The sequence below is a fragment of the Ramlibacter montanisoli genome, assembly GCF_013087525.1.
In the GTDB taxonomy this organism is placed as follows: Bacteria; Pseudomonadota; Gammaproteobacteria; order Burkholderiales; family Burkholderiaceae_C; genus Ramlibacter; species Ramlibacter montanisoli.
Window position 1 is genome coordinate 2,428,619 of record NZ_JABFCS010000001.1, and the last position, 230,686, is coordinate 2,659,304.

A 230,686-nucleotide genomic window follows, 5' to 3' on the forward strand; every position below is an offset into this window, starting at 1 on the left:
GGATCAGCCCAGCTTCTGCGCCTGCATGAAGCGGTCGAAGGTCGCCTCGGTGAAGCGGAACCACAGGTTCTGCTCGGCGCGGAACTTGGAGTAGTCGGCGTAGATCTTCTTCCAGGCGGGGTTCTTGGTGTTGAGTTCCTCGTACACCGCCATGGCCTGCTTGAAGGCCTCGTTCATCACGTCGTTGGAGAAGGCGCGCAGCTTGGTGCCCTGCCCCACCAGCTGCTTGAGCGCGGCCGGGTTGCGCGCGTCGTAGCGGGCCTGCATCACGCTGTGCGCGTGCGCGGCGGCGTTCTCGACGATCGCCTTGTTCTCCGCCGACAGCGCGTCGAAGGCCTTCTGGTTGATGAAGAAATCCAGCTGCGGGCCGCCTTCCCACCAGCCGGGGTAGTAGTAGTTCGGGGCGACCTTGTTGAAGCCCAGCTTCAGGTCGTCGTACGGGCCCACCCACTCGGCCGCGTCGATGGTGCCCTTCTCCAGCGCCTGGTAGATCTCGCCGGCCGGGATGTTCTGCGGCACGCCGCCCAGGCGCTCGAGCACCTTGCCGGCGAAGCCGCCGATGCGCATCTTCAGGCCCTTCATGTCCGCCAGGGTCTTGATCTCCTTGCGGTACCAGCCGCCCATCTGGGCGCCCGTGTTGCCGCCCGGGAAGCTGGTCATGGCGTAGTTGGAGTAGAACTCGCGCATCAGCTTCAGGCCGTTGCCCTCGTACATCCACGCGGTCATCTGGCGGCTGTTCAGGCCGAAGGGGATGGCGGTGCCGAGCGCGAAGCACTCGTTCTTGCCGAAGAAGTAGTAGGGCGCGGTGTGCGCCGCTTCCACGGTGCCCTGCTGCACGCCGTCCACCACGCCGAAGGCGGGCATCAGCTCGCCGGCCGCGTGCACGGAGATCTCGAACTTGCCGCCCGACATCGCCCGGACCTGCTGCGCGAACACTTCCGCGGCGCCAAAGATCGTGTCCAGCGACTTCGGGAAGCTGGAGGCGAGGCGCCAGCGGATGGCGGCCTGCGCGTGCACAGCGGGGGCGATGCCGGTGGCAAGCACGCCCGCGATGCCGGCCTGCTTGATGAGGGAACGACGATCCATGAACACTCCTGGGATGAGAAAAACAGGTTAGCGGTACCCGCCGCTTCCAACTTTGGTGTCGGTTTCGCGGGGTGGCTCATTCTAGGAATGCACGGTTGGGCTCAGGCCGGGGTTTTCCCTTGCGGTGCAGCATGAACGCGACAGGGGCGCGTGCCGAGTGTCGGCACAACGACAAAGGGCCCCTCGCGGGGCCCTTCGTGTGGCGGCGTGCTGCGCCGTCAACCGAGCTTCTGCGCCTGCATGAAGCGGTCGAAGGTCATCTCGGTGAAGCGGAACCAGAGGTTGGACTCGGTGCGGAAGCTGGAGTAGTCCGCGAAGATCTTCTTCCAGTCCGCGTTCTTGCTGCCGATGTCCTCGTAAAGTTCCTGCGAGGCCTTGAAGGCGGCGTTCATCACGTCGTTGGAGAACGGGCGCAGCTTGGTGCCGGCGCCCACCAGCTGCTTGAGCGCGGCGGGGTTGCGCGCGTCGTAGCGGGACTGCACGAAGATGTGCGCGTCGGCCGCGGCCGATTCGACGATCGCCTTGTTCTCCGCCGACAGGCCGTTGAAGGCCTTGTCGTTGATGAACACGTCCAGCTCCGGGCCGCCTTCCCACCAGCCGGGGTAGTAGTAGAAGGGCGCGACCTTGGCGAAACCGAGCTTCAGGTCGTCGTAGGGTCCCACCCATTCCGCGGCGTCGATGGTGCCCTTCTCCAGCGCCTGGTAGATCTCGCCGCCCGGGATGTTCTGCGGCACGCCGCCCATGCGCTCGATCACCTTGCCGGCAAAGCCGCCGACGCGGAACTTCAGGCCCTTGATGTCGGCCGCGCTCTTGATCTCCTTGCGGTACCAGCCACCCATCTGGGCGCCGGTGTTGCCCGCCGGGAAGTTGACGATGTTGTACTTGGCGTAGAACTCGGCCATCAGCTTCTTGCCGTTGCCCTCGTGCATCCACGCCGTCATCTGCCGGCTGTTCAGGCCGAAGGGGATGGCGCAGCCCAGGGCGAACACCTCGCTCTTGCCGAAGAAGTAGTAGGGCGCGGTGTGCGCCACTTCCACCGTGCCCTGCTGCACGCCGTCGACCACGCCGAAGGCGGGCATCAGTTCGCCGGCCGCGTGGGTGGAGATCTCGAACTTGCCGCCCGACATGGCCTTGACGCGCGCGGCGAACACTTCCGCGCCGCCATAGAGCGTGTCGAGCGACTTCGGGAAGCTGGAGGCCAGCCGCCAGCGGATGGCGGGCTGCGCGTGCACGGCGGGGGCGATGCCGGTGGCCAACACGCCCGCAATGCCCGCATTGCGAATCAACGAACGACGATCCATGGTGTCTCCTCGGATGGGATGGAAGCCTTCCGGCAGGCACCGGAATGGGGGCTTCATTCTGCGAGGTGACAGGTTTGCGTCAGGAACGGGTTTTCCCGTGATCGCGATCGTCAGGCCCAAACCCCGGAGTCCGCGCGCAGCACGCCGGTTTGGCCGACGGCCAGTTTCTTGACGTGCAGCACACATCAGATTTCTCTTCAGACTTAAGCTGAGCTGATAGTATGCAACCAGAAGTATCCATCCGTATCTTTCCTCTGCCTGAAAGTAACCAACATGGCCCGCTCCACTGATTCGAATGTCAACCCCCATCCGGCAACTGCGTCGAGCGGGGGCCCGAGGCAGGACAGGCGGCAGGCAAGCCGATGCAGGCGCCGGCTGCGGCTGCCCAGGCGGCTGGAGCTGCAAGGCTCGCCGCGAAAGCGGCCGCCCTTGTCCAGCGCAAGCCGGCCGAGGAAGAAGAAGCATCCGGCGCGCTGGCTGGTGGCGCCAGCGAGGAATACGCCACGCCCGCGGAAGCTGCCGGCGATGGGTCCTTCCAGCTGGCCCAGGCCGCCCCGGCCCCCGCCCCGGCGCCGGCCGATGCGAGCGGCAGTACGCCGCCTGCCGGCGGCTCGGGCCCTGCCGGCGGCGGCGCAGGTGCCGAGGCCGCCGGATCCGGCGGCATGGCGGCATTGGGCATCCTGGGCGCGGTTGCCGTCCTGGCCGCGGCAGGCGGTGGCGGCGGCGGCGGCGGCGGATCTTCGAGCGCGCCTGCACCGGCCCCCGCCCCGGACACCACCGCCCCGGTGGCGCCCACCGTGGCCCTGCGCACCGATACCGGCGCAAGCGGGACCGACCGGGTCACTTCCAGCGGTGAACTGGCCCTGGGCAACCTGGAGGCCGGCGCCACCGTCCAGTACAGCACCAATGCCGGCACCACCTGGAGCAGCAGCTTTCGCACCGGTGGCCGGACTGAACAACGTGCAGGTGCGCCAGGTGGACGCCGCGGGCAACGCCAGCAGCGCCGGCTCGTTCAGCTTCACCCTGGACTCCACCGGCCCCGTACTGCAGTCGATGACGGTGCAGAGCGGCGCTTCCCCACGATCACCCTGAGCTACGACAGCCCGCTCGACGCCGCCAACCTTCCCGCCGCCGGAGCCTTCACCGTCATGGTCGGCGGCGTCGCCAACCCCGTGAGCGGCGTCACCGTCGCCGGCGCCGTGGTCACGCTGGTGCTGGCCAACCCGCTGGCCGCCGGAGCCGCGGTCACCGTGCGCTACACCGATCCCACGACCGGCAACGACGCCGGCGCGCTGCAGGACCTCGCGGGCAATGACGCCGGCGGCTTCAGCACCGGCATCGTCGCCGACGGTTACCTGCGTGGCGCCCAGATCCACGTCGACGCCAACAACAACCGCGCAGCCGATGCCGGCGAGGTCCTGCCCGGGGTCGTCACCGACGGCCAGGGCCAGTTCGTGCTGGCTGCCGGAACACCGGCCGGCGTGATCCTCGCCACCGGCGGCGTGAACGTCGACACCGGCGTGCCCAATGCGCTGACCCTGGTGGCCCCGGCGGGCTCCAGCGTCGTCAACCCGCTGACCACGCTGGTGCAAGCGGTGCTGGACAACAACCCGGGCGCCACCCTGGCACAGGCGAACACGCTCGTCGTGAATGCGCTGGGCCTGCCGGCCGGGACCGACCTTGCGCACTACGATCCGCTCGCGGTCCTGGCCGTCAACCCGACCGACGCCGCGGCCCTGTCGGTGCAGACCGCGGTCGCCACCGTGGCGACGATCGTCACCCTCGCCGCCGCGGCGCCGGCCGGGACGCTCACTCCGGAAGCGGCCGCCGACCAGGTCTTCTCCAACCTGGCGACGCAGATGGGCACGCCGGCCGCACCGGCAGCGCCGCTGGACCTGACGTCCGCATCGTCCGACGTGGCTGCGGCGCTCGCCGGCGCATCGGCGGCCAGCGAGGCCACCATCCTCGCCGCCACCGTGGCCATCGACAACGCGACCAGCCTGTCCGGAGTCTTCGCCGCCCAGGCTGCCGCGCTGGACACCATCGCGCCGGCGGCGCCGACGCTGGCGCTGGCCGCCGCATCGGACAGCGGCGCTTCCAGCTCCGACGGCATCAGCAACGACAGCACGCCCAGCGTCCGCGTCACGTTCCTCACCACGGCCAGCGACGGAACGTCCGCCGTGGCCGGCGACACGATCACCGTGACCGATGGCGGCGCCCCGGTCGCCACCCACGTGCTGACGGCGACCGACGTCGCCGCCGGTTTCGTGGACATCACCCTGCCCGCCCTCGGTGCGGACGGGGCCCATGCGCTCAGCGCCACCGTCACCGACATCGCGGGCCAGGCCTCGAGCGCCGCGACCCAGGTGACGGTCACGCTGGACACCACGATCGCCACGCCGACCCTCGCGCTCGCCACCGACACCGGCGCGGTCGACGGCATCACCGGCAACGCCGCGCTAAACGTCAGCGCCGCCGCCGGCGACGTCACGCGCAGCTTCAGCATCAATGGCGGCGCCGCCAGCGCCACCTACGTCGCCCCCACCGTCGACGGCGCCTACACCGTCGCCGTGACCGACACCGACACCGCCGGCAACACGCAGACCGCCTCGGTGTCCTTCACGCTCGACACGACGATCGCCACGCCGACCATTGCGCTCGTCGCCGACACGGGTGCCGCAGACGGCATCACCGGCAACGCAGCCCTGAACATCAGCGCCGCCGCCGGCGACGTCACGCGCAGCTTCAGCATCAACGGCGGCGCTGCCAGCGCCACCTACGTCGCCCCGACCACCGACGGCGCCTACAACGTGGTCGTGAACGACACCGACACCGCCGGCAACACGCAGACCGCCTCGGTGTCCTTCACGCTCGACACGACGATCGCCACGCCGACCATCGCGCTCACCGCCGACACCGGCGCCGCAGACGGCATCACCAGCAACGCAGCCCTGAACATCAGCGCCGCCGCCGGCGACGTCACGCGCAGCTTCAGCATCAACGGCGGCGCTGCCAGCGCCACCTACGTCGCCCCGACCACCGACGGCGCCTACAACGTGGTCGTGAACGACACCGACACCGCCGGCAACACGCAGACCGCCTCGGCGAGCTTCACGCTCGACACGACGATCGCCACGCCGACCATTGCGCTCGCCGCCGACACCGGCGCCAGCGGCGCCGACGGCATCACCAGCAACGCCGCGCTGACCGTCAGCGCCACCGCCGGCGACGTCACGCGCAGCTTCAGCATCAATGGCGGCGCCGCCAGCGCCACCTACGTCGCCCCCACCGTCGACGGCGCCTACACCGTCGCCGTGACCGACACCGACATCGCCGGCAACACGCGGACCGCCTCGGTGGCCTTCACCCTGGATGCCAGTGCCCCTGCGCCCCTGGTGGTCACGCTTGCCACGGACAGCGGCACCAGCAACAGCGACAACCTCACCAACGACGCAACCCTGGCGATCGTCGGCCAGGACCTGGGCGCGACGGTCGAATACAGCATCGACGCGGGCGCCACCTGGTCGACGACTTTCACGCCGGTGGAGGGCGCGAACAGCTTCCTGGTGCGCCAGGTGGACGTCGCCGGCAACGTGGGAACCTCCACCAGCCTCACCTTCACGCTGGACACCCTTGCCGCGGCGCCTGCCGCTGCGCTGGCCAGCGACACCGGCAGCAGCAGCGCGGACCGCGTGACCAGCAACGCAGCGCTGGCCTTCACTGGCCAGGAGGGCGGCGCCACGCTGGAGTTCAGCACCGACGGGGGCACTTCCTGGAGCACGACGCAGCCCACCGCGACCGAAGGCGCCAACCAGTTCCTGTTGCGGCAGGTCGATGCGGCCGGCAACACGAGCGGATCGACGCCGTTCGCCTTCACGCTCGACACGACGATCGCCACGCCGACCATCGCGCTCAGCTCCGACACGGGCGCCAGCGGCGCCGACGGCATCACCAGCAGCGCCGCGTTGAACGTCAGCGCCGCCGCCGGCGACGTGACGCGCAGCTTCAGCATCAACTCAGGCGCCGCCAGCGCCACCTACGTCGCCCCGACCACCGACGGCGCCTACAACGTCGTCGTCACCGACACCGACACCGCCGGCAACAGCCGGACGGCCTCGGTGAGCTTCACGCGCGACGCAACGATTGCCACGCCGACGATCGCGCTCAGCTCCGACACGGGCACCAGCGGCGCCGACGGCATCACTAGCAACGCCGCGCTGACCGTCAGCGCCGCCGCCGGCGACGTCACCCGCAGCTTCAGCATCAACGGTGGTCCCGCCTCCGGCTCCTACGTCGCCCCCTCCATCGACGGCCCCTACACCGTCGCGGTGACCGACACCGACACCGCCGGCAACACGCAGACCGCCTCGCTGGCCTTCACGCTGGACACGACGATCGCCACGCCGACCATCGCGCTCGTCGCCGACACCGGCGCCGCCGACGGCATCACCAGCAACGCCGCGCTGAACGTCAGCGCCGCCGCCGGCGACGTGACGCGCAGCTTCAGCATCAATGGTGGCGCTGCAAGCGCCACCTACGCCGCCCCCGCCATCGACGGCGACTACACCGTCGCCGTGGCCGACACCGACGCCGCCGGCAACACGCAGACCGCCTCGCTGGTCTTCACGCTGGACAAGACGATCGCCACGCCGACCATCGCGCTCACCACCGACACCGGCGCCAGCGGGGCCGACGGGTTCACCAGCAGCGCCGCCCTGACCGTCAGTGCCGCCGCCGGCGACGTCACCCGCAGCTTCAGCATCAACGGCGGCGCCGCCAGCGCCACCTACGTCGCTCCCACCACCGGCGGCGCCTATACCGTCGCCGTGACCGACACCGACACCGCGGGCAACACGCAGACCAGTTCCGTGAGCTTCACGCTCGACACCGGCGCCCCCACGCTGGTGTCCTCCTCTCCCGCCGACAACGCAGTGGACTCCACCGCGGGCACGATCGTGCTCACCTTCAGCGAAGCGGTGGCGGCCGGCACCGGCAACATCCTCATCGCCGACGGCGCCGCGGGCCTCAGTATCGCCATCGGCGACACCAGCCAGGTGGCCATCAGCGGCAACACGGTCAGCATCACGCCCGCCGGCGGCACCGCACCCAACGTGACGTACTCGGTGACGATCGGCAGCGGCGTGCTCACGGACCTCGCCGGCAACGCCTTCGGCGGCATCGCTCCCGGCGAGCTGGACTTCACCATGGCCAACAGCCCCACGGTGACGATCGCGTCGGACGAAGTCGACAGCCTGCTCAACGTGGGCGACACGACCACCGTCACCTTCACCCTCAGCGAAGCGTCCACCGACTTCACCGTCGACGACGTCACGGTGGCGGGCGGCACGCTCAGCGGCTTCGCCGGCAGCGGCACCAGCTACACCGCGCTCCTCACGCCGGCGGCCGGCAGCGTCACCGCGGCCAGCGTGAGCGTGGCGGCCGGTGGCTTCACCGGCGGCTCCGGCTTCGGCAACATCGCCTCTTCCATCCTCAGCATCAACGTGGACACGGTGCCACCCACGGCCCCCACCATCAGCGTGGACGGCACCATCAACGCGGCCGAGCGCGATGCCGGCGTCACCGTGAGCGGCACCACCGAGTCCGGTTCCACCGTCACCGTCAACGGCAGCCCGGCCACGGTGACCGGCACCAGCTGGTCCCATGTCCTCGACGCCGCGGCCATCAACGCCTTCGGCGAAGGCGCGGAAACGCTGACGGTGGTCGCCACCGACGCCTCCGGCAACACCACCACGGCCACGGCCTCCATCACGGTCGACACGACGCCGCCCGCGGCGCCGCTGGTCGGCCTGGTGGCGGGCGACGACACCATCAACGCCACGGAACGCACGGCGACGGTCACCGTCACCGGCACCACCGAGGCCGGCTCCAGCGTCACGGTCAATGGCGTCGCAGCCGTCGTCACGGGCACCAGCTGGAGCCACACCCTGTCCGCCGCGGCCATCGATGCCTTCGGCCAGGGCGCCGAAACGCTGAACGTGGTCGCGACCGACGCGGCGGGCAACACCAGCTCCGGAAGCCGGAACATCAGCGTAGACACCGCAGGGCCGGCGCTGCCGACGCTGGACCTGGTTGCGGGCGACGACATCGTCAACGCTGGCGAGCGCGGCACGGGCGTGACCCTCACCGGAACCACCGACACCGGCACCACCGTCACCGTCAACGGCAACCTGGCCACGGTGACGGGCAGCACCTGGTCCTACGCCCTTGACACCCTCGCCATCGACGCCTTCGGCCAGGGAACGGAAACCCTGACGATCGCCGCCACCGATGCCGCCGGCAACAGCAGCTCCACCAGCCGCAACGTGACGGTGGACACCGTGGGTCCCGCCGCCCCGCTGGTGGACAGCGTGACCGGCGACGACGTCCTCAACGCGAGCGAGCGTGGCGCCGGCGTCACCGTCACCGGCAGCACCGAAGCCGGCTCCACCGTTACCGTCAACGGCAACGCGGCCACGGTGACCGGTACCAGCTGGTCCTACAACCTCGACACCGCGGCCATCAACGCCTTCGGCGAGGGTGCGGAAACGCTGACCGTGGTGGCCACCGACGCCGCCGGCAACATCGGCAGCGCGGGCAGCAAGGCCATCACGGTCGACACCCTGGGCCCGACCCTGGTCTCCAGCACCCCGGCAGACAACGCCACCGCGGTGGGCGCCGCGGCCAACATCGTGCTGACGTTCGGCGAGAACGTCTTCGCGGGCACGGGCAACATCGTCGTCAGCGACGGCACCACCAGCATCGCCATCGCCGCGACGGACCCGCAGGTGAGCTTCAGCGGCAGCACCGTCACCATCAATCCCGCGGCCGACCTGGCGCTGGGCACCGGCTACCACGTGACGATCGCCGCGGGCGCGATCCTCGACAGCTTCGGCAATGCACATGCCGGGATCAGCGATCCCACGGTGCTGAACTTCACCACGGTGGCGGCGCCCGACCTGACCGCGCCGACGCTGCAGTCGCTGGCGACCGTGGACAACGGCGCCACCAGCACCATCACCCTGACCTTCAGCGAGGCGGTGCAGAGACTCGACTCGGGCCTCCCCTTGAACCTGGTGCTGCACCGCAACCCGAATCCGCAGGACGGACAGGGCGGCTTCTCGCAACCGCAACTGAGCATCACCGGCATCGCCGGCGAGGGCACGACGACGCTGGTGGTGACGGTCACCGGCGCGGTGGCGCCGAGCGACGTGCTGCGGGTGCGGCTGGGCACCGGCCTTGCGGACCTGAACGGCAACGCCTTCTCCGCCACCGAGTTCTGGTTCGGCGGCAACGGCAACGACAGCATCGCGCTGGACAACTACGGCAGCGACCTGCCGATCGAGATGCGCGGCCAGGGCGGCAGCGACACGCTGGTGGGCAGCTTCCAGAACGACCGCATCGCCGACGGCGGCGGGATCGACACCCTGTCCGGCGGCGGCGGCGCCGACGCCATCATCCTGGTGGAGAACGGCACCGACCGGCCCTACAGCCGCGACACGGTGCAGATCGGCCTCTTCGAAAGCCGCACCGGTGGCGGCCTGGCCGATGCGATCGTCGGCCAGACCGGCGTGGCCGGCACCGGCTTCGACGTCTCGTCGGCCAACCTCGCCGACCACGACGTGCTGAGCCTGCCCTCGTCGGTGATCGCCGTCAACGCGAGCAACGCCAACGGAACCGATAGCGGCACGGTGGCGCAGCACGACATCACCAGCGGCATCGTCACCTTCAAGGACACGGCCGGCACGGCGCTGGCGATCAACCAGGCCAACAGCGGCAACGCCATCAACTACCTGGCCGGCGTGCTGGCGGCCGGCGAGACGGCCGCCTTCGCCTACGACTCCGACAGCAACGGCAGCGCCGACAGCCTGCTGCTGTTCCAGGACAACGGCGGCTTCGCCCCGCACACCCTGGTGCGGCTGGGCGGCCTGCAAGGCGCCACGCTGGGCACCACCGCCGCCAACGGGGTCGTGCTGCTGGCGGACCACCACCGCGCCTGAGCCCACGCGCTTCGCGCTGACCGGCAACGGCATCGCCTTCGACTTCGCGGAGAACGCGTTCGTGTCGACCGCGGCGGCCATCACGATGTCGAAGAACGGCACGACGGCCATGAACGTCACCGGCGTGACCGGCAGCGGCACGGCGCACGTCGAGATGCAGACCGACCAGGTGCTGGCGCCCACCGACTGGGTGTTCCTGCAGTACACGGGAGGAACGACCGTCGCCGACAGCCTGAGCGACACGGCGGGGAACCTGCTGCAGGGGGACGACCCGGCACTGTACGGCGGCTCCGCCGAAGGTGGCGCCGGCAACAACATCATCGACATCAGCGGGCGGTCCGCGTCGGTCGAATACGACATCAACGGCTACGCCGGCGACGACGTGCTGGTGGGCTCCGGCGGCAACGAGTTCATCACCGGGGGCACCGGGGCCGACCGGATGACGGGCAACGCCGGCACCGACGAGTTCCAGTTCAACCAGGGCGACTCCACGCCGGTGGCGGTGAACCTGGGCGGCGACGCCACCCTGAACACCGGCGACACCTTCACGTTCACGGGCGGCGCCGACGTCGTCACCGACCTCTCCGCGGGCGACGCCTTCTCGATGCAGGGCCCGCAGTCCGGCTACATGGGCTCGCTGCCGGCCAACGGGCTGGCGGCCGAACAGGCGTTCTACGTGGTGCGCGGCGAGTACAGCGCCGGCACCGGGACCTTCCTGGTGGACGCCGCCGCCGGCACCGACTCGCTGGTGGTCTATGACGGCACCAGCGGCACCGGCGTGACGCAGACCGCGATGGTGCTCGAAGGCACCATCCCCGACGAACTCAATCTCTTCCCGGGCAGCACCTGGGTCAGCCACAAGCCCGTCCCCGACACCACGGCGCCGAGCCTGCAGTCGCTGATAGCCGTGAGCAACGGCGATGGCACCAGCAGCGTGACCTTGACCTTCAGCGAAGCGGTGCAGAACAGCCTCAACCTGCAGTGCATGCGAATCCTGATCCCCAGACTGTCTGGTCCCAGCCGTCCCTGGGCATCACCAACGTCAGCGGCCTGGGCACGGCGACGCTGGTGGTGACGGTCAACGGCACGCTCGGTGCTGCCGATGTCCTGCGCGCGCGGATCGGGGCCGGCCTCACGGACCTGAGCAACAACGGCTTCGCGCCCACCGAGTTCTGGTTCGGCGGCACGGGCAACGACACCATCGCGCTGGACAACTACGGCAGCGACCTGCCGATCGAGGTGCGCGGCCAGGGCGGCAGCGACACGCTGGTGGGCAGCTTCCAGAACGACCGCCTCACGGACGGCGGCGGGATCGACACCCTGTCCGGCGGCGGCGGCGCCGACGCCATCATCCTGGTGGAGAATGGCAGCTCCCGGCCCTACAGCCGCGACACGGTGCACATCGGCCTCTTCGAAAGCCGCACCGGCGGCGGCCTGGCCGATGCCATCGTCGGCCAGACCGGCGTGGCCGGCACCGGCTTCGACGTCTCGTCGGGCACCCTCGCCAACCACGACGTGCTGAGCCTGACCTCGGAGATAATCGCGGCCGACGTGACCGGCGGTAACGCGACCGACAGCGGCGCGGTGGCGCAGCACGACATCACCAACGGCATCGTCACCTTCAAGGACACCGGCGGCGCGACGCTGGCGATCAACCAGGCCAACAGCGGCAATGCCATCACCTACCTGTCCGGTGCGCTGACGGCCGGCCAGACGGCCGCCTTCGCCTACGACTCCGACAGCAACGGCAGCGCCGACAGCCTGCTGCTGTTCCAGCACAACGGCGGCTTCGCCCCGCACACCCTGGTGCGGCTGGGCGGCCTGCAAGGCGCCACGCTGGGCACCACCGCCGCCAACGGGGTCGTGCTGCTGGAGGACACCACCGCGCCTGAGCCCACCCAATTTGCGCTGACCAGCAACGGCATCGCCTTCGACTTCGCGGAGAACGCGTTCGTGCCGCTCGCGGCTGCCATCGACATGTCCAAGAACGGCGTGACGCCCATGGCCATCACCGGCGTGACCGGCAGCGGCACGGCGCACGTCGAGGTGCAGACCGACCAGACGCTGGCGGCCACCGACTGGGTGTTCCTGCAGTACACGGGATCGACGACGGTCGACAGCCTGAGGGACACGGCGGGGAACCTGCTGCTCGGGGACGACCCGGCGCTGTACGGCGGCTCCGCCGAAGGCAGTTCCGGCAACAACTCGATCGACATCAGCGGGCTGTCCGCGCTCGTCGAATACGACGTCAACGGCTACGCCGGCAATGACACGCTGGTGGGCTCCGGCGGCAACGACTTCATCACCGGGGGCTCCGGGGCCGACCGGATGACGGGCGGCGCGGGGATCGACCAGTTCCAGTTCGACCAGGGCGACTCCACGCCGGTGGCGGTGAACCTGGGCGGCGACGCCACCCTGAACACCGGCGACACCTTCGCCTTCACCGGCGGAGCCGACGTGATCACCGACCTGGCGACAGGCGACAGTGTCTCGTTCCAGACCCTGCAGTCCGGCTACATGGGCTCGCTGCCGACCAACGGCCTGGCCGCCAACCAGGCCTTCTTCGCGGTGCGGGGGCCTACAACGGCACGGACACCTTCGCGGTGGACACGACCGCCGGCACCGACACACTGATCGTCTACGACGGTAGCGCCAATGCCGGCGTGAGCCAGACCGCCGTGGTGCTGGGCGGGGTCACGCCCGACCAGCTGGGGCTGATGGCGGGCAACAACTGGATCCAGCACATCTGACGTTCCTGGTCCGCCACCGCGCCAGCCCAAGAAAGGCCACCCTGGATTCCGCATGCAATTGCTGAAGTTGGCGCTGGCCGCACTGTTGCTGGCCGGCGGCGCGGCCCAGGCCCAGCCCGTGCGGACCTTCCAGCAGGTGCTGGACGCCGCGCTGGCCAGCCATCCGGCGATCCAGGCCCGGCGTTCGGAACAGGCCGCGGCCCAGGCGGCCCGCGAGGGCGCGGAATGGGAGCGCTATCCCACGCCCAGCGTGGAGGCATCGACCCCGGCGGCAGCGGCCGCAACGCCGCCGTGCTGCGCCTGGACCAGCCCCTGTGGACCGGCGGGCGGATCACTTCCGTCATCGATGCCGCCAGCCGCCGGCTCGATGCCGCGGCCGCCGGCGTCGATGAAGCGCGGCTCGAGATGGCGCTGCGCGTGCTGGCGGCCTACCTGGAAGCGCTGCGGCAGAAGGGGCGCGAGGAGCACGCCACGGCGAACGCGCAGGAGCACGAGCGGCTGCTGGCGATGATCCAGCGGCGGGTCACGCAGGAAGTGAGTTCGCAGACCGACCAGCGCCTGGCCGAATCGCGGCTGCAGCTGGCGCGGCACGACCTGTCGCAGGCCCGCCAGTCCTTGCGCGGCGCCCTGGCGCAACTGAGCCAGCTGAGCGACGGTTCGGTCGGCGCGGTCGGCTGGGAAGGCCTGGAAGACCCGGCCGGCCCGCCCAGCCTGGACGCCGCGCTGGCGGCGGCGCTGGACGCCTCGCCGACGCTGCGGCGGCTGGCCCACGAGGAACAGGCCGCCGAAGCGGCCATCGCGCAACGCAAGTCCGCGGTCCTGCCCCGGGTGAGCCTGCGCGTCGAACGCGTCACGGGCGGCGGCTTTCCGGCCGACAGCCGCGCCCTGCTGGTGCTGCAGGCCCAGCCCGGCGCCGGCCTGTCCGCCCACTCCGGCGTGCAGGAGGCCGTGGCCCGGCGCGAGGCCGCGCACCAGGCCCGCGCGGCCGGCGAGCGCGACCTGCGCGAGCGCATCGCCCTGGACTGGGAGGAGTGGATTGCCGCGCGCGGGCGCAGCGAAGCCGCGCGCCTGTCCAGTACGATGTCGGCCGAGGTATTCGCCTCCTATGCCCGCCAGTACGTGGCCGGCCGCAAGTCGTGGCAGGAGGTGCTCAATGCCGTGCGCGAGGCCACCCAGGCCAACTTCCTGCTGGAGGACGCCCGCGCCCAGGCGGCCGGCGCCGCCATGCGCCTGCGCGCGCAGACCGGAATGCTGACGACCCGATGAACATGATGGAAACCCCGCCGACGATGGCCGCCCCCGACACGGGGACCCTGGGCCGCCTGGTGGAGCGCGCGGCGCGGCTCGTGGGCCAGCGCGTGGAGCGCTCACGGCTGGACGACCTCGACCGGCTGCCGGAACCGGTGCATGACGACGCAGCCCAGGCCGCCACCTTGTTCGCCCAGGCCTGGCGCCTGGCCGGACTGGAGGGCGAACCCGCACCGCTGTCCAGCCCGACGCCCGCCAACCTGCCCTTCGTCGCGCGGGTGGCGTCCCGCTGGCTGCTGGTCTCGGGCCGCGCCGCCGACGGCAGCTGGCGCGCGGAGGACCCCGCAGGAATCCCCGCCCCCTTGCCGACGCTCGAACGAGCGAGCTTCCTGGCACTGCCCCGGGCCAGGCGGGCGGCCGCCGGCCGGCCATCGGCGCTGGGGCTGGTGCGGCGCGCGCTATGGGCGCGCAAGAAGGTGTTCGCCGACGCGGTGCTGGCCACGGCCATCGTCTCGCTGCTGGCCCTGGCGACGTCGCTGTACGCGATGCAGGTGTACGACCGCGTGATCCCGACCCAGGGCGTGCAGACCCTGTGGGTGCTGACAGTGGGCGTGGCCCTGTCCGTCCTGCTGGAGTTCGTCCTCAAGCACCTGCGCAGCCACATGGTGGACCGGACCTGCAACGCCATCGACCACGAGCTGTCCGAATGGTTTTTCGCGCGCATGCTCGGCATCCGCATGGAGGCGAGGCCGCCTTCGGTCGGCACCCTGGCCTCCCAGGTCAAGGGCTTCGAGATGGTGCGCGGCGTGCTGGCCTCGACCTCGCTGTTCGTGCTGGCCGACGTGCCGTTCGCGGCGCTGTTCCTCGCCGTCATCGCCATGGTGGGCGGCTGGGTCGTGGTGGTGCCGATCATCGCGATGCCGATCGCCCTGGCCGTCGGCCTGGCGTTCCAGGGCGCGATCCAGCGCCACACCCGCGACACCGTCGCGGCCAGCAACCTGAAGGCGGGCCTGCTGGTGGAAGCCGTCGACGGCGCCGAGGCGCTCAAGGCCAACAGCGGGGAATGGACCGTGCAGGCGCGCTGGAACCGCCTGGTGGACCAGGCCACGGAAGCCGACCAGGGCATCCGCGGGCTCACGGCCCTGTCGCAGAACCTGACCATGGCCCTGCAGCAGCTGGCCTATGTCGCGCTGGTGGCCTACGGCGCCTGGCTGGTGGCCCAGAACCAGCTGACCATGGGCGCGCTGCTGGCCTGCACCATCATCGGCAGCCGGGCGATGGCGCCCATCGTGCAACTGCCCGGCGTGATGGGCAGTGGGCCCTGGCGCGCACCGCGCTGGAGGGGCTGGACCAGATCATCGCGCTGCCCAACGAGGCGGACGAAGCCCATGCCGTGCTCACGCCGCAGAGCCTGGAGGGCGGCCTGCGCTTCGAACGCGTGCGCTTTGCCTACGGGACGGGCCGGCAGGCGGCGCTGGAGCTCGAGCGCCTGGAGATCAGGCCGGGCGACCGGGTCGGCCTGGTGGGCCCCATCGGCTCGGGCAAGAGCACGCTGCTCAAGCTGGCCTCCGGCCTGTACCGCCCGCAGCAGGGCAAGGTCTTCCTGGGCGGCATCGACCTGGCGACGCTCGCCCCCGCGGTGGTGCGCGAGCTCGTGGGCTACCTGCCGCAGGAGCCCCGCTTGTTCAGCGGCACGCTGCGAGACAACCTGCTGCTGGGCCTGCCGGACCCGGGCGAAGACGCCATCCTGGCGGCTGCCCGGCGCACGGGCCTGATCGACCTGGTCCTCGGCCAGCAGGCGGGGCTGGCGCTGGAGCTGACGGAGGGCGGGCGCGGCGTGTCCGGCGGCCAGAAGCAGCTGATCGCCCTGACCCGCCTGCTGCTGGCCCGGCCCAAGGTCTGGCTGCTGGACGAGCCGACCGGCTCCATGGATTCGGCCACCGAGGCGCGCGTGGTGAACCTGCTGCGCGACCTGGGCGCCGAGGGCATCACGCTGGTGGTGACGACGCACAAGACCGCCTTGCTGCCGGTCCTGGACCGGGTGATGGTGCTGCAGGCGGGCCGTGTCCAGTTCGACGGCCCGCGGGATGCGGTGCTGGCCCGGCTTTCGGGCAAGCCGCAACCGGTGGCGCAGGGAGCCGCCGCTTGAAGCAGGCGAACGAACTCCAGGGCAGCCGCCTGATGGTGTGGGGCATCGCCCTGGCCATCGTCGCCTTCCTGCTGTGGGCCCGGTGGGCGCAGCTGGACCAGATCACGCGCGCGTCCGGCCAGGTGATCGCGACCTCGCGCAACCAGGTCATCCAGGCCATGGAAGGCGGCGTGCTGGCGGAGCTGCCCGTGCGCGAGGGCTCGGTGGTCAAGCGCGGCCAGCTGCTGGCGCGCTTCGACCGCACCAAGGCCCAGGCCGGCTACCTGGAGAGCGCGGCCAAGGTGGCGGCCCTGCAGGCAACGGTGGCGCGCCTGAACGCCGAGATCTTCGGCGGGCAGCCGCGCTTTCCGCGCGAACTGGCGGACTACCCCGAGTTCCGGGCCAACCAGATGGCGCTGTTCGCCAAGCGCCAGGCCGGGCTGCGCGAGGAAGTGGAGGCGCTGCGCAAGGCCGAGGCGCTGATCAGCGAGGAACTGGAGATGAACCTGCCGCTGCTCAAGACCGGCGACGTCAGCCGCGCCGAGGTCATCCGGCTGCAGCGGCAGCTGGTGGACGTGCGCGGACAGATCACCAACAAGCGCAACAAGTACCTGCAGGACTGCCAGGCCGAACTGGTCAAGGCGGAGGAAGACCTGGCGGGCGTGCAGCAGGTGGCCACGCAGCGCAAGGAGCAACTGGGTTTCACCGACCTGGTCTCGCCGATGGACGGGGTGGTGCGCAGCGTCCGGTTGACGACGCTGGGCGGCATCGCCAGGCCGGGCGAGGAGATCATGCAGATCGTCCCGGTGGACGAAGACCTGATCTTCGAAGCGAAAGTGAAACCCGCCGACATCGCGTTCATCAAGCCGGGCCTGCCGGCGACGGTGAAGCTCGATGCCTACGACTACACCATCTACGGCGTGCTGACCGGGCAGGTGAGCTACATCAGCGCCGACACGCTCTCCGAGACCATCCAGGGCGTGGAGCAGCCCTACTACCGCGTGCAGGTCAAGACCAGCGGGCGCGACCTGAAGGGCCGCAACGACGAGCGCATCCTGATCCAGCCCGGCATGACGGCCACCGTCGAAGTCAAGACCGGCCAGAGGAGCGTGCTGGACTACCTCACCAAGCCGATCACCAAGACCTTGTCGGACTCCATGGGGGAGCGCTGAAGGCCGTTTCAGGCTTTCCCTAGCCGACCACCTTCAGGCTGGGCGCCGGCCGCTCGATCAGCGCCCCGAAACGGGCCTGGATGGACGCCTCGATCCCCGCCGCGTCCAGGCCTTGCAGTGCCAGCAGGCGCGCCGGATCGCCGTGCGGCGCGTACTCGTCGCGCAGGCCCAGCTGCAGCACCGGCTTGAGCACCCCGGCCGCATGCAGCGCCTCGGTCACCGCGCTGCCTGCGCCGCCCATGACCGCGCCCTCTTCCAGCGTGACCAGCGCGTCGTGCGAGGCGGCGACCTGCAGCAGCAGCTCGGTGTCCAGCGGCTTGGCCCAGCGCATGTTGGCCACCGTGAGGTCCAGGCGTTCGGCCGCCTGCAGCGCCGGATAGAGCAGCGTGCCGAAGGCCAGCACCGCGACCCGCTTGCCCTGGCGGCGCAACTCGCCCTTGCCGAAGGGCAGCGGCTGCAGGCCGGCCTCCACCGCCGCGCCGACGCCGGCGCCGCGCGGATAGCGCACCGCCACCGCGTGGTCCTGCTGGTAGGCCGTGGTGAGGAGCTTGCGGCACTCGTTCTCGTCGGCCGGGCAGGCGATGCTCACGTTCGGCACGCAGCGCAGGTAGGCGATGTCGTAGGCGCCCGCGTGCGTGGGCCCGTCGGCACCCACCAGGCCCGCGCGGTCCAGGGCGAACACCACCGGCAGGTTCTGCAGCGCCACGTCATGGATCAGCTGGTCGTAGGCGCGCTGCAGGAAGGTCGAATAGATCGCCACCACCGGCTTCAGCCCCTCGCAGGCGAGTCCCGCGGCGAAGGTCACCGCGTGCTGTTCGGCGATCCCGACGTCGAAGTAGCGGTCCGGAAAGCGCTGGTGGAACTCCACCATCCCCGAGCCTTCGCGCATGGCGGGCGTGATGCCCACCAGGCGGTGGTCGTGCGCCGCCATGTCGCACAGCCAGTGGCCGAACACCTGCGTGAAGGTGGGCTTGGGCGGCGTGGCGGGCTTGACCAGGCCGACGGCCGGATCGAACTTGCCGGGCCCGTGGTAGGCCACCGGGTCCGCTTCGGCCAGCTTGTAGCCCTGCCCCTTCTTCGTCACCACGTGCAGGAACTGCGGGCCCTTGAGCTGGCGGATGTTCTGCAGCGTGGGGATCAGCGATTCCAGGTCGTGGCCGTCGATCGGGCCCACGTAGTTGAAGCCGAACTTCTCGAACAGCGTCGCCGGCACCACCATGCCCTTGGCATGTTCCTCGATGCGCTTGGCCAGCTCGAACAGCGGGGGCGCCACGTTCAGCACCTTCTTGCCGATGTCCTTGGCCGCCGCGTAGAAGCGGCCGCTCATGAGCTGCGCCAGGTAGCGGTTCAGCGCCCCCACCGGCGGGCTGATCGACATGTCGTTGTCGTTCAGGATCACCAGCAGGTCGCACTCGGCGACACCCGCGTTGTTCAGGGCCTCGAAGGCCATGCCGGCGCTCATGGCGCCGTCGCCGATCACCGCGATCGCGTGGCGCTGCTCGCCCTTCTGGCGCGAGGCCACGGCCATGCCGAGCGCGGCGGAAATGCTGGTCGACGAGTGCGCGGTGCCGAAGGTGTCGTACGCGCTCTCGGCGCGCTGCGGAAAGCCCGCCAGGCCGCCGAGCTGGCGCAGCGTGCCCATGCGGTCGCGGCGGCCGGTGAGGATCTTGTGCGGATAGGTCTGGTGGCCCACGTCCCACACCACGCGGTCGAAGGGCGTGTTGAACACGTAGTGCAGCGCGATGGTCAGTTCGACGGTGCCCAGGTTGGAGCTGAGGTGGCCGCCGGTGCGCGCCACGGACTCGAGCACGAAGGCGCGCAGTTCGTCGGCCAGCAGCGGCAGCTGGGTGCGCGGCAGCCGGCGCAGGTCGGCCGGGTCGTTGATGGATTCGAGCAGCGTTGCCATGAAAGTCTCAGTTGTCCCGGTGCACCACCATCTCGGCCAGGGCCAGCAGCGCGCGGGTGTCCGCGAGGCCGGTGGTGCCGAGCGCGGCGCGCGCCTGTTCCAGCAGTTCGCCGGCATAGGCACGGGCCCGGTCCAGGCCCAGCAGCGAAACGTAAGTAGGTTTGTCCTGGGCCGCGTCCTTGCCGGCCGTCTTGCCAAGGGTAGCCGAATCCGCGGTCACGTCGAGGATGTCGTCCACCACCTGGAAGGCCAGGCCGAGGGCCCGGCCATAAGTCTCCAGCCCCTGGCAGGCGCGCGCACCGGGCTCGCCGCAGGCGGCGCCCATCATCACGCTGGCCTGCAGCAGCGCGCCGGTCTTCAGGCGGTGCATGTGGCGCAGTTCGTCTTCGGTGAGCGACTTGCCCACGGCCGCGAGGTCGATCGCCTGGCCGCCCGCCATGCCGGAGTGGCCCGCAGCCCGGGCCAGCAGGCGGCACAGGGCGGCCTGCGTCCTGGCGGGAATGCCCGCATCGGCCGGCGCCAGCAGTTCGAAGGCGAGCGCCTGCAGCGCATCGCCGGCCAGCAGCGCGGTCGCTTCGCCGAAGGCCACGTGCACCGTGGGCTTGCCCCGGCGCAGCACGTCATTGTCCATGCAGGGCATGTCGTCGTGCACCAGCGAATAGGCGTGGATCAGCTCCACCGCGCAGCCCGCGCGCAAGGCCGCATCGAGGTTGCCATCCACGGCCTCGGCGGCGCCGAGCACCAGCAAGGGCCGCAGCCGCTTGCCGCCATCCAGCACGGCATAGCGCATGGCCTCGCCGAGCTGCGCGGGTGTGTCCGCCGGCACCCAGGCGGACAGCGCCTGTTCTACACGTTCCAGTCGTTCGGCCGACCAATCCCTCAGGTCGAAACTCACTCGCTGGCCCACGGCTTGAGCACGCCCGCGTCGAGCACCTTGATCTGCTCCTCCACCGCCTGCAGCTTGTCGCGGCAGAACCTCAGCAGTTCGGCACCGCGCTCGTAGCCGGCGAGGAGCTGCTCCAGCGGCAGCTGCCCGGATTCGATCAGGCCGGTGAGCTGCTCCAGCTCTTCCATCGCCGCTTCGTAGCTGGCCGGGGGTGTGAAGGGGGCTTGGACATGCAAATACTTGAAATCAAAGGTGGATTTTAGGCTGAGGACCCCCATGTCACCCCGGGGGTAGAATCGCCCTCCCTTCTCGTCGCGCTCCCAAGCGCGGCCCTGTCCCCTTCATAGGGGGAGTCTCTAGGTCAGGTGAAATGTCTGATTTAAGTCTTCAGTTACAGCAGGCCGCAAGCCAACTTCCCGTTTCCAGCTACTTCGACCAAGCGCTTTTCGAGCGCGAGATGGAGCTCATCTACCAGCGCGGTCCCCGCTACCTGGGGCATGAACTCGCGGTCCCGGAGCTTGGCGACTACTACGCGCTGCCGCAGGAAGGCGAGGGCCGCGTGCTCGTGCGCACGCCGCAAGGCGTCGAAGTCATCTCCAACGTGTGCCGACATCGCCAGGCGGTGATGCTGCGCGGGCGCGGCTCGGTCAACGGGCCGGCCGCCTCCGGGGGAACATCGTGTGCCCGCTACACCGCTGGACCTACAGCGCCGGCCAGGGTGCGAAGGCCGGCACGCTGCTGGGCGCGCCGCACTTCGCCACCGACCCCTGCCTCAACCTGAACAATTACAAGGTCCAGACCTGGAACGGGCTGGTCTTCGAGAGCAACGGCCTTGACGTGAACCGCGCGCTGGCCAGGCTGGGCCCGAAGGCCGACCTGGACTTCTCCGGCTACGTGTACGACCGCACCGAGATGCACGAGGTGGACTACAACTGGAAGACCTTCATCGAGGTCTACCTGGAGGACTACCACGTGGGCCCCTTCCACCCGGGCCTGGGCAACTTCGTGACCTGCGAGGACCTGCGCTGGGAGTTCGGCCGCGAGTACTCGGTGCAGACGGTTGGCGTGGCGGGCAAGCTCGGCAAGCCCGGCTCCGACGTGTACCGCAAGTGGCACGACGAGGTGCTGCGCTTCCAGGACGGGAAGGCGCCGAAATACGGCGCGATCTGGCTCACGCTCTACCCGAACGTGATGGTGGAGTGGTACCCGAACGTGCTGGTGGTCTCCACGCTGTACCCCAAGGGCCCGCAGAAGACGCTCAACGTGGTGGAGTTCTTCTACCCCGAGGAGATCTGCGCCTTCGAGCGCGAGTTCGTCGAAGCCCAGCAGGCGGCCTACATGGAGACCTGCGTCGAGGACGACGAGATCGCCCTGCGCATGGACGCGGGCCGCAAGGCGCTGATGGAGCGCGGCGACAACGAGGTCGGCCCCTACCAGAGCCCGATGGAAGACGGCATGCAGCACTTCCACGAGTGGTACCGCGAGGCGATCGGGCCGAACACGCCCCTCGTCTAGTGCCCAGCTTCCCCGGCGGCATCCACAGGGGCACGGTCGTGCCCTGGACCGCCGCAACGTCGACACCGACGCGATCTTCCCCAAGCAGTACGGCCGCTCCACGGCCAGGAGCGGCTACGGCCCGGTGCTGTTCGACAACTGGCGCTACCTCGATCCCGGTGACCTGGGCAGCGACCATGCGCTGCGCCGCCCCAATCCCGACTTCGTGCTGAACCAGCCGGCGCTGCGCGGCGCCACCGTGCTGCTGGCCGGCGACAACTTCGGCTGCGGCTCCAGCCGCGAACACGCGGTGTGGGCGCTGCGGGACTACGGCTTCCGCGCGGTCGTCGCACCCGGCTTCGGCGACATCTTCCGCGGGAACTGCGCGCTCAATGGCGTGGCACCCATCGTGCTCGCGCAGAACGACGTGCGCGCGCTGTTCGACCTTGCGAACGCAGGCGTGCTCACCGTCGCCATCGACGTGCACGCCGGCACCGTCACGGCCGGGCCGCACGTGTTCCGCTTCGCGCTCACGGCGCGGCAGCGCCTGCTGCTCACGCAGGACATCGACTGGATCGGCGCCACGCTGTCGCACCGCGAGCGCATCGCCGCCTTCGAGGCCGAGCGGCTGGCCCGCCAGCCCTGGCTGGCCCGGATGTTTCCTTCCTGATGCAGGCGCTCTGGATGCTGGCCGCGTCGCTGTTCTTCGCGACGATGGCGGTGTGCATCAAGGTCGCCTCGGCGTGGTTCACGGCCAGCGAGCTGGTGTTCTGGCGCGGCTTCATCGGCATGGGGATCATGGCGCTGTGGGCGCGTTCGCAGCGCACCTCGCTGGCCACGCACTACGCGGGCATGCACGCGTGGCGCAGCCTGGTGGGGGTGCTGTCGCTGGGCGCCTGGTTCTACGCCATCGCCGGCCTGCCGCTGGCCACCGCGATGACGCTCAACTACATGAGCAGCGTGTGGATCGCCGCCTTCCTCGTAGGCGGTGCGCTGGTCGCCTGGAACCCGCGCTCGGGCGCGCCGCTGCCGGGCCGCCAGGGCGCGCTGGCCATGACGGTGCTCGCGGGCTTCGCCGGCGTCGTGCTGATGCTGCGGCCCACCATCGAGCAGCACCAGGTGTTCGCCGGCTTGGTGGGCCTGCTGTCGGGGCTGCTCTCCGCCTTCGCCTACCTGCAGGTGATGGCACTGGGCAAGATCGGCGAGCCCGAGGTGCGCACCGTCTTTTATTTCGCCGTGGGCTCCGCGGTCGCGGGCGCGGCCGGCATGCTGGTGACGGGGGTGTCGCCCTGGGACTGGCAGCACGCGCTGTGGCTCCTGCCGATGGCGCTGCTGGCGTCGCTGGGCCAATGGTGCATGACGCGCGCCTACAGCCACGGCGCCACGCTGGTGGTGGCCAACCTGCAGTACTCCGGCATCGTGTTCGGCGCGCTGTACAGCCTGCTGCTGTTCGGCGACGACATCCCGCTGTACGGCTGGCTCGGCATGGGGCTGATCTGCGCGAGCGGCATCGCGGCCACCGTGCTGCGCGCGCGGGCGGCGCCCGACGCGCCCGGCGAAGAGCACTAGCCCGTCCGGACGCCTTGGCTTGCCGCCTTCGCGGGAATGACAAATCCAGTGAGAATGCGCGGATGTACACGACCCTCATCTCCGCCGGCCAGCTGATGGCCCTGCAGGCCGCCAAGGCCCGCCTGATGGTCTTCGACTGCAGCTTCGACCTGATGGACCCCACCCTCGGCGAAAAACAGTACCTTCAGTCCCACATCCCCGCGGCCGTGTTCGCCGACCTGGACCACGCCCTGAGCGACAAGGGCACGCCGGATCCCAAGACCGGCGCGCCGCAGGCCCATCAGGGCGCGGCATCGGGCGGCCGCCATCCGCTGCCCAGCCGCGAGAAGTTCGCGATGTGGTTGTCCGGCGTGGGCTTCGCCAACGACATGCAGGCGGTGGCGTACGACCGCAACGGTGCCAACTACTGCGGCCGCCTGTGGTGGATGCTCAAGTGGGCCGGGCACGAGGCGGTCGCCGTCCTCGATGGCGGGCTGCAGGCCTGGCAGGCGGCGGGCGGCGAAGTGCGTTCCGGGCCTGAGCCTTCGCACTTCCAGTCCAACTTCGCGCTGGGCGAACCGCTGCGCCGGCTGGCCACGCTGGAGGAAGTCGCCGCCGGGCTCGGACGCTCCCCGCAGACGCTGGTGGACGCGCGCGCGCCGCAGCGCTTCCGCGGCGAGGTGGAACCGCTCGATCCGGTGGCGGGCCACATCCCCGGCGCCCTCAACCGGCCGTTCGCGCAGAACATCGGCGCCGACGGCCGCTTCAAGCCGCCGCAGCAGCTGCGCGCGGAGTTCGAGCAGCTCCTGGACGGCCGCGATCCGGCGACTGTGATCCACCAGTGCGGCAGCGGCGTGAGCGCCGTGCCCAACCTGCTGGCCATGGAGCTGGCCGGCTACCCGCCCACCGCGCTGTTCGCGGGCAGCTGGAGCGAGTGGAGCCGCAACCCGAAGCTGCCGGTCGAAAAGGGCTGATCGCCCTTCGCAAAGAATAATGCCGGGACCCGCCCGGCATTTTTTCGTCCTTGCGCGCTTCAGGGCCGCTGGCCCACCGCACTGCCGGACGTCATGTTCGCACTGCCGCCGCTGCCCACGGTGGCGCCGCTGGCGGCGGGCGCGGAGCCCATCGCCGTGCCGCCACCGAGGCCGCCGTTCAGGCCCGTGCCGGACGATGCCGGCTGCGTTCCACCGGCATCGGCGGTACCTGAACCGGTGGTTCCCGGCAGAACGTTGACGCCGGCCTGCGAGCCGGTGGCGCCCGAGGGCCCGCCGGGGAGTGTCCGGAGCAGCCGGCCGCACCACTTCCGCGGTGCCGCCGGTGGTGCCCGGGCTGCCCGGTGCATTCGGGTTGGTGTCGGCCTGCTTGCTGCAGGCGGCGAGCGCCAGCGCGCCGGCCGCCACCAGGGTCGCGAGTGCCCAGGACTGGCGCGCCATGCTTAGCGGGTCGCGGAAGCGGCCGGGGTGGCCGACGTGGCGGAGCCGGAGCTCATGTCGGTGGTGCCCGTGGCGGAGCCGGTGGTGCCGGAAGCGCCCATGGAGGTGCCGCTGCCCGTGGTGCCCATGCTGGAGCTGGAGCCGGCGGTGGTGTCGGTGCTCGTGGACGGGCTGGTCGTGGTGGACGCGGAGCTGCTGGTGTCGGACGGCAGCGTCGTCGACGGCGTCGTGGCGGTGGAGGTCGAGGAAGGCGTCGAGGTGTCGGCCGGCGTGGTCGCGGTCTCTTCCTTCTTGCCGCAAGCGCTCAGGGTCAGGGCGGCCATCAGGGCCAGGGCGGCGCATTGGGCGATCGGGGACTTGATCATCAGGAACTCCTTGAGGGTTTCGTTTGGGGGAATTTCGATAGTGAGGACTGACAGCGCTTGCCGCTGCCTGCGGCTCACTTTAGTGCGGGTTATCCCTTGCTCTGTCGTCCCCTACTGTCGATGCCTGTAGGACAAGGCACGGCCGGGCCAGACTCTGGCACCGTTCTTACGAATCCCTACGCGAGCGCGGAAGCGAGCGCGTCTTCGCGCAGCGCGTCGGACACCGCGCGCAGTTCCTCCTTGCGCACCGAGATCGCGCGCGCCAGCGACTGCAGGTCCAGGCGCGCGGCCAGCGCGCGATTGAACACCTGCTCGCGCTCGTTGCGCACGTGCCGCTCCACGTAGTCCGACAGCACCGCCACGCGCGCGTCGTACAGCTCGTCCTCGGCGGCCGTCGCCAGGATCTGCGCGACCAGTTCGCGCTGGCTGCCATGCGCGCCCTCGGCCTCGTCGAGCAGTTCGTCGTCCTGCAGCGCTTCGCGCACGGCGGGATAGAACAGCTCCTCCTCCACCTTCGCGTGGATGGTCAGCTCCATGCAGATCTCTTCGGCCAGCGCGCGGCGCTGCAGCGCGGGCGCGCGCGTGCGCACCAGTTCGCGGTAGGACTGGAACAGGCCGTGCACCTCGAGGTGGTCGGCATCGAGCAGGTCGATGGCATCGGGCGCGCGCTTTTTCATGAGGTCCCACTCTAGAGATGGCCGCGTCGCACGCTGTCGGCACGATCGCGACGCGCATGTAGGAGAGCGGATGCTTTCACTTGCGCGGTCGCGCGCGCAGGGCTTTCTCGTAGGCGGCCATCAGCGGCGTCACCGAGATGCCGTGCACGACGATCGAGGTCACCACCACCGACAGCGTCAGCGCGATGAGCTGGTCGGCCAGCGGCCGGGCCAGCCCGTGGTTGACCGCGTACATGAGGTAGTACAACGAGCCCACGCCGCGGATGCCGAACCACCCGATCAGCCAGCGCTGGCTGCGCGACACCGAGCTGCGCGCCACGCCCACGCGCACCGCCAGCGGCCGGATCACCACCAGCAGCAGGGGCACGAACCACCAGGCCGACGCCTGCCAGGGCACCGCCCACAGCAGCGCGCCGATGGCGATCACGATCGCCACTTCGCCGATGCGCTCCACCTGTTCGTTGAATCCCAGCACGGCCTGCGCCATGAAGGCCGGCGCGTGCTGCGGATCGACCGCGACGTTCTCCGCGATGCTGCGGTCCGGATCGATCAGGGCCTGCTGCACGGGCGCCACGCTGACGTCGCCGCCGCCCTGCCTCTGCTCCAGCCGGCGCAGCGCCACGCCCGCGGCGAACACCGCGAGGAAGCCGTAGGCGTGCAGCAGGATCGCGCAGCCGTAGGACAGGCCGATCAGGCCCAGCGCGAGGAAGTCGTCCAGCCCCACGGCCTCCTTGTGCTGGCGCCGCAGGTGCAGCACCAGGCGGCCGATGCAGATGCCCAGGATCCAGCCCGTGCCCAGCCCCGCGGCCGTCGCCCACAGCACGTCCACCGCCAGCCAGCGCCAGCCGAACTCGCCCAGCTCGTGCAGCCCGAGCAGGCCCATGCCGAGCATCACGAAGGGAAAGGCGGTGCCGTCGTTCAGGCCGCCTTCGCCGGTGAGCGCGAAGCGCAGCTTGTCCTGGTCGCCCGGCTGCTGCAGCTGCACGTCCGACGCGAGCACCGGGTCGGTCGGTGCGAGGATCGCGCCCAGCAGCACGCAGGCTCCCAGCGGCAACTGCAGGAACAGCCAGGCGACGCCGGCGATCAGTGCCACGGTCACCACCATCGAGTTGAGCGCCAGCCGCACCGGCAGCGCCCAGCGCTTGTCGCTCATGCCCGGGCTGAGCTTCAGGCCTGCGGTGAACAGCGACAGCAGCACGACGACTTCGGCCAGGCGTTCCAGCAGGTGCGCGTTGGCTATCGGATCCGGCCCCATGAGGTCGAGACCCAGCGGGCTCACGGCCATGCCCACCAGCAGGTAGAGCATGGCCGTGGACAGCGGCAGGCGCTTGAGCACGGTGCCGCCCAGGGCCATGAGGACCAGCAGCAGGCCGACGATGACGGACCAGATCGCGAACTCCATGGCCGCGCATTCTTGGCCCTCTGTCGAGCGCGGACTGTGAGGAAATGCCCCGTGATTGCTGGACGGTAGCGATCACAGCCCCAGCAGTGCTTCGCGCAGCACGGGGCGGTACGAGGGATGGTCGTGCACGTCGTTGTGGCCGCTGCCCGGCAGCACCAGCAGGCGCGCCGAGGGCAGCACTTCCTTCAAGCGGTGCGCGTGGTGCACGCCGATCAGGGTGTCGTTCTCGCCGTGCACCAGCAGCACGGGGCCGCGGATGTGCGGCAGGTGCGCGGCCGTGTCCAGCGGATAGCGGATCAGCGCCGGCGGCACCCAGGGGTAGAACTCGCGCGTCAGGGCGCGGATGCTGGTGTAGGGGGACACGAGCACCGTGAGGTCGGGCGCGCGGCCGCGCTCGGCGAGCTGCCGCGCGAGGTCCGCCGCCAGGCCGCTGCCCAGCGAACGGCCATAGAGCACCACGCGCTTGCCCGCGTACTGCGCCGCCACCGCGTCCCAGACCGCCCGCACGTCCTCGCGCAGGTCGTGCGCGCTGGCGATGTGGCCCGTGCTCTTGCCGAAGCCGCGGTAGTCCGGCATGACGAGGTCGAAGCCCGCCTGCCGGTAGAAGTCCGCGTTGCTGAACCAGCCGGCCAGGTTGCCCGCGTTGCCGTGGAGGAAGAAGACCACGCCCCTGGCGTCGCGGTTCTGCAGGTGCAGCACGGAAAGGGTGGCGCCCTTCACTTGCACGGTGCGCTCGTGCACGTCCGGCTCCTGCGCCAGCGGGTAGTCCGCGGGCAGCGGCACCGGGTAGAACATCAGGCTTTCCTGCTTCCACCACAGGAAGGCCAGCAGCGCCGCGTAGACCGCGAGCGCGCCGGCGAGCAGGACCAGAAGGGTCAGCGGCAGGGCCTTCGGCATGCGCCGAGGGTACCCTGCCGGATCAGAGCCGGCCCAGGGCCGACATCAGCGCCTTGCGCACCGTGGGGAACTGGTGCACGTCGCTGTGGCCCGCGCCATCCACGCGCAGCAGTTCGGCCTTGTGCATCGCGCTGCACAGCTCCTCGCTGTGGCGGATCGGGATCAGTTCGTCCTTCACGCCGTGGATCAGCATCACCGGGCCGAGCAGCTTGGCGGCGTGCTCCAGCGTGTGCAGCGGGTAGCGCAGCACCTGCATCGGCACCCAGGGATACAGCTCCGCGGCCAGGGCGCGCATGCTGCTGTACGGGGACACCAGCAGCGTCAGGTCGGGCGCGCGGCCTTCCGAGCACAGCTGCGCGGCCAGGCCCGCGGCCAGGCCGGTGCCCAGCGACTGGCCCGAGATCACGACCCGCTTCCCTGCGTACATCGGCGCGAAATGCTCCCAGACCTTGTGCACGTCCGCGCGCAGCTGCTGTTCGCTCTCGATCTGGCTGCTGCTCTTGCCGAAGCCGCGGTAGTCGAACATCACCACGTCGAAGTTGGCCTGGCGGAACGCGTCCAGGTCCACGAACCATTTCTTCAGGTTGCCGGAGTTGCCGTGCAGGAAGAAGAAGACGCCGCGCGGATTGGGGCATTGCAGGTGGGCGACGGACAGTTGCGCGCCCGGCACGTCCAGCAAGAACTCGCGCGTGTCCGGGTCGGTGCAGATCGGCTCGTCGGCCGGCAACGGGTCCGGTTCGAACAGCAGCCGTTCCTGCCGGAAGTACAGCCAGCCGACGGCGCCCGCGTAGATGGCGCCGATGGCCAGCAGGACCGAGGCGGAGAAGATTGCGTAGACCATGTTGCCTCCTCCCCGCACCGCCTTAGCGATTGCGTTTGGCATCCGGATCACTCGGGCCGTTGCGGTCGGACATGCCGGCGGAAGGCGCGCCGAGCTCGCCGGCGTCGCTGGGGTTCTTCTCGTCCCAGGTGCGGCCCGCGGGCGTGACCTTGCCGCGCGGGTGCGCCATGTCGCCGTCCTCGAAGTTCAGCGCGCCGCCGCCCATGGGCTTGTCGTCGGCCGAGCCATGGTCGCGCTCGTTGACGCCGGAGGGCGACACGAGGTCGGGCTGCTGGTCGCTGGTCACGCCGATCTTGCCGGGGCCGTCACCCTGGTAGTCCTGGCCCGAGGGCTGGTCCTTGTCCTTGCGGGGAATCCCGTCGCGGGATCGTTCCTGGTTGGCCATCGCGGACTCCTTTGCTGCTGTTGTCTCGCCGGCCTTTCGGCCGCCATGGCATGCAGTGTTAGGGACGGCGCAATGGCAGACCTGTCGGCACTGCCCGGTGACTTGCGTAGGAGGCTAGCGCAGCAGGCAGCAGGAAGGACTACGAGCCGCCGGCGGGCCGGGAACCTTCGCCGTACAGGTGGCGCAGGAGCTCGCGCTCCCGTTCGCGCAGCCCCAGGCCTTCGCGGAAGTAGCCTTCCAGCGAGCCGTAGGAAGCGTCCACTTCCTCGAAGGCCGCATGCAGGAAGGCCGGCTGCACCCGCCACAGGACCTCCATGGCCTCGCGTGGCAGCCCCAGGCGGGAGACCTCGGGCAGCTGCAGCCGCTCGTTGGTCAGGAGGTAGTCGTGCATCACCTCCTCATCCGTCGCGCCGACGGCCTTGAGCAGCAGCGCCGCGGCGAAACCCGTGCGGTCCTTGCCGGCCGTGCAGTGGAAGACCGTCGGTTCGTTCGATGCCATCAGGTGCGCGAAGAACTCCGCGAAGCGCTGCGTGTTGTGCCGCACGAAGCCGCGGTAGGTGTCCTGCATGTGGGCCGTGACGTCGGGGCCGGTGAGCCGGTGGCCGGAGGCGATCAGCTCGTTGAGCCTCTGCACGATCGTGGGCTCGATCGGCAGGGAGTGCACGGTGACTTCCCGCAGGCGGCACATCGCCGCGCTGCGCTCCTCGACCCCGCGGAAATCGAGCACGCGGGTGATGCCCAGGGCGCGGATGCGTTGCGCGTCCGCTTCGTCGAGGGCGCCGAGGTGGTCGGAGCGGTAGAGGTGGCGCAGCGGCGTCCGCTCCCCTTGGCGGACGCCGACCTGGCGGAAATTGGAGGAAGAAGCGAAGCGCATTCCTCCATTGTGGAGGACCTGCGCCCGCACCCTTACTTGGTGCTGGGCGTGCTCTTCTTTTCGCCGCCAGCGGCGCTGCGCTTGCTGCTCGCCTTGCCCTTGGCGCTGGGCTTGCTGCTGGGAGACGACTTCATGCTGCTGGAGGACTTGCTGCTGCTGCTCTTGGCGCTGGGCTTGCTGCTGCGCGACGCGCCCGATCTGGAAGAAGAGGAAGAGGAAGAACTGCGCGATGCCATAGATTGCTCCTTGGGGGTGAGGGCCGTCGAATTCGTCATGCGGCCACGCAGCTCAATCTAGGCAGCCCCACCGCGGAGGCTGTCGGTTTGCCCAGTGCATCGGCGTAGGAATCGCCCTGCCCCGGCGATCCGGCGGCGGCGCGGCGCGCGGGCTAGCGCCAGGCGGCGCGTGCGCGCGCCCGCACCTGCATCACCGGCGCCTGCGGCTGCGCGCCGGTGCCGGGATGCACCGGGATGCCTTCGGGCCAGGTCAGGTGCTCGAACTGCGCCGCCATCGCCTCGCTGATGAAGCGCGTGCGGCCCGCATACACGTGGCGGTCGCCGCCGCCCGATTGCTGCGAGACGTAGAAGCGTTGCGGCACCAGCAGGTGCAGGTGTTCGCGGGCGCGCGTCATGGCCACATAGAGCAGGCGACGCTCCTCCTCGATCTCCTCGGTGGTGCCGGTGGCCATGTCGCTCGGGATGCAGCCGTCCACGACGTTCAGCACGTGCACCGCCTTCCATTCCTGGCCCTTGGCGCTGTGGATGGTGGACAGGATCAGGTAGTCCTCGTCGCGCAGCGGCGGGCCGCTCTGGTCGCTGGTCACCTCGGGCGGATCCAGCGTCAGCTCGGTGAGGAAGCGTTCGCGGCTGCCGTAGCCGGCGGCCAGGCGCGCGAGCTGTTCGACATCGAGCTTGCGCACCTGCGCGTCGTCGTGCAGGCGCTCCAGCTGCGGCAGGTACCAGGCCTTGGCCAGCTCCATGTCGGCCGGCCAGGCCAGTTCCGCGTCGTCCAGTTTCGCGAACAGCGCGGAGAGCTGCGCCCATTCCTCCTTCGCCTGCGCCGGCGGCTCGAAGGCCTGCAACGCCTGGTGCGGGTCGGGTGCCTGCGCCATCGCATCGAGCAGGCGCGTGGCGGTCGCCGCGCCTATGCCCGGCACCAGCTGCGCGACGCGAAAGCCCGCCATGCGGCCGCGCGGGTTGTGCGCGAAGCGCAGCACCGCCATCACGTCCTTGATGTGCGAGGCCTCCAGGAACTTGAGGCCGCCGAACTTCACGAAGGGGATGTTGCGGCGCGCCAGCTCCAGTTCGAGTGCCGCGCTGTGGTGGCTGGCGCGGAACAGCACGGACTGCGACTTGAGCGTGGTGCCCGCCTCGCGCTGGCGCAGCACCTGGTCGGCCACCCAGCGCGCCTGCTGCGCCTCGTCGGGCACCAGCACCAGCTGCGCGCGCTGGCTGGAGGCCTTGTCGGTGAACAGGTTCTGGCGTGGCGCTCGCGGGCGGCGGCGATCACCGCGTTGCTGGCGTCGAGGATGGGTTGCGTGCTGCGGTAGTTGCGCTCCAGCGTGACGACGCGCGCCGGCTGCGTGAACTGGTGCGGGAAGTCCAGGATGTTGCGCACGGTGGCGCCGCGGAAGGAGTAGATGCTCTGGGCGTCGTCGCCCACCACCGTCACGCCCTGCCCGGTGGGCTTCATCGCCACCAGGATCTCCGACTGCAGCCGGTTGGTGTCCTGGTATTCGTCGACCAGCACGTGGTCGAAGCGCGCGCCGACCTCCTCGGCCAGCGTGGGCTCGGCCATCATGTCGGCCCAGAAGGCCAGCAGGTCGTCGTAGTCCAGCACGTTCTGCTGCTGCTTGGCCTCGACGTAGGCGCCGAACAGCTTCTTCAGTTCGTCCTCCCACTGCGCGCACCAGGGATAGACGGACTGCAGCACGAGTCCGAGAGGATCGCGCGTGTTCAGCACGCGCGAGTAGATGCCCAGGCAGGTGCCCTTGAGCGGGAAGCGCTTCTTCGCATCCGAGAAGCCGATCTCGTGCCGCACCATGCCCATCAGGTCCTCGGCATCGCCGCGGTCGTGGATGGTGAAGGTGTCCTCCAGCCCGATGCGGTTCGCGTACTCGCGCAGCAGGCGCGCGCCGATGCCGTGGAAGGTTCCGCTCCAGGGCAGGTTGGGCAGGGCCTGCGTGCCGGCGAGGCCGAGGGCCTGCTGCAGCACGCCGCCGACGCGCCGCTCCATCTCCTGCGCCGCGCGCCGGCTGAAGGTGAGCAGCATCATGCGCTGTGGCTCCGCACCATGGCGGATCAGCGTGGCGACGCGATGCGCCAGCGTGTTGGTCTTGCCCGAACCGGCGCCCGCGATCACCAGCAGCGGCCGCGTGTCACCCGCGCTGTCGCCCGTGCCGTGCGTGGCGGCGTCCCGCTGCTGCGGGTTCAGGGAGGCCAGCGGATCGGGCGCTTCGGGGGACTGCATCGCTGTATATTAATACAGTGAGCGACAACATCCTCGTCGGCACCGCTTCCTGGACCGACAAGAGCCTGGTCGGCTGCGGCCGCTTCTATCCGCCCGCCTGCAAGACGGCGGAGCAGCGCCTGCGCTTCTACGCGAGCCAGTTCCCCATGGTGGAAGTGGACTCCAGCTACTACGGCATGCCGACGCCGCAGAACGCGCAGCTCTGGGCCGAGCGCACGCCGCCGGGCTTCGTGTTCAACATCAAGGCCTTCCGACTGTTCACGGGGCACCAGACGCCGCCCGAAACCCTGCATCGCGACATCCAGCAGGCACTGGGCCCGGACCTGGCCCGCACGCTGTACTACGCGGACCTGCCGCTCGACATCCGCGACGAACTGTGGCGGCGCTTCATCGAGGCGCTCGCGCCGCTCAAGGACGCCGGCAAGCTCGGTGCGGTGCATTTCCAGTTCGCACCCTGGATGCTGCGCAACCGCGCGAGCATGGCGCACGTCGAACACTGCGTGGAGAAGATGCAAGGCCACCTGCTCGCCGCCGAATTCCGCCACGCCACCTGGTTCTCCGGCGAGCACCTGGAGCAGACGATCGACTGGGAGCGCTCGCTCGGCCTCGTGCACACGGTCGTCGATTCGCCGCAGGGCTTCGCCAACTGCGTGCCCTGCGTGTGGGAGGTGACGAACCCGAGGCTCGCGATCCTGCGGCTGCACGGGCGCAACCGGGAGACCTGGAACCGGAAGGGCCTGGCCGCCTCCTCCGCGCGCTTCGACTACTGGTACAGCCAGGACGAGCTGGCCGCGATGCTGCCGGAGATCCGGCACATGGCCACGCTGGCGGACCATGTGCATGTGATTTTCAACACGAACAACGAGGACCAGGGCCAGGTCGGGGCCCGGATGATGCGCGAGCTGCTGCGGGTAAACGCGGCGTAAAACTCCGTACGCGGCCATGGGGCCGCATGCCAGCGGCTAGACTGCCGGCTGTTTACCGCGACCCTGGAGTGATTGCATGAAGCCGAGCCAACGTCGAACCCTGCTGGCCCTGAGCCTGGCTGCCTGTGCCGCGACGGCGCAGGCACAGGTGCGGGCACCGGGCAACGCGGCGCCCGCGCCAGCGCCCCCTGCCGCGTCCGTCGAGCGCTCCCCGCTCACCGACGGCGTGATCAGCAACCCCGAGTTCGAGAAGGCGGGCGAGATGTCGGCCCACGCATGGCTGCTGATGCTCGATCGCAAGGACTGGGGTTCGGCCTGGGACGTATCCAGCCAGCTGTTCCGCAAGAACGTCCCGCTGGCCGCCTGGATGGACAATATCCCGAAGCTGCGTGAGCCCTTCGGCGCGTTCGCGCAGCGCGAACCGCTGCGGGCGTTCTACAAGAAGACTCTCACCGGCCACCCGCCGGGCGACTACGTGACCGCCGTGTTCGTGACCCAGTTCGCCGGGAAGAAGGACGTGATCGAAACCGTCGCCACCATGCGTGACAGCGACGGCCGCTGGCGCGTCACCGGCTACCAGGCGCAGTAAGCGCTACACCGCGCGCTGGCCGCGCAGCGAGGCGCTGGGAAGCGCCTTGCCGGCCTTGGCGTGGTGCACGCGCAGCGCCGGCAACTGCCGGTCCACCCAGGCCTTGAGCACCGGGTCCTGCGCCTGCAGAGCCACCTTCTCGTAGTTGCCGATGTCGGCCTGGTGCGAGCGCAGCACCACCTCTTCGACGTAGAGGCGGTCGAACTTCGCCCCGTTCAGTTTCGCCAGATCCTTGAGCACCTTGCCGTGCTCGTTGGTCGGGATCGGCATGGCCATGCCGCGCGCGTGCAGCAGCCGCAGCAGTTCGGGCTGCGCGGTCTGCTGGCGCGCCAGCAGCGCGTTGGCCAGGTCCTTCACCGCCGGATTGTTCGAGCGCGTCGCGGCCAGCCGCGAGGCCTCGGCCCGGAAGCGCAGGTTGGCCGCGGCGATCTGGAGGAAGCGGCGTTCCATCCGCTGCGGCTGCGACAGCGGCTTCGCCTCCGCGGCCGCGGCGGCCGCATAGAGGTTGGCGCGCGGCTGCGCAAGCGCGGGCAGCGCCGCAAGCAAGGCGGCGGCCCCGAGAGCCACGACGGCGGTACGCATGGTGCACCTCCAGTTCACGCGGAACCTTCCGCTAATTCTTGCCGGCACCCATCGCCGCCGCGTTCTTGCCGGACTGCGGCAGCTGCTGCGCCGCGGCCAGGTGGTCCTGCAGCGTCGGCAGGGTCTTGTCCACGAAGGCCTTGAGCTCCGGATCCTTCACGTCCTTGCCCGCCTTGCGGAACAGCTTGATGTCCTTCTCGTGCGCCTTGATGCCCACCTTGCGCACGAATTCGCGGTCGAACTCGTCGCCGTTCTTCTTCTTCCCCAGCTTCTCGATGTCGCGCCGCAGCGCGCCTGGGCGCCGCCGGCAGTTCCACGCCGCGCGCGTTGGCGATCCTCACCAGCTCGTTGTTGGCCGCGGTGTGGTGGTCCACCAGCATGCCCGCGAAGCTCTTGACGTTGGGATCCGTGGCCTTGCTCGCTGCCAGCTGCGACACCTGCACCTCGAACATGCCGCTGTTGACGGCGTCGCCGATGAACTTGCGGTCGGCGCGGGCGACCGCGCCCTTGCCCGGCAGGTTGCGCGTGCCGGTGCCCGGCTGCGCCATCGGCGCGGACTGGCCGCCGGTGACGGAGCTGCCCGTGCCGGGGTCTGTGCCTGCGCCGGGCCGAACGAGAGCGCCAGCGCGAGCAGCGCAGGGACGGCGAACAGGTGTTTCTTCATGTGCTTTTCTCCCTGTACTGCATGAACGAAAAAAAAGGCGGCGCCGCTTCCACGGCGCCGCGGAACATCAATGGCTTACTTCTTCGTGCTGCTGCTGCCGGAGCCGACCGAGCCGCTGCTGCCGCTCGACCCGCTGCTGCCCGTGCTGCTGGAGCCACCCAGGCTGCTGGAGCCGCTCTGGCCGGTGGAGCCGTAGCTGCCGGAGGTGCCCGAGCTCGAAGAGCCCTGGCTGCCGCCCGAAGCGCTCACGCCGCCGGTGCCGCCCATGCCGGACGAACCGGACGGCGAGCCGTAAGAGCTTCCCGGCGAACCGCTGCCCTGGCCCTGGCCGCCGCTGCGGCTGTTGCGCCAGCTGGTGAACTCGTCGCTGAACTTCCTGTAGCGCTCCTGCCGCCAGGACTGGTAGTCGTTGTCCAGGTTGCGGATCTGCTCTTCGCGCCACTGGTGGTACTCGGGGTCGTGGTGCTGCTGGCCACCGCGCGACTGGCTGCCCATGCCGCCACCCTGGCTGGAGCTGCCGTAGCCCTGGCTCCATTCGCTGCCCTGGCTGGTGCCGCCATAGCCGCCCTGGCCATAGCTGCTGGTGCCGCCGAAGTTGCCCTGGGGGCTGCCATAGCCGTAGCCGCCGCCCATGCCGCCGCTGTAGCCCTGGCTGCCGGAGCCATAGCCCTGGCTGCCGTATCCCTGGCTGCCGCTGCCATAGCTGCCCTGGCTGCCTTGGCCGACGCTGCTGCCCATGCCGCCGCCATAGCGGCCCTGCCCGTAGCTGCCGCCCTGGCCGTAGGACGGCTGGTCGTGGCCCTGGCCGCCTTGCCAGCCTTGCGTGCTGCCATAGCCGCCGCCCTGGCCATAGCCGCTGCTGCCGTAGCCACCCGCGCCCTGGCCGTAGGTGCCACCGCTGGACTGGCCGCCCATGCCGCTGCTCATCTGGCCGTAGCCGCCACCGGGTTGGCCACCGCTCCAGCTGCCCTGCTGGCTGCCGTACCGGTTCCAGTCCGACTGGCCGGCCTGGCTGCCATAGCCCTGTCCGCCCTGTCCGTAGCTTTGGCCGCCACCGCCGAAGCCGGACGACTGCATGCCGCCCGCATTGCGGCCGCCGCCGAACTCGCTGCCGGACTCGCCGCGGCCCCAGCTGCCCTGGCTGCCGCCGTACTCGGAGCCGGACGTGCCGCGGCCGTAGCCATGGCTCTCGCCGCCGTAGCCGCCATAACCGGACGACTGCTGCGAGCCGAACTCCGAGCCCGAGCGGCCGTAGCCGCCCTGGGAACCCTGCGATCCCTGCGAGCCGCCGAACTGTCCGCCGCCCTGCTGGCCGCCCCAGCTGCCGCGCGACTCGCTGCCGCCGTAGCCCTGGCCGCGATCCTGCCCCTGGCCGCGATCCTGGCCTTGTTCGCCGCTGCCACTGCCCCAACGGCTCTGCCGGTCGCGATCTTCGTAATCACGAGAAGCCATGTTCATTCTCCTTGTGGATCTGTCTGTGGTCGATGTGTGACGAAGGCTCGCGCGCGCCTTGATGAAGCGAAGGGGCCGGGTCCTCCATCAACGAGTCCAGAGTAGGACTGCACCGCTGATGACCCTGTCGGACAACTGCCGATGGCATGTAGGACTGCTCGGCGCTGCGAAACCAAACGCTGCGAGCTTCACAGAGCGTTTGCACGTTCGCGCGCTGCGCTTGACATGGGTGACCGAGCATCCACTCACCTACGAACAAGGAGAGCAGTCATGGGCAAGACAACCTGGATGGCGCTGGGCCGCCGCGGCCGCGGCCATCGCACTGGCGGCGCCTGCCGCCCACGCACGCACGAACGTCGACGTTCACATCGGCCTGGGCGTGCCGAGCTACGGCTACGGCTATGCGCAACCGGTGTACAGCCAGCCGAGCTACTACTACCAGCCGTCCTACATCTACACGCAGCCGAGCTACGTGGTGCCGCAGCCCCACTACGGCGGCCACCGCCACCGCGGCTGGCGTGACAGCGACCGCGACGGCATCCCGAACCGCTACGACCGCGACCGCGACGGCGACGGCGTGCCGAACCGGTTCGACCGCCGGCCGCAGAATCCCTACCGCTACTGAGCGGGGGAGCGGCCGCGCCTAGTCGTGGCCGTGCAGCATCGCGCTGACGGCCGCGACCAGCGCGATGCCGACCAGCAACCAGGCGACCTGGGCAAGCGTTTCCCGCGCGCCCAGGCGTTTCTGCAACTGGGGGATCAGGTCGGCCAGCGCCACGTAGATGAAGCTGCTGCTGGCCACCACCAGGAAGAAGGGCAGGTAGGCCACCAGCTGGTCCACCAGCCACCAGCCCACCAGCCCGCCCAGTGGCGTCACCGCGCCGGCCAGCGAGACCTTCACCAGCGCGGCGCGCCGGCTGCCGCTGGTTTGCCGCAGCACGGCCAGGTCGCCGATGTGGTGCGGCACTTCATGCGCCAGCACCGCCAGTGCCGCCACCAGGCCCAGGCGCGCGTCGGCCATGAAGGCCGAGGCGATCAGGATGCCGTCGCCGAAGCAGTGCACGCTGTCGCCGGTGAGCACCGCCCAGCCGCCCGAACGCACTGCGGGTTCGGAAGCGTGGGCGTGACCCTCGTGATGGCCATGCGCATGCCCTTCGCCGTTCGACCCGTGGTGGTGATGGTGCTCGTGCCCGTGGTGCCAGAGCTCCGCCTTGTCCAGCAGGAAGAAGAACACCAGGCCTCCCAGCAGCGTGGTGAACAGGGGCTCCGCGCTGCGCCCGCTCTCCAGCGCTTCGGGCAGCAGGTGCATGAAGGCCGTGGCCATCAGCGCGCCGGCGGCGAGGCTCAGGAGGTGCTGTTCGGCCGCGCCGCGACCCAGGGGACCGGTGCCGGCGTCCTTCCAGCCGAGGCGCATGAGGGCGGCCGCGAGCCACACGCTGCCGATGCCGGCGGCGAAGGTCGCGAAGAGGATGGTGATCAGGCTCACGAATGGAAAGCCGCCCCTCGGGGCGGCTCCTTGCGGGGTTCGTTGTTATCGGTCTTCAGGCCGCGCCGTTCGCCTTGAACCACTCCAGCGCGCGCTTCCAGCCATCCTCCGCCGGGCCCTGGCGGAAGCTGGGGCGGTAGTCGGCGTGGAAGGCGTGCGGCGCTTCGGGGTACAGCACGAACTGCGAGGCCCGGGCGGCGGGGGATCCGTTCGCCAGGGCAGCCTTCATCTTATCAACCGTGTCCAGCGGGATGCCGGTGTCGGCCGAGCCGTAGAGGCCGAGCACCGGCGCCTTGAGGCTGGCGGCGACGTCCACCGGGTGGCGCGGGGTCAGGTCCGACGCCGTGCCCACCAGCCGCCCGTACCAGGCCACGCCGGCCTTCACCGGCCCGTGCGCCGCGTACAGCCAGGTGATGCGGCCGCCCCAGCAGAAGCCGGTGATGGCAGCCTTGCGCGCGTCGCCGCCGTTGGCTGCCGCCCACTGCAGCGCGCCGTCGAGGTCGGCCATCACCTGCGCATCGGGCACCTTGGCCACGATCTCGGACATGATCTTGCCAACCTCGCCGTAGCTGCTGGGGTCGCCCTGGCGCGCGAACAGCTCGGGCGCGATCGCCAGGTAGCCGGCGCGCGCGAAGCGGCGCGCGGTGTCGGCGATGTATTCGTGCACGCCGAAGATTTCCTGGATCACCAGCACGACCGGCAGCCCGGTACGCCCGGCCGGCGCGGCTCGGTAGGCCGGGACCTTGAAGCCGTTGACCTCGTAAGTGATCTCGCCCACGGTCAGCCCGTCGGCGGGCGTGCGGATCGCCGTCTGGGCCATCAGCGGCACGGCCGCCGCGGCATAGCCGACGCCCAGCGCCGTCTTCAGTGCGGTGCGGCGCGTCGCGCCCTCCACGGTGGAGGCGCCGGGCAGCAGCGCATCGAAATCCTTCCCCAGGTCTTCGCCAAGCATGGTTTCCTCGGTCATTGCGGACGCCGCAGTCTAGCGATCCCCCGACCTGTCGCAGACTACGGGTTTCAGCCAAGGAGCACCCATGCCCACGATCCGCGTCGACCTCTTCGAAGGCCGCACCCCCGAACAGAAGCGCAACCTGGTCAAGGCGCTGACCCAGGCCTGCGTGGAAACGCTGGGCAGCAAGCCCGAGTCGGTGGACATCCTGCTGTTCGACGTCAAGCCGAGCGACTGGGCCACGGGCGGAGAGCTGTGGTCGGAGAAGAAGAAGTCCTGACCGCGACCGGCGGCGCGCTCCTACGGCCGCGCAGCGGCGGCGAAGGACAATGTGCGCACTGAGATCCCCTGCCCCATGCAACGCCACCTGGCCCTCCTCTCGCTCGCCGCCGCCGCCCTGCTGGCCGGCTGCGTGCAGCCTCCGCAGTCCGCCGCCGCCCCGGCCGGCCCCTGCGACGCGCAAGCCGCGCGCTTCGCGATCGGCTACACGTCGACCGATGCGCTGGCCGCCGAAGTGCAGCGCCGCAGCGGCGCCGACACCGTGCGCGTGCTGCGGCCCGGCCAGGTGACGACCATGGAGTTCAACGCCGAGCGCGTCAACATCGTGCTGGGCGAGGACAACCGGGTGAGCGCGGTGCGCTGCGGGTAGGAGACCGGACCCCGGCAGATTTGCCACCCTAGCGCGCCGAAAACTGCGAAGCTCGGGTCGTTTCGCACCCGAGGGGACCGCCATGAAGACTCGCGCCGCCGTGGCCTGGCAGGCCGGCCAGCCGCTCACCATCGAAGAGCTCGACCTGGAGGGTCCGCGCGCCGGCGAGGTCCTGGTGGAGGTCAAGGCGACCGGCATCTGCCACACCGACTACTACACGCTGTCAGGCGCCGACCCGGAGGGGCTTTTTCCCGCCGTGCTGGGCCACGAAGGTGCGGGCGTCGTGCTGGAGGTCGGCTCGGGCGTGGCATCGCTGAAGGCCGGCGACCACGTCATCCCGCTGTACACGCCGGAGTGCCGGCAGTGCAAGTTCTGCCTCTCGCGCAAGACCAACCTGTGCCAGCGCATCCGCGGCACGCAGGGCAAGGGACTGATGCCGGACGGCACAGCGCGCTTCTCGCTCGGCGGCCAGCCCATCCTCCATTACATGGGCACGTCCACCTTCAGCAACCACATCGTCGCCCCGGAGATCGCGCTGGCGAAGATCCGCACCGACGCGCCCTTCGACAAGGTCTGCTACATCGGCTGCGGCGTCACCACGGGCATCGGCGCGGTGATCTTCACGGCCAAGGTGGAAGCGGGCGCGAATGTCGTGGTGTTCGGCCTGGGCGGCATCGGGCTGAACGTGATCCAGGGCGCCAGGATGGTGGGCGCCGACCGGATCATCGGCGTGGACCTCAATCCGAAGCGCGAGGCCATGGCGCGCAAGTTCGGCATGACGCACTTCCTCGATCCGAAGGAGCACCCCGACATCGTCGACGCCATCGTGCAGCTCACCGACGGGGGCGCCGACTACAGCTTCGAGTGCATCGGCAACACCACCACCATGCGGCAGGCGCTGGAGTGCTGCCACAAGGGCTGGGGCCAGAGCGTGATCATCGGCGTGGCCGACGCCGGCAAGGAGATCGGCACGCGCCCCTTCCAGCTGGTGACCGGGCGCGTCTGGAAGGGCTCCGCCTTCGGCGGCGCGCGCGGCCGCACCGACGTGCCGAGGATCGTCGACTGGTACATGGAGGGCAAGATCAACATCGACGACCTGATCACCCACACGCTGAAGCTGGAGGACATCAACAAGGGCTTCGAGCTGATGAAGGCCGGCGAGTCGATCCGCTCGGTGGTGGTCTATTGAGATGGATGCGGTCACCACGCTGGAGGAACACCGCTGCTTCGGCGGGGTGCAGGGCTTCCACGAGCATGCGTCGCAGGCGGTCGGCTTGCCGATGCGCTTCGGCGTGTACGTCCGCCGCAGGCGCAGCAGGAGCCTTGTCCCGTGCTGTATTGCCTGGCGGGCCTCACCTGCAACGAGCAGACCTTCGCGATCAAGGCCGGGGCGCAGCAGCATGCGGCGCGGCATGGCCTGGTGCTGGTGACGCCGGACACGAGCCCGCGCAACACGGGCGTCGCCGAGGCGGATGCGGACTGGCAGTTCGGCACCGGCGCCGGCTTCTACCTGGACGCGACGCGCGAACCGTATGCGCGCCACTGGCGCATGGAAACCTGGCTGGTGGAGGAACTGCCCTCGGTGCTGGCCTCACGCTTTCCGGTGCGCGACGATCGCGTGGGGATCCTGGGGCACTCCATGGGTGGGCATGGCGCGCTCACGCTGGCACTGCGGCACCCCGGGCGGTTTCGCTCGGTGTCGGCCTTCGCGCCGATCTGCGCACCTTCCGATGTGCCCTGGGGCCGCGGCGCCTTCGGGGGCTACCTGGGCGAGGATGCGTCGGCATGGCGGGAGCACGACGCGGTGCGGCTCGTCGCCGGCGGCGCCCGCGCCCCGATGCTGGTTGTGGACCAGGGCATGGAGGACCCGTTCCTCGCCACCCAGCTGCGGCCGGAACGGCTGGAGGAGGCCTGCGCCGCCGCAGGGCAGCCCCTGACCCTGCGCCGGCACGCGGGCTACGACCACGGCTACTTCTTCATCGCCAGCTTCGTGGGCGAGCATCTCGCGCACCACGCCGCCCTGCTCCGCGCCTGAGCAGGGCCATCGACCTGATCGACGGCACCTGCGAGCTGTTCCGCCACGGCGCGATGCGGCCCAAGCGGCAGGGGCGCAGCGGGCGCAGGCCGTAAAAAGCCTTTTGCGACAGGCACTTGAGCATGGCCAGCGGGGCGAAGGTGCCCTGCCCGCAGTGCCTGCGCGGCCCCCGGCCCCGGCTTGGCGCAGATCACCGGACGAGCACCCAGGTGCCGAATGGCATGGAGGGGCCATGCCCGACCGCCCCAATGGGCGTGTTCCCAAATGCAATTTTCGTGTAGCCTGAAATATTCATGGACGCGCGGTCGAGCAGTCTTGGTGCCTCGTTGGGTTGACCCACCAATTCGATCCTGAGCGTAGGGGGCGGCAATGCACCGCCACGGCATACGTGTGGATGGGCTCCCAGGAGATACGAGATGGACACGCGCAGTCGGAAAACCGATTCTGGTTCGCGCGCAGCGTTGTCGAACCGGCAATCCGCCGGGCCGATCCGGCTGCTGGCAGGGCTCGTGCGGCGGGCACTCGAGAGCCTGGCGTCGCCGGCGCCGGTCGCGCCGCGGCCGGTGTTCGAAACGTTCGAGCCCCGGGTGCTGCTGGCGGCCGACACCGTGGTGCCACGCGTCGAGGGCTCCATCGACGTACCGGGTGAAGTCGATCGCTACGTGTTCAGCGTCCAGGACGAGATCCGCGTCGTCTTCGATTCGCTGACGGCCGATTCCAGCCTGCAGTGGTCGCTGGAAGGCCAGGCCGGCAGCATCGCATCGGCCATCCCGCTGCGCAGTGCCGACGCGATCGACCGCGGCGGCGCCGTGGCCTACGACCTGCCGCCCGGCGACTACACCCTGTCCATCGATGGCACCGGTGACCGCACCGGCAGCTATGCCTTCCGCATCCTGGACCTGGGGCGTGCCGCCACGGTCACGCCGGGCACGTCCGTCAGCGGGCAACTCGGTCCCGCCAATGAAACGGATGCATACAACTTCGTTGGCACTGCCGGGCAGACCTACTTCTTCGACCGCACGCAGCAGGGCGGCGACACGTGGTGGCGCCTGATCGGGCCCGATGGCCGGTCGGTCTGGGGGCCGACGTCGATGACGTCCGATGTCGAGAACGTCACGCTGGCGCAGACCGGCCTGTACAGCCTTCTGGTCGAGGGCCGCGTGACGACCACGACGGCGCGGACTATGCCTTCACGATCCACCAGGTGGTCGACCAGGCCAAGCCCCTGGTTCTGGGCCAGGGCCAGGCGCTGGCGCCGGCCTGGCCGAACGGCGGCGGCGTGGTACTCGACGGCTCGAACTGGCTGCAGACGCCCGACGCGCCCGGGCTGCACGCACCGCGCGTGGTGACGATGGAGGCCTGGGTCACGCTGGGCAGTTTCACCAACAGCTACATGCCGCTGTTCTACAAGGGCGCCGGCGACGGCACGCTGGGTGCGGGCCGCACCTTTGCGTTGTTCGCGGTGAACGGCGGCGGCCTGCTCCTCTCCACCGGCGACGGGAGCGAGCAGTTCCTGTCTTCCCCCTCTGCCCTGGTGACGCCGGGCGTGCGCACCCACGTGGCGGCGACGATCGACCGCGATGCGGGCACCATGGCGATCTTCGTCGACGGAACGCAGGTGGCCAGCGGCAGCGTGCGGACCGGCAATGCCACGGCCAGCGCCTCGCCGCTGACCGTGGGCTTCACGTCCGAGCCGTTTGGCGGCTTCGGGCCCTTCGTCGGCCGCATCGAAGACGTGCGCCTCTGGAACGTTGCGCGCTCGGCGGCCGAGCTCGACGCCGCGCGCAGCACCGAAGTGGCACCGGGGACGCCCGGCCTGCTGCTGGACTGGCGGCTGGACGAGGGCGCCGGCACGCTCCTGGCGGACAACAGCGGACTGGGGCACGCCGGCAGCTTCTCCGGCTTGCTGGACAAGCTGACCGATGCGGTGGCCGGCCGCATCGAGGTGCCGGGCCAGCGCGTGGTCTACACGCTGGACCTGCTGCAACCGAAGCAGGTCGTGTTCGACTCGCTGGCGGACACCAACTTCACCTGGACGCTGGAGGGTCCGCGGGGCACGCATGTCAGCGCTCGCAGCTTCCAGGGCAGCGACTCGCGCGAGTGGGGCACCGCCGACGGCTACATCGCCGACTTCGCGGCCGGCAACCGGCTGGTGCACGAGCTGGCCCCCGGCCGCTACACGTTCACCATCGACGCGCCGGGGATGCCACCGGCGCTTTCGCATGGCGCCTGATCGACCTCGCGCAGGCCACGGCGTTCACTCCCGGCAGCGTGGTCACGGGCAGCATCGATCCCGGCAATGCCACCCAGGCCTGGCGTTTCGACGCGGCCGCCGGCGACCGCGTGGCCTTCGACTTCCTGTCCGCCTCCGACGCCGACATGCAGTGGCGCCTGATCTCGCCGGCCGGCGACCAGATTTTCAGCAGCTTCTTCGGCTCCGACGTGGCCGAACGCACGCTGGCGCAGGCCGGAAGCTATACGCTGCTGGTCGAGGGCCGGCGCTTTGCGCGCGTGCCCAACGCGTACAGCTTCAACGTGCTGCCGCGCGGCAACACCTACAGCGAGCGGACCCCTGGGTTCGACCAGGCCTTCGACGGCCCGGCGCTCGACCCGCTGTGGCGCGCCGGCGGCGTGCCGAGCACCCTCACCCCCGCCGGAACACCCGAACTGCGCTTTCGAGACGCTGGACGGCGCTTCGGTGCTGCGCCTGCAGAACAGCATCGCGGGGCAGTTCCGCGGCGAGGGCTGGACCACCACCAGCAACGCCGTCGGCCAGGGCCTGAACTACGAAGTGCGCTTCAACACCCTGGTGCAGGGCACGGGCGCCGGCAGCGACGAGCTGATCGGCCTGAGCCTCACCGACGTGGCCGACCCGAACCGGTGGATCGCAACTGCGCTCTACAGCAATGCCAGCGGCGCCGCGCGCCAGTTCCGCATCGACAGCCGCGGCGTGGGCGGCAGCGGCTTCCAGTCCCCGGCCTTCGCCTTCGCCGACAACACCTGGTACCGGTTGCGCCTGGAGGCGGCGGTGGACGGGCACCTGCGCGCGGTCGTCCTCAGCGACGTGGGCGTAGAGCTGGCGAGCCTGTCGTTCGGCGTCACGAGCGACGTCTTCGCCGGCGGCTTCCGCGCCGGGATCTACCAGGCCAACACCAACGGCGGCACCAGCACGACCGACGTCGCCATCGACTGGGCCCGGCTGGACACCACGCCGGCGGCACCGGCGCCGCTGGTGCTGGATGCCTTGACCAGCGGCGAGCGCACGGTGGCCACGCAGCGCGACCTCTACAGCTTCACGCTGGCGCAGGACACGCTGGCGGTGATGGACCCGCGCGTGGACAACGGGCAACTGCGCTGGACGCTCACGGGCGACCGGGGCCAGATCGGCAGCCTGAACTTCCAGCAGCGCAGCTGGGACATGGGCGGCAATCCGGTGATGCGCCTGGCCGCGGGAACCTACACGCTGCGCATCGACGGCAACACCACCGGTGCCTACGGCTTCCGGCTGATGGACCTGTCGGCCGCCACGGTGCTCACGCCGGGCACGCCGCTGTCGGACACGCTGGCCCCGGGCAACAGCACGCGCGCCTACCGCTTCGATGCCGCCGCGGGCGACCGGGTGTACTTTGACGCGCAGCAGGCAAGCAACGGCGACTCCAGCTGGCGGCTGATCTCGCCCAGCGGCGACCAGCGCTGGATCACCGGGCTGACCAGCGACGTGGACGTCACCACGCTGGACCAGGCCGGCACCTGGACCCTGATCGTCGAGGGCCGCCGCTACCAGGCGGCATCGACCAATGCCTTCACGGTCAACGTGGTGCCCGCCGTGACGACGACCACCGACATCACGTTCGGCCAGACCGTCGGCACGGGCGCGCGCTGGGGCGCCGGCGCACCGGCGCTGGGCAGCGGCACCGCGCTGGAGTTCGACGGCTTGCGCTGGCTGGGCGTAACCGGCCCCGCGACCAATCTGCGCAACGACCTGACGCTGGAGGCCTGGATCCGGCCCGAGGCCTACGCCACCACCTGGACACCGATCGCCCTCAAGGGCGACGAGTTGGACCGGTGGGGCTACGAACTGTGGCTCAACAACAGTGGTTTCCTGTGGTGGGGAACGCGCGACGCCGCGGGACGACAGAACATCGTGACGGCCGCGGGTTCGATCCAGCTCGACCGGTGGACCCATGTCGCCGCGGTCATCGACCGCAGCGCCGCGACCCCGCAGTTGCGCGTCTACCTCGATGGCGTGCTCGCGGCCTCCGGCGCAGTGCGCAGCAGCGCCGGGATCGACGTGTCCACCCCGCTGTACATCGGCGGCTCCGATCCGGCCAACCGCGCCGTCGACACCGCCTTCGACGGGGCGATCGACGAACTGCGGCTGTGGAGCGTCGCCCGCACCCAGGCGCAGATCATTGCCGATCGCAATGCCGTGCCCGCAGCTCCGGTGGCCGGCCTGAGCCTGCGCCTGCCCTTCGACGAGGGCAGCGGCAACACCGTGGCCGATGCGGGGCCGTTCGCCGCCGGGGTGACGGTGTCGCATCTCCTGGGCGACACGCCCGGCGTCATCGCAGGCCTCCTCGCCACCCCCGGCCAGACCGACCGCTACCGCTTCACGATGGCGCAGGACACGCGCATCGTCGTGGACGCGCTGACCAACTCCTTCGGCGTGGTCAATTGGTCGCTCACCGGCCCCGACGGCCTGGTCGCTGCCCGCAATCTCAACAGCACTGACTCCTCGAATTTCTTCGCAAGCTACGAGCTCGCCGCAGGCGACTACACCCTGTCGATCGACGCCTCGGGCGACGGCGTGGCGGCCTATGGGCTGCGCCTGATCGACCTGGGCGCCGCCACGCTCTTCACCCCCGGCCAGGCGGTGGGCGCCGAACTGCGCCCGGGAAGCCGCACCGATGCCTGGGCGTTCGACGCCGTCGCCGGGCAGAGCTTCTATTTCGACAACCTGGGCGCCGCCACTTCCGACGGCCGCTGGCGCCTGCTGGACCCGCTCGGTCGCCTGGTATGGGAAACGGGCCTCACCAGCGACGTCGACACCTTCAGTCTCGCGCTCGCCGGCCGCTACACGCTGCTGGCCGAGGGCCGCCATCACGCGCCCCACCAGGCCAATGCCTACCAGTTCAACCTGCGGCCGCTTGGCCAGGCCATCGTCGATATCGAACTGGGCAATCGCTACGGGGTCGACCCGGGTCTGGCTCCGGGCCGGATCGGGCAGGGCTTCGGAGCCTGGGGCACAGCCTATGCGTCCGTGCCCAACGGCGCGGCGGTCGACCTCCGGGGCGATGTCACCGTCGAAGCATGGATCAGGCCCGAGCGCTTCAGCAACACCTGGATGCCGATCGTGGTGAAGTCGGGCGACACGGTCGGCTCGCGCACCTATTCGCTCTGGCTCAACAACGGCGGCTTCCTGCACCTCAGCGTGGCCGATGCCAACGGCACCAATCACACGGTGAACAGCCCCAATGGCAGCGTCGTGCTTGGCCAGTGGACGCACATTGCCGGCGTGATCGACCGCAGCGGCGGCACGCCTCAGTTGCGCATCTACGTCAATGGCGTGCTTGCCGGCACGTCGGCACTGGGCAGCGCTGCGGCGGCGGGCAACACCTCGCCGCTGATGATCGGCACGGAGCCGCTGGGCGGCGAGTTCGACGGCGTGATCGAAGGTGCGGCTGTGGAGTGTGGCGCGCAGTGCCGGCGACATCGCTTCGGGCCTGGGCAACGGGCTCGCCGGCAACGAAGCCGGCTTGTCGGCCTATCTGCCGTTCGACACGCTGGCCGGCGGCCTGAGTGCGAGCGGCATGAGCGGTGGGGCGCCGGCGCGCCTGAGCGGCCGTTTCCAGGGCATGGGCGGCACCGTGCTGGGCGGCCTCATCGCGACGCCCGGACAGACCGACAGCTACCGGTTCAATGTCGCCAGCCGAGGCCTGTATGCGCTGGACAACCTGTCCAATGCGTATGGGGTGGTCAGCTGGCGCCTGACCGGCCCGGGCGGCTACGTTGCCACGCGCAACGTGCAGAGTTCGGACTCCTTCGACGGAAACCCGGTGCTCGATCTCGCCGCGGGCACGTACACGTTGAGCGTCGATGCGTCCGCCGACAACACTTCCGCGTACGGACTGCGCCTGATCGACCTTGCGGCGGCGCCGACCATGACGCCGGGCACTCCGATGGTGGGCGATCTGGTGCCCGGCAGCCGGTCCGATGCCTATGCCTTCGATGCCACCGCCGGGCAGCGCTTTTACCTCGACATCCAGGCGAGGGCGAACGGGAATGGCAGCATCCGCGTGATCTCGCCGCAAGGCGACCCCTTGCTGCTCACCGGGCTGGACACCGACTCGGGCCCGTTCACCGTGCCATCGGACGGCCGCTACACCGTGCTGATCGAAGGCCGCCGCACGGCGACCACCACCGACAACAGCTACCGCGTGACGCTCCAGCCGGTGATCGACCCGGTGCACACGCTGGTGCTGGGCCAGTCGCAGGGCCTGGCGCCGACCTGGACCGGTGGGCAACTCGCGCTTGCCGGCCATCACTGGCTGCAGACCCCCGACGCCGCCGACCTGAATGCGCCGCGCGCGCTCACGATCGAAGCCTGGGTGACGGTGGACCGGTTCGTCAACAGCTTCATGCCGATCGTCTACAAGGGCGCGGGGGACGCCACCTTCGGCGCGCGCCGCACCTACTCGCTGTGGGTCAACAACAGCGGCAACCTGATCCTGAGCACCGGCGACGGCGCCGAACAAGCCGTGACCACCAGCGGTTCGCCCATCCGGCTCGGGGTGCGCACGCACGTGGCAGCGACGATCGACCGGGACGCCGGCACGATGAAGATCTTCGTCGACGGCGTGCAGGTCGCCGCCGCCGCCGTGCGGACGACCAACCCCTTTAGCAGCACGTCGGCGCTGGACGTCGGCCGCACCCGCGAGCCCTCGTCCCAGTTCAGCACCTTCAACGGCACGATCGAAGACCTGCGCTTGTGGAAGGTCGCGCGCAGCGGCGCCGAAATCGAAGCCGCGCGCCACGCGGCCGTCGCCGCCGGAACGCCGAACCTGATGCTGAACTGGCGCCTCGACGAAGGCAGCGGCACCGTGCTGGCAGACAGCAGCGGGCTGGGACATGCCGGCAGCGTGTCGGGCCTGTTCGACAACCTGCCCGGCACGGTGGCCGGCCGCATCGAGGTGCCGGGCCAGCGCGTGGTCTACACGCTGGACCTGCTGCAACCGAAGCAGGTCGTGTTCGACTCGCTGGCGGACACCAACTTCACCTGGACGCTGGAAGGCCCGCGGGGCACGCATGTCAGCGCTCGCAGCTTCCAGGGCAGCGACTCGCGCGAGTGGGGCACCGCCGACGGCTACATCGCCGACTTCGCGGCCGGCAACCGGCTGGTGCACGAGCTGGCCCCCGGCCGCTACACGTTCACCATCGACGCGCCGGGGATGCCACCGGCGCTTTCGCATGGCGCCTGATCGACCTCGCGCAGGCCACGGCGTTCACTCCCGGCAGCGTGGTCACGGGCAGCATCGATCCCGGCAATGCCACCCAGGCCTGGCGTTTCGACGCGGCCGCCGGCGACCGGGTGGCCTTCGACTTCCTGTCCGCCTCCGACGCCGACATGCAGTGGCGCCTGATCTCGCCGGCCGGCGACCAGCTTTTCAGCAGCTTCTTCGGCTCCGACGTGGCCGAACGCACGCTGACGCAGGCCGGAAGCTACACGCTGCTGGTCGAAGGGCGGCGGCACCACCAGTCGCCCAACGGCTACAGCTTCCAGGTGCTGCCCCGGGGCAACACGCTGGCCGAGCGCATCAGCGGCATCGACGACAGCTTCGATGGCGCCAGCCTCGCCAGCCACTGGGGGTGCCCACGGGCACCGGCACCATGACGCCCGCGTTCGAATCGCTCGACGGCGCGAGCGTCCTGCGGCTGACGTCCGTGCGCGGCGGCGGCGGCACCGGGCTCTCCTTGCCCGGCACGCGCAACGTCGCGGGCCAGGGCCTGGACTTCGAGATCCGCCTGAATACCCTGGTACAGGGCACCGGCGCCAGCACCGACGAATTCATCGCGCTGAGCCTCTCGGCGGTGGACGATCCGAATCGCAGCCTGTACGTCAACCTGTTCAGCGACGCCAACGGAGCCAACCGCCAGTTCCGCTCGGCGCGTTCCGACCTGGGGCGCCTCGACCAGGCCTTCGCCTTCGCCGACAACACCTGGTATCGACTGAAGCTCGAGGCCGCTGCCAACGGCAACGTGCGTGCGGTGGTCCTGAGCGACGCCAGCACCGAACTGCTGTCGCGCGACCTGGGCGTGACGGCGGACTGGTTCACGGGCGGCGCCCGCTTTGGCATCTACCAGTTCAACACGCTCGGCGGCACGGCAACCAAGGCCGACGTCGCCATCGACTGGGCCCGGCTGGACACGACGCCGGCGGCACCGGCGCCGCTGGTGCTGGATGCCTTGACCAGCGGCGAGCGCACGGTGGCCACGCAGCGCGACCTCTACAGCTTCACGCTGGCGCAGGACACGCTGGTGGTGATGGACCCGCGCGTGGACAACGGGCAACTGCGCTGGACGCTCACGGGCGACCGGGGCCAGATCGGCAGCCTGAACTTCCAGCAGCGCAGCTGGGACATGGGCGGCAATCCGGTGATGCGCCTGGCCGCGGGAACCTATACGCTGCGCATCGACGGCAACACCACCGGTGCCTACGGCTTCCGGCTGATGGACCTGTCGGCCGCCACGGTGCTCACGCCGGGCACGCCGCTGTCGGACACGCTGGCCCCGGGCAACAGCACGCGCGCCTACCGCTTCGATGCCGCCGCGGGCGACCGGGTGTACTTTGACGCGCAGCAGGCAAGCAACGGCGACTCCAGCTGGCGGCTGATCTCGCCCAGCGGCGACCAGCGCTGGATCACCGGGCTGACCAGCGACGTGGACGTCACCACGCTGGACCAGGCCGGCACCTGGACCCTGGTCGTCGAGGGCCGCCGCTACCAGGCGGCCGCCACGAATGCGTTCCGGATCAACGCGCAGCCCGTGGCCGACATCGAGGCCACGCTGGTGGTCGGCGAACGCGTGGACGGCACCATCGCGCACACCGGCCAGCGCCTCCACTACGAATTCACGCTCGGCACCCGCGCGGCCATGCTGTTCGATGCGCTGTCCGATTCGCCCTTCAACTGGAGCCTGCGCGGCCCGCGCGGGACCCTGGTCGGGCCCGGCGGCTTCCTGGGGGGCGAGCGGGCCATCCGCTCCTCCGATTCGTGGGACATCGGCGGCAATCCGCTGCTCGACCTGGAAGCGGGCAACTACGTCCTGACCGTGGACGGCGCCGCCGACGCCACCGGCAACGTCGCCTTCCGGCTGCTCGATCTGGCCGCCGCCACCCCGATCACGCCGGGGTGGCCCGCAGCGGGACGCTGAGCCCGGGCAACGAGACCGACCTGTACCGCTTCGAGGCCACCGCCGGCGACCGCTACTACTTCGATTCGCAGCAGGTCGCCAATGGCGATGCGCTGTGGCGCTTGTATGGCCCCCTCGGCAATCTCGTCTGGCTGCAGGGTCTCCCGAGCGACGTCGACGTCCTCACACTGGGCGACACCGGCACCTACACGCTGGCCATCGAAGGCCGACGCTACACGACCGCGCTCAATGACTACCGCGTGCTCGCGCAGCCCTTGCCGGTGGTGGCGCCGGTCCGCCTGAGCGCCCTCGAGAGCACGCCCGCCCCCGACCTGCGGCCGACCGACCTTCTGGTCGAGGGCACGATCGAGGCCGGTGCGACGGTCACGTTCCACTGGGTGGATCGCAACGAGGGGCTGCTTCCCGCCGATGTCGCCTGGCGCGACCGCGTGGTCGTCACGCGCGTAGGCAGCGACGAGGTGATCGCCAGCGTGGTGCTGCCCTACGACGCCGGCGCACTGGGCGCCCTGGCCGCGGGCGCGCAGCTGGCGCGGTCGGCCGCGGTCACGCTGCCCGAAGGCGCCCTCGGCGCCGGCCTGCTGCGCTTTGCCGTCACGCTCGACATCGACAACGCACTGGCCGAGCAGAACGGTCCGGGCACCGCGGAGGGCAACAACGCCGCCGACACGGTGGTCACGTCGACGTTGCCGGTCTACGCCGATCTGCAGCCCGGCGCGCTGACCGTCACGCCGCCCAGCGGCTGGGAGGCCGGTGCGGCGGTCACGGTGCAGTGGCGCAGCACGAACAACGGCACGCGCGACGCCAGCGGGCCCTGGACCGAGACCTTGCTGGTGCGCAACGTCTCGTCCAACCAGACCGTCCTGTCGCAGACCCTCACGCATGACGGCAGCGCGCTCGCCGCGGGCGGCGGCTTCGTCGAACGCAGCGTCGGTTTCAGCTGGCCGTCCGGCAGCCTCGAAACCGGCCTCTACACCTTCAGCGTCACCGTCGACAGCGGCGCGTCGGTCGTGGAGGTCAATGCCGGCGGCACCGGCGAGACCAACAACGTCGCCAGCCTGTCGGTCGCGTCGGCACCGGACCTGCGCGTGCAGGGCCTGGCGCTCGACCCCGGCCCCCTGCTCTCCAGCGCGACGCTCACGCTGCGCTGGACCACCCTCAACGAGGGCAACGCCGTCGTACGCAACGGCTTCAGCGAGCGCGTGCGGGTGGTCAACATCGCCACGGGCCAGGTCATCCTCAACACGGCGGTGCTGTACGACGCCGCGGTGGGCGGTGTCATTGCCGCGGGGGAGCCGCGCGCGGGAGATCAGTTTCCAGCTGCCCGACGGGCAGGCAGGAGCCGGCAACTTCGAAGTGACGGTCACGAGCGATTCCGACGTCAACGGCAGCAGCGGCGTGCTGGAGTTGAACGCGTCCAACACGGCGGAAGGGAACAATGCGGCGAGCCTGACGTTCACTTCGGCCCAGGCGGCCTACCCGAACCTGGTGGCCGGCGCCCCGGTCTCGGTGCCGAGCGCTGGCGGGGGCCAGACGGTCACCGTCACCTGGACGGTGACGAATGCCGGCGCCACCGCCGCGACCGGCAGCTGGATCGATCGCCTCGTGCTCTCGGGCGACGGCAGCTTCGGCAATGGCGACGACCGCCTGAGCGTGGACGTGCCGCACACCGGCCCCCTGGCCGCCGGCGCGAGCTATGACGCGAGTGCGCTGGTCACGCTGCCGAACCAGTTCGACGGCACCCTGCACTGGATCGTGCGCACCGACGTTCTCGCGTCCGTCGTCGAACCGGACACCCGTCCGGACAACACCTCCGCGCCGACGGCGGTCACGGTCGCTTCGCCTTTCAGCGACTTCCTGGTCGAAGCCGTCAGCGCCCCGGGCGCCGCGATCGCCGGGACCTCGGTCGAGGTCGCCTGGCGCGTGCGCAACATCGGCAACGCCATCGCCGACGGCAGCTGGCGCGACCGCGTCGTGCTTTCGAACGACGGGATCTACGACAGCACGGACATCGTGCTGGGCACCTTCAACCGCAGCGGGCCGCTGGCGACGCAAGAGACCTACACGGTGCGAGCCAGCTTCACGCTGCCCCTGGAGCTGACCGGCAGCTGGCAGGTGCTGGTGCGCAGTGACATCGACGGGTCCGTCTTCGAAGGGGGCCGCATCGGCAACGACACCGGGACCGCGCCTGCGCCCCTGGTCATCGCGCCGGCGCCTTCGGCCAACCTGGTGGCCGGCGCGGTGATCGCGCCGGCGCAGGCGCTCGCCGGCGCCGTGGTGTCGGCCAGCTGGACCATCACCAACGAGGGCGAGGTCGCCGCGCTGGGCCCCTGGACCGACTACGTCTACTTCGCACCCATCGGCCAGTTGGCCGGGGCCACACTGCTGGGGACGCGCTCGCGCAACGAGCCCCTGGCGGTCGGCGCGAACTACAGCGCCAGCCTGCAGGTGGCACTGCCGGCGGTGGCCGACACCGACGGCGCGCGCCTGCTGGTCGTCACCGATGCGCAGCACGGAGTCTACGAGTCGCAGCGGGAAGGCGACAACGCGGCGGTGAGCAACACGCTGTCGCTGCGTCATGTCGATCTCCAGGCGACGGCCGTCGCGGCACCGGCCGCCGCGACCTCGGGCGACCTGGTGCAGGTGACGTTCGACGTGAACCAGGCGGGATCGACCACGCTGACCGGCGCCTGGACCGACCGGCTCTACCTGTCCAGCACGCCGACCGTCGATGGCAGTGCACGCCTGCTGGCCTCGCGGGCGGTGGACTCGACCCTGGCGGCCGGCGCGAGCTACCCCAGCGTGTTCGACATCACCATCCCGGTGGACGTGCAGGGCAGCTGGTACCTCGTGGCGGTCAGCGATGCACTCGGCGAGGTGGGAGAAGTCGGAGGGGAAGGCAACAACGTCGCCGCGACGGCGATCACGGTGACGCTCGCGCCTTATGCCGACCTGGCCGTCAGCGATGTCACCGCGCCGGCGCGCCTGATCGCCGACCCGGCCCGCATCACCGTCGGGTGGACCGTGCGCAACACCGGCACCGGCGCGGGCCTGGCCTCGAGCTGGACCGATCGCCTGGTGCTGTCGAAGAACGCGGTGGCAGGGGACAACGACGACATCGTCATCGGCAACTTCGTGCGCGACACCGGCCTCGCCCAGGGGGCGAGCTACAGCCGCAGCGAGACCGTGTTCGCACCGGCCAGCTACGCGCCGGACAGCTATCGCGTCTTCGTCATCGCCGATGCGGGCAGGCAGGTGTTCGAGAACGGCTCCGAGGCCAACAACGCCGCGGCCGCGCCGGCGCCGCTGGACCTGATGCCCATCCCGTTCGCCGACCTGGTGCTCACCGACCTGGTGGTGCCCGCCACGGCGCAGTCCGGCCAGTCGCTGGCCGTGAGCTGGGCGGTGCGCAACGACGGCATCGCGCGCACCGACCGCACGAGCTGGTCGGACACGGTGATCGTCTCGCGCAATCCCGACGGGAGCGACGTGGTCGCCATCGCGGGCTTCGACCATATCGGAGTCCTCGCCGCGGGCGACCGCTACGAGCGCAGCGGCAGCGTCCGCCTGCCCGATGCGTTGTCGGGGCCGGTCTACGTGACGGTGCGCACCGGCGGCGTGTTCGAGTTCATCCACGACGACGCCCTGAACAGCGCCAGCGCCGGGCCGGTGCTGGTGAGCCAGTCGCCGGCGCCCGACCTCGTGGTGACGTCCATCAGCGCGCCCACTGCGGCCAACGAGGGCGAATCGATCGACATCACCTGGAGCGTGCGCAACGACGGCGTGGCCCGTGCGGCCGGCTCGTGGACCGACACCGTGTCGCTGCGCAAGCCCGGACTGGACCCGGCCGATCCGGCCACACCCAAGCCGATCGTGCTGGGTTCGTTCACCACGACCAGCGGCCTCGACGCCGGACTCAGCTACACGCGCACCGAGCGATTCAAGCTGCCGGCGCGCACCGAAGGGGGCTGGCAGGTGGTGGTCAGCACCGACGGCGGCAATACGTTGTTCGAAGGCAGCCCGGAGATCGCCAACAACACCTTGCTCGACGACGAGGTGCTGTTGCTCTCGCTGAACCCGCGGCCCGACCTGCAGGTCCAGACTCTGACCGCGCCCGAGCGCGTGACCGCCGGCAGCACCGCGGCGGTGGCGTTCACGGTGGTCAACCGCGGCCCGGTGGCCACGGCCACGCCGCGCTGGGTCGACCACGTGTACCTGTCCCTCGACGACAAGCTGGGCAGCGACGACATCCTGCTGGAAGCGGTCGAGAACGGCGCTGCGCTGGCCAAGGACGCGGCCTATGCATCGACGACCCGCAGCATCGTCATTCCGGAGCGCTTCCGCGGCCCGGGCTTCTTCATCGCGATGGCCGACGCCGGCGGCGCGGTCGAGGAATACCCCGCGGCCAACGAAAGGAACAACATCGCGGTCAAGGCCGTGTTCGTCGAGGCGCAACCGCTGTCCGATCTCGTCACGGGCGCCGTGGTGGTGCCGGCGCAAGCGGTGTACGGGGGCGAGATCACCGTGCGTTTCACGGTGACCAACAAGGGCTCGGCCGCGACCAACCGCAGCGGCTGGACCGACACCGTCTGGCTGACCAAGGACAAGACCCGCCCCAGCCCCGGCCCGCGTTCGGTGCTGACGGTGGAAGGCACGCCGATCGTGATTCCCGGCAACGACGCAGTGCTGCTGGGCAGCTTTGCCCACGACGGAGCGCTGGCGCTGGGCGAGAGCTACACGCAGGAAGTCAAGGTCCGCATCCCGCAGCAGATCGATTCCGGCACCTGGTTCATCACGCCCTGGAGCGACGCCTACGACGCGGTGTTCGAGGACACCCTGGCCAGCAATCTCAACACCGACGACCCGAACGAGTTCGACAGCAACAACTACAAGGCGCGCGCGATCGACATCCTGGGCACGCCCGTGCCGCCGCTGCCGGATCTGCAGGTCGTCGCCGTCAGCACCAACGCAGGCCCCGGCAACCCGGGCTCGGTCGATGGCCCGTTCACCGTGACCTGGACGGTGCGCAACTTCGGCGAGGGCGTGGCCATCGGCCTGGGCGGCTCCTGGTCCGACAGCGTTTTCCTGCATGAGACGCCGGACCTGTTCGCCCCTGGCGCCAGGGTCTGGTCGCTGGGCAGTTTCGAGCGCCTGCACTCGCTGGACCCTCTGGCCAGCTACACGCAGACCAAGTCCTTCGATCTTTCGCCGGCGACCAAGGGCCTGTACGTCACGGTGATCGCCGACACCAACCCGATCGTTCCATTCGTCATCGAGTCGATCGAGGACAACAACGCACACACGGCGACCACCGAGGTGGTCGCGCGTCCGGCCGACCTGGTGGTGACCTCGATCAGTGCGCCCGCGCCGCAGAACTTCTCCGGCGAGCGCACCACCGTGAGCTGGACGGTGCGCAACGACGGCGCCGCCATCTGGGCCGGCACCCGGCACTGGACCGACGCGGTGTGGCTCTCGCCCGATCCGACCTTCGGTTCGCGCGCGGTGAGGGTCGGACAGCTGGTGCACGCGGCCGGCGACGGCCTGGCGCATGGCGAAAGCTACACCGCCAGCACCGAGATCGCGGTGCCGGCCGGCCATGACGGACCGTATTTCCTGTATGTGGGCAGCGACATTGCGTTCCAGGGCACGTCGACGGCGGCCGAGGGCGACAATGGCGACAACGACCGCGTGCGCCGCCTGTATGCCGGCAATGTGTACGAAGCCGAGGCGAGCAACAACAACTTCAGCCGCGGCACGATCGACATCATCTACCGCGAGCCGGACCTGACGATCTCGGACATCACCGTCCCGCCGGGGCCGCTGCTGTCGGGGCAGGACCTGACGGTCAAATTCACGGTCAGCAACGAGGGCACGCGCGACACGCGCGAATGGCGCTGGACCGACCGCTTGTACCTGTCGCGCGACCCCTCGCTCGACAGCGCCGACCTGCAGGTGGCGAGCTTCCTGCGCCTGGGTCCGCTGGGCGCCGGCGACAGCTACGAGCGCACGGCCACGTTCCAGATTCCCGGGGACGCGGAGGGGCCCTTCTACCTGATCGCCTTCGCCGACTCCGACGTGTTCGGCCAGGAACCGGGCCGTGCGGCCGCGACCATCGGCTTGGGCGCCATCCAGGTCGTCGACGATGCGGTGCCCGAGTTCAGGGACGAAGGCAACAACACCACGGTACAGGCCGTTTCCGTGACCCTGGCCCCCGCCGCCGACCTGCGTGTCACCGACATGGTGGTGCCCGAGCGCACGCTGCGCGGCCAGGCGCTGGAATTCCAGTACACCGTGACCAACACCGGCGGCGCGGCCACTCCCGGGGCAGGCGTCAGCTGGTTCGACCGCATCTACCTGTCGGCCGACCCGCTGTTCGACCCGGTGGCCGACCGCTTCATCGGCCAGATCAGGCACGAAGGCGTGGTCGCGGCCCATGGCGGCAGCTACACGGTCGTGACCAACAGCTCGCCGGAAACCGCCCTCAAGCTGCCGCGCGACCTGACCGGTGCGTACTACGTGTTCGTGCAGACCGACCCTGCGCTGGGTGCCGGCGTTCCGCGCGGCCAGGTCTTCGAGGCAGGCTTCGAAGGCAACAACGTCAGCGTGTCGCCGACCCCGATGCTGATCGAACTGCCGCCGCCGTCCGACCTCGTGATCACCGCGATCAGCGCGCCGCCCGGCGCGAGCACCGGCGAGGAAGTGCGCATCGACTTCACGGTGACCAACCAGGCCGGCGCCATGGCCGAAGGCTCGTGGACCGATTCGATCTATTTGTCCAGCGACGGCGAGTGGGGCTTGGGCGACGTGCTGCTGGGCAAGGTTGCGCACAGCGGCAACCTGGCCGTGGGCGCCAGCTACAGCTCGCAGTTGCTGGCCCGGCTGCCGCCGGCCAAGGCCGGCGACTACCGCATCATCGTGCGCAGCGACATCTTCAACGAGGTCCACGAAGGCGCGGACGAGCGCAACAATGCGACGGCCAGTGCCGGCACGCTGGCACTCACCGTGCCGGCGCTGCAACTGGGCGTGCCCTTGCTCACGACACTGTCGCCGGGCCAGCAGCGGCTGTTCAGGGTCACTGTCGGCGCCGGTGAAACCCTCAGCCTCGCGCTCGACGGCGCCGACGACCTCTCGGCCAACGAGCTGTTCGTGCGCTACGGCGACGTGGCCAGCGGCTTTGCCTTCGACTTCGGTGCCAGCCAGACCTTGTCGGCCGACCCGAGCACGGTGGTGCCGGCCACGCTGGCCGGCGACTACTACGTGCTGATCCAGGGCCGCTCCGGGGCGGCCGCACACGCGCCCGTGAAACTCACCGCCAAGGCGCTGCCGTTCAGCATCACCGACATCGTGCAGGACCAGGGCGGCGACGGTCGCTGGGTCACGACCACGATCAGCGGCGCGCGCTTCAAGCCGGGCGCGCTGGTCAAGCTCGTGCGGCCCGGCCTGGTGGAAGTCGAACCGGCGCGCTTCGAGGTGCTGGACGCGACGACCATCATCGCCACCTTCGACCTGCGCAACGTGCCGCACGGCTTGTACGACGTGGCCGTGATCAACCCAGACGGCGCGTTGGCGACGCTGCCTTATCGCTACCTGGTCGAGGCGGCATTGCCGATCGACGTGACGATCGGCCTGGGAGGTCCGCGCGTCGTTCCCGCCGGGCAGACCGGGCTGTACAGCGTCTCGCTGCAGAGCCTGACCAACGTGGACACGCCCTACGTGCACTTTGCGTTCGGCGCGCCCGAGCTGGGCGACAACGCCAAGGTGTTCGGCCTGCCGTACGTGAGCTTCAACTCGAACGTGCGCGGCGCGCCCGATGGCCAGCGCACGGACGTGCCCTGGGTCAGCCTGGACAGCGAGGTGAACAGCGGCGGTTTCATGCTGGCCCCCGGGTATGCGCTGGACGTGACTGCCGGCGGCTTCGTCGGCATGAGCTTCTCCGTCACCACCTATCCCGGCCTGAAGGCGCTGTACGACCGCGACTTCGAGGCCTACAAGCGCGCGCTCTACGACGCGCGACCGGACCTCGCCAAGGCCGACGTGCTGGCGGAAGGCGTCGGCAGCCTGGGCAGCGAGCTGGCGGAATACTTCTCCGACCCCAACGCCAAGCTCAACGACAAGTGCGTGGCCCTGTTCATGCCCTTCCTGTTCAACGTCACGGCTGCGGCCACGCCGATGACGCGTGACGAATTCGTCGCCGAACAGACCGCGCAGGCCCAGAGGCTGCGCAGCGCGGTGCTCGCCGACACCGAGGCCAATGCCGCGCTGATCAATCTCGCTGCCGATGGCGAGGGCTGGGTCAACGCCTACCTGGCCGCGCTCGAGGACGGTGGCTTGCTGCGCCCGGCCGATGAGGCCCCGCCGATCCGGCGCGACCCCAAGGTCGTGAGCCTGCTGGCGGTGCTCGGCAGCGGCGTGCTGGTCGGGCCGGCGGGCCGCGAGATCGCCAGCCCAAGCTCGCTGGGCGCCTTCTTCGAGCAAGTGCACCAGTGGTACGGCGACACGCCCGGGACGATCGCGCCGCTGATCGGCTACGACATTCGCATCAGCGACGAGTGCGGCGAGTATGCGATCCCGGTGCCCAAGGTCGCGGCCTTCGAGGACTTCGACCTCGGCTTGTCGCACCCAACCTATTTCCAGTCGGTCAACGTGTTCTCGCCGGGCGCCGGCGCAGGCCCCGCGCTGACGGTGGACCCCGGCTTCTCCTCATTGGCGTCCAGCAACACGCTGGCCGCGCTCGACTTGCAGGCGCTGTTCGACCAGATCGCGCGGAGCGCCGCCGGCGGGGCCACGATCAGCGGCCCCTCCGGCGCGGGCGACGCGCAGTTCGTGCCGGTCAACACCGCGCTGCCCTACACCGTGCGCTTTGCCAACCCGGCCGAGTCGAGCACCGCGGCCAACGAGGTGCGTGTCGTGAGCGTGCTCGACGACGATGTGTCGGTGCGTTCGTTCCGCCTCGGCGACATGCAGATCGGCGGCGTCACCATCCACGTGCCGGCCGAGCGCGCGAACTTCCAGGGCGATTTCGACCTGCGCAATTCGCTGGGCTTCATCGTGCGCGTGAGCGCCGGCGTGGACCCGACCAGCCGCACCGCGAGCTGGGTGTTGCAAGCCATCGACCCGGAAACCGGCGAGGTGCTGCAGGACGCCACGCGCGGCCTGCTACTGCCCGACAACACGCAAGGCCGTGGCGCCGGCTTCGTGAGCTGGACCGTTCAGGCCGCCTTCGGCGCCGCCACCGGCGCCGAGATCTCGGCGCAGGCGAGCGTGCTCCTCGACAATCAGGCCCCTTCGAGACCGACGTCGTCACGAGCACGATCGACGGCGAGGCGCCCCAGACCACGCTGACCGCAGCACCGGTGCAGGCCGGCAGCCGCGACTGGCTGGTGCAATGGGAGGCCGGCGACGAGCCCGGCGGCTCGGGCGTGCGGCACACCACCGTCTACGTGCGCGCCGAAGGCGGCAACTGGTCGATCTGGCAGCGCCAGACGCAGGAGACGCAAGCCGTCTACGAAGGCGAGCCCGGCACGCGGTACGAGTTCCTGGCGCTGTCCGTCGACCTGGCCGGCAATCGCGAACTGCCTCCCGGAAGCGACGTGCCGAGCGACGGCACGGTGGTCGATGTCGGCGGCACGCCCGAGGTTGGGCGCACGTCGCAGGACGTTGCCGCACCGCCGCCGGCCAGCAACACTGCGCCGACCAACGAACTGTTCGTCCAGGCGCAGGCCAACCTGCCGGCACTGCAGCCGCTGCGGCCCTCGCTGTTCACGACGGTGATTGCACCATTCGGCGGCGAAGCCTTCGGTACCGGCGTGGGCCAGAGCTTTTCCGGCATTGGTCCGCTCGCGCTGCTCGACCGGCCCGACGGCAGCTACGTCGTCAGCGGCGGCGGCAATCGCGGCGCGCTGTACGTGTTCGACCAGGACGGCGGCCACGCGCTGGCGCCCGCGGTGCAACTCGACAGCCCGGTGTTCGACCTGGCCTGGGATGGCCACGGCGGTCTCTGGGCCACTTCGGGCGGCGGCCAGCTGCTGGAGCTGGACCCGACGTCGCTTGCGATCATCAACCGCTACGGCGACAGCCTGACGCAGGCCCTGGCCTTCGACGCCGCGAACAACGTGATCTTCGTTTCTTCGGGCGACGGCATCGAGCGCTTCGACCTGGCGACGCGCCGCTTCAGCCACTTCAGCAACTCGCGCGTCGACGATCTCGCGATCGCACCTGACGGCAGCTTGTGGGCAACGGCCTGGCCGCGGCGCGGCGACGTGCTGAGCTTCGACCACCGCGGCCGCGCACAGGTGCAGCTGCGGATGGATGCGGCGCTGGACTCGCTCGCCTTCGGCCGCGCCGGCACGGCGCTCGAAGGCTTGCTGTTCGTGTCCGCCCGCATTCCGTCGGGCAGCAGCGATGCCGCCAACCTCTACATGGTCGACCTCGCCACGATGCGCGTGCTGGAAGTCGCGCGCGGCGGTCCCAGCGCCGAGCAATTGCTGGCGACCGGCGATGGCCGCCTGCTGATCGCCAACGGCGCGCAGGTCGATGTGCTGGCGCCGATGGTGGCGCCGCTGGTGGTCAGCGTGGGTCCGCCGGACGGTGCGCTGGTTCCGCTGCCGCTGCCCGAGATCTCGGTCGTGTTCGACCACGACATGCTGGCGGACAGCGACACCCTGGCGGCTTCGGTGACCAACCCGGCGAATTACCGCCTGACCAGCGATGGCACGCCGCTGCTGGTGCGCAGCGTGTTCTATGACGCGGTCACGCGGACGGCTACTTTGCGCTTCGACGAACTGCAGCCCGGCAACATCGAACTCACGGTCAGCGCATTGGTGCGCAGCCGCCAGGGCCTGGCGCTGGCCGAGGACTTCGTCTCGGGATTCACCGCGGTCAGCGATTTCTCGGCGCTGGTGCGCCTGGACTTCGAGGCCACCCGATCGGACCGCCTCAGCGGCACGTTCAGCTACGACGTGCGCGTGACCAACACGAGTCCCTACGACCTGCGTGCGCCGCTGATGCTGGTGATCGACCCCGCACGCTACTTCGAGGGTGCGCTGGTCGGCGGCCTCAGCTCCAACGGCCTGTGGTTGATCGACCTGGGCGTGGACGGCAGCGGGCTCGCGCCCGGCGAGTCCACGGTGGTCCAGACCGTGATGCTGACCAACCCGCTGGGTCAGCGCGCCAACCTGGGCAACAGCATTTACGCGCTCCCGTACCCGAACGTGGCGCCGCTGTGGCTCAGCACGCCGGTCGGCACCGCCACCGTGGGCCAGAGCTATGCCTACCCCTTGCAGGCGCTCGACCCGGACGGCGTGGGCTTGCGTTACCTGCTGGTGTCCGGACCCGACGGCATGGAACTCGATGCCGACACCGGGGTCCTGCGCTGGATTCCGGACGCCGGGACGCCGGCCCGGGCCAACGTGGCACTGCGGGCGTACGACGCGCGCGGTGCGTTCGCCCAGCAGAACTTCAGCATCGACGTGGCGCAGGGCAATCGCGCCCCGGTGCTGCTCGGTCTCAAGCCGGAATACACGCTGCTCGAGGGCCAGTTGCTGCACATCGCCGTCGATGCCGTGGATCCGGACGGCGACACGCTGTCGCTGTCGATGGACAAGCTGCCGGCCGGCGCGGTGTTCGATCCCATCGGTCGCGTCTTCGAGTGGGTGCCGCGCTTCGACCAGGCGGGCATCTACAGCGACGTGCGATTCGTCGCCAGCGACGGAAGTCTGATGTCCGAAGCCGCGATCCGGATCACGGTCTTGCAGGCCAACGCTCCACCGATGCTCGATGCGGTGGCGCCGCGCACCGTGCGCGAGGGCGACCCCATACGCATCGCGTTCAATGCCATCGACCTGGACGGCGACGCGCTCGTCTTCACCAGTCCCAACCTGCCCAGCGGGGCGGCGATCAACCCGAACACCGGCGTGTTCGAGTGGACGCCCTCGTTCAACCAGGCGGGCAGCTACACCATCGCGATCTGGGTGGGCGACAACCGGGTCAACTCGGAGGTCGAGCTCCAGCTCGAAGTGCTCAATGTCAACGCTGCGCCCGAGTTCGACTCGTTCACCGGGTTGACGGTGGCCGAGGGCCAGTTGCTGTCGCTGCGCACTTTCGCGCTGGACCCCGACAACGTCGGCTTCGTGCTTCCGGACCGCCTGTCAACGGGTGCCGTGACGCCATTGCTGGGCACGCAGCCGACGGTGGTCTACAGCGTCAGCGGGCTGCCCCCGGCGCGGTCTTCGACCCCGAGACGGCCATGCTGAGCTGGACGCCCGGTTTCGACCAGGCCGGCAGTCACTCGGTCACCGTCACGGCCACCGACGACGGTGACGGCACGGGCACGCCCTTGTCCACCGTGGCGGTGATTCCGTTGCGCGTGCGCAATGCCAACCGCGTGCCGGCGATCGTGGCGATCGACAACCAGGTCGTGACCAAGGGCGAGGTGCTGGAGATCCCGATCGCGGTCACCGATGCCGACGGCAATGCGCTGGACCTGCGCTTCGAGGTGACGCTCAAGGGCCTCGACCAGCCGGTGGCCTTCGATGGCTTGCCGCTGCGCGCCGACGGTCGTGCGCCCTTGTTCGATTTCAGGGCCACCGGCAACGGCACCGGCGTGCTTCGCGTCGCCCCCGGAGAACGTGACCGCGGCGACTATCTCGTGACCTTGGTGGCGCGCGACGATGGCGACGGCGAGGGCGAAAAGGGACGCCTGCGGGAGACCCGCACGTTCGTCGTGAAGGTCGACTCCGCCGGCGAGACGCCGGTGCTGGCACCGATCGGCGACAAGGTGGCATTGATCGGCCAGGCCTTGAATTTCACCGTGAGCGCCGGCGATCTCGACGAGGACGCGCTGACGCTGACGGCGGATGCCCTGCCCGCCGGCGCGACACTGCTGCCCGGCGCGGTCTACGGCACGGCCGACTTCAGCTGGACGCCGGGCAGCGCCGGCGTCCACGAGATCACATTCACCGTCACCGACAGCCTGGGCCAGAGCGACAGCCGCACGATCCAGCTCGAGGCGCGCGCCGCCAATGCTGCGCCGATCCTCCCCCGGTGGGGGACCGCGTGGCGACCGAGGGCTCGCCGCTGGTCATCGAGATGGCGGCCGGCGACAGCGACGGCGACTCGCTCAGCTACACCGTCGCCAACCTGCCGGCCGGTGCCCGCTTCGACCCGACGACCGGGCGCCTGACCTGGACCCCGAACCTTTTCGCCGCCGGCCGCTACCCCGGCATCGTGCTGTCGGTCTCCGACGGGGCCGCGACCGTCAGTGAAACGATCGCGATCACCGTGGCGCAGAACAACCAGGCGCCCTTGCTCGCCGGCATGCCGCCCCTGGGCGGACAGGAACGCCAGTTGCTGCAATTCACCCTGGTCGGCACCGACCCCGATGGCGACGCGCTGCGCTACACGCCGGTCGGCACGCTGCCCGAGGGGGCCTTCTTCGACGGCTCCAACGGCCGCTTCGAGTGGTTGCCTTCGCACGCGCAAGCGGGCGACTACACGCTGAACTTCACCGTCAGCGATGCGTCCGGTGCGCAGGATTCGATGGCCGTCCAGGTCGCGATCGCCGACGTCAACCGCGCGCCGCTGCTGTCCTTCACGAACCACCTGGCCGAACTCGGCCAGCCGCTGGAGTTCAGCGTCGCCGCCAGCGACGAGGATCTCGGCGAGACGCTCGTCTTCTCGGCCCAGGGCCTGCCCGAGGGGGCCACGCTGGACGCCGCCACCGGCCAGCTGCGCTGGACCCCCGGCGCCGGCCAGGCGGGCGACTACCTGGTCATCGTCGGTGTGAGCGATGGCAAGTCGACGGTGCAGCGCGGACTGGCCTTGCGCGCGCTGACGCAGCCACAAGGCCCGCAAGTCGCCATCGTGCTCACGCCCAGCTTCCCGGCGGTGCCGGGGCAGCCGGTGGCGATCAGCGTGCTGGCCGATGCCATCTCCGCGGTGGCCTCGCGCAGCCTGACCATCAATGGCATGGCGGTGGCGCTCGACGGCCAGGGCCGCGCGATCTTCACCGCGCCCGCCAGCGGCCTGTTCCAGCTCGAGGCGACGGCGACCGACCTGGACGGTTTCGTCGGGTCGACCCATCTGGTTCTCAAGGTGCGCGATCCGGCGGACGCCGCGGCGCCGGTCGTGGCGTTCGAGCCCGGGCTGGGCGGGCGCACGCTGGAGACGGCCACCGTCCTCAACGCCAGCATCGTGGACAGCAACCTCGAATCCTGGACACTGGAGATCGCGCGCCTGGGCAGCGAGCGCTTCAGCGTACTGGCGCACGGGCAGGCCGCCATCAGCGGCGCGCTGGCCAGCTTGGCGCCCTCCGCGTTCGAGACCGGCGCCTACGTGCTGCGACTGACCGCCACCGACGTCGCGGGGCGCAGCGCGCGCACACAAGTGCAAGTCGAGATTCGCGCCGCAGGCGCCAGCAGCGGCTACGCGCGCAGCGAGAGCGACTTCAGCGCGGCCCTGGCCGGCCATGCGCTGGATTTCACCCGGCACTACGACTCGCGGGCCGCCGACCGCGACGGCTCCTTCGGCAGCGGCTGGCGACTCGCCTGGCGCGACACCGACCTGTCCAGCGACCTGCCATTGGGCGGCGCCGAAGAGCGCGGCCTGTACCCGCCGCTGGAGCAAGGCACGCGCGTCTACCTGAGTGCGCCGAGCGGCGAACGCGTCGGTTTCACCTTCGCGCCGCAGGCCGTCAGCCGCGGCGGCCTGTCGTGGTTCGAGGCGCACTGGGTCGCAGATGCCGGCTCCGGCTGGCAGCTCGAGTCGGTGCCGGACAAGCTGCTGCGCGCCGGCGACCGCTACTACCTGCTTGACGGCACGCGTCCGTACAACCCGGCGGCAGCCACGCCCGACCGCGCGCAGTACACGCTGGTCAGCGCCGCGGGCACGCGATACGAGATCAACGCCGCGCGGGGCGTCACCGGCATCGTGTTTGCCGACGGCGTGCGCCTGGGCGTCAGCGACAGCGGTGTCGTGGCCGCCAACGGCGACCTGATCCGCTTCGTCGCCGATGGCCAGGGACGCCTTTCCGCGGTGGTCGCGCCCGACGGGCGCATCTTCAGCTACGAGTACGACGACCAGGGTCGGCTGGTGAGCGCACGCAACCTGAGCGCCGCGCAATCGCAGCGCTATGCCTACGGCGCGCAGGGTGTGCTCGCCCTGTCGGCGGGCAGCGCGGGCGGCGTCGCGGTGACCTATGGTGGCGAGGCCACGGTGATGCCGATCGACGCCGATCTCGGTGCCGCGCTGGCCTATTTGAATGCCGGGCATTCCGGCAGCCTCGCGGCGGGGCAGACCGCCCGGCTGACTTTCAGCGTGCGCGAGAGCGAGCTGCAGGCCACCGCCGGCGGCGCGGTCCTGCTCGGCGTGGTGGTGAGCGCCACCTCGGGTGACCTGATCCCCGCGCTGCCGCAGATCGACGGCCTGTCGCCCCTGGTAAGCCGGGTCGAGGGCAGTGAAGTCTTCGCGCTGTACCGGGTCGACAGCGCCGGCCTGAAGCGACTCGAGCTGGCCGGCAGCGGATCCGGAGACTATGCGCTGCGCCTGTTCGTCGCCGGCGACCTCAACGGCGACCAGCGCGTCGATGGCCGCGATGCACAAGCCATGGCCATCGCACGCGCCGGAGCCTACAGCATGGCGGCCGATGTGGAGCGCGACGGCGACGTCGACGCTTCGGACGTGCAGCTGCTGTTCGCCAACCTGGGTTACGCCCCGAACCAGGCCCCGAGCGTCGCGTCCGGCGCCTTCAAGACCCACGTGGACCTGGCGGCCGACCGGGCGATCGGCAACCTGGTCACGGACCCGGAAGGCGACCGACTGAGCCTGCGCATCACCGGAACCAGCCAGGGCAGCGCGCAGATCGTCGGAGACGGTCGGACCGTGCTGTTCACCCCGAGTGCCGGATTCACCGGCACCGGCACCGTCACGGTGGTCGCCGACGACGGTTACTCGGCATCCACGCCCACGACGCTCAGCTTCACGGTGAGCGACTCGCCGCTGCTTGCCATCGATTTCGACCGCCGCGACTTCAAGCTGCGGCCCGGCGACCAGTACGCGGTGCGCCTGATCGGCACCTTCGCCGACGAGGCCGACGTGGCATTGCCGGCGGACTACCTGAGCTTCTCCAGCTTCGATCCGGCAGTGGCCGCGGTGAATGCGCGCGGCAGCATCACGGCGCTGTCAGAAGGCAGCGGCGGCTTGCTGGTGACGCGCGGCGCCATCTCGGCGGCAGCGGCGATCGGCGTCGGCACGCCGCGCACGGCAGCACAGGTCTACACCTACTACAGCGGCATCGACGCCTACCCCGACAGCCTGGCGATGACGGCCGGCGCGCAGCGCCAGATGGTCGTGCAATGGGGGACCAACGACGTGAGCCGCGCCGCCGACGGGGTGCGCTACGTGGTCGGCAACAGCGCCCTGCTGTCGATCACGGCCGATGGCCAGCTCACCGCGCTGGCCGAAGGCACGACCACGGTGACGGCGATCTTCGAGTCGGGCGAACAAGTCATTCCAGTGACCGTGTTGCGGCCGCTGACCGGGCCCGCGGTCGTCGGTAGCGCAGCGGTCATCGTCGAGGGCGACGGGGGCCAGTCCGTGGCGTTCGGCGCGGGCCAGTTGTCCGGTCCGGCAACGGTCAGCGTGACCACACTGGCCGAGGCGGACCTCGAGGTCGTGGTGCCCACCGTGATGGACTTCGCCGGGGCCTTCCGCCTGGACATCCAGGGGGCCACCGTCAATGGTCCGATCCAGATCGCCGCGCCCGTGGCGGGCGCCGTCGCGGGCGAGACGGTCTACTTCCTGCGCCAGATCGAGTCCAGCCTGGTCGACGGGACGCCGCAGAAATACTGGGCGGTGCTCGACACCGGCATCGTCGGCGCCGACGGCGTGGCGCGCAGCACCTCGCCGCCGTGGCCGGGCCTGTCCAGCAACGGCAACATCCTCATCGCGCGTGCCAACCAGCCGCTGCGCACCGTCACGCTGGACCTCGACGCCTGGATGGCGGCCAGCCAGATCCTTCTCGTCGGGGCCGCCACCGGCACGCTCGCCGGCGTGGCCATTGCGGGAACGCTGGCCACGGCGGTGCTCGTCTTCCCGATGATCTACCAGGCCACGCTGGTCAGGCTGTATGCGTCGTACGCCGAGCAAACGCTGACCACGGTGGTACCGATCGATGTCGGCCAGACATCGACGCGCCTGCGCGTCAGCGTCGAACTGCCGCCTTCGCTGCCGTCGCTCGACCCGACGCTGACCGGCGCCTCGTTCGTCGCCGCGACGGCCAGCGTCACCATCACCGGCAGCGACTTCCTCGACGTGATCGACCCGTCCGCCGGTGCGCGCGTGGTCTTCCGCCAGGGCGGGCGGGACATCGTCGTCACCGCGAGCGCCGTCAGCGCGACTTCGGTCACCGTGACGGTGCCCGCGACCGTGGTGTTGGGCCTGGCCGACATCTTCATCGAGCGTGGCGAGAAAGTCGTCGCGATGGTCGGCGGCTCCTTGGGCAGCAACACGACCTGGGTGCGCAGCCGCAACAGCGTGCGCGTCGACAACCCCGGCGGCTATGGCTTCACCGGGCGCTTCGACGGCGTGTCCGTCATCGACGTGCAGTTCAAGGGCCAGCCGGGAACCGAGCAGGTCATCCAGAACATCGCCATCGTCACGCCCGACCCGGCGGCACCGCCGAGCCCGCCGAACCCACCGACGCCGCCTATCCCCCGTCAGGTCACGGGGACGCTGGTCACCAGCGACCTGTCACGCGCGTTTGCCATCGTGCGCCAGGACCGCGGACGCGGCTTGCATGCGGCTGTGGCGGTGATCGACGGGGTGGCACTGCGCCTGTCCGATGCCGACCCGACCACCAGCGCGGTGGACATGATCGAACTGCCGTTCATGTACGGTCCGCCGGACCCGACCGACCCGAGCGGCCTGGCCAACGAGCCCATGCTCAGCGCGATGGCGCTCGATCCGAACGGGCGTTACCTTTACGTTGGAGGCGGCGGCGCGATCTACGTGATCGACATCGACCCCGGCTCTCCGACCTTGCACCAGCGGGTGCAGACGATCGCGGCCCCGACGTTGACCGGCAAGTTCAACGACATGGCGGTCAATGCCGGCGGCACGCGGCTGTACGTCACGGCGCCGGCCACGGAGCTGTACGGCCCGACGCGCGAGCTGTCGTGGATGACGGGCACTTCCGGCACCCACCGCACCGCGGGCAAGGTCCTCGTGATCAATGTCGACGAGGCCGACCGACCCGTGCCGACGGCGACCAATCCGACGCCGCTGAACGCGCGCAAGTGGCGCCAGGTGATCGCCGAGCTCGACGGCGGTGTCGAACCGTTCGGCATCAAGGCCACGAGCGACCCGAACCGCATGATGTTCACGTCGCGGCTGCGCAAGATCGTCGACCGCGCCCCTGACGACAACACGATCTACGGCCTCTCGACGATCCAGGTCACCTCCGACGACCCGCTGGCCTATGCGGCCGACCTGAAGGCGATCGACCTGACGGTCTCGCCGAACCCGAGCTTCCACTACCAGCTCAGCATCAAGAACCCGGCCGACGTCGTCGTCCTGCCGGACCTGAGCTACGCGTTCGTCAGCGACTGGTATGTGCCGCTGAGCGTGGGCCCGACCGGCGGCGCCTCGATGATCGAATACGAGGAGAAGCACGAGACCGGCGCCAAGATCGCCATTGTCAAGGACCCGTTCGGGCCGAGCCCGAAGATCGTCGGCGCGACGACACCGATTCCCTTCGGCTTTGCCAACGAGCTCGAACTGTCGTCGGACAACAAGAAGCTGTATGCCGTCTACAAGGGCACCGGCGACATCGTGGTGTTCGACATCGAGAACCTGCTGCAGCGATCTCGCGTCGTGCCCTTGGTGCCGAACACGGCGACCACCGATGCCTCGGGTCGCCGCGTCGAGATGCTGCAGCGCTTCCCGATCGACAACCTGCCGCAGGAGCAAGATCCGCCCATCATCCTCACCGACGTGCTGGTGGCGGTGCAGGACCTGCCGGTCAACCTGCCGGCGATCCCGGTGGCCGCGGCGATCCGCGGCCTGGCGATCCAGCCCAACGACCCGCTGACGCTGATCTCGCCGATCGACACGCGCGAGGTCAATGCACCCGGCTCGACGCTGACCTTCAAGTGGTCGGTCGACACCAGCCTGCTCGGTTCGGCCAGCTACACCTCGCGCGTCTTCCTCAGCGCACTGCCACCCGGCCTGGGGCTGTGGCCCAACGATGCGCCGAGCAGCCGCACGCCGATCCTGGAGGCTGAAGCACCCGATCCGCTCAACATCCACGGCCTGCCCGACAACAACCCGAACCGCATCTACACCTCGGACTTCATCCCGGCCGGCACGAACGAATTCACGTTGCCGTTCTCACCGGGTGTGCTGACCGCAGGCCAGCGCTATTACTGGGGCGTCGAGCTGAGGTCGGGCGGCGACAAGTTCAGCGAATCGGCGTCGTTCATCGCCAAGCCGCAGTCCAGCGGCACGACCTACAACGGGGTCACGATACTGACCCACGGCTTCCAGCTCGACCCCACCGGCGGCAGCGATCGCTTCGCGCAGCCCGAGCCCTTCATGCAACTGGCGCGGCTGATCGCCGACGCCAGCGGCGGCGGCGTGGTGCTCTCGTACGACAAGTTGACCGGCCAGTGGGTCGACGTGGCCAGCGGCCTCAAGGGCCTGGCGGCGCTGAAGCCGGGCAAGGCGGTGGTGCTGGTTTCGGACTGGTTCGGAATCCGACATCAGCGATGCGGGCTTCTCCGAAGCCGCCGCCGACGCGCTTTACGCGTCGCTGAAGGACCTGGACAACAAGGCGGGTGGCACGCTGTTCGGCTCCAAGCTGCACTTCATAGGCCACAGCCGCGGCACCGTCGTCAACAGCGAGATCGTGCAACGCCTGGGTACTTACGACCCGGCGGTGGCCGACGTCCACATGACGACGCTGGATCCCCACGACTTCAAGCAGGATGCGCTGAAGGTGCCGGTCGAGTCCTTCCTGAAGACGATCACGACGGCGATCACGCTGGCCCAGGGCGCGATCGCGGCGGGTTCCGTTGCAGCGCCGCCCCTGGCCGCCGCGTTGCCGACCCTGCAAACCCTCAAGGCGAGCATCAACAAGGTGCTCGACCTGGCCAGCGCGCTGGGGATCGCACTCGATATTCCGTACGACGATTTCAGCGATCCGGACGTCAAGCGCTGGAGCAACGTCGCCTTCCTCGACAACTACTTCCAGACCAACGGCTCCGGCGCAATCACGGGGACCGTGGGCGGGCTGGCGCCGATCGGCGTGGCCGACTTTACCGCCACGCCGAACGGGATTTCGATCGACGGCGCCAACATCGATTGGTCACTCAACGGCGTGGCCGGGTTCACGCAGGACGACTTCAAGGGTTCGGTGCCGATTCCGATCCTGGGCCTGGGCGTGCCGCTGCCGATCAGCCTTGGGTTCGAGCTGGGCATCGGCGGCCCGCACAGCCGCGTATGGCAGTGGTATGCCGGCACGGCCGACACCAGCCTTTACCGTTTCGCCGATGCTCCCTTGTACCGCCGCGCGGTCGACCAGGGCGAGATCGCGCTGACCACCGCCGGCTTGCCGTCGTTCCGGTTCAACGAGCGCCCGTGGTACTGGAGCATTCCGGGCACGGCGCCCAGCAGCAGCGCCAGCGGCACGCCCTGGACCGACCCGGCTTCCATCTGGGAAGGCGTGACCAACGGCTGGTACTTCAGCGAGGTCGGCGGCGGCGCGTCGCAGCGCCCTGCTGCGCCGACACCGGCACCCGCGCCGGCGCCCGCGCCAGGGACACCGCCAGCGCCCACAGGCCCCGGCGTCCCGGTCAGCACCGACAACACCGAAGTCACGGCCGGCACCGAAGCGGTGCCTTCGGTCTTCAACGGCAATTTCGAGAACGGCTTGCGCCAGTCGCTGTGGCGCCGCCTGGTCGGCGGCGACAGCGGACGTTTCCCCCTGTCGTACGAGCTGCCCGGCTGGTCGTTCCATGGTGGATCGGGTTTCCATGTGAGCGCCCCGCTGGTCGGGGACATCGACGTGACCGGCTTGTTCGCCTTCGAAACCAACCCGACGACGGCCGCGATGAGCGTCTTCGAGAAGATCTATGACACGGTCGCCGACAAGATCATCGGCAAGCTCACCGACAAGGTCATCGGCGACACATTGGGCGTTCCCGAGGAGCCCACGGCGAGCAGTTCACCGGGATACAAGACCTGGTACGACGACAACTGGGGCGAGGACAAGCCGTTCGCGCTGCGCCTGGAGGCGACCAAGAAGTTGTGGGAGATCACCGGCTCGATCCTGGAGGAGGCGAAGAAGCAAGGCTTGATCGCGCTGGACCTGAAGGACTACGTCAAGATCGACGGCGCGGGCTTCGACACGATCGGGCTCGATGCGGCGAAGGGTGCGATCAAGGCGGCACTGGTCTCCTGGCTGAAGTCTCAGCTCCCCAGTGGGGTGTCGAACTACGCGCTGCTGATGGGCGGCGGCAGCGCCCTGCGGGGCGTGCTGTCGGGAATGATCCCGGCCGGCGAAGGACGCCAGCTCGTCCAGGAGGTGGTGGCCAAGTTCGCGGGCGGTGGCATCAATCTCGACAAGGTCACGCACAACCGGCTGATGGTGCCCAGCACTGCGATGAACCAGCCCTTGCTGGCATTCAGCATCTTCGCGCCCTACCTGTCCTCGCCGGATGCCAAGCTGAAGATCACGTTCAAGCCGACCGATATGGATCCGGGGCTGGCCGCGGTCCCGCTGGCCCCGATCAGGCTGTCGCCGTCGATTTTCCAGCGCCTGAACTACAGCGTCGAGGTGCCGGACACCTTCAAGGGCAAGGCGGCGATGCTGGAGTTCGAGTTCGTGGGGATCGAGGTGCCCGACGACATCGAATTCGTCGGGCCCGGCGCCGTGCTGGGCATTGCGCGCCCGGCGACCCTGGACTTCCTCGCCAGCCAGCTCGTGTTCCTCGACGACGTGCGCTTCAGTGCGGGTCTGGAGGCGCGCATCGCCGCGCCCATCGTCGAGGGTGGCCAGGCACGCCTGGATGTCACGTTCGCTCCGGCCGACGCGGCGCAGCCGGTCCAGCTCTTCGTCGCCTGGAAGGACGGCAGCGCCCCGGAGAGCTTCACCGTGCCGGCCGGCACCACCTCGCACACCTTCTACCATTCCTACGCGGACGACAACCCCTCGGGGACGGCGCAGGACACACTGCTGGTGCAGGTCAACGCCACCAACGTCATCGGCGCCAGCACGGCCCAAGCCAGCCTGGAAATCAGCAACGTTGCGCCGGTCGTGAGCGGCCTGGCGCTGCAGGACCTGCGCCTCGACGAAAACAGCGTGGCCGTGCTCACCGGCAACTTCAGCGACCCGGCCCTGGGCAACGACGGCTACACCATCAAGGTCGATTGGGGCGACGGCCACGAAACCTCGGCAACCGTGCTGACGCTCCCCAGCGCCGGCGCACCCGGCACTTTCCGCGCCACGCACCTCTACCTGGACGACAAGCCGAGCCAGGGGACAGCGTTGGACACGCTGCCGATCAGGATCACTGCGACGGACGACGACGGCGGCATTGGGACCGGGGCGACCACCATCGAGATCGCCAACAAGCCGCCGCGCATCGAGACGCTGGCGCTGGACGCATCGACGATTGCCGAGGGCGAGAGCGCCGTGTTGCGCGGCACCATCTCCGACGACGGCTGGAGCGACGTGCACACGGTCACCGTGCAATGGGCCGGCCGCGCGCTGACCGTGCCGGTCACGAGCACCGGGCCCGGCAGCGGCAGCTTCGTCGTCACGATTCCGATCGAAGACGACGACCCCTCGGGCAGCGACGGCGACGATCTGCGCTTCGACGTGCGGGTGGAGGACGACGACACCGGCCAGGCGAGCGACTTCCTCGACCTGCACGTGGCCAACGTCGCGCCCACGATGGGCGTGGCGGTCGAGGCGGCCAGCATCGTCGAAGGCGACACGGCGCGGCTGCTGCTCACGATCGCGGATGCGGGTGTGAACGACAGCTTCGAGCTCACGGTGGCGTGGGACGACGGCGTGACGCAGGTGTTCGCGTTGCCGGCCGGCAGCAGCAGCTACACCGTCGAGCGCGAGTTCCTCGACGACGACCCGTCGGAAACGACTTCGGATGTGCGCAGCGCCGTGCTCACGCTGAAGGACGACGACGGCGGCGTGGCCAGCGACAGTGCCTCGCTGACGGTGAGCAATGCCGCCCCGTTGCCGGCTTGTTCCCCGATATCGCGGTCAACGCCAACCAGCCGTTCACGCTGCGGTCGACGTGGCTCGACAAGGGCGTGCTCGACGAATTCACCTTCCTGTGGGAGATCACCGATGCCGCCGGAACCCTGGTGGCCGGGTCGGACGAATTCGAGCCGACGCTGTCGCTTGCCCTGCCCGGGGTGTACACGGCGCTGTTCGAGGTCGAGGACGATGACCACGGCAAGGGCGGCTACAGCCTGAAAATCGTCGTCGCCGACCTGATCGAGGTCGAAGCGAGCGCCGCCGACACGACGCTGAACGAGGGCGACCTCGCGCACATCGACGTGGCCGTGCCGGGCGCTCCGCCCGGCCAGCCCTACAGCGTCGAGATCGACTGGGGGACGGCACACCGGTCGGCGGCAGCGTGCTGCCCGAGCCGGGCGCCGACGGCGTGGCGCGCATGACGCTCAGCCACCAGTACCGCGACGACCGCCCGGGCGTGCAGCCTGACGCCTACCAGGCCCGCGTCACCTTCAAGTACTCGTTTGGCGGCGTCACCGGCGCGCTGCAGCCGGAATTCCACTTCGATTTCGCGGTGCGCAATGTCGCGCCGACGGCGACGCTGGCGGCTGTCAGGTCGCTCGCCACGCCGGGGTCGTTCGACCTCAGCGCCAGTCTGGTCGACCCGGGCCTGGACGACACATTCGCCTACACCTGGGACTTCGGCGACGGCACGGTCGTGACCAATGCGGGTGCGAACGTCAGCCACAGCTTCAATGCGCCGCGGACCGTGACGCTGACAGTTGCAGACGACGACGGCGGCAGCGCACGCAGGACCTTGCTCGTCAGTCCTGCAGGCGCGGCGGGTGCAGGCACGGGGACACAGGCAGGCAGCGGCGGGGAAGCGTCGGCCCTCGAAGCGGCGCTGGCGCCGCTGGCAGCGCAGGCCATCGCAGCATGGCGCGCCGTGGGCGCCGACACGAGTGACCTCGCCGATGTGCGCCTGGTGGTGGGCGACCTGGGCAGTGACGTGCTCGGACTGACGATGGCGCAGGACGGTGCGGCGTCCGTCATCACGATCGATGACGACGCGGCAGGGCGCGGCTGGTACATCGATGCCACTCCGGGCAGCAACGAGGAATACGCGTTGACCGACGGTGCGTCGAGGCTCTGGACCCTGAGCGGCGCAGCCTCCGGCCGGATCGACTTGCTGTCCTTGCTGATGCACGAATACGGCCACACGCTGGAGTTGGCGCACAGCCAGGGCGGTGCGCCGGGCGTGATGGGCGTGACCCTGCATGTGGGCGAGCGGCGACTGCCGCAGGCCACCGACCTGCGCCAGCGCGCCGCGCCCGGTGTCTCGTCGTCCGACGCCGGGCTGCTGGCCAGCGGGGTCAGCAACGGCGACTTCGTCGACGGTTCGGCCTGGAGCACGCGCGGCGATGTGAACATCGCCGGTGGCAGCGCGACGCTGTCGGAGAGTGCGATCTTCAACACTCGCTTGTCGCAGCAGATGCTGGTCCCGCAGGGAGCGCGCTTCCTCGCCTTCGACCTGACGAACGTCGGGTTCGGCGTCGACGGCGAGGGCATCGGCGATGCCTTCGAAGTGGCGGTGCTCGACCTCGACACCGGCGCGTCCTTGTTGGGCGCCATCGGCATGACCCATACCGATGCGGCGATCAACATCCAGAGTGACGGACGGATCCACGCTGCCGCGGGCGTCACCTTCGACGGCGTGAGCAGCGCGCTGCTGCCCGGCAGCGGCAACATGCAGGTTCGCATCGACGTCTCGGCGCTCGCTGCCTCGCAGCCGCTGGTATTGAGCTTTGATCTGCTCGGGTTTGGTTCACGCACCAGTTCCATCGGCATCGACAACGTCGAGTTCATCGTCGACAGCAACCTCGCGCCGGCGGCGCTGGCCGACGCGTTCAGCCTGCCGCCGGACACCGCCCGCGTGTTCGACGTGCTGGCCAATGACGTCGACGCCAATGGCGATGTGCTCAGCGTCAGCGCTGTGAGCGCACCGACGCATGGCACATTGACGATAGACCCCGCCGGCCAGCTGAGCTACCTGCCGGATGCCGGCTATGTCGGCAGCGATCGCTTCTTCTACCAGGTCACCGACGGCCGCATGACCAGCGCCGCGACGGCGGTCGACATCTCGGTGCATGCCGGCAACGCCGCGCCGCTGCCACAACCCGACACCGCCGTCACCGTGCGCAACCAGCCCGTGACGATCGCCGTGCTGGCCAACGACGTCGACGCCGACGGCGACCCCCTCGTGGTCGAACTGGTCAGCGGCCCCGCCCACGGCAGCGTGGTGCTCGGCGCGGACAGCCGCATCACGTACACGCCAGGGGCCGACTTCGCCGGCAGCGACGCCTTGGTCTATCGTGTCAGCGACGGCATCGCTTGGTCAGAGCCGGTCAGCGTGGACATCACGGTGAGGCCGGTGAACGACGCTCCGCAAGCCCTGGACGACAGTGCGTCGACCCCCGAGGACACGGCGGTGACGATCGACGTTCTGGCCAACGACAGCGATCCCGACGGCAACAGCCTCGTGGTCGAACTCGTCACCGCCCCCGCCCACGGCAGCGCGGTGCTCGGCGCGGACGGCCGCATCACGTACACGCCGGGGCCGACTTCGCCGGCGGCGACGTGCTGGTCTACCGCGTCGGCGACGGCATCCTGTGGTCCGCATCCGCCACCGTGGCCATCACGGTCACTCCGGTCAACGACGCGCCCGTGGCGCTGGCGGACAGCGTGGCCACCACCGAGGACACGCCGGTGACGATCGACGTGCTGGCCAACGACGCCGATGTCGATGCCGACAGCCTCGCTCCGGTAATCGTGCGCGGGCCGGCGCATGGCACGCTCACGCCAGGAGCCGGGGGCACCTTCACCTACACGCCCGCGGCCGATTTCAACGGCACGGACGGATTCAGCTACCGGGCCGACGACGGCCGAACCGGTAGCGCCGAGACCGAGGTGCTGGTGACGGTCACGCCGGTGAACGACCCGCCGCTGGCCACCGGCGGCCGCGCAGTGCTGGACGAAGACACGACGGTGACGCTGCACGCCGCCCACTTCGCCATGGCCGATCCGCAGGACGTCCCGGGGCATGGCTTGCGCGAAGTGCAGATCACCCAGCTCCCCGTCTCCGGCGTGCTGACCCTGGATGGCATCGCGCTCACCGCGCCGGTCACGGTGACGCTGGCCGACCTCGCCGCGGGCCGCCTGCGGTTCGCACCGCCCGCCGATGCCCATGGGCCCGGCTACGCAACCCTGCGTTATCGCGTCCGCGACGACGGCGGCGGCGCGGATCTGTCCGTGGCCGACGCCGCATTGGTCCTCGACGTGCGCGCCGTCAACGATGCACCCGTGATGGAAAGCGTGGCCGATGTGCAGGTCGACGCGGGCGAAATGGTGACGGTGCAGCTGAGCGCCACCGATGTCGACTCGGCGGCGCCGTTCGCCTTCACGGTCACGGCTGGCCCCGAGGGCGCCAGCATCGATGCCGACGGTCGCCTGCGCTGGCGTGCGGTGGGCGCCGATGGCCGCTACACCTTCAGCGTGCGCGCGACCGACAGCGACGGCGCCAGCGGCTCCACGCAGTTTGGCGTGCTGACGCGCAACGTGGCCCCCGCGCCGCTCCCGCCGACGCCGGGCGGTGCTCCCACGCCGGGCGGAGGCAGCGTGCCGGGTGCTGATGGGGTGCCGGTTCCAGGCGGGGTGCCGGGCGGCCGTGGCACCGTAGCCGGCGGCGGCGCGGCTGCGTCCTTGCCGGGTTCCGTGGGCAGCGCGCTGCCCGTGGGCCTGGGTGGCGAAGCGCCGCGCCGCGGCGAGGGCCCGGCCGCTGGTTTTGTTGCGCCCGGCGGCAGCATCCCGGTGCCGCAGTTCGCGATCGACCTGAGCGTCACGGTGGTGCCGCAGAGTGCGCACCCGCAGGTGCAGGCGCTCGGCCTCGCCACGCTGTTGAGCGTTCCCGCGAGCGCCGGCTTGCCGCCGGGACCGGTGAGTGCCCAGTCCATGTCCCGCGTTCTCGAACGCGCGGCCCAGGCGCAGGGCCGCAAGGCGGTGCTGCACGTGCAGGAGGCCATCGTCACCGGCGGCAGCCTGCACCTGCGCTTCAGCGAGGCGCTGGATCTCGGGCACGGCGTGCCATGGTCGCTGGCGCTGCAGCGCGGCGACCTGGTGGTCACCCGCGACGGCCGCGTGCTGGGCGGTGAGGTGGTGCTCGATCCCGACGGACAAGGCCTGATGTTCCTGCCCGAGGGAGGCTGGACCGGGGACTCCGAGTACACGCTCATGCTGCGGGGTGCGGGTTTCGTCGGCGCAACGGGCGACGCGCTCGACGGCGACCACGACGGCCGCCCCGGCGGTGATTTCCGGGCTCGCTTCCGCGGGCCGCGCGTCGGCGGACCGGCCCTCGCGACGCCGCTCGACGCGCCCCTGCAGCCGACAGCGCCGGAGGCCACCGTGGGCGACTTCGCGATGGCTGCCGCTGCCGTGGCCAGCCAGCCTGCCGCGCACGCGCCGGCAGCGCGCGGACGGAGCCGAGCCACTGGTCCGCGCGGCGGCGTCCGCACTGGAACTGCCACCCGTCGAAGCCCATGCGCCGTGGCTGGCACGCTGGCTGGCCGGGACGCGGCCCGCCGCTGCCCGGGCCAACGAATGGCGCATCAAGCTCTGAACCGATGGACACCGCAATGAAACGTTCTGGACTGCCCACGATGACCCTTGAATCCGTACCGCCGCGGCGCTGGCGTGGCCTGCGCTCCGGCATCGCCGCAACGGCGCTGTCGGTGCTGGCCGCGGCCGCCGGCGCCGCCACCCTGGGCGAGATCTACGCGATGGCGCTGCAGGTCGATGCCCAGTTCGCATCCGCCCGGGCGGCAGCTGCCGCCGGCCGGGAGAAAAGCGCGCAGGGGAGAGCCGGGCTGCGTCCCAACGTCGACCTGGGCGGCAACTACAAGCGGGTCCGCGAGAACGGGGGCGGCCAGGTCGTCGACCCGCGCTACTACAACTCGAGCCAGGCCGGGCTGAACCTGACGCAGCCGCTCTTTCGCAAGGTGAACTGGGAAACCTACCAACAGGGCGAACTGCAGGCGCAACTGGCCGAACAGCAACTCAGGCTCGCCGAGCAGGAGTTGATCCTGCGTGTCGCCAAGGGCTACTTCGACGTGTTGCAGGCCCAGGATGTGCTGACGGCCGTGGCGGCCCAGAAAGACACCTTCGCACAGCAGGCCGCGCAGGCCAGGCGCGGCATGGAAGTCGGGCTGGCGTCGATCACCGATTTCAATGAGGCGCAGGCCCGGCTCGACCTGACCATTGCACAGGAGATCGCGGCGCGCAACGACCTGGAGATCAAGCGCAGCACGCTGGAAAAGGCGATCGATCGCGAGCTGCCACCCCTGGCGCCGCTCGCCGAACAGTCGCCGGTCGACATCATAGAGCCGGCCCAGTTGCAGGGGTTGGTGGCGCGCGCGCCGGAGTCCGCACTGCAGGTCGGCGCCGCCGAACTCGGCGAGCAGATCGCACGGCGAGAGCTCGCGCGCCAGGAAGGCAGCGCCTTGCCCACCGCAGACCTCGTCGCGGGCCTGAACCACACGCGCAACGGGAATTTCGTCACCCAGGGCCCGAACGCCCTGCGCCAGATCACGCTCGGGATCGACGTGAGTTTCGGGGTCTACCAGGGGGCGCGACGGCGTCGCGGGTGCGCGAGGCGGCGGCGCTGCTCGAACGCGCGCACCAGGAGCTCCTCAACGCCCGCCAGCAGGCACGGCTCGACGCGCGCCAGGCCTTTCACGGCGTTTCCTCCGGCAGCGCGCAGCACCAGGCCTTGCGCAAGGCGCTGGCCAGCAGCGAAACGCAGGTGCAGTCCACCCGGCGCGGGCTGGCCGTCGGGACCCGGACGCGGGTGGACGTGCTCAACGCCGAACAGCAGTGGTACTCCACGCGCAAGGACCTCGCCGTGTCCCGCTACCAGACGCTGGTGGCCGGCCTGCAGTTGAAGGCGGCAGCCGGCGAGCTCGCGCCGGCGGACCTGCACATGCTCGACCGGCTGCTCGCCGGGACGCAGTGACATCCGCTCCACCGAGTCCCACGCATGGCCGCAGTGTCTTCCCCGGTTCTGAGTTCACGACACCGGATCCCTGGGACGCCCTGGCATCGGCGGCCGACGGCGAGCAGCTGTGCCGCGCCTGGCTCGAGGTGCTGGCCACGTCGCTGTTGCAGGCGCGGGCCGGGATCGTGTTGCTGGCGCAGGACGACGGAAGTTTCGCTCCCGTCGCCGGCGTGCCGGCGACGCGCGACCTGAGCTACCTCTCCGAAATCGCGACCGATGCCCTGCGCACGCGCGAGGGCGTTGTGCGCCATGACGAGCTGGGCCACGTGCGCCTGGCCTATCCGCTGCAGTTGCAGCAGGTGCTGGCCGGCGTCGTGGTGCTGGACCTCGGCGCCGCCGAGCCCGCAGCGCTCGAACGCGCCCTGCAGCTCACGCACTGGGGGGCCGGCTGGCTCGTCGACCTGCTGCGCCAGCGCGGCGCGGCGCAGGCTTCGGCGGGGCTGCGCCAGGGTCGGTTCCTGCTCGATACCGTTCTGGCCCTGCAGAACGAGCGCACCGAACGTGAAGGGGCCCTGGCCCTGGTGAACCGGCTGGCGCGCGAGTTCGGTTGCCGCCAGGTGCTGCTGGGCGTGGCGCGCCGCAAGACGCTTCGCCTGGTGGCCGTTTCCGGCTCCGCCGTTTTCGACCATCGCGCTGGCGCGATGCACTCGGCCCTGGAGGCGATGCACGAGGCCTATGACCAGCGCCAGCGCATCGACTGGCCGCCGCCTGCGGAGGCTCCGGCGCTGCGCATCCACGCGACACACGCGCGCTACGCCGCGCAGCAGGGTGTCGCCGCGCTGTGCAGCGTGCCGCTGGTGGCGGCGCAGCGGGTGCTGGGCGTGCTGATGCTGGAGCGCGATCACGCCTTCACGCCCGCCGACCGTGAATTCGTGGACACCCTGGCGCTGGGCGTGGCGCCCCTGCTGGACTTGCAGCACGACGCCGGCCTCGGCGCATGGCATCGGGCAGGACGGACTGCGCGCCGCTGGATCGGCGTGGCAACCGACAGCTCGCACCCGGCGCTCAAGCTCGGCGCCGCGTCCCTGGCCCTGGTGCTGCTCCTGCTGGGAACGGTGCCGGCGCCGATGCGCGTGCCGGCGCGGGCCCAGGTGGAGGGTTCGATGCAGCGGTCGGCCGTCGTGCCCTTCGAGGGCTTCCTGCGCGCGGCGCCCGCGCGCGCGGGCGACACGGTCAAGGCCGGCCAGGTGCTGGCGGTGCTGGAGGACAAGGACCTGAAGCTCGAACGGGTGCGCTGGCAGTCGGAGCTCGAAGTCGCGCAGCGCAAGGAACTCGAGGCGATGGCCAAGGGCAACCGGGTCGACCAGCGCCTCGCCGCGGCGCAGGCCAACCAGGCGCGGGCCCAGCTCGACCTGGTCCTGGGCAAGCTGGAGCGCGTGGAGGTCACCGCGCCGTTCGACGCCACCGTCGTCGCCGGCGACCTTTCGCAGCAGCTGGGCTCGCCGCTGGAGCAGGGCAAGGTGCTGTTCGAGCTGGCGCCGCTGGATTCGTGGCGCGTGATCCTCAAGGTGGACGAGCGCGACATCGGCCACGTGCGCACCGGCGCCACCGGCGAGCTGGTGCTGGCCAGCCTGCCGGGGCGCAGCTGGCCGTTCACGGTGCGCAAGCTCACGCCGGTGTCGGTGGCCGAGGAGGGACACACCTACTTCCGCGTCGAGGCCGAACTGGCCGACAAGGCGCCCAAGCTCAGCCCGAACATGGAAGGCGTCGGCAAGATCGACGCCGGGCGGGCAAGCCTGCTGTGGATCTGGAGCCGCCCGCTGGTGGACTGGGCGCGCCTGGCCTGGTGGAAGCTGGTGCCGTGAGGAGCGCTCGGACATGACGCGCCCGCTGCTGTCCAACCACTGGCACCGCGTGTGCGGGCTGCGGCCCCGCCTGCGCGGCCATGTTCGCATCCACCGCCACGAGTACCGCGGCCAGGTCTGGCACGTGTTCGAGGATCGCATCGGCGGACGCCATCATCGTTTCAACGCGGCGGCCTGGCGCGTCATCCAGCTGCTGGATGGCCGGCGCGACCTCGCGACCCTGTGGGCGCTGCTGACGCAGACGGTGGACGACGAGACGCCGACGCAGGACGACATCATCCAGCTGCTCGGCCAGCTGCATTCGGCGGACCTGGTCTACGCCGACGTGACGCCTGACAACGTCGAGCTCCTGGAGCGCGGACGCAAGCACGCGCGCGCGAAGTGGATCGGCCGCCTCGCCAACCCGATCGCGCTGCGCTTTCCGCTCTACGATCCCGACGCACTGCTGACGCGGCTGGCCCGCTGGTTGCGCCCGCTGGACGGCTGGACTGGCATCGGGCTCTGGCTGGTGGTGGTGTTGCCGGCGCTGCTGCTGCTGCCTTCACAATGGGCGGGCCTGACCGGCAACGCCCAGGAGCAATGGCTCGCCGCCGACAACCTGTTGATGCTGGCCCTGCTGTTCCCGCTGGTCAAGGTGCTGCACGAACTCGGGCACGGCCTGGTCTGCAAGTGGCGTGGCGGCGAAGTGCACGAATGCGGCGTGATGCTGCTGGCCTTCTACCCGGTCCCGTTCGTCGACGTCTCGAACGCGGCGGCCCTGGGCAGCAAGTGGCAGCGTGCGCTGGTCGGCGCGGCCGGCATGCTGGTCGAACTGTTCATCGCCGCTATCGCGTTCTACCTCTGGCTGCTCCTGGAGCCGGGCCTGCTGCGCTCGATCGCCTACAACGTGGCGGTGCTGGCGAGCGTGACGACCGTGTTCTTCAACGCCAACCCGCTGCTGCGCTTCGACGGCTACTACATCCTCGCGGACCTCGCCGAGCTTCCCAACCTGGGCGCGCGCGCCAACCGGCACTGGCAGGACCTGGTGGAGCGGCGCGTCTTCGGGGTGCAGGGCGGCGAGCCGCCGCGCGCGGGGGCGGACGAACGCCGGTGGTTCCTGGCCTATGCGCCCCTGGCCTACGTCTATCGCCTGGTCGTTGCGATCGGCATCGCGATCTTCATTGCGCAGAAACTGTTCTTCGTGGGCGTCGCGCTCGCCCTGTGGTCCATCGGCCAGTCGCTGGTCTGGCCGGTCTTCAAGGGTCTGCGGGCGTTGGCCACGGCACCCCGGTTCGCCGGCCACGGGACGCGCATACGCGCCGTGCTGGCCGGAGGCGCCGCCGGTGCGGCCCTGCTGCTGTTCGTGGTGCCGCTGCCGATGCATACCGTCACGGAGGGCGTGCTGTGGCTGCCCGAGCGCGCGCTGCTGCGCGCCGGGACGGCCGGCTTCGTGCGCCAGGTGCTGGCGGCCCCGGGCACGCAGGTGCAGCCGGGGCAGGCGGTGATCGAGTCGGTGGAGCCGGCGCTGGTGGCGCGGATCGGGGCGCAGCGCGGGCGGCTGGAGGAAATCCAGGCGCAGCTCGATGCGGCCTGGACGGTGTCGCAGGCGCGTGTCCAGCAGCTGGAGCAGGATGTCGCGCGCGAGCAGGCCGCGCTGGCACGGCTGGAGGACGAGGCGCAGCAGCTGACGCTGCGCGCCTCGGTCGCCGGTGCCTTGTTGGTGGACCGGCCGGACGACCTGCCGGGACGCTACGTGAAAAAAGGCGAGGTGCTCGGGTATCTTCGTACCGCCGACCCGCCGCTGGTGCGCGTGCTGGTGCCGCAGGGGGATGTGGACACCATCCAGCTGTCCACGCGCGCGGTCGAGGCGCGCATGGCGCAGGCCCCCGAGCGCAGCTGGCCCGCACGGCTCGCGCGCCAGGTGCCGGCGGCGACGCGCCAGCTGCCCAGTGCCGTGCTCGCCGTGGCGGGCGGCGGCACGGTGCAGACCGATCCCCGCGATGCCAAGTCGCTGGCCACCGTGGAGTCCATGTTCGAGTTCGAGCTTGAACTGCCGCACGAAGTGCCGCACGACTTCCTCGGCTCGCGCGTGCACGTCCGCTTCGAACACGCGCCCGAACCCGTCGGCCTGCGCGGCTGGCGCGCGCTGCGGCGGGCCTTCCTTTCGCACTTCAATGTCTGACGCCCTGCGACTCGCCCGCACCGCCTTTCCAGAGCGGGAGGACCTGGCCGAGCATGCGGCGGACCAGTGGGCGCGCGGCTTGCTGCGTTCGCTGCGCGGGATCGTGCCGGCCCCGGCGCGCAGCGAAGTGGCGCGCCTGGCCCGCGCGCAGCAGCAGCAGGCGCAGGCGCTGGCGCTGCTGGACGACGACGCCCTGCGCGCGCGCCTGCGTGAACTGGCGCCGGCGGCCGTGCGCGAGCGCCGCCGCGACGACTTGACCCGCGTGCTGTTGCTGGTGGGCGAGGCTGCCAGGCGTGTCATCGGCCTGCTGCCGCACCCTCGCAGCTGTTCGGCGCCGGCGTGATGCTGCGCGGCCGGCTCGCCGAGATGGCCACCGGCGAAGGCAAGACCCTCACCGCCGGACTGGCCGCCTGCGTGGCGGGCGTGGCGGGCATGCCGGTGCACGTCGTCACGGTCAACGACTACCTGGCGGAACGCGACGCGGCAACGCTCGGGCCGCTGTATGCGTTCGCCGGGCTGCGGGTGGGTGTGGTCCACCACGGCATCGAGCCGGCGGAACGGCGCCTGGCTTACGCCTGCGACGTCACCTACTGCACGAACAAGGAACTGGTGTTCGACTACCTGCGTGATCGCGTGGCGGCGGGCGGGCGGGCCAGCGCCGCGCAGTTGCGCTCGCGCCAGCTGTACGACGGCGCGGCACTGCAGCCGCCCCTGCTGCGCGGACTGCACTTTGCCATCGTCGATGAATGCGACAGCATCCTGGTCGACGAGGCGCGCACGCCGTTGATCCTGGCGGTGAAGGCCGGTCCGGTGGACCACGCCGCGGCCCTTCCGCAGGCGCTGCGCATCGCGGGCGGGCTGGAGCGGGGCCTGCACTGGAGCCTGAACGCCGCGCGGCGCGAGATACGCCTGACCGACGCCGGGCGCGCCCAGGCGACGACTGCCTGCCAGGACCTCGGCGTGCCGTGGCCGGCCGCCCACGTGCGCGAGCACCTGGTCGTGCAGGCGCTGTGCGCGTTGCACCTGTACCGGCGGGATCACCAGTACCTGGTCGACGCCGACGGGAAGGTCCAGATCATCGATGAGTACACCGGCCGCGTGTTGCCCGGGCGGACCTGGGAGCAGGGCCTGCACCAGATGATCGAGACCAAGGAAGGCGTGCCGCTGTCCGAGCAGACCCGCACGCTGGCCCGCATCACCTACCAGCGATTCTTCTGCCGCTACCTGCGCCTGGCCGGCATGACGGGCACCGCGCGTGAACTGGCGCACGAACTGTCCGTGGTGTACCGGCTGGAGACGGTCGTCGTTCCGACGCACCGCCCGGTCGTGCGCACGGTGCTCAAGGCCCGGCTTTGCGCCGACGCCGCGTCCAAGTGGCAGGCCGTCGCGGCGTTCGCCGCCCAGCGGCAGGCGGCCGGCCAGCCCGTGCTGGTCGGCACGCGTTCGGTCGAGGCCTCCGAGGAGTTGAGCGCGGTGCTGGCGTCCCGCGCCGTGGAGCACCAGGTGCTCAACGCGCGGCAGGACGCCGAGGAGGCTGCGATCGTCGCGGCGGCGGGGCGACGCGGGGCCGTCACCGTGGCCACCAACATGGCCGGCCGCGGCACCGACATCGCGCTCGGTGAAGGTGCCGCAGGGCTGGGCGGCCTGTGCGTCGTGCTGACCGAGTTCCACGAGTCGCCGCGCATCGATCGCCAGCTGTTCGGCCGGGGGCGCGCCAGGGGACCCCGGATGCGCTGTCGCGATCGTGGCGCTCGACGACGGGCTGTTCGCCCGGCATGGCGGCGGCGCCTCCAGGCTGCTGCGCTGGGCGCTGCGGATGCGTCCCGGGCAGATGGCGTTCTGGATCGAAGGCGCGCGCGTGGCGGCACAGCGTCGCGCGGAGCGCATGCACGCCCGCACCCGGCGCGACACCTTGCGGCAGGATCGGCAACTCGACAAGATGATGTCCATTTCAGGGGACCCGATATGAACCGAACGCTGATCTCGCTGTTGACGCTCGCCCTGCCGTGGTCCGCGTGGGCCGAGATGGCCGCGCCCGCGGGCGGACCCAAGCCCGGTTCGGGCGGCTACGCGTGCCTGATCGAGCCGATGCAGCGCATCGAGTTGCGCAGCCCCGTGGAAGGCCGCATCGCGGCGATCCACGCCGAACGCGGCGCCGAGGTGCGCAAGGGCCAGATCCTGGTCGAACTGGACACGGCCAGCGAGCGGGCCGCGCTCGAAGGCGCCCGGTTCCGCGCCCACATGCAGGGGCAGATCCGCAGCGCCGACAGCCGCCTCAGCGCAGCGAAGGAGAAGTTCCAGCGCCGCGACGAACTCCTGAAGGAGAAGTTCATCGCCAACCAGGACCGCGACGACGCCCTCGCCGAGCTCAATCAGGCGGACGCGGCGGCCGCCGAGGCGCGCGACAACCAGCGGCTGGCAGCGCTGGAGCAGCAGCGGCTGGCCGAACTCGTCGAACAGCGCCGCCTGCGCAGCCCGGTCAACGGCATCGTGACCGAACGCCTGCAGGGGGTGGGTGAAATCGCACAGGCCGGGGACGGCGCGCGTCCCGTGTTGCGCCTGGCGCAGACCCAGCCGCTGCGGGTCGAAGTCGTGCTGCCCGTGGCCATGCTCGGCAAGGTGAAGGTCGGCAGCACCGGGATCGTGGAACCGGAACCCCCGCTCGGAGGCCGCCATGTCGCGACGGTCACCATCGTCGACCGGGTGGTCGACTCGGCGAGCGGCACCTTCGGCGTGCGGCTCGAGTTGAACAACCCGAAGGGCAGCATCACGGCCGGCGTCAAGTGCCGGACCCGGTTCGAATAGGCACTTCGACCGAGAGGCCCGGACGGGCCCCGAGCGGTGGGAGGTGCGTGTCATCCTGCCTCTCCGTTACACCGAGCGCAGAACCGACGTCCTCCGATCGGGTGTATCCCGAACGGAGGCTGGCACCGGTGGTTGAGACATGCAGAGGAGCTGTTCGCCCATGGCGGCGCGACGCCTCAGTGCGCCTCTTCCCAGTTCGCCCCGATCCCGATCTCGGCCAGCAGCGGCACGCGCAGCTCCGCCACACCCGCCATCAGGCGCGGGATTTCCGTGCGCAGCCACTCCACCTCGTCGTCCGGCACCTCGAACACCAGTTCGTCGTGCACCTGCATCACCATCCTGGTGGCGCGCTGCTCGCGGTCCAGCACTTCCTGCACCTTGCACATCGACAGCTTGATCAGGTCGGCGGCGGTGCCCTGCATCGGCGCGTTGATCGCCTGGCGCTCGGCGCTGCCGCGGCGCGGGCCATTGGGTGAGTTGATCTCCGGCAGGTAGAGCCTTCGGCCGAACACCGTCTCCACGTAGCCGCGGGCCTTGGCCGACAGCCGCGTCTCATCCATGTACTGCTTCACGCCCGGGTACCGCTGGAAGTAGCGGTCGATGTAGCTCTTGGCCGCCGCGTTCTCGATGCCGAGGTTGCGCGCCAGGCCGAAGCTGCTCATGCCGTAGATCAGGCCGAAGTTGATCACCTTGGCGTAGCGGCGCTGCTCGCTGGAGACCTGGTCCAGCGCGACACCGAACACCTCCGAGGCCGTGGCCCGGTGCACGTCCAGGTTCTCGCGGAAGGCGCGCAGCAGCGCCTCGTCCTCGCTGATGTGCGCCATGATGCGCAGCTCGATCTGCGAGTAGTCTGCGCTGGCGATGCGGTGTCCCGGCGGCGCGATGAAGGCCTCGCGGATGCGCCGGCCTTCCGCCGTGCGAATCGGGATGTTCTGCAGGTTGGGGTCGTTGCTGGAAAGCCTGCCGGTCACCGCCACCGCCTGCGCGTAGTGCGTGTGCACGCGGCCCGTGCGCGGATGCACCTGCTGCGGCAGCTTGTCGGTGTAGGTTCCCTTGAGCTTGGACAGGCTGCGGTGCTCCAGCACCTTGGCCGGCAGCGGATAGTCCTCGGCCAGCTTCTCCAGCACCTCTTCGTCCGTGCTGGGCGCGCCGCTGGCGGTCTTCTTCACCACTGGCAGGCCCAGCTTGGTGAAGAACACCTCGCCGATCTGCTTGGGGCTGCCCAGGTTGAAGGGCTGGCCGGCCAGCTCGTGGGCTTCGCGCTCCAGCTGCATGATGCGGTTGCCCAGCTCGTTGCTTTGCTGCGCGAGCGCCTGCGCGTCGATCAGCACGCCGTTGCGCTCCACCCGGTACAGCACTTCGCTGCTCTGGATTTCCAGGTCGTAGATGAACCTGAGCTTGGAGTCGCGCTCCAGCTTGGGCCAGAGCGCCAGGTGCACGTCCAGCGTCTGGTCCGAGTCCTCGCAGGAATACTCGGCGGCCTTGTCCACCGGCACCTGGTTGAAGCCGATCTGGTGCGCGCCCTTGCCGGCGACGGTCTCGTAGTCGATGCCGGTGCGCCCCAGGTGGCGCTCGGCCAGGCTGGCCAGGCCGTGCGGCTTGTGCACTTCCAGCACGTAGCTTTCCAGCATGGTGTCGTGCACGTAGCCGCGCACGTCGATGCCGTGGTTGGCGAACACGTGGCGGTCGTACTTCACGTGCTGCCCCAGCTTCTTCTTCTCCGGGTCCTCCAGCCAGGGCTGCAGCCGCTGCAGCACGTCGTCGCGCGGCAGCTGGTCGGGCGCGCCCTGGTAGTCGTGCGCCAGCGGGATGTAGCAGGCCAGGCCCGGCTCGGTGCTGAAGGACAGGCCGACGATGTTGGCCAGCATCTCGTCCAGCGAATCGGTTTCGGTGTCCACCGCCACCAGCGACGCGGCCTCGATGCGCTGCACCCAGGTCTCGAACTGGTCCCAGGTGAAGACGGTCTCGTAGTGCAGCGTGGTCGCCTGCGACAGGCCGGAGAGGTCGGGTTCCTCGAACAGGCTGCCGGTGCTACCGGGGGCACCGGGACCCGCTCGCGCTTGCGGTGTTCCTCGATCAGCTCCGGCGGCACGTCGTGGCTTTCCAGCTGCTTGACCAGGCCCTTGAAGCCGTAGCGGTCGTAGAAGGACTTGAGCTTCTCGACGTCCTGTCCGCCGATCACGATGTCCTCCAGCTCGGGGAAGCCGGGGATGTGGTCCTTCAGGTCGCAGTTGGTGCGGATCGTGAGCAGCGCGCGGCCCTTGGGCAGCCAGTCCAGGGCCTTGCGCAGGTTCTCGCCGACGGCGCCCTTCACTTCGTGGGCGCGCGCGACCAGGGCGTCCAGCGAGCCGTACTCCTTGAGCAGCTTGACCGCGGTCTTGGGCCCGACCTTGTCCACCCCGGGCACGTTGTCCACCGCATCGCCCACCAGCGTCTGGTAATCCACCATCAGCCGCGGCGGCACGCCGAACTCCACTTCCACGCCTGCGAGGTCGCGGCGGCGCTCGTTCATGGTGTCGATCACCGTCACCTGCTCGTTCACCAGCTGCGACAGGTCCTTGTCGCCGCTGGAGATGATGGTGACCATGCCGCGCTCGGTGGCCATGCAGGCCAGCGTGCCGATCACGTCGTCGGCTTCCACGCCCGGCACGTGCAGCACCTTCCATCCGAGCAGGCGCACCACCTCGTGGATCGGCTCGATCTGCGCGCGCAGGTCGTCCGGCATGGGCGAGCGCGTCGCCTTGTAGTCCGGGTAGAGCTCGTCGCGGAAGGTGGCGCCGGGAGCGTCGAACACGCAGGCCGCGTAGTCCGCGCGCACGTCGCGGCGCAGCTTCTGCAGCATGTTGATCATGCCGCGGATGGCGCCGGTGGCCGGGCTCGCGGGGTCGCCTGGGACCGCGCGCAGGTCGGGCATGGCATGGTAGGCGCGGTACAGGTAGCTGGAGCCGTCGACCAGCAGCAGCACCTTGGGTTCGGGTTGGGGGACTTGGTCCGTCTCGCTCATAGGGAGAGGATTGTGCCCGGGTGCCGGAACCCGCACCCTTACAATGGCGCCCATGCGCTTGAGCCTCGCCCTGATCGCCCTCGTTCCCGTGCTGTCCTTCGCGCAGACGAAAATCGAGCGCGAAGGCACGCTGGATCCGCGCAGGAACCAGAAGATCGAGCGCATCCGAATCGAGGACGGCGGCAACCGCATCGACGAACTGCGCGTGGGCGGCCAGGCGCAGACCATCACGGTGCAGCCCAAGGCGGAAGTGCCCGGCTACGAGATTCCCACCGACGACCTCACCCGCAACCGCTCGCCCGAAGGCCGCGAGGGCATGGCAGGACGCAAGCAACGCGTCTGGAACGTCTTCGACTTCTGAGATGGCCGTCTTCACCGAAGTCTCGGAAAGCGAGGCCGGCGCCTTGCTGCGCGCGCTGAACCTGGGCGAACTGCGCGAGCTGCGCGGCATCCAGAGCGGCATCGAGAACACCAACTACTTCGTCACGGCGGAAGACATGCTGGGGCGGCGCGAGTTCGTGCTGACCCTGTTCGAGCGCCTCACCTTCGAGCAGCTGCCCTTCTACCTGCACCTGATGAAGCACCTGGCGCAGCACGGCATCCCCGTGCCCGACCCGGCGGCGGACAGGAGCGGCGACATCCTGCACACGGTGTGCGGCAAGCCGGCGGCGCTGGTGAACAAGCTGGAAGGCAAGCACGAACTGGCGCCCGGCACGGACCATTGCGCGCAGGTCGGCGCGATGCTGGCGCGCATGCACCTGGCCGGCCGCGAATACAAGCGGCGCCAGCCGAACCTGCGCGGCCTGCCCTGGTGGAACGAGACGGTCCCCGTGGTGCTGCCCTTCGTCACGCCGGAACAGTCGGCCCTGCTGCGCGGTGAATTGGCCTACCAGAACCACGTGGCGGCCAGTGCCGCCTATGCCGCGCTGCCGCGCGGCGCCATCCACGCCGACCTGTTCCGCGACAACGTCATGTTCCAGGACGGCAAGCTCACGGGCTTCTTCGACTTCTATTTCGCCGGCGTCGATGCCTGGCTCTTCGACCTGGCCGTGTGCCTGAACGACTGGGCGATCGACCTGCCCACCGGCGCGCACGACAGGGATCGCGCGCGTGGTTCGTTGAAGCCTATGCCGGCGTGCGACCCCTGTCGGCCGCCGAGCGCCAGCTGCTGCCCGCCATGCTGCGCGCGGGCGCCCTGCGCTTCTGGATCTCGCGCCTGTGGGACTTCCACCTGCCCCGCGAGGCCTCCCTGCTCAAGCCGCACGATCCCACGCATTTCGAGCGCGTGCTGCGCGAGCGCGTTGCGCATCCCGTCACGGCTTCGGCCCTGTGATGCGCGGTCGCTTCGCAAGCATCGGGTAAATTCGATTCGTGAAACTCAATATCGTCCCGGCGCGCACCGGCATCCAGTGGGTGAAACTCGGCGTGCGGACCTTCCTCAAGCAGCCGCTGGCGCTCACGGGACTGTTCTTCATGTACATGGCCGTGGTGCTGGTGATCTCGCAGATCCCCTGGCTCGGCTCGGTGGCCGGCGCCATGCTGGTGCCCGCGGCCACGCTGGGCCTGATGGCGGCGACCGCGGAAGCCGAAAGCGGCCGCTTCCCCATGCCCAGTGCTGATCAGCGCCTTCCGCGCCGGCCGCCAGCGCGCCCGCGCGATGCTGGTGCTGGGCGCGATCTACACCGCCGGCTCGATGGCGGCGACGCTGCTCGGCACGCTGGTCGCCGGCCAGCCGCCGGCGCCCTCGCCCGCCGACGCGGCGGGCCCGCAGCTCGACGCCCGCATGCTGGTGGTCCTGCTGTTCCACGTGCCGCTGGTGGTGCTGTTCTGGCATGCGCCCGCGCTGGTGCACTGGCATGGCATCTCGCCGGTCAAGAGCCTGTTCTTCAGCGCGGTCGCCTGCCTGCGCAACGCCGGCGCGATGCTGATGTACGGCTTCGCCTGGCTGGCGGTGTTCATGGTGGTGGGCTTCACCATCAGCACCATCGGCCTGATGCTGGGCGGCACGGCGGTGGCCCGCAGCATCATGATGCCCACCGTCCTGCTGCTGGTGGCCATGTTCACCACCTCGCTCTATTTCACCTTCCGCGACAGCTTCCGCGCCGACGACGCGGAAGTGGTGGCGGCAGAACCCGGAGGAGAAGAAGCGCCATGACCCGGCACACCCTGGAAGGACGCAAGGAGGACGAGCTGCTCTGGACCCGCCGGCGCGGCTTCCTGCAGGCCGCCGCCGCCTGGACCGCCCTCGGCGGCTTCGCGACAGCCCACGCCCAGCAGCGCAGCAACATCGTGGAGTTGCGCGGCGACGCGACGCTCAACGGCCAGGCCCTGCGGCAGCAGCAGTTCATCCAGACCGGCGACGAGATCGTCACCGGTCCCGGCGGCCACCTCGCCTTCGTCATGGGCAACTCCGCCTTCCTGGTGCGGCAGAACACGCGCATGCGGGTGGAGCGCGGCGAGACGCTGACGGCCGTGAGCGTGCTGCGGTTGATCACCGGCGCGGTGGTGAGCGTCTGGAGCAAGGGCAACCAACGGCAAGTCGTCATGCCGACGCTGACCGCCGGCATCCGCGGCACCGGCCTGTACTCCGAAGTGCAGGACAACGGCCGCAGCTACTTCTGCAACTGCTACGGCACGGTGGAAGTGTCGGCCGGCCGCGAAAGCGTGCTGTCGCAGGCCGAGTACCACCAGTCCTTCTGGGGCGAGGTGGCACCGCGCAACGGCAAGCTGCTGACGCCGGCGCGCGCCATCAACCACACCGACGAGGAAGTGGAGATGGTGGCGGCGCTGATGAACCAGCGCACGGCCTGGGAGATCCTGGGCCGCAAGGGCACGAAGGACGGCAGCGGCTACATGGACCCGCAGCCGCACCCGCTGGCGCGCTAGTTGCGCGCCTTGTAGTCGGCGATCGACTTCGCCAGGTCCTGGTATTCCTCGCAGGCCGGGCCGCCGCAGATCTTCTCCAGCTCCGCCAGGTGCCGCTCGGCATCGGGCAGCTGCTTCCTGGCCAGGTAGGCCTCGCCGATGTACTCGTGCGCGCCCTTGTGCAGCGGGTTGATCTTCAGGGCCATGCCGTAGTGGTCCATCGCCTTGACCAGGTCGGGCGAGGAGCGCTTGCGGTAGGTGTAGCCCAGGAGGTTGTGCACGTCGGCGTTCTGCGGGTCCTCGCGCAGCGCGGCGTTCAGCTCGCGCATGGCGCCGCTCCAGTCGTTCCTCGCCACCGCCTTGCGGGCGTTGGCCAGGCGGTCCTGCACCGTCGGCTGCGGCACGTTGGGGCTCGCGCCGGGCGTGTCGGCGGCCTGCACGGCCAGGGCGGCACACAGCAATGCGGTGGGGAGGAGAAGGGCCTTCATCGCGCGGCTCCGTGGGTCGGGAGCCGCAGTGTGGAGGCGCCGCCCCCGGGCCGTCAATCGGGAAGCTACGTCACCGGCGTGAGTTTCGCCACCGAAAGCGCCAGCCATTTGTGGCCGTGGCGCGGGAAGTTGATCTGCGCGCGGGCGTCGGTGCCCGAGCCTTCCAGCGTCAGCACCGTGCCTTCGCCGAACTTGGTGTGGAACACCTTCATCCCGGCCTTGAGGCCGTGCGCCGGCTCCGCCTTCTGCACCGGCACCTGCGGGTGGGCGTTGGTCTCGCTGCGGCCGTAGCCGCCGGACGAACCGGCGCCGCGCGAACTCGGATAGCCCATGCCGAAGCCGAAGGCCGAGCCGCCGAAGTTCTGGTTCTTGGGCGTCAGCCACTTCAGGGCGTGCTCGGGCAGCTCTCGAAGAAGCGGCTCTTGACGTTGTAGCGGGTCTGTCCGTGCAGCAGGCGGGTCTGCGAATAGCTGAGGTACAGGCGCTGGCGCGCGCGCGTGATCGCCACGTACATCAGGCGCCGCTCTTCCTCCAGCCCCTCGTAGTCGGCCAGTGAACGTTCGCTCGGGAACAGGCCCTCTTCCAGGCCGGTGACGAACACGCAGTTGAACTCCAGGCCCTTGGCGGCGTGCACCGTCATCAGCTGCACCGCGTCCTGGCCGGCCTGCGCCTGGTTGTCGCCGGACTCCAGCGCGGCGTGCGTGAGGAAGGCGGCCAGCGGCGACAGCGTCTCGCCGGTCTCGGCGTCGGGCGGCACGTAGTCGGGCGCCGGTTCGTTGATTTCCGGCAGGCTGGGATCCAGCCCCTGGCTGGCCGGCGACTGCCGCAGCACCGTGGCGCCGAGTTCATCGACGGGCAGCGCCACCGCGTCGCGGCCGAAGCCTTCCTCCGTGACGAAGCTCTCGGCGGCGTTGACCAGTTCCTCCAGGTTCTCCACGCGGTCGGCGCCGTCGCGCTCGGCCTTGTAATGATCGATCAGGCCGCTGCGCTGGAGCATCACCTCGATGATCTCGCGCAGCGTCAGGCCCTCGGTCTCGGCGCGCATGGCAGCGATCTTCTGCACGAAGGCCGCGAGGTTGGCGCCGGCCTTGCCGGTGGTGGCGGCCACGGCGTCGTGCAGCGAGGAGCCCGCAGCGCGCGCCGCGTCCTGCACCTGCTCGATGGTGCGCGCGCCGATGCCGCGCGCCGGGAAGTTCACCACGCGGATGAAGCTGGTGTCGTCGTTCGGGTTCTCCAGCAGCCGCAGGTAGGCGAGCGCGTGCTTGATCTCGGCGCGCTCGAAGAAGCGCAGGCCGCCGTACACGCGGTAGGGCACGGCGGCGTTGAACAGCGCGGTTTCGATCACCCGCGACTGCGCGTTGCTGCGATAGAGCACCGCGACTTCATGACGCGGGGTGTCGTCGCGCACCAGCTGGCGGATCTCCTCCACCATCCACTGCGCTTCGGCCATGTCGGTCGGCGCTTCGTAGACACGCACCGGCTCGCCCGGCCCCTGGTCGGTGCGCAGGTTCTTGCCCAGGCGCGTCTTGTTGTGCGCGATCAGCGCATTGGCGGAGTCGAGGATGTTGCTGAAGCTGCGGTAGTTCTGCTCCAGCTTGATCTGGTGGCGCACGCTGAACTCGCGCACGAAGTCCGCCATGTTGCCAACCCGCGCGCCGCGGAAGGCGTAGATGCTCTGGTCGTCGTCGCCGACCGCGAACACCGAGTTGCCCTCGCCCGCGAACATCTTCAGCCAGGCGTACTGCAGCTTGTTGGTGTCCTGGAACTCGTCGACCAGGATGTGGTGGAAGCGGCGGCGGTAGTGTTCCCGGATCGGGTCGTTGTCGCGCAGCAGCTCGTAGCTGCGCAGCATCAGCTCGGCGAAGTCCACCACGCCTTCGCGCTGGCACTGCTCCTCGTATAGCTGGTAGATCTCGACCTTGCGCCGGTCCTCCTCGGTGCGCGTGTCCACCATGTTCGGGCGCAGGCCTTCTTCCTTCCAGCCGGCGATGGTCCACTGCGTTTCCTTGGCGGGGAAACGCTCCTCGTCCACGTTGTGCTGCTTCATCAGGCGCTTGATCGCCGACAGCTGGTCCTGCGTGTCCAGGATCTGGAAGCTTTGCGGCAGGTTGGCCAGCTTGTAGTGCGCGCGCAGGAAGCGGTTGCACAGGCCGTGGAAGGTGCCGATCCACATGCCGCGCACGTTGACCGGCAGCATGGCCGTCAGCCGCGTCATCATTTCCTTGGCCGCCTTGTTGGTGAAGGTCACGGCCAGCACGTTGCCCGGGCCGATCTGGCCGGTGGCCAGCAGCCAGGCGATCCGCGTGGTCAGCACGCGGGTCTTGCCGGAACCGGCGCCGGCAAGGATGAGCGCGTGCTCGTTGGGCAGGGTGACGGCGGCGAGCTGCTCGGGATTGAGGTGCTGCAGCAGCGGCGAGTCGGCGGCGACTTCTGGGAACATGGGGCATTGTAGGAACCCCGGGGTCGCGCCAAGGAACCCTGGCCCGCGTCCATACTCCCACTGCCGTGCCACGCCGCCTGATTTCCGCCGCCCTGCTCGCCCTGCTCGCCCTGCCGCTGGCCGCGCACGCCCTGTGCACCAGCGACGGGGTGCCGCAGCCGCAGGCCGTGCTGGAGCGCTTCACCAACGCCGACTGCGCCGAGTGCTGGCGCGACCCGGCCACGCCGAAGCCCGGCGCCAACACCATCGCGCTGGACTGGGTCGTGCCCGGGCGCAAGGGCGGCGACGCGCCGCTGTCGGTGGTGGCGATGGACGAGGCGCTGGAGCGCCTCGACATGCTGGGCAAGCCGGTGCCCGAGCGCAGCGCCGCGGTCGGCAGCGTGCGCGCGGGTGACCCGGTGCCGCTGCGGCTGGCGCAGGGCGCGGCCTTCAACGACTACGTCGGCATCACCATGGAACTGAAGGACCCCGGCCGCGAGCCCTGGCGCGCCTGGCTGCTGCTGGTGGAGGTGCTGCCGGCGGGCACCGAGGGCAGCCCGGTGGCGCGCTACCTGGTGCGCAACGTGTTCCGGCCCGACTGGAGCAAGCTCGTGGGCCGGGCGCCGGGCCAGCTGGCCGAGGCCCGGGCGATGCAGATCCACGAGGGCGCCAGGCCGGAACGGCTGAGGCTGGTGGCGGTGCTGCTCGATTCGCGCGGGCGTATCCGGTCCATCAGCAGGACCGAATGTCCCTAGAAAGCACTCCGCAGTAGAATCAGTCACCGGGCCCAAGCATTTGTGGCCCGGTTCGCGTTTGTGGCCTGCCCACACGCCACCGGCCCCCACAGTCCAAGCGCTCACCTGTTCTTCAACAGCCTCCGGAGCCTGGAAATGGAAATCTTCGATTACGACAAGGTGCTGCTGCTGCCGCGCAAGTGCCGCGTGGAAAGCCGCTCGGAATGCGACGCGTCGCTCGAGTTCGGCGGCCGCCGCTTCAAGCTGCCGGTGATGCCGGCCAACATGAAGACGGTGGTGGACGAGCGCATCTGCCTGTGGCTGGCGCAGAACGGCTACTTCTACGTGATGCACCGCTTCGACCTGGACAACGTGCGCTTCGTGCGCAAGATGAAGGAAGCGGGCGCCTTCGCGTCGATCTCCGTGGGCGTGAAGCCGGCGGACTACGAGGCGGTCGACCGCCTGGCCGCGGAAGGCCTGGTGCCCGAGTACGTGACCATCGACATCGCGCACGGCCATGCCGACACGGTGAAGAACATGATCGCCCACCTGAAGGCGAAGCTGCCCGACACTTTCGTGATCGCCGGCAACGTGGGCACGCCGGAAGCCATCATCGACCTGGAGAACTGGGGCGCGGACGCCACCAAGGTCGGCATCGGCCCGGGCAAGGTCTGCATAACGCGCATGAAGACCGGCTTCGGCACCGGCGGCTGGCAGCTGTCGGCGCTCAAGTGGTGCGCCCGCGTGGCCACCAAGCCGATCATCGCCGACGGCGGCATCCGCGAGCACGGCGACATCGCCAAGAGCATCCGCTTCGGCGCCACCATGGTGATGATCGGCTCCATGCTGGCCGGCCACGAGGAGTCGCCCGGCCAGACGGTGGAAGTGGACGGCCGCCTGTACAAGGAGTACTACGGCAGCGCGTCCGACTTCAACAAGGGCGAATACAAGCACGTCGAGGGCAAGCGCATCCTCGAGCCGGTGAAGGGCAAGCTGGCGGAAACGCTGCGCGAGATGCAGGAAGACCTGCAAAGCTCGATCAGCTATGCCGGCGGCACCAAGCTGGCGGACATCCGGAAGGTGAACTACGTGATCCTGGGTGGGGACAACGCGGGGGAACACCTGCTGATGTAGGCAGGGTGTCGCGGTTCGGCTTCGCGCTCACCACGACCTACGAGGCCGCCTTCGTGTAGGTCGTGGTGAGCCCGCAGGCGAACCGCGACGCTTTCTCAGGCCCGCAACAGATCCAGCGCCAGCTGGTGCAACCTCTGGCTGGGCTCCACCAGCGCATCCAGCACGCTGAAGTGGTTCAGCCCCGGCAGCGTCTCGCACACCGGCACCCGCCGCCCACCCCAGGCTTCCTCGATCAGGCGGTTCTGCCGGTGGTACTCCGCACTCTCGTCGCCACCCGCCACCGTGTAGAGCGTTCCCTGCCGCGGCGCCGGCAGCCGCGCGGGCTGGCCTGCGCCACCTGCTGGCGGGTGAGCTGCAGCGTGGGCTGCAGGAAAGGCGTCTTCATGATCGGGTCCAGGTCGTGCAGCCCCGAGATCGCCAGCGCGCTGCGCACCGTGTCCTTCGGCAGCGCGCCATCGAGCTGCGGCCACAGGCAGGCCAGCATCATGGCCGCCAGCTGCCCGCCGGCCGAATGCCCGGCCACCACGATGCGGCGCCGGTCGCCGCCGAAGCGGCCGATGTTGTGCCAGGTCCAGGCCACGGCGCGCGCCACTTGCAGCGTGATCTGCGGGATGGTCACCGCCGGGCAGAGGGCGTAGTTGGGGATCACGACGCAGGCGCCGTGGCGGGTGAAGGCCGGGGCGACGAATGAATGGTCGCGCTTGTCCAGCGCCCGCCAGTAGCCGCCGTGGACGAACACCAGCACCGGCGCATCCCCGCTCGGCGCTGGAAACACATCCAGTGCCTCGCCCTCGCCGGCGCCATAGCGCAGGTCGAGCTCGCAAGGCCCTTCGGCCCGCGCCCTTTCCGACTCCGCGCCCCAGCGGGCGAAGTACCGGGGTGGTCCGGCACCAGCTCCCGGTTGTTGTACATGGCGTCGTGCCATGCCCCGTCATGCGACTGCAACTGCATCTCCTGCCCCATCCGTTTGCAACATCTTGACACAACTTGTCAGGGTTGCAAGTGAGGTTTTTGGCGTTGACAGGGCTGTATTCTGTATACAGCATATCGCCATGCCCGCCCAGCTCCTCCAACTCGAAGCCGCCCCGGACCTGGTCGACCGCGTTTATCGCACGCTGATGGACGCCATCAGTGACGGATCGTTGGCTCCCGCAGAACGTGTGACACAGGAGGAGATCGCGCAGCAGCTGGCCGTGTCGCGCCAACCCGTGCTGCAGGCGCTGCGCCTGCTCAAGCGCGACGGCTTCCTGCAGGACGCCCCCGGCCGCGGCCTGCAGGTGGTGCCGCTCGACGCCCAGCGCACGCGCGACCTGTACCAGGTGCGCGGCGCGCTCGACGCGCTGGCCGCGCGGCTGGCAGCGCAACGCCGCTTCCGCATCGCCCCCGAACTGCTGGAGGCGGGCCGCCGCGCCGCCAGCGGCGACAACGTGATGGCAATGATCGACGCCGACATGGCCTTCCACCAGGCGCTGTACCGCGCCGCCGGCAACCCGCTGATCGAGGAGACCGCGCAGCTGCACTGGCGCCACCTGAAGCGCGTGATGGGCGCGGTGCTGCAGCAGATGGCGCAGCGCGAGGCGATCTGGGACGAGCACCAGGCCATCGCCGAAGCCATCGCCGCGGGAGACGCCGACGGCGCCGCCCGCCTGATCGAGGAACACGGCCTGCACGCCAGCGACACGCTGGTGGAGCGGCTGCACGCCGTGTTGAACCCACCCACCCAGGACCCGAGGAGACGCCAGTGAGATTGACGAAAGAGCAGCTCGAGCAGTTCGATCGCGAGGGCTACCTGTTCTTCCCCGGCCTGTTCAAGCCGGAGGAAACGAAGACGCTGACCGCCGCCGTGCCGGAGCTGTACGCCCGCCGCGAGGCCTACAACGTGCGCGAGAAAGGCAGCGACGCCGTGCGCACGAACTTCGCCGCGCACATGGTCAGCGAGCCCTTCGCGCGCCTGGCGCGCCACCCGCGCATGGTGCGGCCGGTCATGGACCTCTTCGACGAGCAGGTCTACATGCACCAGTTCAAGATCAACGGCAAGATGGCCTTCGAGGGCGACGTCTGGCAGTGGCACCAGGACTACGGCACCTGGCTGAACGACGACATGATGCCCACCGAGCGCGCCATGAACGTCGCGATCTTCCTGGACGACGTCAACGAGTACAACGGCCCGCTGATGTTCATCCCGGGCAGCCACAAGAAGGGCGTGGTGGAGGCCAGGCACGACCTCACCACCACCAGCTACCCGCTCTGGACCGTGAGCAACGATCTGATCGCGCAACTGGTGGAACGCGCCGGCGGCAAGGACGGCGGCATCGTCAGCCCCAAGGGCCCGGCCGGCTCCATGATCCTGTTCCACAGCTGCCTGGTGCACGCGTCCACCAGCAACCTCTCGCCCTGGAACCGGGTGAGCGTGTACCTGAGCCTGTGCGCGGTGTCCAACCACATCCGCCGCTTCAAGCGCCCCGAGTACATCGCGCACCGCGACTTCACGCCGATCGAATGCCTGCCCGACGACTGCCTGCGCATGCCCTACCCCGTGGACGTGCCGTGGAAGAACGGGATGCCGGCCAGCGCCCTCGTCACCTCCTCCGAACCCATAGACCAGATCAAGAAAGCCGCCTGATGTCCCTCCACGCGAAACTCCAGCAACGCGCCGCGCAGGGCAAGCCCGTGCGCATCGGCCTGATCGGCGCCGGCAAGTTCGGCTCCATGTACCTCGCGCAGGTCCCGCGCACGCCGGGCGTGCACCTGGCCGCCATCGCCGACCTGTCGCCCGACAACGCGCGCGCCAACCTCGCCCGCGTGGGCTGGAAGGCGGAACGCACGCAGGCCGCCAGCATCGACGAGGCGCTCAGGACCGGCGCCACCCACGTCGGCGCCGACTGGCAGGCGCTGGTGCGCCATCCCGCCATCGACGTCATCGTGGAATGCACCGGCCACCCGATCGCCGCGGTGGACCATTGCCTGGAAGCCTTTGCCAACGGCAAGCACGTGGTGAACGTCACCGTGGAAGCGGATGCCTTCTGCGGGCCGCTGCTGGCGCGCAAGGCGGCCGATGCCGGCGTGCTGTATTCGCTGGCCTTCGGCGACCAGCCGGCGCTGATCTGCGACCTGGTGGACTGGGCGCGCACCTGCGGCTTCCCGGTGGTGGCCGCCGGCCGCGGCCACAAGTGGCTGCCGCACTTCAGCGAGTCCACGCCCGACACGGTGTGGAACAACTGGGGCCTGACGCCGGAGCAGGCGAAACGCGGCGGCCTCAACCCGAAGATGTTCAACAGCTTCCTCGACGGCTCCAAGCCCTCGATCGAGAGCACCGCGGTGGCCAACGCCACCGGCCTGCACGTGCCCTCCGACGGCCTGCTCTATCCGCCGGCCAGCATCGAGGACATCCCCTACGTGACGCGGCCGAAGAGCGAGGGCGGCGTGCTGGAACGCAAGGGCATGGTGGAAGTGATCTCCTCGCTGGAGACCGACGGCCGCGCCATCCCCTACGAGATCCGCATGGGCGTGTGGGTGACGGTGGAAGCGGAGACCGAGTACATCAAGAACTGCTTCGAGGAGTACAAGGCGCACACCGACCCCAGCGGCCGCTACTTCACGCTCTACAAGCGCTGGCACCTGATCGGCCTGGAAGTCGGCGTGTCGGTGGCCAGCGTGGCGCTGCGCGGCGAAGCGACCGGCGTGGCCACCTGCTGGAACGCCGACGTAGTGGCCACCGCCAAGCGCGACCTGCAGCCGGGCGAAGTGCTCGACGGCGAAGGCGGCTACACGGTGTGGGGCAAGCTGCTGCCGGCCGAGACCTCCATGCGCATGGGCGGCCTGCCGCTGGGGCTGGCGCACGACGTGAAGCTGGTGCGGCCGGTGAAGAAGGGCCAGAGCCTCAGCTGGAGCGACGTTGCGATGGACACGGGCACGCATGCGTACAAGGTCCGGCGCGAGATGGAATCGCTGTTCGCGCCCCGTGTGCTGAAAGCCGCCTGACCTGAAAACCGCTGCGCGGCTTTGCTACAATAACTGTCGTTGTGGGGGGTAGCTCAGCTGGGAGAGCGTCGCGTTCGCAATGCGAAGGTCGGGAGTTCGATCCTCCTCCTCTCCACCACAATGTTCCCAAGGCCTTGTCTCGACAAGGCCTTTTTCTTTGGGGCGCCGGTAGCCCAGCCTGCGGTGGGAATCTCCCTAATGGGCAGCTATCCGACGGCCGCGCGGCCGCGCAACCGGCTGCAACTTCCCGGCGAAGCCCCAAGATGAAGTCCATGGGACAGGACGACAGCATCGCCACACTTCGCTCGCGGGTTTCTGCGCTGGTCGCGCAGGAATCCACGCTGCTGGCGCAAGCATTCGAGGTCAGCCGAGAAGGCGGCGACCGGCGCGGCGTCGACACGCTGTTCGCGCAGGTCCAGGCGCTGCAGGTGGAACGCAACAGCTTGCAGAAGCGCATCGCGAACATGCTGGGCACGCAGCGCCTGCACGCGGCGTCCGAAGTCTGGCGGCCGGGCGTGTACCAGTACTGCGAGGAAGTGGGCGGGCCCAGCGTGCGCGTCAACATCACCCAGGGACCGCTGGGGCTGCAGGTCCACATCCCCGGCAAGAAGAACCCGGCGCGCATCGAGTCGCTCGACGGAACCTTCGACGGCCCGCTCGGCGTCGATGCATCCGCCCCCAATAGATCGCGTGGCGGCGGAGGCCGGCACAGCCGTGTGCTACACTTCGCGCCGTTGTCCCAGCCAGGATTGCAGTGCTTGCCGACCCGAGCAAGTCCTCGCGACGCAAGGCCTGTGGATACGACTCGTGGCGGGCTTGGAGCGATGCTCCCGACCTCCACCACAAACTTTCTCGCAGTGGGTTCTTAGCTCAGTTGGTAGAGCAGCGGACTCTTAATCCGTAGGTCGTAGGTTCGAATCCTACAGGACCCACCACTCACCCCTCCATGCACCGCCCTTGGGAAAAGCATCTCCGGATGGCCCTCGTCCTGGCCGCCGCCGCATTTGCGGTCGGCGAGTTCTGGAACGTGGCGGCCGGCTCGGCGATCGCGGCCGTGGCGGTGTTCGTCGCGCTGCGCCCCCTCTTCCGGCGCGACCTGCGCGGCCCGAAGAAGTAACGCACCCCTCAGCGGCGGTGGGGCGTGGCCGGGCGCAGCACGTCGCCGTACACGCGGCGGTGGTCCGCATCCCCGATGGGTTTCCTCAGCGATTCGTTCGCCGACGGACGCTTGCGCTTGTCGTCCTCGGCGATCAGCTCCCACAGCCCCGACGTACCTTCGCCGGAGCGGTGGCCTGGAGGTTGGTGCGTGTTCATGGGTACACCGTCGCACGCGAGGGCTCACTGACCTGTAGGACACCCGCGCCGCAGTGTTTCGGGGACGCAAAGCCGGGCGCAATGCAGGACTGTTTCCGCGCTCAGCAACGCCCGGCGCCTTCTGCGCTGTTACATGAGCCAGCCAACGAGCGGGCGAGCTATCCTCGGAAAGTGGCGCCTTGCTTTTACGGCGCCCGATCGACAGGAGCAAGGGCCTTGGACAACAAAGAGGCTGCCCTCCCCGACCCCAACGAACCTGGGAACCGGGGCGGCAGCGGCGCGGCGAGCCTTCGCAGCCACCTGGACAACGACGCCAGGCGCAGCACCGCGCCTCGTCCGGCCCTGGGCGTGGACCGTTCGCAGCACACCATCCTGGTGGTGGACGACAGCGAGGCTGCCAAGTACGCCGTCGCGCGCGGGCTGCGCGCAGCGGGCTTCCGCACCCTGGAAGGATCCGCGGGCGCGGAGTGCCTCGAACTCGCGCCGAAGGCGGACGCCGTGGTGCTGGACGTCCACCTGCCCGACATCAACGGCCTGGAGGTCTGCCGCCTGCTGCGAGCGAACGACGCGACGGCTTCGCTGCCGATCGTGCACATGACGGCGGTGTACCAGGGCGAAGAGCACGAGGCGCAGAGCATCGCGGCGGGCGCGAATGCGTACCTCGGCGCGCCGGTGGCGCCGGCGGAACTGGCGGCCTTGCTCGATGACCTGGTGGTCGTGGTCACGCGCGCCAAGGAGTAGCGCTCGCGCCGGCGGAGCGCGGCGTCAGGGCTTCTGGTAACTGCGCGCCGACAGCTGCAGCTGCAGCTGCCGCGGATCCTGCACGAAGAACAGTCCGCCTTCACGCGTGGACTTTCCGGGCACATGCTGGAACTCCAGCTCGCTGGTCTCCACCACTTCGCCGCCGCGGCGCAATTCGCCCTGCACGCGCAAGGCTGCCGCCGTCGCACGGCCCTGGTTGAACACCTGCACGCGCGCGAGGTAGCGCCCGTCCTGCTGCTGGATGTCCACCAGCCGCACCTGCGGCGCGGGCACCCCTCCTTGCCGGTCCACGCGTCATGCAGCAGGTAGCCCAGGCTCGCCAGCAGCAGCGCCAGGCCGATGAAGGCGCAGACCCACTCCCAGAAGGAGGGTGGCGGCTCGCGCAGGTGCTCGTCGCGATCCTGCTGCTTCGCGTCTGCGTCGTCGTGGGTGGATACGCCCATGACCGGCATCACAGGATCAGCCGCGCGGCCGCGGCACCGATGGCGGCCGGGAAGCCGAGCACCGCCACCGCGTGCAGCGCCGCCGCCAGCGACAGGCCATCGAGCCGGCCGAAGGACCACAGCATGTACGCGCTGACCAGGGCCGCGAGCACGTAGCCCGTGACGGTGAACCGCATCAGCACGCTCCAGCCCGAAGCCTTCTGGTGGTCCTGCGGCTGGCCGCGGAACGCCACGGCGTACACGAACAGGTGCATGGCGGCCACCGACACCACGATCAGCAAGGCCGTGCGCCCCTCGGACAGGCCGGCGGCGATCTGCACCATCTCCTCGGTGGGCGCCAGGTTGAAGGCGAGGAACAAGGCGCCCACGGACATGATGAACAGGTCGCTCCAGTACAGCGCCACGCCGCCGCGCGGCTGCTGCTTGGCGTTCTTGCCACCCAGCTGCGTCTGCGACAGCAGCGCGCCGATGCTGGCCGGCACCGCCTGCAGCGACACCTGCCCCACCATCTCGCGCAGGGACGCATCGGGCTTGAGCACGCCGATCAGCCACAGCACGAGCGCCGACGACACGAAGCCGACGGCATAGGCCACCAGCGCATCGACCACGTCGTCGCGCAGGCTGAAGGTGGGTTCGAAGCCCACGTGCCAGGACAGCACCACCAGGAAGGGAAAGAACAGCACGAGCAGGAGCGCGAGCCGCCACGACTCCATGTAGAAGCCCAGCCACCACATCTCCATGGTCATCAGCAGCGGCAGGCCGAAGATGACCGCCCCCGCGAACGCGCGCGCCAGCCCGACGGCGAAGTGCCGCCGGTGGTCGGGGCTGGGGTTGGCGCTGCTCATGCGCGGGGACGATAGCACCGGCCGCACAGGCCGTGGGGCGCGTCGGAGGCGGCGGACAGCGATTGTCTGCGTTGGAGCGACAGGCGCGGGGACCCGCAGGCCAACAATGAATGGAAGGCCGCATCAGCGGCGCAAGGCGCACGCATGAACGAGCAGAAGCCGCAACCCTGGCACGAAGCCGACGAGAAGCCGCAGGACAAGGCGCAACGCAGGGGCGCGCCCATCGGGACGCACAGCTTCACGGGCGGGGGTGCGGCGGTGGGGATGCCGACGAAGGGGGCTGAAGATGTGGAGCGCGGGGATCACCGCGAAGGTCCGCCTGGGGCCGAGGAGCCGGATCCAATGGCGGAGCCGCGGGCTATGACGGGGAGATGTTCGGGACCAGGGAGGGATGATCTCCGCGGAAGAATTCTTCGGCGCCCCGGGAGAGCATAGCCTGGCTGGCGACTAAATATGTACCGCATCGCCGGCCCGCGAATGCGCCCAGCCACTGGCAGCTTCTCCAATCATGTTTAAGCTGGCATCTTTGAGGTCACAGTCTGTGATCTCAAACGGGCGCCGGAGCTGACGCGCGGCCCTGTGTTTCCTGTTTTCGGCGCTGGGGAGCGCCCGTGCCCTCGCCATCAACATCGAGAGATAGGCCCAGGGTGTCGTGCGTGCGAGATGGGACACCTTATTACGTACCTGGTTTTGCGTAACAAGACCTAAACCCGGTGAGTGCTCCTTCTTGCCGGAAGCAGCCGCATCGCGATGCGCGTGGATTTGAGAACCGGCGTGCGCTGCCGCGAAGGCGCCGCGGATTAGGCGTCCCTTCGGGCATGGTGATCAGCCTGTACGAGGTTGTGCGCGCCTGGAAGCTCTTGATCTAGCTGGGACGTGGCAGTATGGTTCAGCGGGAAGCCTGAACGGAAAGATCATGATCACTCAAGGCGGGATCCACGACGAAGAGGCCCTGAACATCTACACCGACGGGTCGTCCTTCCCCAGTAAGAAGCGAGCGGCTGGTGTGGGTGTGGTGCTTATGTGGGTCGACGAAGCTGGAGATCCGCAGACCAGTGAGCACGCACCTACGGGTTACCAGAGCGCGACCATCGACGAGATGGAGATCCAAGCCTGCATTGCGGGTCTGCAGGAAGCCCAGCGCGTGTTTCCGGACTTGGAGCAGTTCAAGAAGATCCTGCTGTTCTCGGATTCCCAATACGTCACCGAGAACTTCGTTAAAGCGATGAACATCTGGCCTCAGAGAGGGTGGCGCGGCGCGAATGGCACGCCCGTCAAGAACATTGACCTCTGGAAGCGACTAAGGAAAGAGGTCAACGCGCTCCCACGTCGCGTTGAGGTGCGGTGGGTGAAGGGGCACAAGTCGAACATCTACAACCGAGCAGCCGACAAGCTCGCGAAGAAGTCTGCAGCGATGCCGTTCAACAGGCCACTCTCAGTCAGCCAGACGACTTACAAGTGGTCAGATCGTAAGACGCAGCGAGGGTGTGTCACCTTCGATGGCCGTGCAGTCAAAATCCGGATCATCTCTACCAAGTACATGAAGTACGCCAGGGAGTACGAATATCGGTTCGAGGTCATTGGCGCGGACGACCCATCCTACAAAGACGTTGACTTCGTCTGGTACAAACACTTGCTCAGTCGCAACAAGTGCCTCCTGGTGCGTCTGAACTCTGACCACGATCACCCAAGCATCGAGCAAGTGCTCGAAGAGCTCGACCCTGACGACTACAGGTATTGAATCTGTCAACCAAGCGTGCATGGGCACGCTGCACACCGCGCTTCACGCTAGATCATCGCATCGAGCGGCTTGGTTTCCTCATCGCCAGATTCAGCCCGCGGCGCTGGCTGCTTTCGACCCTCTGCTGTCCGTCCTGAGCGGCAGCAATGCAGCGGTTGCGGTCCTTCGCCATCGACCTCACCAACGGCCGCTCGGCCGAAGGCTCTCGCTGGAACGCTGACGCGGCGTTGATTGAACTCCGTCAAGTGCCGCGCCGTGATGAGGACCGCGCCCGCGCAAGCACAGGAACACCCCTGCAGCAGCCGGTTGATGGACTTCAGATCGCCGCGGTCTTGATGAGCTTACGCGCTGCTTCTGCCAACATCCCTGCGCGCGTTCCGATGAAGTCCGCGTAGCTCATCGAACCGTCCATCGAAGCGACCGGCAGCAGGGACGAAGCAGCAATCGAGGGGCGAAGCGCGGCGTCGATCTTGGGCATGTAGTCTGCGGGTGACGAGTCGCTGATCGCGCGGTTGTCGGCCTGACTAAGGAAGCAGACGTTGGCGATGATGTTGGACTCGTTGAACTTGATACCTTGAGAGTTCAGAAATGCCTTCGGGTACACGTGATGGAACTCGCGCGCGTTGTACGCGGACATGGCGGTGCTTAGGTCCACCAGACTGTTCGACAGGAAGCTGCGCGGCGCGTATTGGGCGAGGAGACAGATGGTGGCCTTCGCGACGGTCGAATTGATTCGCCACGTCTTCATGAAAAGGTTGGGGTGGACCTCAGCGTCGAGCGCGTCGAACACCGGCTTGCCGTTCGCCAGGGCGTGCATCGCGCCGATGTCTTCCATGACCGCGACATTGGTACCCGCCTTGTAGCGCTGCGTGAAGGACACAAACCAGAACCAGCGCTTGAGCCCCGCCATCTGCGCCGCGTTCGGCTTCAGTGTCAGGGAGAAGAACTTCACAAGCGGAACGAACATGATTGGGAAGGGGATGAAGACCACGTTCTTGATCTGCAACTCCTTCTCCAGAAAATCCACGGTGGCGAAGATCGCCTGCTTCAAGCGCAGCATGCCGTCAATCAAGTTCTGCGGCGGCGTGTCCACTAACGCATCGGCCTCGATGCTGTTCAGCACCACAGCCGCGAGGCTGCGCATGAGCAGCCCCTCATCAAGTTGGTCGTACCCCTTGTCAGCCAACTTGTCGAGAACTGCCTCAATTTCCTTCCTAAGATCAAACTGATCCGACCAAGTCCAGGCCGCCAGCAGTTCGAGAGTGCTGAGGCTCGTCCCTGACGAGTTGATCCGCTGAAACACCCGACAGACCTCTTGGTTGGTGCGATCCTTGATGGTGACGACCGGGAACTCGTAGTCCTTGAAGCGCTCGGTGAGATTTGCGATCACCGTCTTCATGGCGTCGTCGAAGCGCGTCATCTCGGGAAGGAGCTTCGTGGTGTCGAGGATGACACGTAGGTTGATCGAAGCTTTCGGGTCAGCCTCAGCGTAGTGGATAAACTCCTCGGTGGAAGGCACGAAGCACACGTTGAACCGATCGGCCAGCTCAGGGTCAGAGGTCTTGGCGTCCGAGTTGAAGACACCGTAGAGGGTGGTCAGGCGCTGCTGACCGTCGAGGACATAGTTAACGGGGTAATCCTCCGGCGTCTTCGGCAGCTCGAAGCCGCCCACGTTGCGCTCATGCTTGAGCGCCTCCTTGGTTGACCACAGTAACAGGGAGCCAACTGGGAAACCGCGGTAGATCGAGTCGAGCAGGCTCATGATCTGCTCGTCATCCCAGACGTATTCACGCTGGAAGACTGGAATCTTGATGTTCCCCTTCGCCACGTCGGAAAGCAGCGACGAGAGGCGCGGGTTTGACGGTGCAATCTTATGAGCTCCTGCCATGGCTTTCCCTCCTTGTGGGGTGTTGATCCGCAGAGCTTAGCCGAAGGAGTCCTCAAACCATGGTACGCCGCCCACTGCGGAGGGTGACCGCTCGCGCCGGCACGGCCATCTGCGCGTTCAGCACGAAGGTCAACAACCAGTCTGAAGCGGTCATTCACCGACGGTGCATCGGGCCTGAAAGGTTCTACCGGCGCAGTAGCAGCGTGACGGCTGCTCCCGCAACCCAAAGCGGACATCAATTGCCGTCCGCAGACACGTGACGCACCGCGGCCTGCCGCGCTAACCCTAGTGCTGCAGCCTTAGCACGGGAGCGAATCAGGGGCGGAAACGCGCCTAATCGGGCGAATGTCGCCGCAACGTCCTGCGCCGTTCTCTTGCGCTCAAAGGAAGCACCGGGCGTGTCATCCTGAAACCAAAGGGGAAACGCGAAGTACTCGTCTCTGGCCACAAGTATCGAGTCGAACGGTGTGTCGTCACGATTGAGCCGCACGACAAGCACGTAGTCGAAAACTTCACGGTACACCTTTCTCAATGACCATTGCAGTCGACCGTACCGCAGGGCGCGCCAGATCACTTGAATGCGTACTCTGGCCTCCCCATTCACGATCACGAGGTGGCCGCAACGCCTCGGCGCTACACACTCCACACCATTGCTCCGGAGCGTGTGTTCTGCGACTTCACGAAAGTGGCGCCCCAGTCGGCGGGCCTTCCGCCTCTCGGCATAGTCATCCGAATCTAGCTTTGCGGGTTGGAGGCCGAGACATGCAAGTGCAGCGGCGAAGGACCCGAAGTGTTTTACGTATGTTTGCCAACTCGGTCCGTTACAAGACTTCAGATCGAAGGCGGTGAATTTCGGGTTCCTACTCACTTGCTCGCCAAGGAAAGCAAGCAGTTCCTGCTTGCTTCGAATCGTCCCGGCCCTCTTGGCTCGCTTTGCTTTCGCCGCTTCCCACACATCAAGACTTACGATTGGTTCAATGCACCCGCGCACGCGCAAGAAATCTGGCTCGCCTTCGGCTCGTCGCCGCCCATGGCTCTCTCGACCCCAAACGAAGTTTCCGATCAGTGCTTCGCAGGAGAGGAGGCTATACAGCATCCAGGGCGTTATCAGTTTGCCACGAGAATCTGTAACGCCTTCGTTCCTGAGCACTTGCGACAGCTTGTAGACCGACATTTCTGTCGTCGTGTACAAATGAAAGATGCGCCGGACCAGCGACACTTCGTCTATAGGGCCGCGGATCCACTTCACGTGCTCGCGGCTGGCCGCCTTGTGCTCGTTGGGTGCCAATGGCCGCTCGGAATTCCTCTGCTTCGAGATAGCCACTCGGCCTATTCCAAGACAGGGAAGGCTCCCCAAATGAAAGCCTTCATCCAAGGCGGCCCTATGCCCGGCTCTGGTTTTCAACCCGAGCTCTCGGCTGTACTCGGCCGCCATGGCACGCTTCAGGTTCTTCAGCAAACTTCCGAGTGGCGTATTACTTGCCGGGAAAAGTTCTTGTACGTAACGCACCTGCACACCGTGCATGCGGCAGTGGTACTCGTAGTATGCAGATGCGTCCGTGTCCTGAAACCGGCCCCAACGACTAATGTCGTAAACCAATAGAACTGCGAAGGGACACTGGTCCTCTGCAACGTCACCAAGCAGTCTCTTCATCGCAGGACGACCCTCGAGCGTGAGGCCACTCCTTCCCGCGTCCAGATACGTCTCCACGATAGTGAATCCGTTCCTGATTGCGTACTCCGACATGGCCTTTGTTTGGATTTCCGGGGAGAGATCCTGTGAATCCGTAGACATTCGGATGTACTGCGCAGCACTGGATGACTTGTCCACTGCGCAATCAAACGGTGCTCTGGGTATACCAGGCACGCGTCGGCGGTCTTGTTTAGGGGTAAAGTCATGCGTCTTTTCGAGTGATTCCGCTGCCCTCTGTCGCGCCGCGCGTTCGCGTGCCTTGCGCCGGCGTTCCTCCCCGGTAGGCTCAATTCCCCGGCTGACCAATATTTCGCGCAACGTTGGTTCACGAAACGCAGTTTGGCGATACGTCTTCGGAAAGTGGATCACACGGGCCATCACTGGATGATGCGGAAGCCCCGCCGGTTTGGGTGTGAAGCCTGTCACGTCGTTCGTCCGGAGTCTGACTAGCACGCGGCTCTTGGCGATCACTCGGCCTTCGGACGGGGAAGCCTGGGCACCACTTGCTTATGAATCAGTCGAAGCGCGGGAAAATTGCCGCATCCCCACCAACACACTCTGAAATCCGCTAGGGACGCGGCTTCCAGCGGGACAGGGCCTGCTGCATCACCGCTTCGAGCTTCCCCGGATCGCGCACTTCGCCCGAGAGCACTGCCCGGGCGCACGCCGCCGTAACGCTCTCGGCGTCCAGCCGCTCGGCCTCCTGCAGGTGGTGCTGCGCCTTCGCGTGATCCCCCGACAGCTGCAGCACCACCGCCAGCGCGCCATGCGTATCAGCATCCTGCGCATCGAGTTCCAGCGCGGAGCGGAAGGCCGATGCCGCCGCCTCCCCTTCCCCGCGCATCAGGTGCGCCCAGCCCAGCGCGTGCCAGGTCTCCACGTGCTCCGGCATGGCCTGCACCGCGCGCTGCAGGTGCTGCTGCGCCGCCAGGAAGTTGGCTTCCATCATGCTGGCCATGCCCAGGGCCGACCAGGTCCGGCCGTCGTGGGGATGGTGCTTCAGCGCGGCCTGCAGCCACTTCCTGGCGCCGCGCTGGTCGCCCTCGGCCAGCGCCACGCTGCCGCGGGCGACCAGCGCTTCCAGCTGACCGGCATCCACTGCCAGCGCCGCATCGGCGAGCATCCGCGCGGCCGGGAGGTCGTCGAGGTCCAGCGCGATCAGGCCTGCCACGCCGCTGGCGGCGGCCTCCAGTACGCCGGCATCGCGTTCCTGCTGCACCCAGGCCGACGCCTCCTCCAGCAGGCCCAGCCGGTGGCAGGCGCGCAGCCAGAGCACCTGCATCGGCTCGCGATGGTGGGCGGGCCACTGCGCCGCCACGGCGGCGTCCTGCATCCACGGCTGCAGCAGGTCGAAGGTGGCTTGGGGATTTCCTTGCAGCAGCCGCACGTAGGCGAGGTCGTGCGACACCGTCGGATGCGACCCCATTCGGCGCGCAGGTGTTCGAGCAGGGCCGCGGCTTCGTCGAGGTGGCGGCGGGCGATGCACAGGCGGGCGCGCCGGAACGTCCATTCGCGCCGGTCCAGCTTCAGTCCTTGCGCGGCGACGATGTAGCCCTCCGCCTGCTCGTGCTGCCCGCAGGCGATCGCCGACTCGCAGGCATCGGCCAGCAGCGCGGGGTTGGTGGGGTCCTGTTCCAGGTAGCCGCTCAAGCGTTGCAGGTGCGCGGCCGCGGGGGACGGGGAGGGAGCGTTCATGCTTTCGCGCGCCATGGCCACAATGTGCCCATTGGACGAACCCGGCGGGGCGCCGTCAATGTGGCGCACTCGCGTGTTCTTGCGACTTATTGCCAGGCGCCTTCCGCCTGTTTGGCCGCTGCCCCCTCTGCAAGGCCGCTGGCGCGCCAGGAGAAATACTTGGCACGTTCATCGTTCGCCTGGGGGTGGAGGACGGTTCATCGTTCCCAACTGATCCATGTCAACCGGCCCGGCGCGGCCGGGACTAGATTGACCCTCAGAAAGACCAGATCGTTGAAGGAGCTGTATGGCGTACACCGATGCATCCGACCCCGTCCATCACATCGACGGTTCGCTCGCGGATTTCTCCGAGTGCCACCATGACTTCGTGGCGCAACTGCACTCCGCGCTCTACCTGCCGGAACTCGTCACGGCCGCGGCCAAGGCGCGTGCCATGGCCAAGGACCTCCTGAAGATGTTCCGCGACGGCGTGACCGTGCACCATGCCGAGGAGGAGCGCGAGTTGTTCCCCGCGGTCCTGCGCGCCGCGCACCCCGGTCCTGAACTGGACGAGGTCCGCGCGATGGTGGCACAGCTCGTTCGCGAGCACCGGGACATGGAGGCGCGCGTCGGCACTGAAGCCGGCGGTGGAGGCCGTGGCCAGCGGCCAGTGTGCCGAGCTCGACGCCCCGCTGATCGAGGACATGGTGCAGCACTTCTTCGCGCACGCGCATTTCGAGGAAGAACACTTCCTGCCCCTGGCGCAGAAGATCCTGGGACGCGAGAGCGAAGTGATGGCGACGCTGGGGCGGTCGCTGCACGAGAGCCGGCGGGCGGCTGCCACGGTCTAGGACTTCACCTGTTCGCGCCCTGCCCGCGAACGTCCCGCGAACTTTCGAGGTACGCGGGAGCGCGTTCTAACGGCCTCCCTGCGAGGCAGCATTCGGGCAATCCCTTCCCCCATTCGGAGGGTGGTTATCGACGCTTCGCCCCGTGATGATCTCGCCCGCGGCGGCACTTGCATTCCAACCAATTCACCCATCGCCGTCGCACGCCTGGAGGACAACGACGATGACGATTGCAACCTGGATGAAGGTCGCTCCGCTGGCGCTGGGCGCGGCGGCGCTGGCTGGCAAGCTGCGGCGGCGGTGGTGGCAGCGGCGGAGACGGCGGCAGCGATGCGGCCCTGGGCGCGCAGAGCCGCAACGTGCGGGCCGACCAGAACCACGGCGCGCAGGTGCGGGAAGTCGCCACCGACCTCACGGAACGCGGCAAGGGCCTCGACCTGACGAAGCTTGCGCACCTGATCGAAGTGGCGCAGTCGAACCGGCCGACGGCCGGCGAGGCCGCCGCCAGCATGGTGAGCCTCACCTACAACGGGCCGGATTCCTGGTTCCGCCGCGTGCTGTCCACGTCGGCCACCCAGTCGATCCCGGACGCCGACGGCTGGATCCGCACCTGGGATCGCCGCGAGCGCATGACCGCCGGCCAGCACGCCACCTGGAGCTTCGGGAACGAGCCTTCCCGCCAGAGCGACGTGCACTGGAACGGCAGCGCCTGGATCCACTGCGCGCTGAACCACGAGATCGCGAGCACGCCGACCGACGCCGACGGCCTCAGCCAATACAACTACTGCGACGGCTACGAGCTGGGCACCTCGCACCGCAACTTCTTCAGCATCGAAGGCAAGACCATGCTGGAGGTCTACCAGTCGATGCGCAGCGCCGGCGCCACCAACGTGTTCATCCCGAACACCTCGGTGCTGGGTACTGCGACCTTCCCCACGGGCAGCATGCTGGTGACGCAGACCAACACCTCCACGCAGGCCGCCGTCTCCTACTACCCCGGCTTGGGCAACACCGTGCGCGACCCTAAGCCCGAGCTCGCCGCGGCCGATCCCGCGACCTGCCGGTCCATCAGCGCCAGCGCCCCGCTGGGCAGCTACACGACCTACTCCACCTCGCTGGAAAGCATGGTGCAGTCGCACCGCGGCATTCCCTGCGTCTTCGCGCCCGATGCGCTGACCGGACCGCGCAACGAGTGGTGGACCCAGGCGACGGTGCCGGTGGCCTTCCTGCCCTCCCCCTTCCGCCGGGCCCGTACTACACCGGCGGCACGCTGCTGCGGGCGGCCTTCCCGGGCGGCAACGCGGTCAACTTCTACGCCTGCCAGCACCGCTTCGACGGGTCCACGCGCAACTGCAACGTAATCGGCACCAGCACGTACACCATCGAGACCCTCGGGGACGGCCGCGTGATGCGCCTGGGCACGCCGCCTCCGCAAGTCGCGGCCCTCGCCTGGGCCCCGCTGTTCGTGGAGCGCGGGGGCAAGGTGTTCATTGCCTACCAGAACAAGCCGGTGGTCACCAGCACCGGCCGCCTGAACCTCACGGGCCTGAACGCGCTGAGCGCGCAACTCGGCCTGCCGGCGGTGGACCCCGCCGTGCCGCTGGCGACCACCCCCGCGTCCTTCCAGGGGCAGTGGGTGCTGGGCGTCGCCGGGACGCTGGATGCGCAGGACACGATGACGCTTTCCATCTTCCCGTCGCCGCAGGGCCTGGGGGCGTTCTGCCTGGAGGACAAGAGCAACTTCTCGCTGGATTGCAGCGGCTTCGGCTCGTTCGACGCCACCGGGAACTTCACGCTCCTCACGCGGAATGACTTCATCGTCGGCCGCCTGTTGTTCGTGGAAGGCACGGCCTCCGGAACGCTCTATCCCCGGCGGGCTCCACGGCGCCGGTCGAGCCCATGGAAGGCATGCGCCGCTAGCCCGCAGCGCCGCTGCGCAGTCCCGGTGACCGCGCAGCGGCCAGTGTGATCACCTCATCCGTTCAATATTCCGTGCCGCGAAGCCGGTTACCCGTGTTGCACCCGCCGTCTTGTTTGCCGAACGCGGCAGGCTTCTACTTTGCGGCAGATGAGCACCCGGAACAAATACGAGTCGCGCGCCCGGGCGGACGACACCGGTTCCGACCCGCAAGGGGGCGGCACCAGCAAGTTGCTGCAAAGGCTCCTGCACAAGATGGCAGGCACCGACGGGCAGCAGCGCGGGGACGGTGCGCCCAAGCCGCCGCCCGGCCATCGCAGCGGCAGCGGCGCGGACAGCGTCGCGCCCTACCTCGACGAAGCGCGCAACTCCCGGCCCGGGCCGCTCGAATAAGGGGCGGGCGCCACAGGTCTCGCGGCAGTCGGCGGAGTCCGACCTCCGGAACGGATGCGGGCGGACACGCGGCTCGCCACGGCTGACCTCACAGTGCATGTCGGCCGCTTTCCCCACGACGAACCACCATGATTGCGCTGTTCCGCTTGCCGCTCCTGACCGGCGTGCTGCTCCTCGGCGCGCAGTTCTCCCTGGCCGCCCAGGCCGAAACGCCCTTCACCGACCCCATCCCTCCGGCCGTGCTGGGCCGGCCTCTCGACCAGATCAAGCCGTCGCGGCCCGCCAAGGCGAAAGTGGCGAAGCCCGAACGGGCGAAGGAAGCCACGGCGCGGCGACCCGAGTCCCCCAAGGCCGCGCGCAAGCCGGCAACTGCCTCCAGGTCGCAGGCGGCCTCCTGGCCCAGCGCGCTCCCGCCGCGCAGCGGCCCGCGCGGCAAGCCATCGACAACCGCGCCGCTCCGCGCGTGCGCGGCGACAACGTCGGCCAGGGCACCCACTTCGCGCGCAAGGCGCTCGGGCCGGGCGCCTACTTCGGCGAGCGGCACCGCACCGCGGTGCGGCAGTACTACCAGGAGCATCCGGCCTCCGGCGCCACGGCGCACTGGCGCATCGGCGAGCCGGTGCCGCGCGGCGTGCCGCTGGCCGCGGTGCCGGCCGGCGTGCTGGCCAGCCTGCCGGAACTGCCCGAAGGTCACCGCTACGTGCAACTGGGCGGCGAGGTGGTGCTGATCGCCGCCCAATCGAAGCTGGTGATCGATGGCATCAGCCGCGGCCCCCGCTGAGCGCATCGTCGTCGACCTGGTCGACGGCACCTACGAACTGTTCCGCCACTTCTACGGCCTGCGCCGCTTCACCAAGGGCGAGGACCGCCCCTTCGGTGCCGTGGCAGGCGTGTTGAATGGCGTGCTGAGCTGGTCGAGCGCGGCTCCACGCACGTCGGCGTGGCCACCGACCAAGTGATCGAGTCCTTCCGCAACCGCCTGTGGCCCGGCTACAAGACCGGTGCCGGCATCGAGCCGGCGCTGCTGGCCCAGTTCCATCCGCTGGAGGAAGGGCTGGCCGCGATGGGCGTGGCGGTGTGGCCCATGGTCGAACTGGAGGCGGACGACGCGCTGGCCTCGGCCGCCAGGCTCGCCTGCGAAGACCCGCGGGTGGAGAAGGTCCTGGTCTGGACGCCCGACAAGGACCTGGCGCAGTGCGTGCGCGGCGACCGCGTGCTGCAGGTCGATCGCAAGGCGAAGGCGATCCGCGGCGCGGCCGACATCCGCCGCAAGTTCGGCGTGGAGCCCGACCTGATTCCCGACTTCCTCGCCCTGGTCGGCGACGCCGCCGACGGCTACCCGGGCATCAAGGGCATCGGCCCGGTGGGTGCGGCCCGCCTCCTGAACCAGCATGGGCCGATCGAATCCTTCCCGCCGAACGTGCTCGGTGACCAGCTGGAAGACGCGAAGCTGTTCAAGCGCCTGGCGACGCTGCGCACCGACGCCAGGCTGTTCACCGATGTCGATGCGCTGCGCTGGCGCGGTCCCACCGATGCGTTCGAGGCGTGGACCGGGCGCATCGGCACGCCGCAGCTCCTGCAGCGTTGCCTGCAGGCACGGGCGAGCAAGTAGACTGCCCGCGTGCCTGAAGAACCCTTGCGCCTGTCGAAGGTCGTCGCCGCCCTCGTGCCCTGTTCGCGCCGCGAGGCGGAGCAGTACATCGCGGAAGGCTGGGTGCGCGTGGACGGCACGCGCGTGGAGGAACCGCAGTTCCGCGTGGGCGGCGAACAGCGCGTGGAGGTCGATCCGAAGGCGCGCCTGCAACCCGTCGCTCCGGCCACCTTCCTGGTCCACAAGCCGGCCGGCATGGGCACCGCGCAGGCGCAGGAGCTTATTGCTGCAGGCACGCACTGGAGCGGCGACGCCTCCGGCATCCGGCGCGTCAAGAGCCATGGCGTCGGCCTGGTGCCGCTGCTCGCCCTGCCGCAGCCGGCGAGCGGGCTGGCCATCTTCAGCCAGGACCGCGGCGTCGTGCGCAAGCTCACCGAGGACGCGCGCCTGGTGGAGCAGGAGCTGGTGGTGGAGGTCACGGGCACCATCGCGGCGGACGGCCTGGCGCGCCTGGCCCGCGGCCTGGTCATCGACGACCGGCCGCTGCCGCCCGCGCGCGTGAGCTGGCAAAGCGAGACGCGCCTGCGTTTCGCGGGCAAGGGCCTGGCCGCCGAGTGGGTCCCCGCGATGTGCGAGCGCGTGGGCCTGCGCGTGGTGGCCATCCGCCGCATCCGCATCGGCCGGGTGGCGATGGGAAGCCTGCCTACAGGCCAGTGGCGCTATCTCCCTACGGGCGAACGCTTCTAGGGCTTCTCCTGTCCGGGCTTTCTCCGACCCGCGCCGGCTGGCGCGGCTGACAGGTCGGGCCCCGGCGCGCTGCAAGGATGCAGCCATAGGGAGACAACCATGGCCCAAGCAGCCAGCCAGACCGTCTGCAGACCGCAGTCACCGAGCGAAGAAGTCGCCAACTCGCTGAGCCACGGCCTCGGTGCCCTGCTCGCGGCGATCTTCAGCCCGCAACTGATTGGCAAGGCGCTGGACGCCGGCACCCTCCAGGCCCTGGCAGCCGCCGTGTACTGCGGCTCGATGATCCTGCTGTTCTCCATCTCCGCCGCCTACCACTGGATTCCCCCGGCCACACCAAGGCGCTGCTGCGCCGGCTCGATCACGCGGCCATCTTCCTGTTCATCGCCGGTTCCTACACCCCCTTCATGCTGGGCAGCATCGCCGACGAAGGCGGCTACTGGATCCTCGCGCTCGTGTGGCTGGTCGCCACCGCCGGCACCGTGGCCAAGTGCGCCAACCGGCTGACGCACCCCGTTCTGTCCACCGCCGTCTACCTGGGCCTGGGCTGGCTGTCGGTCTTCATCCTCAAGCCGCTCATGAACAGCATGCCGATGGAGGGCCTGACGCTGATCCTCTCCGGCGGCATGCTGTACACGCTGGGCGCCGTGGTCTTCCACTTCGACGACCGCATCCCCTACGGCCACTTCATCTGGCACCTGCTGGTGCTGCTGGCCAGCGGCTGCCACTTCCTCGCGATCCTCAAGTACGTCGCCGCTTGATCACCGCGGCGTGTCGGTGCCCGCCGACAGGTGCGACAGGCGATGGCCTGCGCCGTCGTGAGCGCACCGGCAGGGCCATGCAGGCCTGCCAGGTTCTACCGTAAGGACTCCCCCAACCAGCTGTGCGCACGTGGGCTTCGCAGTCCAGGGAGTGCCCAGCCTCAAATCCAAGGAGCTTCCATGAGTGATCACAAACGCGACCTGCCTGCCGACAAGGACCATCCCGCCGCCAAGGGCGTCGGGGCCGTGGTGGGCGGCGTGGCCGGCGGCGTGGCCGGCGGCGCGGCCGCCGGTGCGGCAGTGGGCGGCATGACCGGGCCCGTGGGTGCGGCCGTCGGTGCGGCCGTCGGCGCAGTGGCCGGCGCCCTGGCCGGCAAGGGCGTGGCCAAGGCTGCGGACCCCGCGGCCGAGGACGCCTACTGGCGCGACAACTATTCCAGCCGGCCCTATGTGCAAAGCGGCGCGCAGTACGACGAGTACTCGCCCGCCTACCGCTACGGCGTGGAGTCGTACTCAAGTATCCGGGCCGCTCGTTCGACGAGGTCGAGCCCGAGCTGAGCCGCGACTGGCGCAACGCGCGCGGCCGCTCCTCGCTGGAGTGGGAAAACGCGAAGCACGCCACGCGTGACGCGTGGCACCGTGTCGAGCGCAAGCTGCCGGGCGACGCCGACGGCGACGGCCGCTAGGCTAGGCGCTCATCCCCGAGGGAGCTGCCGCGCGCACTCCCTCGCCTGCCGCGCGGCCCTGCTGCGCGGCAGCGACCTGGGCCGGATCGGTGACGTCGTACGCGCCGAACACCTGCTGCAGCGTCTTCACTTCCGGAAGCACATAGACGATCGCGCCGTATTCGACGGCCGCGGGCCTGGCCACGTTCTCGTAGAACGGCACGGGCAGGTTGATGCAGCCGAAGGAAATGCGGTTGTCGCCGGGCGCGGCGCTGGCGAGGCGCTCCACGCGGTGCTCCCTGGCCACGGCCGGCCGCACGCGGTGCATCGAGATCGCGTTCTCGAAATCCACCCAGATCACGTCCTCGTCATCGGCGTTGACGCCCGGCTCGGCCACGAAGCGGCCCGCGGGGGTGGTCTTCTCTTCGGGCTTCATCTCGGCGGGGGTCTTGGGACCCGAACCGGGCACGATGTCGTCGCCGCGCGCCTGGCCGAGCAGCACGGGCGAACTGTCCTTCAGCCGCGCATCGGGCGTGAACACGTACACCTGTGACTCCTTCTTGTCGACCACCATGAAGGCGCGGCTGCCGTTGTCCCCGGTGGCGGCCACCCAGTTGGCGAGCAGGCGTGCGTCGGGGGACGGCGTGCGGGCCTGGAAGTCCGCCAGCCGCAGCTGAGGCAGGGGAACGCTGGTTTGCGGCACAGGCGAAGGGGTGCCGCGCGCTCGTGCTGCTGCCAGATCGCGATGCCGGCAGCCACCGGCAAGGCGACTGCGATGACGCCTGCCACACCTTGCCAACGATGGAGTCCGGCGCGCTTGCGCTGCGCATGGTCTTGCATGGAGCCCCTCTGTGTTGCTTTCCAGCTTAGGGGCTTGCCGTGCGACCCGAGTGCGCGGCCATTGGCACTTCGCGTAGGAAGGCCGCTGCCCGGCGGTGGGAAGCGGCCCGAGGATGGCGTACGCCGATTCAGCCTGGCGCGGCGGCTAGATCCACCCTGCCGCCCGCGCCTCGGCCAGGGTGCGATCCAGCGCCTGCAGGACCAGCCCCATCATCTCGTCGACCTGCGCGCGCGTGACGATCAAGGGCGGCGCGACGATCATGCGGTCGCCGACCGCGCGCATCACCAGGCCGTTGTCGAAGCAGTGCTTGCGGCACACCATGCCGATGGCGATGTCCGGCGCGAAGGCCTCCTTCAGCGCCACGTCGCGGCACAGCTGCACGGCCGCCATCAGGCCGCAGCTCTGCACCTCGCCCACCATCGGGTGGTCCATCAACTCGGCGACGCGCTGCGCCAGGTAGGGGCCGGTGTCCTCGCGCACCCGGTCCACCAGTCCCAGCCGTTCGATCAGGTCCAGGTTCGCGAGGCCCACGGCGCAGGCCACCGGGTGGCCCGAATAGGTGTAGCCGTGTTCGAACTCGCCGCCCTGCTCGATCAGCACGCGCGCGATCCGCTCGCCCACCATGACGCCGCCCAGGGGCACGTAGCCGCTGGTCACGCCCTTGGCGAACGTCATCAGGTCCGGCTTGGTGCCGAAGGTCTCGCAGCCCCACCACCGCCCCGTGCGGCCGAAGCCGCAGACGACCTCGTCGCTCAGGAGCAGGATGCCGTGCCGGTCGCAGATGCGCTGGATCTCCGGCCAGTAGGTGGACGGCGGCACCACCACCCCGCCCGCCCCCTGCACCGGCTCGCCGATGAAGGCGGCCACGCGGTCGGCGCCGACCTCCGCGATCTTCTCCTCCAGCCAGCGCGCGGCGACCAGACCGAAGTCCTCGCGGCTCAAGCCGCTGGCCGCGCCGTGGCGGTGCGCCCAGTAATGCGGCTGGTCGATGTGCACGATCCCCGGGATGGGCAGGCCGCCCTGCGCGTGCATGGACGTCATGCCGCCGAGCGACGCGGCCGCCAGCGTGGATCCGTGGTACGCGTTCAGCCGGGAGATGATCACCTTGCGATCCGGCTGGCCGACCAGGTCCCAGTAGCGACGCACCAGCCGGATGACGGTGTCGTTGGCTTCCGAGCCGGAGCCGGTGAAGAAGACGTGGCGGAACTGCGGCGGCGCCAGCCCGGCGATGCGCTCCGCCAGGGCGGTGGCCGTCGGCGTGGTCGTCTGGAAGAACGCGTTGTAGTAAGCCAGCGTCCGCATCTGCGCCGCGGCCGCCTCCACCAGCGATTCCTGCCCATAGCCCACGTTGACGCACCACAGCCCAGATGGCGTCGAAGATGCGCTGGCCTTCGCTGTCCCACACGTACACGCCTTCGCCGCGGGTGATCACGCGCACGCCCTTGGTGGCGAGCGCCTGGTGGTCGGTGAAGGGATGCAGGAAGTGCGCGGCGTCCGCGGCCTGCCACTCCTTGGTCGTGCGGGCTGGCTGGTTGGTGCTCATGCAGGCTCCCGCGTCAGACGTGCAGCAGCAGGTGCTCGCGCTCCCACGGCGAGATCACCCGCATGAATTCCTCGTGCTCGAGGTCCTTGATCTCCGAATAGACGGTGACGAACTCCTGCCCGAGGACCGCGGCCAGGTCACGCTCGGCGCGCAGCAGCGACACCGCCTCGCCCAACCCGCGCGGCAGCGCGCGGGCGCTCTGGTAGGCGTCGCCCTGGCATTCCTGGCTCGGCTCGATCCGCTGCTCGATGCCCAGGTAGCCGCAGGCGAGCGTGGCGGCCAGCGCGACGTAGGGATTCGCGTCGGCGCCGATCACGCGGTTCTCCACCCGGCGCGCCTGCGGCGTCGAGACCGGCGAGCGAATGCCGACCGTGCGGTTGTCGATGCCCCACTGGATGTTGATGGGCGCGGCGGTGAAGCGCGCCAGCCGGCGGTAGCTGTTCACGTAGGGCGCGAACAGGGCCATCGCCGCCGGGATGTACTTCTGCAGGCCGCCGATGTACCAGTAGAACTCGCGGCTCGGGCTGCCGTCCTCGTTGGTGAACAGGTTGCGCTCGGTCTCCTTGCTCACCAGGCTCTGGTGGATGTGCATCGCGCTGCCCGGCTCGCCCTGGATCGGCTTGGCCATGAAGGTGGCGTACATGTCGTGCCGTAGCGCCGCCTCGCGCACCGTGCGCTTGAACAGGAACACTTCGTCGGCCAGGCCGAGCGGCGCCGAGTGGAAGAAGTTGATCTCCATCTGCCCGGCGCCCACTTCGTGGATCAGCGTGTCCACGTTCAGCTCCATCTTCTCGCAGTAGTCGTACACGTCCTCGAACAGCGGATCGAACTCGTTGACCGCGTCGATCGAATACGCCTGGCGCGAGGTCTCGGCGCGGCCGCTGCGCCCGATCGGCGCCCGCAACGGCTGGTCGGGGTCCGTGTTGCGCGCGACCAGGTAGAACTCCAGCTCCGGCGCCACCACCGGGACCCAGCCCTTGCGGTCGAACAGCTCGCACACCCGGCGCAGCACCGCGCGCGGGGCGAAGGGCACCAGCTGCCCGTGCCGGTCGTAGCAATCGTGGATCACCTGCGCCGTGGGGTCGGTGGCCCAGGGCACGATGCGCACCGTGCTGGGGTCCGCGACCAGGTGCATGTCGGCATCGATGCGGCTGATGACGTCGAAGTAAGGTCCTGCGTCGGGATGCTCGCCGGTGACGCTCATGGCCACCACCACCTCCGGCAGCCGCATGCCGCGGTCCGCGGTGAACTTCTCGCGCGGCAGGATCTTGCCGCGCGCCACGCCGGTGAGGTCCGGCACGAGGCACTCGATTTCCGTGACATGGCGCTCGTTGAGCCACCTGTCGAGTTCGGCGAACTGGAACTGCTTGCGTTCTTGCTTCATGCGGTCGTGGTCCTGCGTGCGCCTGCAGGGCCACGGGACCATCCTAGCCGCACGGCTGGGCCTTGTGGGGCCGCGCAGCCCCGTCCGTCTGGATGAAAACCCCTACCGGAAGGGCCTCAACCTTTGAGCAAGGCCGAATAGCGTTCGCGCGCCACGCCCTGCGCGTTCGCGCTCGGGACCAGGCGCGGCGCGGCGATCGACCCGGCGCGGTGCACCGAAACGTTGATCACCTCCATCGCATCGCGCGCGCCGAGGAACAGCAGCTGCCCGTCCAGCGCGCCGCTGCCGGCATCGATCTTCAGCAGCGCCGTCGCGACCGAACGCGCGGCCTTCTTCGCCGGCCACAGGCTGAGGGTGATGTAGCCGTTCTCTGTGGTGCCGATCGCCTGCAGGTTCAGGTCGATCGAGTGGCCCGCGGACCGGTCGCGCAGCACCATCGTGCCGCGCAGGTCGCGCGTGTCCTGGTTCAGGGTCAGGGCCACTTCGCTCCATTCGCCGGACGCCGGCGCCGGGCCCGTGCCCAGGCCTTTCCACTCGCCGGCGAGGTCGGGGCCGCGATAGCGCCAGCGCGCCACGAACGGCAGGAAGCTGCAGTTCCACAGGTCTCCCAGCGTGGAAACGAAGAAGGCCGTGAGCACGCCGGAGGCGACGCCGACGAGGATGTAGAAGGGAATCTCGGTCATGGGTCCTGCTGCTGGTGATGCGAGCGCGGAATGTGCCACGCTGCGTCGGCGAACATGTTTGTGGGTGCAACGAAACGCGAGCGGCGAATCCGCGCTTCCCATGCAGGTGCGCCGCGGCGACCCACGTTTCGTTTCATTTCGAAGGTGTGACAATCGCCGCATGAACCTTGTCCGTCGTCGCGCGTGCCTCGCCGGGTGGATGGCATCCGCAGTGACGGCGCTCCTCTCCGGATGCTCCACTGCGCCGGAGCGCGCACGCGTGCCGGCGCGGCCCACTGCCGGAGAATTCGGCCGCGGCAGGGCGTCCTGGTACGGGCCCGGCTTCCAGGGGAGGCGCACGGCCAGCGGCGAACGCTTCGACATGAACGAGCTCACGGCGGCGCACCGCACGCTTCCCTTCGGCACCCGCGTGCGCGTGCGCAACGAGCGCAACGGTCGCGAGGTGGTCGTGCGCATCAACGACCGCGGCCCCTGGATCCGGGACCGCATCATCGACCTGAGCAAGGCTGCGGCTGCGGCCCTCGACCTGGTGCAAGCCGGCGAAGCATCCGTCGTCCTGCTCGAGCCCTGACGCGGGCCGGCTAGCATCGCCGCATGATGCTCTGGCTGGTTCCTGCCGTGATCGCCTGCCTTGCCGGCGGCGTGGTCCTCTGGGGGCGCGGGCTCCAGGTTCCCGGCGCGCTGCTGGTCGTCGCCGGATTCGCACTGGTGTTCGTGCTCGGGCGCAGCATCGAAGGCGGTCGCGACCAGGCATGGAAGAAGCCGCGGCGCGCCTGCAAGGGACCTTCCATGGCGTGCGGCCCTGCGCCGAACTCGATCGCTTCGGCGCACCCGCGCCCTGGCACGAGTGGGCGCGCGATGGCGAGCTCCAGTGCCTGCGCAGCATTGAAGGCACCATCGACGGCATGCCTCATGCGCTGGTGCAGTTGCGCTACTCCGTGCGCCAGCGGCGCGGCGAGGAACAGCCGGACGCGTGGTACGAGGTCACGGTGGCTGCCTTGCAGCGGCCCGGCGGCGCTGCCGGCGCGGCCCTGGTCCCGCTCGCTGCGGCGGAGGGCTACCAGGCCATGCAGAACGGGCGCGCCCTGTTCCTCTGGAAGAAGGGATCGCCCGGCGCGGGCGCCAGCCTGGACGCCGCCGAGCTGCCGTCGCTGCTCGAACAAGCACGCCGCACGCCCACCCGCTGATTCGGCGGCGCGGGCCCTGGCGGCTCAGGCCTCGCCCAGCAGGTGCCGCAGCTTGATGAACATCAGGCCCGCCATCACGGCGTCGCTCAGGGCGTCGTGCACCGCCTCCATCGGCAGGTCCAGCGCCTTCATCATGGTGGCGAAGCGCAGGTCGATCTGCGCCGCCTCGTGGTACGGCGGCAGCTGGCGGCGCCGCCAGTCGTAGAACATCGCGGACACCTCGATCTTCGGCTGCGGCAGTCCCATGCCCAGGCGCGGGAAGATCGCGCGGTCGATCATAGCGACGTCGAATTCCAGGTAGTAGCCGACGATGGGCCGGCTGCCGATGAAGCGCATGAGGGCCATCAGGGCCTCGTCGGGGTCCATGCCCTCCTCCACGTCGCGCTCGCGCAGGCCGTGCACGCGCACGCTGTCGGCCGACATGCGTCGCTTGCTCGGGCGCACCAGCAGTTCCAGCCGTTCACTGGTGAGCAGGCGGTCGCCGACGATGCGCACGGCGCCGATGGAGATGATCTCGTCGCGGTGCACGTTCAGGCCCGTGGTCTCGCAGTCCAGCGTGACCCACTCGTTGGGCGGCGGCGGATCCCACATGAAGCGGAAGCGCTCGTCACCCAGGTGGTAGAGCAGCCACTCGCGCTTGAGCGCACGCAGCCAGTGCAAGGGCGACAACGTGGTCACAGCATGTCGAGGTGGTAGCGATGCCGCAGCATCGCCTTGAAGCGCTTGACCACTCCCAGCGCATCCTTCAGCAGGTCGCGCTGCAGGCTGGTGAGCGCGTCCAGGTGCACCAGGCGGCCGTTGCCGCTGCCTGCCGCGTCCAGCCCCGACTGCAGCTTCAGTCCCATGAGGAAGTGCAGGCTGTCCACCAGCTCCGCGCCCACATTGGGCGGCAGCCTGCCGAGCGCGGCCAGCGCCTCGATGCGCTCCACGGTGCCGGTGCACGCCAGCCGCGCCTCCAGCGCCATGCTGCGCACGCCGTGCACCAGCGGGAAGATGCCGGCCTTCTTCAGGTCCAGCGTCGCCTTGTCGTCGCCCAGCGAGAACAGGCGGATCCACCAGCCGCTGTCCTGCTCGAAGGCGTCGATCGCCGCGGCGAAGCGGGCGATGAGCGCGTCGCTGTCGATGAACAGCCGGTCGACCTCCGCCCGCACGCCAGCCAGCAGCGCCGCGTCGCCGCACACCGCGCGCGCATCGATGAAGATCGCCAGCGCCATCAGGCTCTCCGCATCGGGCATGAGCAGCCAGCGCCGCACCGTCTCGCCGAAGGCCTGCGCCGGCTGGCGCCACTGCGGGTTGCTCACCATGATGCCGCCGGGGCACTCGGGATAACCGAAGGCCGTGAGCGCCTCGGAGAAGCGCTGGCAGACGGCCGCGAGATCGTGCGGGCAGTCGTAGCCGTCGCGCAGCACCAGGCCGTTGTCCTGGTCGGTCTTCAGCAGCTGCTCGCCGCGCCCTTCGCTGCCCATCACGAACAGGCAGCTGTTGGCCACCAGGTCGGGCGGCGCGATGATCTGCCAGGCGCGCTCGAACAGCTTGGCATTGAGCGCGCCCACCAGCTGTGCGATCGCGCCGACCTTCGCCCCGCCGCGCCACAGCAGCGCGGTCAGGCGGGTGACCTGTTCGGCGGCGCGGGCCAGGGCGGGGATGTCCTCGGCCTGCACGATCTGCACCGTGATCAGGTAGGAATGATTGGACAGGAAGCTCAGGAGGTCGAGCTGCTCCAGGAAGCCGAGCACGCGCTCGCCGTCCATGACGACCAGGCGGTGCACCTGGTGGCGGATCATCAGCGCCAGCGCTTCCACCAGCGAGTCCTGCGGCCGCACGGTCACCAGCTCGAAGGTGGCGAATTCGCGCACCGGCAGCTGCGCCAGCGGCGCGCCGGTCAGCACGGCGCGCTGCAGGCCGGTCGTGGTGAACACGCCGGTGCGCGGCGGCTGCGTCCTGCGGTCGTGCACCAGCACGTTGCCGGTGTGCCTGGACTGGAACACCCGGACGACCGAGATGACGTCGTCGTCGGCGTCCACCGCGTGCGCGGTCCGCAGGAAGGCCTCGGCCACGCGACCGAGCGCCAGCGACTGCCGCTCCTGCTCGCCCGCGTGGGCCGCCAGCGCATTGAGCTTCTGCGAAAGGTCCGCGAACAGCAGCGCTCCGAAGGTGGCGTTGCGCGCGATCAGCTCGCTCACCGCCTGGCGCGCGACCAGGTGCACCAGCACCTCTTCCTGCGCCACGAAGCGGCTGCTGGCCTTGCCGGTCACCAGTGCGCGGCCGTCGAAGCAGTCGTCCGGGCCGTAGCTGGCCACCAGCTCCTCGCCGTCGAACTGCTGCACGCGGCCCTTGATCACCACGAACAGGTGCGCGGGCTCGACGCCCGGCGCGAGCAGGGTCGCGCCTTCGCGGTAATAGCCCACGTCCACGTGGTCGCTCACCAGCCGCTGTTCCTGCTCGGACAGGCAGTCGAAGGGGGAGACGGAGAAGTCGAAGGACGCGGGCACGGCGCCCCATCATCGCGGCTCGCGCGGGCCGCGACTTGCGCTGGCTCAAACGCGCGCGGTCAGTTCCGTGTCAGTCACGCACGCCGCGGTCAGACACGGGTCAGCCTGGCTCACCACACTCGGCGCCTTTGCAATCCACAGGGGACCATCGTGAGTGATGCAGTCATATCCCACCCGGCCGGCGGCGGCGCCAGGGGCGAGATCCAGGTGCCGCGTCCGGCCGACGTGACCGAGCGCATCCGCGCCAATCCGAAGTACCTCGAACTGCGCCGCCAGCGCAACGTCTTCGGGTGGTCGCTCACGCTGGCGATGCTGGTCGTGTACTACGGCTACATCGCGCTGATCGCCTTCAACAAGCCCTTCCTGTCGAAGCCCCTGGGCACCGGCGTCACGACGATCGGCGTGCCGATCGGCATGGCGGTGATCGTGTTCACCATCGTCATCACCGGCATCTACGTGCGCCGCGCCAACAGCAGGTTCGACGCCCTGACGCGCGCCATCCTCGAAGAGGAAGTGAAGAAATGACCCGCACCCAGCGCATCCTCGCGGCGCTCGCCGCGTTCGCCCTGCCCCTGGCCGCGCTCGCCGCGGGCGACGGCCCGGGCCAGGCCGCCAAGCAGGCCACCAACTGGACGGCCATCGCCATGTTCGGCGCCTTCGTGGCCGGCACGCTGTGGATCACCAAGTGGGCCGCGGCGCGCACGCGCTCGGCCGCCGATTTCTACACCGCCGGCGGCGGCATCACCGGCTTCCAGAACGGCCTGGCGATCGCGGGCGACTACATGTCCGCCGCGTCCTTCCTGGGCATCTCCGCGGCGGTGATGGCCTCCGGCTACGACGGCCTGATCTACTCGATCGGCTTCCTCGTGGGCTGGCCGATCATCACCTTCCTGATGGCCGAGCGCCTGCGCAACCTGGGCAAGTTCACCTTCGCCGACGTCGCCGGCTACCGCTTCAAGCAGACGCCCATCCGCGCCTTCGCCGCCTCCGGCACGCTGGTGGTCGTGGCCTTCTACCTGATCGCCCAGATGGTGGGCGCGGGCCAGCTGATCAAGCTGCTGTTCGGCCTGGACTACTGGATCGCCGTGGTGCTGGTGGGCGCGCTCATGATGATCTACGTGCTGTTCGGCGGCATGACCGCCACCACCTGGTGCAGATCATCAAGGCGGTGCTGCTGCTGGCCGGCGTGAGCTTCATGGCCTTCATGGTGCTGGCGCAATTCAGCTTCAGCCCCGAGCTGCTGTTCGCCAAGGGCGTGCAGGTGAAGGACGCCATCGCGCAGAACGCGGGCAAGAGCCCGGAGGAAGCGCGGAGCATCGGCCTGTCGATCATGAACCCGGGCGGCTTCGTGAAGGACCCGATCTCGGCCATCAGCTTCGGCATGGCGCTGATGTTCGGCACCGCCGGCCTGCCGCACATCCTGATGCGCTTCTTCACCGTCCCGGACGCGAAGCAGGCGCGCAAGTCGGTGTTCTGGGCGACCACCTGGATCGGCTACTTCTACGTGCTGATCTTCATCATCGGCTTCGGCGCGATCGCACTGGTGCTGACCAACCCCGAGTTCGCCGACACCTCCAAGGGCATCATCCACGGCGGCGCGGGCACGGCCAACATGGCCGCGGTGCTGGTTGCCAAGAGCGTGGGCGGCGACGTGTTCTTCGGCTTCATCTCCGCGGTGGCCTTCGCGACCATCCTGGCGGTGGTGGCCGGCCTCACGCTGTCCGGCGCTTCGGCCGTCTCGCACGACCTGTACGCCACCGTGTTCAAGAAGGGCAAGGCCGACAGCGCCAAGGAGCTGAAGGTCTCGCGCATCACCACCCTGGCGCTCGGCGTCGTGGCCGTGGTGCTGGGCATCGCCTTCGAGAAGCAGAACATCGCCTTCATGGTGTCGCTGGCCTTCGCGATCGCCGCCTCGGCCAACTTCCCGGTGCTGTTCATGTCGGTCCTGTGGAAGGACTGCACGACCAAGGGCGCGGTGATCGGCGGCTTCCTCGGCCTGGTCTCCTCGGTGGCGCTCACCGTGGTGTCGCCCTCGGTGTGGGAAGTGACGCTGGGCAACCCCAAGGGCAGCGCCTGGTTCCCCTACACCTCGCCGGCCCTGTTCTCCATGACCATCGGCTTCGTGGGCATCTGGCTGTTCTCCATGCTGGACCGCAGCGCGCAGGCAGCCAGGGAGCGCGGCCTGTTCCCCGCGCAGCAGGTGCGTTCGGAAACGGGTCTCGGCGCCGCCGGCGCTTCGGGACACTGAGGCTTCACCGCCAGGATCCGCTCCTCGAAAGGGGGCACCGCCCAGGCGGTGCCCCTTTCTTTGGCGCAAGGAGATGCGGCGACAATCGCGCATCACGATCGAACCCATGCACCCCATCGCCGTCATCGACTTCGAAACCACCGGCCTGTCGCCGGCCATGGGCGACCGGGCCACCGAGATTGCCATCGTGGTGCTGGAGGGAACGAGGGTGACCGCGCGTTTCCAGTCGCTGATGAACGCTGGCGTGCGGATCTCGCCCTTCATCGAGGACTACACCGGCATCACGAACGAGATGGTGCGGGCAGCCCCGCCCGCTGCCGAAGTGATGGCCGAGGCCGCCCGCTTCGTGCAGGATGTCCCGCTGGTCGCGCACAACGCATCCTTCGACCAGCGCTTCTGGGCCGCGGAACTGGGAAGGCTGGGCCCCGATGCGCAGGCCGTGCCCGCGTTCGCCTGCACCATGCTGCTGTCGCGCCGGCTCTATCCCGATGCGGGCAGTTACCGGCTGGGCGCGCTCGCGTCCTTCCACGCGCTGCCCGCCGCCGGGCGGGCGCACCGCGCGCTGGCGGATGCCGAAGTGGCGGCCGCGCTGCTGTCCCGCATCCGGGCCGACATCCAGCAGCAGTACGCGGTCGAGGACGTCCCGCACGCCCTGCTGGTGAAGCTGCAGAAGTGCCAGCGCAAGGCCCTGCCCAAGGCGATCGAGGGCTACTTCGAGGGCTTGCGCGCCGCCGCGCGCGGCGCATGATCGACAATGGTCGCGCCCACAGCAAGGAGGCGCCATGTCCAATCACGTGTACAAGAGCCTGGAACTCACGGGGTCGTCCACCACCGGCATCGAGGATGCGGTGAACAACGCGATCGCCAAGGCCAACGAGACCGTCCGCAACATGCAGTGGTTCCAGGTGACCGAGACGCGCGGCCACATCCGCGACGGCAAGGTGGCCCACTGGCAGGTCACCCTGAAGGTCGGCTTCACCCTGGAGTAGCGGGCCGGCCTCAGTCCTTGGAGACGCGCACGCTCTCCAGCACCTGGCGGCACACCGGCTCCATCTCGGCCAGCGCAGGCTTGGACGGACCGAGCGCGCCGCAGCTGATGACGAGCCTGCTGTCCTTCAGGCAGACGATCAGGCTGCGCACGGCCATGAAGGCCGGCGGGTGCCTGCGCTCGTAGCGCACTTCGTAGGCAGCGCGCCCTTCGTGCTGGCGGGCGAAGACCTCCGTGACGCGCGCATCGGCGTCTTCCGCGGCCAGGTTCTGCAGCATGGTGCGGGCGCGCTCCGGCGCGCAGGCGGACGCCATGTCGTGCCGCAGCCGCCCGCGGCCGACCTGGAGGATGCCGGTAAGGCGCCCTCGCGTGCCGCGCAGTTCGGCCAGTGCCATCTCGTCGTCGACCTCCACCTTCCGCCAGTGGGAAGGATGGCTCACGCGCACCACGACGCCCTCGGACCCGGGCAAGCCCTGGCTGGTGAATTCCCGGGATTCCTGTGCGCCCGCCGGTTGCAGCATGGCGTAGAGGGCGGCGGCGAGCACGATTGCGCGGGCTGGGGCTGGGGCTTGCGAAGGCGTCGGGATCAAGTTCTGGGGGCGGTACGTTCTGCCTCGCGATTCTGCCCGACAGCAGCGTGCTCAGCGGCGCCGCCCAGGCTTCGCCCGCGCCCGCAGGGCGGCTTCGAGCGCGAGCCGCGCCCAGGGCTGCATCAACCGGGGCGAGTCCATGGCTTCGGGAGGGACGGTCCAGAAGCCGAGCGCCTGCCGCTTGCCACGCGCCTCGTACACGAAGCGCGCGCAGCCGGCCGCTTCGAAGCGGGGCTGCGTGAGTTCATCGACCTTCAGGTACAGCGTGTCGCCGGTGAGGATGCCGACGAACACCTCGTCGACATAGAGTCCGTAGCCGCCGAACATGCGCCTGGAATGCACCTGCCCTGCCGATGCGAGCAGCTCGCAGCAGTAGGTCGCGAATCCCGCCTGGACAGCCATGCTGCAGTGTAGGCTCTGGCCCAGGAGAGAAAAGACTTGGACGCAGCCCCTGCCATCGCCATCCGCGCCGCCGCCGTCGGCGACGTGCCCCTGATCCTCGGCTTCATCCGGGAACTCGCGATCTTCGAGAAGGCGGAACACGAGGTCACCGCCACCGAAGGCCACATCCGCCGCACGCTGTTCGGCGAGGACGCCCGGGCCCGCGCCCTGCTTTGCAGCGTCGACGGCACCGATGCCGGCTTCGCGGTGTACTTCTTCAACTACTCCACGTGGCAGGGCCGGCCGGGCCTCTACCTGGAAGACCTGTACGTCTCGCCCGCCTACCGCGACCAGGGCGCGGGCAAGGCGATGCTGCAGCATCTCGCGCGCCTGGCCGTGGCCAACGACTGCGGCCGCTTCGAGTGGAGCGTCCTGGACTGGAACGAACCGGCCATCCAGTTCTACCGTTCCATCGGCGCGGTCGCCATGGACGAATGGGTGCGCTATCGGCTCACGGGCGACGCGCTGGCGCGCTTCGCCGGCGTCAGCGAGACGGAGGCAGGCCCAGCGTCGGCACCAGCCCCTCGCAGAACGTCCGTTCCTCCCGCAGGATGAAGCGCTCGCGCTGCGCCAGCGCGAAGTTCTCGCGGCCTTCGGGGTCGGCCCGCAGGCGCGCGCGGTAGCTTTCGTAGGCCGCCAGGCTGTCGAAACCGATCAGGCCCCAGGCGATGTCGTTGCTGCCTTCGTGCGGCAGGAAGTAGCCGAGCAGGTGGCCGCCGCAGCGCGGGATGATGCGCGCCCAGTTGCGCGCATAGGCCGCGAAGGCTTCGCGCTGGAAGGGATCGATCTGGTAGCGGATGAAGCAGGTCAGTTGCATGGCGGTCTCCACGTGGCGGTGCTCCGCATGATCGGCCGCACGCGCTGCCCGATGCTTCGTTCGCGAACGAAGCATGTTCGCAAGCCCTGGTGCAAACTCCGCGCATGAACCCGAACCCGGTCGCCCGCATCGCCGCGCTCGTGGGCGATCCCGCCCGCGCCGGCATGCTGCTGGCGCTGATGGCGGGACGCGCGCTGACCGCGAAGGAACTCGCGACGGTGGCCCACATCACGCCGGCGACCGGCAGCCGGCACCTGTCGCTGCTGGTGGACGCCGGCCTGTTGCGGGTCAGCCAGCAGGGACGGCACCGCTACCACCAGCTCGCCTCGCCCGAGGTCGCGCGCCTGCTGGAAGGCATCATGCAGCTGGCCGTGACAGGCAGCACGGCCCCCGCGCTGTCCACCGGGCCGCGCGATCCGCGGATGCGCTTTGCCCGCACCTGCTACGACCACCTCGCCGGGCGCCTCGCCGTCGCCCTGGCGGACCGCCTGGTCGAAGAGCGCGCGGTCGTCATCGACGACGAGACGGCGGTACTGACGGACCGGGCACCCACCGTCCTCGCGTCGCTGGGCCTGGCCGACATCGCGCAAGCGCAGGGCAGCGGCAAGCGGCCCGACTGCCGGCCCTGCCTGGACTGGGGCGAGCGCCGCATGCACCTGGCCGGCCGGCTCGGCGCCCTGCTCTGCACGCACTGCCTGCAGCAGGGGTGGCTGCTGCAGAAGGCGGGCAGCCGCACGCTGGAACTCACGCCGAGCGGCGCAACGGCCTTGCGCGATTGGCTCGGCGTGCGGCGCTGGCAGGAACTGGCGCAGCCGGAAGCAGGACGCGGATAGTCCCCGCGCTCAGGCGGCGAGGAAGAGCGCCGGATCCACCATGGTGCGATTGAGCAGCACGCCCCAGTGCAGGTGCGGCCCCGTCGCGCGGCCCGTGGCGCCGACGGTGCCCAGCACCTCGCCGGTCCGCAGTGCATCTCCCGGCTTCACGCCGATGTCCTCGAGATGGCAGTACAGCGTGAGCAGGCCGCCCCCGTGGTCCAGCCAGACCGTGCGGCCGTTGAAGAAGTAGTCGCCGGTGTCGATCACCTGCGCCGCCAGCGGCGCCTGCACCGGCGTGCCGGTGGCAGCGGCGATGTCCATGCCCGCGTGCGGCGCCCGCGGCTGGCCGTTGAACACGCGGCGCAAGCCGAAGGAACTGGAGCGCGGCCCGGACACCGGAGCTTCCATTGCCAGCGCCTGCGTTTCGGCGGGCGCGGTGAAGGTCGCCATCACCTGCTGCTGGTGCTCGCGCTCGCGCGCGTGCCGCGCCTGGTCCTCGGGCGAGAGGTCCACCTGCCCGGGCGCGACCCGCAGCCGCTGTTCGAGGTACTTCTTGGGCCGCACCAGGTATTCCAGCGTGCGTTCGGCGCCCGCGGGCGGCACGACGCGGATCCGCGCAGCGCCCGGGCGCGCGGCCAGCGGAATGCCGACCACGGCCGTCCACGCCGCCGGGTCCCCGATGACGAGCAAGGGCAGCGTGCCCTGGTAGGCCGCCGGCCGCTCGGCCGACGCGCCCAGCGCGATCCGCGCGACGCCTCCGGGAACGCTGGACGCTTTCGGCAGCGCCTCGCCATCGGCTGCGCGCGCGCCGCAGCCGAGCGCCGCAAGTGCGAACAACAGGGAGCGGCGGGTGGAGTCCATCGAATGCGCGCCGGCTTCAGGCAGGATCAGCGCCGCGGAACTTCACCTTCACCGGCAAAGCGGGCTTCGCCCCCTGTTCCAGCATCCACTTCTGCGCGAACTCGGCCACCGTCTTTTCGGCGTTCGCCTGCTGCGCCCGCAGGTAGGCGGGCTCGGCGCCGCGCCGGGCAAGCTCCGGCCCGAGGTGCCGCACGACCGCCTCGCGATTGGGCGCGGCCGGCGGCGACAGCCAGCTCCTTTCGGTGGTCTGGATCTGCATGTCCTGCGTGTGGAAGGCCACCGGCACCTGCAGCTGCGGCTCGGGAACCGCCAGCTCGTAGTGGTCGCCGCGCGGCACCAGCTTCCATTCGGCGGCCAGCGGAATGCGGTAGACGAAGCGTGCGCGCACGCGGACGCGCGAGATGGTCGGCCCCAGCAGGTCCGGGCACTCCACGATCGGACAGGTGTAGCGCGAACTCCAGCCGAACTCCTCGACCTTCTCCAGCGCGCCGACTTCCAGGAAGCCCCCGGGCGTGCGCAGCAGCACGATGCGCGCGGGATCGAGCACGACCAGCGACTGCTCGTGCGGCGCACGCGCGAACCATGCCACCGCGATCAGGACCAGCACGCCGACGGCCAGACCCCAGCGCAGCGCGCCCTCATGCGATGCGCCCGAACCAGAGCACGGACAGCGCCGCCCCGGTCACCGCCAGCGCGGCCGCCACCAGGGCCAGCAGCGCCGTCACCTCGGTTTCGCGCGACAGCACCTGCATGCGCGAGCCGAGGTTGCCGTACACCGTGCGCAGCATTTCCGCCGTGCCCGCATGGTGGTACTCGCCGCCGGTCATGCGCGCCACTTCGCGCAGCGTCGGCTCGTCGAGCTGCAGGTAGATGGACATGCCGTCCATGGAGGCATCGCCGTTCACGGCGCCCAGGCCCACCACGTAGATCCGCACGCCGCGGTCCGCGGCCATCTTGGCGGCGTCCAGCGTGTCGATGCCGGTGGTGCGGCGGCCGTCGCTGAGCAGGATGATCGCGGCGGAATCGTAGGAACCCGGTGCGACCGGCGTGACCTGCTTCGGCGCAGCCTTGGCCTGGTCGTCCAGGCTGCGTCCCTGCTTCCTGCTGCCGAAGGTCATCGCGCCCACGTCGAGGCCGTGGTCGGGAAACAGCTCGGCCAAAGCCACCACGATCGCGTTGCCGATCGCGGTGGCCCGCTGCATCTGGAAACCGTCGATGGCCGTGACCAGGCTTTCCCGGTCCAGCGTGGCCGCCTGCGCCACCTGCGCAGTGCCGGCGAAGGTGACCAGGCCAACCTCCACGTTCTTCGGCAGCTCGCGCAGGAACAGCTTCGCCGCCTCCTGGGCGGCGGCCAGCCGCGTCGGCTTCACGTCGCTGACGCGCATGCTGAGCGACACGTCCATGGCCAGCATGATCGTGGTGCGCGCCCAGGGCAGCGGGATCCGCGCCGTGGGCCGCGCGGCGGCGAGCAGCAGCACGGCGCACGCCAGCAGCAGCAGCGCGGGCGGCAGGTGCCGGCGCCAGTTGCGCCGGTTGGCTTCACGCGCCACGCCCACGCTGCTGTAGCGCACCGCCGACTTCGCGCCGCGCCGCAGCAGCCACAGGTAGGCCGCCACCAGCAGGGGCAGCGCCAGCATCAACCAGAGATACTGCGGCCAGACGAAGGACATGGGCGGTGCGTCGCGGTCGGCGTGGAACGCGGCAGTCCCGCCCACGCCGGTCGGCCGGGCACGGGCTGCGCGCCCTAATGATGCATCTCGCGCGTCTGCGCGCGCAAGGCACTTGTGCGCGCCCGCATGCCGCGCGTGACGGCCGCCACGTACTCGGGTGGCAAGCTGGCCACGGGCATGGCCTGCACCCGCAGCGGCCTGCGCGGCGCCAGGACCTGCGGCTGTGCGAGGGGGACGACGGGTGGCGCGACCGGCTCCGGCTCGGCGATGGCCGGTTCGTCCTCGTCCCGCCGCACCAGCAGCCAGGTCGTCACCCCGGCGGCCACGCCGGCGATGCCGGCCAGCACGGCCACCATCGCCATCGCGGGCTGCCCTGCCATGGCCAGGCTCGCCGCCGCGAAGCCCACCAGGACCACGAAGGCGGCGATCAGCAGCAGGAAGGCGAGGCGCAGGCTGGTGGCGACTTGCATGGCGGTCTCCTTGCAGGGAAGGGATGCTAGCGTTGTGCCCCGCGAAGTGGGCACTGCGCGGCGGCCCATCCGGCGGGATGCGGCCTTGTCCTACGAAGGGCCACAGCGGCGCGCTGGCCTCCCGCTGGTCGGTGGAAGGCGGTTGCGTCCTACATGGCCCTCCCCGGGCCTGACCGACAGTAGTTCGGCCTTGACAGGGGGAAACCAAGCCATGAAAGAGAACCTGAGCATCCTCGAAGCCGTCGGCGGCGATGCGCGGGACAACGCAATGGAACGCATGATCCTGGCGCGCGAACTTCCCAAGCGGACCATCGCCCTGGTGCTGGCCGGCGGCCGCGGCTCCCGGCTGATGGACCTGACCGACCGCCGCGCCAAGCCGGCCGTGTACTTCGGCGGCAAGTTCCGCATCATCGACTTCGCGCTGTCCAACTGCCTCAATTCGGGCATCCGCCGCATCGGCGTGCTGACCCAGTACAAGTCGCACTCGCTGCTGCGCCACCTGCAGCGCGGCTGGAACTTCCTGCGCGGCGAGCACAACGAATTCATCGACCTGCTGCCGGCCCAGCAGCGCGTGGACGAGGCCTTCTGGTACCGCGGCACCGCCGACGCGATCTCGCAGAACATCGACATCCTGCGCGCCTACGGGCCGGAGTACATCCTGGTGCTGGCGGGCGACCACATCTACAAGCAGGACTACTCGCTGATGCTGCTCGACCACGTCGAGAGCGGCGCCAAGTGCACGGTGGGCTGCATCGAGGTGCCGCGCATGGAGGCGACCGCCCTGGGCGTGATGCACGTGGACCAGAACCGGCGCATCACCGACTTCCTGGAAAAGCCCAAGGACCCGCCCTCGATTCCCGGCAAGCCGGACAAGGCGCTGGGCAGCATGGGCATCTACGTGTTCGGCGCCGAGTACCTGTACAAGCTGCTCGAGGCGGACATGAACGACGACGCGTCCGAGCACGACTTCGGCAAGAACCTGATCCCGCGCATCGTGGCCGACGGCGGCGCGGTGGCGCACCCGCTGAACCTGTCCTCGGTGCCCGCCTCCACGCGGCACCGCCCCTACTGGCGCGACGTCGGCACGGTGGACGCGTTCTGGGCGGCCAACCTCGACCTCGCCTCCGACCTGCCGGAGCTGAACCTGTACGACCGCGACTGGCCGGTCTGGACCTACCAGGAGCAGCAGCTGCCGCCGGCGAAGTTCGTGCCGGACGAGCGCGGCCTGAACGGCGAGACCTCCAACGTGCTGATCTCCGGCGGCTGCATCGTGATGGGCTCCAACATCCGGCGCGCGGTGCTGTTCTCCAACGTGCGGGTGGAGTCCTGCTGCACCATCCACGAGGCGGTGGTCATGCCGGACACGGTGATCGGCCGCGGCTCGCGCCTGTACAAGGTGGTGATCGACCGCGGCTGCCAGATCCCAGAAGGCATGGTGATCGGCGAGGACGCCGAGGCGGACCGCAAGCGCTTCTTCCGCACCGACAACGGCGTGGTGCTGGTCACCAAGGAAATGCTCGACAAGCTCTGAGGTTCGCCATGCGGGGAGCCGGGCCGCGCGAGGTTTGGTACAACCTCATGTTCCCCGTCCACTCCCCGAATGAATCCCCAAGCCAGCCAACTCTGGACCGCCCCGCGCTGGGCCTTCGCCGTGCTGCTTGCCCTGCTGGGCATGCTCGGCCCGTTCTCCATCGACACCTACATCCCGGCCTTCTCCGGGATCGCGCAGAACCTGGGCGCCACGCCGGTGGAGATGCAGCAGACGCTGTCGGCCTATCTCTTCGGCTTCGCCTTCATGAACCTGTTCCACGGCGCGCTGGCGGACAGCTTCGGCCGGCGGCCGGTGGTGCTGTGGGGCATCGCGGTGTTCACGCTGGCGTCGGCCGGCTGCGCGCTGTCGCAGAGCATCGGCCAGCTGGTCCTGTTCCGCGCGCTGCAGGGGCTGTCCACCGGCGCGGGCTGGGTGGTGTCGCGCGCGGTGATCCGCGACATGTTCCCGCCGGACCAGGCGCAGAAGGTCATGAGCCAGGTGACCATCTACTTCGGCGTGGCACCGGCGATCGCGCCCATCATCGGCGGCTGGCTGTTCGTGCACGCGGGCTGGCACTCGATCTTCTGGTTCCTCACCGCGATCGGCGTGGCGCTGTGGGTGGCCAACTTCAAGCTGCTGCCCGAGACGCTGCACGAGACGCACCGCCAGGCCTTCAACGTGCGCAACCTGATGCGCGGCTACTGGCAGCTCGGCTCCAGCCCGCGCTTCTTGCTGCTGGCGCTGGCCAGCGGCATCCCCTTCAACGGCATGTTCCTCTACGTGCTGTCGGCGCCCGCTTTCCTGGGCGAGCACCTCGGGCTGGCGCCCACGCAGTTCTTCTGGTTCTTCCTGCTCACCATCAGCGGGATCATGGCCGGGTCCTTCGCCAGCGGCCGGCTGGCCGGGCGCATCCCGCCCAAGCTGCAGGTGCGCTGGGGCTTCATCGTGATGGTGATCGTGTCGCTGGGCAACGTGGCGGCCAACCTGCTGTTCCCGGCGCGCGTGTCCTGGGCGCTGGTCCCCATCATGCTGTTCTCGTTCGGGTGGGCGCTGATGGTGCCGGTGGTGACGCTGCTGGTGCTGGATCTCTACCCGGAGCGGCGCGGCATGGCCTCGTCGCTGCAGGCCTTCATCGGCTCCGCCGCCAACGGCATCGTGGCGGGTGCGATCGCGCCGCTGGTGATGCACTCCACGAAGCAGCTGGCGGTCGCGTCGCTGCTGATGATGAGCGTGGGGCTGTTCGCCTGGCTGTACGTGAAGAGGCGCTGGCCGGAGACGGAAGGGAAGCGCTGGCGTAAAAAAGAGCGGCCGCAGCCGCTCTTTTCTTTCAACGCCTTGGGTCCCCGCCTGCGCGGGGATGACGCTTTAGCGCGCCGGGCGTCCGCGGTTGCCGAAGTCCCGGCCGCCGCCGAAGCCGCCGTCGCGCGGGGCACCGAAGCCGCCGCCTTCACGGCGGTCGCCACCCCGGTTGCCGTCACGGCCACCGAAGGTCTTGGCGCCGAAGCCGGAGTGCTTGCCGTAGCCGTTGCTGTTCGGCGGGCGGCGGTCGCCCGGGCGGGCGGGCTTGCCGCCGAAGCCGGTGCGCGCCGGCGGGGGCGCGAAGCGCTGCTTGGGCTCCAGGCCGGGGATGGTCTCGGCGTTGAAGCGCTGCTTGCTGTAATGCTCGATGTCGCCGATCTTGCGGCGGTCGCGGAACTCGGCGAAGGTGATCGCCAGGCCGTCGCGGCCCGCGCGGCCGGTGCGGCCGATGCGGTGCGTGTAGTCCTCGCTCTTCATCGGCAGGCCGAAGTTGAACACGTGCGTGATCGTCGGCACGTCGATGCCGCGCGCGGCGACGTCGGTGGCCACCAGGATCTGCACCTGGCCGCGGCGCAGCGCCATCAGGCGGCGGTTGCGCAGGCCCTGCGACAGGGCGCCGTGCAGCGCCACGGCGCTGAAGCCCACCTGCTGCAGGTCCTCGGCGAGCGCGTCGCACTCGATCTGGGTGCTGGCGAACACGATGGCCTGGTCGATGCTGTTGTCACGCAGCCAGTGGTCCAGCAGCGCGCGCTTGTGCTGCGGGCTGTCGGCCCAGAACAGCACCTGCTTGATGTTGGCGTGCTTTTCCTGCGGCGAGTCGACCTGCACGCGCTGCGGCTGGCGCATCACGCGCTGGGCGAGCTGCTGGATGCGCGGCGCGAAGGTGGCGCTGAACATCATGGTCTGGTGGCGCGCGGCCGTCATCTGGTGCACCGCTTCCAGGTCCTCGGCGAAGCCCAGGTCGAGCATGCGGTCGGCTTCGTCGACCACCAGGAACTGCACCTTGTCCAGCTTGATCTGGCCGGAGCGCTGCAGGTCCAGCAGGCGGCCGGGCGTGGCGACCACGAGGTCGGCGTTCTGCAAGCGGGCGATCTGCATCTGGTAAGGCATGCCGCCCACCACGTTGGCGATGCGCAGGCCCTTGCAATGCTTCACGAGGTCGATGGCGTCGCTGCACACCTGCTGCGCGAGTTCGCGCGTGGGGCACAGCACCAGCGCGCCGGGCGTCGCCGCCTTGAAGGTGCGCGGGTTCAGCGGGTTCTTGCGCACGCGCTTGGGCGGCGTCTCGCCACGGGCGATGGCGTCGTCGTAGGCCTTCTTCTCGGCGGCTTCGGCGGCGGCCTGCTGGGCCAGCAGCGTGTGCAGCACGGGCAGCAGGAAGGCCGCGGTCTTGCCGCTGCCGGTCTGGCTGGAGACCATCAGGTCGTTGTAGGCCTGGCCGTCCACGTGTTCCTGCGCCATGGCCAGCCCGATGCACTGCGTCTGCACCGTGGTCGGCTGGGTGAAGCCCAGGTCGGCAACGGCGGCCAGCAGTTCGGGAGCCAGGCCCAGCACGGCAAAGCCATTGGGCACCGGGGCGGCGTTCACCGTCGAAGCGGCATCGGCCACGAAAGTGGCGTCGGCCACGGGGAGTCTTGAATGAAATCGGTCATGAAAAATCCACGCGACGCTGCCCAGGGCGGGCGCGCCGTCATTGAAATGGTTGGTGAACATCAACCATTCCAACGACAAACAGGCCTGGGGCCTGCGGCCCAATTTGCTTCGCGAGAAGCGGGCCAGTGCGAGAAGGCGGATGCGCGATTCAGCTGCCGTGTAGCAGCAAGCCCGCGATTATGACAGGTTTCGGGTTTTCCCGCACCTGGTCATCTTTCCAGGTGGCTGGGGGCTGTCGAAGGCACCCCAACGGGCCTCACCCGAGCTTCAGGAAATGCTCCCGGTAGTGCGCAAGCTCATCGATCGACTCGTGCACGTCCGCCAGCGCCGTGTGCAGCTGCTTCTTCTTGAAGGAGGAATACACCTCGGGCTTCCAGCGCCGGGCCAGCTCCTTGAGCGTGCTCACGTCCAGGTTGCGGTAATGGAACCAGCCTTCCAGCGCCGGCATGTACTTCACCAGGAAGCGCCGGTCCTGGCCGATCGTGTTGCCGCACATGGGGCTGCCCTGCTTGGGCACGAACCGGGTCACGAAGTCGAGGATCTGCCGCTCCGCTTCCGCTTCGGTGACGGTGGAGGCGCGCACCTTGTCGGTCAGGCCGCTCTTGCCGTGCGTGCCCTTGTTCCAGGAATCCATCAGGTCCAGCTGCGCGTCGCTCTGGTGGATGGCGATCGCGGGTCCCTCGATGCGCGGCTCGAGGTTCGGGCCGGTGACCACCACGGCGATCTCGATGATGCGGTCGCTCCGGGTCCAGTCCGGTCATTTCACAGTCGAGCCACACGAGGTTCTGGTCGCTCTTGGCCAGCGTGGCGGGAGGGGAAGCGGTCGGTTCTGCCATGCGGGCATTGTCGCCGATGGCCTACCATTGCAGGCATGGACCCCTCCTCCTCCCTCACCCTCGCCTTTGCCGTTTTCCTCGTGGCAAGCCTGGTGGTGAAGTTCTGGCTGGCCAGCCGCCAGGTGCGCTATGTCGCCACCCACCGCGATGCGGTCCCGGCGCCCTTCAACGGCATCGTGTCGCTGCCGGCCCACCAGAAGGCGGCCGACTACACCATCGCGAAGGGCCGCCTGGGCATCCTCGAAACCGCGGTGGCCGCCGCCGTCCTGCTCGCGTGGACGCTGCTGGGCGGACTCGACGCCTTGAACCAGGCGCTGGTGCAGCGGCTGGGCACCGGCATGTGGCAGCAGCTCGCGCTGCTGGCCAGCGTCTCGGTGATCGGCGGCGTGATCGACCTGCCCTTCAGCCTGTACCAGACCTTCGTGATCGAGCAGCGCTTCGGCTTCAACAAGATGACCTGGAAGCTGTGGCTGAGCGACTTCGTCAAGTCGGCACTGCTCGGCGTCGCGCTGGGCCTGCCGCTCGCCTGGGTGATCCTGTGGCTGATGAACGCCGCCGGCGAGCAGTGGTGGATCTGGGCCTGGGGCGTGACCTCGCTGTTCCTGCTGTTCGTGCAGTTCATCTTCCCGATCTTCATCGCGCCGCTGTTCAACAAGTTCGAGCCGCTGCAGGACGAGGTGCTGAAGGACCGCATCTCCCGCCTGATGCAGCGCTGCGGCTTCGTCGCCAAGGGCTTCTTCGTCATGGACGGCAGCAAGCGCAGCGCCCATGCCAACGCCTACTTCACCGGCTTCGGCGCCAGCAAGCGCGTGGTCTTCTACGACACGCTGATCGCGCGGCTGTCGCCCGACGAGGTCGACGCGGTGCTGGCGCACGAGCTCGGCCACTTCCGCCTCAAGCACATCATGAAGCGGATCATCGCCACCTATGTCCTGAGCTTCGTCGCCTTCGCGGTCCTGGGCTGGCTGTCCAGCCGCGTCTGGTTCTACACCGGCCTGGGCGTGCGTCCCAACCTGGAAGGGCCCAACGACGCGCTGGCGCTGCTGCTGTTCATGCTGGCCGTGCCGGTGTTCAGCTTCTTCATCTCGCCGCTGATGGCGCAGTTCTCGCGCAAGCACGAATTCGAGGCCGATGCCTTCGCCGCCACCCAGACCAGCGGCCAGCACCTGGGCAGCGCGCTGCTGAAGCTGTACGAGGACAACGCCTCCACGCTCACGCCCGACCCGGTGTTCGTCAAGTTCTACTACTCGCACCCGCCGGCGTCCGAGCGCCTTGCGCGCCTGCAGGCAGCCACATGACGCCCACGCTGAAGAAGCGCGACTGGTCGCAGCTGCAGCGCCGGGCGCTCACGCCCACCGAGATCGTCAAGCGGCTGGCCGACCTGCCCGGATGGAAGCTCAGTGGCGACGGCGCCGAGGTAGCGATCGAGAAGACCTTCCGCTTCGCGGACTACCACGAGACCATCGCCTTTGTGAACGCGCTGGCCTTCGTGGCCCACGCGCTCGACCACCACCCCGACCTGTCGGTGCACTACCAGCATTGCGTCGTGCGCTTCCGCACGCACGCGGTGCAGGGCATCTCCGAAACCGACTTCGAATGCGCGGCGCGGGCCGACGCCCTGCTCGCATGAGGATCCCCACGCTTGGCTGATACGGAAAGCACGAAACCTGGCCTGGTGGTGGCCGCGCATGGCCGCCATTGCCTGGTGGAGTCGCCCGACGGCAGCCGCACCCGCTGCCATGCCAAGGGCAAGAAGAACGAGACGGTGGTGGGCGACCGCGTGCTGTGGCGCGCCAGCGGCGACGAAGGCGTGATCGCCGGCGTGCAGGAGCGGCGCAACCTGTTCTACCGGCAGGACGAGATCCGCACCAAGTCCTTCGCCGCCAACCTGGACCGCGTGCTGGTGCTGATCGCCGCGGAGCCCGAGTTCTCCGAGATGCAACTGGCCCGCGCGCTGATCGCAGCGGAGGCCGAGGGCATCGAGCCCCTGATCGCGCTGAACAAGAGCGACCTGGTGGAGCCCTTCGAGCGCGCCTGGGCCCGCCTGCTGCCCTACCAGCACATGGGCTACGGCGTGCTGCCGCTGTCGCTGCGCCTGTCCAAGGACGTGGACCGCGAGCACCTGCTGCAGCACCTGCGCGGCAAGACCACGCTGGTGCTGGGCCCCTCGGGCGCCGGCAAGAGCACCTTGATCAACCTGCTGGTGCCCCAGGCGCAGGCGCTGACCGGCGAGATCTCGCAGGCACTGAACTCCGGCAAGCACACGACCACCGCGACCACCTGGTACTGGGTGGATGCCGAACGGACCACCGGCCTGATCGATTCGCCCGGCTTCCAGGAGTTCGGGCTGCACCACGTCGACCGCATGCAGCTCGCCGCGCTGATGCCCGACTTCAAGCCGCACGTGGCCGACTGCAAGTTCTACAACTGCACGCACCTGCACGAACCGGGCTGCGGCGTGATGGCGAACGTGACCGACCTGCCGGGCGCGCCGGCCGGGAAGATCGAGCCCAGCCGTTACCGGATCTACCGCACGCTGTTCGAAGAACTCTCGCAGACCCGTTATTGAGGACTTGCACCTTTTCCCGCCGACCTCATCTAAGGGGAGGAGGTGCCGATCACTCATGAGCCAGCTGCACGTCGTCTGCCCGCATTGCCACACGACCAACCGCATCCAGTCCGCGGACCTTGCCAAGGCACCCGACTGCGGCAGTTGCCACCAGGCACTCTTCACCGGCCAGCCGGTGAACCTCAGCGCCACCGAATTCGAACGCCACATCACCCGCAGCCAGCTGCCGGTGCTGGTGGACTTCTGGGCCCCGTGGTGCGGGCCGTGCCGCATGATGGCGCCGGCCTTCGAACAGGCGGCGCAGCAGCTGGAGCCGCGCGTGCAACTGGTCAAGGTGAACACCGATGAAGCGCAGGGACTGGGCGCGCAGCTGAACATCCGCAGCATCCCGACCATCGCCTTGTTCGTGGGCGGCCGGGAGGTGGCGCGGCAGGCCGGCGCGATGGGCGCCGCGGACATCGTGCGCTGGGCGCAGTCGCAGCTCAGTCGGGCGGCGACCACCGCCTGAAGCGGGTCACCCGAGCAGCCGCGCCAGCGTCAGCAGCGCCAGCAGCACCATCCACAGCACCACCGAGCGCCATACCAGGCCGACGATGCTGCGCAGGTGCGCGGTCTCGGCCTCCCGGCCGGGCGTGCTCGCCGTATCGGTGGCGGGCTCCGAGCCCAGGCCGGCGGCCTGGAAGCTGCCGGGCGAGGTCGGCGCGAACACCGGCTTGAGCGCTTCGCCGCCCAGCCGCACGTTCACCGCACCGGAGGTCGCGGCCAGGATCACGCCGTCGTTGTCGTTGGGGAAGCGCTCCGCGTAGTTGCGCCAGCAATCGATCGCTTCCTCGAAGCTGCCGACCACGGCGAAGGCGACGGCCGTGAAGCGCGCCGGCAGCCAGTCCACCGCGGTCCATGCCCTGGCGGCCGCCGAGCGCAGCGCCTCGCTGGCGGGCTGCACCTGCATGTGGTTGCGGTGGCGCCAGTAGCGGCCCACGAATTCGGCCATGCGATACAGCACCGCGCCGGCCGGCCCGAGCCCGAAGGCGGCGAGGATGGAGAACCAGGCCAGCACCCCGAACACGTGGCGGTGCGCGGCCAGCACCGAATACTCGATCACGTGCCGCACGATCTCGCTGCGCGGCAGCTCGCTCGCGTCCACGCGCTGCCACTGGGCGAGCAGCTGGCGCGCCTTGGCCTCGTCGCCGGCTTCCAGCGCGTCGCGGATGTCGGTGAAGTGGTGGCTGAACTGGCGGAAGCCCAGCGTGATGTAAAGCACGATCACGCTCCACACCATGGCCGCCGGCCAGCCCGACGAAATAGGCCAGCAGCCAGTGCACGCCGAGCGCCAGCAGCGAGGGAGCGACCACCGCCAGCACCCAGGAGATCCAGCCGTGCTGCGGCTTGCCGGCGTCGAAATTGCTGCTCACCCAGCGTGCCCACACGCGCAGCCCCGAGTGGATCGGGTTGTGCGGTCCCAGTGGACGCACCTGTTCGATCAACAGGGCGAACAGGATCGCGAAGAAGGACATGGAGGAATGATAGCCGCGCCCCCGCGCGCCGACTCAGGCCGCGAGGAAACGGTAGAAATTGCGCAACATCGCCGCCGTCGCGCCCCAGATGAAGCGCTCCTGCCCGTCCTGCACGTAGGGCATGGAGAACCACTCGCGCCGGGTGCCGCTGAACTCGATGGCGTGGCGGCGGTGGTGGGCGGGGTTCATCAGGAAGTCCAGCGGGACCTCGAAGGCATCCGCCACTTCGTGCGCGTTCAGCGCCAGCCGGTAGTCCGGCCGCACCAGCGCGATCACCGGCGTGATGATGAACATGGTGCCGGTCTTGTAGGTCGGCATGTCGCCGATCACTTCCGCCAGCGTGCGCTCCAGGCCGATTTCCTCGTGCGCCTCGCGCAGCGCCGTGTCGGCGGCGTCGCGGTCGGTGTCGTCGCACTTGCCGCCCGGGAATGCGACCTGGCCGGAATGGGTGCTCAGGTGCGCGGTGCGCTGCGTGAGCAGCACGGTCGGGCGCTCGCGCATCACGATGGGCACCAGCACCGCCGCCTGCGAGGTCTGGCGGTTGGTGAAGCGCGGCTCCGACCAGATCTCCGGCTCCCAGGCCGGCGGCTGCGCGAAGCGGCTGCGCAGCGCGTGCGGCGCCAGCTGCGACGGGTCCACGGCCGGCAGGTGCGCGTCGATGCCGATCACCGGCACTTCGCGCGGGTCGAAGTTCGGCAGCTTGGACAGCGGCGTGTCGGGCGGGATGGCGGCGGAGGGGTCGATCGGCATGGCGGTGCTGGAACGAAAAACCGCCGCGAGCACGAGGCCGGCGGCGGCTTTTTCGCGAGCTCGCTGGGCAGCTTACTCGGCGGCGACAGCGGCCTTCTCGCGGTGGGCCAGCTTTTCCTTGATGCGGGCAGACTTGCCGGAACGCTCGCGCAGGTAGTACAGCTTGGCGCGGCGCACGTCGCCGCGGCGCTTGACTTCGATGCCGGCGATCAGCGGGCTGTAGGTCTGGAAGGTCCGCTCGACGCCTTCGCCGCTGGAGATCTTGCGCACGGTGAACGCGCTGTTCAGGCCGCGGTTGCGCTTGGCGATCACCACGCCTTCGTAGGCCTGCGCGCGCTTGCGGCTGCCTTCGACGACGTTCACGGAAACGATCACGGTGTCGCCGGGGGCGAAATCGGGGATCTTCTTGCCCAGGCGGGCGATTTCCTCTTGTTCGAGGGTCTGGATCAGGTTCATGGCTACCTCTGGGATCTTGCCCGCGCTGCGCTAAAGGTCCTGGCTTCGCACTGTGCCAACTGGGTTGGCGGCGGCTTGGACGGCCGGGTAGAGGATCGGAAAGCCCGGGATTATAGCCCGGAGAGGAAATCCTCGTCCGCCCGGGTCAGGCGGCCGGCCCGGCGGGCGGCGGCGATCAGGTCCGGGCGGTGCTGCGCCGTGATCGCCAGCCGCTGCTGGCGGCGCCAGTCGGCGATCCGCGCGTGGTGGCCGGACATCAGCGCCTCGGGCACCTTCAGGCCGTTCCACTCCTCGGGCCGGGTGTAATGCGGGCAATCGAGCAGGCCGTCGAGGGCGGGGTTGAAGCTGTCTTCCTGGTGGCTGCCGGCGTCGTTCAGCACGCCCGGCTGCAGCCGCGCCACCGCGTCCAGCAGCGCCATCGCGGCGACCTCGCCGCCGGAGAGGACGAAGTCGCCCAGGCTCGCTGCAGGTCCACGTGCGTCTCGATGAAGCGCTGGTCGATGCCCTCGTAGCGGCCGCAGACCAGGATCGCCCCGGCGCTGGCCGACCAGCGCTCCACGCCGGCGTGGTCCAGGCGCTCGCCGATCGGGGAGAACAGGACCACGGGCGCGCTGTCGGCGCGGTCGGCCTTCACCGCCGCCAGGCAGCGCGCCAGCGGCTCGGCCATCATCACCATGCCGGGGCCGCCGCCGAAGGGACGGTCGTCCACCCGGCGGTAGTTGCCCTCGGCGAAATCGCGCAGGTTCCACAGGCGCACGTCTACCTGTTTGGTCTCGTAGGCGCGGCGGGTCACGCCGGCGGCCAGGAAGGGAGGGAACAGCTCGGGGAACAGCGTGAGGACGTCGAAACGCATGGGAGACGGAAATCTAGCCGGCTGCCTGCATGGGGGCTCGCAGCCCTCGCCTGCGAGAGGCCCAGGCTTCCAGGGTGTAGTGCGACAGGGCCGCGAGCGCCACGCTGAGCGAAAGGCCGATGATCATCACCTCGCCCCAGGTGTGGCGCACCCGCAGGTACAGGAAGACGGGGAAGTGCCAAAGGTAGATGCCGTAGGACATCTTGCCCAGCCACACCAGCACCGGCCGCGACAACATCAACGACAACTGGGAGGAAGGTCGCTGCACGGCGAGCACCACTGCGGCGGCTGCCAGTTCCACCAGGGAGAAGCCCCACATCTGCATCCACAGGTCGCGCCACATGTACTGCAGGCAGACAATGGCGGCCACCGGCAGCCACAGCAGCCACGGCAGCGCCTGCTGCAGGCCGTCGCGCCAGGCGGGATCGCGCAGGGCGACGGCGAGCCAGGAGCCCAGGAGCAGCCCCGACAGGTGCGTGTCGGTACGGTAGTAGACCTGCTCCCAGCTCTGGCCCTTGATGGTGCATACCCAGCGCAGCATCGACGCCAGCAGGTAAGCGACGGCCAGCACGGGCACGAGGGAGCCGCCTTTCCACCGCCGGTAGGCGAAGACGAGCACCAGCGGCCACAACAGGTAGAAGTGCATCTCCACCGACAAGGACCATGTGTGGCTCAGCTGCCGGGGCACACCCCAGAACGCGGCGCTGTAATCGGAGACATAGAGCGCCGCAAGCAGCGCCTGGAGACCGTGGTTCGCGACCTCCGGCCAGGCCAGCGGCGCAAGGAGGAGATACACGGCCAGCATCGCCAGCAGCGGCGGAGTGAGGCGCCAGAAACGACGGCGCCAGAAGCTGGCCAGCGCCACGCGGCCCGTCGCATCGAGTTCGGCCAGCAGCAGCGAGGTGATGAGGAAGCCGCTGAGGACGAAGAAGATGTCCACCCCGATGTAGCCGCCGAGTGCCATCGGCGCCCGCGTATGGAACATGGCCACCAGCAAGATGGCGAAGGCGCGCATTCCGTCCAGCGCCGGGTTGTATGTCATGGCCGGATGCTGCCCAACTTGCGCTGCCTTGTCGAGGTTGGGCCAGGCGGAGTGTCGCTAATAGTCCGCCTGCCAGTCCACCGTGATCAGGCGCCCGGGCAGGTCCACGCGGTCGACGTAGGCGCCGACGAAGGGAACCATGCGCTCCAGCGCCTTGCCGTCCTCTTCGTACTCCAGCACCAGCACGGTCTGCGGGCCGGTCGCCAGCAACTCCTTGACCTTCCCCAGCTTCACGCCTTCGCGGTTGACGACCTCCAGGCCCAGCAGGTCGACCCAGTAGTACTCGTCTTCCGAGGCGGTGGGAAAGGAGGAACGCGGGATGAAGATGCGGCAGCCCCGCAGCGCTTCCGCGCCGCTGCGGTCTTCCACGCCGTCGACGCGGGCGACGACGGAATCGGAATGCTCTTTCGCTTCGCGCACGCGCAGCAGCACCGTGCCGGCAAAGGCTTGCGGGCCTTTTTCCGACGCCTGCAGGTACCAGCGCTTGGAAGAAAACAGCGCCTGCGGATCGGCGCTGTGGGGAGGACCTTCAGCCAGCCCTTGACCCCCATGCATCGAGGATGCGCCCGACTTCGATGGCATCGGCGGGAAGTTCCGCCGGTTCGATGTCCGCTGGCAGCGGTGTCGCTGCCGGACGGCCGGGCGCGGCCACGGGAGCTTAGGCGGCGGCTTGGGCCGGGGCCTGGGCGGCGGAGTCCTTCAGCAGGCGCTCCACCGTCGGGGACGCCTGCGCGCCCACGCCACGCCAGTAGGTCAGGCGGTCCTGCGCGACGCGCAGCTTTTCCTCGCCGTCCTTGGCGACCGGGTTGTAGAAGCCCAGGCGCTCGATGAAGCGGCCGTCGCGTCGCACGCGCTTGTCCGCGACGACGATGTTGTAGAACGGACGGTGCTTGGCACCGCCACGGGAGAGTCGAATGACGACCATGATTTATCCTTCGGGTGGATCAGCTGGTCCCCACGGGGGCTGCAGCAAGATTCTCGAGATTGTTCTTCCGGCGTTGAGACACGCGACTGGCCACCCGGCCAGCGACACGCCGAAAAGCCCGCGATTATAACTTCTTCTGCCTTTATGCTCTCCCTGCGCTCGAGCACCGACGCCGACATCCCGGCGATCACCGCGATCTATGCCCACCACGTGACCCACGGCACGGGCACCTTCGAGACCACTCCCCTCGGAATCCGACATGGCGGCGCGGCGCGCCGACGTGCTGGCCAAGGGCCTGCCCTACCTGGTGGCGGAGAGCTGGACGGCCGGGTGCTGGGCTTCGCCTACTGCCAGTGGTTCAAGCCCCGGCCCGCCTACCGTTTTTCCGCCGAGGACTCGATCTACCTGGACCCCGATGCCGCCGGCCAGCGCATCGGCAACAAGCTCTTGTCCGAGCTGGCCCGGCAGGCCGAGGCGGCCGGCGTGCGCAAGCTGATCGCCGTCATCGGCGACTCGAGCAACGCGCGTTCGATCGGCGTGCACCGCGCCGTGGGCTTCCGGCACGTCGGCACCATCGAGTCTTCCGGATGGAAGTTCGGACGCTGGCTGGACATCGTGCTGATGGACAAGTTCCTGGGCGAAGGCAACCGCACGCCCCCGGAGCGGCTGCCCGAATGAAAAGCAAGACCCTCGCCGCCTGGCTGGCCTTCCTCGGCGGGCCGCTGGGCCTGCACCGCTTCTACCTGCGCGGCATCGGCGACGTCGTGGGCTGGCTGCTGCCCATCCCCACCGCGCTGGGCCTGTACGGGATCGAGCGGGTGCAGCAGTACGGGCAGGACGACACCCTGAGCTGGCTGCTGGTGCCGCTGCTGGGCATGACGGTCGCGGCCTGCTGCCTCACGGCCATCGTCTACGGCCTCACCACGCGCGAGAAGTGGAACGCCCGCTTCAATCCCGGCGGGCCCGAGGACGCGGAAGCCGGCGGCACCCGCTGGGCCACGATCTTCGCGATCGTGCTGTCGCTGATGATCGGCGCCGGCGTGCTGATGGCCAGCATCGCCTTCAGCTTCCAGCGCTACTTCGAGTACCAGGTCGAGGAAGGCCGGCGGATCTCGCAGTGACGCTCAGAACAGCTGCAGGCTGACCCAGTAGGCGATCGCCGCGACGAAGGCGCTGGCCGGGATCGTGAGGATCCAGGCCCACACGATGTTGCCGGCCACGCCCCAGCGCACCGCGCTCATGCGGTGGGTGGAGCCGACGCCGACGATGGCGCCCGTGATGGTGTGCGTGGTGGACACCGGGATGCCCAGCGAGGTGGCGATGAACAGCGTCAGCGCGCCCCCGGTCTCGGCGCAGAAGCCGCCCACGGGCTTCAACTTGGTGATCTTCTGGCCCATGGTCTTGACGATGCGCCAGCCGCCGAACATGGTTCCCATGGCGATGGCGATGTAGCAGGCGATGATCACCCAGCCCGGAGGCGACTTGTCGCCGGCGGCCACGTAGCCGGTGGCGATCAGCAGCATCCAGATGATGCCGATGGTCTTCTGCGCGTCGTTGCCGCCGTGGCCCAGGCTGTAGGCGCCGGCGGAGACCAGCTGCAGTCGGCGGAACCACTTGTCCACGCGCGAGGGGCGGGTCGAGCGGAAGATGTTCGACACGATCACCATCATCAGCGAGCCGAGGATGAAGCCGAGCGTGGGCGAGATGAAGATGAAGATCACCGTCTTCCAGATGCCCGCGGCGATCAGGGCGCGCCCGCGCCGGCCTTGGCGATCACGGCGCCGACGATGCCGCCGATCAGCGCGTGCGAGGAGCTGCTGGGGATGCCGTACCACCAGGTGATCACGTTCCAGGTGATGGCGCCCACCAGGGCGCCGAACACCACGTGGGTGTCGACCACGCCCGACTCCACGATGCCCTTGCCCACCGTGGCCGCCACGCTCAGGTGGAAGATGAAGATCGCCACGAAGTTGAAGAAGGCGGCGAACAGCACCGCCTGCGTGGGGCGCAGCACGCCGGTGGAGACCACGGTGGCGATGGAGTTCGCCGCGTCGTGGAAGCCGTTCATGAAATCGAACAGCAGCGCGATGACGACCAGCAGGATCACGACCCACAGGGCCGCTTGTGTCACGTCCATGGTGGCGGCCGCCTCAGGAATTCTCGAGGACGATGCCCTCGACGACGTTGGCCACGTCCTCGCACTTGTCGGTGATGGTCTCCAGCAGCTCGTAGATGGCCTTGAGCTTGATCACCTCGCGCACGTCCGGCTCTTCCCGGAACAGCTTGCTCAGCGCCGAGCGCATCACGCGGTCGGCGTCGGATTCCAGCTTGTCGATTTCCTCGCACACTTTCAGCGCTCCGACGGCGCTGTTGTGGTCGGACAGCTTGCTCAGGAGCGCCACCGCCTCCTGCACGCGTTCGCAGCAGCGCACGCTCAGGTCGGTCAGGCGGGTGATCTCCTCGGTCATGTGCCGCACGTCGTACAGCGCCATGGTCTCGGCCGAATCCTGGATCAGGTCGGCGACGTCGTCCATCGTGTTGATCAGCGTGTGGATCTGCTCGCGGTCGATCGGCGTGATGAAGGTGGAGTGGATGAGGCGGTTGACCTCGTGCGTCACCTTGTCGGCCGAACGCTCGGCGTGGTCGACTTCGCGGTTGTACTGCTCCCGCAGGTTGATGTCGCTGTAGTTGGCAACCAGCTTGGAGAACGCATGCGCGGCCTCCACCATGCGCTCGGCATGCTGGTTGAACATTTCGAAGAAGTTGCCTTCTTTCGGGAGCAGTTTCTTGAAGAGCATGGAAGGCCGGGGGCGGGTTTGTTTTCGTGCGAACCGCGCGCGAGTTTACCCGCCGCCCCCTGTCAGCCATTGCGGAATATGAAATAGACGGCGCCCACCATGCACAGCGCCGCCCAAAGGTAGTCCAGCTTCAGCGGCTCCTTCAGGAAGAAGACGGCAAAGGGCACGAACACGAGCAGGGTGATCACTTCCTGCATGATCTTGAGCTGGCCGACCGAGAAGCCCGCCTGCTGGTGGCCGATGCGGTTGGCCGGCACCTGCAGCAGGTATTCGGCCAGCGCGATGCCCCAGCTCACGAAGGCCGCGGTGTACCAGGGCGCGGTCGCCAGGCTGCGCAGGTGGCCGTACCAGGCGAAGGTCATGAAGACATTGGATGCGGCCAGCAGCAGCACGGTCTGCAGCGGCAGCGGAAGGAAGGAAGAAAGCGCGCTCATGGCGGCATTATCGGAAGGGCTGGTCTGGGTCGACGAACACCTGGTCGTGCTGGACAAGCCGGCCGGCCTGCTGGCGGTGCCCGGCCGGGGGAGGACAAGCAGGACTGCCTGTCGGCCCGCGCGCAGGCGCTGTGGCCCGACGCGCTGGTGGTGCACCGGCTGGACATGGCGACCTCGGGCCTGTTCCTCATGGGACGCGGCATCCACATGCAGCGCGTGTTGAGCCGCGCCTTCGCTGAGCGCGCCGTGCACAAGCGCTACGAGGCGGTGGTCGCCGGCACGCTGGCTCCCCGGGAAGCCAGGGCGTGATCGAGCTGCCGCTGGCGCGCGACTGGCCGAACCGGCCGCTGCAGAAGGTGGACCGCGAGCACGGACGGCCGAGCACGACGCGCTGGGAGGTGCTGGCGGCCGGGGCCGGCACGACGCGGCTCGCCCTGGAGCCGGTCACCGGCCGATCGCACCAGTTGCGGGTGCACCTGCAGGCCATCGGGCACCCGATCCTGGGCGATCCGCTCTATGCGCCGCCCGAATGGCAGCGCGCCGCCGCGCGGCTGCTGCTGCACGCCTGCGCGCTGCAGCTGGCGCATCCGGCCTCGGGCGAGCCGCTGTCCTTTGCCAGCGCGGTGCCGTTCTAGCGGAACTAGGCGCAGGCGCTTCGTCTCTGACAGTTTCGATCCCGGAGCACCCATGGCCCACTTCTCCCGCCGCACCGCCGCCGCCGCGCTGGTCGCCCTGCCCTTCTGCTGGACCGGCGCACGCGCGCAGCAGGCCGCCGCGCGGCGGGCGACGCCGCGCCAGACCGAAGGCCCCTTCTACCCGGTCACGCTGCCGCAGGACGCGGACGCCGACCTGCTGCGCAACGGCCAGGTGAACTACGCGCACGGCCAGCCGGCCTGGGTGGAAGGCGTGGTGAGCGACCTGGAGGGCAGGCCGGTGGCCGGCGCGCAGGTGGAGATCTGGCAGTGCGACCACCAGGGCCGCTACCACCATCCGGGCGACGGCGGCCGCGCCGACCCGGACTTCCAGGGCTTCGGCCGCGTGACGGTGGGCAGCGACGGGCGCTACCGCTTCCGCACGATCAAGCCGGTGCCTTATTCGGGCCGCACGCCGCACATCCACGTGAAGGTGAAGCTGGCGCGGCGCGAGCTGCTCACCACCCAGCTCTACGTGGAAGGCGACCCGAACAACGAGCGCGATTTCCTCTGGCGCAACCTCGGCACCGACCGCACGCTGGTCACCGTGCCCTTCCGCGCGGGCAGCGACGGGCTGCAGGCAAGCTTCCCGATCGTCGTCGCGGCCTGACGCGTACGATGCGGGGATGACCCAGCGACACCTCACCATCCTCACCGGCGCCTCCCGCGGCATGGGCCTCGCCATGGCGCAGCAACTGCTCGCCAGCGGCCACGACCTGCTGACGATCTCGCGCAAGCCCAACGAAGAACTCGCCGCGCAGGCGGAACTGGCCGGCCGCCGCTGCGAGCAGTGGCCGCAGGACCTGGCGCGTGCCGACACGGCGGCGGCCCGGCTCGAAACCTGGCTGAAGGCGCAGGACAGCGGCACGCTCGCCTCGGTCACGCTGATCAACAACGCGGGACTGATCCCGCGGATCGCGCCGCTGGAAGACATCCCGGCCGCGCAGCTGGCCGAATGCATGCGCGTCGACCTGGAAGCGCCGATGCTGCTCACCGGCGCCTTCCTGCGCGCCACCGCCGGCTGGAAGACGCCGCGCCGCATCCTCAACATCTCGTCCGGGCTGGGCCGGCGCGCGATGGCGGCGCAGGCCGCCTACTGCGCGGCCAAGGCCGGCATGGACCACTTCACGCGCTGCGTGGCGCTCGAGCAGGCCGCATTGCCGCACGGCGCGCGCATCTGTTCGCTGGCGCCGGGCGTGATCGACACCGACATGCAGGTGCAGCTGCGCAATGCCGATGCGAAGAGTTTCCCGGACCGCGGGACCTTCGAAGGGCTGAAGGAAAAGGGGATGCTCACGTCGCCGCAGGAGGCGGCGGCGCGGGTGCTGGCCTTCCTGCAGCGCGCCGATTTCGGCAGCAATCCGGTCGCGGACGTTCGCGATTGAGGTGTTGGGGTTCGCTGGCGCGAAGCCGCACCCCAACACTCAAGCGTCCTGGAACCCCCGCTGCGGCAGGTCACCACCAGCGTATCCCGGTAACCCCCGCCGCCAGCGGCTGGATCGGCGTGGTCTCGTGGATCACGCGCGCGTCGTCCAGCAGCAGCACGCTCCATGGCTCCACCAGCGTGAAGCGCTGGCCGGCCGGGCCGTCGGCCTGGAACACGCGCGTCTCCCCACCCTTGACGCCTTCGCGCGCGACCAGGAAGACCGCGACCAGGTCCACGCCGTCGCGGTGCGCGCCTTCCGGCGTGGGCCGGCCGATGCCGCCGGCGGTGTCGATGCGGAACTGGTGCGCCTCGATGAACCAGGGCTGCGCGCCCCGCAGCCCGCTCGCCACCCCGGCCAGGGCCTGCAGCAGCTTCATCCACGCGGGGCTGGCCACCACGTCCGGCCGCATGGGGTCGAACCAGCGCTCCATGCCGCCGTGCAGCGCGTTGTATTCCAGCGGCTGCCAGTGCGCGCGGTGCGGCACCTGCGTGAGTTCCCCGCCATCGGCGACGAAGGAGGCGTGGCGCCGGCGCCGGTAGCGGCCCCCGTCCTTGAGGTACTGGTCCGGCGGCAGGTCGTCCCAGGAAGGCCGCAGCGCCTCCAGCTCCGCCGGCGTGCAGCCCGCCAGGGCACGGACGGCCTCGGCGCCGAGGACGGCATAGCCCTGTTGCCGCAACACGTCGGCGAGCCGGCCAGGATCGGTTTGGGGAGGGCGCAGGAGCATGGCGGGAGCTTACCCAAGGCGGGCGGCGGCCGTTCCCTGACCTGCGTCAATTCCCCGGCGCCGCCGGCTCCTAAGCTGCCCGGAACAGGAGACCACCATGCCCGCCCTGCCCTGGACCGAAGGCCTCGAACTCGGCCTGTCCTTCATGGACGACACCCACAAGGAGTTCATCGAGCTGCTGGCGCGCGCCGAAGCCGCCGACGATGCCACCCTGCCCGCGGTGTGGGAGGAACTGGTCGCGCACACGGCGGACCATTTCGGGCGCGAGGACGAATGGATGCTGGCCACCGGCTTCGCGCTGGGCAACTGCCACAGCTCGCACCACAAGGTGGTGCTGCAGGTGCTGCGCGACGGCCTGGCCAAGGCGGCCTCGGGCGACATGGCGCCGGCGCGGCAGATGATCAAGGAGCTGGCCGTCTGGTTCCCGCAGCATGCGCAGACCATGGACGCGGCGCTGGCGCTGCACCTGCGCGGCCTGGGCTACGACCCGGAGACCGGCGAGGTGCTCGATGCCTCGGCGCTGCCGGCCGAGGCGATCAGCGGCTGCGGCGGATCGAGCTGCTCCTGACCCTCAGGGCTTGACTTCCACGCCCTTCCAGAACGCCACGCGGTCCTTCACCATCTGCGCCTCCGGCTTCGGTTCGGGGTAGTACCAGACCGCGTCCGGGTTCAGCTCCGCCGTTGACCAGCACCGAGTAGTAGCTGGCCTGCCCCTTCCACGGGCAGCTCGTGCGGTGGTTGCTGAAGGTGACGTACTCCCGCTTGAGCGCGCTGGCCGGGAAGTAGTGGTTGCCTTCCACCACCACCGTGTCGTCGCTCTCCGCCAGCACCACGCCGTTCCACGTTGCCTTCATCGCCGCGTCTCCTTCAGGGCGCGTGCAGCCAGTGCACGCTGAACAGCCGCTCGGGGTCGGTCCACACCGGGCCCGGCCGGAAGCCCGCGCGTTCGGCCAGGTCGCGCAGGCCGGGGACGGTGAACTTGCAGGAATTCTCCGTGTGCAGGCTCTCGCCTTCCTCGAACACGAAGCGCTCGCCGCACAGCGTGACCACCTGCCGTGCCATGCTCACCAGGTGCATCTCGATGCGCTGCAGCGGCGCGTTGTAGAAGGCGTAGTGCGCGAACTGCGAGAGCTGGAAGTTGGCGCCCAGCTCGCGGTTGGCGCGCACCAGCAGGTTCCGGTTGAAGTCCGCGGTGACGCCCTGCGCGTCGTTGTAGGCCGCATGCAGCACCTGGGGTCCTTCACCAGGTCGGCGCCCAGCAGCAGTGCGCCGCCGCGCAACACCTGCGCGGCGCGCTGCAGGAAGGCCAGGCTCTCGTCGGGCGTGAAGTTGCCCAGCGTCGAGCCCGGGAAGAAGCCGATGCGCTGGCCGCGGCCGCTGCGCGGGGGCAGCTCGAAGCCCTGCGTGTAGTCGGCCACCACCGGCTGCACGTCCAGGCCGGCGAACTCGGAGCGCAGCATGGCCGCGGCGTCGCGCAGGTGGTCGCCCGAGATGTCGATCGGCACGTAGCGCGCGGGCGCCTCGAAGGCCTGCAGCAGCAGGCGCACCTTGCGCAGCGATCCCGCGCCGAATTCGACGATCTCGGCGCCGGGTCCCGCCAGCGCCGCCATCTCGCCGGCGCTGCGTTGCAGGATGCCGATCTCGGTGCGCGTGGGGTAGTACTCGGGCAGCTCGCAGATGCGGTCGAACAGGCGCGAGCCTTCCACGTCGTAGAAGTACTTGGGCGAGATGCTGCGCGGCCGGGTGGACAGCGCGGCGAGGAAGTCGCGGCCGAACTCCGTCAGCATGCACCGTCCCTGGCGAGCCGCAGGCCGCTGAACTGCCAGCGCGCAGCCGGCGGGAAGAAGTTGCGGTAGCTGCGGCGGGCGTGCCCCGGCGCGGTCGCGCTGCTGCCGCCGCGCAGCACCATCTGGCCGACCATGAACTTGCCGTTGTATTCGGCCACGGCACCGGCCCAGGGGTGGTAGCCGGGGTAGGGGTCGTAGGAGGAACGGGTCCACTGCCAAGCGTGGCCGGTGAGCTGGCGCATGCCCGTCAGCTCGTACGCGGCTTCCCATTCGGCTTCGGTCGGCAGGCGCGCACCGGCCCATTCGGCATAGGCGGCGGCCTCGTAGAAGCTCAGGTGGCACACCGGCGCTTCCGGGTCCAGCGGGCGCACGCCGTCGAGGCCGAACACCTGCCACTGCGCCGAGGGCGCGCGCGGGTCGCCGGGCGCCAGCCAGTAGATCGGCGCCTGCCACTGCTGCGACTGCACGGTCGCCCAGCCGTCGGACAGCCAGAGCGAGGCGGTGCGGTAGCCGCCGTCGGCGATGAAGTCCGCGTACTCGCCGCAGGTCACCAGCCGGTCGGCGATGCGGAAGGGCTGCAGCCAGGTCGTGTGGCGCGGCGTCTCGTTGTCGAAGGCGAAGCCCTCGCCCGGGTGGCCGATGCGCACCGGGCCGCCCGGTCCCGTGATCCATTCCATCGCCGGCGTGCTGCCGGCCAGGCGCAGCGCGGGCGCGTCGACGGGCTCGTAGGCGGGCAGCAACGGATTGCAGGACAGCGCATGCAGCACGTCGGTGAGGATCAGCTCCTGGTGCTGCTGCTCGTGCTGCACGCCCAGCTCCAGCAGCTTCTGCGCGGCGTCCCAGGTCGCGTCGTCGGCCGTGCGGATCAGGTGCTCCACGCCGGCTTCGACATGCGCGCGGTAGCGGTGCACCGACGTCAGCAGCGGCCGCGTGAGCAGGCCGCGCTGCGGGCGCGGATGGCGCGGGCCGAAGGACTCGTAATAGGAATTGAACAGGTGGTTCCAGCGCGGCTCGAAGGGCTCGTAGCCCTTGGCATGCGGGCCCAGCACCACGGCCTCGAAGAACCAGCTGGTGTGCGCCAGGTGCCACTTGGTCGGGCTGGCCTCGGGCATGGACTGCACGCACTGGTCTTCGGCCGACAGGGGCGCGGCCAGCGCGAGCGTGCGCGATCGGACGGCGGCGAAGCGGTCGGCCAGGTCGTCTCGGCTGGCGCCGGGCTCGACGGCGGCCGCGGCGGGCGATGGGTTCATGCGGATGGGCTCCTGCGGGTGCAACGCGCCTGCTGCGGCCGCGCTGCCAATGCGAACAACCCCTGCGCTTTCATTACAGCACAGGGGAGGATGGCAGGTGGGCGGTGGTGGCGCTCCGCCGGGGCGTCAATCGCGTTCCTGCAGGGCGACCTGCGGCTCGCGCAACTGGCGCCATTGGCCCCAGCGGCTCGGGCTGTCGTCCACGCGGACGAACAGCACCGGCTCCTCGCAGGCGGACCACTTGGCGCAGTGCTGCTTCCACTTGCGCACCTGGCCCGGCGGGACGTAGAGGTACACCGGCTGCACGCCGGCGGGGACCAGCTTCTCGCCGGCCAGCACCGGGTTGGGATAGATCACGGGCGGCGGCGCTGCCTTGCCCTTGATCACGATGCGGCCGTAGATGCCGGGCTTCATGGGGCCGCCGGTCGTCGCGTTGCGGTAGTCCTGCAGGGACTGGGCACAGGCGGCCCCGGCCAGCGTCCCCAGCACCAGCGCCGCGCCGGCGCGCAGCGCGCTCACAGCTGCCTCCCCGGCCCGCCCAGGGTGCAGGTGGTGCACATCCCCGGCAGGCGGTCTACCGCCGGCGCCGGCGGCGCCTTCACCTTCACGACCTGCACCGGTGCGTCCGCCGCGGGCCGCTCCGGCGCCCGCTCGCGGCCGGCCCAGGTGCTCAGCGCGGCCGCAACGGCGGCGATGCTCACGGCCGTGACGGCCACCGTGGTGACGAGGCGGGAAGACCTTGCGCGCGTGTCCATGGGAAAGCTCCGGCAGTACGGCTGTGTTTCTACCGACCGGGAGGCGAACCGGCGTGTAGGCGCAGGCGAACTGCGTCGGGAGGATTTGCCCTGCGCCGCGTCGGACGCGTCCTACAAACAGCTCGGCCGTAGGTTGTTCAGGACGGCCTGGATCGCTCATCAGGACATGCACAGCCTGCATTTGCCCGCAGTCGCCGTCTTCGCTACATTGGTTTGCTCATCCAGGAGAAAGCCATGGGCGCCCGCGCGGCCACCGCCCTCACCATCCGCAGCTTCGAGCCGGCCGACGCGCCGGCCGTCTCGGCCTTGATGGGCATGCCGGGCGTCTTCGAAGGCACGCTGCAGATGCCGGACATCCCGGTGGCTTCGCGCATCGAGCACCTGCAACGCCACGATCCGCTGGCCTGCCGGCTGGTGGCCTGCGCCGGCGACGAGCTGGCCGGCATGGCCGGCCTGCACCCGGTGCACCCCGCGCTGCGCCGCGCGCACGTGCGGGCGCTGGGCATCACGATCGCGCCGGCTTTCCAGGGCCAGGGCATCGGGCGTCAGCTGATCGAGCGCCTGCTGTCCTGGGCCGACAACTGGGCGGGCGTGCTGCGCGTGGAGCTGAACGTGCACGCGGACAACGAACGCGCCATCGCCCTGTACCGCAGCCTGGACTTCGTCGAGGAAGGACGGCACACCGGCTACGTGCTGCGCAACGGCGCCTACGTGGACGCGCTGTCGATGGCGCGGCTGCATCCGCGGCCACCGGTGCTGGCGGCGGCGCCGGGCTGAGCGGGCGGCGGCCCGCTCAGGCGTACTTCTGCCGCGCCAGCGCCGCGCCCTTGGCGAGCGCCTCCAGCTTCTTCAGCGCGATGTCGCGGTCCATCGGCGCCATGCCGCAGTTGGTGCAGGGGAACAGGCGCTCGCGCGCCACGTACTGCAGCGCGCGGCCGATGGTCTCGGCCACTTCCTCCGGCGTTTCCACCACGTCGCTGGCCACGTCGATCACGCCGACCATCACGTCCTTGCCCTTGAGCAGGGCCATGAGGTGCGGCGGCACGTGCGAGTGGTAGCACTCCAGGCTCACCTGGTCGATGCTGCTGGCGGCCAGCGCGGGGAACACCTGTTCGTACTGGCGCCACTCCTCGCCCAGCGTCTTCTTCCACTCGTTGTTGGCCTCGATGCCGTAGCCGTAGCAGATGTGCACGGCCTTGCGGCAGGTGAGGCCCTGCGCCGCGCGCTCCAGCGCCTGCACGCCCCACTCCGCCGCGTCCTTCATGTAGACGTTGAAGGCGGGCTCGTCGAACTGGACGATGTCCACGCCGTCGGCCTGCAGCGCCAGCGCCTCCTGGTTGAGAAGTTCGGCGAAGGCGAAGGCCATCTTGCGGCGGTCGCCGTAAGTACTGGTCGGCCACGGTGTCGACGATGGTCATCGGCCCCGGCATCGTGAACTTCAGCTTCTTCGTCGTGTGCGCCCGCGCCAGGCGCGCTTCGGCCTGGTGGACGCGTCCCTTGAGCTTGAGCGGCCCCACCACCTGCGGCACCATGGCCTTGTAGCGGTCCGCGCGGATGCCCATCTCCACCTTGTGCGCGAAGTCGATGCCTTCGACCTGCTCCAGGAAGCCGTGCACGAAGTGCTGGCGCGACTGCTCGCCGTCGGTGACGATGTCCAGCCCCGCGTCCTCCTGCGCCTTGATCCACAGCAGGGTGGCATCGAGCTTGGCTTCCTTCAGCGCCTCGCCCTCGGACTTCCACCGCGGCCAGAGCTTGTGCGTTTCGGCAAGCCATCCGGGCTTGGGCAGGCTGCCGGCGATCGTGGTCGGGAACATGGCTGTCGCCTCCTTGCTTGTCGTGGGGGATGCCCGCCTATCATGGCAGTTTCCACCGGAAGCCCCGAGCCTACGCCAATGCGCGACCTGCCGGACCCCGAGAAAGCCAAGCCCTGCGTGCTGGTCATCGACGATGACGAGGCCGTCGGCTGGGCCATCGCCAGTCGCCTGGGCAAGGACTTCCGGGTGGTGGCGCTGTGCGATCCGGCGCAGGCGGCGCAGATCAGCCGCGAGGAGAAGCCGGGCGTGATCCTGTGCGACATCGACATGCCGGGCATGCAGGGCGACGAGGTCGCCTTCGCCCTGTCTCAGGACCCGCGCACGGCGCGCATCCCGCTGGTCTACCTCACCGCGCTGGTGGGCCCGGACGAGCCGCCCGACCTGGAAGGCGTGTTCGGCGACCATCCCACGGTGTCCAAGGGCGCCAGCACCGAGGAACTGCGCGACATCATCGCCACTGCGCTGGGCCTGCCGGACGACGTCTGATCAGGCCGGCTGCAGCGCGAATTCGCGCGCGAGCAGTTCGTAGGAGCGCCGCTGCGCCGCCGGGTCCCAGGTCCAGGTGATCACCACCAGCTCGGGCACTTGCAGTTCCTCCGCCAGCGCGCGCAGCTTCGCCGCGACCTGCGCCCCGGTGCCCACCATGGCCTTGCGCCGCAGGCCCTGCCGGTACGCATCCTCGGCCGCGCTGTACTCGCGCTCCGCTTCCTGAGGCGGCAGCAGGGGGCCGAAGCGCCCGGTCTGCCGGTCGACGCGGGTGCGCTCGCGGCTGGCGAACAGGCGCCAGGCCTCCTCTTCGGTGTCGGCCGCCAGCGCCCAGACGCAGACGTTGGCGTGCGGTTTCTCGATCAGGCCGGGCTTGAACAGGTGGCGGTACAGCTCCAGCGCCTCGGCGCAGCCCTCGCCGTCGGTGATGAAGTGCGCGAAGGAGTACGGCATGCCGAAGTGGCCGGCCAGCTGCGCGCCGTAGCCCGAGCTTCCCAGCATCCACAGCTGCGGCGCGGTGCCGGCGCGGGGCAAGGCCTGGATGCCGCGGCCGGCATGGCCCTCGGGCATCTCCTCGCCCGTGACCCAGGCGTGCAGCTCGCGCACCTGCTGCGGGAACATCTCGGAGGATCGCGGGTCCGGGTTGAGCAGCATCGCCGTGCGGTGGTCGCTGCCGGGTGCGCGCCCGACGCCCAGGTCGATGCGCCCCGGGGCGAGCGCGTCCAGCACGCGGAACTGCTCGGCGACCTTGAAGGGCGAGTAGTGCGGCAGCATCACGCCGGCGCTGCCGATGCGGATGCGCGAGGTGCGCACCGCCACCGCGGCCATCAGGATCTCGGGTGCGGTGCCCACGATGGTGGGAAGGCCGTGGTGCTCGCTGACCCAGAAGCGCTGGTAGCCCAGGCGCTCGCAGTGTTCGGCCAGGGCGACGGTGTTGCGGATGGCCTCGTCCTGCGGACGGCCCACGCAGGCGACGGATTGATCGAGGACGGAAAGCTGCAGGGACTGGGGCATCCCCGCATTCTGGTGCCTAGGCCAAGTCCTCATTCCATTCGTGGATTGTGCACTTGCCCACCACGCCATTGAGCATGAAGGGATCGTCGCGGGCGAATTCCTCCGCGGCGGCGCGCGAGGTGAAGACACCCAGCGCACCCACCGGCGGCGCGCCGTAGGGCCCCGCCATCAGCAGCACGCCGCGGCCGTGGAATTCGCGCAGCCGCGCCTGGTGGCTGGTCGCATGCGCGCGCGCCTTGCTCAGGCCGTCCTCGGCCAGTTCGTAGAACATCAGCACTTTCATGCGCGACAGGATACGCCCGCGCTGCTAGGCTTTCGCAATGACCATCCGGATCGTTCAACTGGGAACGCCGCGCGCACCCGGCGAAGGCCTGCGCATCGGCACCGTGCGCCGGCCGCCGCGCGGCGTGCCCAAGGCGGAATTCGCCAGCCGCGACTATTACGACGTGTGGCTGCCCAACCTCGCGCCCAGCGCGGAGCTGGTGGCCGAGGGCCTGTCGGCCGAGGACGCGAAGTCCTGGGCCACGTTCAGCCGGAAGTACCGCGCGGAGATGAAGCAGCCCGATGCCAGCCACCTGCTGGACATGCTGGCGGCGCTGTCGCACCAGGCGGCTTTCTCGCTGGGCTGCTATTGCGAGGACGAGGCCCGCTGCCACCGCTCGCTGCTGCGCGGGCTGCTGCAGGAGCGCGGCGCCGAGCTCGCCTAGCGATCAGATCCCGAGGATCTTCTTCGCCTCGCCCAGGTCCTTCATCGACTCGGCGTGCTTGCCGGCCTTGTGGTGGTCCTCGCCGCTCTTGCGCAGCTTGGCGACCTTGTCCGCGTCCTCCTTGGACAGCGTCGGCTTGGCGGCGAGCTTGGCGTCGATGGCCTTCATGTCGACCGGGCAGTTGCCGGCCCAGGCGGCGCCGGCCACGGCCAGGCCGGCGATCAGGATGAGCGGTGCACGCATGGCAGTCTCCTCAGGGGGAACCGAACTTTGCGCCGCCGGCGCGCCGCCCGCTTGCGTGTTTTCCCGCAGGACCGGCAGCAGCGGCGAGCCGCACATCTGGCAGTAGCGCGCTTCCGGGCCGTAGCCGGTGGCGCCGCAGTTCTCGCAGGTGCGCGGCACGGCCGGCAGCCGCACGTGCCGCATCGCCGTCATCTCCGCCGTCACGATGCCGGTGGGCACGGCCAGCGTCCCCCAGCCGATCAGCATCATCACCGAGGCGATGAAGCGGCCGATCTCGGTCTTGGGCGTGATGTCGCCGAAGCCCACGGTGGTGATGGTGGTGATCGCCCAGTACACCGAGGTGGGGATGTCCTTGAAGCCGTGCTCCGGGCCTTCCACCACGTACAGCAGCGTGCCCAGGATCAGCACGACCATCAGCACCGCCGACAGGAAGACCATGATCTTGCGCCGGCTGGCGGCGAGCGCCGAGCCCAGCATCTGGTACTCGACCACGTAGTCGGTCAGCTTGAACACCCGGAACATCCGCAGCAGCCGCAGGATCCGCACGTCGATCAGCGCGTGCAGCTCGGGAAGAAGAAGGCCAGGTAGGTGGGCAGCACCGACAGCAGGTCGACGATGCCGAAGAAGGACAGCGCGTACTTCAGCTGCCGCTTCACGCTCACCAGCCGGGCGAGGTATTCGACCGTGAAGAGGATGGTGAAGAACCACTCGACCACGTTGAAGACGGTGCGGTGGCGCTGGTGCACCGAGGGCACGCTGTCGAGGATGACGACCGCGACGCTCACCAGGATCGCGACGATGATCACCTTGTCGAACAGGCGCCCTTCCGGCGTTTCCGATTCGAAGATGATCTCGTGCAGGCGCCGGCGCCACGGCTCGGTGGGCTTGCCCAGCTCCGCTTCGTTGCCCGGGATCATGCACGCGCCCTCATGCCACCGGCTGCCGGAACCGGTCCCAGGCCTGCGGCGTGGGCGTGGTGCCGGCGCCCGGCAGGGCGGGCCGGCGGAAGAAGCCCTCGCCGACTTCGGCCGGGTCGGTGAAGCAGTCCTTGATCCACGGGATGTATTCCAGCACCTGGCAGGCCGGGTGCGCGTACGACAGGTGCACGTGCACCTGGCTCATGTCGCCCGCGTGCGGCGCCACCGGCAGGCGCCAGCTGGCGGCCGCCTCGCACACCCGCAGCACTTCGGTCAGGCCGCCCATGCGCGTCACGTCCGGCTGCACCCAGTGGATCGCCTGCTGGTGGAAGAACTCGGAGAAGGCGTCCTGCGTGTACAGCTGCTCGCCCAGCGCCACCGGGATGCGGCTGGCGCGCGCCAGCTGCGCGTGGCCCTTCACGTCGTCGTACCAGAGCGGCTCCTCGAACCAGTAGACGTCCTGCGCCTCCGCGCCGCGGCAAAAGCGCAGGCAGGTGGCCAGGTCCCACTTGCCGTTGCCGTCCACCGCCAGCGTCACGTCGGGCCCGATCGCCGCGCGCACCAGCGCCAGCCGCCGCAGGTCGCGCTCCACCGTGGAACCCACCTTGATCTTGATGCCGGTGAAGCCCTGCTCCACCGCGGCGCGTGCGCCCTGCACCAGCCTTTCATCGTCGATCGAGAGCCAGCCGATGTCGGTGTTGTAGGCCCGGACCTGCTCGCGCACCGGGCCGCCCAGCAGCTGCCACAGCGGCACTTCCTGCGCCTTGGCCTTGAGGTCCCACAGCGCCACGTCGATCGCTGCCTGCGACAGCGTGGTGATACCGGCGCGTCCTATCCATTGCAGCGCCGGGTTGCGCGCCAGCTTGTGCCACAGCTTCTGCACCTCGCGCGGGTCCTCGCCCAGCAGCAGCGGCGCGTGGCAGGTGGCGATGCAGCGGGTGATCAGCTGGTCGCCGGGCAGGTGCGCGTGGGTGCCGGTGAAGCCGTAGCCGGACAGGCCGGCGTCGGTATCGATGCGCGCGCCCACCACGCCCCAGTGCGTGATGCTGTGCGTGCTGTCGGCGATCTGCGAGCCCGTGACGGGCACGTGCAGGATGAAGGGTTCGACGCGCGTGATCTTCAAGGCGGGCTCCTGGGTCGTCCGGCCGCCATCGTAGCCCCGTCGCTCACAGCCGGTTGTGGATGGCGGTGGCGGCGATCGCCGCATGCCCCGTCGCCACGCAGATCTGGTTGAGGTCCACGGCGACGTCGCCGGCCACGTAGAGCCCGTCCACCGTGGTCTGCTGGTGCGCGTCCACCTCGAGCTGCCCGCCGTCGCGCGCGCAGGCACCGAGCGACGTGGCCAGTTCGCAGGCATGTTCCAGCCCCAGCGCCGGATAGAGCGTGTCGAACGCGAGCACCTCGCCGTTCTGCAGTTCCACCCGCACGCCGACGCCGTCCACCCCGCACTCGATGCGGTGCGGAGGGCTGGCCGCGATGCGCACGCCGGCGGCGCGCAGGCGCGCGAGTTCCCTGGGGTCCACTTCGTGCTGGGTGGCCATCGCCAGCCAGGTCACCTCGCTGGCCCAGTTGGTGATGAACAGCGACTCGCGCAGCCCGTGCTCGCCGCGGCCGAGCACGGCGACCCGCTTGCCCTCGGTCTCGTAGCCGTCGCAGATCGGGCAGTAGCGCACCTGGCCGGCCTTCAGGGCCGCCGGGATGCCTCGATCTCCGGCTCGACGTCGCTCGCGCCGGTGGCCAGCAGCACGAAGCGCGCGCGCCAGGAACCGTCCCTGCCCTCGGCGAGGAAGTTGCCGTCGTCCAGCTTGCGCAGCCGCTCCACCCGCGTGGCCTGCGGCGTGACGCCGTAGCGCGCGGCCTGCTCCTGCAGCCGGTGCAGCAGCTCCGGGCCCTCGATGCCGTCGGGAAAGCCTGGCACGTTGCGCGTGCGCGGGATGCGCTTCAAGCGGCTGTGGCCTTCGTCCAGCAGCAGCACGCGCCGCTTGTAGCGCCCCATGTACACGGCCGCGGTGAGGCCCGCGGCGCCGCCGCCGATGATCAGGCAGTCGAGGATGTCGTCGCTCATGCTTCCTTCACGCGGCCCAGGGCAGGGCCTTGCTCACCATCAGCCAGAAGATCAGGAGGAACAGGAAGAAGGCGGCGAAGCCCAGCCCCGTCCACCAGTGGAACATGCGGTCGAACGCCGCCGGCACCGGCGCGCCGGCGCTGCGCGGCGGCCGCCACCTTCTCCATGCGGATCTGCAGCGCCACCACGGGCAGCCAGCAGGCGATGGCCAGCGCGTAGAGGCCCAGCGACCAGGCGATCCAGGGCGTCGAATACGGCAGGCCCATCTGCTGGACCAGCCACACGCCGGTGACCGGCTGCAGCACCGCGGCCGGCGTGGTGAGCAGCCAGTCCGCCAGCACCACGTTGCGCGTGGTGGTGGCCAGGCCGTCGACGCGCCGGCGCAGCGAGCACGCGAACAGGTGGAAGGCCGAACCGACGCCGGCGCCGAACAGGATCGTGGAGGACATGATGTGCAGCCACTTGAGCAGCAGGTAGTCCATCAGCCGCCTTCCGCCTTCCTCGCCGGAGGCTCGAGGGCCCAGAGCAGGCCGATCAGCGCCAGCAGCGGGATGTTCTTGGCGATCGGCCCGTAGGGATGCAGCCAGTATTCGGGCAGGAAGAGCGTGATCAGGACCGTGTAGCCGGCGACCAGCACCGCCTGCGCGAGCCACAGCCCGCGCCGCCAGCGCGCCGGCGACGCCAGCGTGAGCACGCCCAGCACCAGGTCGAGCAGCGCGGCGCCGTAGAGCGCCACCGTCGCTGCCGTGCCATGCAGGCCCACGCGGGCGAGCAGCGCGTAGCTGTCCTGCACCGGGTACAGGCCGAAGGACACGATGGCCGTCCAGATCCAGAGCAAGGCCAGCGCCACGCGCAGCACCGGAAGCCACAGGTCCAGCACTGCTTCGCGCCGCGCGGGCTCGCGGCTGCCGGCGGCGACGAAGTTGCGCGGCGCGCGCGGCGCGCGTCCCAGCAGCGGCGGCAGGCCGTTGCGTTCGGTGGCGTTGCCGGCCAGCAGCATGTCCGCCGTCTCCGTATCGAGCATGCTTCCCGGCAGGTGGCCGGCCAGCGCCGCGCCGGCGCGGAACAGCGGCGCGGGAACCGGCAGCATGCGCAGCCGACCCGGTTCGCCCAGCGCCTGGCGCAGCTTCGCCCAGGTAGTCGCGCAGGGCCATGGGGCGCGGGCCGGCGAAGGGCAGCGTGGCGATCGCGCGCGGCGGCGACTCGACCAGCCGGACGATGCCAGCGACGAGGTCGTCCACGTGCACCGGCTGCACCAGCATGCGGCCACCATCGGGAAAAGGCAGCAGCGGCGCCACCGCCAGCTTGTTGAACAGCGCGGCGCTGCTGCCGCCGGGCCCGTACACCAGCGAAGGCTGCACCACCGCGCCGCGCAGCGGCAGCGAACGCAGCACGTCGTCCGCCGCCTTCTTGCTGCGGTGGTAGGACGAGCGCGCGGTCTCGTCGGCTCCCAGGGCGGACACCTGCACCACGCTGCCCACGCCCGCATCCGCGCACGCGCGGAACAGTTCCGACGGCGCGCGGGCATGCAATGCGTCGAAGGACTGGCCGGGCTGCTCGCGCAGGATGCCCACCGCGTTGACCACGGCGTCGATGCCGGCCAGCCGCGGCAGCCACCACGCGCGCGTGGGCACGCCGGCGAAGTCCACCTGCAGCGCGTCGGCCTCACCCGCCGGCGGCCTGCGCAGCGCGCGCACGACCGCATGCCCGCGCTCGCGCAGGGCCTGCGCGAGGGTGCGGCCGATGAAGCCACTGGCACCGGTGATGAGCACACGCATGGTGGAACGATCCAGTCTAGCCAGCAGCGCGCCCGAGCGGGGGCCGGCGGTTACCCTTTGAGAGCGTGGACACCGCGGCCTGCGCCTGCCACCTAGACTGCCGGGCATGACTTCCTGGAAACAAGCCTTGAAGGAGGGCCTGGTCACCGGTAGCCTGGCCAGCATGCTGTCGACCGCCTACCTGGTGTTCGCCGGAGAGCGCCGCGGCATCCCGGCGGCGCCCACCAACGCCGTGAGCCACTGGATCTACGGCAACCGGGCGCTCCGGCAGGACGAAGCCAGCCTGCGCTACACGGCCACCGGTTACTTCATCCACCATGCCTGCTCGGTGTTCTGGGGCGTCCTGCATGCCAAGGCCTGGGGCGGCCGGCCGGAAGCGAAGCGGCCGGTGCCGGCCATCGCCGGGGCGATCGTCACCGCGGGCGTGGCCAACCTGGTGGATTACACGCTCACGCCGAAGCGGCTGCGGCCCGGCTTCGAACACCGGCTGGGCAAGCCGGAGATGGCGAACGTGTATGCCTGCTTCGCGATCGGGCTGGCGATCGGCAGCATGCTGCTGAAGAAGCGCTAGACGCTGCCGGCTTCCGCCTTCTCACGCGCTTCGTCCAGCACGCCGCTGACGGCGTCGCCCAGCTGGGCGATGTCGAAGGGCTTGCGCAGGATGCGCGGGCGGCCGGCCAGGCGTTCGACCGCGGCCATGTCGGCGTAGCCGGTGGCCAGGATCACCGGCAGCTCGCCGAACCTCTTGCGCGCCTCGGAGATCACTTCGGCGCCCGTCATGTCCGGCATCGCGTAGTCCACCACCAGCAGGTCCGGCTTGATGGTGGCCAGGTGCGCGAGTGCCTCGCTGCCGTTGGCCGCCTCGGTCACCTTGTAGCCGATGAGGCTGAGGCACTCCACGATCACGCGGCGCACGTCGGCATCGTCCTCCACGACCAGGATGTGGCAGGCGCCGGCGAGGGCCGGGATGGCGGCCTTCTGGCGCACGGCGCTGACCTCCTCGGCGTCGGCATCGGCCTCGGGAAACAGCATCTCCACCGTCGTGCCCTTGCCTTCCTCGCTGCGGATGCGCGCCAGCCCGCCGGACTGGCGGGCGAAGCCGTACACCTGGCTCAGGCCCAGGCCGGTGCCGCTGCCCACCGGCTTGGTGGTGAAGAAGGGATCGAACACCTTGGGCAGGACGTTGGCCGGGATGCCCGAACCGGTGTCGCTGACCGTGAGCAGCACGTAGTCGCCCTCGCCCAGGTCGCGGTCGTCGTCCAGGAAGCGCGTGCCGGTGCTGATCTTCAGCTTGCCGCCCTGCGGCATGGCATCGCGCGAGTTCACCGCCAGGTTCAGCACCGCCATCTCGAGCTGGCTCGCGTCCAGCATCACGGTGGCGTCCTCCTCGCACAGGTCGAACTCCACCTCGATGCCGGACCCCACGGAAATCTCCAGCAGGTCCTTCATGCCCAGGATCAGCTGGTTGACGCGCGTCAGGCGCGGCATCAGCGACTGGCTGCGGGCGAAGGAGAGCAGCTGGTTGGTCAGGCGCGCGCCGCGCCGGGCCGCGCTCTTGGCACGCTCCACCACGGGCTTGACCTTCTCCTCCTTGGCATAGAGGGAGACCAGCTCGAGGTTCATGTTGACCACGTGCAGCAGGTTGTTGAAGTCGTGCGCGATGCCGCCGGTGAGGCGGCCGATCGCCTCCATCTTCTGCACCTGCGTGAGCGCCGCCTGCGCGCGCTCGCGCTCGTTGATCTCCTTCATCAGGCGGTCGTTGGCGCTGGCGAGCTCCCTGGTGCGGCGCAGGATGCGGTCTTCCAGCTCGCCGTTCAGGCGTTCCAGTTCCGTGCGCGTGCGCTTGAGTTCCTCGAGGTGTTCGCGCGCGGCGTACTGGCGGCGGCGGGCCCGCACCGCGGACTCGGCGGCGCTGGCCAGCGTCTCGGCGTTGAGCGGGCGCTCCAGCAGCACCAGGTTGCCCAGGTTGTGGAGCGAACGGAAATCGTTCTCCGCGCGGCGCCCTTCGCGCTTGGTCGCGAGGACCACGAAGGGGAAATCGGACCACGGCGGCTGGGAGTTCAGCCAGCCCCGCAGGCCGCCCGCGGTCATGAGCTGCGGCAACGCCTCCTCGGTGAGGATGACGGCGGCCGCCCCTTCGTCGAGCGCCGCCAGCAGGTCCTGCTCGGTGGCGCACACGACGGATTCGATGCCCTGTCCGGACAGCACCGTCTGCACGACGCTGCCGTCCCGCCCGCGCGGCGCATGGATCAGGACACGCAGTTCCATCATCGTCTCCCGTTCTCGTCGCCCAGCAGGGGCAGCTTGCCGTGGTAGGCGGCGACGCCGGCGAGCACGCCTTCGAAGTCGGTCAGCTCCTGGCCCACTTCCAGACCCTTCGGCCCCATGCGGAACTCGCGGATCGTCTGTTCGTGCAGCGTGGTGCGGCTCTTGATCATCGAGACAGCCTTGAGCAGCTTGCCGCGGGCCTCGAAGAACCGGAACATCAGGATCGCGTCGGCCAGGTAGCTCATGTCCACCTCGGTGCGCATGTCGCCCAGCACGCCGTGCTGCGCGAGGATCAGGATGGTCACCACGTTGCGGTGGTTCAGGTACGTCAGCAGCTCGTGCATCTGCAGCATGAGGTACTTGCTGCCCGGCATGGCCTGCAGGTAGGCGTTGAGGCTGTCGATCACGACGACCTGCGCGTTGTCGTCCTCCACCGCGTGGCGCACCATGTGCGCGAACTCGCCGGCCGACACTTCCGCCGGATCGAGCGGGATCACGCGCAGCTGGCCGCTGCCCAGGTAGGGCTCGATGTCCAGGCCGAGCGAGCGGGCGCGCGTCACGAGGGTGGAAAGGCCTTCGTCGAACAGGTAATAGACCGCGTTGTCACCCCGCTTGAGTGCCGTGAGGGTGCAGGAGATCGCCGTGGTCGTCTTGCCCACGCCCGACGGCCCGTTGAACAGGCTGTTGCTGCCGCGGGGCAGGCCGCCACCCATCAGTTCGTCGAGCTTGGCCACGCCGGTGCTCATGACGCTGTGGCCGGTCTGCAGGCGATGTTCGGAGGCGACCAGGCGCGGGAACACCGACAGTCCGCCGGTGTCCAGCACGAAGTCGTGGTCGCCGCCGCGGAACTTGATGCCGCGCATCTTCAGGACGCGCAGGCGCCGCCGCTCGGGGCCGTACTGGTCCACCGCCTGTTCCAGGTTGATCACGCCGTGGGCGATGCTGTGCAGTTGCTGGTCGGTCTCCCGGTTGGAGCGGTCGTCCAGCATCATGACCGTGCAACCCTGGTCGGAGAAGAATTTCTTGAGCGCCAGCACCTGCCGGCGATAGCGCAGCGGGTCCTGCGCCAGCAGGCGCATCTCGGACAGGCTGTCGAACACCACGCGCTGCGGCTTCAGGCGCTCCACCGCGGAGATCACGCCGCGCACGGTCTCGCCCAGTTCGACCTGCGAGGGATGCAGGATGGACTGTTCGAGGTCGGGGCTGAGGCCCTCGCTGCTCACCAGCTCGAACAGCTCGACGCCCCGCAGGTCCCAGCCGTGCGAAGCCGCGACCGTGCGCAGCTCGGATTCGGTCTCCGACAAGGTGACGTACAGCCCCTTCTCGTCGCGGCGAATGCCTTCCAGCAGGAAGTGCAGGCCGAGCGTGGTCTTCCCCGAGCCGGGGTCGCCCTCGACGAGATAGAGATGCCCGATGGGAAGGCCCCCGCCCAGGACGTCGTCGAGCCCGGGAATCCCGGTCGAAGCGCGGTCCTGAACAGGCAGAGTTGCGGTGGTTACGTTGCGTCTCATCCAATACCAACAGCCGCGGAGGAATGCGGCTGCCGGGCCATCCTAAAGGTTGTGCAGCCGCGAGCCTGTAGGCTCATTCCGACAATGCGGTCCGTCTGCGTCCTGCCTACCCGCGCGGCTCCGACTCCTGCAGCGTTCGCCACATGACCTTGCCGCTGCCGCTCTTGGGCAGCGCGTCCGCGAACTGCACGATGCGCGGCACCTTGTAGACCGCCATGTTGGCGCGGCACCAGTCGACGATGTCCTGTTCCGTCACCTGGCCCCTGTGGCTGGCGCGCAGCACGACGACGGCCTTCACGGTCTCGCCGCGGTAGCTGTCGCGCGCGGAGATCACGCAGGCCTCCTGGATCGCGGGGTGGCGGAACATCAGCGCTTCCACCTCCGCCGGCCAGACCTTGAAGCCGGACGCATTGATCATCCGCTTGAGCCGGTCGGTCAGGAAGAAGTAGCCATCGGCGTCGACCCGCCCCAGGTCGCCGGTGCGGAAGAAGCGCTTGCCCGCGAAGGAGATGAAGGCCGCCTCGGTGGCCTCCGGCCGCTTCCAGTAGCCGTTGAAGACCATCGGCCCGTGCACGATGATCTCGCCCTGCCCTCGCCGGCCGGCATCTCCTGCAGTGTCTCGGGGTCGATCACCCGTGCGTCGCAGCTCATGAAGGGAATGCCCAGGCACTGCTGCTTGGGCGCATCCGGCGGGTTGCTGTGCGAAGGCGCGGCGGTTTCGGTCAGGCCGTAGCCTTCCACGTACTTCAGGTTGAACTGTTCCAGCAGGCGCTGCGCCACCGCCTGGGGCATGGCCGCCCCGCCGCCGCCGATGTGGGCGAGGCTGGAGAGGTCGTAGCTGGCGAAGTTCGGGCTTCCCAGCAGGTCGATCACCATGGTCGGGATGTTGGTCCAGTTGGTGACCTTCCAGCTGGAGATCAGCCAGCCCGCGACGTCGCGGTCCCAGCGCGGCATCATCACCAGCGTGGAGCCGGTGTAGATGTTCGCGTGCATCACGCTCACCATGCCCGTGATGTGGAACATGGGCACCACCAGCAGCGTCACCGCCTCCGGTGTCGCATTGCCCCAGATGCTGCTGGCCATGGCGTTGTGCATCAGGCTGCGGTGCGGGTGCATGCATCCCTTGGGATTGCCCGTGGTGCCGCTGGTGTAGGGCAGCACGGCGAGGTCTTCCGGCCCCACTTCCAGCGGCGGCAGCGGCAGCGCGTTGTCCAGCGCGTCGGTCCAGGCCATCACCTGGCCGCCGTCCAGTTGCGGCAGCGGATGGCGCGCAAGCAGCCAGTCCTTCCACCCGTCCGGCATGGGTCCGGCGTTGGCCGCCTGCGGATCGAAGCCGTCGGTGAACTGCGTGACGATCATGTGCGCCAGGCGCTGGTGCTCCGGCAATTGCGCATTGGCCCTGGCGATCTCGCCGGCCAGGTCGCCGGTGGTGATCGCCAGCTTCGCGTCCGGATCGACGATGTAGTGCTTCAGCTCCTCGGCGCGGTTCATCGGGTTCACCGGCACCACCACCGCGTTGGCGCGCAGGATGGCGAAGTTCGCGATGAGCAGCTGCGGGCAGTTCTGCATGTCCAGCAGCACCCGGTCGCCCTTGCGCACGCCCAGCGCGTGCAGGCGCGCTGCCAGCCGCTCGGCGAGCCGCTGCACCTCGGCGTACGGGTAGACGCGGCCGAAGAAGACGATGGCCGCCTTGTCCGGGTAGCGGCGCGCGCTGATCGCCAGGTTGTCCCACAGCGAGGTGGCGGGAACGGTCAGCGAATGCGGAAGGCGCTTGGGCCAGAACTTGTGGTGCGGGCGGTCCATGGAAGGCATGACTCCTGATCCCGCGACCATAAGCGAAGGGCCGGGCGGGAATGCATGGGGAAGCCCCACGCGCGTCGCTCATGCGACGCTATCATGGCCCGGACTGCAAGGAGACACAGATGCGCATCGGCATGGCCGGCACCGGCAAGATGGGCAGCGCGATCGCGCGCCGCCTCGCGACCCTGGGCCACGAAGTCACGGTCTGGAACCGGACGCGCGAACGCGCGCAGCCGCTGCTCGATGCGGGCATGGCCTGGGCCGCGACGCCGCGCGAGCTGCTGGCGCAAAGCGAGGCCGTGCTGACCCTGCTGACCAACGCGCAGGCGCTGGACGAGGTCTACCTGGGGCGCGACGGACTGCTGTCGCCGGCGGCCGAGGGAAAGCTGCTGATCGAGATGAGCACCGTGCCTCCGGCCAAGCAGCAGGAGATGGCGCGGCATGCCGCCGCCGTGGGTGCCGCCTATGTCGAAAGCCCGGTGGGCGGCAGCGTGGGGCCGGCCAGGGAAGGCAAGCTGATCGCCTTCGTCGGCGGCGCCGAACCGGACGTGGCGCGCGCGCGGCCCCTGCTGGACCAGCTGTGCAAGCGGGTCGAGCACGTCGGCCCGCACGGCGCGGGCGAGACGATGAAGCTGGCGGTGAACCTGCCGCTGATGGTGTACTGGCAGACGCTGGGCGAAGCGCTGTCGCTGGTGCAGCCGCTCGGGCTGGATCCGCAGCGCGTGATCGACATCCTGGCCGACTCCTCCGGCGGGCCCAACATGCTGAAGGTGCGCGGCGGCATGATCGCCGAGGCGCTGGCCGGCAAGGCGCCGGCGCAGGTGACGGTGGACGTGGCCACCATGCGCAAGGACGTGCGCGCCATGCTGGAGGAAGCGCGCAGCCACGGGCGCGAGCTGCCGCTGACCGGCGAGACGCTCAGGAACTTCGACCGCGCCGCCGGGCGCGGGCTCGACGGCGCGGACTGCTCGCAGCTGCCGGTGTGGTGGCTGGCCGAAGGCGGCAAGGCCGCCTGAGCCTCACTCCAGCTTCATCTCGCGGATCACCGGGCGGAACTGGTCCATCTGGCGGCGCAGGATCGCATCCTGTTCCGCCGGGCTGGAGCCGACCGGCTCCGCGCCCAGCTCGGTCAGCCTCTTGGCGACTTCCGGATGGCGCACGGCGGCGGCCACTTCGCGCTGCAGGCGGTCGATGATGGGCTTGGGCGTGCCGGCCGGAGCGAACAGCCCGTTCCAGCCTTCCAGTTCCAGATTGGGATAGCCGAGTTCGCGCACCGTCGGCACGTCCGGCAGCGCCGGGATGCGCTTCGACGCGGTGGTGGCGATCGCCTTCAGGCTGCCGCCCTTGATCTCGGCCAGCGAGGAGGACAGCTGGTCGCCGCCGACCTGGATGCGCCCGGCCAGCATCTCCTGCTTCAGGGGCGCCGCGCCCTTGAAGGGCACGTGCTCCATGTTCACCTTGGCGTCGCGCTTGAAGGCCTCGCCCAGCACGTGCACGGCGGAGCCCGGGCCGGTGGAGCCGTAGTTGTATTGCAGCGTGGGCTGCGTGCGCAGCAGATTCGCCAGTTCCTTCAGGTCCTTCACCGGCACGCTGGGTGCGGCGGTCAGCACGAAGGGGACGTACACCGCGATCGAGATGCCGGTGAAGTCCTTCTCGGCGTCGAAGGGCGAGCGCTTGGCCAGCGTCTGCGCCACCGAGGACAGCGGGAAGGTGATGTTGTGCATCAGGATGGTGTAGCCGTCGGCGGGCGCCTTGGCCACGGCGTCGGCGCCGATCGCGCCGCCGGCGCCGCCCTTGTTCTCCACCGTCACGGGCTGGCCCATGCTCTCGGCCATGCGTTGCGCGACCAGGCGCGCCACGATGTCGGTGGTGCCGCCGGCCGGGAAGGGCACGACCATGCGGATCGGCTTGCTGGGATAGGCGGGCGCCTGGGCCTGCGCGGCGGGGATGGCGCACAGCGTGAACACGGACAAAGCCACTGCCGCGGTGGCGCGGAATCGGAACTGCATTTCTTGTCTCCTGGGGAAGCGCCGCGGTGCATCGCGGTCGCGCATGCATCGTAGGCAAAGTTGGCATGCCAACGATGCGGGCAAATCCCTAGGCGTGCCGCCGATATCATCTTGCGCGACAAGGAGACTCCCCATGCAGTTCTGGAAGACCGCCGCCACACTGGTGCTGGCCGCCCTCGCCGCGGGCGCGCAAGCCGCCTATCCCGAGAAACCCATCCGCCTCGTGATCGGCTTCCCGGCCGGCGGGCCGCTCGACCAGCATGCGCGGCTGCTCACGGAACGGCTGCAGGCCGCGCTGGGCCAGCCCATCACCATCGACTACAAGGCCGGCGCCGGCGGCACCGTGGGTGCGCAGGACGTGATGAAGGCGCCGCCCGACGGCTACACGCTGATGCTGGCCAACACCGGCGTGATGGTGATCAACCCGGCGCTCTACGGCAAGCTGCCCTACCAGACGCTGCGCGACTTCACGCCGATCGCCCGCACCGCGATGCAGCCGCTCGCGCTGCTGGTGAACCCGCAGGTGCCGGTGGCTTCGCTCAAGGATTTCATCGGCTACGCGAAGGCGCGCCCCGGCCAGGTGAACTACGGCTCGGCGGGCAACGGCGGCATCAGCCACCTGGTGCCCGAGATGTTCAAGAACGCCACCGGCCTGTTCATGGTCCACATTCCCTACCGCGGCAGCGCACCGGCCTTCACCGACCTGATGGGTGGCCAGGTGCAATTCATGGCGGAGTCGATCCCGCAGGCCGCGGCGTACCACAAGCAGGGCAAGGTGAAGGAAGGCGCTGGCGGTGACCAGCCGCGAGCGCAACCCGGCGCTGCCGGACATCCCGACGGTGATCGAAAGCGGCATCCAGGGCTTCGAGGTGGTCGGCTTCTACGGCTTCCTCGCGCCGGCCAACCTGCCGCGCGACGTCACCGCGAAACTGAGCGACGCGTTCCGGCAGGTGCTCACCAGCCCGGAGATCCGCAACCGGATGATCGCGCAGGGCGCGGATCCCGCCTTCCTCGGCGCCGAGGACTTCGCGAAGTTCCTCGCGGCGGAGATGCCGCGCTGGGCCGACGCCGTGAAGAAGTCCGGCGCGAAGATGGACTGAGCGCGGGGAGGAAGAAGACATGCATCCGATGCTCCGCGCGGCCGCCGGCCTTGCCGCCGCACTGCTGTCGCTGGCCGCGACCGCCTTCGACCTGCAGGGCCACCGCGGCGCGCGCGGCCTGGCCCCGGAAAACACGCTGCCCGCGTTCGAGCGCGCGCTGGCCATCGGCGTGAGCACCCTGGAACTCGACATCGGCGTCACTGCCGACGGGGTGGTGGTGGTCTCGCACGACCCCGCCCTGTCGCCGGCTTTCGTGCGCGATGCGAGCGGCAAGTGGCTGCCGGCGCGCGGCCCGCTGCTGAAGGACCTGAGCCTGCGCGAGCTGCAGCAGTACGACGTGGGCCGCATCGACCCCGCGAACCCCTATGCGCGGACCTTCGCCACGCAGCAGCCCGTGGACGGCGCGCGCATCCCGACGCTGGCGCAGGTGTTCGACCTGGTGCGCACGCGCGGCGCCAGGCACGTGCGCTTCAACATCGAGACCAAGCTGTCGCCGCAGCAGCCGCAGGACACCGTTTCGGCCGAGGCGATGACCGACGCCCTGCTGCAGGTGGTGCGCGATGCGGGCATGCGCGAGCGCGTCAGCATCCAGAGCTTCGACTGGCGCACGCTGCAGCGCGTGCAGCAGCGCGAGCCCGGCATCCCCACCGTCTACCTCAGCATCCAGACCGCCAACACCGACAACACGAAGGACGGAACGTGGACCGCCGGCCTGCGCCTGGCCGACCACGGCAGCATGCCGCGCATGGTGAAGGCGGCGGGCGGCAAGGTGTGGGCGCCCAACCAGGGCGCGCTCACGCAGGCGCTGGTGCGGGAAGCGCAGGCGCTCGGCCTGCAGGTGATCCCGTGGACCGTGAACAACCCGGCGGACATGGACCGCATCGTCGGCTGGGGCGTGGACGGCCTGATCACCGACTACCCGGACCGCTTGCGCGAGGTACTGGGCAAGCGCGGGATCCCCCTGCCCCCGCAGGTGCCCTGACTGCGTCAGTGCTCGTGCCGGTGGTGCGCGTCCGGATAGTGCGGATGCGAATGCACCAGCGGCGCATGCTCGTGCGGATGGCTGTGGCGCGTGCCCGGCGCCACCGGCGGCACGTGGGCGTGATCGTGGTGCGGGTCGCCCACGCCATGCACGTGCTCGTGGGCATGCCGCAGCGCTTCGTGCGCGTGCCGGTGCTCGTGCCTTTCCGTCAGGTGCAGCCACACGCCGATCGCCATCAGCACCGCGGCGGCGGCCAGCTGCCAGGTCACCGGCTCGCCCAGCCCCAGCACCGCCAGCAGCGCGCCGAAGAAAGGCGCGACCGAGAAATAGGCGCCGGTGCGCGCGGTGCCCAACGCGCGCAGGCCCAGCACGAACAGCACCAGGCTCACGCCATAGCTGAAAAGTCCCAGCAGCGCGGCGGCCGCCACCAGCGGCGCGGCCGGCCAGGACGCGCCGAGGGCGAGCGCCAGCACCAGGTTGGTGGCACCCGCCGCGAGTCCCTTCACCATCGCGATCCAGGACGCGTCCGCCAGCGACACCTTGCGCGTGAGGTTGTTGTCGATGGCCCAGGCCAGGCACGCGCCCAGCACCAGCAGGACCGAGCGTCCCGTGACCGCGCCGTGCGCACCGCCTTGCGGCCACGCGAGCACCACGCCACCGGCGACGATGGCCAGCATGCCGAAGGCCACGCGGCGGTCGACGTTCTCGCGGAACACCATCCAGGCCAGCAGGGCCGTCAGCACCGCCTCGCCATTGAGCAGCAGCGAGGCCTGCGAGGCCGGCATGCCGGCCAGACCCGCCATCAGCAGCACCGGCCCCACCACGCCCCCGCGAGCACCGCACCGGCGAGCCAGCGCCCCTCGCCCGGCGGCAGGCGCACGGGCGGGCCGGACGCAGCCGGCGCAGCAGCGCCAGGCCGATGCCGGAGCCCAGGTACAGCAGCGCAGCCAGCAGCCAGGGACTCACCTGCGCGAGCAGCAGCTTGGCCAGCGGCGCGGCCGCGCCGAACAGCAGGGCCGCGCCCAGGCTGGCAGCCACTCCGGGATGCAGCCGGCGCTTGGTGGAGGAGGATGGCATCGAAGCAGGATGCCAGCTTGCGCGGCACCTTGCGCGTGCAGGGTCACAATCGGAACCCATGTCGCTGCACCACGACCACGGCCACGCGCACGGCCACCACCATCACCACGAGCTCCCGACGGGCCGGTGCCCCCGGCTTGCGCAAGGTTCTGTGGATCGCGCTGGTGGCCAACGCGCTGATGTTCCTGGTGGAGATCGGGGCCGGCGTCGCGTCGGCTTCCGTTTCATTGCTCGCCGACGCGATCGACTTCTTCGGCGACGCCGGCAACTACGCCCTGTCGCTGGCGGTGCTGGCGATGGGGACGGTGGCGCGCGCGAAGGCCGCACTGTTCAAGGCGGCGACGATGGTGCTGTTCGGCGTGGGTGTCCTCGCGCGGGCGGCCTGGGCGGCCCACAGCGGCGAGGTGCCGGAACCGGTCACCATGGGCGCCATCGGCACGCTCGCGCTGCTCACCAACGTCGGCGTGGGCGTCCTGCTGTATGCGTACCGGGAAGGCGATGCCAACATGCGCAGCGTCTGGCTGTGCACGCGCAACGACGCGATCGGCAACGTGGCCGTGCTGCTGGCGGCGGTGGGGGTGTTCGGGACCGGGACCCGCTGGCCGGACCTGCTGGTCGCGGCGGTGATGGCGGGGCTCGCGCTCACCGCGGGCCTGGCGGTGGTGCGACAGGCCCGTCGGGAGCTGCAGGCAGGGGGCGCGTAGCCCCGGGGAGACTCAGCGCAGGATGCGCGAGATGATGAAGCCGGCGGCGAAGGCGGCGCCGAGCGCGGCCAGCGGATTGGCGCGGACCTGTTCGCGGGCCATGTTGCCGTACTCTTCCTGCAGGCCCATGACGCGCTCGCTGCCGGTGCCGATCTTCTGCTCCAGCGAATCCACCGCCTCGTGCAGGCTCTGGGCCATGCGGCGCACGCGATTGGCGTCGCCGTTGAGCGCATTGGTCCCCGTCGTGCTGCTGCTTTCTGCGCTCGTGGGGAAGGGGTTCTGGGTCGACGTTTCTGCGTTCATGGGGTTCCTCTCTCGGCCGGTCGGGGGATGAATGCCGGCAGTTGCCGGCGCAAGCCACACTGTAGGAAGCCCAGCGATTCGGCCCTGTCAGCGAATGCTCGGCACCGTTTGTAGGACTTGTCCTGCCGCGAGCAAGGTCGCGTTGGCTCCCGTATCATTGTCCCCGATGCACCGCTGGCTCCTGCTCCTCGTCGTCCTGCTGCTGCCCTTGCGCGGCTGGATGGGGGACGCCATGGCGGCCCGCGCCGTGGAGCCTGCCGTCGCCGTCGCCGGCTTGCAGGCCCATGCGCACGCCATCGAGCATGGCGCGCGCGCGGGCCATGGGCACGATTGCGACGACCACGGGCATTCCGCCACCGTGCAGGTGGAAGCGGCACAACAGGCAGCGGACATTGCCGCGCCTCAGGCCGACGGCGACTGCCCCACCTGCGCCAGCTGCCAGGCCTGTTCCTCCCTTGCGCTCTCGCCCTCCCCCGCCGCCCCGGCGGCCATGGTGTTCGCGCATCCCAGGCCGCAGACGGCCCACGCTGCCTTCGCCAGCGCCGAGCCGGCCCACCTGTTCAAGCCGCCCAGGCTCTGATCTCCTGCCCGTCGTGCGTCCGCGGCGTGCCTCGCCGCGGTGTCGTCCTTGCTGGAGATCGCTCGTGAAACTGTATTCCCTCGCCACCCTGCTGGCCGCACCGCTCGTGGTGGCCGCGGCCGATGCGGCCGACCCAGCCGCCGCCGTGCCCGCGGCCGCATACCGCTCCGTCTTCGACGGCATCCCGCAGGGTGTCGAGGAAGAAACGGTGGACTGGAAGAAGGCGAATGCCGAGGTCGCCCGGTTTCCGCGCGGCCACGTCGACCTGCTGAAGTGGGAGGAGGCCAACCCGGGCGCTGCGCCGCAGCCGCAGGCGGCGCCGCCGGATGCCCCTTCCCCGCGACCCGCGGTCCCCGCGCCGGCGCCCGCGCGCGGGCACCAGCATTGAGGGGGAAGCCATGCGATTGCTGCTCCTGTCCTGTGCCCTCGCGCTCGCGGGTTGCGCCACGACGCAGACGCCCGAAGCCCTGCGGGCCGATGTCGACCGCCTCACCGAAGGGCGCACCGGGGTCGCGCCCGCCGAAACCGGTGCCACGCTGCAGAGCCTGCTGGCGAAGCAGCCGCTGGACGCGGACTCCGCCGTGCGCATCGCGCTGTTGAACAGCCCCGGCCTGGACGCGACCCTGGCCGCCCTGTCGATCAGCGACGCCGAGCGCGTGGCCGCCGCGCAGTTGCCGAATCCGCACTTCGCGTTCGCGCGGCTGCGCGAAGGGCAGGTGCTGGAGATCGAGCGCATGGTCAGCTTCAACGTGCTGAGCCTGGCCACCCTGCCCTGGCGGGCGCAGTACGCGAACCAGTCGCTCCAGCTGGCCCGCCTGCGCGCCGCGCAGGAAGTGATCCGCACCGCGGCGGACACGCGCAAGGCCTGGTTCAACGCGGTCGCCGCGCAGCAGACCGCGGCCTACCTGGGCGACGCGCGCAAAGCGGCCGAGGCCGGCGCGGAACTCGCGCGCCGCATGGCCCGCGTGGGCAACTGGAGCAAGCTGCAGCAGGCCCGCGAGCAGGCCGTGCTGGCCGACATCAGCGCGCAGCTGGCGCGGGCGCAGCAGGCGGCCTTGTCCGAACGCGAGAAGCTCACGCGCCTGATGGGCCTGTGGGGACAGGACGCGAGCTACGTGCTGCCCGAGCGCCTGCCCGACCTGCCGGAGCGGCTCGCGGAGCAGCGCGACATCGAGGCGACCGCGCTGCGCGAGCGGCTGGACGTGCGTGCCGCGCGCGACGAGGCGCGCTACGTCGCCGGCTCCCTCGGCTTCACCCGCGCCACGGGTTTCATCGACGCGCTCACCGTCGGCGTCGTGCGCAACACCAGCTTCGACAACGCGCAGGGCACGCGCGAGACGCAGCGCGGCTTCGAGCTGAGCTGCCCCTTCCCATCTTCGACTGGGGCCAGGCGCGCACGCGCCGCGCCGAGGCGACCTACCTGCAGTCGGTGGCGCGGGTGCGCGACGTCGCCGTGCGGGCGCGCAGCGAGGCGCGCGAGTCCTGGCACGGCTGGCGCACGGCCTACGACCTGGCGAAGCACTATCGCGACGAGGTGGTGCCGCTGCGCAAGTTCATCGTCGACGAAACCCAGCTTCGCTACAACGGCATGCTGGCCAGCGTGTGGGACCTGCTGGGCGAAGCCCGCAACCACATCGCCGCGGTCAACAACACCATCACCGCGCAGCGCGATTTCTGGATCGCCGACACCGACCTGCGCACGGCGCTGACCGGCACCTCGCCCGGCGCGCTGGCCGCGATGCGCGCCGGCGGCAGCGAACCCGCCGCGCAGGCGCAAGGACACTGAGATGAAGAGACGAACCTTCTTCGGTGGCGCGGCGGTGACCGCCATGGCCGCCGCCTCCGTCAGCAAGGTGGCGATGGCCGCCCTGCCCGAGCCCGTGACCGCCGAAGGACCGGAGACGGCGCCCCCGCTCGTTCCCACCAGCGGACGCCCGTACAACCCGGTGGTCACGCCCAACGGCTGGAGCCTGCCCTGGCGCATGAACGCCGGCGTCAAGGAATTCCACCTGGTCGCCGAGCCGGTGGAGCGCGAGCTCGCGCCGGGCATGACGGCGCGCCTGTGGGGCTACAACGGCCAGTCGCCCGGCCCCACGATCGAGGTGGTCGAAGGCGACCGCGTGCGCATCTTCGTCACCAATCGCCTGCCCGAGCACACCTCGGTGCACTGGCACGGGCAGCGCCTGCCCAACGGCATGGACGGCGTCGGCGGCATCACGCAGCCCCACATCCCGGCCGGCAAGACCTTCGTGTACGAGTTCGAGGCGAAGCGCCCCGGCACCTTCATGTACCACCCGCACGGCGACGAGATGGTGCAGCTGGCCATGGGGATGATGGGCCTGTGGATCACGCACCCGAAGGGCGCGCATCCGCTGATCGAGCGCGTGGACCGCGACTTCTGCATCCTGCTGGCGAGCTACGACATCGCGCCCGGCGCGGCGACGCCCCAGGTCAACACGATGCTGGACTTCAACCTGTGGACCTTCAACACGCGCGTGTTTCCGGGCATCGAGTCGCTCAACGTGCGCCAGGGCGACAAGGTGCGCATCCGCATCGGCAACCTGTCGATGACCAACCACCCGATCCACATCCACGGCCACGAGTACGTGGTGACCGGCACCGACGGCGGGCCGGTGCCGAAGACGGGGCGCTGGCCCGAGGTGACGGTGGACATCGGTGTCGGCCAGATGCGGCAGATGGAGTTCGTCGCCGAGGCCGAGGGCGACTGGCCGCTGCACTGCCACAAGAGCCACCACACCATGAACGCGATGGGCCACGACGTGCCCACGATGATCGGCGTGGACCATCGCGGGCTGGTGAAGAAGTTGCAGAAGATCGTGCCGGACTACATGGTCATGGGCGAGCGCGGCATGGCCGACATGGGCGAGATGGAGATGCCCCTGCCTGACAACACGCTGCCGATGATGACCGGGCGCGGGCCCTTCGGCGCCGCCGAGATGGGCGGCATGTTCACGCTCATGAAGGTGCGCAAGGACCAGAAGCGCGGCGACTACGGCGACCCGGGCTGGTTCCGGCATCCGCAAGGCACGGTGGCGCGCGAGTGGACCGGCGAGCTGCCGGCACCCGCGCGCCGGCCCGCCGCCGCCCCGCAGAAGAAATCCGTGCCGCTGGACGTGCGCAAGCCGTCCCGCGGCCACCATGGAGACCACTAGGAAAGCGATGAAAGCAGTCAACGTATCCAGGACGGGCGCCATCGCCCTCGCCCTGTTCATGGCCTTGCCGGCGTGGAGCCACGGCGACGGCGAGGAGACGAAAGTCGCCGCGGCCGGCGAGCAGAAGGCCTGGGGCATCCCCGGCAGCACCAAGGGAGCACGCACGATCGAGGTCCGCATGGGCGACGACATGCGCTTCCGCCCCCACCGCATCGAGGTGCGCCAGGGCGAAACCATCCGTTTCGTCGTCCGCAACCGGGGCAAGGTGCTGCACGAGATGGTCGTCGGCACGCCCCAAGAACTGCGCGAACATGCGGCGCTGATGAAGAAATTCCCGAAAATGGAACACGACGAGCCCTACATGACGCATGTCAAGCCGGGTCGAAAAGGCAGCATCGCCTGGAACTTCAACCGCGCCGGTGAGTTCCAATTCGCATGCCTGATCCCGGGGCACTTCGATGCCGGGATGACCGGGACCATCGTGGTCGCACCGGCCAAGCCATGAGGAACACCCAGAGATGAATGCCACCACCACCCGCCGCACGCTGCTGCTCGCACTGGGCGCGCTGCCTTTCGCGAGCCTGGCCCAGCAACCGGGCCGGGTCCTCGTGGAAGTGTGGAAGGATCCGAACTGCGGCTGCTGCAAGGACTGGGTGAAGCACCTGGAGGCCAGCGGCTTCGCCGTGAAGGTGAACTTCGGCGGCAACAGCGAGATGCGCGCGAAACTGGGCATCCCGGCGAAACTCGGCTCGTGCCACACGGCGCTGGTCGGCGGCTATGCCATCGAGGGCCACGTGCCCGCGAAGGACATCCGCCGCCTGCTCAAGGACAAGCCGCAGGCCATCGGCCTGAGCGTGCCCGGCATGCCGGTCGGCTCGCCGGGCATGGACGATGCCGCGTACAAGGGCCGCAAGGACCCGTACGACGTGGTGCTGGTGCTCAAGGGCGGCGACGCGAAGGTCTACGCTTCCTACAACAAGGCGTGATTTTTTCCAGAAGGAGTCAAGAGATGATGAAACGTGTATTCGCCGCCATCGTGGCCGCGGGCCTGGCCGCCTCCGCTTTCGCGCAGGCCCTCACCGACGGCGAAGTCCGCAAGGTCGACAAGGCCACCGGCAAGATCACGCTCAAGCATGGCGAGATCAAGAACCTCGACATGCCGCCGATGACCATGGTGTTCGGCGTCAAGGACAAGGCCCTGCTGGACAAGGTCAAGAAGGGCGACAAGGTCAGGTTCGCCGCCGACAAGAACGCCAAGGGCGAGATGATCGTGACCGAGGTCGAGGCCGCGGCGAAGTAGTAAGCCGCTGGCGCAGCGCCGGCGCGGCGCTGCGGATCGCCTCGGGGAGGGCGAAGACGAAAGCCCCGGATCCCTACTGGTTCTTGTGCATCCTGCCGTGGTCATGTCCCTGCATGTCGGCCTTCTTTGCCTTCACGGACTTGGACTTCGCGGCCATCGGCTTGCACGCGGACTTCCCGCTGGGCGTGCCTTTCTCCGCTCCATGGTCGTGGCGCGTCTTCGCGCAGTCCTGCGCCGCCTTGGCGGCGTCGGGGGCGGGGATTCCTGCTGGGCCAACGGGGCGGAGACGGCGAGTGCCGTGACGAGGGCAAGGGCTAAGGTGCGCAGTTTCATGATCGTTCCTTTCGCCAGTCACTCTAGGCACCGGCGGCGCGAAGGGCTTGACGAAAGTCAAGCTGCTCAGAGCTCCACGGCCTGCAGGTGCTCCGGCACGGCGCACGGCCATCCATGGCCTTCCTCGATCGCCTGCCGCAGGCTGTCGGCCGCGACCGGCTCGCCGTGGGTGACGAACACGCGCTGGGGCGGCCGCGGCAGCTTGCCGACCCAGCGCAGCAAGCTCGTTGCGGTCCGCGTGCGCGGACAGCGAGCCCAGGCTCACCACCTCGGCACGCACAGGCACGTGCTCGCCGTGGATCTTCACTTCGCGCGCGCCGGCGACCAGCGCCGCGCCGCGGGTGCCCGCCGCCTGGTAGCCGGCCAGCAGGATGGTGTTGCGGTGGTCCGGCGCGAAGGCCTTCAGGTGGTGGACCACGCGGCCGCCGGTGGCCATGCCGCTGGCCGAGACGATCACGGCGGGAAATCGCATCTCGTTGAGCTTGCGCGATTCCTCCACCGTGTTGATCACGCGCGCCGACTGGCACATGCGGCGGCATTGCTGCGCATCGAGTCGGTGCTCGCCCGCATGCTTGTGGAAGATCTCCGTGGCGTCGGCGGCCATCGGGCTGTTCAGGAACACCGGCAGGTCCGGGATGCGCCTTTCGTCCTTCAGCTTCGCCAGCAGGTACAGCAGCGCCTGCGCGCGCCCGACGGCGAATGCGGGCACCACCACCACCCCGCCGCGCGCGGCCGTGCGGTTGACGGTCTCGGCCAGCAGCGTCGCCGGATCGCTGTCTTCGTGGCTGCGATCGCCGTAGGTCGATTCGACCACCAGGATGTCCGCGGCCGGCGGCGGCTCGGGCGGCAGCATCAGGACGTCCTCGTCGCGGCCGAGGTCGCCGGAGAACAGCAGCGACTGCCCGTCCCAGTTGACGTGCACGCTGGCGGCGCCGAGGATGTGGCCGGCGCGGCTGAAGCGCATGCGCACACCGGGGATCGCCTCGAAGGACTCGCCCTGCGGACGGGGGCGGAACATCTTCAGCACGCGGCGCCCGTCCTCCTCCGTGTAGAGCGGCAGCGCCGGGTGGTGCTTGGAGAAGCCGTGCTTGTTGGCATACAGCGCGTCCTCTTCCTGCAGGTGCCCGGAGTCGGGCAGCATCAGCGCGCACAGGTCGCGCGTGGCCTCCGTGCTGTACACCGGTCCCTTGAAACCCTGCTTCGCCAGCGCCGGCAGGTAGCCGCTGTGGTCGATGTGCGCGTGGGTCAGCACGACCGCGTCGATCTCCTTCGCGGCCAGCGGAAGGCCTCCCAGTTGCGCAGCCGCAGCTGCTTGAGGCCCTGGAACAGGCCGCAGTCCACGAGCACGCGGCGGCCCTCGTGTTCCAGCAGGTACTTGGAGCCGGTGACGGTGCCGGCGGCACCCAGGAAGGTCAGGCGCATGTTCTTGTCCTTTGCAGCGCATTCTCGCGCGATCCGCGGACGGCGGACCCCGGCGCTGTGAACCACTCTAGGAGCCGAGGACCCCTGCACCCTTGATGGGCATCAAGCAGCGACCCCGCTGCGGGCCTAGACTGCCGCGAGGGGGTCCCGATGAACCACGCGCACACGCACGAGCACGAGCACGTCCACCACCACCCGCCTGGACCGGATGCTGCGGCGCGACCGCCCGTGACGCCGGCGGCGCAAGGCACCATCTACACCTGCCCCATGCACCCGCAGATCCGGCAGGACCATCCCGGCAGCTGCCCGATCTGCGGCATGACGCTGGAGCCGCTGATGCCGACGCTGGAGGAAGGCGATCCGGAACTGGACGACTTCCGCCGCCGCTTCTGGTGGACCCTGCCGCTGACCGTGGTCGCCACCCTGCTGGCCATGTTCGGCCATTCGCTGGACTGGTTCCACGGGAACACCCAGAGCTGGGTGGAACTGGTGCTCACCTTGCCGGTGGTGCTGTGGGCGGGCTGGCCCTTCTTCCAGCGTGGCGCGCAGTCGATCGTCAACCGCAGTCCCAACATGTGGACGCTGATCGCGCTGGGCACCGGCGCGGCCTTCGTCTACAGCGTGGCAGCAACAGTGACGCCGCAGGTGTTCCCCGCGTCCTTTTTCTCGATGGGACGCGTGGCCGTGTACTTCGAGGCTGCCGCCGTGATCATCTCGCTGACGCTGCTCGGGCAGGTGCTCGAACTCAAGGCCCGCTCGCAGACCTCGGCGGCCATCAAGTCGCTGCTGGGGCTGGCACCCAAGACGGCACGCCGGATTGCGGCCGACCGCAGCGAGCAGGACGTGCCGATCGCCAACGTGCACGTGGGCGACCTGCTGCGCGTGCGGCCCGGCGAGAAGGTGCCGGTCGACGGCGTCGTGGTGGAAGGCACCAGCGCCCTCGACGAATCGATGCTGACCGGCGAACCGCTGCCGGTGACCAAGCGCGCCGGCGACAAGGTGATCGGCGCCACCATGAACACCAGCGGTGCCCTGGTCATGCGTTCGGAGAAGGTCGGCTCCGAAACCGTGCTGTCGCAGATCGTGCAGATGGTTGCGCAGGCGCAGCGCTCGCGCGCGCCCATGCAGCGCATGGCGGACCACGTGGCCGGCTACTTCGTGGTGGGCGTGGTGCTGGTGGCCCTGGGCACCTTCTTCGGCTGGGGCCTGTTCGGGCCGCAACCGAGCTGGGTCTACGGCCTCATCAACGCCGTCGCGGTGCTGATCATCGCCTGTCCCTGCGCGCTCGGGCTGGCCACGCCGATGTCGATCATGGTGGCGACCGGCCGCGGCGCCACGCAGGGCGTGCTGTTCCGCGATGCGGCGGCGATCGAGAACCTCCGGCGGGTCGACACGCTGATCGTGGACAAGACCGGCACCCTCACCGAGGGACGCCCGGCCTACGAGCGCGCCGTCGCCGCCACCGGCTTCAGCGAGGACGAGGTCCTGCGCCTTGCGGCCAGCCTGGACCAGGGCAGCGAACATCCGCTGGCCGCAGCCATCGTCGCCGCCGCCCGCGAGCGGGGCCTGGCGCTCTCCGCCGCGCAGCAGTTCGATTCCGCTTCCGGCATCGGCGTGCGCGGCGTGGTCGAGGGCCGCAAGCTGGCGCTGGGCAACACGGCGCTGATGCAGCAGGAAGGCGTGGAGGTGGCCCCGCTGGCGCGTGACGCCGAGGCACTGCGCACGCAGGGGGCCAGCGTGATGCACCTGGCGGTGGACGGGCGGCTGGCGGGCCTGCTCGCCGTCTCCGATCCCGTCAAGGCGAGCACGCCGGCGGCATTGCAGGCGCTGCGCGAGGCCGGCCTGCGCGTGGTGATGGCGACCGGCGATGGGCTCACCACGGCACGCGCCGTGGCACTGCGCCTCGGCATCGACGAGGTGCACGGCGAAGTCAAGCCGGCCGACAAGCTGGAGCTGGTGGAACGGCTGCAGGCCGAAGGCCGCGTCGTCGCCATGGCGGGCGACGGCATCAACGACGCGCCGGCACTGGCGCGCGCCGACGTCGGCATCGCCATGGGCACCGGGACCGACGTGGCCATGAACAGCGCGCAGCTCACGCTGGTCAAGGGCGACCTGCGCGGGATCGCCACGGCCATCCGGCTGTCGCAGGCGACCGTCGCCAACATGAAGCAGAACCTCGGTTTCGCCTTCATCTACAACGCGCTCGGCGTGCCCATCGCGGCCGGCCTGCTCTACCCCTTCACCGGCTGGCTGCTGTCGCCCATGATCGCGGCACTGGCGATGAGCTTGAGCTCTGCCTCGGTCGTGGGCAACGCGCTGCGCCTGCGCGGTCGGCGCTCATGACGAGCGCGTACCCATTGCGGTTCGAGGCTGCCGGGAGCGTCGCCGGCCAGCCGGTGGCGGTCTTCGAGCACCTGGACGACCCCCACCGCCTCTCGAGCCACATGGAGAAGCCGTCCATGGGGATGCTGGGCAGCAGCATGTCGATCGCGACGGACGCGGATGGCGGACGCAAGGTGGGTTCTGTCATCCGCATGGAAGGCCGGGTGTTCGGGATTCCCCTGCGGCTGCAGGAGGCGGTGACCGAGCGCGATCCCCCGGCCTTCAAGGCATGGGAGACCCTGGGCGAGCCGCAGCTGCTGGTGATCGGCGCCTACCGGATGGGTTTCCGCATCGCGCCCGAGGCCGCGGGTTCGCGGTTGGCCGTCTTCATAGCCTACGCCCTGCCCGCCAGGGGGTGCCGCGCATCGCGGGAAGGTTGCTGGCCCCGCTGTACGCGCGCTGGTGCTGCCGTCGGATGCTGCGCGACGCGCAGGCGGCGTTCGCCACCGGCGCTCCTCCTTCGGCGCAGGCCTCGCCGCCTGCTTGACCCGCATCAACCCCGCCGGCGCCCGGCGCGCGAGACTCGGCTCACAAGCACAACGGAGTCGACCATGAGAGCCTTGATCCTCGCCGCCGCCACGCTCGCCCTGCTGGCGGGCTGCGCGACGCAGCGTCCGGCGGCGCACGGCATGCACCACACCGAGATGGAACAGCACATGCAGGCCATGCACGGCATGCGCGACAAGCTCGCGGCCGCCGCCACCCCCGAGGAACGCCAGCGGCTGATGGAGGAGCAGATGGAGCTGATGCACCGCGGCATGGACATGCTGTCCGACATGCGCGGCGAAGGCGCGGACGCGCACGCCCACGGGCCCATGGAAATGCGCATGCAGATGATGCAGTCCATGATGCAGATGATGATGGACCGCATGGACCCGATGCACCGCTAGGGCGCCGGCTCCCGCTCAGGGCGCGAAGCGGAACACGCGCGCTTCGGCCTCGCCGGGACGCTGCATCCGCAACGCGAACGCTTTCGGCGCCGGGCTCGGCGCGGTGAATTCCAGGCTGCCCTCGCGGTGGTGGCTGCCCGGCGCGGCTCCCTTCCACGCACTGGGCTGCAGCTCACGCCCGTCGTCGGTGACCAGCACGGTCGTGCGCAGCAGGTCGTCGGACAATTCCTGGGAGTGCGTGTCGAGCACGACTGCGAACACCCAGGTCGCAGCGTCGGCCGCGGTCACCCGAGGCGTGATCTTCACGGTCACGCCACCAACGGTCGTCTGCGTCGTGGCCTGCGCCGGTGGCGCGGCCGGCTGCGCACCTGCCAGCGCGAACACCCACGGCAGGGCGAGGGCAGCGAGGAGGGAAACGATGTGGCGCATGGGGGCTCCCGGTTCGGATAAAGACGACCCGAGCCAGTCTAGGGAGCGCCCTGCCCCTTGAATTGACGCCGCTCAATCGCCGTGCGGGCCCGGCCCGTCAGTTCCAGTACGCCTCCGACACGTAGCGCCGCAGCATGCGGTGGCTGTTGAAATAGGAGCCGTTGCGCGCGATCGTGGACTTCATGATGAAGGACCAGGCCGGCCCGCCCTCGTAGAAGGTGGGCAGGATGGTGTGTTCCAGCTTGTCGTACAGCGACTCGGCGTGGCGGTTCGCGTCGAAGTCGCCGTCGTCGCCGATCGCCCAGCCGGTGGCGCCTTCGTCGCAGCCTTCCAGCCACCAGCCGTCCAGCACGCTCAGGCTGGGCACGCCATTCATGGCCGCCTTCATCCCGCTGGTGCCCGAGGCCTCCAGCGGCGGTTGCGGCGTGTTCAGCCACAGGTCCACGCCGGCCACGACGCGGCGCGCCACCTCCAGCCGGTAATCGGGCAGGAACACCACCGGCACCGCGCCCGCCAGTTCCTGCGCCCAGGCATGCAGGCTGGCGATGTGGCGCTTGCCCGGTTCGTCGTGCGGGTGCGCCTTGCCGGCGACGACCACCTGGAAGGGATAGCGGCGCGCGATGGCGCGCAGCCGGTCCAGGTTGGAGAACAGCAGCCCCGGGCGCTTGTAGTCGGTCATGCGCCGGGCGAAGCCGATGGTGAAGCGGTTCGGGTCCAGCTGCGAGGCGCCAGCCATGCCGGTCACGAACTGCAGCAGCTCCTGCTTGGCCTGCACGTGCGCGGCGGCGATGTCGCCGTCGAGGATGCGCAGCGCGCGCACCAGCAGCTCGGGCTCGTGCGCCCAGGAGGGGATGTAGCGGTCGAACAGCGCCTGCATCGGCGCGCTGGTCCAGCGCATCGCGTGCACGCCATTGGTGATCGCGTGCACCTCGTAGCCCGGGAACAGCACGCGCGACACCTCGGCGTGCCGCTGCGCGACGCCGTTCACCCAGCCGCACAAGGACAGCGCGAGCCGCGTGAGGTTCAGGCGGTCCGGGCCGCCCAGCGTGTGCAGCACGCGCGGGTGCACCAGGCCGTCCAGCCACTGCTCGGCGAGGCCGTAGGGATACTGGTCGTGCCCCGCCTCCACCGGCGTGTGCGTGGTGAACACGCAGCGGCGGCGCACCGCGGCCACCGCCTCCTGCAGCGACTCGCCGTGCGCGTCGGCCGCACCCCGCGCCCGCAGCAGTTCCAGCGTGAGCAGGGCGGAGTGGCCTTCGTTGAGGTGGTACTTCTGGACGTGGACGCCGAGCGCGTTGAGCATGCGCACGCCGCCCACGCCCAGCACGATCTCCTGCCGCAGCCGGTAGGTCGGGTCGCCGCCATAGAGGTAGTGCGTGAGCGTGCGGTCCTCGTCGCGGTTCTCGGGCAGGTCGGTGTCCAGCAGGATGACCGGGACTGCGGCGAACTGGTCGGAATGGCTTTCCACCTCGTACTGCCAGGCGCCGATCCACACGTCGTGATTGCCCACGCGCACGGCCACCTTGCAGTCCAGCCGCTGCGCGCGCGTCGCCGGGTCCCAGTGCTCCGGGCGCTCCACCTGGCGGCCGTGCAGGAGCTCCTGGCGGAAATAGCCGGCCCGGCTGGCCAGGGTCACCGCGACGATGGGCACGCCCAGGTCGGCGGCGCTGCGCATCATGTCGCCCGCCAGCACGCCCAAGCCGCCGCTGTAGGTGGGAATGCCTTCCTCCAGGGCGATTTCCATGGAGAAGTAGGCGATGCGCGGACGGTTGGGCACGGGAACGGCCATGGAGTGCTTTCGTTCGCGTAAATCATGCCTGATTGATGCGCGTCAAGGGGGCCCGCGCCTCGTCCATCCGGCCGAGCTGGCGCGCGCTATATTGACGCCATGGTGCGCCGCCTGTTGCTCCTCGTCGTCGCCGCGCTGGTCCTGCGCGGCTGGGTGGGCGAAGCCATGGCCGGGCAGATGCTCGCCCAGCAGCTGCAGCTGCCTTCCACGCACGCCACCGCCATGCACAGCCCCGATTGCCCGGGCTCCGTGGCGGATGAAGGCGGCGAGGCCACCGCGGACCAGGGCCTGCACTGCCAGGACTGCACCTTGCATGCATTGACGGCGGCGCCGCTGCCGCTGCCGCGGCTGCTGCCCGCAAGCCGTGTGCTCCCGGTCGCGCCCGCCTTCGCGAGCGCAGAACGCGTGCCGGGCGACAAGCCGCCCATTTCCTGAGTTCCCCGCCCGAACTCCGTCCGCCGCGAGGTGGACGGGCTTCCATGCGCGCAGCCGCGCGCCCGCAAACGCATCCGCATTGCAGGGAACCATGTCCAGATCCATTTCCATCGCGCCCCTGGCCACGCTGGCGGCGCTCCTCCTCAGCGCCGGCGCCGCGCTCGCCCAGCCGCTGTCGCTGGCGGAAGCGCAGGAGCTTGCCGTGCAGCGCTCGCGCCAGCTGCCCGCGCAGGCCGCGGCGGCATCGGCCGCGCGCGAACGTGCCGTGGCCGCCGGCCAGCGCCCCGATCCCGTGCTGCGGCTGGGGATCTCCAACCTCCTCATCGAGGGCCCCGACCGCTTCAGCCTCACGCGCGAGGGCATGACCATGCGCAACATCGGCGTGATGCAGGAGCTCACGCGCGGCGACAAGCTCGCGGCGCGCAGCCGCCGCTACGAGCAGGAAGCCCTGGCCGCCGAAGCGATGCAGGACGGAGCGCGCCTGATGGTGCGGCGCGACGCGGGCCTCGCGTGGCTGGACCTGCTCTATGCGCAGCGCGCCGTCGAAGGCATGCGCCAGCAGCAGGCGGAAACGCGGCTGCAGCTGGAAGGCGCACTGGCCTCCCTGCGCGGCGGCCGCGGCACGCAAGCCGAAGTGGTGGCCGCACAGCAGGCGAGCGCCCAGCTGGACGACCGCATCGAGGAAGGCACGCGCGAAGTGCAGGCGGCGCGCGCGGCGCTCGCGCGCTGGGTCGGCGAGCCGGCGGACCGTCCCCTGCTGGCGGCGCTGCCCGCGCCGTTGGCGGAGCCCGGTGACCTGGCGCAGCGCATCGCCGCCCACCCGCAGCTGCGCGCGCTGCACGGCCAGGAGGCGGTCGCCGAGGCGGAAGTGGCGATGGCCGCCAGCGAGCGGCGCGGCGACTGGAGCGTGGAGCTGATGTACAGCCAGCGCGGCTCGCAGTTCGGCGACATGGTGTCGCTCACGCTGTCGCGGCCGCTGCAGTTGAACCGGGGTGCGCGGCAGGACCGCGAGGTCGCGGCGAAGCGCGCGGACGCGGAGCGCCTGCGCGAGGAGCGCGAGGAGGCGCGGCGCGGCCTGGTCGCCGAGGCGCAGGCGCTGCTGGCCACCTGGCAGGGCGTGCGCAACCGGCTGCAGCTGCACGACACGCGCCTGCTGCCGCTGGCGTCCGACCGCATCCAGGCCTCGCTGGCCGCCTACCGGGGCGGCGGCATGCTGGCTTCCGTGCTGGAGGCGCGCCGCGGCTACATCGAGACGCACCTGGAACGGCTGCGCCTGGAGCGCGACGCAGGCCGCGCCCTGCTGCAACTGGAATACCTGCTGGGCGGCCACGACGCCGCCACCATCCAGGAAGGGGCACGGCCATGAAGAACCCACCACGCACCATCGCTCTCGCAGCCGTCGCCATCGCACTGCTGGCAGGCGCGGGCTACGGCCTCTACCGCCTGGGCCTGCAGCAGGGGCAGCACGGAAACGAGCATGCCGCCGCGCCGCTCCCCGCCACGCCGGCTGCCGCGACTTCCGATCCGTCCACCTGGACCGCGAGCCAGGGTGAGGAAGCCACGCGCAGGCATATCCGCGACGGCATCCGCGCCGGCAGCGTCGACCCCGTGACCGGCCGCAAGGTCCTGTACTACCAGGACCCGATGTCCCCGGCACGCGCTTCGAGGCGCCCGGCAAGTCGCCCTTCATGAACATGCTGCTGGTGCCCGTCTATGCGGGCAGCGAGGCCGGCGACACGGGCGGCGTGAGCATCAGCCCGCGCATGCAGCAGAACCTGGGCCTGCGCACCGCGGTGGTCGCACAGGGACGGCTGCCCTCGCAGGTGGTCGCCTCCGGCAGCATCAGCTGGAACGAGCGCGACCAGGTGGTGGTGCAGGCGCGCGCCTCCGCCTTCGTCGAGCGGCTGTACGTGCGCGCCAACCTCGATGCGGTGCGCAAGGGTCAGCCGCTCGCGGAGCTCTACGTGCCCGACTGGGTGGCGGCGCAGGAGGAATTCCTCGCGGTGCGCCGCATGCAGGGCGCGGAACTCAGCCAGCTGCGCGAGGCCTCGCGCGCGCGGATGCGCCAGGCCGGCATGAGCCTGGAGCAGATCCAGCAGGTGGAGACCACCGGCCGCGTGCAGGCGCGCATGACGCTCACGGCGCCGATCGCCGGCATCGTGACCGAGGTTGCCGCGCGCGAGGGCATGGCGGTGATGCCGGGCACGACGCTGTTCCGCGTCAACGGCCTCGCGACCGTCTGGGCGCAGGCCGAGGTGCCCGAGAGCCAGGCCGGTCAGGTGCGCCCCGGCACGCGCGTGCGGGCGACCACGCCTGCCGTGCCCGGCGAGGTGTTCGAGGGCCGCGTGCAGGCGCTGCTGCCGGAGGTGGCAGGCGGCACGCGCACGATCAAGGCGCGCATGGAGATCGCCAACCGCGGCGGCCGGCTGGTGCCCGGCATGTTCGTGCAGATGCACTTCAGCGACGCCGACCCGCGCCCCACCCTGCTGGTGCCGAGCGAAGCGGTGATCCAGACCGGCCGCCGCACGGTGGTGATGGTGGCCGGCGACGATGGCCGCTTCCGCGTCGTGGAGGTCGAGGCCGGCACCGAGGCTGGCGGGCAGACCGAGGTCAGGCGCGGGCTGCAGGCGGGCCAGAAGGTGGTGGTGTCCTCGCAGTTCCTGATCGACTCCGAGGCCAGCCTGCGCGGGCTGGAGGCGCGGCTGAACGCCGGCCCGCCGGCGGCGGCGGCGCCAGCAGCGGCATACCGCACGCCCGCCAAGGTCGACGCCATCGAGAAGGACGCGCTCACGCTCACGCACCCCGAGATCCCCGCGCTCAAGTGGCCCGGCATGACGATGGAGTTCAAGCTCGCGCCGGCGCTGAAGCTGCCGCGGGGGGCTGGCCGCCGGCGACCAGGTGGAAGTGGAGTTCCGCGTGCCCGGGCCGGGCGAGGCGGAGATCACCGCGCTCACCCGCGGCGCGCCGGCGGCGAAAGGCAAGCCATGATCGCGCGCCTGATCCACTGGTCGATCGCCAACCGCTTCCTGGTGCTGCTGGCGACGCTGATCGTCGCCGTGGCCGGCGTCGTCTCCATGCTGCGCACGCCGCTGGATGCCCTGCCCGACCTGTCGGACGTGCAGGTGATCATCCGCACCACCTGGCCGGGCCAGGCGCCGCGCATCGTGGAGAACCAGGTGACCTATCCGCTCACCACCACGATGCTGTCGGTTCCGGGCGCCAAGACGGTGCGCGGCTACTCCTTCTTCGGCGACAGCTTCGTGTACGTGCTGTTCGAGGATGGCACCGACCTGTACTGGGCGCGCTCGCGCGTGCTGGAGTACCTGAACCAGGCGCAGGGACGGCTGCCCGCCGGCGCGCGCTCGGCGATCGGTCCGGACGCGACCGGCGTCGGCTGGATCTACCAGTACGCGCTGGTGGACCGCAGCGGCCGCATGGACATTGCGCAGCTGCGCGCCCTGCAGGACTGGTTCCTGCGCTTCGAGCTCAAGACCATCCCCGACGTGGCCGAGGTCGCCACCATCGGCGGCATGGTGCGGCAGTACCAGATCGTCGCCGACCCCGAGAAGCTGGCCGCCTACGGCATCCCGCTGTCGCGCGTGATGGAGGCCGTGCAGCGCGCCAACCAGGAGACCGGCGGCTCGGTGCTGGAGATGGGGAAGCCGAGTACATGGTGCGCGCTTCCGGCTACCTGCAGACGCTGGACGACTTCCGCGCCATCCCGCTGACCACCAGCGAACGCGGGATCTCCGTGCGGCTCGGCGACGTGGCGCGGGTGCAGGTGGGCCCCGAGATGCGGCGCGGCATCGGCGAGCTCGATGGCGAGGGCGAGGCCGTGGGCGGCGTCATCGTCATGCGCTCGGGCAAGAACGCGCTGGAGACGATACGCGCGGTGAAGCTGAAGATGGCGGAACTGCAGAAGACCCTGCCGCAGGGCGTGCAGGTGGTGACCACCTACGACCGCTCGGGCCTGATCGAACGGGCGGTGAAGAACCTGGGCACCAAGCTGGTGGAGGAGTTCATCGTGGTGGCGCTGGTGTGCTTCGCCTTCCTGTTCCACCTGCGCTCGTCCTTCGTGGCGATCGTGTCGCTGCCGCTGGGCATCCTGGCGTCCTTCATCGTGATGCGCTGGCAGGGCGTCAACGCCAACATCATGTCGCTGGGCGGCATCGCCATCGCGATCGGCGCCATGGTCGATGCCGCCGTGGTGATGATCGAGAACGCGCACAAGCACATCGAGCGCTGGCACCACGCGCATCCTGGCGAGAAGCTGGAAGGCGAGGCGCACTGGAAGGTGATCGGGGCCTCGGCAGCGGAGGTCGGGCCGGCCCTGTTCTTCTCGCTGCTGGTCATCACCCTCAGCTTCATCCCCGTGTTCACGCTGCAGGCGCAGGAAGGACGGCTGTTCGGGCCGCTGGCCTTCACCAAGACCTACGCGATGGCCGCGGCGGCGGGCCTGTCGGTCACGCTGATCCCGGTGCTCATGGGCCTGCTGATCCGCGGCAGGATCCCGAGCGAGGACCGCAACCCGATCAACCGCTTCCTGATCCGCATCTACCAGCCGCTGCTGGCGCGCGTGCTGGCGGCGCCGAAGGCGACGCTGGCGGTCGCCGTCCTGCTCCTGCTGGTGAGCCTGTGGCCGCTCTCGCGCATCGGCTCCGAGTTCCTGCCGGCCATGGAGGAGGGCGACCTGCTGTACATGCCCACCGCCCTGCCCGGCCTGTCCGCCGGCAAGGCGGGCGAGCTGCTGCAGCAGACCGACCGCCTGATCCGCACCGTGCCCGAGGTGCGCAGCGTGTACGGCAAGGCGGGCCGCGCGGAGACGGCCACCGACCCGGCGCCGCTGGAGATGTTCGAGACCACCATCCAGCTCAAGCCGCGCGACCAGTGGCGCGCCGGCATGACCATGGACAAGCTCGTGGAGGAACTGGACCGGACCGTGCGCGTCCCCGGCCTGGCCAACATCTGGGTGCCGCCGATCCGCAACCGCATCGACATGCTGGCCACCGGCATCAAGAGCGCGGTCGGCATCAAGGTCGCCGGCCCGGACCTGGCCACCATCGACCGCGTCGCCAAGGAGATCGAGCAGGCGGTCAAGCCGGTGGCGGGCGTGGGCAGCGCGCTGGCGGAGCGCCTCTCGGGCGGCCGCTACGTGGACATCGACATCAAGCGCGAGGCGGCCGCCCGCTACGGCCTCAACGTGGCCGACGTGCAGGCGGTGATCGGCTCCGCGATCGGCGGCGAGAACATCGGCGAGACCGTGGAGGGCCTGCAGCGCTTCCCCATCAACCTGCGCTACCCGCGCGAGATCCGCGACTCGCTGGACGCATTGCGGCAGCTGCCGATCGTGACCGAGCGCGGCCAGCGCCTGCTGCTGGCCGACGTGGCCGAGGTGAAGGTCACCGACGGCCCGCCCATGCTGCGCAGCGAGAACGCGCGCCTGTCCGGCTGGATCTACGTGGACGTGCGTGGCCGCGACCTGAGCGGCGTGGTGCGCGAGATGCAGCGCGAAGTGGCGGCGAAAGTGCAGCTGCCACCGGGTTACTCGGTCTCCTGGTCCGGCCAGTTCGAATACCTGGAACGCGCCACGCAGAAGCTCAAGCTGGTGGTGCCCTTCACGCTGCTGATCATCTTCGTGTTGCTGTACCTCACCTTCCGGCGCATCGACGAGGCGCTGCTGATCATGGCGACGCTGCCCTTCGCGCTGGTGGGCGGCGTGTGGCTGCTGTGGGCGCTGGGCTACAACCTGTCGGTCGCCGGCGCCGTCGGCTTCATCGCGCTGGCCGGCGTGGCGGCGGAGTTCGGCGTCATCATGCTGCTGTACCTGAAGCACGCCTGGGAGGACCGCAGCGAAGACACCGAAGCGGAGCTGCACCGCGCGATCGAGCACGGGGCGGTGATGCGCGTGCGGCCGAAGGCGATGACCGTGGCGGTGATCCTGGCCGGCCTGTTCCCCATCCTGTGGGGCGGCGGCGCCGGCAGCGAGGTAATGCAGCGCATCGCCGCGCCCATGGTGGGCGGCATGATCACCGCGCCGCTGCTGTCGATGTTCCTGGTGCCGGCGGCCTACCTGCTGATCCGGCGTCCGCGGAAAACGCGGGTGGCGGTCCCGCAGGCCGCCTGAGCGGCTGCGCCGAGAAGAACAGCACGGCGCCCACCATCTCGTCGACGCTCATGTTGCCCATCACCTCCTCCATGAGCGGGTCGCGGCGGCGGCCGTCGGCGAACTGCTGCAGCTGTTCGAGGAGGTAGGCGCGCTTCTGCGCGGTGAGGATGGGGGCGTCGGGCCGGGCGGCGATCCCGTGCGCGCCGTGGCAGTGGGCGCAGACGACGGCGACCTTGCGACCGAGCTGCAGCAGCCTGGACTGCAAGGCCGGGTCGGCCTCGGCCTGCGCGGCGCGGTCCCGGATGGCGGCGGCGCTCGCCGGCTCTCCTTCGCCGTCCGCCGCCCGCGCGCCACCGGCCAGCGCCGCGCACAGCAGGATGGTCCAAAGCACCGGGTCGCCCTGTCGCATGGCGCGGTCCTCCCTCGCTTCATTCTGGGCCGGTGTGGCGCCGGTGAATCACGACTGCGTCAAGGAAACGGCGGCACCCGGGCCGGGCGCAATAATCGCTGCATGCATTCCTCCATCACCGACGTGGCCGGCATCGAGGTCGGCCACTTCACCGACAGCCGGCGGCCCACGGGCTGCACCGTGGTGCTCGCGCGCGCCAGCGCGGTCGCCGCGGTCGACGTCCGGGGCGCGGCCCCCGGCACCCGCGAAACCGACCTGCTGGCCCCGCACAACGTGGTGGAGCGCGTGCACGGCATCCTGCTGGCCGGCGGCAGCGCCTGGGGCTGGACGCCGCCGGCGGCGTGATGCGCTGGCTGGACGAACAGGGCATCGGCCTGCAGGTGGGACCGGGGCGCGTGCCGCTGGTCCCCGGCGCCGTGCTGTTCGACCTGCCGCTGGGCGACCAGCGCATCCGCCCCGACGCCGCGGCCGGCTACGCAGCCTGCCAGGCCGCATCGCGCGAGGCGCCCGCGCAGGGCAACGTGGGTGCGGGCGCGGGGGCGGTGATCGGCAAGATCTTCGGCTTCCAGCGGGCGATGAAGGGCGGCATCGGGACGGCCTCGGTCACCGTGGACGGCGTCACGGTCGGCGCCATCGTCGCCTGCAATGCACTCGGCGACGTGATCGACCCGGACACCGCGCAGGTGGTCGCCGGCGCGCGCACCGCCGACGGCAGGTCACTGCTGGACACGCGGCGCGCGCTGCTGCGCGGCGAGCTGGCGCAGCCCATCCTGCCAGGGACCAACACCACCATCGGCGTGGTCGCCACCGACGCCGTGCTGACCAAGGTGCAGGCCGGCAGGCTCGCCACCCAGGGGCACGACGGCCTGGCGCGCGCCATCAACCCCTGCCACACCCTGTCCGACGGCGACACGCTGTTCGCGCTGGCCACCGGCGAGAGCGGCCGCAGCCTGGGCATGATGACGCTGGGTGCGATGGCGGCCGAAGCCTGCGCGCAGGCGGTGGTGCGCGCGATCCGCGCCGCGCGCGCGGTCCACGTCGGCAACCTTTCCCTGCCGGCGGCGGGTGAGCTCGCATGAAACCGGTGACCCTCTTGCGCAACACGCTGCTTTCCATCCGCGACCTGCTGATCTCCGCCGGGCCTGTGGCCCTGCTGGCCGTGGCGCTGCTGGTGCTGGCCTACTGGTGGCTCAACCCGAACCCGCCGAAGAAGGTGACGCTGGCGACCGGGCCGGCGCAGAGCGCCTACGAGGAATTCGGCAAGCGCTACCAGAAGGCGCTGAAGGCCTACGGCATCGAGGTGGTGCTGGTGCCCAGCGAAGGCTCGCCCAGCAACCTGCGGCTGCTGCGCGCGGGCAAGGCGGACGTCGGCTTCGTGCAGGGCGGCGCCAGCGAGCGCAACGCCAACGAGGAAAGCGGCATCGTGTCGCTGGGCAGCCTGTTCGTGGAGCCGCTGTGGCTGTTCTACCGCGAGGACGCGGCGAAGAAGGCGGGCGGCACGCTCACCTCGCTGTCGCAGTTCCAGGACCTGCGCGTGAACGTGGGGGCGCGCGGCAGCGGCTCGCCCTTCCTGATGCGCCGCCTGTTCGAGGCCAACCGCATGGACCCGGCGCAACTGAAGCTGTCGCGCCTGGACCAGACGTCCGCGACCGTCGCCTTCCTGGGTGGCGAGCTCGATGCGCTGGTGTTTGCTTCCGCGCCCGAATCGCTGATGGTGCAGATGCTGCTGCAGACGCCGGGCGTGCGCCTGATGGACTTCAGCCAGAGCGAAGCCTACTCGCGCCGCTTTCCCTTCCTGACGCCGGTGGTGCTGCCGCGTGGCGTGGTGGACCTCTCCAAGGACCTGCCGCCGCAGGACGTGCGGCTGGTCGCGACCACCACCTCGCTGCTGGCGCGCGAGGACACGCATCCGGCGCTGCTGCAGCTGTTCGCGCAGGCGGCGCGCGACATGCACAGCCCCGCCGGCTGGTTCAACCGCGCGGGCAGCTTCCCGAACATCGAGCACAGCGAGTACCCGATCTCGCGCGAGGCCGAGCGCGTCATGCGCAGCGGCCAGCCCTTCCTGCAGCGCTGGCTGCCCTTCTGGCTGGCCAACCTGGTGGAACGCATGTGGCTGGCGCTGGGCATCATCCTGGCCGTACTGCTGCCGCTGTCGCGGATCGTGCCGCCGCTGTACCAGTTCCGCATCCGCTCGCGCGTGTTCCGCTGGTACGGCCAGCTGCGCGACATCGAGACCCGGCTGCACGCGCAGCCGCATTCCGCCGCGGACGTGGCGCGCGAACTCGACGCGCTGGACGACCGGGTGGGACGCATCAGCGTTCCGCTGTCGTACGCCGACGAGCTCTACGCGCTGCGCAACAACATCGACGCCGTGCGGCGCCGGGCGCTGCACGCCACCTAGGCCTTAGCTGCGGCCGCCCTGGAAGGACGCGGTCATCATGCCGGGCTGGCCGACGCGGGCCTTCACCTGCTGCAGCTGGGACTCCAGTTCCGCCGCCTCGCGCGCGCCGACGCGCGCGTTGGCGATGTGGCGGCGCGTTTCCACCGGCAGCTTGGCGGTGTTGAGGCCGTTCCAGGTGTTGCGGCCCTTGGTGGACAGGTTGTAGTAGATCGAGACGCCTTCGCGCAGCTTGACGGCGTGCTGCTCGGGCGACAGTTTCAGGTCGGCGATGCGCCTGGCGCTCCACTTCGCCGCATCCTTCAGGTGGACGGCAGCGGCGTGCACGGCCTGGACCGGGTCGGTCGGGTCCGCGAGGCCCACGGCCCTGGCGGTGGCCGGCTCGAACTGCGCGATGCCGAGGTTGGGCGTGCCGTCCTTGCTGGCGCCCATGCGCGGGATCCACGAGGTCTCGGCATTGATGATGCCGTACACGTCGCGGTAGCTCAGGCCCACTTCCTCGAGGCCGGCGCGCTGCGCGGCCGACTGCGCCAGCAGCAGGCGCGATTCGGGATCGGGAGTCTTCAGCACGCTGCCGGCGTAGCGCACGGGCAGCCAGTTCAGCTTGCTGCGCAGCTGCTCGTAGTACGAGAGGTCCATGCGGAACGGGGACTTCGCGGCCGCGGCAGGATTCGTCGCGATGGCGATCTGCGGCTGGGGTTGCGGCTCCGCCACCTTGCCCGCGTGGACGCGCCTGGCAAGGGTGTCGGACGTAGGCGCCGGCAGCGTGCCCATCGACCCCGTGAGGCCGATGGCGACGAGGCCGGCGAGCATCACGACGTTGTGAACGGAGGCCACGTGCGAGGCAATGCGCTCTTTCATCCCTGGAGTCCCCTGCTTGAAATTGCGAACAAGACCAATTGACAGGCCGTGTCGGAGGAAGTTCGGGCTGTTACAGCGTCTCGTCCTACATTGCGTGTAGGCGTGAAAAACTCATGGGCTGCGCGCGTTGCGCGAGAGGAACTCGTGAATATTCACCCGCCGCGACCATGCAGGTGAAGCAGGCTCTGCCGTGTTGCAAAGGTGCCTCAGCGGCCTTGTGGCTCAACTTGTATACACGTATAAACCGGGCATGCCTGCCTCGTCGATTGCCCAGACCACCTCGTCCGCCGTGACCCAGCTGCTGAGGCAGTCGCTCGATCGCGGCCGCTGGGCTTCTGGCGCGCCGCTGAGGCAGGAGGAGATCGCGGCAGAGTTCGGCGTGAGCCGCGTGCCCGTGCGCGAGGCGCTGTTCCAGCTGCAGGCGGAGGGCCTTGTGCGCATGGTCCCCAACAAGGGCATGTACGTGCGCACGGCCAGCGCCGCCGACCTGCGCGAATGGTTCCGCCTGCGCCTGCTGATCGAAAGCGACGTGCTGGCGGAAGCGGTGCCGCGGCACACGGCCGAAACCATCAACCGCGTGGAGACGGTGCAGGCGGCGCTGGACAAGGCACATGCGGTGGCCGACTGGATCGCCGGCGACCGCGAGTTCCACGAGGCGCTGTACGCGCCCGCCCAGCGGCCCGAGTCCATGGCGATCGTGCGCCGGCTGCGCCACCTGGTGGACCGCTTCTACTTCGCGCGCATGAAGCCGGGCGCGCGAGCGCAGGGCTGGCACGAGGAGCACCATGCGCTGGTGCGCGCGGTCAAGCGGCGCGATGCGAAGGCGGCCGTGAAGGTGCTGCAGACCCACCTGGCGGAAACCGAGCGCAGCGCGCTGGCCGCGCTCGCGAAATCATGAAGGAGAGCGGCATGGCCACCTACGGCTGCACCATCGAATGGTCACGCGGCGGCGAAGCGTTCAGCGACCGCAAGTACAGCCGCGCGCACCACTGGCGCTTCGACGGCGGTGCCGTGGTACCGGGATCGAGCTCACCGCATTCGGTGCGGCCGCCCTACTCCGACCCATCGGCCGTGGACCCCGAGGAAGCGCTGGTGGCCGCCGTCTCGAGCTGCCACATGCTGTGGTTCCTCTCGCTGGCCGCGGAACAGGGTTACGTGATCGACAGCTACACCGACGCCGCGGAAGGCCACATGGCGCGCTTCGCCGACGGCCGCCAGGGCATCACCGAGATCGTGCTGCGGCCGCAGGTGGTGGTCTCGGGTCCGGCCGCACCCGACGACGCCGCCATCGATGCGCTGCACCACTCCGCGCACGGGCACTGCTTCATCGCCAACTCGATCCGCAGCGAAGTGCACGTGGAGGAAGCTGGCGGCACGCCGCCAGCTAGCGATGGCACGCGGGGGTCGCCAGCATGACCACGTGCATGTCGCCGAACCCCGACCCACCTTCACAGGCTCGAGCTGTTCCGCCAGGCCGCCCGCGCGACGGCATCGAGCGCGCCGTCCACCACCGGGTGCGCGGAGACCAGGCGCAGGGAGCCCTGGCCCAGCATGCCGTTCAACTTGCGGCGCGTCATCGAGCGCGTGGAGCCGCTGGCGTGCGTGAACATGAACAGCAGGCCGTGCGGGCTGGCCCAGGTGAGCTGCCAGCGTTCCCAGCCGTCGCCCTGCAGGTCCACGTACGCGCCGACCTCCAGTTCCTGCGGCGGCAGCGTGTCGGGCTGCGAGGCGGGGGCGCCCAGCGGGATGGCCGAATCCGGCACGAAGCCCGACTCGTGCATTTCCAGCGGCGCCAGCCAGGTGTTCACGCGCTCCGGCGGCGGCTCGTGGTCCGCCGGCCGCAGCGCGCTGCCGGTGGCGGTGGACAGCGCGAGGTCGCGCAGCGCGGACAGCAGGTTCTGCCAGCGGTCGGTGTCGGCCGGCAGGTGGTCGATGCTGGAGAGCCCCTCGTCGATGCGTGCCACCAGCGTGCGCTGGTGCGCGGCCACGCGCGCGGCCAGCGGAGGCTGCACGCTCCACAGCACCGTCTGGACCACCCACCCGTAGCCCCAGGGATCCTCGGCGCCCGTGGTGTCGGCCAGTCGCGCCTGCGCCATCACCTGCGCCCAGGGGCCGGTGAGGAAGGCCAGCGCCTCGGGTGGCGCGGAAGCCGCGTCGGGCCGCTCCAGGATCTGCCGGGCCAGCCGCTCGGCCAGCAGGTTGCGCTGCTCGGCGCGCATCAGCGCCCGCACCGCGCGCTCGCGGTTGCGCCGGCCGCGCGGCTGCGCCTCGTCCCAGGCCTCCTGCAGCGCATGCAGCGCGATCTCGAAGCTCTCCGGCCCGGTGCCGCCCGCATCCAGCAGCGCATCGGTGGCCTGCTGCAGGACGTCCATGAAGGTGCCGAAGCCGGGGTCGTCCGCCGAACTCCAGGCCAGGCTGCGCTGCGTGATCTGCTCCAGCACCTGGCGGGCGGGATGCTCGCGATCGCTGAAGAAGCGGGGATCGACCAGCGCCAGCCGCAGCAGCGCCGGCTCCAGGTCGCGCACGATGCCGCGCACGCCGGGCAGCAGCCGCGGGTCGGCCGAGAGGTTGTCGACCATCAGGTGGACGACCTCCAGGCCGAGCGCCTGCGAGGGCCGCTTGGCTTCCTGACGCAGCGCTTCGCGGAAGCTTTCCAGGCTGTCGCGCCCCCGCCCCGGCATGGCGGCCTGGCGCTGGCGCAGCTGCAGCAGCAGCTGGTCCACCTTGCGCATGTCCTGCACCATCTCCAGCGCCGAAGGCACCGTGTGCGAGAAGTCGCTCTCGCTGAAGATGACGACCGATTCGTTGGCGTCGTCCGCGGACTGCGCGGACAGCAGCTTGCGCAGTTCGCGGATCGTGAGCTGCGTCGCCTGGTCCCGTGCCTCCTGCGGCACGCCGTCGTCCATCCCCACCAGGCCGTCCTCCTGCGAAGCGGCGGCGGCCGGTTGCAGGCGCTGGGCCATCGCGGCATAGGACTGCGCGAGTTCCTCGGCCATCAACGGCGGCAGGTAGCGCAGCCAGCGGCGCCGCACGGCCGGCGAGACCGGGCTCTGGCGCGCCAGGCGGTAGATGCTGCGCACGTAGACCTCGGGGCGCAGCGGGTGGCGGTGCATCCCGCCGGCCGGCGTCAGCCCGGCGGCGGCCAGCGTGGCTTCCAGCTTTTCCAGCTGCGGCCGCACGGCCGCTTCCAGCTCGCGCGCGCCGTGCACCAGGTCGGCGTTCTCCTGCAGCTGTTCGTCGCCGAGCAGCTGGAGCGAATCGAAGCTGAGGGAGGAGCCGCGGTCGCCGGCGATCGCCTGCGCGAATTCGGCGAGCAGCGCCTGCGGGAAGGCGCCGGTCAGCGCCTGCTGCTGTTCCTTCAGGACACCCGCGGCTTCCAGCAGCAGGTTGCGGTCCACCACGTCCGACACGCGGGCCGCGGTACCAGGCAACTCGCGCAGGGCGCGCGACAGCGTGGCCTGCATCAGTTCCGCGCCGGCGACGGCGGCGTCCTTGATGCAGGCACGATAGAGCGACTGGTACTGCGGTTGTTGCGTGGTGCCGCTCATTGCGGCCCGCCTCCTCGTTTGGTATCGGCGCCCGCAGGCGCGAACTTACTTCAGCGCTTTATAGCGCACCCGGTGCGGTCTTGCACCTTCCTCGCCCAGGCGCTTGCGCTTGTCGGCTTCGTATTCCTGGTAGTTGCCGTCGAAGAACACCCACTTGCCCTCGTCTTCCGCGGCCAGGATGTGGGTGGCGATGCGGTCCAGGAACCAGCGGTCGTGGCTGATCACCATCACGCTGCCCGCGAATTCCAGCAGCGCGTCTTCCAGCGCCCGCAGGGTTTCCACGTCCAGGTCGTTGGACGGTTCGTCCAGCAGCAGCACGTTGCCGCCCTGCAGCAGCGTCTTGGCCAGGTGCAGGCGCCCGCGCTCGCCGCCGGAGAGCAGGCCGACCTTCTTCTGCTGGTCGCCGCCGTTGAAGTTGAAGCGGCCGCAGTAGGCGCGGCTGGGCATGGTGAACTTGCCGATCTGGATCAGGTCGAGGCCGCCGGAGACGTCCTCCCACACGGTCTTGTCGTTGGCCAGTTCGTCGCGGTGCTGGTCGACGAAGGCCATCTGCACGGTCTTGCCGATCTTCACCTCGCCCGCGTCCGGCTTCTCCTTGCCCGCGATCATCTTGAACAGCGTGGACTTGCCGGCGCCGTTGGGGCCGATGATGCCGACGATGGCGCCCGCGGGCACCTTGAAGCTCAGGTTGTCGATCAGCATGCGGTCGCCGAAGGACTTGGACACGTTCACGAACTCGATCACCTCGTGGCCCAGGCGCTCGCCCACCGGGATGAAGATCTCGTTGGTCTCGTTGCGCTTCTGGTATTCGTAGTCGGACAGTTCCTCGAAGCGCGCCAGGCGCGCCTTGCTCTTGGCCTGCCGGCCCTTGGGATTGGAGCGCGCCCACTCCAGTTCCTTCTTCATCGCCTTGGTGCGGGCGTCCTCGGTGCGCTGCTCGGACTCCAGGCGCGCTTCCTTCTGCTCCAGCCAGGTGGAGTAGTTGCCCTTGTACGGAATGCCGCGGCCGCGGTCCAGTTCCAGGATCCACTCGGCGGCGTTGTCCAGGAAGTAGCGGTCGTGGGTGATGCCCACCACGGTGCCCGGGAAGCGCGCGAGGAACTGCTCCAGCCACTCCACCGATTCGGCGTCCAGGTGGTTGGTGGGTTCGTCCAGCAGCAGCATGTCGGGCTTGGACAGCAGCAGGCGGCACAGCGCCACGCGGCGCTTCTCGCCACCCGACAGGTTCCTGATCATCGCGTCCCAGGGCGGCAGGCGCAGTGCGTCGGCCGCGATTTCCAGCTGGTGCTCGGTGTCGTCGGCGCCGGCGGCCGCGATGATCGCCTCCAGCCGGCCCTGCTCCTCCGACAGCTTGTCGAAATCGGCATCGGGCTCGGCGTAGGCGGCGTAGATCTCTTCCAGGCGCGCCTTGGCGGTCAGCACCTCGCCCATGCCGCCTTCGACGGCCTGGCGCACGGTCTCATCGGGATTGAGCTGCGGCTCCTGCGGCAGGTAGCCGATCTTGATGCCCGGCATCGGGATCGCCTCGCCCTCGATCTCCTTGTCGAGGCCGGCCATGATCTTCAGCAGGGTGGACTTGCCGGAACCGTTCAGGCCCAGGACGCCGATCTTGGCCCCGGGGAAGAAGCTGAGCGAGATGTCTTTCAGGATCTGCCGCTTCGGCGGCACGATCTTGCCGACGCGGTTCATGGTGTAGACGTACTGGGCCATAGGACTTTGCTGCGGGAAACCGTCGATTATCCCGCATGACGAAATCCCGCGCGCGCGCGGCTTCGTCAGGCCTTCTTGCCGATGCTGTTCTTCAGGGCCGCGCGGGCCACGTGGTCCAGGGCTTCGTCCACCACCGGGCGGTCGGCGACGATGCGCACGTGGTCGCTGGCGCGCAGCTTGTCCAGCGTGCGGCGCGACATCGAGTGGGCGGCGCCGCCCACCGAGGTGAACATGAACAGGGTGGCCATCGGGCTGCACCAGGTGAGCTGCGCGCGCACCCATTCGCCCTTGATCTGGATCTCCACCCAGGTGCCCACCTTCAGGTCCTCGATCCGGGCGGCCGCCCGGTTCCGCGGCCTCTTCGGCCTTGGCCGCCTCGCTGCCGGCTGCCGCCGCGGGGGCCGGCTCATCCGCCTGCGGGGCGGCCTCGGGCGAAGCTACGTGTTCGACGTCGGTGTCCAGGCCCGGGAAGTCGACGTAGCCCGACTCCTGCACCTCCACGCCGTCGAGCCACATCTCGACCTGGCTGTCGGTGAACTTCGATTCCTCTTCCCAGGCCTCGTCGGCCGCCTTCTGCACCGCCTCGTCGCGGCCTTCCTGCACCGCCGCCTTGTGCAGCGTGATCAGGTGGTCGAAGAAGCGCTGCGTCATCTCGGGCGGGTAGCCGATGCCCTGAAGGCCCTCGCGCATGCGCTGCAGCAGCCCGGGGATCATCTGCACCAGGCGGCGCGCGCGGCCGCGCTGCGCCGTGGACTTCTGCACGCTCCACACCAGGTCGTCGACCAGCGCGCGGTAGCCGTGCGGGTCGGCCTCGCCGTCCTCGCAACTGAGCTGCGCCTCGGCCACCACCTGGGCCCAGGCATTGCGCAGGAAGTCGCGCACGAAATCGGCGACGTCCATGCCTTGCAGCAGCTCAGGAATTCGGCGGCCAGCTTCTGCGCGAGCAGGTTGCGCTGTTCCGCGTGCAGCAGGGCCTTGGCGGCTTCCGCGCGCTTCTGCTTGCTACCCTGGTCCTGGTCCTTCCACTGCTCCTGCAGGTGGCCCAGCAGCTCGCGGAAGGTGTCGGCGTCCACCACCTTGCTTTCCAGCCACTGCGAGGCGGACTCCACCGACTTCATGAAGCGGTCGAAGCCCGGGTCGGTCTCGGCCTGGAAGGCCAGGCTGCGCTGCGTGATGCGATCCAGCACCTGGCGCGCCGGGTGGGTGCGGTCGCTGAAGAAGCGCGAGTCTTCCTTGGCCAGCCGGTGCACGGCACCCTGCATGGCCTTGAGCTGGCGCTTGAGCGGCGTGAGCAGGCGGCGGTCCTCGGCGAGGTGGTCGAACATCATCTGCACCACTTCCTCGCCCAGCTGCTCGCCGATGCGCGACGGCACCGTGGCGGGCGTGCCGACACCGGCCAGCATGTCGACCGGCTCGGCCGGCGCGGCAGTGGCCTTGGGACGCTTTTCCAGCCGCTTGACCAGTTCGTCGGTCTTCTTCAGGTCCTGCAGCAGCGCCATGGAGGCCGGCACCGTGTGCAGGAACTCCGCCTTGCGCGGCTGGTCCAGGTCGCCCACCAGCAGCTTGCGCAGCCGGTCCAGCGTGAGCAGGGTCTTGGCCGCGGTGTCCGTGACGGGCTTGCCGCCGGCACCGGAGCCCTTGCCGACCCGGCCCCCAGGGGAACGGCCGGCTCGACGCCCGTGGAGCGCAGCCAGTCGGTCATCTCGCGGTACAGCCGCCGCAGGTTCACGCCCAGCAGTCCGGCCGCGGGGGTGATGATCGCCTCGCGCGCCTCGGCATCCGTGACGTGCTGCTGCAGTGCGAACTGCAGCGCCTTCACGAACACGTCCGGCCGCACCGGGTTCAGACCGGGCTGGATGGTGCGCCATCCGAGCATGGTGCTGATCAGGGCATCGAGCGCCGGCAGCGCGTCGTCCACGGCCATGGCCACTTCCTGCTGCGCGCGCGCCAGCTCGATGCTCTGGTCCAGCTTGTCGTCGCCGAACAGCTGCAGGTCCTCGTAGCGCAGGACCTCGGTGGTGGTCTGGTCCTTGCCGCCGCCCTCGTACACCAGGCGGGTCAGCTCGGTCACGAAGTGGGCCTTGACCGCGTCCGCTTCCTCGTGCAGCCCGATGATCGCGTTGCGCACGTTGGGCAGCTGGAAGGCCACCACCCGCTTGCCGCCGGTGGCCAGGGCGCCGTCCTCCAGCCCCTGCAGCACCTGGCCGAACAGGGTCTCGGACTGTTTCAGCATGGCCGCCATGCAGTCGCTCAGCGAAGGCTGCAACTGGGTAGGGTCGTCCGCGACGCCCAGGCGGAGCTTCATGGTCGTTGCCATTGGTACTTTGTGTTCAGCCCATTATGGGTGAGGCTCAGGCGTGCGCCAATTTTTGACAGGACGGGTGACACTTTGCGCGCGACGGCCGGTACGGAGGAACAACACGAACGGCGGCCGCGGCACGAAGCGCCCGGACGTGCGACAATGCGGCTTCTCGCGGCCTCCAGTTGCCCGCGAGCTCAGCGAATCCTCGCTGGGGACGACGCAGGCCCCGCGCCCGCAGGCTCCCGACCCCTGAACCTCATCAGCCCTTGACTGGATCCGGCCCGCGTGGCCCGGAACGGCCGATGCCCCCGCGCCCGGGAAGGCGCTTATTTGCCCCATGAATTTTGACGAACTGAATCTCGCCCCTGCCATCCTGAAGGCCGTTCGCGAGCAAGGCTACGACACCCCCACCCCCATCCAGGCCCAGGCCATCCCGGCCGTCCTCGAAGGCCATGACCTCCTCGCCGGCGCCCAGACCGGCACCGGCAAGACGGCGGCCTTCACGCTGCCCATGCTGCACAAGCTGACCCACGGCAAGAGCAGGAAGAACAAGTTCGGCAAGGACGGCATCGCCGCCCTGGTGCTGACGCCGACGCGTGAGCTCGCCGCGCAGGTGGAGGAGTCCATCCGCACCTACGGGAAGTACCTGCCGCTGACCTCCACGGTCATCTTCGGCGGCGTGGGCATGAACCCGCAGATCGACCGCATCCGCGGCGGCGTCGACATCCTCGTGGCAACGCCGGGTCGCCTGCTCGATCTGCAGCAGCAAGGCCACCTGGACCTGTCCACCGTGGAGATGCTGGTCCTCGACGAAGCCGACCGCATGCTGGACATGGGCTTCCTGCCGGACGTCAAGAAGATCCTGGCGCTGGTGCCCCGCGAGAAGCAGAGCCTGCTGTTCTCGGCCACTTTCAGCGACGAGATCCGCGACCTCGCGCACACGCTGCTGAAGGACCCCAAGAGCATCCAGGTCACGCCGCGCAACACCACCGTGCAGCGCATCGAGCAGACCATCCACCCGGTGGGCCGCGGCAAGAAGAAGGAACTGCTGGCCCACGTGATCCAGGAACACGACTGGTCGCAGGTGCTGGTGTTCACCCGCACCAAGTTCGGCGCCAACAGCGTGGCCGACTTCCTGAACAAGAAGGGCATCACGGCGATGGCCCTGCACGGCAACAAGAGCCAGACGGCGCGCACGCAGGCGCTGGCCGGCTTCAAGAGCGGCGAGATCCGCGCGCTGGTGGCCACCGACATCGCCGCCCGCGGCATCGACATCGACGACCTGCCGCACGTGGTGAACTACGAGATCCCCAACGTGCCGGAAGACTACGTCCACCGCATCGGCCGCACCGGCCGCGCGGGCAAGGAAGGCCAGGCCGTGTCGCTGGTCTGCCTGGACGAAGAGGGCTTCATGCAGGAGATCGAGCGCTTCACCAAGCAGGACATCCCCGCGGTGGTGGTCGAGGGCTTCGGCCCCGAGGCCGGCGAGCAGGCCGAGCCGATCGCCATGGGCCGCCAGGTGCTGTGGGGCGGCAAGGGCCGCCCGCCCTCGCGCGAGGTGCTCAATGCCGCGGCCAAGGCCGCGCGCAGCGAGATGATGCAGCGCATGCGCGAGAACAAGGAAAAGTCCGGCCAGCCCTCGGGCGGGCGCGGCCGCAACGGCAATGCGCAGCGCGGCGAAGGCCAGCAGGCGCGCAACGGCGGCGGCAACGGCCAGCCGGCCCGCAACGGCAACGGCAACGGCAACGGCCAGCAGGCGCGCAACGGCAACGGCGGCCAGAACGGCCGCGGCGGCCGGCCGCCGCAGCCGGCGCGTCCGCCCCAGCAGGCCCGTCCGCCGCAGCAGCCGCGCGAAGCCCGCGTCGAGCGCGACGAGGACGGTGAAGACCGCATGCCGCGCAACGTGGATCCCTTGCGCACCAACATGCCGGGGCGCCGCGACATGACGGGCGTCAAGCGCGTCACCGCCGGCGGCCAGCCGGACCCGACGCGCACCAGCATCGACAGCATGGGCGCGGGCAACGGCCGCCGCGGCGGTGGCGGTGGCGGCGGCAACCGCGGCCGCAGCAACCCCGCGCGCAACTACGGTCGCTGACCCGCGCACCGGTGGACCGGCCCGCTGCCCCGCGCACCCGGACGGCTCTGGTTGCCGGTGCCACGGGCCTCGTCGGCCGGGAGATCCTGAACGGGCTGCTGGCCGATGAAACGGTGGCGGCGGTCCATGCGCTGGCCCGCCGCCCGCTGGAGCTCCGGCACCCCAAGCTGACGACGCACGTCGTCAGCTTTTCAGCGCTGCCTCCCCTCCCCCGGTGGACGAGGTCTACCTGGCTCTCGGGACCACGATCAGGGTGGCGGGGAGCCAGCCGGCTTTCCGGGCCATCGATTTCGATGCCAACCTGGCGGTCGCGGTGGCGGCCCAGGTGGCCGGCGCCCGGCGCCTGGGACTGGTCAGCGCGATGGGTGCGGACTCGCAGTCGCGCATCTTCTACAACCGGGTCAAGGGGGAACTGGAGGCAGCGCTCGACGGCCTCGGCTACGAAGGCGTCGTCATCGCGCGCCCCTCGATCCTCCATGGCGACCGCGACGCGCTCGGCCAGCCCCTGCGCAAGGGCGAGAAGCTGGCGCTGCAGGTGAGCCGCTGGCTGCGGCCCCTGATCCCGGACGACTACCGCGCGATCGCGGCGGCGGACGTGGCCCGGGCGCTGCTGCGCACCGTGCCGGTTGCGCACGGCTCGCAGGTCCTGCCCTCCGGCCGGATGCAGCCGGTCAGTTGAGTTTGCTGGAAGGCGGCTGCGGCTGCGGCAGCGGCCGCATGGTGCCGCTGCGCAGGTTGCGCAGCACCCAGTCCACCATCGGCGCCAGCAGCGTCCAGTGCAGGATGCGCACGGTCGTGTAGTGGCGCCGGAAGGCGCGCGAGCGCATGAAGTCGCGCGCGTCGTGGAACACGCCCAGGTCGCGCACCACCATCAGGTCGCACTCGGTGGGCACGCCGCCGAGGAAGGAATCCTCGTAGCCGTCCCACAGCATGTTGCCGTTGACGTGGATGCCGTAGCCCCATTCCCAGCCCAGGTCGCGCAGGCGCTGGCGCGCCGCCGCCATGCAGGTGGGATCGAAGATGTAGGTGTCGGTGCGCAGCCAGCGGCCATGCAGCCAGATCTCCACGATCGGCCGCGCCGCCTCGCGCAGCCCGGGGGCGATGCCGCGCAGGATCTCGCCGGCCAGGGTGACGTAGCGGATGCGGGCGGGCAGCTGCGCGATGCGCAGCATGGCCACCAGCAGGGTGGCCTTGTCCGGCGCGTCGCCGCGGCCGGCATCGAACACTTCGCGCGCCGTCAGGGCGCGCAGCTTCACCCGGCGGGCGAGCGGCAGCCGCTTGACATGGCCGTAGATCGCGAGCGCCTTCTCGCGCTCGTTCTTGCAAAGCTGGGTGAGCGCATGCACCCGCAGCCGCAGCTTCGGGTCTTCCAGGTCCAGCAGGGCGGACGGCCGCAGCCAGAGCTGCGGGTCGTCGGCCCCGGCGGCCAGGGGCAAACGTGCGGACAAAGCCACGTGAACTACCTTCCCAACTTGTTGCCCGGCACATCGAGGTGCCGATGTATCAAAGTGTAGTACTCATCCGGGGCAAGCCGCTAAGAGAGTGGCCTAATCGTTGCTGGGGGATTCACACCCGCCTCCTTCCACCGGCCGGCGGCCGGCGGACACCGCCGGTCTCCCGCAGCAGGCGGGCGGGCGCGTCCACCCGGGGCAGGCGGCGGCGGCTGGCCAGCACGGCGTCGATGTCGTCGCCGGCGCTGTCGATCAGGCCCAGGATCGCCCGCTCGGCCTTGGCGGGGTTGCGGGCGATCACCGCATCCAGCACCGCCCGGTGCATGGGCAGCGAATTGCGCGGCCCGTCCTTGCGGCTGGTGGAGATCTCGAAGCTGGTGCGCAGCAGCGCCCCTATGGCCTTGCTCATCTGGATCATCATGCGGTTGCCGCAGGCCCGCAGCAGGCCCTGGTGGAAGCGCAGGTCGTGCGTGACGTAGTCGCCGCCCTCCTCGACCGCCAGCCGCATGCCCTGGAAGGCAGCCTCGATGTCCGCGATGTCCTGGGCCGTCGCCCGCTCGGCCGCCATCCGCACCGCCGCCGGCTCGACCACCCGCCGCAGCTCCTGCAGGTCGCGCAGGAATTCGCGCGTGAGGCCGGCGCGGGACTGCCAGGCCACGACGTCCGGGTCGAACCAGTTCCAGTGGTCGGAGGAAAGCACGCGCGTGCCCACCTTGGGGCCGGTGCTCACCAGTCCCTTGCCCACCAGCGACTTCACCGCCTCGCGCACGACCGTGCGGCTGACGCCGAGCTCCGCGCCCAGCAGCGGCTCGGGCGGAATGGTCGCGCCGGCGGCGTAGCGCCCGGAAACGATGGCCTCGCCGAGGTGGTCCACCGTGTTGCCGTACACGTTCTTGATCATGCGGACAGGCCCTCCCGCCCGCCATTCATATGACGATATGACCATAAGCGCAACCGGGCCGACCCGTACTCCGCCCTGTTCCCGGTGCAATGCTGATGACGCGCCATTTCTTTCATGCTACAAGGTCCGTCGCATTGCGCATCATCATCATCATCATCGAGGGACGATGGCCACAGTCGACATCAGAGGGGTGGAGAAGTATTTCGGCACCGCGCGCATCATCCGCGGCGTGGACATCTCCATCGAGGACGGGCAGTTCGCCGTGCTGGTGGGGCCGTCGGGCTGCGGCAAGTCCACGCTGCTGCGCATGCTCGCCGGGCTGGAGGAGATCAGCAAGGGCGAGATCCGCATCGGCGACCGCGTGGTCAACGGCCTGACGCCCAAGGAACGGGACATCGCCATGGTGTTCCAGAACTACGCGCTGTACCCGCACATGACCGTGCGCGACAACATGGCCTTCAGCCTGATGCTGGCCAAGCAGCCGAAGTCGGTGGCCGACGAGCGCGTGCGCAAGGCCGCGGACATCCTCGGGCTGGGCGAGCTGCTCGATCGCTATCCGCGCCAGCTCTCGGGCGGCCAGCGCCAGCGCGTGGCCATGGGACGCTGCATCGTGCGCGATCCGCAGGTCTTCCTGTTCGACGAACCGCTGTCCAACCTGGACGCCAAGCTGCGCGTGCAGATGCGCACCGAGATCAGCGAGCTGCACCAGCGGCTGAAGACGACCTCCGTGTACGTCACGCACGACCAGATCGAGGCCATGACCATGGCCGACAAGATCGTGGTCATGCGCGACGGCCTGGTGGAGCAGACCGGCACGCCGCTGGAGCTCTACGACAACCCGGCCAACCAGTTCGTCGCCGGCTTCATCGGCTCGCCCGCCATGAACTTCCTGCCCGGCGTGCTCCGGCGCGCCAACGGCAGCGCGCGCGTCGAGTTCGGCGACGGCCTGTGGCTGCCGGCGCCGCCCGCCGCCGCCGCGCTGCAGGACGGCCAGGGCGTGGTCTACGGCACCCGTCCCGAGCACATGGAACTGGCCGGCGGCAGCGAGGGCGTGGCCACCGAAGTGGTGGTGGTGGAGCCCACCGGCGCCGACACGCAGGTGTTCACCAAGATCGCCGGCGTGGAGGTCACCAGCGTGTTCCGCGACCGCCACGCCTTCCGGCCCGGCGAAATGATCCGGCTGCGCCCGGACCCCGCCCGCGCCCACCTGTTCGACGCCGCCAGCGGCGTGCGGCTGCTTCCCTGAGGAAGCCGGCCCCGGATCCTGCGTTCCCCCTTTGCGTCAACCAACAGGAGACACCTATGACGAACCGTCGCAAGTTTCTGAACCAGGCATCGGCCGGTGCCGCCGCCGTCTCGCTGCCACTCCTGTGGCCGGCCAGCGCGCAGGCCCAGTGGAACAACACGCCGGAAAAGGGCGCCAAGCTGCGCGTGCTGCGCTGGAAGCGCTTCGTGCAGGGCGACGAGGACGCCTACATCGCCAACGTCAAGAAGTTCACCGCCAAGTACGGCATCGACGTGCGCCTGGACAACGAGGGCTGGGAAGATGTGCGCCCGAAGGCGGCGGTGGCCGCCAACACCGGCGCCGGCCCGGACATCATCCTGTCCACCAACGACGACGCCAACCTCTACCCGGACAAGCTGGTCGACATGACCGACGTGGCCAACTACCTGGGCAAGAAGTACGGCGGCTGGTACCCCGCGGCCGAGGCCTATCTGCGCCCCGATGGCCGCAAGTGGATCGGCGTGCCGCTGGGCGGCACCGGCTCGATGATGGTGTACCGCGACAGCCAGCTGAAGGCGGCCGGCATCAACAGCTTCCCCAAGGACACCGACGGCTTCCTGAAGATGTTCCAGGCGCTCAAGGCCAAGGGCACGCCCGGCGGCATGGCGCTGGGCCACGCCACGGGTGACAGCGGCTGGACGCAATGGCTGATCTGGGCCTTCGGCGCCTCGCTCGTGGACAAGAGCAACAAGGTCGTGATCGACAGCCCGGCGACCATCAAGGCGCTGGAGTACGGCAAGGAGCTGTACGCCAACTTCGTGCCGGGCACGCTGTCCTGGCTGGACCCGAACAACAACAAGGCCTTCCTCGACGGCCAGGTCTCGGTGACCAACAACGGCATCTCGATCTACTACGCCGCCAAGAACTCCACCGACCCCAAGGTCAAGGACATGGTGGCCGACATCCAGCACGCCAACTTCCCGGTCGGCCCGGTGGGAGTGCCGACCGAGTACCACCTGTTCTTCAACCAGATGGTGTTCAAGCACACCAAGTACCCGAAGGCCGCCAAGGAGTTCGTGCGCTTCATGATGGAAGAGGAACAGTACGGTCCCTGGATGCAGGCCGCCGGCGGCTACATCTCGCAGCCCCTGGTGGCCTACGAGAAGAACCCGGTGTGGTCCGCCGACCCGAAGAACACGCCCTACCGCGACGCCGTCAAGAACATGCGGCCCGCGGGCTACGCCGGCAAGCTGGGCTACGCGTCCGCGGGCGCGCTGGCCGACTTCATCGTGCAGGACATGGTGGCCGAGGCGGTGAGCGGCTCCAAGACCCCGCAGGAAGCGGCCAAGCGGGCGCAGCAGCGCGCTGAGCGCTACTACAAGGTCTGAGCGCGTGAAGGCCGACGCCCTGCCAACGCCGGAGGCCGGGCTGCGCACCAGCAGCCCCGGCCTGCTGCACCGCCTGCAGAACAGCCGCAACTTCCTCGGGCTGCTGTTCATGCTGCCCGCGGCGGTGCTGCTGCTGCTGTTCCTGACCTATCCGCTGGGCCTGGGCGTCTGGCTCGGGTTCACGGACGAGAAGGTGGGGCGCGGCGGCGAGTGGGTCGGCCTGTCCAACTACATCTACCTCTGGGGGACAGCGTCACGCGGCTGGCGCTGTTCAACACCCTCTTCTACACGGCGGTCGCCAGCGTCATCAAGTTCGCGCTGGGGCTGTGGCTGGCGATCATCCTGAACGAGCACATCCCGTTCAAGACCTTCTTCCGCACGGTGATCCTGCTGCCCTACATCGTGCCGACGGCGCTGTCCGCCATCGCCTTCTGGTGGATCTACGACTCGCAGTTCTCCATCATCAGCTGGGGGCTGATGAAGATGGGGCTGATCGACAGCTACATCGACTTCCTGGGCGACCCGTGGAACGCGCGGCTGTCCACCATCGTCGCCAACATCTGGCGCGGCGTGCCCTTCGTGGCCATCACGCTGCTGGCCGGCCTGCAGACGATCTCGCCTTCGCTGTACGAAGCGGCGGCCATCGACGGCGCCAGCGGCTGGCAGCGCTTCCGCTTCGTCACCCTGCCCCTGCTCACGCCGATCATCGCGGTGGTGATGACCTTCTCGGTGCTGTTCACGTTCACCGACTTCCAGCTGATCTACGTGCTCACGCGCGGCGGCCCGCTGAATGCCACCCACCTGATGGCGACGCTGTCCTTCCAGCGCGCGATCCCCGGCGGCGCGCTGGGCGAAGGCGCGGCCATCGCGATCGCGATGGTGCCCTTCCTGCTGGCGTCCATCCTCTTCAGCTATTTCGGCCTGCAGCGCCGGGCCTGGCAGCAAGGCGGCAACGACACATGAAAGCCAATTCCGACGACAGCCAGGGCATGCACTACCTGAGCTCGCTGCCCCGCCGGGTCGTGACGCTCTACGTGCCGCTGGCCGCCTTCGTGTTCGTCCTGCTGTTCCCCTTCTACTGGATGGCGGTCACGTCCTTCAAGCCGGACAACGAACTGCTCTCGCGCGACGGCAATCCCTTCTGGGTGATCGCCCCGACGCTGGCGCACTTCAAGAAGCTGCTGTTCAACACCTCCTACCCGGAGTGGCTGTGGAACACGGTGATCATCTCGGTCTCGGCCACCTTCGTGTCGCTGCTGGCGTCGGTGCTGGCGGCCTACGCGATCGAGCGGCTGCGCTTCCGCGGCTCCCGCCACGTGGGGCTGTCGATCTTCCTGGCCTACCTGGTGCCGCCCTCGATCCTGTTCATCCCGCTGGCCACCATCGTGTTCAAGCTGGGCCTGTTCGACACGCGCTGGGCGCTGATCCTCACCTACCCGACCTTCCTGATCCCCTTCTGCACCTGGCTGCTCATGGGCTACTTCCGCTCCATCCCCTTCGAGCTGGAGGAGTGCGCGCTGATCGACGGGGCGACCCGCCTGCAGATCCTGGTGAAGATCATCCTGCCGCTGTCGGTGCCGGGCCTGATCTCCGCCGGCATCTTCGCCTTCACGCTGTCGTGGAACGAGTTCATCTACGCGCTGACCTTCGTGTCGTCCTCGGAGGTGAAGACGGTGCCGGTGGGCGTGGTCACCGAGCTGGTCGAGGGAGACGTTTACCATTGGGGCGCGCTCATGGCCGGGGCCCTGCTGGGCTCGCTGCCGGTGGCCATCATCTATTCGTTCTTCGTCGAGTATTACGTGTCGGGGCTCACCGGCGCGGTCAAGGAATAAGCACCCCATGAAAAGGAAAAAGCCCGAGGAGCTGCGCTCCCAGCAGTGGTTCGGCCGGCAGGATCGCGACGGCTTCGCCTACCGCAGCTGGGTCAAGGGCAAGGGCGTGCCGCACGACCAGTTCGACGGCCGCCCCGTCATCGGCATCTGCAACACTTTCAGCGAGCTCACGCCCTGCAACTCGCATTTCCGCACGCTCGCGGAACAGGTGAAGATCGGCGTGTACGAGGCCGGCGGCTTCCCGCTCGAATTCCCCGTGATGTCGCTGGGCGAGACGCTGCTGCGCCCCACCGCCATGCTCTATCGCAACCTGGCGAGCATGGACGTGGAGGAATCGATCCGCGGCAACCCGGTGGACGGCGTCGTGCTGCTCATGGGCTGCGACAAGACCACGCCCTCGCTGATCATGGGCGCCTCCAGCGTGGACCTGCCCACCATCGGGGTGTCCGGCGGGCCCATGCTCAGTGGCAAGTGGCGCGGCCAGGAACTGGGTTCCGGCACCGGCGTGTGGAGCATGAGCGAGCAGGTGCGCGCCGGCACGCTCAAGCTGCAGGACTTCTTCGAGGCCGAAAGCTGCATGCACCGCAGCCACGGCCACTGCATGACCATGGGCACGGCCTCCACCATGGCCAGCATGGTCGAAGCGCTGGGCGTGGGCCTGCCGGGCAACGCAGCCTATCCCGCGGTAGACGGCCGCCGCAACGTGATCGCGCGCATGGCGGGCCGCCGCATCGTGGAGATGGTCCACACCGACCAGAAGCTCTCCAGCATCCTCACCCGCGAAGCTTTCGAGAATGCCATCAAGACCCTGGCGGCCATCGGCGGCTCGACCAACGCGGTGATCCACCTGATCGCCATCGCCCGCCGCATCGGCGTGGAGCTGTCCATCGAGGACTTCGACAAGCTGGGCAGCGAGATGCCCTGCCTGGTGAACCTGCAGCCGTCCGGCAAGCACCTGATGGAGGACTTCTGCTACGCCGGCGGCCTGCCGGTCGTGATGAAGGAAATCGAAAGCCACCTGCACCTGGATGCGGTCACCGCCAGCGGCAAGACCGTGCGCGAGAACATCGCCGATGCGCAGAACTTCAATCAGGAAGTGATCCAGCCGCTGGCCGCGCCCTTCAAGGAGAAGGCGGGCATCGCGGTGCTGCGCGGCAACCTCGCCCCGCGCGGTGCGGTGATCAAGCCCAGCGCCGCCACGCCGCAGCTGATGGTGCACCGCGGCCGCGCCGTGGTGTTCGAGGACATCGAGGACTTCCACAAGCGCATCGACGACGAAGACCTGGACGTGGACGAACACTGCGTGCTGGTCCTGAAGAACTGCGGCCCCAAGGGCTATCCGGGCATGGCGGAGGTCGGCAACATGCCGCTGCCGCCCAAGGTGCTGCGCAAGGGCATCACCGACATGGTCCGCATCAGCGACGCGCGCATGAGCGGCACGGCCTATGGCACGGTGGTGCTGCACACGGCGCCGGAAGCAGCCGCGGGTGGTCCGCTGGCGCTGGTGCAGAACGGGGACATGATCGAGCTCGACGTGCCCAAGCGCCGCCTGCACCTGGAGGTGAGCGACGCCGAACTCGCCAAGCGCATGGCGAAGTGGCAGCCGCCGAAGCCGCCGCTGTCCTCCGGCTACTGGAAGCTCTACATCGACCACGTGCTGCAGGCCGACGAAGGCGCCGACCTGGACTTCCTGGTCGGCAAGCGCGGCGCCTTCGTGCCGCGCGACAACCACTGAGGTCGTGCGCCCCCTCGTCGCCGTCGACTGGGGCACCAGCGCCCTGCGCGCGGCGCGCATCGCGCCCGACGGCGCGGTGCTGGAGGAGCGGGCCTCCACCCGCGGCATCCTGGGCGTGCCGGCCGGCGGCTTCCCCGCCGTGCTGGCCGAGACCTGCGGCGAGTGGCTGGGCGATGCCGTTGCGTTGTGCCTGGTGAGCGGCATGGCCGGCAGCCGGCAAGGCTGGCGCGAAGCGCCTTACCTCGCCTGTCCCGCCGGCTTTCCGGAACTCGCCGGCGGCCTGCTGTGGATCGAACAGGGACGCATCGCGCTGGTGCCCGGCCTGTCCTGCGAAGCCGATGGCGTGCCCGACGTGATCCGCGGCGAGGAGGTGCAGGTCTTCGGCGCGCTCGACCTGCTGCAGCGCGACGAAGGCACGTTCGTGCTGCCCGGCACGCACAGCAAGTGGGTGCAGGTGCGGGACGGACGCGTACAGTCCTTCGCCACCTTCATGACCGGCGAGGTATACGCCCTGCTGCGCCAGCACTCGATCCTGGCGCGCATGATGCCGCCGCAGGACGACCCGCACGACGACGAAGCCTTCGTGCGCGGCGTTCGCCACGCGCAGGAAGCGCGCGGCCTGCTGCACGGCGCCTTCAGCGCGCGCACGCTGGCGCTGTTCGACCGCATGCCGGCCGCCGCGCTCCCGAGCTATCTCTCGGGCCTGGTGATCGGGGAGGAACTGCGCATGCGCGAGGACGCGGCCGGCCCCGTGGTGCTGGTCGGCAGCCCGGGGCTCACGCAACGCTACGGGCTGGCGCTGCACGCGCTGGACCGCGAGGCACGCAGCATCGGTGCCGAGGCGACCTGGCGCGGCCTGTGGGCGCTGGCCCGCACCCTGGAGGAATGATGGACGCAATGCTCGCCCAGGCTGGGCGCGAGGCCCTCGCGCGGCTGCCGTTGGTGGCCATCCTGCGCGGCATCACGCCGCCCGAGGCCGGCGCCGTCGGCGATGCGCTGGTGGACGCTGGCTGGCGCCTGCTCGAGGTGCCGCTGAATTCTCCAGACCCGCTGCAAAGCATTGCTGCATTGGCCAGGCGCCACCCGAACGCGATCGTCGGCGCCGGCACCGTCCGCACACCCGACGAAGTCCGGGCCGTGCACGCCGCCGGCGGCCGGCTGGTGGTCTCCCCGCATGTCGACGCGCGCGTGGTGCAGGCCGCAACGCAGCTCGGAATGGCCGCGGTGCCGGGCGTGATGACGCCGACCGAGGCCTTCGCCGCGCTGGACGCGGGCGCGAGCGCGCTGAAGCTCTTCCCCGCCGAGATGATCCCGCCGGGTGCCGTGAAGGCCTTGCGCGCCGTGCTGCCCGCGGACGCGGTGCTGATGCCGGTGGGCGGCATCGCGCCGGGGACGATGGCGGCCTACCGCGACGCCGGTGCCGGCGGCTTCGGCATCGGCTCTGCGCTCTACAAGCCCGGCATGGACGCGCAGGCGGTCGCCGCTGCGGCGCAGGCTTTCGCGGCGGCGTGGAGCGGTACCATCCGCGCATGAACAGCGCGTCCACCACTCCGCCCCCTTCCTCCAACGTCCAGTTCGGCCTGCAGGGCCGCGTCTGCATCGTCACCGGCGCCGCCCAGGGCATTGGCGAAGCCTGCGCCCGCCGCTTCGCGCGCGAGGGCGCCAAGGTGGTGATCGCCGATATCGACGACCAGCGCGGCCAGGCGCTCGCGCAGGAACTGGACGCGCTGTACGTGCACTGCGACGTGGGCGACAAGGCGCAGGTGGACACGCTGGTGGCCAAGACCATGCTCAGTCATGGCCGCATCGACGTGCTGGTCAACAACGCCGGCATCTTCAAGGCCGCCGACTTCCTGGACATCACCGAGGCCGACTTCGACGCGGTGCTGCGCATCAACCTGAAGGGCTCCTTCCTGGTGGGGCAGGCGGTGGCGCGCGAGATGGCCAAGGCGGGCCGAGGCGCGATCGTGAACATGAGTTCGGTCAACGCCGTGCTGACCATCCCCAACATCGCCAGCTACAACGTGAGCAAGGGCGGCATCAACCAGCTCACGCGCGTGATGGCGCTGGCGCTGGCCGACAAGGGCATCCGGGTGAATGCGGTCGCTCCCGGCACGATCGCAACGGAGCTCGCGGCCAAGGCGGTGCTGACCAGCGAGGAAGCGAAGAAGAAGATCCTGAGCCGCACGCCGATGAAGCGGCTGGGCGAGCCTTCGGAAGTGGCGGACCTGGTGGCCTACCTGGCCAGCGATGCGTCCAGCTACGTCACCGGCGAGATCGTCGTGGTCGACGGTGGCCGGATGACGCTGAACTACACAGTGCCCGTGTAGCCCTCAGCGGGAGCGGCGCGCCGGTGCGGCCTTGCGCGGAGCCGGGCGGCGCGGCGCGGCGGCCGGTGCCTGCTGCTCCATGAACTCCCGGATCAGCCGGCGCACGACCTGCGACGGCGTCATGTCCTGGGTGCGGCAAAGGGCCTCGAAAGCCAGTTTCTTTTCCGGGTCGATCAGGATGGTGAGCCTTGCGGTCTTGAGCTCCATGGGCGGCGGTTCCGATGTTAATCGGATTGTAATTGCTTTCCGCCGCCGCGAGGGCGGGACTCACTCGATGCGCTGGCCGTTGGCGCTGGCGTACTGCACGCCGTGGCGGGCGAGATACTCGCGGATCAGCTGCCTTACCACTTGCGATGCCGTGATGTCCTGTGCCGCGCACAGGTCCTCGAACGCCTTTTTCTTCTCCGCGTCGATCAGGACGGTGAGGCGGGCGGGTTTCTCTTCCATGCGATCCCTCGAGCTTGCAAACATGATAATACTCTGCAACTATCATGTGACTCCTATGGTAGTACTTCCGCGCAACAAGGGGCGGGAGGACTCGCCGAGAAAAAGACCGGCAGCTGGCTCTTCCTTTTGTAGGCCGTGTCCAACGCTGAGCCACGCGGGCGCATGGCTGCGCGGCATTCGGCGCGGCGAACCGGCAGGCCGCGCCCGGGGTGGGCTCAGGCTGTGGCCGCGGACGGGCGCGCCGGCAGCGGCGCCTCGCGGATCGGCAGGTGCACCAGCGCGGCGCCGATGGCCAGCACGATGTCGATGTACCAGACCCAGTCGTAGGCGCCGGTGCGCTCGAACACGCGGCCTCCCAGCCAGGAGCCGACGAAGGCGCCGACCTGGTGGGTGAGCATCACCACGCCGAACAGCGTGGCCATGTTGGCCGGGCCGAAGAACTTGGCCACCAGTCCCGCCGTCGGCGGCACCGTGGACAGGTAGGTGAGGCCCATCACGGCCGCGAACATCAGCACCACGGGCCCGGTCTTGGGCGCGAACAGGAACACCAGCACGGCGAGCGCGCGCACCGCATAGATCAGGGACAGCAGCGACTTCATGCGCCAGCGGCCCACGGCCCAGCCCACCGCGAGGCTGCCGACGATGTTGAACAGCCCCAGCATCGCGAGCGCCCAGCCGCCCCATTGCGTCGGCAGCCCGCAGGCCTCGACCACGCCGGGCAGGTGCACCGCGAGGAAGGCGACGTGGAAGCCGCAGACGAAGAAGCCCGCGCCCAGCAGCAGGTAGTCGGAGTTGCGCAGCGCCTGCTTGACGGCCTGGCCGGCGCCGACCGGTTTCTGTCCGGTCGCCGTGCCGTGCGCGGCCGCCGTTCCGCGCAGCACCCACGCGGCCGGCAGGCAAAGCAGCGTCATCAGCGCCAGCACCTGCATCGCGGAGCCCCAGCCGATGCCGACGATCAGGAGGCGGCGATCGGCGCGGTGGCGAACTGGCCGAAGGAACCGCCGGCGTTGACCAGGCCGGTGGCGATGCCGCGGCGCGCGGGATCGATCATGCGCACGCTGGCCGACATCAGCACCGCGGGCCCCGCCATGCCGGAGCCTCCGGACGCCAGCACGCCGATGGCGAAGATCAGGCCCATGGTGGTGGTCATCAGCGGGGTGATGAAGGTGCCGATGGCCAGCAGCACCACGCCGACGGCGAGCACGCGGCCGGCGCCGTACTTGTCGGCCATCGCGCCGGCGAAGGGCTGCGTGAGTCCCCACCAGAGCTGGCCGAAGGCGAAGGCCAGGCTGATGCTGCCCAGGCCCAGGCCGGTGGAGGTGTTCAGCGCCGGCAGGAACAGGCCCATGCTCTGGCGCGCGCCCATGGTGAGCGCGAAGGTCCCGGCCGCGGCCAGCATCACCAGCCAGAAAGCGTAGCGGCGCATCGCTTCACTCATCGTGATTCCCCTCCGGAATGTCGGCGAGCAGGTCCTGGCACTCGTCCAGCAGAGCGTGCAACGCTAGCACGCGGTGCGCGCCGAGTCGCTGATTGAGTGACTCCTGCGCCACACGCCAGCGCCGCTGCGCCTCCTGCCGTTTCTCCTTTCCCGCCGGCGTGGCGCTGACGAGACGGCTGCGGCCGTCGACCCCCGGCTCCAGCACCAGCAGGCCGGCATCGATCAGCGGCCGCAGGTTGCGCGTGAGCGTGGACGCATCGACCTTCATCGCCCGCGCCAGGTCCACCGGACGCAGCGGCCCGAGTTTCACCGCATACGACAGCAGCGAGTACTGCGTGCCGCGCAGGCCGGTCTTGCCCACCTCGGCGTCGTAGAGCTGCGCCACCCGGCGCATCAGCTGGCGCAGCTTGAGGTTGGTGCAGCCCTGCGGCTTGACAGCGGTGTCCATGGCGATTATTGTAGCTGCAACCATTGCATATGCAAGTTGATTCCGGAGCGGACGAATGAGCAAGGTGGACCAGCTGGAAGCATGGCTCGCGCAGGAGCGCGAAGTGAAGGCGCGCCTGGACGCGGGCGCGGGCTGCGGCGTCGCGCGCCCCGAGCAGGTGGCCGGGCGCAGCGGCCTGGAAGTGCTGCAGGCGATGCTGCGCGGCGAGCTGCCCTACCCGCCGATCGCGCGCACGCTGGATTTCCAGCTGCTGGAAGTCGGCGAGGGCCGCGCGGTGTTCCAGGGCGCGCCGGGGCCGGGGCACCTCAATCCCATGGGCGGCATCCACGGCGGCTGGTACGCGACGCTGCTGGACTCCGCGCTCGGCTGCGCCGTTCACACCATGATGCCGCCCGGCCGCGGCTACACCACCGCGGAACTCGGCGTGAACCTGGTCAAGGCGATCGGCACCAGGGTGCAGCGGGTGCGCGCGGAAGGGCGCGTGCTGCACTGCGGCCGGCAGCTGGCAACGGCGGAGGCGCGACTGGTGGGGCCGGACGGGACGCTGTATGCACATGCGACGACGACGTGCCTGGTGTTCGAGATGCCCGCGGCGAGGTGAGCCGGCCGCTGTCGTGCATTGCAGGTCCAGCCCGCAATCCCATGAATTTCACTTCTTCCGCAGCCCGTCGAACGCGAAGGTGAAGATCAGGTCCAGCCCGGCCCGTTCCCCGCCTCCGCCCGCACCGTCACCCTGCGCGAAACGTCTAGAGAAGATGAACAGCGTGCCCATGGTCCCCGACAGGCTGCGTTCGTAGGCGGCGTAGAAGTTGTCGGCGAAGCGCTTGCCCACGCGCACCACGGCGCCGCTGGTGCTGTCCGGACGCACGCTCAGGTCGTCCAGTCCCAGGCTACCGGCGATGCCCTTGCCGGTGCCGCGGCGGCCCGATAGCAGCGCGGTGGCCGCGCGTTGCAACAGCGCGGTCTCCGCGCCACCGCCGGAGGACGAGCGTCCCAGCACCACATACGACAGGGTCTCCGCTTCCGAGAGGCCCCCTTCCGAATACAGCTCCACGTGCGGCGACTGCGCACGGCCGGTCACCAGCACGCCCACCTTCTCGGTCATGTTCGGGCGCAGGGCCAGGATGTCGAGCGCGGGGTTGTCGGCCGGGCCGGTGAAGCGCAGTTCGCCACGCTCGATGTTCATGCGCTGGCCATAGGCTTCGTAGGTACCGCCCGCGGTGCGGATCAGGCCGACGATCTGCGGCGTGCCGGCTGCGCTGGCCTGCACCTGCAGCGAACCGGCCAGCCGAGTGTCCACGCCACGGCCCGTCACCCGGAAATCGTTGCCCAGGTCGAAGGCGATCCGAAGGTTCAAGGGACGCGCACCCTCGGTGGCCGCGGGCGGCCGCTGCTTGCGTTCGGTCTCGGTGACGGCGACGCCGGGCGCATTGCGCACCAGCACGTCGTCGCCCAGGCGGGGCGGGGTTTCGTCGGGGATCTGGATGCGCGCGCGGTCCACGCGCAACTCGCCCGTGACCGTGGTGCCGGCGCGGTCCATGCGCGCTTCCACGGGACCGGACACCACCAGCTGCCGGTCGCTGCGGATGCTGGCCCGCAGCTGCGAGAGCTGCGCGTTCGCCTGGAACACGGGTCCCTCGGGCGTCCAGCTGCCCTCGCCGTACGCGAGCAGCGTGCCGCCGCCCCCGCCCTCGTCGCTGCCTTGCAGCAGGAACTCGCTGACCACCACGCGCTGTCCCGCCAGCCGCGCGCGCAGCCGCCCGTTGCGCAGCTCGATGCCGTCGACGACGGAGCGCAGCGCGAGGTCGTCCGCGTTCACCGGGCCCGACAGCTCGGGCTGCGCGCGCGTGCCGCCGATCGCGATGTCGGCGGCCAGCGATCCGCGCAACCGCCAGCCCGGTGGCGCCAGCAGCGACCACACGCCGATGCGCGGCAGCTGCGCCTGCAGGCGACCGGAGATCGGCGCCTGCTGCGGCCAGGACCAGCCGTCCGCGTCCTGCACGAGCCGCGTGCGCAGCTGCCCTTCGGCATGGCCGGCGCGCTCGCTGTCCCACAGCAGCGAGAACACGAGCTGCTCGCCCTGGCTGGCGACCGTCAGGCGCGCATCGCGCACGCCGGCGCTCACGCGCGCGGCCGCGCCGTCGACGCTCTCCGCCAGCACGTTGACGTCGCCGCGCACGCGCGCCAGCGACGCCTCCACGCGCACCGTGCGCCCGAGCTGGGCGTTCCACTGCGCGTCGAACACCATGTCGCCCGAAAGCGCGGAGCCGGCCAGCTGCGATCCGCCCACCAGCTCGATCCATGCCAGCGGCAGGCCGCCCAGGCGTCCTGCCGTCGACAAGGTCCCGCCCTGGCGCCGCACCGGCGTCCAGGACAGCACCGCATCGGTGGCCGGCGAGCCGCTGCGCATCGCCGGCGCGCGCAGCAGCGCTTCGCCCGCCGCCACTTCGAAATTGCCGCCGCTGGCGCGCCAGTCCACGGGCCGCTGCAATTGCACCTGCCAGGGCCCCGGCGTGATCGACGCATCCTGCAGGCGCGCCGACAGGCTGGCCACCTGCCCGCGCCATTGCGTGGCGGCGCCGCCCAGCGTCGCGCCGAGGCGGCCGGCTCCCACCACGTCCACTTTCCGCTGGCCCTGCTCCGCCTGCGCGCGCAGGTCCAGCGCCGCATCGCGCAGGCGCCCTTGCACCTGCAGCGATGCATCGCGCACCGTCCACGGCGGCGCAGCCGCATCCTGCTTCGCGCCCGCGGCCTGCCAGCCGAGCGCACGCGCCGTCGCCTTCGCCTGCACGGTGGGATCACGCCAGCCGCCCTGCCACGCCAGCTGCGCCTGCGCGTTGCCGCGCAGCGCGAAGGGCTTGAGCATGTCGCGCAGCCCGGGCCAGCGCGCCAGCCAGCGCTGCGCCTGCGCGAGGTCGGTGGACGCGATGTCCGCGCTGCCCTGCCCGCGGCTTTCCGCCACGCTGCCCTTGGCCTGCGCCTGCAGGCCGGGCGCGCGCAGGTTCAGCCGCCCCTGGCCCCGGCTGGCCGCCAGCTGCCAATCGAGTTCGCCTTCCAGCAATGCGTCGCTCGTCCGCACGCGCAGCTGCGACAAGCTCAAGGCATCGCCGGCCCAGCGCCCCTTGGCGAGCACGTCGCGCAGTTCCAGCGCGCTGGCGGCCGCCGGCAAGGCGTCGTCCCGTGCCACGCGCGAGCGCGGCGCACCGGCCTGCAGCGAGACATCGAAGTTCACGGTTCGGCCCTCGCCCTGCAGGCGCAAGGGCCCGGTGAGCGGCAGCGGCGCCAGGCTCGTGTGCAGCTGCGCAGGATCCACCGCGTCCACCCGGCCCTCGAACTTCCAGCCCTGGCCTTCCCAGGCGCCACTGCCTTCGATGCGGCCACCGCCCGCTTCCGCCGCCAGCGTCTTCACCAACGCAACGCCGTCGCGCCACTCGCCTTCGCCGCGCGCGGTGACCACGGGCAGCTTCTTCGCATCCCAGGGACCGGCCGCGCGGTTGCGCAGGTCGGCACGCAGCGCGTAGGCGCCCGCAGCCGAGGGCACGACCTCGACGTGCCCCGACAGCAGCGTGCGCGGCGCGGCCGGCCAGAACATCGCCAGGTCCAGCTGCTGGAAATCGGCCTCGCCCTTCGGCACAGGCATGGCCGCGAACGGCGCAAGGCGCGCGCTCGCGGTGGCGCGCGGCAGCTCGCCCTGCAGGCCGGCGCCCGGCGCCACCTGCAGGCGCGCAGTCGCATCGATCGCCGACGCCGGCCCTTGCGCGCGCAGCTCGAAGTCCAGGGGCACCTTCCGCTCGACGCCCGGGACCGGCGCCGCGAAGCGCCCCGCCAGGGATGCATCGACCGTCAGGGGCGCGATCGCCAGCAGCTTCAGGTCGCCGCGGTAGTCGCCGCCGGCCAGCCGCAGGGACTGGAGCGCGACGCGATGGCGCAGGCCGTCGAAGGCGTACTGCGCCGCCAGCCCGCTCGCTTCGAGTTCCATGCGCCCGCGGTACGACAGCGTGCCGACCTGCAGCTGCTCCACGTTCACCTGCCACGGCAGGCGCAGGTCCTGCGGCAGCTTCATCGCCTCCTCGCTGCGCGGACGCCGGTCGATCACGCGCGCACGCGCGACCTGCACCTGCTCCAGCTGCAGCGTCCGGCCCAGCAGCGCGACCGGCTGCCATTCCAGCCGGATGTCCTCGGCCTCCAGCCGCAGGCCGTCGCGCTCCCAGACGATGCGCCGGATGTGCCAGGCGCCGCGCACCGATCCCTGCACGCCCTCGCCTTGCAGGGACACGCGGCCGCCCACGCGTCGCAGCAGCCAGTCCAGCGATCCTTCCTGTCCCGCCCACCACCACAGGCCCCCGGCCACCAGCAGGAGCAGCAGCGCGAAGCCGACCATCACGCGGACCGTGATGCGGGTGACGCGGGCGATGCGCGCGTTCAAAACACGAACCCCGCGCTGAAATGCAGGCGGAAGCGCTTCGAATGCAGCCCGTAGGCGATGGCGCCTTCCACCGGCCCCACCGGGCTGCGCCAGCGCACGCCGGTGCCCACGCCGACCCGCGCCCGCATGTCGCCGGGCTTGTCCGCCACC

At 69.8% G+C, this 230,686-nt stretch carries 180 protein-coding genes, 2 tRNA genes and 40 pseudogenes (1 of these 222 only partly in view); 124 read left to right on the top strand and 98 right to left on the bottom strand.

From position 1 onward, the window contains the following. Window positions 1-3 precede the first annotated feature (3 nt). Window positions 4-1,086: a TRAP transporter substrate-binding protein gene (locus HK415_RS11960; RefSeq protein WP_171559451.1), complete on the bottom strand. Its 1,083-nt coding sequence runs from the start codon at window positions 1,084-1,086 to the stop codon at window positions 4-6. A 218-nt stretch (window positions 1,087-1,304) separates the two neighbouring features. Beyond that, on the bottom strand, window positions 1,305-2,387 hold the full coding sequence (locus HK415_RS11965) for a TRAP transporter substrate-binding protein (RefSeq protein ID WP_171559454.1): 1,083 nt from the start codon (window positions 2,385-2,387) through the stop codon (window positions 1,305-1,307). Window positions 2,388-2,749: 362 nt separating this feature from the next. On the opposite strand from HK415_RS11965, the gene HK415_RS11970 reads away from it, so the two are divergent. The 8 genes and pseudogenes from HK415_RS11970 (at window position 2,750) to HK415_RS12005 (ending at window position 17,682) form a co-directional block, all read left to right on the top strand. Continuing rightward, entirely contained in the window at window positions 2,750-10,384 is a 7,635-nt protein-coding gene (locus HK415_RS11970) for an Ig-like domain-containing protein (RefSeq protein ID WP_171559457.1), read from the top strand. 61 nt (window positions 10,385-10,445) lie between these two features. Then, window positions 10,446-11,459, top strand: coding sequence for a calcium-binding protein (locus tag HK415_RS11975; protein ID WP_171559460.1), 1,014 nt, complete (start codon window positions 10,446-10,448; stop codon window positions 11,457-11,459). Next, complete coding sequence (locus tag HK415_RS11980) at window positions 11,366-13,018, top strand: hypothetical protein (RefSeq protein WP_171559463.1); 1,653 nt, start codon at window positions 11,366-11,368, stop codon at window positions 13,016-13,018. Before HK415_RS11975 ends, HK415_RS11980 begins: the two co-directional genes overlap by 94 nt. Next, entirely contained in the window at window positions 12,988-13,134 is a 147-nt protein-coding gene (locus HK415_RS11985; protein ID WP_171559466.1) for a hypothetical protein, read from the top strand. The genes HK415_RS11980 and HK415_RS11985 overlap by 31 nt, the downstream gene beginning before the upstream one ends. A 225-nt stretch (window positions 13,135-13,359) precedes the next feature. Continuing rightward, on the top strand, window positions 13,360-14,400 hold the full coding sequence (locus HK415_RS26340; RefSeq protein ID WP_171559469.1) for a TolC family protein: 1,041 nt from the start codon (window positions 13,360-13,362) through the stop codon (window positions 14,398-14,400). Between the two features lie 527 nt (window positions 14,401-14,927). Continuing rightward, a pseudogene (locus HK415_RS27050) lies at window positions 14,928-15,581 on the top strand (ABC transporter transmembrane domain-containing protein); the annotation flags it as partial. Between the two features lie 323 nt (window positions 15,582-15,904). Next, the gene (locus tag HK415_RS12000) at window positions 15,905-16,531 is read left to right on the top strand and encodes an ATP-binding cassette domain-containing protein (RefSeq protein ID WP_309246672.1); all 627 of its coding nucleotides are present in this window, start codon (window positions 15,905-15,907) and stop codon (window positions 16,529-16,531) included. After that, window positions 16,528-17,682: an HlyD family type I secretion periplasmic adaptor subunit gene (locus tag HK415_RS12005; RefSeq protein ID WP_253261853.1), complete on the top strand. Its 1,155-nt coding sequence runs from the start codon at window positions 16,528-16,530 to the stop codon at window positions 17,680-17,682. Before HK415_RS12000 ends, HK415_RS12005 begins: the two co-directional genes overlap by 4 nt. A gap of 19 nt (window positions 17,683-17,701) precedes the next feature. Here HK415_RS12005 and dxs read toward each other — a convergent pair whose 3' ends face one another. The 3 genes from dxs to HK415_RS12020 are packed head-to-tail and all read right to left on the bottom strand — an operon-like array spanning window position 17,702 to window position 20,752. Beyond that, a complete protein-coding gene (gene dxs / locus HK415_RS12010; RefSeq protein ID WP_171559479.1) occupies window positions 17,702-19,588 on the bottom strand; it encodes a 1-deoxy-D-xylulose-5-phosphate synthase in 1,887 nt (628 codons plus the stop codon). A 7-nt stretch (window positions 19,589-19,595) separates the two neighbouring features. Beyond that, on the bottom strand, window positions 19,596-20,483 hold the full coding sequence (locus tag HK415_RS12015) for a polyprenyl synthetase family protein (RefSeq protein WP_309246673.1): 888 nt from the start codon (window positions 20,481-20,483) through the stop codon (window positions 19,596-19,598). Then, entirely contained in the window at window positions 20,480-20,752 is a 273-nt protein-coding gene (locus tag HK415_RS12020) for an exodeoxyribonuclease VII small subunit (RefSeq protein WP_171559482.1), read from the bottom strand. The genes HK415_RS12015 and HK415_RS12020 overlap by 4 nt, the downstream gene beginning before the upstream one ends. A gap of 92 nt (window positions 20,753-20,844) precedes the next feature. Here HK415_RS12020 and HK415_RS12025 point away from each other — a divergent pair. The 4 genes and pseudogenes from HK415_RS12025 to HK415_RS12040 all read left to right on the top strand — a co-directional run bounded on the left by HK415_RS12025 (window position 20,845) and on the right by HK415_RS12040 (window position 24,490). After that, a pseudogene (locus HK415_RS12025) lies at window positions 20,845-21,989 on the top strand (aromatic ring-hydroxylating oxygenase subunit alpha). A 43-nt stretch (window positions 21,990-22,032) separates the two neighbouring features. After that, on the top strand, window positions 22,033-22,638 hold the full coding sequence (leuD, locus tag HK415_RS12030) for a 3-isopropylmalate dehydratase small subunit (protein WP_171563370.1): 606 nt from the start codon (window positions 22,033-22,035) through the stop codon (window positions 22,636-22,638). Continuing rightward, window positions 22,638-23,537 carry a DMT family transporter gene (locus HK415_RS12035; RefSeq protein ID WP_171559485.1) on the top strand — a complete coding sequence of 300 codons (900 nt, stop codon included), beginning with the start codon at window positions 22,638-22,640 and terminating at the stop codon, window positions 23,535-23,537. The genes leuD and HK415_RS12035 overlap by 1 nt, the downstream gene beginning before the upstream one ends. A gap of 62 nt (window positions 23,538-23,599) precedes the next feature. Beyond that, complete coding sequence (locus HK415_RS12040; RefSeq protein WP_171559488.1) at window positions 23,600-24,490, top strand: sulfurtransferase; 891 nt, start codon at window positions 23,600-23,602, stop codon at window positions 24,488-24,490. Between the two features lie 59 nt (window positions 24,491-24,549). On the opposite strand, the gene HK415_RS12045 is transcribed toward HK415_RS12040, so the two are convergent. The 8 genes from HK415_RS12045 to HK415_RS12080 form a co-directional block, all read right to left on the bottom strand. Next, window positions 24,550-24,858 carry a hypothetical protein gene (locus HK415_RS12045; protein WP_171559491.1) on the bottom strand — a complete coding sequence of 103 codons (309 nt, stop codon included), beginning with the start codon at window positions 24,856-24,858 and terminating at the stop codon, window positions 24,550-24,552. 93 nt (window positions 24,859-24,951) lie between these two features. After that, window positions 24,952-25,314, bottom strand: coding sequence for a hypothetical protein (locus HK415_RS12050; protein WP_171559494.1), 363 nt, complete (start codon window positions 25,312-25,314; stop codon window positions 24,952-24,954). A 176-nt stretch (window positions 25,315-25,490) separates the two neighbouring features. Next, entirely contained in the window at window positions 25,491-25,991 is a 501-nt protein-coding gene (locus HK415_RS12055; protein WP_171559497.1) for a hemerythrin domain-containing protein, read from the bottom strand. A 76-nt stretch (window positions 25,992-26,067) separates the two neighbouring features. Beyond that, window positions 26,068-27,393 (bottom strand): cation:proton antiporter, encoded by a 1,326-nt coding sequence (locus HK415_RS12060; RefSeq protein ID WP_171559501.1) that lies wholly within the window; start codon window positions 27,391-27,393, stop codon window positions 26,068-26,070. 72 nt (window positions 27,394-27,465) lie between these two features. Then, entirely contained in the window at window positions 27,466-28,290 is an 825-nt protein-coding gene (locus HK415_RS12065) for an alpha/beta hydrolase (protein WP_171559504.1), read from the bottom strand. 22 nt (window positions 28,291-28,312) lie between these two features. Further along, window positions 28,313-29,131 (bottom strand): alpha/beta hydrolase, encoded by an 819-nt coding sequence (locus HK415_RS12070; protein ID WP_171559506.1) that lies wholly within the window; start codon window positions 29,129-29,131, stop codon window positions 28,313-28,315. Between the two features lie 22 nt (window positions 29,132-29,153). Then, window positions 29,154-29,516, bottom strand: a complete 363-nt coding sequence (locus HK415_RS12075) for a serine/threonine protein kinase (protein ID WP_171559509.1) — start codon at window positions 29,514-29,516, stop codon at window positions 29,154-29,156. 139 nt (window positions 29,517-29,655) lie between these two features. Continuing rightward, on the bottom strand, window positions 29,656-30,390 hold the full coding sequence (locus tag HK415_RS12080) for a tyrosine-protein phosphatase (protein WP_171559512.1): 735 nt from the start codon (window positions 30,388-30,390) through the stop codon (window positions 29,656-29,658). 36 nt (window positions 30,391-30,426) lie between these two features. Between HK415_RS12080 and HK415_RS12085 the strand changes: the two genes are divergently transcribed. Next, entirely contained in the window at window positions 30,427-30,687 is a 261-nt protein-coding gene (locus tag HK415_RS12085; protein WP_171559516.1) for a hypothetical protein, read from the top strand. Between the two features lie 91 nt (window positions 30,688-30,778). Here HK415_RS12085 and HK415_RS12090 read toward each other — a convergent pair. Then, a pseudogene (locus tag HK415_RS12090) lies at window positions 30,779-32,859 on the bottom strand (ATP-dependent helicase). A 17-nt stretch (window positions 32,860-32,876) separates the two neighbouring features. On the opposite strand from HK415_RS12090, the gene HK415_RS12095 reads away from it, so the two are divergent. Both HK415_RS12095 and HK415_RS12100 read left to right on the top strand, forming a co-directional pair. Beyond that, window positions 32,877-33,785 (top strand): DUF72 domain-containing protein, encoded by a 909-nt coding sequence (locus HK415_RS12095; RefSeq protein ID WP_171559519.1) that lies wholly within the window; start codon window positions 32,877-32,879, stop codon window positions 33,783-33,785. A 76-nt stretch (window positions 33,786-33,861) separates the two neighbouring features. After that, window positions 33,862-34,374: a DUF4019 domain-containing protein gene (locus HK415_RS12100; protein ID WP_171559522.1), complete on the top strand. Its 513-nt coding sequence runs from the start codon at window positions 33,862-33,864 to the stop codon at window positions 34,372-34,374. 3 nt (window positions 34,375-34,377) lie between these two features. Here HK415_RS12100 and HK415_RS12105 read toward each other — a convergent pair whose 3' ends face one another. The 4 genes and pseudogenes from HK415_RS12105 to HK415_RS12115 all read right to left on the bottom strand — a co-directional run bounded on the left by HK415_RS12105 (window position 34,378) and on the right by HK415_RS12115 (window position 37,072). Next, the gene (locus HK415_RS12105) at window positions 34,378-34,956 is read right to left on the bottom strand and encodes a DUF4142 domain-containing protein (RefSeq protein WP_171559525.1); all 579 of its coding nucleotides are present in this window, start codon (window positions 34,954-34,956) and stop codon (window positions 34,378-34,380) included. 31 nt (window positions 34,957-34,987) lie between these two features. Beyond that, window positions 34,988-35,245 carry a DUF4142 domain-containing protein gene (locus tag HK415_RS27055; protein ID WP_373684648.1) on the bottom strand — a complete coding sequence of 86 codons (258 nt, stop codon included), beginning with the start codon at window positions 35,243-35,245 and terminating at the stop codon, window positions 34,988-34,990. After that, window positions 35,244-35,504 (bottom strand): annotated as a pseudogene (locus tag HK415_RS27060) (DUF4142 domain-containing protein); the annotation flags it as partial. The gene HK415_RS27055 and the pseudogene HK415_RS27060, both read right to left, overlap by 2 nt. Before the next feature lie 191 nt (window positions 35,505-35,695). After that, on the bottom strand, window positions 35,696-37,072 hold the full coding sequence (locus HK415_RS12115; RefSeq protein ID WP_171559531.1) for a hypothetical protein: 1,377 nt from the start codon (window positions 37,070-37,072) through the stop codon (window positions 35,696-35,698). Window positions 37,073-37,301: 229 nt separating this feature from the next. On the opposite strand from HK415_RS12115, the gene HK415_RS12120 reads away from it, so the two are divergent. Next, window positions 37,302-37,697 carry a thrombospondin type 3 repeat-containing protein gene (locus HK415_RS12120; protein WP_309246674.1) on the top strand — a complete coding sequence of 132 codons (396 nt, stop codon included), beginning with the start codon at window positions 37,302-37,304 and terminating at the stop codon, window positions 37,695-37,697. A gap of 18 nt (window positions 37,698-37,715) precedes the next feature. On the opposite strand, the gene HK415_RS12125 is transcribed toward HK415_RS12120, so the two are convergent. Both HK415_RS12125 and HK415_RS12130 read right to left on the bottom strand, forming a co-directional pair. Then, window positions 37,716-38,558: a ZIP family metal transporter gene (locus HK415_RS12125; RefSeq protein ID WP_171559534.1), complete on the bottom strand. Its 843-nt coding sequence runs from the start codon at window positions 38,556-38,558 to the stop codon at window positions 37,716-37,718. A gap of 55 nt (window positions 38,559-38,613) precedes the next feature. Next, on the bottom strand, window positions 38,614-39,510 hold the full coding sequence (locus tag HK415_RS12130; RefSeq protein ID WP_171559537.1) for a dienelactone hydrolase family protein: 897 nt from the start codon (window positions 39,508-39,510) through the stop codon (window positions 38,614-38,616). 46 nt (window positions 39,511-39,556) lie between these two features. Here HK415_RS12130 and HK415_RS12135 point away from each other — a divergent pair, with 46 nt between their 5' ends. The 6 genes and pseudogenes from HK415_RS12135 (at window position 39,557) to HK415_RS12155 (ending at window position 44,424) form a co-directional block, all read left to right on the top strand. Continuing rightward, window positions 39,557-39,787, top strand: coding sequence for a 4-oxalocrotonate tautomerase (locus HK415_RS12135; protein WP_256373102.1), 231 nt, complete (start codon window positions 39,557-39,559; stop codon window positions 39,785-39,787). Window positions 39,788-39,862: 75 nt separating this feature from the next. Continuing rightward, window positions 39,863-40,156 carry an I78 family peptidase inhibitor gene (locus tag HK415_RS12140; RefSeq protein WP_171559543.1) on the top strand — a complete coding sequence of 98 codons (294 nt, stop codon included), beginning with the start codon at window positions 39,863-39,865 and terminating at the stop codon, window positions 40,154-40,156. An 82-nt stretch (window positions 40,157-40,238) separates the two neighbouring features. Continuing rightward, window positions 40,239-41,345 carry an S-(hydroxymethyl)glutathione dehydrogenase/class III alcohol dehydrogenase gene (locus HK415_RS12145; protein ID WP_171559546.1) on the top strand — a complete coding sequence of 369 codons (1,107 nt, stop codon included), beginning with the start codon at window positions 40,239-40,241 and terminating at the stop codon, window positions 41,343-41,345. 1 nt (window position 41,346) lies between these two features. Next, window positions 41,347-42,191 (top strand): annotated as a pseudogene (gene fghA / locus HK415_RS12150) (S-formylglutathione hydrolase). Window positions 42,192-42,754: 563 nt separating this feature from the next. Continuing rightward, entirely contained in the window at window positions 42,755-43,540 is a 786-nt protein-coding gene (locus tag HK415_RS25035; RefSeq protein WP_309246675.1) for an LEPR-XLL domain-containing protein, read from the top strand. After that, complete coding sequence (locus HK415_RS12155; protein ID WP_309246833.1) at window positions 43,537-44,424, top strand: LamG domain-containing protein; 888 nt, start codon at window positions 43,537-43,539, stop codon at window positions 44,422-44,424. The genes HK415_RS25035 and HK415_RS12155 overlap by 4 nt, the downstream gene beginning before the upstream one ends. Here the strand turns inward: HK415_RS12155 and HK415_RS12160 are convergent. Further along, window positions 44,367-44,912 carry a hypothetical protein gene (locus tag HK415_RS12160; protein WP_171559554.1) on the bottom strand — a complete coding sequence of 182 codons (546 nt, stop codon included), beginning with the start codon at window positions 44,910-44,912 and terminating at the stop codon, window positions 44,367-44,369. The two genes, HK415_RS12155 and HK415_RS12160, sit on opposite strands and share 58 nt — an antisense overlap. Here HK415_RS12160 and HK415_RS25040 point away from each other — a divergent pair. The 19 genes and pseudogenes from HK415_RS25040 to HK415_RS23940 form a co-directional block, all read left to right on the top strand. Beyond that, a pseudogene (locus HK415_RS25040) lies at window positions 44,890-47,859 on the top strand (LamG-like jellyroll fold domain-containing protein); the annotation flags it as partial. The gene HK415_RS12160 and the pseudogene HK415_RS25040 overlap by 23 nt on opposite strands. Before the next feature lie 511 nt (window positions 47,860-48,370). Next, the gene (locus HK415_RS25045) at window positions 48,371-49,669 is read left to right on the top strand and encodes a LamG domain-containing protein (protein ID WP_253261856.1); all 1,299 of its coding nucleotides are present in this window, start codon (window positions 48,371-48,373) and stop codon (window positions 49,667-49,669) included. A 38-nt stretch (window positions 49,670-49,707) separates the two neighbouring features. After that, complete coding sequence (locus HK415_RS12175) at window positions 49,708-50,082, top strand: hypothetical protein (RefSeq protein ID WP_171559560.1); 375 nt, start codon at window positions 49,708-49,710, stop codon at window positions 50,080-50,082. Beyond that, the gene (locus tag HK415_RS12180) at window positions 50,058-51,620 is read left to right on the top strand and encodes a hypothetical protein (protein WP_171559563.1); all 1,563 of its coding nucleotides are present in this window, start codon (window positions 50,058-50,060) and stop codon (window positions 51,618-51,620) included. Before HK415_RS12175 ends, HK415_RS12180 begins: the two co-directional genes overlap by 25 nt. After that, complete coding sequence (locus tag HK415_RS26345) at window positions 51,599-53,317, top strand: CARDB domain-containing protein (protein ID WP_309246676.1); 1,719 nt, start codon at window positions 51,599-51,601, stop codon at window positions 53,315-53,317. Before HK415_RS12180 ends, HK415_RS26345 begins: the two co-directional genes overlap by 22 nt. Before the next feature lie 1,228 nt (window positions 53,318-54,545). Further along, window positions 54,546-60,959 (top strand): CARDB domain-containing protein, encoded by a 6,414-nt coding sequence (locus tag HK415_RS12185; RefSeq protein ID WP_373684649.1) that lies wholly within the window; start codon window positions 54,546-54,548, stop codon window positions 60,957-60,959. A gap of 11 nt (window positions 60,960-60,970) precedes the next feature. Continuing rightward, window positions 60,971-63,868 carry a putative Ig domain-containing protein gene (locus HK415_RS26350; protein WP_171559568.1) on the top strand — a complete coding sequence of 966 codons (2,898 nt, stop codon included), beginning with the start codon at window positions 60,971-60,973 and terminating at the stop codon, window positions 63,866-63,868. After that, window positions 63,862-64,797 (top strand): putative Ig domain-containing protein, encoded by a 936-nt coding sequence (locus HK415_RS25060; protein WP_253261857.1) that lies wholly within the window; start codon window positions 63,862-63,864, stop codon window positions 64,795-64,797. The genes HK415_RS26350 and HK415_RS25060 overlap by 7 nt, the downstream gene beginning before the upstream one ends. Next, window positions 64,704-72,746 (top strand): Ig-like domain-containing protein, encoded by an 8,043-nt coding sequence (locus HK415_RS12195; protein WP_253262202.1) that lies wholly within the window; start codon window positions 64,704-64,706, stop codon window positions 72,744-72,746. The genes HK415_RS25060 and HK415_RS12195 overlap by 94 nt, the downstream gene beginning before the upstream one ends. Continuing rightward, a complete protein-coding gene (locus tag HK415_RS12200) occupies window positions 72,676-75,108 on the top strand; it encodes a hypothetical protein (RefSeq protein ID WP_171559574.1) in 2,433 nt (810 codons plus the stop codon). Before HK415_RS12195 ends, HK415_RS12200 begins: the two co-directional genes overlap by 71 nt. Then, the gene (locus HK415_RS12205) at window positions 75,048-75,311 is read left to right on the top strand and encodes a hypothetical protein (RefSeq protein WP_171559576.1); all 264 of its coding nucleotides are present in this window, start codon (window positions 75,048-75,050) and stop codon (window positions 75,309-75,311) included. Before HK415_RS12200 ends, HK415_RS12205 begins: the two co-directional genes overlap by 61 nt. Beyond that, a complete protein-coding gene (locus tag HK415_RS12210) occupies window positions 75,272-77,638 on the top strand; it encodes an Ig-like domain-containing protein (protein WP_171559578.1) in 2,367 nt (788 codons plus the stop codon). The genes HK415_RS12205 and HK415_RS12210 overlap by 40 nt, the downstream gene beginning before the upstream one ends. Further along, window positions 77,635-79,560: a cadherin-like domain-containing protein gene (locus tag HK415_RS23925; protein WP_507236461.1), complete on the top strand. Its 1,926-nt coding sequence runs from the start codon at window positions 77,635-77,637 to the stop codon at window positions 79,558-79,560. Before HK415_RS12210 ends, HK415_RS23925 begins: the two co-directional genes overlap by 4 nt. 140 nt (window positions 79,561-79,700) lie before the next feature. Then, window positions 79,701-79,901: pseudogene (locus tag HK415_RS27065) on the top strand (TolC family outer membrane protein); the annotation flags it as partial. 662 nt (window positions 79,902-80,563) lie between these two features. After that, window positions 80,564-80,818, top strand: a pseudogene (locus HK415_RS27070) (TolC family protein); the annotation flags it as partial. Between the two features lie 110 nt (window positions 80,819-80,928). Next, window positions 80,929-82,779, top strand: a complete 1,851-nt coding sequence (locus HK415_RS26355; RefSeq protein WP_171559582.1) for a GAF domain-containing protein — start codon at window positions 80,929-80,931, stop codon at window positions 82,777-82,779. A gap of 13 nt (window positions 82,780-82,792) precedes the next feature. Continuing rightward, a complete protein-coding gene (locus HK415_RS23930; protein WP_216369784.1) occupies window positions 82,793-84,940 on the top strand; it encodes a PqqD family peptide modification chaperone in 2,148 nt (715 codons plus the stop codon). Then, on the top strand, window positions 84,933-85,283 hold the full coding sequence (locus HK415_RS23935; protein ID WP_216369785.1) for a hypothetical protein: 351 nt from the start codon (window positions 84,933-84,935) through the stop codon (window positions 85,281-85,283). Before HK415_RS23930 ends, HK415_RS23935 begins: the two co-directional genes overlap by 8 nt. A 23-nt stretch (window positions 85,284-85,306) precedes the next feature. After that, a complete protein-coding gene (locus tag HK415_RS23940; protein WP_253262206.1) occupies window positions 85,307-87,745 on the top strand; it encodes an efflux RND transporter periplasmic adaptor subunit in 2,439 nt (812 codons plus the stop codon). Window positions 87,746-87,921: 176 nt separating this feature from the next. Here the strand turns inward: HK415_RS23940 and polA are convergent. Next, window positions 87,922-90,749: pseudogene (gene polA / locus HK415_RS12245) on the bottom strand (DNA polymerase I). 52 nt (window positions 90,750-90,801) lie between these two features. On the opposite strand from polA, the gene HK415_RS12250 reads away from it, so the two are divergent. Then, on the top strand, window positions 90,802-91,110 hold the full coding sequence (locus HK415_RS12250; protein WP_253261858.1) for a hypothetical protein: 309 nt from the start codon (window positions 90,802-90,804) through the stop codon (window positions 91,108-91,110). 1 nt (window position 91,111) lies between these two features. Further along, a pseudogene (locus tag HK415_RS12255) lies at window positions 91,112-92,082 on the top strand (homoserine kinase). Here HK415_RS12255 and HK415_RS26360 read toward each other — a convergent pair. Then, complete coding sequence (locus tag HK415_RS26360) at window positions 92,063-92,305, bottom strand: hypothetical protein (protein ID WP_309246677.1); 243 nt, start codon at window positions 92,303-92,305, stop codon at window positions 92,063-92,065. The pseudogene HK415_RS12255 and the gene HK415_RS26360 sit on opposite strands and share 20 nt — an antisense overlap. Before the next feature lie 56 nt (window positions 92,306-92,361). On the opposite strand from HK415_RS26360, the gene HK415_RS12260 reads away from it, so the two are divergent. Both HK415_RS12260 and HK415_RS12265 read left to right on the top strand, forming a co-directional pair. Next, window positions 92,362-92,904, top strand: a complete 543-nt coding sequence (locus HK415_RS12260; protein ID WP_309246678.1) for a BPSS1780 family membrane protein — start codon at window positions 92,362-92,364, stop codon at window positions 92,902-92,904. Continuing rightward, on the top strand, window positions 92,901-93,635 hold the full coding sequence (locus HK415_RS12265) for a FecR family protein (RefSeq protein ID WP_171559589.1): 735 nt from the start codon (window positions 92,901-92,903) through the stop codon (window positions 93,633-93,635). Before HK415_RS12260 ends, HK415_RS12265 begins: the two co-directional genes overlap by 4 nt. On the opposite strand, the gene HK415_RS12270 is transcribed toward HK415_RS12265, so the two are convergent. Continuing rightward, window positions 93,632-94,102 (bottom strand): tetratricopeptide repeat protein, encoded by a 471-nt coding sequence (locus HK415_RS12270; RefSeq protein ID WP_171559592.1) that lies wholly within the window; start codon window positions 94,100-94,102, stop codon window positions 93,632-93,634. The two genes, HK415_RS12265 and HK415_RS12270, sit on opposite strands and share 4 nt — an antisense overlap. Before the next feature lie 65 nt (window positions 94,103-94,167). After that, window positions 94,168-96,542, bottom strand: a pseudogene (locus HK415_RS12275) (UvrD-helicase domain-containing protein). Between the two features lie 65 nt (window positions 96,543-96,607). On the opposite strand from HK415_RS12275, the gene HK415_RS12280 reads away from it, so the two are divergent. Next, window positions 96,608-97,276, top strand: a complete 669-nt coding sequence (locus HK415_RS12280) for a hypothetical protein (RefSeq protein WP_309246679.1) — start codon at window positions 96,608-96,610, stop codon at window positions 97,274-97,276. Between the two features lie 135 nt (window positions 97,277-97,411). After that, window positions 97,412-98,389, top strand: coding sequence for a GMP reductase (locus HK415_RS12285; protein ID WP_171559595.1), 978 nt, complete (start codon window positions 97,412-97,414; stop codon window positions 98,387-98,389). 95 nt (window positions 98,390-98,484) lie between these two features. On the opposite strand, the pseudogene HK415_RS12290 reads toward HK415_RS12285, so the two are convergent. Continuing rightward, a pseudogene (locus HK415_RS12290) lies at window positions 98,485-99,334 on the bottom strand (alpha/beta hydrolase). Window positions 99,335-99,441: 107 nt separating this feature from the next. On the opposite strand from HK415_RS12290, the gene HK415_RS12295 reads away from it, so the two are divergent. The 7 genes from HK415_RS12295 to HK415_RS12325 all read left to right on the top strand — a co-directional run bounded on the left by HK415_RS12295 (window position 99,442) and on the right by HK415_RS12325 (window position 103,487). Beyond that, window positions 99,442-100,134: a GntR family transcriptional regulator gene (locus HK415_RS12295; protein ID WP_171559599.1), complete on the top strand. Its 693-nt coding sequence runs from the start codon at window positions 99,442-99,444 to the stop codon at window positions 100,132-100,134. Further along, window positions 100,131-101,012 carry a phytanoyl-CoA dioxygenase family protein gene (locus HK415_RS12300; protein WP_171559602.1) on the top strand — a complete coding sequence of 294 codons (882 nt, stop codon included), beginning with the start codon at window positions 100,131-100,133 and terminating at the stop codon, window positions 101,010-101,012. The genes HK415_RS12295 and HK415_RS12300 overlap by 4 nt, the downstream gene beginning before the upstream one ends. Further along, complete coding sequence (locus tag HK415_RS12305) at window positions 101,012-102,370, top strand: NAD(P)H-dependent oxidoreductase (protein ID WP_171559607.1); 1,359 nt, start codon at window positions 101,012-101,014, stop codon at window positions 102,368-102,370. Before HK415_RS12300 ends, HK415_RS12305 begins: the two co-directional genes overlap by 1 nt. Window positions 102,371-102,413: 43 nt before the next feature. After that, window positions 102,414-102,488, top strand: a tRNA-Ala gene (locus HK415_RS12310). A gap of 154 nt (window positions 102,489-102,642) precedes the next feature. Continuing rightward, window positions 102,643-103,239, top strand: a complete 597-nt coding sequence (locus HK415_RS12315) for a cell division protein ZapB (protein ID WP_171559610.1) — start codon at window positions 102,643-102,645, stop codon at window positions 103,237-103,239. Continuing rightward, a tRNA-Lys gene (locus tag HK415_RS12320) sits at window positions 103,230-103,305 on the top strand. Before HK415_RS12315 ends, HK415_RS12320 begins: the two co-directional genes overlap by 10 nt. A 41-nt stretch (window positions 103,306-103,346) precedes the next feature. Next, window positions 103,347-103,487 carry a hypothetical protein gene (locus HK415_RS12325; protein ID WP_171559614.1) on the top strand — a complete coding sequence of 47 codons (141 nt, stop codon included), beginning with the start codon at window positions 103,347-103,349 and terminating at the stop codon, window positions 103,485-103,487. Between the two features lie 8 nt (window positions 103,488-103,495). Here the strand turns inward: HK415_RS12325 and HK415_RS12330 are convergent, their stop codons facing one another. Then, the gene (locus HK415_RS12330; RefSeq protein ID WP_171559617.1) at window positions 103,496-103,684 is read right to left on the bottom strand and encodes a hypothetical protein; all 189 of its coding nucleotides are present in this window, start codon (window positions 103,682-103,684) and stop codon (window positions 103,496-103,498) included. A gap of 216 nt (window positions 103,685-103,900) precedes the next feature. Between HK415_RS12330 and HK415_RS12335 the strand changes: the two genes are divergently transcribed. Then, window positions 103,901-104,425: a response regulator gene (locus HK415_RS12335; RefSeq protein ID WP_171559620.1), complete on the top strand. Its 525-nt coding sequence runs from the start codon at window positions 103,901-103,903 to the stop codon at window positions 104,423-104,425. Between the two features lie 24 nt (window positions 104,426-104,449). Here the strand turns inward: HK415_RS12335 and HK415_RS12340 are convergent, their stop codons facing one another. Together HK415_RS12340 and HK415_RS12345 are read right to left on the bottom strand one after the other, a co-directional pair. After that, window positions 104,450-104,737, bottom strand: coding sequence for a hypothetical protein (locus HK415_RS12340; RefSeq protein ID WP_171559623.1), 288 nt, complete (start codon window positions 104,735-104,737; stop codon window positions 104,450-104,452). Between the two features lie 160 nt (window positions 104,738-104,897). Then, on the bottom strand, window positions 104,898-105,734 hold the full coding sequence (locus HK415_RS12345; protein ID WP_171559627.1) for a TIGR02587 family membrane protein: 837 nt from the start codon (window positions 105,732-105,734) through the stop codon (window positions 104,898-104,900). 916 nt (window positions 105,735-106,650) lie between these two features. On the opposite strand from HK415_RS12345, the gene HK415_RS12350 reads away from it, so the two are divergent. Further along, entirely contained in the window at window positions 106,651-107,475 is an 825-nt protein-coding gene (locus HK415_RS12350) for an RNase H family protein (RefSeq protein WP_171559631.1), read from the top strand. 316 nt (window positions 107,476-107,791) lie between these two features. On the opposite strand, the gene HK415_RS12355 is transcribed toward HK415_RS12350, so the two are convergent. From HK415_RS12355 to HK415_RS12365, 3 genes are all read right to left on the bottom strand, one after another. Further along, the gene (locus tag HK415_RS12355; RefSeq protein WP_171559634.1) at window positions 107,792-109,363 is read right to left on the bottom strand and encodes a GmrSD restriction endonuclease domain-containing protein; all 1,572 of its coding nucleotides are present in this window, start codon (window positions 109,361-109,363) and stop codon (window positions 107,792-107,794) included. Between the two features lie 235 nt (window positions 109,364-109,598). Then, on the bottom strand, window positions 109,599-111,434 hold the full coding sequence (locus HK415_RS12360; RefSeq protein ID WP_171559636.1) for a recombinase family protein: 1,836 nt from the start codon (window positions 111,432-111,434) through the stop codon (window positions 109,599-109,601). Between the two features lie 190 nt (window positions 111,435-111,624). Further along, complete coding sequence (locus HK415_RS12365) at window positions 111,625-112,482, bottom strand: tetratricopeptide repeat protein (protein WP_171559638.1); 858 nt, start codon at window positions 112,480-112,482, stop codon at window positions 111,625-111,627. A gap of 555 nt (window positions 112,483-113,037) precedes the next feature. Here HK415_RS12365 and HK415_RS27075 point away from each other — a divergent pair. The 11 genes and pseudogenes from HK415_RS27075 to HK415_RS12410 all read left to right on the top strand — a co-directional run. Next, window positions 113,038-113,298, top strand: a pseudogene (locus HK415_RS27075) (hemerythrin domain-containing protein); the annotation flags it as partial. Window positions 113,299-113,434: 136 nt separating this feature from the next. Continuing rightward, entirely contained in the window at window positions 113,435-113,581 is a 147-nt protein-coding gene (locus HK415_RS25080) for a hypothetical protein (RefSeq protein WP_253261861.1), read from the top strand. A 356-nt stretch (window positions 113,582-113,937) separates the two neighbouring features. Continuing rightward, complete coding sequence (locus HK415_RS12375; RefSeq protein WP_171559643.1) at window positions 113,938-114,939, top strand: hypothetical protein; 1,002 nt, start codon at window positions 113,938-113,940, stop codon at window positions 114,937-114,939. Between the two features lie 44 nt (window positions 114,940-114,983). Further along, window positions 114,984-115,547 carry a hypothetical protein gene (locus HK415_RS12380; RefSeq protein ID WP_171559647.1) on the top strand — a complete coding sequence of 188 codons (564 nt, stop codon included), beginning with the start codon at window positions 114,984-114,986 and terminating at the stop codon, window positions 115,545-115,547. Between the two features lie 99 nt (window positions 115,548-115,646). Next, on the top strand, window positions 115,647-115,889 hold the full coding sequence (locus tag HK415_RS12385) for a hypothetical protein (RefSeq protein WP_171559650.1): 243 nt from the start codon (window positions 115,647-115,649) through the stop codon (window positions 115,887-115,889). Between the two features lie 463 nt (window positions 115,890-116,352). After that, complete coding sequence (locus tag HK415_RS12390) at window positions 116,353-116,670, top strand: hypothetical protein (RefSeq protein ID WP_171559652.1); 318 nt, start codon at window positions 116,353-116,355, stop codon at window positions 116,668-116,670. Then, window positions 116,645-116,848 (top strand): hypothetical protein, encoded by a 204-nt coding sequence (locus HK415_RS23945; protein ID WP_216369787.1) that lies wholly within the window; start codon window positions 116,645-116,647, stop codon window positions 116,846-116,848. Before HK415_RS12390 ends, HK415_RS23945 begins: the two co-directional genes overlap by 26 nt. Further along, window positions 116,830-117,501 carry a 5'-3' exonuclease gene (locus HK415_RS12395; protein WP_216369788.1) on the top strand — a complete coding sequence of 224 codons (672 nt, stop codon included), beginning with the start codon at window positions 116,830-116,832 and terminating at the stop codon, window positions 117,499-117,501. The genes HK415_RS23945 and HK415_RS12395 overlap by 19 nt, the downstream gene beginning before the upstream one ends. A 9-nt stretch (window positions 117,502-117,510) precedes the next feature. Next, window positions 117,511-118,227, top strand: coding sequence for an RNA pseudouridine synthase (locus tag HK415_RS12400; protein WP_171559654.1), 717 nt, complete (start codon window positions 117,511-117,513; stop codon window positions 118,225-118,227). Window positions 118,228-118,541: 314 nt separating this feature from the next. Further along, window positions 118,542-118,985 (top strand): PAQR family membrane homeostasis protein TrhA, encoded by a 444-nt coding sequence (trhA, locus tag HK415_RS25085; RefSeq protein WP_373684651.1) that lies wholly within the window; start codon window positions 118,542-118,544, stop codon window positions 118,983-118,985. Window positions 118,986-119,165: 180 nt separating this feature from the next. After that, window positions 119,166-119,543, top strand: coding sequence for a hypothetical protein (locus HK415_RS12410; protein ID WP_253261862.1), 378 nt, complete (start codon window positions 119,166-119,168; stop codon window positions 119,541-119,543). A gap of 129 nt (window positions 119,544-119,672) precedes the next feature. On the opposite strand, the gene HK415_RS12415 is transcribed toward HK415_RS12410, so the two are convergent. The 4 genes and pseudogenes from HK415_RS12415 to HK415_RS12430 form a co-directional block, all read right to left on the bottom strand. Then, the gene (locus HK415_RS12415; protein ID WP_171559656.1) at window positions 119,673-120,353 is read right to left on the bottom strand and encodes a hypothetical protein; all 681 of its coding nucleotides are present in this window, start codon (window positions 120,351-120,353) and stop codon (window positions 119,673-119,675) included. A 282-nt stretch (window positions 120,354-120,635) separates the two neighbouring features. Next, window positions 120,636-122,034 (bottom strand): annotated as a pseudogene (locus HK415_RS12420) (aspartate aminotransferase family protein). Between the two features lie 13 nt (window positions 122,035-122,047). Continuing rightward, complete coding sequence (locus HK415_RS12425; protein ID WP_171559660.1) at window positions 122,048-123,418, bottom strand: glutamine synthetase family protein; 1,371 nt, start codon at window positions 123,416-123,418, stop codon at window positions 122,048-122,050. Between the two features lie 116 nt (window positions 123,419-123,534). Beyond that, window positions 123,535-124,101: a hypothetical protein gene (locus HK415_RS12430; RefSeq protein WP_171559663.1), complete on the bottom strand. Its 567-nt coding sequence runs from the start codon at window positions 124,099-124,101 to the stop codon at window positions 123,535-123,537. A gap of 160 nt (window positions 124,102-124,261) precedes the next feature. On the opposite strand from HK415_RS12430, the gene HK415_RS12435 reads away from it, so the two are divergent. Together HK415_RS12435 and HK415_RS12440 are read left to right on the top strand one after the other, a co-directional pair. Further along, the gene (locus tag HK415_RS12435) at window positions 124,262-124,672 is read left to right on the top strand and encodes a septal ring lytic transglycosylase RlpA family protein (RefSeq protein WP_171563384.1); all 411 of its coding nucleotides are present in this window, start codon (window positions 124,262-124,264) and stop codon (window positions 124,670-124,672) included. 181 nt (window positions 124,673-124,853) lie between these two features. Then, the gene (locus HK415_RS12440) at window positions 124,854-125,288 is read left to right on the top strand and encodes a hypothetical protein (RefSeq protein ID WP_171559666.1); all 435 of its coding nucleotides are present in this window, start codon (window positions 124,854-124,856) and stop codon (window positions 125,286-125,288) included. 24 nt (window positions 125,289-125,312) lie between these two features. On the opposite strand, the gene HK415_RS12445 is transcribed toward HK415_RS12440, so the two are convergent. Both HK415_RS12445 and HK415_RS12450 read right to left on the bottom strand, forming a co-directional pair. Beyond that, window positions 125,313-125,966, bottom strand: coding sequence for a 3'-5' exonuclease (locus HK415_RS12445; RefSeq protein WP_171559670.1), 654 nt, complete (start codon window positions 125,964-125,966; stop codon window positions 125,313-125,315). Then, a complete protein-coding gene (locus HK415_RS12450; RefSeq protein WP_171559675.1) occupies window positions 125,963-127,780 on the bottom strand; it encodes a DUF294 nucleotidyltransferase-like domain-containing protein in 1,818 nt (605 codons plus the stop codon). Before HK415_RS12450 ends, HK415_RS12445 begins: the two co-directional genes overlap by 4 nt. 225 nt (window positions 127,781-128,005) lie before the next feature. Here HK415_RS12450 and HK415_RS25090 point away from each other — a divergent pair, with 225 nt between their 5' ends. From HK415_RS25090 to HK415_RS12470, 4 genes and pseudogenes are all read left to right on the top strand, one after another. Continuing rightward, window positions 128,006-128,305: a DUF485 domain-containing protein gene (locus tag HK415_RS25090; RefSeq protein ID WP_309246836.1), complete on the top strand. Its 300-nt coding sequence runs from the start codon at window positions 128,006-128,008 to the stop codon at window positions 128,303-128,305. Then, window positions 128,302-130,028: pseudogene (locus tag HK415_RS12460) on the top strand (cation acetate symporter). Before HK415_RS25090 ends, HK415_RS12460 begins: the two are co-directional and overlap by 4 nt. 106 nt (window positions 130,029-130,134) lie before the next feature. After that, window positions 130,135-130,776, top strand: coding sequence for a 3'-5' exonuclease (locus HK415_RS12465; RefSeq protein ID WP_171559678.1), 642 nt, complete (start codon window positions 130,135-130,137; stop codon window positions 130,774-130,776). 34 nt (window positions 130,777-130,810) lie between these two features. Next, window positions 130,811-131,017 (top strand): dodecin, encoded by a 207-nt coding sequence (locus tag HK415_RS12470; protein WP_171559681.1) that lies wholly within the window; start codon window positions 130,811-130,813, stop codon window positions 131,015-131,017. Window positions 131,018-131,027: 10 nt separating this feature from the next. On the opposite strand, the gene HK415_RS12475 is transcribed toward HK415_RS12470, so the two are convergent. Next, on the bottom strand, window positions 131,028-131,561 hold the full coding sequence (locus tag HK415_RS12475) for a hypothetical protein (RefSeq protein WP_171559685.1): 534 nt from the start codon (window positions 131,559-131,561) through the stop codon (window positions 131,028-131,030). 96 nt (window positions 131,562-131,657) lie between these two features. Continuing rightward, window positions 131,658-132,008 carry a TfoX/Sxy family protein gene (locus HK415_RS12480; RefSeq protein ID WP_171559689.1) on the bottom strand — a complete coding sequence of 117 codons (351 nt, stop codon included), beginning with the start codon at window positions 132,006-132,008 and terminating at the stop codon, window positions 131,658-131,660. Between the two features lie 36 nt (window positions 132,009-132,044). Between HK415_RS12480 and HK415_RS12485 the strand changes: the two genes are divergently transcribed. After that, window positions 132,045-132,602 carry a GNAT family N-acetyltransferase gene (locus HK415_RS12485; RefSeq protein WP_216369789.1) on the top strand — a complete coding sequence of 186 codons (558 nt, stop codon included), beginning with the start codon at window positions 132,045-132,047 and terminating at the stop codon, window positions 132,600-132,602. On the opposite strand, the gene HK415_RS12490 is transcribed toward HK415_RS12485, so the two are convergent. After that, window positions 132,532-132,864, bottom strand: a complete 333-nt coding sequence (locus HK415_RS12490) for an NIPSNAP family protein (protein WP_171559711.1) — start codon at window positions 132,862-132,864, stop codon at window positions 132,532-132,534. The genes HK415_RS12485 and HK415_RS12490 overlap by 71 nt on opposite strands. A gap of 104 nt (window positions 132,865-132,968) precedes the next feature. Between HK415_RS12490 and HK415_RS12495 the strand changes: the two genes are divergently transcribed. Then, a complete protein-coding gene (locus HK415_RS12495; protein ID WP_171559714.1) occupies window positions 132,969-133,697 on the top strand; it encodes an ArsR/SmtB family transcription factor in 729 nt (242 codons plus the stop codon). 9 nt (window positions 133,698-133,706) lie between these two features. Here the strand turns inward: HK415_RS12495 and HK415_RS12500 are convergent, their stop codons facing one another. The 4 genes from HK415_RS12500 to HK415_RS12515 form a co-directional block, all read right to left on the bottom strand. Then, a complete protein-coding gene (locus HK415_RS12500; RefSeq protein ID WP_171559716.1) occupies window positions 133,707-134,540 on the bottom strand; it encodes a M23 family metallopeptidase in 834 nt (277 codons plus the stop codon). 16 nt (window positions 134,541-134,556) lie between these two features. After that, complete coding sequence (locus HK415_RS12505) at window positions 134,557-135,147, bottom strand: hypothetical protein (RefSeq protein WP_171559718.1); 591 nt, start codon at window positions 135,145-135,147, stop codon at window positions 134,557-134,559. A gap of 31 nt (window positions 135,148-135,178) precedes the next feature. Beyond that, complete coding sequence (locus tag HK415_RS12510; protein ID WP_171559721.1) at window positions 135,179-136,210, bottom strand: VWA domain-containing protein; 1,032 nt, start codon at window positions 136,208-136,210, stop codon at window positions 135,179-135,181. Window positions 136,211-136,284: 74 nt separating this feature from the next. Then, window positions 136,285-136,680 (bottom strand): hypothetical protein, encoded by a 396-nt coding sequence (locus HK415_RS12515; protein ID WP_171559725.1) that lies wholly within the window; start codon window positions 136,678-136,680, stop codon window positions 136,285-136,287. Window positions 136,681-136,948: 268 nt separating this feature from the next. Here HK415_RS12515 and glgC point away from each other — a divergent pair, with 268 nt between their 5' ends. Further along, complete coding sequence (gene glgC / locus HK415_RS12520) at window positions 136,949-138,211, top strand: glucose-1-phosphate adenylyltransferase (protein ID WP_373684652.1); 1,263 nt, start codon at window positions 136,949-136,951, stop codon at window positions 138,209-138,211. A gap of 69 nt (window positions 138,212-138,280) precedes the next feature. Then, window positions 138,281-139,486: pseudogene (locus HK415_RS12525) on the top strand (multidrug effflux MFS transporter); the annotation flags it as partial. Between the two features lie 90 nt (window positions 139,487-139,576). Here HK415_RS12525 and HK415_RS12530 read toward each other — a convergent pair. Continuing rightward, entirely contained in the window at window positions 139,577-141,223 is a 1,647-nt protein-coding gene (locus tag HK415_RS12530; protein WP_171563391.1) for a DEAD/DEAH box helicase, read from the bottom strand. A 196-nt stretch (window positions 141,224-141,419) separates the two neighbouring features. Next, window positions 141,420-141,999: pseudogene (gene orn / locus HK415_RS12535) on the bottom strand (oligoribonuclease). Window positions 142,000-142,034: 35 nt separating this feature from the next. Between orn and HK415_RS12540 the strand changes: the two are divergent. Genes HK415_RS12540 through trxC form a run of 4 tightly spaced genes read left to right on the top strand, consistent with a single transcriptional unit; the run spans window position 142,035 to window position 145,076 of the window. Then, window positions 142,035-143,297: a M48 family metallopeptidase gene (locus HK415_RS12540; RefSeq protein WP_171559729.1), complete on the top strand. Its 1,263-nt coding sequence runs from the start codon at window positions 142,035-142,037 to the stop codon at window positions 143,295-143,297. Continuing rightward, window positions 143,294-143,629, top strand: a complete 336-nt coding sequence (locus tag HK415_RS12545) for a 4a-hydroxytetrahydrobiopterin dehydratase (protein WP_171559732.1) — start codon at window positions 143,294-143,296, stop codon at window positions 143,627-143,629. Before HK415_RS12540 ends, HK415_RS12545 begins: the two co-directional genes overlap by 4 nt. Before the next feature lie 12 nt (window positions 143,630-143,641). Next, window positions 143,642-144,568: a ribosome small subunit-dependent GTPase A gene (rsgA, locus tag HK415_RS12550; protein WP_171559736.1), complete on the top strand. Its 927-nt coding sequence runs from the start codon at window positions 143,642-143,644 to the stop codon at window positions 144,566-144,568. Window positions 144,569-144,623: 55 nt separating this feature from the next. Then, window positions 144,624-145,076, top strand: coding sequence for a thioredoxin TrxC (trxC, locus tag HK415_RS12555; RefSeq protein ID WP_171559739.1), 453 nt, complete (start codon window positions 144,624-144,626; stop codon window positions 145,074-145,076). Window positions 145,077-145,082: 6 nt separating this feature from the next. Here trxC and HK415_RS12560 read toward each other — a convergent pair. From HK415_RS12560 to rpsP, 7 genes and pseudogenes are all read right to left on the bottom strand, one after another. Continuing rightward, window positions 145,083-146,082 (bottom strand): annotated as a pseudogene (locus HK415_RS12560) (CobD/CbiB family protein). Between the two features lie 33 nt (window positions 146,083-146,115). Beyond that, window positions 146,116-146,832 (bottom strand): CoA pyrophosphatase, encoded by a 717-nt coding sequence (locus HK415_RS12565; RefSeq protein ID WP_171559743.1) that lies wholly within the window; start codon window positions 146,830-146,832, stop codon window positions 146,116-146,118. 72 nt (window positions 146,833-146,904) lie between these two features. After that, window positions 146,905-147,288, bottom strand: coding sequence for a 50S ribosomal protein L19 (rplS, locus tag HK415_RS12570; RefSeq protein WP_171559746.1), 384 nt, complete (start codon window positions 147,286-147,288; stop codon window positions 146,905-146,907). Between the two features lie 110 nt (window positions 147,289-147,398). Then, window positions 147,399-148,141: pseudogene (trmD, locus tag HK415_RS12575) on the bottom strand (tRNA (guanosine(37)-N1)-methyltransferase TrmD). Between the two features lie 13 nt (window positions 148,142-148,154). After that, on the bottom strand, window positions 148,155-149,183 hold the full coding sequence (locus HK415_RS12580; RefSeq protein WP_171559749.1) for an acyltransferase family protein: 1,029 nt from the start codon (window positions 149,181-149,183) through the stop codon (window positions 148,155-148,157). A 57-nt stretch (window positions 149,184-149,240) separates the two neighbouring features. Next, window positions 149,241-149,802 (bottom strand): annotated as a pseudogene (gene rimM, locus HK415_RS12585) (ribosome maturation factor RimM). A 39-nt stretch (window positions 149,803-149,841) separates the two neighbouring features. Continuing rightward, the gene (rpsP, locus tag HK415_RS12590; RefSeq protein WP_171559752.1) at window positions 149,842-150,108 is read right to left on the bottom strand and encodes a 30S ribosomal protein S16; all 267 of its coding nucleotides are present in this window, start codon (window positions 150,106-150,108) and stop codon (window positions 149,842-149,844) included. A 144-nt stretch (window positions 150,109-150,252) separates the two neighbouring features. Here rpsP and HK415_RS12595 point away from each other — a divergent pair. Both HK415_RS12595 and HK415_RS12600 read left to right on the top strand, forming a co-directional pair. Further along, a pseudogene (locus HK415_RS12595) lies at window positions 150,253-150,786 on the top strand (GNAT family N-acetyltransferase). Continuing rightward, a complete protein-coding gene (locus HK415_RS12600; RefSeq protein WP_171559755.1) occupies window positions 150,783-151,229 on the top strand; it encodes an NINE protein in 447 nt (148 codons plus the stop codon). Before HK415_RS12595 ends, HK415_RS12600 begins: the two are co-directional and overlap by 4 nt. Window positions 151,230-151,232: 3 nt before the next feature. Here HK415_RS12600 and HK415_RS12605 read toward each other — a convergent pair. The 3 genes and pseudogenes from HK415_RS12605 to HK415_RS12615 all read right to left on the bottom strand — a co-directional run bounded on the left by HK415_RS12605 (window position 151,233) and on the right by HK415_RS12615 (window position 153,340). Beyond that, window positions 151,233-152,245: pseudogene (locus HK415_RS12605) on the bottom strand (inorganic phosphate transporter). 13 nt (window positions 152,246-152,258) lie between these two features. Continuing rightward, complete coding sequence (locus HK415_RS12610) at window positions 152,259-152,906, bottom strand: DUF47 domain-containing protein (RefSeq protein WP_171559758.1); 648 nt, start codon at window positions 152,904-152,906, stop codon at window positions 152,259-152,261. A gap of 62 nt (window positions 152,907-152,968) precedes the next feature. Continuing rightward, window positions 152,969-153,340, bottom strand: a complete 372-nt coding sequence (locus HK415_RS12615; RefSeq protein ID WP_171559761.1) for a DMT family protein — start codon at window positions 153,338-153,340, stop codon at window positions 152,969-152,971. Here HK415_RS12615 and HK415_RS12620 point away from each other — a divergent pair. From HK415_RS12620 to HK415_RS12630, 3 genes and pseudogenes are all read left to right on the top strand, one after another. After that, window positions 153,339-153,975, top strand: a pseudogene (locus HK415_RS12620) (RluA family pseudouridine synthase). The gene HK415_RS12615 and the pseudogene HK415_RS12620 sit on opposite strands and share 2 nt — an antisense overlap. Window positions 153,976-154,027: 52 nt before the next feature. After that, the gene (locus HK415_RS12625) at window positions 154,028-154,642 is read left to right on the top strand and encodes a dioxygenase family protein (RefSeq protein ID WP_171559764.1); all 615 of its coding nucleotides are present in this window, start codon (window positions 154,028-154,030) and stop codon (window positions 154,640-154,642) included. 16 nt (window positions 154,643-154,658) lie between these two features. Beyond that, window positions 154,659-155,417, top strand: a complete 759-nt coding sequence (locus HK415_RS12630) for an SDR family NAD(P)-dependent oxidoreductase (RefSeq protein ID WP_171559767.1) — start codon at window positions 154,659-154,661, stop codon at window positions 155,415-155,417. A 53-nt stretch (window positions 155,418-155,470) separates the two neighbouring features. On the opposite strand, the pseudogene HK415_RS12635 reads toward HK415_RS12630, so the two are convergent. Beyond that, window positions 155,471-156,183, bottom strand: a pseudogene (locus HK415_RS12635) (2OG-Fe dioxygenase family protein); the annotation flags it as partial. A 97-nt stretch (window positions 156,184-156,280) separates the two neighbouring features. Between HK415_RS12635 and HK415_RS12640 the strand changes: the two are divergent. Further along, the gene (locus HK415_RS12640; protein ID WP_171559770.1) at window positions 156,281-156,751 is read left to right on the top strand and encodes a hemerythrin domain-containing protein; all 471 of its coding nucleotides are present in this window, start codon (window positions 156,281-156,283) and stop codon (window positions 156,749-156,751) included. 3 nt (window positions 156,752-156,754) lie between these two features. Here the strand turns inward: HK415_RS12640 and HK415_RS12645 are convergent. The 5 genes and pseudogenes from HK415_RS12645 to HK415_RS12665 form a co-directional block, all read right to left on the bottom strand. Beyond that, window positions 156,755-157,037: pseudogene (locus HK415_RS12645) on the bottom strand (DUF427 domain-containing protein). A gap of 13 nt (window positions 157,038-157,050) precedes the next feature. Further along, window positions 157,051-157,970: pseudogene (egtD, locus tag HK415_RS12650) on the bottom strand (L-histidine N(alpha)-methyltransferase). Continuing rightward, window positions 157,964-159,220: an ergothioneine biosynthesis protein EgtB gene (egtB, locus tag HK415_RS12655; protein WP_171559774.1), complete on the bottom strand. Its 1,257-nt coding sequence runs from the start codon at window positions 159,218-159,220 to the stop codon at window positions 157,964-157,966. Before egtB ends, egtD begins: the two are co-directional and overlap by 7 nt. Window positions 159,221-159,346: 126 nt before the next feature. After that, window positions 159,347-159,739, bottom strand: coding sequence for a hypothetical protein (locus HK415_RS12660; protein ID WP_171559777.1), 393 nt, complete (start codon window positions 159,737-159,739; stop codon window positions 159,347-159,349). Further along, on the bottom strand, window positions 159,736-159,975 hold the full coding sequence (locus HK415_RS12665) for a hypothetical protein (protein ID WP_171559780.1): 240 nt from the start codon (window positions 159,973-159,975) through the stop codon (window positions 159,736-159,738). The genes HK415_RS12660 and HK415_RS12665 overlap by 4 nt, the downstream gene beginning before the upstream one ends. A gap of 234 nt (window positions 159,976-160,209) precedes the next feature. Here HK415_RS12665 and HK415_RS12670 point away from each other — a divergent pair, with 234 nt between their 5' ends. Next, window positions 160,210-160,752 (top strand): GNAT family N-acetyltransferase, encoded by a 543-nt coding sequence (locus HK415_RS12670; RefSeq protein WP_171559784.1) that lies wholly within the window; start codon window positions 160,210-160,212, stop codon window positions 160,750-160,752. Between the two features lie 16 nt (window positions 160,753-160,768). On the opposite strand, the pseudogene HK415_RS12675 reads toward HK415_RS12670, so the two are convergent. Continuing rightward, a pseudogene (locus tag HK415_RS12675) lies at window positions 160,769-161,789 on the bottom strand (methionine synthase). Window positions 161,790-161,867: 78 nt separating this feature from the next. On the opposite strand from HK415_RS12675, the gene HK415_RS12680 reads away from it, so the two are divergent. Beyond that, window positions 161,868-162,275, top strand: coding sequence for a response regulator (locus HK415_RS12680; protein WP_171559787.1), 408 nt, complete (start codon window positions 161,868-161,870; stop codon window positions 162,273-162,275). Here the strand turns inward: HK415_RS12680 and HK415_RS12685 are convergent, their stop codons facing one another. Further along, window positions 162,276-163,289 (bottom strand): LLM class flavin-dependent oxidoreductase, encoded by a 1,014-nt coding sequence (locus HK415_RS12685; protein WP_253261863.1) that lies wholly within the window; start codon window positions 163,287-163,289, stop codon window positions 162,276-162,278. A 16-nt stretch (window positions 163,290-163,305) separates the two neighbouring features. After that, window positions 163,306-163,572: a YciI family protein gene (locus HK415_RS12690; RefSeq protein WP_171559790.1), complete on the bottom strand. Its 267-nt coding sequence runs from the start codon at window positions 163,570-163,572 to the stop codon at window positions 163,306-163,308. A 37-nt stretch (window positions 163,573-163,609) separates the two neighbouring features. On the opposite strand from HK415_RS12690, the gene HK415_RS12695 reads away from it, so the two are divergent. Then, a complete protein-coding gene (locus HK415_RS12695; RefSeq protein ID WP_171559795.1) occupies window positions 163,610-163,996 on the top strand; it encodes a DUF488 domain-containing protein in 387 nt (128 codons plus the stop codon). Window positions 163,997-163,999: 3 nt separating this feature from the next. Here HK415_RS12695 and HK415_RS27080 read toward each other — a convergent pair whose 3' ends face one another. From HK415_RS27080 to HK415_RS26055, 8 genes and pseudogenes are all read right to left on the bottom strand, one after another. Further along, window positions 164,000-164,785, bottom strand: coding sequence for an ion transporter (locus HK415_RS27080; protein WP_373684578.1), 786 nt, complete (start codon window positions 164,783-164,785; stop codon window positions 164,000-164,002). Between the two features lie 5 nt (window positions 164,786-164,790). Beyond that, complete coding sequence (locus HK415_RS26370; protein ID WP_309246680.1) at window positions 164,791-165,156, bottom strand: ion transporter; 366 nt, start codon at window positions 165,154-165,156, stop codon at window positions 164,791-164,793. Between the two features lie 10 nt (window positions 165,157-165,166). Beyond that, window positions 165,167-166,279, bottom strand: coding sequence for a mandelate racemase/muconate lactonizing enzyme family protein (locus HK415_RS12710; RefSeq protein WP_171559798.1), 1,113 nt, complete (start codon window positions 166,277-166,279; stop codon window positions 165,167-165,169). 43 nt (window positions 166,280-166,322) lie between these two features. After that, window positions 166,323-166,829, bottom strand: coding sequence for an NAD(P)/FAD-dependent oxidoreductase (locus tag HK415_RS23950; protein WP_216369790.1), 507 nt, complete (start codon window positions 166,827-166,829; stop codon window positions 166,323-166,325). An 11-nt stretch (window positions 166,830-166,840) separates the two neighbouring features. Next, window positions 166,841-167,221 (bottom strand): NAD(P)/FAD-dependent oxidoreductase, encoded by a 381-nt coding sequence (locus HK415_RS23955; RefSeq protein WP_216369791.1) that lies wholly within the window; start codon window positions 167,219-167,221, stop codon window positions 166,841-166,843. 7 nt (window positions 167,222-167,228) lie between these two features. Further along, window positions 167,229-167,703 (bottom strand): annotated as a pseudogene (locus tag HK415_RS12720) (DUF2269 family protein). Continuing rightward, complete coding sequence (locus tag HK415_RS26050) at window positions 167,703-168,311, bottom strand: DoxX-like family protein (RefSeq protein WP_290427350.1); 609 nt, start codon at window positions 168,309-168,311, stop codon at window positions 167,703-167,705. Before HK415_RS26050 ends, HK415_RS12720 begins: the two are co-directional and overlap by 1 nt. A gap of 166 nt (window positions 168,312-168,477) precedes the next feature. Continuing rightward, window positions 168,478-169,164 (bottom strand): annotated as a pseudogene (locus HK415_RS26055) (NAD-dependent epimerase/dehydratase family protein); the annotation flags it as partial. On the opposite strand from HK415_RS26055, the gene HK415_RS12730 reads away from it, so the two are divergent. Then, window positions 169,106-169,570: a hypothetical protein gene (locus HK415_RS12730; protein ID WP_171559801.1), complete on the top strand. Its 465-nt coding sequence runs from the start codon at window positions 169,106-169,108 to the stop codon at window positions 169,568-169,570. The pseudogene HK415_RS26055 and the gene HK415_RS12730 overlap by 59 nt on opposite strands. Here the strand turns inward: HK415_RS12730 and HK415_RS12735 are convergent. The 3 genes and pseudogenes from HK415_RS12735 to HK415_RS12745 all read right to left on the bottom strand — a co-directional run bounded on the left by HK415_RS12735 (window position 169,567) and on the right by HK415_RS12745 (window position 174,581). Then, window positions 169,567-171,270, bottom strand: coding sequence for a response regulator (locus HK415_RS12735; protein WP_253261865.1), 1,704 nt, complete (start codon window positions 171,268-171,270; stop codon window positions 169,567-169,569). The two genes, HK415_RS12730 and HK415_RS12735, sit on opposite strands and share 4 nt — an antisense overlap. Next, window positions 171,267-172,778: a DUF7125 family protein gene (locus tag HK415_RS12740; RefSeq protein WP_171559808.1), complete on the bottom strand. Its 1,512-nt coding sequence runs from the start codon at window positions 172,776-172,778 to the stop codon at window positions 171,267-171,269. Before HK415_RS12740 ends, HK415_RS12735 begins: the two co-directional genes overlap by 4 nt. Window positions 172,779-172,884: 106 nt before the next feature. Further along, window positions 172,885-174,581: pseudogene (locus HK415_RS12745) on the bottom strand (long-chain fatty acid--CoA ligase). 119 nt (window positions 174,582-174,700) lie between these two features. On the opposite strand from HK415_RS12745, the gene HK415_RS12750 reads away from it, so the two are divergent. Next, complete coding sequence (locus HK415_RS12750; protein ID WP_171559811.1) at window positions 174,701-175,594, top strand: NAD(P)-dependent oxidoreductase; 894 nt, start codon at window positions 174,701-174,703, stop codon at window positions 175,592-175,594. A gap of 3 nt (window positions 175,595-175,597) precedes the next feature. Here the strand turns inward: HK415_RS12750 and HK415_RS12755 are convergent, their stop codons facing one another. Beyond that, window positions 175,598-176,587: a Bug family tripartite tricarboxylate transporter substrate binding protein gene (locus tag HK415_RS12755; RefSeq protein ID WP_171559812.1), complete on the bottom strand. Its 990-nt coding sequence runs from the start codon at window positions 176,585-176,587 to the stop codon at window positions 175,598-175,600. A 133-nt stretch (window positions 176,588-176,720) separates the two neighbouring features. Between HK415_RS12755 and HK415_RS12760 the strand changes: the two are divergent. Further along, window positions 176,721-177,687: pseudogene (locus HK415_RS12760) on the top strand (Bug family tripartite tricarboxylate transporter substrate binding protein). Between the two features lie 19 nt (window positions 177,688-177,706). Next, window positions 177,707-178,669 (top strand): glycerophosphodiester phosphodiesterase, encoded by a 963-nt coding sequence (locus tag HK415_RS12765; protein WP_171559813.1) that lies wholly within the window; start codon window positions 177,707-177,709, stop codon window positions 178,667-178,669. 5 nt (window positions 178,670-178,674) lie between these two features. Here HK415_RS12765 and HK415_RS12770 read toward each other — a convergent pair. Beyond that, a pseudogene (locus tag HK415_RS12770) lies at window positions 178,675-179,746 on the bottom strand (DMT family transporter). Between the two features lie 137 nt (window positions 179,747-179,883). Here HK415_RS12770 and HK415_RS12775 point away from each other — a divergent pair. Then, a complete protein-coding gene (locus HK415_RS12775) occupies window positions 179,884-180,450 on the top strand; it encodes a cation efflux transmembrane domain-containing protein (RefSeq protein ID WP_253261866.1) in 567 nt (188 codons plus the stop codon). A gap of 12 nt (window positions 180,451-180,462) precedes the next feature. On the opposite strand, the gene HK415_RS12780 is transcribed toward HK415_RS12775, so the two are convergent. Beyond that, a complete protein-coding gene (locus HK415_RS12780) occupies window positions 180,463-180,753 on the bottom strand; it encodes a hypothetical protein (RefSeq protein ID WP_171559815.1) in 291 nt (96 codons plus the stop codon). Between the two features lie 166 nt (window positions 180,754-180,919). Here HK415_RS12780 and HK415_RS26060 point away from each other — a divergent pair, with 166 nt between their 5' ends. The 7 genes from HK415_RS26060 (at window position 180,920) to HK415_RS12820 (ending at window position 185,806) form a co-directional block, all read left to right on the top strand. After that, window positions 180,920-181,333 carry a hypothetical protein gene (locus HK415_RS26060; RefSeq protein ID WP_290427351.1) on the top strand — a complete coding sequence of 138 codons (414 nt, stop codon included), beginning with the start codon at window positions 180,920-180,922 and terminating at the stop codon, window positions 181,331-181,333. A 64-nt stretch (window positions 181,334-181,397) separates the two neighbouring features. Continuing rightward, the gene (locus tag HK415_RS12795; protein WP_171556299.1) at window positions 181,398-181,721 is read left to right on the top strand and encodes a hypothetical protein; all 324 of its coding nucleotides are present in this window, start codon (window positions 181,398-181,400) and stop codon (window positions 181,719-181,721) included. Between the two features lie 10 nt (window positions 181,722-181,731). After that, complete coding sequence (locus HK415_RS27550) at window positions 181,732-183,042, top strand: TolC family protein (RefSeq protein WP_309246681.1); 1,311 nt, start codon at window positions 181,732-181,734, stop codon at window positions 183,040-183,042. A 78-nt stretch (window positions 183,043-183,120) separates the two neighbouring features. Further along, window positions 183,121-184,506 (top strand): multicopper oxidase family protein, encoded by a 1,386-nt coding sequence (locus tag HK415_RS12805; RefSeq protein WP_171559817.1) that lies wholly within the window; start codon window positions 183,121-183,123, stop codon window positions 184,504-184,506. Window positions 184,507-184,513: 7 nt separating this feature from the next. Then, entirely contained in the window at window positions 184,514-185,011 is a 498-nt protein-coding gene (locus HK415_RS12810; protein ID WP_171559818.1) for a cupredoxin domain-containing protein, read from the top strand. Window positions 185,012-185,024: 13 nt separating this feature from the next. Further along, window positions 185,025-185,492: a DUF411 domain-containing protein gene (locus tag HK415_RS12815; RefSeq protein ID WP_171559820.1), complete on the top strand. Its 468-nt coding sequence runs from the start codon at window positions 185,025-185,027 to the stop codon at window positions 185,490-185,492. Window positions 185,493-185,515: 23 nt separating this feature from the next. Then, on the top strand, window positions 185,516-185,806 hold the full coding sequence (locus tag HK415_RS12820; protein WP_171559823.1) for a copper-binding protein: 291 nt from the start codon (window positions 185,516-185,518) through the stop codon (window positions 185,804-185,806). A 399-nt stretch (window positions 185,807-186,205) separates the two neighbouring features. On the opposite strand, the pseudogene HK415_RS12825 reads toward HK415_RS12820, so the two are convergent. After that, window positions 186,206-187,561: pseudogene (locus tag HK415_RS12825) on the bottom strand (MBL fold metallo-hydrolase). A gap of 150 nt (window positions 187,562-187,711) precedes the next feature. On the opposite strand from HK415_RS12825, the gene HK415_RS12830 reads away from it, so the two are divergent. Together HK415_RS12830 and HK415_RS12835 are read left to right on the top strand one after the other, a co-directional pair. Further along, the gene (locus tag HK415_RS12830; protein WP_171559825.1) at window positions 187,712-189,904 is read left to right on the top strand and encodes a copper-transporting P-type ATPase; all 2,193 of its coding nucleotides are present in this window, start codon (window positions 187,712-187,714) and stop codon (window positions 189,902-189,904) included. 590 nt (window positions 189,905-190,494) lie between these two features. Next, the gene (locus HK415_RS12835; RefSeq protein ID WP_253261867.1) at window positions 190,495-190,833 is read left to right on the top strand and encodes a hypothetical protein; all 339 of its coding nucleotides are present in this window, start codon (window positions 190,495-190,497) and stop codon (window positions 190,831-190,833) included. Window positions 190,834-190,848: 15 nt separating this feature from the next. Here HK415_RS12835 and HK415_RS12840 read toward each other — a convergent pair whose 3' ends face one another. Both HK415_RS12840 and glgP read right to left on the bottom strand, forming a co-directional pair. Beyond that, window positions 190,849-191,262: a hypothetical protein gene (locus tag HK415_RS12840; protein ID WP_171559827.1), complete on the bottom strand. Its 414-nt coding sequence runs from the start codon at window positions 191,260-191,262 to the stop codon at window positions 190,849-190,851. A 97-nt stretch (window positions 191,263-191,359) separates the two neighbouring features. After that, window positions 191,360-193,051 carry an alpha-glucan family phosphorylase gene (gene glgP / locus HK415_RS12845; RefSeq protein WP_171559830.1) on the bottom strand — a complete coding sequence of 564 codons (1,692 nt, stop codon included), beginning with the start codon at window positions 193,049-193,051 and terminating at the stop codon, window positions 191,360-191,362. Between the two features lie 99 nt (window positions 193,052-193,150). Here glgP and HK415_RS12850 point away from each other — a divergent pair, with 99 nt between their 5' ends. The 5 genes and pseudogenes from HK415_RS12850 (at window position 193,151) to HK415_RS12865 (ending at window position 199,610) form a co-directional block, all read left to right on the top strand. After that, entirely contained in the window at window positions 193,151-193,486 is a 336-nt protein-coding gene (locus HK415_RS12850) for a hypothetical protein (RefSeq protein WP_171559832.1), read from the top strand. A gap of 91 nt (window positions 193,487-193,577) precedes the next feature. Then, the gene (locus tag HK415_RS12855) at window positions 193,578-194,852 is read left to right on the top strand and encodes a TolC family protein (RefSeq protein WP_171559835.1); all 1,275 of its coding nucleotides are present in this window, start codon (window positions 193,578-193,580) and stop codon (window positions 194,850-194,852) included. Then, window positions 194,849-195,178 (top strand): hypothetical protein, encoded by a 330-nt coding sequence (locus tag HK415_RS26375; RefSeq protein ID WP_309246682.1) that lies wholly within the window; start codon window positions 194,849-194,851, stop codon window positions 195,176-195,178. Before HK415_RS12855 ends, HK415_RS26375 begins: the two co-directional genes overlap by 4 nt. Before the next feature lie 71 nt (window positions 195,179-195,249). Further along, window positions 195,250-196,293 (top strand): annotated as a pseudogene (locus HK415_RS26380) (efflux RND transporter periplasmic adaptor subunit); the annotation flags it as partial. Between the two features lie 177 nt (window positions 196,294-196,470). Then, window positions 196,471-199,610: pseudogene (locus HK415_RS12865) on the top strand (efflux RND transporter permease subunit). On the opposite strand, the gene HK415_RS12870 reads toward HK415_RS12865, so the two are convergent. Continuing rightward, window positions 199,513-200,001, bottom strand: a complete 489-nt coding sequence (locus HK415_RS12870) for a c-type cytochrome (protein WP_171559838.1) — start codon at window positions 199,999-200,001, stop codon at window positions 199,513-199,515. The pseudogene HK415_RS12865 and the gene HK415_RS12870 overlap by 98 nt on opposite strands. Before the next feature lie 102 nt (window positions 200,002-200,103). On the opposite strand from HK415_RS12870, the pseudogene HK415_RS12875 reads away from it, so the two are divergent. Next, window positions 200,104-201,080: pseudogene (locus HK415_RS12875) on the top strand (P1 family peptidase). Continuing rightward, window positions 201,077-202,402: a TAXI family TRAP transporter solute-binding subunit gene (locus HK415_RS12880; RefSeq protein ID WP_171559840.1), complete on the top strand. Its 1,326-nt coding sequence runs from the start codon at window positions 201,077-201,079 to the stop codon at window positions 202,400-202,402. Before HK415_RS12875 ends, HK415_RS12880 begins: the two are co-directional and overlap by 4 nt. 3 nt (window positions 202,403-202,405) lie before the next feature. Here the strand turns inward: HK415_RS12880 and HK415_RS12885 are convergent, their stop codons facing one another. Beyond that, window positions 202,406-203,260 (bottom strand): lysozyme family protein, encoded by an 855-nt coding sequence (locus tag HK415_RS12885; RefSeq protein WP_171559842.1) that lies wholly within the window; start codon window positions 203,258-203,260, stop codon window positions 202,406-202,408. A 289-nt stretch (window positions 203,261-203,549) separates the two neighbouring features. Here HK415_RS12885 and HK415_RS12890 point away from each other — a divergent pair, with 289 nt between their 5' ends. Continuing rightward, window positions 203,550-204,158: a GntR family transcriptional regulator gene (locus HK415_RS12890; RefSeq protein ID WP_171559844.1), complete on the top strand. Its 609-nt coding sequence runs from the start codon at window positions 203,550-203,552 to the stop codon at window positions 204,156-204,158. A gap of 11 nt (window positions 204,159-204,169) precedes the next feature. Continuing rightward, complete coding sequence (locus HK415_RS12895; RefSeq protein WP_171559846.1) at window positions 204,170-204,676, top strand: OsmC family protein; 507 nt, start codon at window positions 204,170-204,172, stop codon at window positions 204,674-204,676. Between the two features lie 32 nt (window positions 204,677-204,708). Here HK415_RS12895 and HK415_RS12900 read toward each other — a convergent pair whose 3' ends face one another. From HK415_RS12900 to HK415_RS27565, 5 genes and pseudogenes are all read right to left on the bottom strand, one after another. Continuing rightward, on the bottom strand, window positions 204,709-206,808 hold the full coding sequence (locus tag HK415_RS12900; protein WP_171559848.1) for a DUF1631 family protein: 2,100 nt from the start codon (window positions 206,806-206,808) through the stop codon (window positions 204,709-204,711). A gap of 45 nt (window positions 206,809-206,853) precedes the next feature. Continuing rightward, window positions 206,854-208,518 (bottom strand): energy-dependent translational throttle protein EttA, encoded by a 1,665-nt coding sequence (gene ettA, locus HK415_RS12905; RefSeq protein WP_171559852.1) that lies wholly within the window; start codon window positions 208,516-208,518, stop codon window positions 206,854-206,856. Between the two features lie 684 nt (window positions 208,519-209,202). Continuing rightward, window positions 209,203-209,418: pseudogene (locus HK415_RS27555) on the bottom strand (hypothetical protein); the annotation flags it as partial. A gap of 197 nt (window positions 209,419-209,615) precedes the next feature. Next, window positions 209,616-210,017: pseudogene (locus tag HK415_RS27560) on the bottom strand (hypothetical protein); the annotation flags it as partial. Next, window positions 209,996-210,823, bottom strand: coding sequence for a DUF1631 family protein (locus HK415_RS27565; RefSeq protein WP_171559857.1), 828 nt, complete (start codon window positions 210,821-210,823; stop codon window positions 209,996-209,998). The pseudogene HK415_RS27560 and the gene HK415_RS27565, both read right to left, overlap by 22 nt. Window positions 210,824-211,157: 334 nt before the next feature. Between HK415_RS27565 and HK415_RS12925 the strand changes: the two genes are divergently transcribed. After that, on the top strand, window positions 211,158-212,915 hold the full coding sequence (locus HK415_RS12925; protein WP_171559859.1) for a DEAD/DEAH box helicase: 1,758 nt from the start codon (window positions 211,158-211,160) through the stop codon (window positions 212,913-212,915). Window positions 212,916-213,129: 214 nt separating this feature from the next. Next, on the top strand, window positions 213,130-213,594 hold the full coding sequence (locus tag HK415_RS12930) for a Rossmann-fold NAD(P)-binding domain-containing protein (RefSeq protein WP_309246684.1): 465 nt from the start codon (window positions 213,130-213,132) through the stop codon (window positions 213,592-213,594). Here HK415_RS12930 and HK415_RS12935 read toward each other — a convergent pair. Further along, window positions 213,587-214,369 (bottom strand): transglutaminase-like domain-containing protein, encoded by a 783-nt coding sequence (locus HK415_RS12935; RefSeq protein ID WP_171559861.1) that lies wholly within the window; start codon window positions 214,367-214,369, stop codon window positions 213,587-213,589. The two genes, HK415_RS12930 and HK415_RS12935, sit on opposite strands and share 8 nt — an antisense overlap. A 112-nt stretch (window positions 214,370-214,481) precedes the next feature. Then, window positions 214,482-215,267, bottom strand: coding sequence for a FadR/GntR family transcriptional regulator (locus HK415_RS12940; protein WP_171559864.1), 786 nt, complete (start codon window positions 215,265-215,267; stop codon window positions 214,482-214,484). A 166-nt stretch (window positions 215,268-215,433) separates the two neighbouring features. Between HK415_RS12940 and HK415_RS12945 the strand changes: the two genes are divergently transcribed. The 8 genes and pseudogenes from HK415_RS12945 to HK415_RS12980 all read left to right on the top strand — a co-directional run bounded on the left by HK415_RS12945 (window position 215,434) and on the right by HK415_RS12980 (window position 223,777). After that, complete coding sequence (locus tag HK415_RS12945; protein ID WP_171559866.1) at window positions 215,434-216,513, top strand: ABC transporter ATP-binding protein; 1,080 nt, start codon at window positions 215,434-215,436, stop codon at window positions 216,511-216,513. 56 nt (window positions 216,514-216,569) lie between these two features. Then, window positions 216,570-217,880 (top strand): ABC transporter substrate-binding protein, encoded by a 1,311-nt coding sequence (locus HK415_RS12950; protein ID WP_171559868.1) that lies wholly within the window; start codon window positions 216,570-216,572, stop codon window positions 217,878-217,880. 61 nt (window positions 217,881-217,941) lie between these two features. Next, window positions 217,942-218,843 (top strand): annotated as a pseudogene (locus HK415_RS12955) (carbohydrate ABC transporter permease). Then, window positions 218,840-219,712, top strand: coding sequence for a carbohydrate ABC transporter permease (locus HK415_RS12960; protein WP_171559871.1), 873 nt, complete (start codon window positions 218,840-218,842; stop codon window positions 219,710-219,712). The pseudogene HK415_RS12955 and the gene HK415_RS12960 overlap by 4 nt, the downstream one beginning before the upstream one ends. Window positions 219,713-219,719: 7 nt before the next feature. Next, window positions 219,720-221,447 (top strand): IlvD/Edd family dehydratase, encoded by a 1,728-nt coding sequence (locus HK415_RS12965; RefSeq protein WP_171559873.1) that lies wholly within the window; start codon window positions 219,720-219,722, stop codon window positions 221,445-221,447. Between the two features lie 4 nt (window positions 221,448-221,451). Beyond that, window positions 221,452-222,336, top strand: coding sequence for a 2-dehydro-3-deoxygalactonokinase (locus HK415_RS12970; RefSeq protein WP_171559875.1), 885 nt, complete (start codon window positions 221,452-221,454; stop codon window positions 222,334-222,336). A gap of 8 nt (window positions 222,337-222,344) precedes the next feature. Beyond that, complete coding sequence (locus HK415_RS12975) at window positions 222,345-222,980, top strand: 2-dehydro-3-deoxy-6-phosphogalactonate aldolase (protein ID WP_253261869.1); 636 nt, start codon at window positions 222,345-222,347, stop codon at window positions 222,978-222,980. Continuing rightward, window positions 222,977-223,777, top strand: coding sequence for an SDR family NAD(P)-dependent oxidoreductase (locus tag HK415_RS12980; RefSeq protein WP_171559880.1), 801 nt, complete (start codon window positions 222,977-222,979; stop codon window positions 223,775-223,777). Before HK415_RS12975 ends, HK415_RS12980 begins: the two co-directional genes overlap by 4 nt. Before the next feature lie 3 nt (window positions 223,778-223,780). On the opposite strand, the gene HK415_RS12985 is transcribed toward HK415_RS12980, so the two are convergent. The 4 genes and pseudogenes from HK415_RS12985 to HK415_RS13000 form a co-directional block, all read right to left on the bottom strand. Continuing rightward, the gene (locus HK415_RS12985; RefSeq protein WP_253261870.1) at window positions 223,781-223,984 is read right to left on the bottom strand and encodes a ribbon-helix-helix protein; all 204 of its coding nucleotides are present in this window, start codon (window positions 223,982-223,984) and stop codon (window positions 223,781-223,783) included. A 60-nt stretch (window positions 223,985-224,044) separates the two neighbouring features. After that, window positions 224,045-224,224, bottom strand: a complete 180-nt coding sequence (locus tag HK415_RS12990; protein WP_171559883.1) for a ribbon-helix-helix protein — start codon at window positions 224,222-224,224, stop codon at window positions 224,045-224,047. A gap of 215 nt (window positions 224,225-224,439) precedes the next feature. Next, window positions 224,440-225,662, bottom strand: a pseudogene (locus HK415_RS12995) (MFS transporter). Further along, window positions 225,655-226,110: a MarR family winged helix-turn-helix transcriptional regulator gene (locus tag HK415_RS13000; RefSeq protein ID WP_171559885.1), complete on the bottom strand. Its 456-nt coding sequence runs from the start codon at window positions 226,108-226,110 to the stop codon at window positions 225,655-225,657. The pseudogene HK415_RS12995 and the gene HK415_RS13000 overlap by 8 nt, the downstream one beginning before the upstream one ends. A gap of 55 nt (window positions 226,111-226,165) precedes the next feature. On the opposite strand from HK415_RS13000, the gene HK415_RS13005 reads away from it, so the two are divergent. Next, window positions 226,166-226,711, top strand: coding sequence for a PaaI family thioesterase (locus HK415_RS13005; protein ID WP_171559888.1), 546 nt, complete (start codon window positions 226,166-226,168; stop codon window positions 226,709-226,711). Window positions 226,712-226,759: 48 nt separating this feature from the next. Here the strand turns inward: HK415_RS13005 and HK415_RS13010 are convergent, their stop codons facing one another. Both HK415_RS13010 and HK415_RS25105 read right to left on the bottom strand, forming a co-directional pair. Further along, the gene (locus tag HK415_RS13010) at window positions 226,760-230,536 is read right to left on the bottom strand and encodes a translocation/assembly module TamB domain-containing protein (RefSeq protein WP_171559891.1); all 3,777 of its coding nucleotides are present in this window, start codon (window positions 230,534-230,536) and stop codon (window positions 226,760-226,762) included. Then, on the bottom strand, window positions 230,533-230,686 hold the 3' portion of the coding sequence (locus tag HK415_RS25105; protein WP_309246685.1) for an autotransporter assembly complex protein TamA. 1,241 nt of this gene lie beyond the right edge of the window; only the last 154 of its 1,395 coding nucleotides appear in the window; its start codon lies off the right edge, out of view — the gene reads right to left on this strand; the stop codon is at window positions 230,533-230,535. The genes HK415_RS13010 and HK415_RS25105 overlap by 4 nt, the downstream gene beginning before the upstream one ends.

Bases quoted from the DNA above. Each gene is read 5' to 3' on its own strand.
- HK415_RS11960 (WP_171559451.1), bottom strand. From the start codon at position 1,086: ATGGATCGTCGTTCCCTCATCAAGCAGGCCGGCATCGCGGGCGTGCTT.
- HK415_RS11965 (WP_171559454.1), bottom strand. From the start codon at position 2,387: ATGGATCGTCGTTCGTTGATTCGCAATGCGGGCATTGCGGGCGTGTTG.
- HK415_RS11970 (WP_171559457.1), top strand. From the start codon at position 2,750: ATGCAGGCGCCGGCTGCGGCTGCCCAGGCGGCTGGAGCTGCAAGGCTC.
- HK415_RS26340 (WP_171559469.1), top strand. From the start codon at position 13,360: ATGGGAGCGCTATCCCACGCCCAGCGTGGAGGCATCGACCCCGGCGGC.
- dxs (WP_171559479.1), bottom strand. From the start codon at position 19,588: ATGGCAACGCTGCTCGAATCCATCAACGACCCGGCCGACCTGCGCCGG.
- HK415_RS12020 (WP_171559482.1), bottom strand. From the start codon at position 20,752: ATGGGGGTCCTCAGCCTAAAATCCACCTTTGATTTCAAGTATTTGCAT.
- HK415_RS12035 (WP_171559485.1), top strand. From the start codon at position 22,638: ATGCAGGCGCTCTGGATGCTGGCCGCGTCGCTGTTCTTCGCGACGATG.
- HK415_RS12040 (WP_171559488.1), top strand. From the start codon at position 23,600: ATGTACACGACCCTCATCTCCGCCGGCCAGCTGATGGCCCTGCAGGCC.
- HK415_RS12045 (WP_171559491.1), bottom strand. From the start codon at position 24,858: ATGCACCGGGCAGCCCGGGCACCACCGGCGGCACCGCGGAAGTGGTGC.
- HK415_RS12050 (WP_171559494.1), bottom strand. From the start codon at position 25,314: ATGATCAAGTCCCCGATCGCCCAATGCGCCGCCCTGGCCCTGATGGCC.
- HK415_RS12055 (WP_171559497.1), bottom strand. From the start codon at position 25,991: ATGAAAAAGCGCGCGCCCGATGCCATCGACCTGCTCGATGCCGACCAC.
- HK415_RS12060 (WP_171559501.1), bottom strand. From the start codon at position 27,393: ATGGAGTTCGCGATCTGGTCCGTCATCGTCGGCCTGCTGCTGGTCCTC.
- HK415_RS12065 (WP_171559504.1), bottom strand. From the start codon at position 28,290: ATGCCGAAGGCCCTGCCGCTGACCCTTCTGGTCCTGCTCGCCGGCGCG.
- HK415_RS12070 (WP_171559506.1), bottom strand. From the start codon at position 29,131: ATGGTCTACGCAATCTTCTCCGCCTCGGTCCTGCTGGCCATCGGCGCC.
- HK415_RS12075 (WP_171559509.1), bottom strand. From the start codon at position 29,516: ATGGCCAACCAGGAACGATCCCGCGACGGGATTCCCCGCAAGGACAAG.
- HK415_RS12080 (WP_171559512.1), bottom strand. From the start codon at position 30,390: ATGCGCTTCGCTTCTTCCTCCAATTTCCGCCAGGTCGGCGTCCGCCAA.
- HK415_RS12100 (WP_171559522.1), top strand. From the start codon at position 33,862: ATGAAGCCGAGCCAACGTCGAACCCTGCTGGCCCTGAGCCTGGCTGCC.
- HK415_RS12105 (WP_171559525.1), bottom strand. From the start codon at position 34,956: ATGCGTACCGCCGTCGTGGCTCTCGGGGCCGCCGCCTTGCTTGCGGCG.
- HK415_RS12115 (WP_171559531.1), bottom strand. From the start codon at position 37,072: ATGGCTTCTCGTGATTACGAAGATCGCGACCGGCAGAGCCGTTGGGGC.
- HK415_RS12130 (WP_171559537.1), bottom strand. From the start codon at position 39,510: ATGCTTGGCGAAGACCTGGGGAAGGATTTCGATGCGCTGCTGCCCGGC.
- HK415_RS12140 (WP_171559543.1), top strand. From the start codon at position 39,863: ATGCAACGCCACCTGGCCCTCCTCTCGCTCGCCGCCGCCGCCCTGCTG.
- HK415_RS12145 (WP_171559546.1), top strand. From the start codon at position 40,239: ATGAAGACTCGCGCCGCCGTGGCCTGGCAGGCCGGCCAGCCGCTCACC.
- HK415_RS12160 (WP_171559554.1), bottom strand. From the start codon at position 44,912: ATGCTGTTCTGCAGGCGCAGCACCGAAGCGCCGTCCAGCGTCTCGAAA.
- HK415_RS25045 (WP_253261856.1), top strand. From the start codon at position 48,371: ATGGTGGGCGATCTGGTGCCCGGCAGCCGGTCCGATGCCTATGCCTTC.
- HK415_RS25060 (WP_253261857.1), top strand. From the start codon at position 63,862: ATGCTGAGCTGGACGCCCGGTTTCGACCAGGCCGGCAGTCACTCGGTC.
- HK415_RS12195 (WP_253262202.1), top strand. From the start codon at position 64,704: ATGGCGGCCGGCGACAGCGACGGCGACTCGCTCAGCTACACCGTCGCC.
- HK415_RS23930 (WP_216369784.1), top strand. From the start codon at position 82,793: ATGACGCGCCCGCTGCTGTCCAACCACTGGCACCGCGTGTGCGGGCTG.
- HK415_RS23935 (WP_216369785.1), top strand. From the start codon at position 84,933: ATGTCTGACGCCCTGCGACTCGCCCGCACCGCCTTTCCAGAGCGGGAG.
- HK415_RS23940 (WP_253262206.1), top strand. From the start codon at position 85,307: ATGGCCACCGGCGAAGGCAAGACCCTCACCGCCGGACTGGCCGCCTGC.
- HK415_RS12250 (WP_253261858.1), top strand. From the start codon at position 90,802: ATGCGCTTGAGCCTCGCCCTGATCGCCCTCGTTCCCGTGCTGTCCTTC.
- HK415_RS12265 (WP_171559589.1), top strand. From the start codon at position 92,901: ATGACCCGGCACACCCTGGAAGGACGCAAGGAGGACGAGCTGCTCTGG.
- HK415_RS12270 (WP_171559592.1), bottom strand. From the start codon at position 94,102: ATGAAGGCCCTTCTCCTCCCCACCGCATTGCTGTGTGCCGCCCTGGCC.
- HK415_RS12285 (WP_171559595.1), top strand. From the start codon at position 97,412: ATGGAAATCTTCGATTACGACAAGGTGCTGCTGCTGCCGCGCAAGTGC.
- HK415_RS12295 (WP_171559599.1), top strand. From the start codon at position 99,442: ATGCCCGCCCAGCTCCTCCAACTCGAAGCCGCCCCGGACCTGGTCGAC.
- HK415_RS12305 (WP_171559607.1), top strand. From the start codon at position 101,012: ATGTCCCTCCACGCGAAACTCCAGCAACGCGCCGCGCAGGGCAAGCCC.
- HK415_RS12315 (WP_171559610.1), top strand. From the start codon at position 102,643: ATGGGACAGGACGACAGCATCGCCACACTTCGCTCGCGGGTTTCTGCG.
- HK415_RS12325 (WP_171559614.1), top strand. From the start codon at position 103,347: ATGGCCCTCGTCCTGGCCGCCGCCGCATTTGCGGTCGGCGAGTTCTGG.
- HK415_RS12330 (WP_171559617.1), bottom strand. From the start codon at position 103,684: ATGAACACGCACCAACCTCCAGGCCACCGCTCCGGCGAAGGTACGTCG.
- HK415_RS12345 (WP_171559627.1), bottom strand. From the start codon at position 105,734: ATGAGCAGCGCCAACCCCAGCCCCGACCACCGGCGGCACTTCGCCGTC.
- HK415_RS12350 (WP_171559631.1), top strand. From the start codon at position 106,651: ATGATCACTCAAGGCGGGATCCACGACGAAGAGGCCCTGAACATCTAC.
- HK415_RS12355 (WP_171559634.1), bottom strand. From the start codon at position 109,363: ATGGCAGGAGCTCATAAGATTGCACCGTCAAACCCGCGCCTCTCGTCG.
- HK415_RS12360 (WP_171559636.1), bottom strand. From the start codon at position 111,434: ATGGCCCGTGTGATCCACTTTCCGAAGACGTATCGCCAAACTGCGTTT.
- HK415_RS12365 (WP_171559638.1), bottom strand. From the start codon at position 112,482: ATGGGGTCGCATCCGACGGTGTCGCACGACCTCGCCTACGTGCGGCTG.
- HK415_RS25080 (WP_253261861.1), top strand. From the start codon at position 113,435: ATGGTGCAGCACTTCTTCGCGCACGCGCATTTCGAGGAAGAACACTTC.
- HK415_RS12385 (WP_171559650.1), top strand. From the start codon at position 115,647: ATGAGCACCCGGAACAAATACGAGTCGCGCGCCCGGGCGGACGACACC.
- HK415_RS23945 (WP_216369787.1), top strand. From the start codon at position 116,645: ATGGCATCAGCCGCGGCCCCCGCTGAGCGCATCGTCGTCGACCTGGTC.
- HK415_RS12410 (WP_253261862.1), top strand. From the start codon at position 119,166: ATGAGTGATCACAAACGCGACCTGCCTGCCGACAAGGACCATCCCGCC.
- HK415_RS12425 (WP_171559660.1), bottom strand. From the start codon at position 123,418: ATGAAGCAAGAACGCAAGCAGTTCCAGTTCGCCGAACTCGACAGGTGG.
- HK415_RS12430 (WP_171559663.1), bottom strand. From the start codon at position 124,101: ATGACCGAGATTCCCTTCTACATCCTCGTCGGCGTCGCCTCCGGCGTG.
- HK415_RS12435 (WP_171563384.1), top strand. From the start codon at position 124,262: ATGAACCTTGTCCGTCGTCGCGCGTGCCTCGCCGGGTGGATGGCATCC.
- HK415_RS12440 (WP_171559666.1), top strand. From the start codon at position 124,854: ATGGAAGAAGCCGCGGCGCGCCTGCAAGGGACCTTCCATGGCGTGCGG.
- HK415_RS12465 (WP_171559678.1), top strand. From the start codon at position 130,135: ATGCACCCCATCGCCGTCATCGACTTCGAAACCACCGGCCTGTCGCCG.
- HK415_RS12470 (WP_171559681.1), top strand. From the start codon at position 130,811: ATGTCCAATCACGTGTACAAGAGCCTGGAACTCACGGGGTCGTCCACC.
- HK415_RS12480 (WP_171559689.1), bottom strand. From the start codon at position 132,008: ATGGCTGTCCAGGCGGGATTCGCGACCTACTGCTGCGAGCTGCTCGCA.
- HK415_RS12490 (WP_171559711.1), bottom strand. From the start codon at position 132,864: ATGCAACTGACCTGCTTCATCCGCTACCAGATCGATCCCTTCCAGCGC.
- HK415_RS12495 (WP_171559714.1), top strand. From the start codon at position 132,969: ATGAACCCGAACCCGGTCGCCCGCATCGCCGCGCTCGTGGGCGATCCC.
- HK415_RS12500 (WP_171559716.1), bottom strand. From the start codon at position 134,540: ATGGACTCCACCCGCCGCTCCCTGTTGTTCGCACTTGCGGCGCTCGGC.
- HK415_RS12510 (WP_171559721.1), bottom strand. From the start codon at position 136,210: ATGTCCTTCGTCTGGCCGCAGTATCTCTGGTTGATGCTGGCGCTGCCC.
- HK415_RS12515 (WP_171559725.1), bottom strand. From the start codon at position 136,680: ATGCAAGTCGCCACCAGCCTGCGCCTCGCCTTCCTGCTGCTGATCGCC.
- glgC (WP_373684652.1), top strand. From the start codon at position 136,949: ATGGAACGCATGATCCTGGCGCGCGAACTTCCCAAGCGGACCATCGCC.
- HK415_RS12530 (WP_171563391.1), bottom strand. From the start codon at position 141,223: ATGTTCACCAACCATTTCAATGACGGCGCGCCCGCCCTGGGCAGCGTC.
- HK415_RS12540 (WP_171559729.1), top strand. From the start codon at position 142,035: ATGGACCCCTCCTCCTCCCTCACCCTCGCCTTTGCCGTTTTCCTCGTG.
- HK415_RS12545 (WP_171559732.1), top strand. From the start codon at position 143,294: ATGACGCCCACGCTGAAGAAGCGCGACTGGTCGCAGCTGCAGCGCCGG.
- trxC (WP_171559739.1), top strand. From the start codon at position 144,624: ATGAGCCAGCTGCACGTCGTCTGCCCGCATTGCCACACGACCAACCGC.
- HK415_RS12565 (WP_171559743.1), bottom strand. From the start codon at position 146,832: ATGCCGATCGACCCCTCCGCCGCCATCCCGCCCGACACGCCGCTGTCC.
- rplS (WP_171559746.1), bottom strand. From the start codon at position 147,288: ATGAACCTGATCCAGACCCTCGAACAAGAGGAAATCGCCCGCCTGGGC.
- HK415_RS12580 (WP_171559749.1), bottom strand. From the start codon at position 149,183: ATGACATACAACCCGGCGCTGGACGGAATGCGCGCCTTCGCCATCTTG.
- rpsP (WP_171559752.1), bottom strand. From the start codon at position 150,108: ATGGTCGTCATTCGACTCTCCCGTGGCGGTGCCAAGCACCGTCCGTTC.
- HK415_RS12600 (WP_171559755.1), top strand. From the start codon at position 150,783: ATGAAAAGCAAGACCCTCGCCGCCTGGCTGGCCTTCCTCGGCGGGCCG.
- HK415_RS12610 (WP_171559758.1), bottom strand. From the start codon at position 152,906: ATGCTCTTCAAGAAACTGCTCCCGAAAGAAGGCAACTTCTTCGAAATG.
- HK415_RS12615 (WP_171559761.1), bottom strand. From the start codon at position 153,340: ATGAGCGCGCTTTCTTCCTTCCTTCCGCTGCCGCTGCAGACCGTGCTG.
- HK415_RS12625 (WP_171559764.1), top strand. From the start codon at position 154,028: ATGGCCCACTTCTCCCGCCGCACCGCCGCCGCCGCGCTGGTCGCCCTG.
- HK415_RS12630 (WP_171559767.1), top strand. From the start codon at position 154,659: ATGACCCAGCGACACCTCACCATCCTCACCGGCGCCTCCCGCGGCATG.
- HK415_RS12640 (WP_171559770.1), top strand. From the start codon at position 156,281: ATGCCCGCCCTGCCCTGGACCGAAGGCCTCGAACTCGGCCTGTCCTTC.
- egtB (WP_171559774.1), bottom strand. From the start codon at position 159,220: ATGAACCCATCGCCCGCCGCGGCCGCCGTCGAGCCCGGCGCCAGCCGA.
- HK415_RS12665 (WP_171559780.1), bottom strand. From the start codon at position 159,975: ATGGACACGCGCGCAAGGTCTTCCCGCCTCGTCACCACGGTGGCCGTC.
- HK415_RS12670 (WP_171559784.1), top strand. From the start codon at position 160,210: ATGGGCGCCCGCGCGGCCACCGCCCTCACCATCCGCAGCTTCGAGCCG.
- HK415_RS12680 (WP_171559787.1), top strand. From the start codon at position 161,868: ATGCGCGACCTGCCGGACCCCGAGAAAGCCAAGCCCTGCGTGCTGGTC.
- HK415_RS12685 (WP_253261863.1), bottom strand. From the start codon at position 163,289: ATGCCCCAGTCCCTGCAGCTTTCCGTCCTCGATCAATCCGTCGCCTGC.
- HK415_RS12690 (WP_171559790.1), bottom strand. From the start codon at position 163,572: ATGAAAGTGCTGATGTTCTACGAACTGGCCGAGGACGGCCTGAGCAAG.
- HK415_RS12695 (WP_171559795.1), top strand. From the start codon at position 163,610: ATGACCATCCGGATCGTTCAACTGGGAACGCCGCGCGCACCCGGCGAA.
- HK415_RS26370 (WP_309246680.1), bottom strand. From the start codon at position 165,156: ATGATCCCGGGCAACGAAGCGGAGCTGGGCAAGCCCACCGAGCCGTGG.
- HK415_RS23955 (WP_216369791.1), bottom strand. From the start codon at position 167,221: ATGAGCGACGACATCCTCGACTGCCTGATCATCGGCGGCGGCGCCGCG.
- HK415_RS26050 (WP_290427350.1), bottom strand. From the start codon at position 168,311: ATGCTGCCGGTTCCCGCGCCGCTGTTCCGCGCCGGCGCGGCGCTGGCC.
- HK415_RS12730 (WP_171559801.1), top strand. From the start codon at position 169,106: ATGACTTCCTGGAAACAAGCCTTGAAGGAGGGCCTGGTCACCGGTAGC.
- HK415_RS12735 (WP_253261865.1), bottom strand. From the start codon at position 171,270: ATGATGGAACTGCGTGTCCTGATCCATGCGCCGCGCGGGCGGGACGGC.
- HK415_RS12740 (WP_171559808.1), bottom strand. From the start codon at position 172,778: ATGAGACGCAACGTAACCACCGCAACTCTGCCTGTTCAGGACCGCGCT.
- HK415_RS12750 (WP_171559811.1), top strand. From the start codon at position 174,701: ATGCGCATCGGCATGGCCGGCACCGGCAAGATGGGCAGCGCGATCGCG.
- HK415_RS12755 (WP_171559812.1), bottom strand. From the start codon at position 176,587: ATGCAGTTCCGATTCCGCGCCACCGCGGCAGTGGCTTTGTCCGTGTTC.
- HK415_RS12765 (WP_171559813.1), top strand. From the start codon at position 177,707: ATGCATCCGATGCTCCGCGCGGCCGCCGGCCTTGCCGCCGCACTGCTG.
- HK415_RS12780 (WP_171559815.1), bottom strand. From the start codon at position 180,753: ATGAACGCAGAAACGTCGACCCAGAACCCCTTCCCCACGAGCGCAGAA.
- HK415_RS26060 (WP_290427351.1), top strand. From the start codon at position 180,920: ATGCACCGCTGGCTCCTGCTCCTCGTCGTCCTGCTGCTGCCCTTGCGC.
- HK415_RS27550 (WP_309246681.1), top strand. From the start codon at position 181,732: ATGCGATTGCTGCTCCTGTCCTGTGCCCTCGCGCTCGCGGGTTGCGCC.
- HK415_RS12805 (WP_171559817.1), top strand. From the start codon at position 183,121: ATGAAGAGACGAACCTTCTTCGGTGGCGCGGCGGTGACCGCCATGGCC.
- HK415_RS12810 (WP_171559818.1), top strand. From the start codon at position 184,514: ATGAAAGCAGTCAACGTATCCAGGACGGGCGCCATCGCCCTCGCCCTG.
- HK415_RS12815 (WP_171559820.1), top strand. From the start codon at position 185,025: ATGAATGCCACCACCACCCGCCGCACGCTGCTGCTCGCACTGGGCGCG.
- HK415_RS12820 (WP_171559823.1), top strand. From the start codon at position 185,516: ATGATGAAACGTGTATTCGCCGCCATCGTGGCCGCGGGCCTGGCCGCC.
- HK415_RS12830 (WP_171559825.1), top strand. From the start codon at position 187,712: ATGAACCACGCGCACACGCACGAGCACGAGCACGTCCACCACCACCCG.
- HK415_RS12835 (WP_253261867.1), top strand. From the start codon at position 190,495: ATGAGAGCCTTGATCCTCGCCGCCGCCACGCTCGCCCTGCTGGCGGGC.
- HK415_RS12840 (WP_171559827.1), bottom strand. From the start codon at position 191,262: ATGCGCCACATCGTTTCCCTCCTCGCTGCCCTCGCCCTGCCGTGGGTG.
- glgP (WP_171559830.1), bottom strand. From the start codon at position 193,051: ATGGCCGTTCCCGTGCCCAACCGTCCGCGCATCGCCTACTTCTCCATG.
- HK415_RS12850 (WP_171559832.1), top strand. From the start codon at position 193,151: ATGGTGCGCCGCCTGTTGCTCCTCGTCGTCGCCGCGCTGGTCCTGCGC.
- HK415_RS12855 (WP_171559835.1), top strand. From the start codon at position 193,578: ATGTCCAGATCCATTTCCATCGCGCCCCTGGCCACGCTGGCGGCGCTC.
- HK415_RS26375 (WP_309246682.1), top strand. From the start codon at position 194,849: ATGAAGAACCCACCACGCACCATCGCTCTCGCAGCCGTCGCCATCGCA.
- HK415_RS12870 (WP_171559838.1), bottom strand. From the start codon at position 200,001: ATGCGACAGGGCGACCCGGTGCTTTGGACCATCCTGCTGTGCGCGGCG.
- HK415_RS12880 (WP_171559840.1), top strand. From the start codon at position 201,077: ATGAAACCGGTGACCCTCTTGCGCAACACGCTGCTTTCCATCCGCGAC.
- HK415_RS12885 (WP_171559842.1), bottom strand. From the start codon at position 203,260: ATGAAAGAGCGCATTGCCTCGCACGTGGCCTCCGTTCACAACGTCGTG.
- HK415_RS12895 (WP_171559846.1), top strand. From the start codon at position 204,170: ATGGCCACCTACGGCTGCACCATCGAATGGTCACGCGGCGGCGAAGCG.
- HK415_RS12900 (WP_171559848.1), bottom strand. From the start codon at position 206,808: ATGAGCGGCACCACGCAACAACCGCAGTACCAGTCGCTCTATCGTGCC.
- ettA (WP_171559852.1), bottom strand. From the start codon at position 208,518: ATGGCCCAGTACGTCTACACCATGAACCGCGTCGGCAAGATCGTGCCG.
- HK415_RS27565 (WP_171559857.1), bottom strand. From the start codon at position 210,823: ATGAAGCTCCGCCTGGGCGTCGCGGACGACCCTACCCAGTTGCAGCCT.
- HK415_RS12925 (WP_171559859.1), top strand. From the start codon at position 211,158: ATGAATTTTGACGAACTGAATCTCGCCCCTGCCATCCTGAAGGCCGTT.
- HK415_RS12940 (WP_171559864.1), bottom strand. From the start codon at position 215,267: ATGATCAAGAACGTGTACGGCAACACGGTGGACCACCTCGGCGAGGCC.
- HK415_RS12945 (WP_171559866.1), top strand. From the start codon at position 215,434: ATGGCCACAGTCGACATCAGAGGGGTGGAGAAGTATTTCGGCACCGCG.
- HK415_RS12950 (WP_171559868.1), top strand. From the start codon at position 216,570: ATGACGAACCGTCGCAAGTTTCTGAACCAGGCATCGGCCGGTGCCGCC.
- HK415_RS12960 (WP_171559871.1), top strand. From the start codon at position 218,840: ATGAAAGCCAATTCCGACGACAGCCAGGGCATGCACTACCTGAGCTCG.
- HK415_RS12965 (WP_171559873.1), top strand. From the start codon at position 219,720: ATGAAAAGGAAAAAGCCCGAGGAGCTGCGCTCCCAGCAGTGGTTCGGC.
- HK415_RS12975 (WP_253261869.1), top strand. From the start codon at position 222,345: ATGCTCGCCCAGGCTGGGCGCGAGGCCCTCGCGCGGCTGCCGTTGGTG.
- HK415_RS12980 (WP_171559880.1), top strand. From the start codon at position 222,977: ATGAACAGCGCGTCCACCACTCCGCCCCCTTCCTCCAACGTCCAGTTC.
- HK415_RS12985 (WP_253261870.1), bottom strand. From the start codon at position 223,984: ATGGAGCTCAAGACCGCAAGGCTCACCATCCTGATCGACCCGGAAAAG.
- HK415_RS12990 (WP_171559883.1), bottom strand. From the start codon at position 224,224: ATGGAAGAGAAACCCGCCCGCCTCACCGTCCTGATCGACGCGGAGAAG.
- HK415_RS13000 (WP_171559885.1), bottom strand. From the start codon at position 226,110: ATGGACACCGCTGTCAAGCCGCAGGGCTGCACCAACCTCAAGCTGCGC.
- HK415_RS13005 (WP_171559888.1), top strand. From the start codon at position 226,166: ATGAGCAAGGTGGACCAGCTGGAAGCATGGCTCGCGCAGGAGCGCGAA.